We start from the raw sequence: 230,686 nt of genomic DNA, 5'->3' as shown, positions 1-230,686 counted from the left end.
TAGCAATACTGGCCATTCACCTAGCCGGGTATACCAAGTGGTGCCACTGACAAGGGGCACGTTAGCGGTCAATACTCCAGTTTCAAACTGTGGCAGCTGGTGGGTAATTTCACCATATTCATTAGCCACAGCCGTTACGCCATTGTTAGTGCCTCGCAGTAGTGGCCTGCCAAATTCTATGGCGCGCATTTGGGCCATTTCCATATGCTGCAGCGGGCCGTTTGAACTACCAAACCAGGCATCATTTGACACTGTCAGCAACAGGTCGGTTTGCTCGGTAATATTGGCTCTAACTTGCTCTGAAAATGCGATCTCAAAGCAGATTGCGGGGGTTAGTTGGTAACCTAAAGCACTGAGGTTGGGTTGCAGGTAGTCGCCCCGTGCAAACGATGACATGGGCAAGTTGAAAAACGGCGCGAGTGGTCGTAGTAAATCTTCAAGTGGTACAAATTCACCAATGGGCAATAAATGATGTTTACGGAACTCGTTGCTGCCATCACCCACGTAGCTGGCATCTACTTGCTGTTTTTCATCGTAGTTACCGAGCACGATGAGTGAGTTATAAAAATCATCGTTACGGTAGCCAATAATGCCGGTGATGATCGCGCTGTCATTGAGGTTAGCCACTTTGTTAGCGTTATCTAAAAAGTCTTTCACTAAGTATTCAGGTGCCGGAATCGCGGCTTCAGGCCAAATGAAAATATCGGTTTCAGCCAAAGACTGGCGCGATAAATCCATGTATTTGACCATAGTTGGCCATAAGGCATCGGGCTCCCACTTCATACTTTGGGCAATATTGCCTTGCACCAATGCCACATTAACACTGTCGCCGTTGCGGCTAAGGGGATCGGTTTGTACCACGGCGTAAGTACTTAACGCTAACATCGCAGTTATTGCTATTAGAGGTTTAAACTGCTTATGCAGCGTTAATGCTAGTGTGCCGGCAAGCAGTGCAATGAGATAAGTTAAGCCAAGGGCACCAATAACACTGGCTAACGGCGCCAATGGTCCATGGGTTTGGCTGTAGCCGGCCCAAAGCCAAGGAAAGCCAGTTAACACCCAGCCTCTTGCCCACTCAAGTACAACCCACCAGGCAGGGAACAGCAATAAATTACGCCAAACAACATTGAGTGCGTACTTCTGACTCAAATAGCCGGCAATTGCAGGGTACAAAGCGAGATATAAAGCCAGCAATGCCATGAGGGCAATGGAGGCGATAAGCGGCATACCGCCGTAGTCGGCCATACTGACATGCACCCAGCTTATGCCAACACTGAAGCAGCCAAAGCCAAAGCTGAGCCAATACTTAAATGCTTGCTTAGGCGTTAATGTTTGGCTTTGCCATAGGCCAACTGCAAGTGCAATGACATAAATCGGCCAGTAGCCGTAGGGAGCAAAAGAGAGCGCCGTACTCGCACCGACTAAGTAGGCGATAAGATATTTTATTATCGGATGCAGGCCTGTTAGGCGGCTAAATAGTCCCATGGAGCTCTCTTGTAAAACGGTGGAGGTAGAGGCTCTATTGAGCCTCTGATTCTTGAGGTTGTACTTCTGGAAGCTTTACTCGAAGTTGAATTAAGCGACGTGTATCAGCGTTAATCACCTTGAACTCGATATTTTCGATGGTGATTTTTTCATTGCGGGCGGGTAAATGACCAAATGCATGAGAAACCAGACCGCCTACCGTATCAAACTCTTCATCGCTGAATTCTGTATTGAATGTCTGATTAAAGTCTTCGATAGGTGTTAACGCTTTGAGCATATACACCTGTTTGCTGATTTTTCTGATTTCAGTTTCTTCAGCCGAGTCATGGTCGAACTCATCTTCAATATCCCCGACGATCTCTTCGAGAATATCTTCAATGGTCACTAGGCCTGACACACCGCCATATTCGTCAACTACGATGGCCATATGGTAGCGTTGTGAGCGAAACTCTTTAAGCAATACATCAACTCGCTTGCTTTCTGGAACGACGACAGCGGGGCGAATAACTTGCGTAAGCTCAAATGGCTCATCACTGTTTTTGAAACCGTATTGAATTAAATCTTTGGCGAGTAATATGCCTTCAATATGGTCTTTGTCTTCATTGACCACTGGAAAACGCGAATGCGCTGAACTGATCACAGTTGAAAGCAGTTCTTCAACTGAGTTATCGATTTTTAGTGCCACAATTTGTGCCCGCGGGATCATGATGTCTCGCACGCGCAAATCTGATACCTCTAAAACACCTTTTATCATTTCGCGAGTATCTTCGGTTATGACTTCACGCTGCTCAGCATCGTGTATCACTTCCACTAATTCGTCGCGACTTTGAGGTTCGCCCTGGAATAACTGACTTACTTTTTCTAACCAGCCCTTCTTCTGGGCGTTGGTACTCGGTGGGATATCGTCACTCATAATATTCTCGTGGTCAGCTGACCTACTATTGTTCCTTATATGGATTTTCAAAGCCTAACTGCTGAATTAAAAGGGTTTCTAATGATTCCATTTCTTCAGCTTCATCGTCTTCAATATGGTCATACCCTAGCAGATGGAGACAGCCATGTACAACCATGTGCGCCCAATGCGCTTGCAAGGTTTTCTTTTGTTCAATTGCTTCATTTTTAACCACTGGCGCACAGATTACAAGATCTCCAAGCAAGGGAATCTCAATTTCTGGCGGTGCTTCAAATGGGAAAGACAACACGTTAGTGGGCCTGTCTTTGCCACGGTAGCTGTGGTTTAGGCTTTGGCTCTCTTGCTCATCAACAATTCTGATGGTCAATTCAGCCTGTGCCATAGTGTCTCTGAGCGCGGTTTTGACCCAAAGTTCAAAATTTTCACGCTCAGGAAGCTGTGGATCGTCAATAGCGTATTGCAGATCTAAATCAAGCTCCAGATTATGCGTCATGGGAGCTTGACTCTGCTTGTTTATACTGGCTCTCGCGTTTGGCTTTTTCGCTGGCGAGTTGATGCTCATGCTCTTCGTAAGCTTCGACAATACGCGCCACAACAGGGTGACGAACAACATCTTTAGCTTGGAAGAAGTTAAAGCTGACTTCCTCGACTTTATTAAGCACCTCTATCGAGTGGCGTAGCCCTGATTTTTGGTGTTTAGGTAAATCGATTTGGGTGATATCGCCGGTGATCACCGCCCGTGAATTAAAGCCAATTCGGGTTAGGAACATTTTCATCTGTTCTACCGTGGTGTTTTGGCTTTCATCCAAAATGATAAATGCGTCATTTAAGGTACGGCCGCGCATATAGGCTAGCGGCGCAACTTCAATGACATTGCGCTCAATTAGGCGCTCAACCTTTTCAAAGCCAAGCATCTCAAATAGTGCGTCATATAAGGGACGTAGATAAGGGTCGACCTTTTGGCTTAAATCACCAGGTAGAAACCCGAGCTTTTCGCCGGCTTCAACGGCGGGGCGGGTCAGCAAAATACGGCGCACTTCTTGGCGCTCAAGCGCATCGACAGCCGCTGCAACCGCGAGATAAGTTTTACCGGTACCAGCAGGACCAATACCAAAGGTGATGTCATGACGAACGATATTGGCGACATAATCACTTTGATTGGGGTTGCGAGGTTTAATCACACCGCGTTTAGTCTTGATATATAGCTCTTTGTCATCACGAGGCGTTTCTGCTTCTAATGCAACCGCTTCTTGTATTGCGACATGAACGGTATCAGGCTCTAAATCAGGTGTTGAACCTTGAACAGGCTGAGTTTCTATATAAAGTTGCTTTAGCAAGTTATTGACGGTTAGGCAGTTCCTTGCTTGACCCACAATCTGGAAATGATTATTGCGGTAGTTGATTTCAACCCCGATACGACGTTCCAGTTGCTTTATGTTGTCATCAAAAGGGCCGCACAAAGAAGCGAGGCGACGGTTGTCTGATGGCTCTAAATATAGGTTCAGTGTGGTTAACTTATTTGACAAAAATATGGCTCCGAATGACTCATCAATGTCTTAATGATTACAGTTTACGAGCCAAGCGGTGCAAATGCTAACGCTAATTTGTGTCTCGCAAACGTACTGAGCGAAAAAAAGGCAGCTCAATGCCGCCTTTTTTCACCGTGACTCAACCCTTAAGGTTTAAACTGAGTGACGCCAAGATCATCATCTTTTTTATGCTTAGCTAAAATATCTGATGGGCGTAGGTCACGACGTAAATCCATTTCATCTTCGCCACGGATAAATTCGCCGCGCAGTGAGTTGGTATATACATCGACAATTTCAACATCAACAAAGCTACCAATGTGCTTATGAGAAGCTTCAAAGTTAACCACGCGGTTGTTTTCGGTGCGGCCGCGTAATTCCATTGGGTTCTTAATTGATGGGCCTTCTACCAAGATGCGCTGCACTGAACCTAGCATATGACGGCTATAACGCAGTGCTTGCTGGGTTATACGGTCTTGCAGTATCGCTAAACGCTCTTTTTTCTCGGCCATTGACACATCATCAGGCAAGTCTGCTGCCGGTGTACCAGGGCGCGCGCTATAGATAAAGCTAAAGCTGTGGTCAAATTGCACATCTTCAATGAGTTTCATGGTGTCGGCAAAATCTTGTTTTGATTCACCCGGGAAACCAATAATAAAGTCAGAGCTGATCTGGATATCAGGTCGCGCTTTACGTAGACGACGAATAATCGACTTATATTCAATGGCCATGTGGCCACGTTTCATCTGGGTTAAAATTAGATCTGAACCTGATTGAACCGGTAGATGCAGGAAGCTCACCAACTCGGGGGTGTCTTCATAGACGTCAATGATGTCTTGAGTAAATTCAATTGGGTGGCTGGTGGTAAAACGTAATCGGTCGATACCATCGATAGCCGCGACATAGCGTAATAGCTCAGCAAAGGTACAGATATCATCGTCATGCGTTGCGCCACGATAGGCGTTAACGTTTTGGCCTAAAAGGTTGACCTCACGTACACCTTGCTCAGCAAGTTGCGCAATTTCCAAAATGACATCATCGAGCGGTCGGCTGACTTCTTCACCACGGGTATAAGGCACAACACAAAACGAGCAGTATTTGCTGCAACCTTCCATAATGGACACAAAAGCACTCGGACCTTCAGCACGTGGCTCAGGCAAACGGTCAAACTTCTCAATTTCAGGGAAGCTGACATCAATCACGGCTTTGCCACCTTGCTGGATTTGGTCAATCATTTCCGGCAAGCGGTGCAAGGTTTGTGGGCCAAAGATGAGGTCGACACATTGCGCCCGGTCTTTAATCGCTTTACCTTCTTGCGACGCAACACAGCCACCCACACCAATAATAAGATTGGGATTCTTATCTTTTAGTGTTTTCCAGCGACCAAGCTGATGGAACACTTTCTCTTGCGCTTTTTCGCGAATAGAGCAAGTGTTAAGCAGCAGTACGTCTGCTTCTTCAGCTTCTTCAGTCAAGGTATAACCTTGATAATCATCTAGTAGGTCTGCCATTTTTGATGAATCATATTCGTTCATCTGACAGCCCCATGTCTTAATATGGAGTTTTTTACTCATTACTCTTGCGCCACTAGTTGCAACCATGGGAAAAATAGCGCGACATTCTACCCTGTCGTTGGTTAGCTGACCAGCTTTTACACTAAGTAAGCGGTAAATTACTCACTCTTACGCTGCGTAGTTAGGTGGCTGCTTGTGGCAACACTTACTTGTTTATCATCTTGATTCAGGTAGTTGGCGGCAAGTTGTGTAGAAATTTTACGCGCATCGTCCAAAATTCCTTGCTCCACTTCCCATCGCTGCAGTGCCAAGGTTTCTTGGGTATACAGATATAGGGCATAATTAACTGGATCACGGTAAGTGACAGTCATGGTTTCCATGGTATTGGTTTTAATCTCAGCCTGAACACCAGTTGATAGTGTGGCGGTTAAGAGTATCATTGCCATGGATAATGTCTTTGCAAGTGGTTTCATCTGTCTCTCCTTAACGGGTCGAACTTTGAATGAAACCCAAGTGTAAAGCAGCAATTGATGTGTTTTATGTCGCCATTGTAAGTAAGTGTGAGAGATGACGGTATAGCAACATCTTCTGACCGATTGAATAAATTTGACATATTTTGTCTCTTTGGAGAGAAGTTAAGGTGACGCAAGCATTGCAAAAAGATGTAGTTGTCGTTGGTGGCGGCATGGTGGGAGCAGCAGCTGCGATAGGTTTAGCTAAGCTAGGTTTATCGGTGGCAGTGGTCGATGCGTTTAAACCGCAACAATATGATCCGGCTCAGCCAATAGATATTCGAGTATCGGCTATTAGTGTCGCCTCTGAGAGTCTACTTGAGCAGCTAGGGGCGATGCCTTATTTAGCTCAAATGCGTAAAGCGCCTTATCGTGGACTCGAAACCTGGGAACTCGATGGTTGTATAACCCAGTTTCATGCCGATCAAGTCAGCTCTACTCACCTAGGACACATTGTCGAAAACCGCTTGATTCAGCTAGCGTTGTGGCGCTGCTTTGAACATGACTTGGACATTACCCTTTGCTGTCCTGCCAAAGTCAGTCAGATAGAATATAGTCAAGATGGCGTTGAATTAACCTTAGATGATAATCGTCAAATAGCGGCTAAGTTGCTGGTGGGCGCAGATGGTGCTAACTCTCAAGTTCGCCAATGGGCCAATATCGGACTCACCGGCTGGGATTATGGGCAAAGTGCGATGCTGATAAACATCGATACTGAGATTGACCAGCAAGATGTCACGTGGCAACAGTTTACCCCCACAGGCCCTCGCTCACTGCTGCCTTTACCGGGTAAACACGCATCTTTAGTCTGGTACGATGATGCCGCGCGGATCTCACAGCTGGCCAGTATGAGCAATCTCCAACTTGCAGAGCAAATTAAGCAGCACTTTCCTGCCCGCCTAGATAGACAGTTTACGGTTGCTAATAAAGCCAGCTTTAAGCTGACTCGGCGCCATGCCCAGCGATACTATGCCGATAATTTAGTGCTTATTGGCGATGCGGCTCATACTATCAATCCGCTCGCAGGGCAGGGGGTTAACCTTGGCTTTAAAGATGTCGCTGCATTAATTAATGTGATAGAGCAGGCACAAGACAGTGGTGAGCCTTGGTGGCAAACTGCGACATTACAACAGTATCAGCGAGGTCGCTATTACGACAATCAGCTAATGATGTCGACTATGGACCTTTTCTACGCCAGTTTTAGCAATGACTTTACGCCACTAAAGCTATTACGCAATGGCGCATTAAAACTGGCCAATATTGACGGCCCCGTTAAGCGCCAAGTGCTTAAGTACGCAATGGGCTTACAATAGGCAGTATTGATAGCGGCGCTCAACATTGGCACTCAGTCATATAAGCTTGGCGGCATAACCTTAGCGCTATAACCTTAGCTTCAAAACCTAAGTGCTAGTTCATGCCTCACAAACGACTAATTTGTTCCAACATTTTAGGCCAGCTAGCTTTTCCTTGCTGTTGTTCTGGCAAACATTCGCTTTAGTGTTGATTTATACTCTCAATACAAAGGGCTAATTGCCCTTTGTAGCTTGGCTTTTATTGACCTGATTGTCGGCTTGGGATAGCGACCGCGATAACAGATTTGTTGCCAAGTAGATTGAGTGCTAAAATGCCGCGTTTTATTGCGACTGCTACTAAGAGAATTAGCGCTGTTATGAGTAATATTAAGTTAATCGTTGGACTTGCTAACCCCGGTGAGAAGTATGACCGCACTCGTCATAATGCGGGGGCATGGTATGTCAACGAGCTTGCCAGAACCTGTGGTGTTAGCTTAGTACCTGACAGCAAATATTATGGCCTCAGCGCACGCGTTACGTTGCAGGGTAAAGATGTCAGGTTGCTGATCCCAACCACCTTCATGAATTTGAGTGGTAAGTCAGTCGGGGCACTCGCGAACTTTTTTCGTATAAAACCAGAAGAGATTTTGGTCGCTCATGATGAGCTAGACATGCCCCCAGGTGTAGCAAAGTTTAAGCTTGGTGGGGGGCATGGCGGCCATAATGGCTTAAAAGACATTATTGCCAAGCTTGCTAATGACAAGGGTTTTTATCGATTACGAATTGGCATTGGCCATCCGGGAGATAAAAACTTGGTTAGCGGGTTTGTGTTAGGTAAAGCTCCGGCGTCTGAACAAAACCTGATTGATGAGGTGATTGACGAAGCCGTGCGAGCAACAGAGATATTGTTTAAAGAAGATATGAGTAAGGCAATGCATAGATTGCATTCCTTCAAAGCGGGTTAAATTAAGCAAGGCGATAGCATTGCGATGTTTTCGGCGCTATGCCGTTATTAATTGATTAAAGGTAAAAGTATGGGTTTTAAATGTGGCATCGTTGGCCTGCCAAACGTAGGTAAATCGACTCTGTTCAATGCATTGACAAAGGCGGGTATCGAAGCTTCAAACTTCCCGTTTTGTACAATTGAACCAAATACTGGTGTGGTACCGGTACCGGATACACGCCTAGAAGCGTTAGCCGCTATCGTTAATCCTGAGCGCGTAATGCCAACCACCATGGAGTTTGTTGATATTGCGGGCTTGGTTGCCGGTGCCTCTAAAGGTGAAGGCTTAGGTAACAAGTTCCTAGCCAATATCCGAGAAACCGATGCAATTGGTCATGTGGTACGTTGTTTTGAAGATGACAACATTGTCCACGTTGCTAACAAAGTATCGCCAGCCGCCGATATTGAAGTGATCAATACAGAGCTAGCATTAGCCGATTTAGATTCTTGTGAGCGTGCTATTACTCGTCAAGCTAAAAAAGCAAAAGGCGGTGATGCCGATGCTAAGTTTGAAGTGACAATCCTTGAAAAAATGCGTCCTATCTTGGATGAAGGCAAAATGCTACGTTCAATGGAATTGACTAAAGAAGAGCTTGAAGCAGTACGCTACTTGAATTTCTTAACGTTAAAACCAACCATGTACATTGCTAACGTATCGGAAGATGGTTTTGACAATAACCCACACTTAGATGCCGTTAAAGCGATTGCCGCTGAAGAGAACGCCGTGGTCGTTGCGGTGTGTGCAGCTATTGAATCAGAACTGGCTGAAATGGACGCTGAAGACCGCGATGAGTTTATGGCTGACCTTGGCTTAGAAGAGCCTGGTTTGGACCGTGTTATTCGTGCTGGCTATCAGCTACTTGATTTGCACACTTATTTCACCGCGGGTGTTAAAGAAGTCCGTGCATGGACCGTGCGCGTCGGTGCTAATGCGCCGCAGGCAGCAGGTGTGATTCACACCGATTTTGAGCGTGGATTTATTCGTGCACAAGTGATGGCCTACGATGATTTCATCGAATATAAAGGCGAAGCTGGCGCTAAAGAAGCGGGTAAACTTCGTGTAGAAGGTAAAACTTACATCGTTAAAGATGGCGATGTGATGCATTTCTTATTTAATGTCTAAATAAAAGTGCCAAATTGGCGTTTTTTCGTCAATAATAATAACGGTTCAATCATTTGATTGGGCCGTTTTTGTTTTTAATTGGCGTGTAATAGCGGCAGTGATAGCGAGTAGAGCAGCGAATTACAGCGATATTTGTCCATCTGCTGCTCAGTTTGGTGAAGTTATAGCCGAACAAGCGAGATAGTTTAAAATAGCGAAAAAAAGCTGTTGACCTGCATACGCTGAATAAGCATAATACGCCCCGTTCCTCAGCAAGAGGGGCATGTAATAAAAGATGGCAATGTAGCTCAGCTGGTTAGAGCACAGCACTCATAATGCTGGGGTCGCAGGTTCAAGTCCCGCCATTGCTACCATCTTCTATATAAGTAAATTACTTAGTGGAAGCATCCTTATCTTGATGTAAAATAGATAACTCCGTGCGGGAGTGGTGGAATTGGTAGACACGCCAGATTTAGGTTCTGGTGCCGCAAGGTGTGAGAGTTCAAGTCTCTCCTCCCGTACCATTGATTTCGCGTTGCAGCTTAGGCTAGTGACGTGGGAAGTAAGAAAAGATTGGGATATCGCCAAGCGGTAAGGCACCGGGTTTTGATCTCGGCATTCCCAGGTTCGAATCCTGGTATCCCAGCCATTCTTATTACTTCTCAAAGCTTTTGGGATATCGCCAAGCGGTAAGGCACCGGGTTTTGATCTCGGCATTCCCAGGTTCGAATCCTGGTATCCCAGCCATTTTTATGGTTTTGTGGCAATGTAGCTCAGCTGGTTAGAGCACAGCACTCATAATGCTGGGGTCGCAGGTTCAAGTCCCGCCATTGCTACCATCTTTTACTAAGATGTTAATCTAGTATCGAGCTGCTTCAGTTCGCATCAATATCAAGATGTCAACATGATAACTCCGTGCGGGAGTGGTGGAATTGGTAGACACGCCAGATTTAGGTTCTGGTGCCGCAAGGTGTGAGAGTTCAAGTCTCTCCTCCCGTACCATTATTAATGTGATAGATGACATGTCTATGACATAAAAAGTTAGATTGGGATATCGCCAAGCGGTAAGGCACCGGGTTTTGATCTCGGCATTCCCAGGTTCGAATCCTGGTATCCCAGCCATTTTTATCTTGGTACAGATATAAAACAGTACCAAAGCGATATTGCAGTGCGGGAGTGGTGGAATTGGTAGACACGCCAGATTTAGGTTCTGGTGCCGCAAGGTGTGAGAGTTCAAGTCTCTCCTCCCGTACCATTATTGCAATAGAAGGTTCATCAGTGATGAGCCTTTTTTGATCGCTACGGGCTAAGTTGTTATGCCCACATCAAGACCGATGTAAAATGTCAGCTCCGTGCGGGAGTGGTGGAATTGGTAGACACGCCAGATTTAGGTTCTGGTGCCGCAAGGTGTGAGAGTTCAAGTCTCTCCTCCCGTACCATTATTGAAAACAAAAAAGCCTGTCTTGATGACAGGCTTTTTTGTTGCCATTTATCCCCGCACCACTTTATGCTGATTGGTATTACATATTTAGCTGCTATTGATTGCTCGAATTTCTATCTGCCTTTGTTGGTTATATGTTGCGAAAGCTGTTTTGCCGTGTAGTATTAATTTTACAGGGTAAGGAGTTAGGAGGCAGCATTGGGTTTTCGACAAGGTTCTAGCTTGAAAGGGATTGAAGCTAGGCATATAAAGCTGATTTTGAGCAGCACATATGTATTATTGCTTGCAATCGTTTTTCTCATTATGTTTCAGCTGCACCAGGGAACAAACATCACCTATTTTTATGCTGCAGTTGCCGTGTTACTACTTACTTCACGGTTTACTCGCAGCTCGCTGCTAAAGAAAATCACCGCCATTTTGGCGATTGTCACGTTTGTTGCATTAGGGGTGCTTTACCCCATGGATATGGAAAAAATTGAAGAAGCATTCATTCTTATTCCATTGATGTACGTAATTTTATTTCCACATTCATTGTGGCCTATAGCCGTTGCATTTGCGCTGCTTCTTACCTATCTTCCCAGTCTTTTTAGTCATGATATTTTCGACTTTGTTGAGGATAGTTTAGAGATAGTCGTGATTGCCACTTTTGCATCGATAATGTCTCTTTATCAGTCAAAAACGCGGCAACAATCGCTGCACTTCCAGCAGCAAAGCCTCACTGATGATATGACTTTGCTGGGAAACCGAAAAGCATTCTTGCAACGGTTAGACACTGAGATAAAAGCAACGTCGGCGGATTCAAACCACAGTTTCATATTGATTTTGCTAGATTTAGATAACTTTAAACAAGTTAATGACCAGTATGGCCACCTAGTGGGTGACGAGTTACTGCAAGGTGTTGCAACGCGGTTAGATCAGTTTGTCGCACAAAAAGGCTGCGTGTTTCGATTAAGCGGTGATGAATTTGCGATGATATTAACGCAGGCGGACGGTGCTTCAATTGATGACAGTTTTGCGGCACTTGATCAGCAGTTTTTTAACCACAGTGAAAATGCATTTGATCTGACCAATCATTTAATCCATATATCAATGTCTGGTGGGTACATTCAATTTCATCATGCTGATATGGATGCTATCTCTGTTACTCGTGCCATTGATCTCGCTTTGTTGAGTGCTAAAAAAGCCGGTAAAGGTCAATTAGTGCAATATCACCCATCAATGTTAGATCAGGCTAAACGCAAAGTTGCCTTGGAAAGCGAATTGAATCAAGCTATTGAACTGTCACAGTTCACCTTAGTTTATCAGCCCAAGGTTTCGTTGATATCTGGTGAAGCGGTAGGCGCCGAAGCACTTCTGCGTTGGAATCATCCTACCCTAGGAGCGATTTCACCTGCTGAGTTTATACCCATAGCAGAGAAAACGGGTTTAATTGCTTCAATCGGTAAGTGGGTGCTATTAGAGGCGATGGCCCAACTTGCTCTATGGCAGAAAAATGATAGCGAGTTTAGTGTTTCAATTAATATTTCTGCTGTGCAGGTGAAGCAAGGTGGGCTCGTTAAGCAGATCACCCAAAGTATTTCTCATACCGGCGTTAATCCACATGGTATCGAGTTTGAACTCACAGAAACCAGTATCATGGAGCAACCAGAGCGCTATATCGACACCTTCGAGTCGATTAGAAATTTGGGATGCAAAATTGCAATTGATGATTTTGGGGTAGCGTATTCATCACTCGGGTACCTGACGAAGCTGCCAATAGATGTATTGAAAATAGACAAAAGCTTCATTGATGACAGTGCAACCAGCTATCCACACAGAATGGTGGTTAAAACCATTGTACAGCTTAGCCAGAATTTAGGCTTGCAATCGGTCGCTGAAGGAGTAGAAACTAAAGAGCAAAGGAACTTGCTTCGTGAAGAAGGCGTAGATATCTATCAAGGGTACTACTTTTCTCGGCCTGTTTCCGCAGCAGCAATTACCCCTTTGTTGAATTGCGCTTGAGCCTAGTTTATTGACAACAAAAAAGGCACTCAATGGAGTGCCTTTTAGCTGTTTAAAGCGCGAATTAGTGCTTAAACATTGCAGAGATAGACTCTTCGTTGCTTACGCGGCGAATCGCTTCAGCCATAACAGTAGACATAGTCAGTTGCGATACTTTGTCGATTGCAGCGATTTCTGGGCTCAATGGAATGGTGTCAGTGACAATCACTTCATCGATAACAGACTCTGCTAGGTTCTTAGCAGCGTTACCTGAGAAGACAGGGTGAGTAGCATAAGCAAAGACACGGTTAGCACCATGTTCTTTTAGTGCTTCAGCTGCTTTACACAGTGTTCCGCCAGTATCAATCATATCATCAACGATAATGCAGTCACGGCCTTGAACGTCACCAATGATATGCATCACTTGTGCAACGTTTGCCTGAGGGCGACGCTTATCAATAATGGCCAGATCAGAATCATCAAGCAACTTGGCAACAGCACGAGCACGTACTACGCCTCCAATGTCTGGTGATACTACAACTGGGTTGTCCAGTTCTTTGGCGACCATGTCTTCAAGCAGTACAGGGCTACCAAATACGTTATCAACTGGAACATCGAAGAAACCTTGGATTTGCTCAGCATGCAGATCACAAGTTAACACGCGGTCTACACCCACACTTGATAGGAAGTCTGCAACCACTTTAGCAGTGATCGGTACACGCGCACTGCGGACACGACGGTCTTGACGGGCGTAACCAAAGTATGGGATCACCGCCGTAATACGGCCAGCTGATGCACGACGCAATGCATCAACCATGACGATAAGTTCCATCAAGTTATCGTTAGTTGGTGCACAGGTAGATTGAATGATAAATACATCCGCACCACGTACATTTTCGTTAATTTGGACACTGATTTCACCGTCGCTGAACACGCCAACTTCTGCGTCTCCAAGTTTACAAAATAGGCGATCTGCTATCTTCTTTGCGAGACTAGGTGTTGCGTTACCAGCAAATAGTTTAATGTCAGGCACTGTATGAACCTCAGGCGTATGCTTCATTTTAGTGGCCAAGCGCGTAAATTACGTTCTTGGATGGCTTTAAGGCTGAGATAATCTCAACGCTAATGGTGATTTATTTGCCCCTTTAGCGACAAATCCGCGCATATCTTGAGGTAGTTTTGCCAAGATATCTAACGCTTGCTGCTGCTGTTTGAATTGACCAAAAACACATGCTCCGGTTCCGGTCATTCTGGACGGCGCATATTCTATCAGCCACGCCAAGGCTTTGGCAACTTGTGGGTAACGATCGCACACGAGCTTTTGGCAATCGTTTTGCCATGGACTGCTCATTAAAGTTTGGCAGTCTAACTTAGGGGTATCACGGGTAAGCATTGGATTAGCAAACACTTCTGCGGTCGATACATGTACATCCGGCACCAGTACCAAATACCAATATTCGGTAGGTGTTACTGGGGTAAATTGCTCACCGACGCCCTCTGCAAATGCTGCTAAACCATTAATAAAAACAGGGACATCAGCGCCTAGCTTTAATCCTATTTCGCACAGTTGTTTATTACTAAGATTGGTTTTCCAAAGCTGGTTTAAGGCGACTAATGTGGTGGCCGCGTCAGAAGAACCCCCTCCGATCCCGCCGCCCATTGGCAGCTGTTTATCCAGCCAAATCTCGGCGCCATACTGGCATCCTGTGGCTTGCTGTAGCGATTTTGCGGCCTTGAGAATTAAGTTATCGCTGTCAGGGACAACGCTGGCCATCGATGAGTGTAGTTGTAAGCTGCTGTCTTCGCGCACTTGAAAATCGAGGTAGTCACAATGGTCAATAAACTGAAACAGGGTCTGCAACTCATGATAACCATCATCGCGGCGGCCATTGACATGTAAAAACAGATTAAGTTTAGCCGGGGCTGGCCATCGGTTAGAGCGGGGGTTATTCACTGAGTGTTCCTTCAGTCGCAATGGCGACGCCATTGGTGATTTGATTGTCTTTAGGTGCAAGCGCCTGCCATTGACTCACTTGAATTTTTAGACGAATGCTATCTTTGTTGACATCTAGTAGCCGAGGTAATTCGGCGCCGCTTTGTTGCTGCCAAGATTTGAACTGTACCTGCCATGGAGACGTCGCGGCATGGGTATGGGCACTTATTGGTCGCTGGGCATCATCACGCTTTGTCACCACATCCGTAGCGGATACCTGTCCGGTGATCCATAAAGGTAATGTGTCAATGGGAATTGACCAGCCGGTAAGGCGTGCTAACAAACGTTGCGGGTCACTATCTTGGTAAGTATTGCCATCTAACTGCAAAGTTGAGCCCGATGGGTCACGGGTTAGCGATAATACTGTGGTGCCTAGCATTGTGGTTAAGGTTATCCGATCCCGTGTTGGGGTGTGCAACCAATAGAGGTTGGTGCTGAATTTGTCCTGCTCGGTGCGCACAGCAAGTTTGCCCTGCATTTCCCAGGCGTAGGCCAGGCTGACATGATTGACGTTCACATTAACTAAGTCTTGTGGTGGCCGAGTTGAGCAAGCTTGCAACAATATGCACATCGCAAAAAAGAAAATAGAAGCTGTTTTTGTGAAGTGGTTCAAATTATTCGTCTATTGCTGATATTTGATGAGACATATCATACGAGGGCATGACCAAAATACCAATGCTTGATATCAAATTTAGCTCAATCGCCTATTATGCCTAGCTCACAAGGGTATGACGAATCAGCAACAAGCCGGCTAATTATCGTTATCGATACTCATGGTTTAATTAAAAAAATCGGTGACAATTAATATTATTATTCGGTTTTGTTAAGCGTATTCTGTTTTTAGTTGGTTCAATTCAGTAGAATGAGCCTCAATAAATGAGATGCCAAGAGTCCAGAACGAGTCAAATGAGCCTTGTAGCAATCGGTATTAATCATAAAACCGCTACGGTAGACCTACGTGAAAAGGTAGCGTTTGCCCCAGATAAAATTCATGATGCAATGAGAAGCCTTGCCAGTCGTACTAAGACAGGTGAAGCGGTCATTATCTCAACTTGTAACCGTACTGAATTGTACTGCAATACCGGCGAAGAGGCCGATGTGATTGCATGGTTAGAAGAGTATCATCAGTTAAATCATGAAGATGTTGAACCCTGTTTGTATCGCTATGCGGGACAAGAAGTGGTGCAGCACTTGATGCGCGTTTCCGCTGGACTGGATTCCCTCATCTTAGGTGAGCCGCAAATCCTTGGGCAGGTAAAGCAATCTTTTGTTAAAGCAAAAGAGGCTGGGACTGTTGCGGTTACCATGGATCGCTTATTCCAAAATACTTTCTCTGTTGCTAAAAAAGTGCGTACCGAAACTGAAATCGGTGCCGCAGCAGTGTCGGTGGCATTTGCTGCTGTCAGTATGGCGAAACATATTTTTTCGGCGTTAAGTGCCACTAAGGTGCTACTTGTAGGGGCAGGTGAAACCATTGAACTGGTTGCCCGTCACTTAAAAGATAACGGTGTTGATTCGATGGTGGTGGCAAACCGTACAATTTCACGTGCGGAAGCGATGTGCGAAGAGTTCGGTGCCACAGCAATTACACTCGAACAGATACCAGAGTATCTCCCTAAAGCCGATATCGTGATATCCTCTACCGCGAGTCCTTTACCTATATTAGGAAAAGGCATGGTAGAAAAAGCGCTGAAGCAACGTCGTCATCAACCTATGTTGTTGGTTGATATAGCAGTTCCGCGAGATATAGAGGCAGAAGTAGGCGAACTTGATGACGCTTTCCTCTACACCGTGGATGACTTGCAAAGCATTATTGAACAAAATATGGCCTCGCGACGCGAGGCTGCCGAGAAAGCTGAGTTAATTGCTGAAGAAGAATCTCATCTATTTATGGAATGGATTCGCTCATTAGAATCCGTCGATAGCATTCGTGAATATCGAACGGCCAGTATGGCGATAAAAGATGAGTTGGTAGAGCGTGCAATCAATAAGCTTGCCCAAGGCGGAGACAGTGAAAAACTGATCCTTGAGCTAGCGAATAAATTGACCAATAAACTGATCCACGCCCCTACGCAAGCACTAACCGCAGCCAGCCGCCAAGGCGACCTCAATAGCATAGGTCAGTTACGTGCGGCGCTCGGATTAGATAAAGACTAAGGTTAGCGTTTTAATGAAGGACAGTGTAATTCGCAAGCTCGAAGGCTTGCTTGAGCGTAATGAAGAAGTATTGGCGCTGCTAAGTGACGCAGAAATTATTGCCGATCAGGAGCGTTTTCGCGCTTTGTCCAAAGAGTATGCTCAACTTGAGGACGTGGTAAAAAGCTTTAAAGCTTTTCAGCAGGCAGAAGAAGATCTTGAAGCAGCCAAAGAGATGCTTAATGAAGATGACGCTGATCTAAAAGAGATGGCAGCTGAAGAGATCAAAGAAGCCAAGGCGACGCTCGAAACGCTAGAAGATGAATTGCAAATCCTATTGCTACCTAAAGACCCCAATGACGATAACAACGCCTTTGTTGAAATTCGCGCGGGTGCGGGCGGCGATGAAGCGGCTATTTTTGCTGGCGATCTGTTCCGTATGTATAGCCGTTACTGCGAAGGTAAGCGCTGGCAAGTTGAAGTGATGAACGCCAACGAAGGCGAACATGGCGGATTTAAAGAGGTGATTGTTAAGGTTTCCGGCGAAGGTGTTTACGGTAACTTGAAATTTGAATCCGGCGGCCATCGTGTACAGCGTGTACCAGAGACTGAATCCCAAGGCCGCGTGCATACTTCAGCATGTACGGTTATTGTATTGCCTGAAATCCCTGAAGCTGAAGCGATTGAAATAAACAAAGCCGATCTTAAAGTGGATACTTTCCGCGCCTCTGGTGCGGGTGGTCAGCACGTCAACAAAACTGATTCTGCGATTCGTATTACTCACATTCCAACGGGTATTGTGGTTGAATGTCAGGATCAGCGCTCGCAGCACAAGAACCGTGCCCAAGCAATGAGCGTACTGTCTGCACGTATTCAGGCGGTAGAAGATGAGAAGCGTCGCAGCGAAGAGGAAAGCACTCGTCGTAGCTTAGTGGCAAGTGGTGATCGCTCAGAGCGAATCCGCACCTATAACTTCCCACAAGGGCGCATGAGTGAGCATCGTATTAACCTCACGCTGTATCGTTTAAATGAAATCATGGAAGGTGATCTCGATGTCATTATCGAGCCGTTGATGCAAGAAAACCAAGCCGATATGTTAGCGGCGTTATCAGACGAATAACGTCTGCCTTTTGCATCAGATAATAAGTTAAGGATAGCCCTTGTTTCAGACTATCTCAGAAGCCCTTGAATGGGCTTCTTCGCAATTGGCCGAAATTTCAGAGTCGGCCAAGCTCGACGCGGAAGTGATATTACTTCACGTGATTCATAAGCAGCGTAGTTATTTGTATACCTGGCCAGATGACAGGTTAAATGGCGAACAGATCGACAGCTTCACTCAGATGGTCTCGCGGCGGGCATTAGGCACGCCAATTGCCCATATTGTTGGGGAGCGCGAGTTCTGGTCGTTACCCTTTATGGTCAATCCCAGTACGCTCATCCCACGACCTGATACCGAAATTTTGGTTGAGACCGCGCTCAATTTGCCGTTAGCGCAATCAGCTAAAGTGCTTGATTTGGGTACGGGTACCGGTGCAATCGCCTTGTCGCTGGCGTATGAGCGTAAGGAATGGCAAATTACCGCCGTTGATAAGGTGATTGAAGCGGTTGCATTGGCTAAGGCGAATCGTGACCATTTGCAGCAACCGCAAGTCAAGATCATTCAAAGTGATTGGTTTGATGCCGTTGATTGTTACGATTTCCAGCTTATTGTATCTAATCCTCCTTATATCGATGCCGAAGATGAACATCTCAACCAAGGCGATGTGCGCTTCGAGCCACAAAGTGCCTTAACCGCAGATGAGCATGGCTTTGCTGATCTTTACTATATTGCCGCGGCGGCAAAAGACTACTTAGCCCCTGGTGGCTACCTGTTGCTTGAGCACGGATTTGGCCAGGCGCTGCAACTCCGCGACAAGATGATTGCCCTAGGCTATGAAAGCGTTGCAACAGTGCGTGACTTTGGCAGTAATGACAGGTGCACATTAGGCCGGTTGCCGCGCTAATATAGTGCTTAAGCGCGACCTTTGCGCGCAATGCCATAACGCCACCTTAGTGATACTCAGGTGGCGTTATTGTTTTTATCCCTTACAGTCTCTGCTATGTTGACTGCCACTAACTGCTTTTTAAAAGATAACTGTGCTTGTAACTGCTTTTGCCAAGGAATGACACCCAAAGACTATGCAAACCATTAACCGACTGTTCCCACTTTTAGCGCTGATTGGGGCAGCGTGTGCCTATTGGCAGCCGCAACTGTTTAGTGGCTTTAGTAATCTGATTGTGCCTTTACTGGTGATCATCATGTTGGCAATGGGCTTATCACTTAATGTCAGTGACTTTACTGCAGCCGTTAGGCAATACCGCGCCGTGGGCGTGGGATTAGTCTTGCAGTTTAGTGTGATGCCATTGAGCGCACTGTTAATCAGTCAACTGCTTGGGCTTGATGCTGACTTAACCTTAGGGTTAGTGGTGGTGGGTAGTGTTGCTGGAGGTACGGCATCAAATGTGGTGTGTTATCTGGCCAAAGGCGATTTAGCGCTATCAATTACTATGACCGCCTGCTCGACCTTATTGGGCGTGTTACTTACCCCGATGATTATCGAATTGGTTGCGGGGCAGGTGGTGGCGGTTCCAGTGCTGGCGATGTTAGTCAGTTTAGCCAAAATTGTGTTGTTGCCGGTTATTGTGGGCTTGTTGGCCAATCACTATTTAGCCGCCTCGGTTAGCAAAATAAGAGGCGTGTTGCCCTGGATATCTGTGGTCGCCATCTGTATGGCAATAACTATCATTGTTGCTCTCAATGCCCAGCGCATTGAGCAAATAGGGGCAATCGTACTGCTGGCGGTGATATTACATAATGCCAGTGGCTTAGCATTTGGTTATGGTGTTTGTTATCTACTCGGTTTTAGTCACAAGGTGTGTAGAACCATCTCGCTAGAAGTGGGTTTGCAAAACTCTGGCTTAGCTACCGCCTTATGTGTGCAGTTTTTTAGCCCGGCTTCTGCATTACCAGCAGCGATTTTTTCAGTGTGGCACAACCTATCTGGTGCGATGCTCGCCGGTTATTGGTCTGGGAAGCAGGCGCAAGATAGGCAAGCAGATAAACCGTCGCAAAAGGAGGCGTAATGACAGGTCCAAACCCCGATACTCAGTACCCTTTAGCTGAGTTTAAACAAGTTGGTTTTCTAAAAAACTTCATTGTTAGTGAGCATATTATCGTCGGCGATTACACCTACTACGACGATCCAAATGGTGTCGAGAATTTTGAGAAAAATGTCTTGTACCATTTTCCTTTTATTGGCGACAAACTGATCATCGGCAAGTTTTGTGCGATAGCGCGCGAGGTGAAGTTTATTATGAACGGCGCTAATCACAAAACCTCTGGCGCGTCGACTTTTCCCTTTTTCATTTTTGGCAATGGCTGGGAAGCCGCCACGCCCGCTGCGGGCGAGTTGCCTTATAAAGGCGACACCGTTGTTGGTCATGATGTTTGGATTGGCCATCAAGCGATTATCATGCCTGGGGTGAATATTGGTGATGGTGCCATCATCGCCAGTGAGTCTGTGGTTACCAATGATGTGCCGCCTTACAGTGTGGTTGGCGGTAATCCTGCGGTGGTGATAAAGCAGCGTTTTGATGATCAGACAATTAAGGCGCTTAAGCAATTGGCATGGTGGGATTGGCCGGCGGCTAAAATTAGTCAACACGTTAAACTGATCAGTGGTGATGATATTGAGGCGTTACTGGCGCTGGCGGCAGAGTCAATCGCCTCAACTTAACCATTTTGTGCTAAAAGGGAGCGTCACGGTCGTGCAACTTGTATCAGAACACTCCTTATCGACTTATCAACTTATCGCAAGTTAGCGCTGAAATTACGCTAGATTCAGTCTACTCATCGCTTAATCCCAGCCTGTTTGATTATCATGTTGGTGCCTAGCTGACACATAGGTTACACTAGCGCCTTTCTCAGCCAAGATAGAGTAGAAAATGGAAAGTTTGTACCCTGCAATCAAACACCTTCATTTAACGCTAATTGCTATTAGTGTGGTGTTTTTTATCGTACGTTTTGCACTACATATTCGTCAGTCTTCAATGATGGATAAGAAATTCTTTAAAGTGGCCCCCCATGTGGTAGACACCTTTTTGTTGTTGTCAGGCCTAACCCTATGCTTCTTTATTAAACAGTACCCATTTGCAGATCCTTGGCTTACTGAAAAGCTAGGTGCTGTTGTCGCTTACATCTTCTTAGGTGCGATTGCACTCAAAGCCAACCGCAACCGACTATTTAAAACTTTTGCAGCATTAGGTGCCGTAGCATGGATTGTCTATGCAGCTAAAATTGCCATGTTCAAACAAGCGATTTTACTAGGTTAATGAGTCATTTGAAGTTAAAAGATACCCTGACCTTACCTGAGAGTGCGTTTGAGGTTACTCAGCACTTGGGTTTTGGTGACAAAGAAAAAGCCAAGTGGGCTTGGTATGAACTTGCCGGTTCAGTATTAAGCCATTACTTGGTAGACCAGCAAGCACGCCTTGATGCGCTATTAAAGTGGTTTTATCGAGATCTAGGCTTCTGTGCGCGCGAGTCTTACTTCAGTCTTGAAGCGGCTAACTTGGCGACCTGCATTACCAGTCGTCAAGGTAATAGCACGACATTGGCCACAGTGTTGATGTTATTGGCTAAACAATTGGATTTAAAGCTCGACGTGTTATTGCTGCCCGGCACTACCTTGTTGTCGAGCCGCATTAACGGTCAAGTGATGTACATTAATCCGCTTAATGGCGAGCAGTTAACACGGCATCAACTACATGTATTTGTTCGTGGTGAATTGGGTAATGGCGCGCCTTTTAAGCCGAGTTACCTCAAGCCCGTCAGCCTAAAGCGTATCTTGTCGAGGATGATCCATGAGCTCAAGGCGGGGGCGATATTAACCAGCCAGTTTGAAGCTGCCATGGAGTGCTGCAACTTGCTACTGCAGTGGCACGAAGATGATTTAAACCTCAATCGCGAGCGGGCTTTCATTGCCCAACAATTGGGTTGTATCAAAGTGGCCGCTGCAGACTTAAAACATTTTGTGGAAAACAGCCCACATGATCCGGTCACTGAATTAGTCAAATTACAATTAAAAGAACTGAGCGACGACCGCGAAGTTTATCATTAACGGATAAGCCGCACATTGAATGTGCGGCTTTTTGCCTGATCCGAGCCTGATAAAGTCGCTGTTGTTTGCTGGGCAACAACAAATAAAACAAAACCAACAACAAATAATAAAGATCGAGATGTTATCTAGGGGGATATCATGAGCAGCAGTACCGCATTGGTTACTAACGATGCCACGGGCCTTGGCCTGCTGGCGGTAATACTTGGGTTTGTGTTTTACACCAGTAACAGTAGCCACCCGTTTTGGCAAAAATTCTATCGTTTTATACCCGCACTGCTAATGTGCTATTTCCTGCCATCATTACTGAACTCGTTTAACATTATTGATGGGCATGAGTCGCAGCTTTATTACGTCGCGTCTCGATATTTGTTACCCGCTTGTTTAGTGTTACTGATTTTAAGTGTTGATTTAAAAGCTATTTTAGGACTTGGGCCTAAAGCGATTATTATGTTCTTAACGGGAACCGTCGGCATTGTGATTGGCGGGCCCATTGCACTATTAATTGTGTCGGCTTTGCACCCTGAAGTACTGGGCGTGAGTGGACCTGAAGCCGTCTGGCGCGGCATGACCACGTTGGCGGGTAGCTGGATTGGCGGCGGCGCCAACCAAGCGGCAATGAAAGAGATTTATGAAACCGGTGGTGATATCTTCTCGATCATGGTGACGGTGGATGTGATTGTTGCCAACATCTGGATGGCAGTTTTGTTGTTTATGGCTTCTAAAGCGAAGCAGATTGATGCCAAAACCGGTGCCGATACCTCTGCAATTGAACGTTTGAAAGTGAAGGTCGAGCAGTACCATGCGGAGCATGCACGAATTCCATCATTACAAGATTTGATGATGATTGTTGCGGTAGGTTTCGGTATCACCGGTTTAGCGCACATGGTGGCAGACTTTTTAGGGCCATTTTTTGAAGCCAATTACCCCTGGACGCGTGATTACAGCCTAACTTCTAAGTTCTTCTGGTTAATCGTCACTGTTACCACTATTGGTTTAGCGTTGTCGTTTAGTCCTGTACGCCATTTAGAAGCGGCAGGTGCCTCTAAAGTGGCGTCGGCATTTTTGTACATCCTTGTTGCGACTATTGGCTTGCATATGGATGTGTTTAAACTGTTTGATGCTGAAAACTTATGGTATTTTGCCATTGGTATCATTTGGATGTTAGTCCATGCTGGCTTTATGTTGCTGGTAGCCAAACTGATCCGAGCGCCACTATTTTATATGGCTGTGGGTAGCCAGGCTAACGTGGGCGGCGCAGCCTCTGCACCTGTGGTTGCAGCAGCGTTTCACCCGGCGTTGGCACCTGTCGGTGTACTGTTAGCGGTACTAGGCTATGCTGTAGGTACATACATGGCATGGCTCTGTGGCCAAGTGCTTCAAGTTATTGCTTCATAGGGCTGCACAGCAGTAGCAGAATTAATATTGTTTTTGCCAATTCTTATTGGCCTAGGTAGAGAGAAGTTATAGATGAGCATGAAAACCATTACACTGGATGCGATAGCGATCAGTAACGATAAGCCTTTCGTATTGTTTGGCGGAATGAACGTATTGGAATCGCGTGATCTGGCGATGAAAATTGCCGAGCATTATGCAGAAGTGACCCAAAAACTGGGCATTCCATATGTGTTTAAAGCATCGTTCGATAAGGCTAATCGCTCATCAGTAAACTCTTATCGTGGTCCAGGCATGGACGTTGGCCTGAAGATTTTTGAAGAAATTAAATCGACATTTAATCTGCCATTGATCACCGATGTGCATGAACCGCATCAATGTGCACCAGTGGCTGAAGTTGTGGATATTATTCAGCTGCCAGCATTTTTAGCACGTCAAACAGATCTTGTGGTAGCAATGGCGAAAACCGGTGCGATTATTAATGTCAAAAAACCCCAATTTTTAGCCCCCCATGAGATGCGTCATATCATTACTAAGTTTAATGAAGCCGGTAACGACAACATTATTCTTTGTGAGCGCGGCTCAAGCTTCGGTTACAACAACCTCGTTGTTGATATGTTGGGTATGGATGAGATGAAACAATCGGGTTACCCGGTGATATTTGATGCGACCCATGCACTTCAACGCCCAGGTGGGCGCAGTGATAGTGCCGGTGGCCGTCGTGCACAGGCAACGGAATTGGCGCGCAGTGGTATGGCACTCGGTCTTGCAGGTTTGTTCATTGAAGCACACCCCAACCCAGATGAAGCGAAGTGTGATGGCCCATGTGCATTACCTTTGCATCAACTAGAGAACTACCTAACCCAGATGAAGGCCGTTGATGACTTAGTGAAATCTTTCGATCCGATAGATACCAGCAAGTAAGTCAAATACAGCAAAAATCAGCCTCGCAATCTAGCGGGGCTTTTTTTGGTCTAGATGCTGTTAGTAGAGACTTATGTACAGAGAGGAAGCAAACTTTATCTATACTTAGTGCGAAAAAAGCTGAGCTCAATGATTGAGCTCAGCAAAAATGGCGCAGGGTGATGTTAACGAACAATTACTTTAGTGAGTATTTGGCAGCGTTTTCTCCTGCTTTGCGGCCAAATACAACCGTATCAGCAATCGCATTGCCTCCTAGCCGGTTGTAGCCATGTACACCGCCAGTCACTTCGCCTGCAGCAAATAGGCCTGGCATTTTCCAGCTTTGTAGATTTAGCACATTGGTATCGGTATCAACCGCGACGCCACCCATTGTATGGTGAATACCGGGTGCAACCTTCACAGCATAGTAAGGTGGCTTGCTAAGATTTAAAGGCATATCTTCACGACCAAAATCGCTATCTTTTCCTTTAGCTTGGTATTCGTTATAGACTTTTGCGGTGTGCATTAATTTGCTCATACCTGTGATCTTAGCCAGTTCCTCAATCGTGTCGGCTTTGCTAAGCATACCTAGATGCTCATAGCCGCGAACCATTTTTTTCTTCTCTACGAGTTGCTCATCAAAGACTAACCAAGCGTATTGGTCTTTCTGCTTTAAAATGGCATCAGATGCGCGGTCACGGGTGGTCAATTCACTGATGAAACGTTCACCGTCGGTGTTAACCATGATAGCGCCGACTCCGCGAACAGTTTCAGAAATTAAAATTCGGCTATCTTTGCCTATGGTTGGGTGTGCTTGTACCCAATCAATATCGGTCATAGAGGCGCCAATTTCTTTGGCAAGTAGCACACCATCCCCTGTTGCGGTGACATTGTTTGAGCTGGTCATATCTTTCATGGTTGGGCGATAGTAAGCGACCATCTGCTTATTCATGCCATAACCGCCTGTTGCCAGTACTACTGATTTTGCTGCGATCATATTGTAGCCACTGTGCTTACCATGAACTACAACACCCGCTACAGATTGATCATCATTGAGGACAATTTTCTCAACCCGTGAATTCACTCTAACGGGAATATTGCGTTCATCGGCAGCTTTACGAAGGGTATCAATGATATGTGGGCCAACCGACGCACCGCCTGATGGACGGTGTGTCCGCTCTACACGAGCACCACCAGAACGTTTTAAATCGTTCATGTTAGCACCTAACGATTCCAGCCATGCCACTGCGCCAGCTGACTCTTCAGCTAATATTTGCACCAGTTTAGGATCGTTCTGATAGCGGCCGCCTTTCATGGCATCTTCAGCATACCAATCTATAGAATCTTCAATCCCTTTAGCTTTTTGTTGTGGTGTGCCTACAGCGTTGATACCGCCTGCCGCTAACATGGAGTTGCCGCCGGTGTAAGGCGCTTTTTCAAATAGGACGACGTTTGCTCCTGCCGCTTGTGCGGAAATTGCAGCATTAAAGCCAGCTGAACCACCACCGACAACGATAACATCGACCGTTTCTGATGGCCCTTTGGCAATGGCTTTAGCTATCTTCTCCTGGTCCCAGCCATTGTCCCAACGTTTTTTCTCTTTAGCGTCAGCAAATGGCATTTCCATTTCAAAGTTATGGCAGTTGTTACAAGTTAACTGTGGTTTTGAGTGAGCGGAATGACATGAAGTGCAGTTGATATCACCAAGGTGAGAGGCGTGTGGGTCGAAAGTTAGTTCATTGTTGACAAGATCCTCATAGTCTCCGTGGCATGAACGGCATTGCTGGTTTTCATGGGTTTCACTGTCACTGACCTTTAACGGTTTAGTGTGGCAAGACTGACAGCTATCCATATCTGCATGGAATTTAGCTAAATCAGTCGATTCTGCGACAGCAGCGCCGGATGACAGCATTAGGATTGCCATGACCGAAGCGAGTTTAGTTATTTTCATCATATACTCCATATCTACTTTTTATTGCGGCATTTTTGTCGCTTGTTTGTATGGGGCAAGATTAATTAAACCGTAGGTGAAAAAACTCGATCTATATCAAATTAGGTACCTGTGTCAGTTTTTGTTAAAGCGTTTTAAGTTTTATTTAAGGTTGGGTTTTATTTGAATTCCTGTGACAAATATTACGTTTTAAATTCTCTCTTTATTTATTATTCATCGCAACGGTAGACCAGTTTCTACATTAAAAATAAAAAATAGATTTTATTAAGGTGAATATGATGATAAACACAAGGTACATTTCAGTTATAGCGATAATGTCGTCGATTTCTTGTAGTTCATTCGCAGAGGAGCCCAGTTTTTATGGTCGTTTTGATATTGGTATTGCTCATTCTGATGCGGGGACGACAACTCAAAATGGCAAGTCAGGTACGGTAATCGAAAACAATTTGTCCCGCTTAGGGGTTAAGGGAGAAAGTAAAGTTTCTGATGCGTTGACCATTGTTTATCGTGCTGAATTTCAAGTGAATAGTATGACTTATGCTGACGAGACTTTTTCACCAAGAAATACCTATTTGGGGGTTAAGTCAGCATTGGGAACAGTGTTGGTTGGCCGCAATGACACGGTATTTAAAACATCTAAAGGTGGTGCCGAGACATTTGCACTCACCAATGCTGCCTATAATCGTATGATAGCTGGCCAAGTAAGAAAAGCGGACGGAATTACTTACTACTCTCCTAAAATTTCTGATTTATTTACGGTTAACTCTACTTATTTAGTTGATGATAATTATGAGTCTTCTAATGAATCTCAATATGCAGTCAGTATTGTGTTGGGCGATAGTAAATTAAAGGCGAATAGTTATTATGCGGCGCTAGCTTATAATACAATTGCTGGTGTTGATGCATATCGTGCTGTTTATCAGCAAAAGATGGGTAACTTGAAATTGGCTGGGATATATCAGAACACTAAAAGTCAGAAGTTTGAAGATAAGCAAGGGGATACCTATTTTTTAGCGGCGGTGTATAACCTTAACGGTGTTAATTTAAAAGCAGAGTATGCAAAAGATAAAGCCGGGTTTGGTAAGTACTTTAAAAACAATGCTGCAGTCGTTGAGGGGAGTTATGACAAAGCAACTGATGTTGATATCGATTCGCTAACCTTAGGTGTAGATTATCGTTTATCTAAATCGACACGTGTTGCTGCGCACTACGCCATGTATCAAGGTGAGTATCGAATTAACAATGCGGGCCCTTTAATTACCCTAGAAGATGACAATGTTGCTTCTATTAGCTTGCGATATGACTTTTAGCTAGCTTTTAATATACAGCCGAGCGATGAAAATATGCGTAGCTGATCGTAAGGTTAATAATTAGTACCGTTATGGTTAACGTTTTTGCGATTTAAGGCCTATCCCCTTAGCCAAAGTGACTTATTATTAGCCTTATCCCGTTTGTTTAACAAGTGTCGTTTTTATGCGTATTACGCTAAAACAGTTAGTCATTTTTAAAGCGATTTACACCCATGGGCAAATATCTAAAGCGGCCAAGGCTCTGCATCTATCTATACCCGCTGTGAGCATGGCACTGAAGGAGTTAGAAGGATCGCTAGGTAATCGGTTGTTTGACCGTAACGCCAATGGTTTATCAATCAATGACAATGGCAAAGTGATCTTACCCTACGCCAATGACATGCTATCAAAAAGCTTAGAATTGGAGCAGATCTTTAGCGAGTCTACCACTGGAGTGCGTGGCAGCCTTAAGATTGGAAGCAGTAAAACTGTCGGGAACTATGTGCTGTCGCGAAAAATACCGCTGTTTAAGAAAGCTTTTCCACTGGTAGAGATGAAATTGTTGATTGATAACAGTCTGGCGATTGAGTCATTAGTCAGTGAACGTGAATTAGACATTGGATTTATCGATGTAAAACCAACTAGCAAAAACCTCCATACCCAGCGTTGGTTTAGCGACCGAATATGTATTGTGACATCACCTGAAAATAGTATCGTTAATCAACCAATAACGGCTGAGTTGCTATCAGAACAGCTTTGGGTACTCGATCAAACTCACTCAATGAGTCACATGCGCGCTATACAGCTACTAAAAAGCGCTCATGTATCAGTGAATCAAGAGTTAACTATGACGAGCATGGGGGCGATAAAACGAGCCATTGGCACCGGAATCGGGGTAAGTATATTACCTTGGCTTGCTATCGAAGAAGAGGTTGAACGAGGAGATTTGTCTGAGTTAGTACTCCCTCAATGGTGCCATCAGCGTAACTATTGGATAGTGACTCGTGATGATGATAAACAGGCTGATTTAGTGAGGAAATTTGTTGAATTTTGCGAAAATGAAAAACCCTGCTAGGTCTGAGCATGATTGATCAAGACCCCATTATATTTGGCCTAATTTGTGGGCTATTGGGGACTATCTACTATACTCGCCAACTATCCCATCCATTTTGGCGTGCGATTCATCAATACGTGCCAGTCATGGTGCTGTGTTACTTTCTGCCTTCTCTATTTAATACCTTTGGGGTTGTTGACGTTAGTCAGAGCCGCCTACCTTATATTGCGGTTAACTATTTCATGCCAGCGTGTCTTGCATTACTCATTTTTAATATTGATATGAAGAGTATTCTGCAGTTAGGACCCAAGCTGATTATCTTGTTTACAGTGGGGGCGATAAGTATCGTGCTGGGTGGCCCCTTTGCACTCATGGTATTTCAAGGAATGAGTCCAGACTCGTTGGCGAACAGTGGTGAGAACGCTGCTTGGCGAGGCATGGCAACGTTGGCGGGTAACTGGGTTGGCGGGACGGCAAATCAACTTGCGATGAAAGAAGTTTATCACGTTGGCGACAGCATATTTTCGGTGATGATAACGGTCAATGTGGTGTTTTCGGCATTGTGGATGACGGTGTTGCTAATGTTATCTCAGCACGCACCTTGGCTTGATAAAAGGATTAAAGCTGACACTCGAGGACTGCAAAATTTAGTTAAGTCTGCCAATAAGTTGCACTTGGCTGAGCCGCAAATCCCACAGCTGCAGCATTATATTTTCATGCTGGCGGCAGCGTTTGGTGTTGCAGGAATAGGGCATGCTGGCGCGGATTATCTGGCGCCCTATTTTAGTCTGCATTATCCTGAGCTTGCGCGGTTTAGCCTGACCAACCGTTTTTTTTGGCTCGTGATGATAGTGACGAGTTTGAGCTTTGTTTTGTCTTATACCCGAGTTCGCGACTTAGAGCGTGTCGGATCTGAATCTGTTTCGTCGGTGATGCTGTTTATGTTGATTGCGATAATGGGATTACAAATGGATATTACAGCGATTAGTGATTTCCCCCGATTTTTTGTGATCGGCTTTATCTGGCTGCTATTTCATGTTGTGTGTGTGATGGCGGTAGGAATAATGATAAAAGCCCCAACTGCCTATATGGCCATCGCGAGTCAATGTAATCTTGGCGGTGCGGCATCAGCGCCGGTTGTGGCCGTAGCTTATCACCGCTCCTTCGCGCCAGTTGCAGTGTTGCTTTCTGTACTTGGTTATGGCTGGGCAACCTATTTAGCATGGATATGCGGTGAGCTGTTGCAATCAGTCAACTTTCATTTTATGTAAGCGTTTTTTGTTTATTTTCCTCTAAAGCTGGTATGTTTTTAAGGTTGGCTACAGGGTGCATCTGTATGGTGCTGCTATATTAAAATAGCTGTAACTGTTGTCACCATAATTTGTGCTACAAGCAGCAACCAAAACAAAGAAGAGGAAATAGGGTTATGTCACATGAGGCCGCGTCACCAGGACGGCTTGGTAAAGTGCTCGATGGGATTGAACGTGTAGGTAATAAACTGCCTGATCCCGCGATGTTGTTCTTGATGCTGTTGTTTACGGTCTGGGGACTTTCTTGGGCACTGTCAGGGGTGAGTTTTGAAGCCATTGACCCACGTACTGACCAACCGATAGCGGTTACCAACCTATTAAGTGCCGAAGCGCTTACTCACTTCCTAACTACCATGGTTTCCACCTTTACCGCCTTCGCACCGCTCGGTGTGGTTCTCGTTGCTATGTTAGGTGTGGGTGTTGCTGAGCACTCTGGCTATATCAATACTGCGCTGAAACAGATGTTGAAAGTGACTCCTGCTAAGTTACTGACACCTGCTGTTGTGTTAGTGGGTATTATTTCGCACACGGCAACCGATGCTGGCTACGTGGTGGTGATTCCATTGGCTGGGGTGATCTTCTTTACCGTTGGTCGCCATCCATTGGCGGGTATCGCAGCTGCCTTTGCCGGGGTTTCAGGCGGGTTCTGTGCTAACTTTATTCCATCGGGGATTGACCCATTATTGCAAAGCTTTACCCAGTCAGCGGCGCAAATTGTTGACCCTGATATTCAGGTTAACCCGCTTAACAACTGGTTCTTTGCTGCTTCTTCGTGCATACCAATCACATTACTGATTTGGTACCTAACAGATAAAGTGCTAGAGCCGCGTCTAAACCGAACTCATAAAGTTAACCGCGATGAAGTCGACATTCCAGCAATGGATGAGATCACCGCCAAAGAGCTTAAAGCATTCCGTATTGCAACGGCGGTGATGTTTGCTGCGATTATCGGTTTCTTCTCGCTAACAGTTTCAGAAACTTCAACATTGCGAGATGCTAACGGCTCGCTAACCAGCTTTAGTGCGCCGTTGATGCAATCAATCGTGCCGCTGATCTTCATCTTCTTTATGTTGCCTGGCTTAGTTTACGGTTATTTAACTAAGACCTTTAACTCATCAGGTGATGTGGTTCAGGCAATGTCAAAATCGATGAGTGGCATGTCGCACTACATCGTGATGGCGTTTTTCTGTGCTCAGTTTGTGGCGGCGTTTTCCGCATCGAACCTTGGTGCGCTGATTGCTGTAGAGGGCGCAGGCGCCTTAAAAGCGATGAATTTATCGGCTGAAATCACCGTTGTCGGTATGATCATTTTGGTCGGTTTCGTTAACTTGTTTGTTGGTTCATCTTCGGCGAAATGGGCATTGATTGGTCCGGTGTTGGTGCCAATGTTGATGCAACTTAATATCAGTCCAGACTTGTCACAAGCGGCTTACCGTGTTGGTGATTCTAGTTCTAACATCATTACGCCATTGATGCCTTACTTCCCACTGGTGGTTGTATACTGTCAGCGTTACGTTAAGGGCATTGGTATTGGTACACTTATCTCGATGATGCTGCCATTTAGTATTGCGCTGTTGAGTATTTGGAGTGCTTGGTTACTACTGTATTGGTCTATGGGTATCCCACTGGGCCTAGGTGCTAGCTACACCTACTAAGCAGTACATATAGCGTTTTAGGGCTTCTTTTTAGAAGCCCTTTTTAGTGCTTGTAAAATATGAGCTTACAGCCATATCCCTCATGGTGACAATAACGACAACAAGCAGCCTTCGGCTGACTAGATCTATATCTCCTTTTGACACTGCACTTGAAATTGCCCGCGAAATTAAGCTCAAGGTTACTTTTGAAATTCTGCTCGAATTCATTGGCCATTCCCTATAACCTAGTGTTCAAACCTCTCGAATAATGAATCAGTTATGTGGATTGGGTTCACGCTGTTAGCTGCCTTCATGCAAGCATGGCGCAATGTCTTTCAGAGCCAACTAAGTCAACAAATGAGTGTGGCCGGGGTAACACTAGCGCGCTTTATTTGGGCCGGGCCTTTGGTCGCCGTTTATTTAGTGGCGTTGCATCAAGTTCAACCCAGCGCGTTGCCCGATTTTACTCATGATTTTAATGCCGATTTTTGGCGATTGATAGGTGCTGCAGCCTTGCTGCAGATAACAGCAACCGTGTTAATGGTGACACTGTTTAAAATGCGCGATTATGCCATCGGTGCTGGACTGGCTAAGAGTGAGGCGCTGGTCGCTGCTCTACTTGGCGTATGGTTTTTTAGTGCAGAAATGAGTCTTATGGGATGGCTTGGGGTCATTATTGGTGCCGTAGCGATTCTGATGATGAGTTGCCCCAATGGCAGCCGCTTGTCTGTCGCAACTGCCGGTATTGGTCTGCTATGTGGCAGTGCTTTCGCATTAACTTCACTGTGCGCTCGAGAGGCAAGCCTTAGTTTACCCTTTGGTTATATGCACAGTGCCGCTTGGGTATTATTGTGGGTTATTTTGCTGCAGACCGTGCTGCTATTAGGTTTTATCGCACTATCGGATCGTGGCTTGCTTGTACGGATCCTTAAACCCAGTAAGTTAGTGTTTACTATAAGCTTAACAAGCTGCTTAGGCTCGATTGGTTGGTTTAGTGCGATGGCGCTGCAAGATGTGGCGCTGGTAAAAACCTTTGGGCAGGTAGAGGTGTTTATCACCTTGCTGATTGCCAGGTTTTACTTAAAATCTAGTACGAAACTCTATGATATTCTGGCATTGATTCTCATCGCCATCGCCGCGATATTGGTTATTTGGGGCTAGGCAGTTTAACAATGAGGTGCGCTAAATGGCAGGCGAGTACACCTAAGGTAGCACCGGCTAAGGTGTCACCTAAAAAGTGATAATTCTGCCCCAGTTGACCGATAAATACCGCGACAATCCCTAAGCTCCACAGCAGTTTATATTGCGGTAAGTGATACCAAAAACAACAAGCTAATGCGACAGTAAAAAGAGTATGCCCAGACGGAAAAGAGTTATAGCCCATTCCTTGAGTGAACGGGTAGAAACCCTCCACCCCGCTATGGATCCATGATGGATTCTCATTGACCCAAGTTTCCGGCCAAGTGCGGCCAAACAGCCATTTCCCCCCCCAACGCAACCCGCTGGCAAACAATGCCGTAAGCAGTAGATGTTTGACCAACGGCAGCATGGTGTGGCGATAGCGGGGAAGGCACAGTAATAACACACAGCTAAGTCCTAATACCTGAAAAAACAGGGGGGCCTGGCTTAGCAGCTTAAGGTAGCTGCCTTGATAGGCGTTGTTGTACAACATGCTAGCCAATGGGCGATCAATAAATAGCACCGCGATAAGCGTCGCGATTATCATCAATAGATAAAAACGCATCATGGTGAGTTTGGAAAATGGCGTAAACGTCGAACTGTTTGGCTGAGTCATGTTAATCAGTATTGGTAGTCACAGCGATAACAAGCCACTAGTCTAATCTTTATGTTGATGCTTGTGTAGCGTGATTGGCTTCATTGTGCGCGGGCTTGGCCGGTAGCAGGAGTTGCGCTGGTCAGATGACAGTTATTGTGCTGTTAATTGCATTGCCAGTTGCTAATATAAAGGCTTGGTCAGTCATAGATAGCAGCAATATCGTTTGCGTTTTAGGGCATAGACAAGCGTGCTCTAGCTACGTGACACTTTGTATCAGCAACCAAAGCATAATGGGTAAAATGATAAACTATAGCCAGTCACGTCACCATCGGATGTCTTCTTCGTTTTGCAGATGAACAACAACGCCCTTAAATTAGCCAAAAGTTGTCTCGGTATGACCCTATTGGCTAGTGCCACATTGCCTGCCTTTGCTTCAGCTGGTGAAACTGCCGCAGCGCCAGTTGGCGCCAATATAATCAAAGTAGCGGCAACTGATTGGTGTCCACAAATGTGCGAAAATGGCACCCAGTCGGGCTATATCTTAGATGTCACCCAAGCGGTATTTGCGCAAAGTGATTACCAACTTGTTGTTGAATATTTCCCGTGGACTCGGGCTGTGCGTCTGACCGAGCAAGGGCAATTTGATCTCTTGTTAGGCCCAACTAAAACAGAAGCGCCAAATTTGCGTTTTCCTGTTACGCCTGTTGGACAGCAGAAGATGTGCTTTTTCACCAAGGCTGATTCAAATTGGCGATATCAGGGAGTTGAGTCGCTGCAAGGGCAGCAAATTGGGGTGATTTTAGATGCGTCATTGGGTGAAATTAATGACTACAAACAGGCAAATCCGCATCAATTCCAAGTTCTCAGCCAGCCAACTACATACCTTAAGCAAAGTATAGGTAAGCTGCGGCTCAGTCGAATTGACAGCTTTTTGTTTACTCAAATAGCCGTGGAGTACGAGCTAGCTCAGCAAAATGCCCAAGATGAATTTATTAATGCGGGTTGTGTGGCGGCAGAAAATATCTATGTGGCTTTTTCGCCTAAGATGGCGGCAGCGAAATTGCAGCAGGTGATGACTGTTTTTGATAAACGTATGGCGGAGTTGCAACGCCAAAACGCTATCAAGCCTATTATGCAGGACTACGGCTTATCATATTAATGCTGGTTTATTTCGAAGCTTGCTTATAGCCATTTTGCAGTGAGCGAATACGAGCTACCATAGTGTCATTTTCATTGGCATTTAAACCATAGTGTTTGGCTTTGGCGGCGACATAGCCGTTAATCGCATCAATTTCAGTGATACGTTCAAAGCTAATATCTTGCAACATGGATGAGCGGTTGTTAGCGGTTAAGTCAATCACCGCATAAATGCGCTCTAGTAGGTGAGTAAGCTCAAGTTCAATCCCATCTGCTGCGGCCACCGTGATGACCTCTTCAGTTAACTTATTGATGGTACTTCTGTATTTCTCATCGATTAACTCGCCATTGCAACACAAATTAATCGCGCTAAGCGGGTTGATTGCCACATTCACAGCCAGCTTTTGCCACAAAAAAGGCAATATAGGCTCGCACCATTGGCTGTTTGCTATAGACAGTAATCGTGACTTTATCGCATTTGGCATTAGCGGTCCGACATAGTGACCGATTTGCGTCTTGCCATCGCCAGTTTTCTCTACTTGCCATTGATTATGCAATAAAGCGCCTTGGGACGTGGTACCTAGACTAAGCCCGCGGCCTTGCAGTTGTGATTCAACGACTTCATGGGGACCTAAACCATTGTGCATTAGCAAAATATGACATTGAGGCGGCAGCATCGCTATCAGTGGTCGCAATGCATCGACGACTTGGTAGGCTTTAACTGTAACGATGAGCAGCTTAACGTGTGCTAATGAGACTTGCTGCGCTGTTATTTGGCTTACGCTGGCAAGTGGGCATAGGTAAGGCGTGCTGCTTTGCCCTTGCTTGAAGGTAAGCGTTTGCTGATGGTTTTGCTGAGTGTTGCCTCTGTTAATCAGTAGCGGGGTAGAGTCATTACTGCGCAGCTGATAAGCGAATGATTGGCCAATTGCGCCAGCGCCTAAAATGGCAATGTCGGTCTTGGGGGTAAACATGACTGTGCTCACTTTTCTTGATCGCCCGAGCGAATTTTACCCGCTCGGATATAACGGCTAGCGAGCCAGTAACATAGCATGAAGGCTGCCACACCCATCATATCAGCAACAAAATCGGCAAAGGAGGCACTACGGTAAGGCAGTCGAGATTGCACTAACTCAATCAAGGCCGCATAGCCGGCTAACACTGTCACTAAGGTAAGCCATTTTAACTTGAAGGCGAAGTGGGTCAAAAATGCCAGGCCAAAAAAACTTCCAAAATGGCCGACTTTATCCATATTGCTAAACAGCTGTGGATAGTTAGGCTTTGAGAACACCAAATAGCTGATCACAACTACGGCGAAAAGAAAGGCGATTTTGAAATATTTCTGCTGAGACTTCACTGTTAACTATGATTATTTTCATTTACTCAATCATAGGTAAATGGGCGGCTAATGTCACCCATAATTGTTGTTGGCTCAGGTCTGAATGTTGATTGCCCATCGCCATTCGCGCAGGTAAAATAGTCGCAATTATGATTGGGTTAAAATAAGGGTAATGTTATGCCATCAATGGATATTGTATCTGAAGTCAATGAAGTGGAATTGAGAAACGCGGTAGATAATACTAAGCGTGAACTGGATAGCCGTTTTGACTTTCGCGGCGTTGAGACTGACATTGTCTACAAAGACCATCAAGTAAGCTTGTCATCAGAGTCTGATTTTCAGTGTCAACAGATGGTAGACATGCTACGCAATCAGCTTAGTAAACGTAACGTTGATCCCGCTTCTATGGATGTGGCTGATAAAGCCGTGCATAGCGGCAAGACATTTTCAATTAAAGTGACCTTCAAAGAAGGTATTGAAAGCTTGGTTGCAAAGAAGTTGGTCAAGCTGATTAAAGACAGCAAGCTAAAAGTGCAAGCGGCGATTCAAGGTGATTCTATCCGTGTGACGGGTAAAAAGCGTGATGATTTACAACGCGTCATGGGTATTGCCCGAGAGTCAGATTTGGGACAACCATTTCAGTTTAATAATTTTCGCGATTGATTCATATTGCTAAATACTAATAATTTAAGGGCTACCAATTTGGTAGCCCTTTGTTTTACAAGTTACTCTTTAAGCTTGCTAATCTCTTCGTTAACCTCATAGCCCTTATCGGTGATGATTTTTTCTAACACCACTAACCGGTGTTGAATGCTAGTGACTTCATCGATCAATTTCATCTTATCACTACACTCTATTTTCGCTTCAAGTTGCTTAATGCGAAATCGGTATTTGAAAGAGTCTGCGCCAAAAATAGCAAATCACTATTTTTAGTGTTTGATTTTTATGTTGTTTTTAAGTTGGCTTGACCTAAGTTAGTCGTCAAGATTTAAACTGATTATCCATAATCATTATTGGTTGGCGAATTTGACCATCAGTGTTCAGCCATAATCTTTATCGCAGTTTATTGGCCGCATCGTTATTGAGCTTAGCCATTACTTGCTTGCGACTCATTGCTGTGGTCATGGTTTACCTGTGTATCTCGGTTTGGCTTAGGCACATATTTATCCACTAACCATACCAAGGCGATGACAGGAAAACCAATCAAGCTAGCACCAATAAAGAACGTAACATAGTCATAGGCGTCAATGACCGCCCCAGAAAACCCAGCAACAAACTTAGGGAACAACAACATAATTGAGGATAAAAGCGCGTATTGCGTCGCACTGAAGCCATCACTGGTTAAACTGGAGAGATAAGCGATAAATGCCGCGGTAGCAATTCCGGCACTGAAGTTATCGACAGAAATGGCTAAGGTTAAGAATGGCACGTTATAACCAATCATTGCTTGATAGGCGAACAATAAATTGGTCGTCGCTACTAAAAATGCACCAAGCAGCAAAATTTTCATCGTACCGTAGCGAGCGACCAGCAGGCCGCCAGCACCTGCGCCGACTAAGGTCATAATCAGGCCATAGACTTTGCTTAAGGTGGCTATCTCTGTTTTAGAAAAGCCCATATCGACATAAAATACATTGGCCATAATTCCCATGACAATGTCAGAGATACGGTAAGTAGAGATGAGGACTAATATCAGTATCGCGTGCTTACCATAGCGTTTAAAGAAGTCTTTAAACGGCAGTACACAGGCTGTATTGAGCCACGAAAGTAATGCGGCCACCTTAGGTGGGTAATGGGCAAGGTATTGCTGTTTCAACTTGGCTTCAGCTACATCGGCATGCTGCACTTTTACCGTGGGCTCGGCGCTCATTAAGGTGGTAATTATACCTACGCCCATTAACCCTGCCATGACTAAATATGCGGTTTGCCAAGAAGCTAAATGATAGGCATCTGAGCTGGGTTCTACCCAAGCGGCGATAGTGAGCGCACCTGCGGTGGCAATAATCATCGCACTACGGTAACCGACTTGATACGCCGCGGCGAGAGCGGCCTGCATCTTGTCTGATGCTGATTCAATTCTAAATGCATCAATCACGATATCTTGAGTGGCGGAGGCGAAAGCAACGAGTAAGGCAAAAAATGCCATCATTTCCAAGTTTTGCAAAGGATCGCTTTGGCTCATACCAAGTATGGCCAATACCAGTAGTAATTGAGCAAACAGCATCCAACCACGTCGCCTACCGAGTAAGCGGGTGAAAATCGGTAAAGAGAGTCGGTCGACTAGTGGAGACCATGCCCACTTAAAGCCGTAAATCATCGCAACCCAGCTAAAATAGCCAATCGCGGTGCGGTCAACGCCGGCTTCCCTAAGCCAAAATGACAAGGTTGAGAATACCAACATGAGTGGTAAGCCCGCAGAGAAGCCTAACAGTAGTAACGATAACACGCGACGGTGTAGGTATATCGATAGCGCAGACTTAAAGTCAGTTAACCGTGATGAAATAGCTTGGGGCATTGGATGGATTCTGAAAGTAGCGTAAAGCTAGCTTAATACGGATACAGAGAAATGACTATAGCTTAGAAAAAGTTATTCATTTAAAACGTAAAAGCCCAGCACTCGGTGCCGGGCTTGGTCTTTACGGTTTACTCAGAGCTTGGTCTAATCCCTACACAGCCTGACGGGATGTTGCCACCTATACTGAGATAATCACAGCAGTCATCGATTTGCTTACGCAAAAATTGATTACCACGGATCATCCAGTCTGGCCAACGGTCAAAAGCATGTAGTAGGTGCCAGAACACTCGCTCTATATCGGTTTGCGCTTCACCCTGGTGGTTAAACTGCTGCCACTCTTCTAGGGTGTCCCATAGATATAGCTGGATCTCATTGAAATCGAGTTGATCGCTCAAGAACGCTTTCCCATATTGAGCCAGCTGGGGCGCTTTATTATCGATGAACTCATTAGGGGTCATCTTATCGCCTCCTTGCCAGTGCCATTTGAGTATAGTGCGGACTTGGAGTATTTGTTCAAAAGTTTACAAAAATGACCGTTCTCAATTGAGAACTATTATCATTTGTTCGATTTCAATGACCTAGTGAAAAACACTAGTGATTGCTTATCTTGCTAACAATGTTGCCTTGGTCAAAATGACATCTTCTACAGGGAAGTCAGGCCAATCCAGTTTGCTATTGTGTTCAGTGGTGACTATCGACATTGCTTCGAGCACTTCGAGTCCTTCAATCACTTCACCAAATACCGCATAACCCCACCGGCGAGATGATGGATCAAGATTGGTATTGTCGCCAACATTAAAGTAAAACTGGCTGGTGGCCGAGTGTGGATTGTTGTCGCGGGCCATGGCAATGGTGCCTAAACCATTGGATAAGCCATTACCTGACTCATTTACAATAGCGGCATTTTCAGGTCGGGCTTCTTTCTTTAAATCGAGCCCACCACCTTGCACAACAAACTCTGGGATGATGCGATGAAATAAGGTGTTGTCGTATTGGCCGGTCACTACGTAGGTGAGAAAGTTGTCCACGGTGATTGGAGCACGAGTGCGATTAAGTTCAACGATAATAGTGCCCATGCTGGTTTCTAATTTTACTTGGGGATACAGGGTATCCTCTTGAATATCGACAGCTTGAGCTAATGTGCTAATGGTTAATAATAAACAAGCGGTAAGCCAACGAGTCATAGGTTTTTCCTTGCTATATTCCGGTTGAGTCCAAAGGATATTATGGTTGAATAAACTGATTCAGCTCAGGGTCTTGCAGTATATCTCGGCTAAGATCTGCTATGAGCTGGTTAATCGCAAGTTCCATTTTGGCAAAGTCAGGGCTAAATGGTCCGCTGTGATTGTTTTTCGCGGTATAGCGCTTGGTCAGCGTGCGATTACGGCTGTTGTTAGCGATAACGTTGATCACCACCTCAGTGTTAGCTTCGTAACCAAAAGTGTTCTCGTTCACGTCTGCGAGCAATTTTTCCAGTTGGATTTGCACATGCTCTGTGGCGGAGGGATCAATCACATAACCGGCTTGACGAAACCCGTCTCTAAAAAGGCTATCGATTTGTTTGCGCGGTGTTTCACTTGGGCTGACCAATTTGGCTGCATCGTCACCTTTATGCATGCGCACGACAAAATTCGCTTTGCGGGTATCAATAGTTTCAATGGCAAGCCGTTGTGAAGACTGAGTTTGTACTTCAACATTTGGCGCCTGCGGCGACAGTGCGATATGAGTGGGCTGAGAGCTGGCACAGCCTGCTAATATCGCAATAGCAAAAAGTGGAAATAATCTTAATTTCATTATGTTAATTAATTGACGCAAATTTAATGATGCTCAGCATACCAGAATTGATGCCGCATGCCATAACCTGAATAGCGGCCCTTAGCAGCGAACTCTCGCTGGCACTATCGCTGATCTAAATCGGCCAATTAACCCCTACGTTGTAACTGCGCAAAGTCAGTTGGTTTAATGGGACGTGTTGATATTCGGCGCTGAGTTTCATGCCGCTATTGAAAGAAAATTGCCACCCAACAGCGCCATAAAACCCATGATCAGTATCTTTAACTTGGGTGCGAACGTCATCAATTTCAATGTCGTATTTGATCCATTGCTGGGTGAGGCCGGTTTTCAGGTAAAGACTATGACGATGGTTGAGCGGCACCTGGGTGATAAGGTTGCTTCTCACACCGTGATATTGCAAACGCTTAACGTCGGTCCATATGTCAGACAAAATACTGAACGCGCCGCCGCTGCCCGTGGTTGCCCCAACTTCAACACCGAAGTAATCGCTCAGCATATATCGATAGTAAATATCCGCGGTTAAACTATCGCTGAAATTGCGATTGATATTGTCTTGGGTTTCAAATTCATGAAAGCCATAGCCCATCGAGCCACCAACCGAATGGGCAGACTCCTGTGCTTGGCATAAAGGACTGAAGAGTATTGGTGCAGCGACCAATATAATGCGCGCTGAGGTTTTGAGTGACATTGCTATGAATTGGGCCGTGGTTAAAGCCGGTCAATATATCTTGGCAATCTTGTTTTAAGCTTAAATTTTAGCAATTGACTGCGGCTAAGCAATACGTTGCTTGTTTGGGTAATGTTTAGTCTGTGGTTATGTGCGCGCCGATGTGATTTGCGCAATGCAGTCGATTACTTGTTGATGCAGCCAAATGTGTAGCGGATGATTGCAGAGAGTGTGAGCCATAATCGAGGCGATATCAGAGTAGGGCACGGTGAGCTTTGGATCGATTTTTAGCGTTCTAAATTCACTGCCGAGTTTTTCAGCGGTATAGCGCGAGCAGGGACTGACCATATCAGAGTGCTTGATCGCTTCAAGTAGAATACTTAGTTGGTTGGTGCGCAGTGGCACTCGGGCATCGATGCCATACCTTCGCAGAATTTGCGCCACGATGGCACCATCTTCATTCCAGTTTGGGATAAGAAATGAGGCGATGTCATAGCGGCTAAAGTCTTCTATGAAAATCGTGTCTTGCTTTAATGGATGGTCTTTGCGGCAGATAAATACAAACTCATCGCTACCTATGGTTTGCTGGGTAAAGTGGCTAGATAAATGATAGGGCGAATAGTTTATCCCGAGATGAATTTTGCCATCGTTAAGTAATGCGCTAGAACTGTGTTCCCAGTTGAGGATATGCAGCTCCACATTGGGGGCCTGTTGGTTGATGCTAACAATGAGTGCTGGGGCTAACCACTGGGCGATAAAGCCATTAACAGCAATGGATAATTTGCCACTATATTGACTTGGTTCAAACACAGGCTTACCGCTAACAACATTATTGAGCATGCTCATCGCGGCAGGCAGTTGCACGGCAAGCTCTTGCGCTTTAGAAGTGGGTTTGAGTCCGTGTGCTTCTCTGATAAATAGCTCATCAGAAAAATGTTCACGCAGACGTCCTAAGGCGCGGCTGACCGCAGGTTGGCTAAGATGTAATCGCTCAGCAGCTTTCTTGGTACTTTGTACCTCCAAAAGCATGCTTAGCACTTTAAGTAAATTGAGGTCGAGGTCTTTGCTCACGGCCATGGGCTAACAGAATTGAATTTTAACTAGATTATCTGAATCTTAGTCAGATTGCATCTTAGCGACGCGGCTGCAGTTTTCCTGCTGGGCAATAGGCTGAATTTTTTCTTTAAACTTGGTGGTTTAACCGCTAGAGTAAAAGTTCAACTGTTAACGAAATGTATCTAGGCTAGGTTTGAAAGTGTCATGATAAAAACGCAACGCGCTCCCCAAGAGTTGATAACCTCAGGTAAGCCCGAGTTTGGCCATTTTGACGGCATCGTCAAGCAACTAGCTGTCGACAAGTTTCAATACTTTTCTGAAATGGATACCCCGCGTTCTGGCCTAGCTAAACATTTTGCCTATAAGCAGTTTCAGTTTATCGCCATTACGACACCGCGTTATATGATTGGCGTCGCCCTGGCCGATATTCGCTATGTTGGATCAAGCTTTTGTTATGTGTATGACATCAAGGCCAATAAGTTAGTTGAGCATAACTTCTTAAGGCCGCTGGGTTTGGGCTACACCATGACTGACTCACCATACAGTGGCCGCTCATCGATTGCTGGTGGCAAGGTGGCCTTTGTTATTGAAGATGGCCTCTGGCAATTAACCCTTAATATGAAACATATTCAGGCTGACTTGCGGTTAACCCCGTTAGCGCTCAGTTTACCTATGGCTGTGTGTACCCCAACGGGTTACAGCGGCTGGACTTACACTCAAAAGCATAATGGCCTCAAGGTATCCGGTACTTTGACCATTGAACATGAGCCGCAACCATTGAATCAGGCATTAGGAGGCTATGATTTTTCGGCTGGATTTATGCGCCGCGAAACCAGTTGGCGATGGGCCAGTATTAATGGCCGAATAGCAGATAAAATCATAGGTCTTAATTTGGCCGCTGGTGTTAACGAAACCGGCAGTAATGAAAATGTATTTTGGGTCGACGGTGAAAGGCATCTGTTAGGCGCAGTTCATTTTGAGTTTGAGCGCCATAATCGTGATAGCGATTGGCGTGTCTTTAGCGACGATGGCAGGGTTGACTTGCAGTTTATGCCGCATAATTGCCGCAAAGAGAAACTTAACTTGGTGCTATTGAAAAGTAACTTTAGGCAATACATCGGCACCTTTTCTGGCACCATCACAGACACCAAAGGCTGCGAGCATCAAATCAGTAACGTGTTAGGCCTAACGGAAGATCATTTTGCCAAGTGGTAGGCGTAATTATCACATTTAAACAGCCTGATTGATAAAGACAATAATAAGTATTAAGGATGATAAAGATGGATTTTAATGCGCTCATTCAGCACCCTGAAGTGTTACTTTTAGTGCTAGCACCGATATTTTTCGCCTGTATTGTGCTGGAATGGTATTTCGGTGACAAACGCAATAAATTACCGCTTAATGCCCGTTATCATCTGCCCGAAGTGGTGTGTAATTTTGTCCTTGCTGGCATGCATCAGCTTACCGATATTTTAACCGGCTTGTTGATTGCGGCAATCTATCTGCAATTTTTTGATTGGCGCTTGTTTGATATTCAAATGACCGTAGCCACCTTTATCTTATTGATGGTTGCGCAAGATTTTTGTTATTACTGGTTTCATCGAGCAAGCCATAAAATTCGCTGGATGTGGGCTGCGCATGTGGCACATCATAGTTCAGAGAATATGAACTTTAGCACTGCTTTTAGGCAGAGTTTAATGTATCCGCTTGCTGGTATGTGGCTGTTTTGGCTACCGCTAGTCATTGTCGGCTTTGACCCCAACTGGGTGGTGTTTGTGGTGCTGCTCAATTTGGGGCTGCAGTTTTTTGTGCATACCCAAGCCATCAAAAGTTTAGGGATACTCGAATGGGTATTAAATACGCCATCACACCACCGTGTTCATCATGGCCGTAATCCGCAATATATCGATAAAAACTATGCGGGTATTTTGATCATATGGGATCGCTTATTCGGAACTTTTGAGCCAGAAGTAGAGACCGTGGAATATGGCATCACCAAGCCGGTAAACAGTTTTAATCCACTGGTGGTGACCTTTGCTGAATGGCGCGATATGTTTTATGAGGTCCGTCAGCCTAACTTAAGCTTCAAACAGCGTTTTCAAATACTGTTTTCTGCCCCCCAAACTCAGCCGCATGATGAAGGACGATAGGCTGTTTTTTAAATAATATCAGTGGTTTATTTGTTGGTTGGCTGGCGAGAGCTCAACGCGGCAGGGTAAAGTGAGTGGTCGGTGATGTTTTAATTTTGTGTCAGCTACTTTACTATTCAATCACTTAGTTGAGTTTGAAAGCAGGGAAAGCTCATTGAACAGTCATTATCAAGGTGAAGGCTTTTTTATCGATTGCCAACAACGGCAGATCGATTTTGGCGATAGACAGGTTGAAGTCAGACCTAAAACCTTGGCGTTAATGTTGGCACTGATCGAATCACAGCAACAGGTTTGCAGTAAGTCGCAATTATTGGACGAGGTTTGGGATGATGTCTGTTGTGATGAACAGGTATTATTTCAAACTATCAGTGAAATTCGGCGTGTATTTGGCACCATAAAAGTGGTGCAAACTCATCCCCGTAAGGGTTATGCCTGGATAGCACCGCTAAACAAGGTCGCCATACCCTCAGCCCAAGCGGTAGAAAGCGACCCGGTAAAAGAGCCAAAGCCGCTGGTGATGTTAGAACCACTGCCGAGTGTTATGCCTCGCGATAATCAAGTTCACACAGCAAAGAACCATCCGCAACGTATTAATCAATTGGCCGTGTATGGTTTTGCTATGGCCTGCGTCATTGTGGCGGCGATCTATTGGTTTCAACAATCGCGGAGCAGCGAGCCGCAGGTCACTGATGGCACAGTGATTATTCTACCTGTGCATAATCAAGTTTCCGGACAGGACCATAACTGGGTGCCACTTGGGGCAATGGAGCAACTGATTGGAAAGCTCAATCACCGTGCCAAGGTGATGGATATCAGCTACGTACTTGGGCTCAGTGACAGTTTGTCTTTATCTCAGGGCTTTGGTACTCAGCCCATGACGCCAGTGTTCAACCGTTCTGGGGCGGATGTGGTCGTAGAAACTGAGCTCAATGGCACTACACGCCAATACCACTTAGCCTATAAGCTGCATCTGCGCCAAGACATTAAAAAAGGCGTCATATTTAGTGAAACGGTGGATGATGCCCTCAATCAACTCGCTCAGCGGATCAAGCCCTATATTGACGACGGCCAGTCGGCATTACGGCTCGACTATCAAAGTGAGCTTAGTCATGCATTGGTATTTGAAGCGTTATCATTATATCGGCAACAGCAGTTTGCTGATGCGCAAAAAATGCTAGCCAGTATTGCAACGCTAATGCCAGATAATGCCCGTATTCGTCTGCTTTCAGCGCAGTGGTATGTCGAGCAGCATCAGTATGATGCAGCACGCAAACAGATAGACCTGGCTTTGAGTCACACGGGTAAAGATGACAGTCTCCATGGGCAGCTGTACTACTGGCAAGCTCGTGCGCTGCAAACGAGCGCGATTGAGGCGGCGTTAAATGCGCTGCAGTTATCGATAAACGCCAGTGAGCAAGTAAATGATCTGCTTTTTAGTGCCTATGCTCATGAGTTACAAGGCTTGATGTTGCAGCAACAGCAACATTTCGATGCCGCAGAGCAGGCGATGCAAAAAGCGCTGCGGTTTCATCAACAGATCCTCTGCCCCATGGGAACCAGCAGTGTAAAGCTGATGCTAGCTAAATTGCATTTAGCCCAGGATCAGCTGAGCCAAGCTCGCCATTATCGTGATGCTGCTAAAGGCCATATCACCCAGCAGTCTTTGCCAATAGCTATACCTGAAAGCCTAGTTAATATCTGATAAATAACAATTTTAGAAAGTTTTAGAAAGTTTTTGAGGTGTTTGTGTTCCGTCGCTGTAAAGCTGGATGCATCATTCACTGATTAAAGACTTTATATGTTTTCTAAATGGATTAACTGGCGCGCCTTAGTGGGAATCACTCTATTTTGCTGCCTTGTGGTGATGCTATTCACCTCTTTATTGATGTTCACTCAGCGTCATAACACGCTTATTGCGATGCTGCATACTGTAATGGGCAGTGCTTTGTTGTTAATGCTTGCTTGGCACCTGTTTTATAACTGGGCACCGCTTAAAAACTACTTCAGTGTGCGCAACATGGGCACCAAAGCCCGCAGTAAATACTCTATGCCAGTGACCGTGATTCTGGCTAGCGCAATGACCTTGGCCACTTTGATGAGCTTGCCGCCATTTAGCTCTTTTTACCAATGGGGCTTGACCATGCGCAGCAGCGACCTAGCGGCGCAGAGTACTGATGTTAGCTACTTAGTGTTAGATCGTAGCCAACAAGCTAGTGACAGTGCGCCTAAGCTAGCGGTTGAATTTACCGCAGGTGCGGCTTTTCAATGGCCACAATACGCTATCTGGTTAGAAACCCTCGAGGGTGATCTGGTTCAGCCTATTTATGTCACCAGCAAGCTGGCAGAAAATCGTTTTGCCAATCGTGTGGCCCAGCGCGATAAGGGAGTGGTGTTTACGGCGAACCCGTTTGAGCAACCTGGATACCAACTACAAGATGACTTTGACCTTGTCGTTGAACCTGAGAGTCAATCAAGCCGCTTTCGTACTGAATCTTTGCCTGTATTTCTGCATAAGTTAGCCGAACTCAATGGCGGTGAATATGTTCCAGAGAATGGCAAAAAACTGGTGGCTGATGCCTATAGCGGCGCGACAATGAGCAGTAACTTTATATTGCGTAGTGCCTTGGAGCAGCCGCTAAGCGGTCAATATCGGTTACGCATGGAGCTGAATCAGTCATTCGACTTTAATGAGTATTACTCAAGCGATCGTTTTCCCGAGGATGAGATATATTCCGGCAGTGGTTTTAGTGCGCAGCCTTCTATTGTGTATGAGGCCATCGTCAACTTAGATAACCGCGAAGAGTTTGTCAGTATGAAGCGAGTTGGGCGTGGGCACCACTCAGGAAGAGATGGCGCAGTTTACCCAGACTTGCAGGGAATGACCTCTGCCTTAAAGCTGGTGGATAGGGTGTTGGTGCATATCGAATAAAGCCGTTATACAAAAGGGGCAATACGCCCCTTTTGTTGCTTGAACACTTTTTGTTATTAGCAAGTTGTCTGTTACGTGAACAGGTTTGCTATTTTTTTGCTTGTAATATAACGAATTTTCCGTTTGACGCCACGGTGTGACAATTACCAAAAATCCGCTTAAGTTTAATATGATAATTGAGGTGGCGGTTGCCCACGATATGTAAGATGCCATTGTCAGCTAAGGCTTGATATGACTGATTAAACATCTGCCAAGCAATGTGATCGGTTATTGCTTCACCTTGGTGAAACGGCGGATTACACAATATTAAATCTGGACGTACTTGTTCATTTAAATGGGTCAAGCAGTCATCCCAATGAAAGTGGCCACGGCGGGTCGTATTTGGCTCAGCATCTGCAATATTTGCCTGCCAATTGGCTTTGGCAGATGCAATGGCCATATCAGAATCATCAACAAAGTGAATGTCGGCATCTTTATAGAGCTGCGCGGCGCGTAAGCCTAATATGCCATTGCCACAACCTAAGTCGATCACGGTATTAAACTGACCTTGTGGCAGATTATCGAGCATAATTCTTGCGCCGATATCGAGCTTGTTGGCGGCAAATACGTTAGATAAATTGCTTATCTTGAGTCCAAGCTCAGGCACAGGCCAGTTTACCGGCTGAGGCAGTGAACGAGCTTGGCCGTCTGCAATGCAGGTGATAATACGGGTTTTTTTATAGGCTAAACTGGCACTGGCTTCGCCCAATTGCTGCGCGATGCTGGTCATGAGTGCTTTATTGATGGACTTAGCCTTTGCGCCAATGAGCACCGGAGTGCCAGCGGGAAGCACCTGTGATAAGCGTTTCAGTTGGTGGCCAAAGTAGTTAAGGTTCTTTGGCAGTTTCATTATCACCAATTGGATGTCGCTGGGTACATCGTCACGACTATGAGTCCAACGCAGAGATGTGCTATCGAGTTGATTGGCTTCAAAATTAGCTAAGCAGCCTAACTGGCTGGTTTTGGCATCGGTCTCAATGGTCACAGGCCAGTCATTGTCGTGGTATTTTAATGCCGCACTTAGGCTGCCAAAACTATCATTGATAATTAAGGTTTCAACCTTAGCTTGCTGCTGTTCAATGAGTTGTTGAACAATATACTCGTCGGCAGCATCCCAGGCTTGCAGGTTAGAAACTTGCTGTTTGGGGTAACGGTGTAGTGTCAATTGAATATCGGCGACAGAAAATTCAGTGGTCATAACGCTTGTGGCTCATAAATAGTGGGGCGATTATCGCAGATTTGTTGCCACAGGTATATTCGCACAAGTTAGGCAAGCATTAATTAACTACTGTTGAGCAGGAGAGAGCATGGCGAAGGATGAGGATATAGCAAAAGTTCCGACACAAGCTAGCCTAGCGCTGAGTGAGCCCAAAGCGCTATCGCTAGCCCAATCTGCCGCTGTTGTTGATGTGCCGATCACTATCAAAAAGGGTTATTTAACCCCAAAGCAGCAGGCTTTGCTGTTGCGTGAAGCACAAGATTACCCATACACGCGACCCGAAGTGGAGGTATTTGGCAAGAAACACGTGATTCCACGCTCGCAAGTTTGGTTTGCTGATGCGGGCTGTGACACCGCGTTTTCCGGCTTGATGATTCAAGCGCAACCTTGGCCCTATTATGCCAACCGTCTAAGGCAACAACTCGAAAAAGATTTTGCTTTAGCCGCCAACGGCGTATTGATCAATCATTACGCAAATGGTGAGCAGTCTATGGGTTGGCACAGTGATAATGAGCCAGAGTTCGCCCCTAACAGTGATATCGCTTCAGTTTCCTTAGGTGCGAGCCGTGATTTTGTTATCCGTCACAAAGACTCTCAATACAAGCAGGTTATTAGCTTAGCTGCAGGGGATTTACTCATCATGCATTGGCCGATGCAGCAGTATTGGGAACATGCCTTGCCTAAGCGTCTGAAAGTCACTGAAGCACGTATTAATTTTACCTTTCGTCAGATAACGCCAAATTTCTTCAATCTTGATGGTGAAGGTTAGTCGGTGACTGCGCATCAACTAACAATATCGACATACAGAGCATTGACCTTTGCTAGGTGAGCAAGTAATCTGCCGCCATTGCATTTTTGCTTGAAAGAGAAGAGCCCTATGTCAGTAGAACAGCTTATTATCGAAAAGCTCACGGCAGCACTGTCGCCAAGTCATTTAGAAGTGATCAATGAGAGCGACAACCATCACGTACCACCTAACTCTGAAACTCACTTCAAAGTTATCGTCGTCAGCGACGCATTTGATGGCCAGCGTCTAATTAGTCGTCACCGTCAAGTGAATACCGCGTTGGCACTGGAATTTGAAAATGGCTTACATGCCCTTGCTATGCACACTTATACCCAAGGTGAGTGGCAGGAACAGTCTAATGTTCCTGAGTCGCCTAAGTGTCGCGGCTAAATACCTGAAGTTAATCAGTTAGGTTAAATAATTATCTTCGTGACGGGGCTAATTGCTGACAAGGAACCGATAACGTTCTATGTTAATACATCGTCACGACAACATGCTCATTGCCGATGAGTAAAATGGAGAATTTGAGATGCCGTTATTAGACAGCTTTACCGTAGATCATACACGTATGCATGCCCCTGCGGTTCGTGTTGCCAAAACCATGACGACACCAAAAGGCGACACCATTACTGTTTTTGATTTACGTTTTTGCGCGCCAAACAAAGACATTTTAAGTGAACGTGGAATTCATACATTAGAGCATTTATTTGCTGGATTTATGCGTGATCATTTAAATAGCGATAGCGTTGAGATTATCGACCTATCACCAATGGGATGTCGGACTGGTTTTTACATGAGCTTGATTGGCACGCCAGCTGAAGCTGATGTGGCTGAGTCGTGGTTAGCTGCGATGAAAGATGTGCTTAAAGTGGCTAACCAAAACGAGATCCCTGAGCTCAATGAGTACCAGTGTGGTACCTATGAAATGCATTCGCTAGCGGAAGCACAAGCGATTGCTAAAGATATTATTGCTGCAGGCGTCAATGTTAACCGTAATGATGACTTGAAGCTGAGCGATGAAATCTTGCATGGCCTATAGTGCCAACAGCTAACTGAAAAAAGCGGCGAACGCCGCTTTTTTTGTGTCTAAATATTCAACGCAATCGCTCACTGCCAATAAAAAGTCTATCTTGTGCTTACCAAACTAAGTAATACCAAGCCAAGTAATACCAATCAGTTTCAACATTGAGTCACTCAGCGAGAGTTTAGCGGCTCTGGTTCAAGGTCCTAGGTAACTGATCCAGCGTTATTCTACGTCCAATATCCCTATAGTCGTGCTAATGACATTCACCACATTCATGTGGTTTGCAACGAGTGAAGATCCTAGCTGTTCGACGGTTAAACTCGTTAACACATATCAGAATCGCTAAAAATTGCCAATTTGGCGCGTTTTAGGCTGGCTACTTCTGCGTTGAATAACCTCACAAGGGAACACTATTGTGAGGTTATTCCCCTTAAACTCGTTTGCCCAAAGCGCTAAGTCGACTAAATTCTTATATTGGTTGGTATAAATTGTTTAAAACGCGGCACGGCCCAATTGTCTTTCACCTATTCTCAAACACCTATATTTTGGCATGGTTATACAGTTAAACCTGTATTAATGGCTGCTTAAGCCGAAAGTTAGGCTGTCAGTGCTAATATATGAAATTTTCGCATAAGCTGGGTTGCTGTTTTTTTGAACGGTTAGGTGTGTCGATTTGTAGCTCAAAATAATTGTTAACAAATCTGCCGTTGATATTTGAAATTGCTGCTAACCCTGATAGGGAAGGGCACGGTAAAGCTTTAGGTGTGCCTGAATCAAACAATTATCGACATTGTGATCCGTTTCTCATTGTTAAAATCCTCAATAACCTTTTAAAACACACGTATTTTTCGTAGCGATAAGGTGACATTTACGGTAAAATGCGCCCGACCAGCGTGATTGCGATCGCATTTCTGTAATAAATCTGCGCTAGCTCAATGCGATAGAGTTTGTTTAAAACCTGTCGTAAATAAAGCAGGAACGCGACGCATTATCTTTCCTTCATAACGTAGTGCTTGTGGATATGATTACAATAAAGAAAGGGTTGGACTTGCCTATAACGGGCGGACCAGAGCAAGTTATCCATGATGGCCCAGCCATTAAACATGTAGCTACTTTGGGTGAAGAGTATATTGGCTTACGTCCTACGATGAAAATCAAAGTGGGCGATAAAGTGCAAAAAGGTCAGGTGATTTTTGAAGACAAAAAGAACCCTGGCGTTAAATATACTGCTTTAGCCAGTGGCACAATATCAGAAATTAACCGAGGCGCTCAGCGTGTTCTTCAGTCAGTAGTTATCGAAGTAGCAGGAGATGACAGCATCTCTTTTGCTAAATACGAAGCTAGTGCTTTAGAGTCGCTTGATCAGCAGCTTGTTCGAGATAACCTTATCGAATCGGGGTTATGGACAACGCTAAGAACGCGTCCATTCAGTAAAGCGCCTGCTATTGACTCAAACAATGCCGGCATCTTTGTTACCGCAATTGATACTAATCCACTTGCAGCTGATCCTGCCGTTATTATTAACGAGCATAAAGCTGAGTTTGAGAACGGATTAAAAGTACTTTCGCGTCTTACCGAGGGTAGTGTTTACCTTTGTAAAGCGCCTGGTGCTGATATGCCGACAGCCAATGCGCAAGTTGAAGAATTTGCCGGCCCGCACCCAGCAGGTCTTGTTGGTACGCATATCCACTTCCTTATGTCTGCTTCTGCAAAACGCACAGTTTGGCATGTGGGCTATCAAGATGTGATTGCAATCGGTCATCTATTTACTACTGGTGAATTGACAACGCAGCGCGTTGTTGCACTTGCCGGTCCTAAAGCATTGAAACCACGCCTAGTTCGTACCCACGTTGGTGCGTCTACCACTGAACTTGTTGCCAATGAAGCAGCTGACGGTGAAATTCGTGCGATTTCAGGTTCTATCTTAAATGGTAAAACCGCTGCGGGTGCCCACGCATTTGTAGGCCGCTTCCATAATCAGGTTTCATTACTTGAAGAAGGTCGCGAGCAAGAGTTCATCGGCTGGGCTATGCCTGGTGCGCAAAAGTACTCAATTACACGTGCATTCCTTGCTCATCTATCGCCATCACGCTTGTTCAACATGACAACTAGCACAGGTGGTTCTGACCGTGCCATGGTACCGATTGGTAACTATGAGCGCGTGATGCCGCTTGATATTTTGCCAACCATGTTATTGCGCGATCTAGTATCGGGAGATACTGACGGGGCAGTGACCTTAGGTGCATTAGAGTTGGATGAAGAAGATTTGGCACTATGTACATTCGTATGTCCAGGCAAATATGACTATGCGTCATATCTGCGTGACTGCTTAGATACGATTGTGAGGGAAGGCTAATGGGCTTGAAAGAGTTTTTCAAAGGTATTGAACCGCAGTTTGAAAAAGGCGGTAAATACGAAAAGTGGTATGCGCTTTTTGAAGCTGCATACACAGTATTTTATACACCGGGTCATGTAAACAAAGGTCGTACTCACGTTCGTGATAACCTTGATCTTAAGCGCATGATGATCACCGTGTGGGCGTGTACTTTCCCTGCAATGTTCGTGGGTATGTATAACGTAGGTTTGCAAGCACAAGTTCAATTGCTTGCAGGTTTCGCCACGCCAGATACATGGCAAGTAGCCCTCTTTGGTCTATTTGGTACTGAGCTTACTGCATCATCAGGTGTGCCTGCCTTAATGTGGTACGGTGCTTGTTGGTTCTTACCCATATATGCAGTGACCTTTGCGGTTGGTGGCATATGGGAAGTGCTGTTTGCCTCAGTTCGCGGCCATGAAGTTAACGAAGGTTTCTTCGTAACCTCAGTACTGTTTGCGTTGACCCTACCCGCAACAATCCCACTTTGGATGGTTGCACTGGGTATCACCTTCGGTGTGGTTGTAGCGAAAGAGATATTTGGCGGAACAGGGCGTAACTTCCTTAACCCTGCGCTAGCCGGTCGTGCTTTCCTTTTCTTCGCGTATCCTCTAAGCATGTCTGGCGACACTACTTGGGTTGTTGCTGATGGCTACTCAGGAGCTACGGCGCTGAGCCTAGCGGCACAAGGTACGCTTGAGTACGGATTCACTCAAGACTGGTGGGATGCATTCTTTGGTTTCATTCCAGGCTCAGTCGGTGAAGTATCAACTGCTGCAATCTTGCTTGGTGGTCTAGTTATCATCTATACCCGCATCGCGTCATGGCGCATTGTTGGTGGTGTGATGGTCGGTATGATTGCTGTATCAATGTTGCTAAACCTTATCGGTAGCGACAGCAACCCAATGTTTGCTATGCCTTGGTACTGGCACTTTGTACTGGGTGGTTTTGCATTCGGTATGATGTTCATGGCAACTGACCCAGTTTCAGCTTCGTTTACAAATAAAGCTAAGTGGGCTTACGGTATCTTGATTGGTGCGATGGCGATATTTATTCGTGTCATCAACCCAGCATTCCCTGAAGGCATGATGTTGGCCATCCTATTTGCCAACTTATTTGCGCCACTGTTCGACCATTTTGTGGTTCAAGCGAATATCAAGCGGAGGATTGCACGTGGCTAGTAATAAAGAGTCGTTCGCAAGAACGCTATTCATTGTTGTTGGATTATGTTTTGTTTGTTCTGTTGCCGTATCAACAGCGGCAGTACTGCTAAAGCCAACTCAACAAGAAAATAAATTGCTTGATAAGCAAAAGTACATTCTTGAAGCTGCAGGTCTTATTGATACTAAAGCTGGCAAGGTGACTAAAGATGAAATCATTACCGCTTACGACAAGTATGTTGAAGCTAAAGTAGTTGATTTAAAAAGTGGTGATTGGGTTGAAGGTGTAGATGCAAATACCTTTGATGTTGAAAAAGCTGCCCGTACTCCGGCCACGTCTTTCAAACCACAAAACGATATTGCTTCAGTTAAGCGTGTTGCTAACCAAGGCGTTATCTACTTAGTCAAAGACGATAGCGGTGAACTTGCGACGGTTATTATACCGGTTAAAGGTTACGGCCTATGGTCTACCATGTTTGCTTTCCTTGCAGTAGAAGCTGACCTTAACACCATTCGTAGCTTGGTTTATTACGACTTCACTGGCGCGGGTGAAACCCCTGGTCTTGGTGGTGAAGTTCAAAACCCAATCTGGATCGCGAAGTGGCAAGGTAAGAAGCTATACAACGCAGCGGGTGAACTGGCTATTAGTGTCACTAAAAACCCAGTGGTTGCGGCTTCAGAGCACGGTGTTGATGCACTATCTGGTGCCACGCTAACAGGTAACGGTGTTCAAAACTCGCTGGAGTTCTGGTTAGGTGAAGAGGGCTTCGCTCCCTTTATCGAGAAAGCTCGCAACGGAGGGCTAGGATAATGGCTAACGCTAAAGAGTTAAAAGAGGTTCTAGCAGGACCGATTATTAGCAATAACCCAATTGCCTTGCAAATTCTGGGTGTATGTAGCGCATTGGCGGTGACCAGTAAAATGGAAACTGCTGTGGTAATGACTATTGCACTGACCGCAGTTTGTGCGTTTTCAAACTTATTTATCTCGTTAATTCGTAACCACATTCCAAGTAGTGTTCGTATTATCGTACAGATGACGATTATTGCATCTTTGGTAATCGTGGTTGACCAAGTGCTTCAAGCTTATGCTTATGATATTGCTAAGCAGCTGTCAGTATTTGTTGGTTTGATTATTACCAACTGTATCGTGATGGGACGCGCTGAAGCTTACGCGATGAAGACACCACCATTGATGAGTATGATGGATGGTATCGGTAACGGTTTAGGCTATGGCGCTATTTTGGTTGCCGTTGGTTTCGTTCGTGAACTCTTTGGTAATGGCTCGCTATTTGGTATTGAAATCTTGAGCAAGATTTCTGATGGCGGTTGGTATCAGCCAAATGGTCTGTTATTGCTTCCTCCAAGTGCGTTCTTCCTTATCGGTGTGCTGATTTGGATCATTCGTACGATGAAGCCTGATCAAGTAGAAGCAAAAGGGTAAGCACAATGGAACATTATATTAGTCTATTAATTCGTTCTGTTTTCATTGAAAACATGGCCCTGTCTTTCTTCCTTGGTATGTGTACCTTCTTAGCGGTATCTAAGAAAGTAACTACAGCCATGGGTCTAGGTGTTGCGGTTATTGTGGTATTGGCAATTTCAGTACCCGTTAACCAAATCATTTATCAAGGTCTTCTTGCTCCGGGCGCATTGGCTTGGGCTGGTGTACCTGATGCAGATTTGAGCTTCCTTAAGTTCATCACCTTTATTGGTGTAATTGCTGCACTGGTTCAAATCCTTGAAATGACATTGGATAAGTACTTTCCACCGCTATATAACGCGCTGGGGATTTTCCTACCACTGATCACCGTTAACTGTGCAATTTTTGGTGCAGTTTCGTTCATGGTTGAACGTGATTACAACCTAGGCGAAAGCTTAGTGTTCGGTATCGGTTCTGGTATTGGTTGGGCACTGGCAGTGGTATTACTTGCCGGTATCCGTGAAAAGATGAAGTACGCCGATGTACCTGACGGACTGCGTGGTTTAGGTATTACCTTTATTACCGCTGGTTTGATGGCTCTAGGTTTCATGTCGTTCTCAGGTGTGTCTCTGTAAGAGGCACATTGACGACATCTTAATTTGAACCTTAAAGGATAAGTTAATGGGTATTCTTGAATCTACACCAATCGATGTATATCTCGGTGTGACTATGTTTACCGCGATTGTATTGGTTTTGGTTTTGGTTATTCTTTTTGCCAAATCAAAGTTAGTACCAAGTGGTGATATTACAATTAGCATCAACGAAGATGCTGATAAAGCGATTAAGACTGGCGCTGGCGGTAAGCTGCTAGGTGCACTGGCTGATAACGGTATCTTCGTATCAAGTGCATGTGGTGGCGGTGGCTCTTGTGGTCAGTGTAAGGTTATCGTTAAATCTGGTGGTGGTGACATTCTACCAACAGAGCTAGACCATATCTCAAAGGGTGATGCCCGTGGCGGTTGCCGTTTATCTTGTCAGGTAAACGTAAAATCAGACATGGAAATCGAGCTTGAAGAAGAGATCTTTGGTATTAAGAAGTGGGAATGTGAAGTTATCTCTAACGATAACAAAGCCACCTTTATTAAAGAGCTTAAGCTTGGTATCCCTGATGGTGAATCAGTGCCGTTCCGTGCCGGTGGTTATATTCAGATTGAAGCACCAGCGCACCATGTTAAGTACGCTGACTTCGACGTACCTGAAGAGTACCGTGGCGACTGGGAACACTTTGGCTTCTTCAAGCTAGAGTCTAAAGTTGACGAAGAAACAATCCGTGCATACTCCATGGCGAACTATCCTGAAGAGGAAGGTATCATCATGTTGAACGTACGTATTGCGACGCCGCCTCCACGCAATCTTTCACTACCTTGCGGTAAGATGTCTTCATTCATTTGGAGCCTTAAAGCGGGTGATAAAGTGACTATTTCTGGTCCATTTGGTGAGTTCTTCGCTAAAGAAACCGATGCAGAAATGGTATTTGTTGGTGGTGGTGCAGGTATGGCGCCAATGCGTTCACATATCTTCGACCAGCTTAAGCGTCTTAACTCTAAGCGTAAGATGAGCTTCTGGTACGGTGCACGTTCAAGCCGCGAAATGTTCTATGTGGAAGACTTTGATGGCCTAGCGGCGGACAATGATAACTTCCAGTGGCACGTAGCGTTATCAGACCCACAACCAGAAGATAACTGGGATGGTTACACTGGCTTTATTCACAACGTACTTTATGAAAACTACCTACGCGATCATGAAGCACCGGAAGATTGTGAATTCTACATGTGTGGTCCTCCAATGATGAACGCAGCGGTTATCGGTATGCTTAAAGATTTAGGCGTTGAAGACGAAAACATCCTACTTGATGATTTCGGTGGATAATCTGCTACGGCTTAGATAGTATCTACGCAATTGAATGGCAGTCTTAACATTAAGGCTGCCATCTGTAGTTTAGCGTGATAAAGGATATTGGTCATATGATTAAGGCCTTAACAAATGGGTTAGTCCTAGTGGGGCTAGCCTTTTTTATTTCAGCATGTGGTCAACAACCACAACTTATTTCCCTTAGTGGTGAAACCATGGGGACCACCTACCACATCAAGTTGGTGCCCGGTGATAAAGAACCTAATCAGCAGTTACTGCAAGCGGAAATTGATGTCGCTTTAGAGTTGGTCAACAACCAAATGTCGACCTATCGACAAAACTCTGAACTTTCTAAATTCAATCAGTTACGCCGCAATGAAACGGTCAGAGTATCGGCTGATACTGCCTTGGTTATCAGTGAAGGCATCGACCTATACCACAAGACCGATGGCGCTCTGGATATTACCCTCGGCCCACTAGTGAACTTGTGGGGGTTTGGCCCGGATAAACGACCGACATCGGTCCCTTCTCAAGCTGTGATTGATGCAGCTAAAGCTAAAACAGGTATAGAGCATCTACATCTTGATGGACTTAAGTTACGTAAGACCATACCAGACTTGTATGTCGACTTATCATCAATTGCCAAAGGCTTTGGTGTTGATAAAGTTGCCGAAATTTTAGATAAGTATCAACCTAAAGGTTACTTAGTTGAGATTGGCGGTGAGCTGAGTTTATATGGTCTGAAAGCCGATGATACGCCGTGGCGTGTTGCTATCGAGCAACCAGATGTTGACGAGCGTCAGGTACAATTAGTGATAGAACCTGGAAATTTGGCCATGGCTACGTCGGGTGATTACCGCAACTATTATGAAGAGCAAGGGCGCCGTTTTTCGCATTTGATTGATCCACGCGACGGTTATCCGATTGATCATCATTTAGCATCGGTGACGGTTCTGCACCCACAATCTATGGTGGCTGACGGCTATGCCACAGCGATGATGGTGTTAGGGGTTGAAAAATCATTGGCATTAGCTGAGCAAGAGCAGTTAGCGATAATGCTAATTGAAAAACAATCTGATGGGTTTGAAGTTCACTATAGCAGTGCGTTTAAGCCATTTGTGAACCTCTAACAGATGCATGATATCGTTTGTTGAACGGTGTATAATAGACCATACCCGCGTTAGTGATTTTACGGATAAAGACAGAATAACGCCGAAAATTATTTTAACTGAGTGAGCAACACTGAGTTAGATTGGAGAGTTAACATGAGCACTTTTATTGCAGCATTTGTCGTGTTACTGCTGTTCTTTGTATTGATGTCGATTGGCTATATTGTTAAGCGAAAAGCTGTGGCAGGAAGTTGTGGCGGTTTAGGCGCATTAGGCATCGATAAAGCTTGTGATTGTGATGACCCATGCGACAAGCGTAAAGCCCGCATGGCTGAAGAAGAAGCGCGAACTGAAAAGCTCACTAAAGACCGCATCTTGTAAGCAATAAGCACGATAAAAAGCACCTTAGGGTGCTTTTTTTGTGCCTATTTTTGTGCACGGTAAAAGGTCAATCTAATTGCAAATACTAACGCTTATCATTATTAAGTGGTTGTAATAAAAGGAAAATTTGTTTTTTAGCAAAAAGTGTAATACCCTGCTTTTTGATTTAGATCAATTTTATTCAGGGAGAGCTTCATGAAAGGTGAGCCAACAGTTATTGCTCAACTCAATAAAGTACTAACCATAGAGTTAACGGCAATCAATCAGTACTTCTTACACGCAAGAATGTTTAAAAACTGGGGCTTAGGTGAGCTAAATGAGCGCGCCTATAAAAAGTCTATCCAAGATATGAAGCATGCTGACAAACTGATTGAGCGGATCTTATTTCTTGAGGGGTTGCCTAATCTGCAGCAGCTAGAGAAGCTCCGTATTGGTGAGCACAGTGAAGAGATGCTTAGCTGCGATAAAATCCTACTTGAGCAACAAATCCCAGTGTTAAAAGATGCCATTGCTATCTGTGAACAAGCCCAAGATTACGTTAGCCGTGAGCTATTGGAAAAGCTGCTTGATGATGAAGAAGAGCACTTAGACTGGGTTGATGCACAGCAAGAGTTGATTGGCATGACCGGTATTCAAAATTACTTACAATCGCAAATGGACAAGGACTAGGAGCACGACATGAAAGGCAATCAAGACGTTATTGATACACTCAATGGCCTGTTAACGGGTGAGCTTTCAGCAATGGACCAGTACTTTGTTCATGGCCTAATGTACGAAGATTGGGGACTTGAACAACTCCATGTGCGTATTTCACATGAATCTGATGATGAAAAAGAGCATGCGGCCAAACTAGTGCAAAGAATTCTGTTCTTGGGCGGTACACCAGATGTGGCGAGTCGTGAACCTTTAAAGATTGGTAAAACACCCGAAGAGATGCTCAAAAACGACTTAGAGTATGAATACATGGTGGCTGATAACCTGCGTAAAGCAATTGCGCTGTGCGAACAGAAACAAGATTATCAGACGCGCGAGATCTTAGAGGTATTGCTGGACGAGACTGAATCAGACCATATGTACTGGTTAGAGAAGCAGCTAGGTTTGATTGATAAAATCGGTTTGCAAAATTATCTGCAGACTAAAATGTAGGCAAAATGCTATTAAGTATGCGCTTTGTTCACTAGAGCTGACAAAGCGCATTTTTTGATTACTTCTCCCTGTGGTACACACTGTTTTATCTTTATTTGTTGACGTTTTATATCGTCAATCCATCCCTTTGCTTATCTAATTATCTGTTCACCCCTACATGGGTAACGCATCATACTTATTTGTGCTGCTGATCACATTTCGCGATTAAATCTAATTTGAAATCTGGTAGATTAATAGGCTGATTGTAAAAGAATAATGATAATAAGGATGCCTAATGGGACTGATTAAACGCTCATTAAGTTTACAACTAGTGGTCGCAATTGTTGGTGCATTAGCAGTGTTGCTGGTGATGGTTTCAGCGTATTTAGTTAACGCTGAAAGCGATCGTACTCGTGCCCAAATTGACACAGATCTTGCCAGTCTCGTTAATCTCAAATCCCATGAAGTTGGCAGCTATTTTGTCACTAAAGCCAAATTGGTTGATGCGGTGTTTTCATCACCAGAAGTGGTTGACTGGTTTACCCAGTATGATCGCAGGCTGAGTGATATTGACAATGATCCCCAGTATCAAAATGTCGTTAAGTATTTCCGTCATTTCTCCGATACGGATAGCGACATCAAATCCGTATTCTTTGGCTCAGCCAATACCTTTGAATATTTTGATCTCAACGGCCGTTACAACGACGCCAACTACTACACCAATAAACGTCCGTGGTGGCAGGAGGGTATCGACAAGAATGGCATGTATGTGACCGATCCCGCTGTTGATGCCAATGATGGCTCAATTTCCGCTACAGTAAAATCGGTGATCCGTAACTCACAAGGCCAGTTTATTGGTATTGGGGGGATGGACATTCTTATTGATACGATTGGTAGCGAGCTGCTGGCATCGCTTAAGTATCAAGGAGAGGGCCAAGCTTTCCTTATCACCGAGGGTGGCAAGCTGGTTTATTTCCCTGGATTTACAGAATCGTTTCCACCGGGTACAGATGCGAGTAAAGTCGATACCCAGTTCCGTGATACTCAAGGCTTTGGTGCTTTAGCTCAGCAAATGGCACGTCATGGCAGCGGCAGCGCTGGGTTTGGCACAGTGACTTATCAAGGTGAACCGCAACGGGTTAGTTACGTTAGCGTTGGTGCTGATTACCCACAGCAGCGTTGGTATTTAGGTTTTATGTTGCCTATGGACGTCATTGAAGCCCCAGTAGATGAAGCGGCTTGGAGTGCGACCATATTAGCTGTGGGCATTATGTTGTTGGTGGGTGTGACAGTATGGGTCATGTTGATTCCATTTAGGTCGCAAATTAACAAGTTACTTGATGCAATGAAAGATATTGCTGAAGGCGACAGTGATCTTAGCAAGCGGATCCATATGCAACGTGAAGATGAGCTTGGGCAACTGGGCGATGCCTTCAATCAGTTTGCAGTTAAAGTGCAAACCATGTTGAAACAGACGCAAAGCCTAACCGCAAAAGTGGATACCGGCGTTGATAATGCGGTGTCAGTGTGCGAGCAAGCGCTAGTGAGCGTGGCTAAACAAAAGCAAGATATAGCATCTGTGGCCACTGCCGCGACTGAGATGGCACACACTTCACAAGAGATGGCCAATAGTGCGCAGCGTGCGGCTGAGTTTGCTGAACAAGCAGAATCTGAATCTTCTGCCGGTACCGCGATTGTGGCTAAAGCCAGTCAAGGTATGGCGTCATTGTCGCAGCAAGTGATTGAAGCTGCCGGAGTTGTGCGCCACCTGCGGACCAGCTCAGAACAAATCGGCGAGGTGCTAAGTGTGATTCGCGGCATTGCTGAGCAAACCAATCTGCTTGCACTAAATGCTGCTATTGAGGCAGCTCGCGCCGGTGAGCAGGGCCGCGGTTTTGCTGTTGTTGCCGACGAGGTTCGTACCCTAGCGTCGCGGACACAAGACTCGACAGCCAATATTCAAGAGATTATTCAAACGCTGCAGCAAAATGCCCTAGAGGCGGAGCAGGTGATGGAATCTGGTGTTGAACAGGCCAATGTAGGCCAAGATTTGACGGCACAAGTCGAAGGAGCACTCAGTAGCATCTCTAGTGCGATTACTGCAATTCAGCAACAAACCATTGAGATCACCTCTGCGGTGGGTCAACAAGCTGTTGTGGCTGAAGAGGTCGCTTGTAATGTCGAGAATGTGCGTGGTCTTTCTGATGAATCATTGTCATCGAGTGAAGCACTGAGTCAAAATTTACGCGAGTTCCAACAAGTCACCGAAGCGCTGTCTGAAAACATACAGCAGTTCAAAGTGTAATTTGATTCACTCTGCCTAGAAAAAGCAGCCTTCATTCGGGCTGCTTTTTTGTTTTTGATATCCCATTTATCACGCAGTCGTTTAAATTGGTTAAATAATCACCATAACGTTGCCGTCTAAGTTGAGCACTGTTTAAATATACAGTATATTGGCGTTGGAGGTGCTGTGTGAAAAAAATTATTCATGTCGATATGGACTGCTTTTATGCCGCAGTTGAGATGCGTGACTTTCCTGAGTTGCGCGGCAAGCCTATTGCTGTGGGCGGACGCAGCGATCGACGTGGGGTGATTAGCACCTGTAATTATGAAGCGCGCCAGTTTGGCGTGCGCTCTGCAATGGCATCGGCTTACGCATTGCGATTATGCCCAGATTTGATTTTAGTGCCTGGTCGCATGGATGTGTACAAAGAGGCATCGGCGCAAATACGCCAGGTATTTGAACGCTATACCGACCTGATAGAGCCTTTATCACTGGATGAAGCCTACTTAGATGTGAGTGACAGCAAACAACATAAAGGCTCGGCCACGTTAATCGCCGCAGCAATTCGGCAGGAGATTTTTGAGCTTACCGGGTTAACGGCATCAGCGGGTATTGCCCCGGTTAAGTTTTTAGCCAAGATTGCTTCAGATCTGAATAAGCCCAATGGTCAATATGTGATAACGCCAGAGATGATCCCTGAATTTGTTAAAACCTTGCCCCTGCTTAAGATCCCAGGCGTGGGTAAAGTGACTGCGAAAAAGCTTGAGCAGATGGGATTAACCACTTGTGCCGATGTACAAGCTTTTGACCATGCACAGTTGATTCAACGTTTCGGCAAGTTTGGGCATGTACTTATTGAGCGCGCGCAAGGGGTCGACCCAAGAGCGTTATCTACCCATCGTGAGCGTAAGTCCGTTGGCGTTGAAACCACGCTGGCAAAAGACATCCATACGTTAGATCAGTGCAAAGCGGTGATGCCGCAGTTAATTCAAGAGTTGGGCGCACGGGTAAGCCGTAGTGCTAAAACCCGGCCGATCCATAAGCAAGTCGTGAAACTTAAATTTGATGATTTTAAGCAAACCACAATTGAACATCGTAGCGATGAAGTGTCAGTTAACTTGTTTTATGAGTTATTGGAGCAGGCGATGGATAGACGCGAAGGCAGAGGCATTCGTCTGCTAGGCGTATCGGTAGGCTTAGCTAGCGAAATGGTCGCGCAAGATGCAGCGACTAAATCTAGTGCCCAGTTAGACTTAGGCTTTTAAGCTTTTGGCTACTGCTGTGGGTATGACAGTGACAATGCTTAAGTACTCAACAGTAATAAGTACTTTTAAATATATAAAAACGCTACGCGGGTTGGCGTAGCGTTTACCACTGTGCATAAGGCAATTATCAGCTATTGTGATTAATTACCTTAAGCCATCAATGCATATCACGGTTCATATTACTATCGCCCATGTTATGCGTTATTTCACGACGATGGTTTAATAAAGGGTGACTTGCACCTCTATCCACGCGTCAGCCGTGCCTAATGTTCCGCCTTTATCGACTGGGTAAATTGAGAACCCATTCCACGGATCAGTAAAGGTTTGGTTGATTTGTAATGGCGCATCATTGAAGTCTTCCAGTGCCCAAGAGGAACTGCGAGAGTTCGGTGTTGAGTCTAACAACAATGAATTATGGTTATACCAAGGGGCAGCATTGTCATCGAGGTAATTTTGCAAGTTAATGGAGATACCATTTTGCAATAATGGGGTGCGCAGCTGCAGATCTGGTGCGGTATCCGCCTCACTTTTTTGCATGGTACGATACTCAACCCAATAGGTTTTATCACCATCACCGGATTTGATTTTTAACCCGATATTGCCTGGCGCATTGTGGCCCGCTGCCGTTCCGTGGTTAAAGGCATAAATTCGGTATACTCCTGATGATGTCACGGTGGGTACATCTGACTCGGAGATCCAATTGTTGAAATAACCTTTATACATGAGGTTCATTTCTTCAAGTGAATGTGCCCCCATTCCCATGAGTCCGAATACGTTGCCATAGTTAACCACAGTGTCGTTAGCATTGCCGTTCAAAATACTGTTACCGCCTTCAATAGACATTGAATGATGTAGGCCCAGAGCGTGACCCGTTTCATGAGCAATGGTGCCGGCTTTGTAGGTGTAGATCTCCATTAATGGTGGACCTGCTTGCGAGTTAATGAAGTAGGTTGCTTCAGTACCAATTGGCGGCGCGGTTACCATCACGATAGTGCCATCACCTGGGAAGTTAGGATCGACACCAGCATTTTTTAGTTCAGCCCGGTATGCCGGTCCCCACAATGACTTGTCATTATTGTAGTAACCGTGATTATTTGGCATGGTGATTTTAGGTTTGATTTCCCAGGTAAAGTTGAATTTACCGTAAGACTGCTCGGTGAAGTAGTCTTTGGTTATCTGCATTTCCGCATTAATTTGTGCAGTGGTAAATGCTAGATCTTGATCGGGAAATCTAAACGGATAGACCAATACGTGTACGCCGTTGTGATCGTAACCGTCGTTGCCAGGATCTTGCGCACCTGGGGTCACTCGACAGCTGGTAGTATTAAAGTCCGCTACCAAGCTTACGCCTTTAAATAGCCCTTCTAGACGCACGTTGTTCCAGCCGTCATTGGGCTGCGTTAGAACAACACATTCAGTATTGCCAACCCGTGAAGAACGAAGACTGTCGTCACCCGATGTCGGCCAACCATTGGCTCTCGCTGCTAAGGTTAGGTTACCTAAACCGTGGTCTGAGCTAAATGCGATGCTGCTTACATTTTGGTTAAAGGTTGATACGCTAAAACCATAGCCTTGCGATGCTGCGGGAACACACACTGGCACCCCATCAGTCAACGAGGTGACTGTTGTTTCGGCTTCTGTGGCACAGATATCGGCTAATGTGTCTGGATTAGGGCTTGGATCTGGATCGGGTGGTGTGGTGCCTGAGTCAGTAGTCACCACTGTGGTGGTGTTACTCCAGCCCGATTGATTACTGCTATTTTCGGCATACATGGTGTAATGGTAAGTGGTGTTTGCTGAAAGTCCAGAATCAGTGTAGCTGCTAGTGTTTGCTGTTGGCGATGCAATCGTGGCCCATGGCGAGCCTCCGGTAGAGCGCTGAATAACAAAATTATCTTCGTTGGTTGAGTTATCGCTCCAAGTTAGGTTAATTGTGTTAGGACCTGCAGTACCACTTAGGTTATTGGGTGCGGTGACTGGACCAGAATTACCACCGCCAGTATTGTCACCTGAGTTTCTGCAAGCTGTTGCGCCAAAATCAACCGCCAGTGAAGCGCCATTACGGTTACCGCTAATAGCAACCATCAGCCAATATTGATTGGGATTATTGATCACCACACATTCAGCATTGGTACCCGCATTGAGTGATTTAGCTGCGTTACTGTTTAAGCCTGTGCTTGGCCAATTTCCTTGACCAACATACAAACTTAAATCACCACTACCGTGACCTGTACTGATTGCAACACTGTTGTAGGCGTCGGCACCACCGAGGCTTAGGTAGGCGGTACCATTGTTTGTCACACAAATTGGTACACCGTCATTGACCGATGTCGACGCACCTTGAGTCGCACACATATCTGGTAATTCATTACCGTAAGCGGCGTGGGTAAAAAGCATTAAAGAACCTAACAGCCCTTTATATAGCTTTGATGAGGGTATTCTCATCTTGTCCTCCGAGTAAAATAGTTTTAATAGTTATTCACCTTTAACGCATTTATTTCGAAGAGTACCGCATTAAAACTTCACAAACATTTAACATTTAAGGTGATTCAAATGTATTTTGTATACTGTATCCTGTCAAATGTGTGAGGCCTTTTTAGCCAAAATAAAAATGAATATAAAATAACCAAAATCATGATTGGTGAGGATCTCGAGCTTAAAAGTTGACCGAGTTCTGAGTGAATAAATATTGAATTAAGTGGCGATATTTGGCCTTGCCTGAACGCAGAAAAAGGTGTTAAGTATACAGTTTGGTTAATGTTTTTAGCTTTTGTTATGGCAGAGCTCATTAGTGTATTAATCATCAATATTTCATGGTCAGCAGCTGCCATTTTATTGAAATTTATTACTTGATAGGTGAGGGGAGTATTTTTCATCGCGCCACATTAGTGGCACTGTGTATCGCTATCTTAATATTGCTAACATCGTAATTATTGATTTTTTATAGCGTTTAATCCGCTGGCTTTCCTTAACTGTATCGCATCAGCTGATGATGTTTTTAGTTTATTACCTCTGTTTTAACTCACTGTTTTAGTATCCATTCCCATAAAGGGAATTGTCTCAATCTATAGCTAGTCAGGATGCTATCTTTCAGGATTTATTGGTTTTTTTGCAGTGACTAGTCAGACTGTTTGGTGGCTAATCTTTTGTTATAAAACTTTTTATTATCAGTTCTGCTGATTTAAAGCTGGGGCAATAATAAATTTAAGTCAGCAAGGATATAGCATGAGTGATTGCTAATTATTTGAACGAATTCTGGGTAAGTGATTTTAAATGACAAATAAAGATTCAACCTTAATATTTTGATGATATTTTTCGCCTAAATTGCCTCGAAGCAAAATGATGAATAAATTTTGCTTTTGGGAGTTAGTTTATTAATAAATTAACTAACACCTATTTATTGGTGAATTTTTTAAGAAAAATATGAGGTCAAAATGGTTCAAGGTAATAAACTCGCGAACTTAGTGGTTTGTGCAGTAAGCTGCACTACAACATTACTAGCATCAATGCCTGTTGCGGCAACAACAATTGCGGTTATCGGTGATTTTGGTGACGTTGGTGCACCACTGAACGATGTCAGTGAATTAGTTTACAGTTGGAATCCTGATGCGGTACTCACCGTTGGTGATAATGATTATGAAAATAACTATGCGCTTTCAGTCGTGCCCTATTACGATACTTTCATTAGTGCAACTTGTTCACAAAATCGATTCTATCCCACATATGGTAACCATGATTGGAAAGGACGAAATGGATATGATGAAACCTTCCCCTGTGTCACTGACTACTACAAGTTTACCCAAGGTGATGTAGAGTTTTTCACAATCAATAGTGATGATATGAGCAATGCTCAGTTTGACTGGCTGGAAGACAATGTCCGTAGTTCTACAGCTTTATGGAAAGTGGTCTATCTGCATCACTCGCCCTTTTCAAGTGGTCGCCACGGCAGCAATCGTGAGACTCAATTGGACTATGCCAAGTGGGGCGTGGATGTTGTGTTATCTGGCCACGATCATAGTTACGAGCGTATACAGCATGAAGGGGTGTACTACTTTGTAAATGGTTTGGGTGGCCGTTCTCCGTATAATTTCGAGAACTGCTGTGTTGTAGGTAGTGAGTTTCGATATAACCAAGACAACGGTGCAATGCGTATTGACGTAGAAGGTGACTCAATGCGAGTGCGTTTCATCGACCGCAATTACGAGACGATTGACGATGTCACACTAACCAAGCAAAACGACACGCCGCCAGAAAGTGGCAGTAATGAACTAATCAAAGGGCAAGCGCGCCTAATTTCGGGACAAAGCAATAGCAGTTTAGATTACTATTTTGAGTTACCAAATGGTGCCAGTAATTTGCGCGTTAGCCTATCCGGTGGCAGTGGTGATGCGGATTTATACGTCAAGTACAATCAACAACCAACGGTGAATGACTATGACTGTCGTCCCTGGAAAGGCGGCAACAATGAGGTATGTGATAGTCTTTCTGCGCAAGCTGGTAGTTGGTACATTATGGTTAATGGTTATCGTGACTTTGAGGATGTCGTATTGTCAGTTGACTGGGACTAATCCTCAGCACTTATAAGTAGCCCGGATTAGCGCCAATATTGATTGGCTGTAGTTCGGTTTTAGCCTATTTTACGCAGCGCAAACTGCTACAGTGAGATAGGCTAAAGCATGCTGCGAGCATGGACCTTGATCAACATACCGCTTATTGGTCGAGGCCATATTCAATTGCCGCTGCTATCGAAGTGATAACCTGTCCTTTGCGTCACTATTGTCGGAAAAGGTTGACTGTATGGTGGCGGAGCCAGAATATCGTTGAATAAGTGCTAAGGTGAGCAAGGTGACAAAAATTGAATTTGCAGTGGGCAAGTTGGATTCGCAAAAAAAACTGCAGCTGTCAGCTGGTTTTGAACGACATAGCCAAGGGTTGCAAGCCCCTGAGTACGAATGTGAGTGGCTCAACTGGACAGTTGTAGACGAGCAGGGCAAGTTGATTGGGGCACTGACCGGGCAGTTATTGTGGGATTGGCTCTATATTGATGAGCTATGGGTAGATGATAGTTGTCGTGGCACAGGGCTAGGTAAACAGCTGATGCAGGGCGCCGAGTCCTATGCCGCAGAGCTGCAGCTATCAGGTTTATGGTTATGGACTCAGAGCTGGCAAGCACCCGGTTTTTATCAACGTCTAGGGTTTATCGAGTTTACCCGCTTTGAAGATTTTCCAAAGGGGCACAGTCGCATAGGTTTAAGAAAAACTCTGCTAGAGTAGGTTTTGTTGACAATAGTGTACATCACTAGCCGAAGCATCGATTGCGCCTATGAACGAGGTACAGGGATGCCAAACTGGCTTTTTAACTTCAATAGTCGTCGCTTTGACATATTTTCTTTGCGTCTATAAAGCGTCAGTAATAAATTCCTGCATTTATCCAGACTAAAGGGTGATTGAAGCCGGAATTCGGCTTTGTTAAATTGCTAACACCATCAAATTTAGTAAAGTTTTAATTAATGCTTTAGGTAATTTCTTGTGATGGATATTACGAGAAATTCGACGTGTTAGGGTGATACAGAGAATATATATGACACTTGGGATGTTAGTTTTTCTTTCAGTTGTACATATCGCAGTTTGGTGTGTGAGTCCTTTCGTTTTTATCTTTGCCATATTTCAACAGCGTGAATTTGAACTTTCTAAGAGTGGCGCAGACATTGGCCTGATTCTATGGCTGGCATATTCAATTTCGACAATTGTAAGCGTTATTTTGGTTTCTTATTATTACTTCGCGGATAGTCAGGCTTCTTACTATTGGTGGTTTGCTATGGCTTGGGCTGCATTGGTGGTGCTTATTACTTACTTGAAAATAGCATCTAAGGGTAAAGCAATTTAGCTAGTGCTGCGTTGTAAGTTGAAGAAATTATAAGTTTATAGTGTATCGCAATAGTTGGTGTAGTCGCGTTTAAGGAGTATTTAATACATTGAAAGTAACGATAGATAATCACCCACCCACACTAGAAGAATTTATAACTTTACGTGCAAAAGTCGGTTGGGGGGACACGCCTCTGCAGCTAGCCAAGTCGGCTTTAGATAACTCCTTTTATCATGTTGTTGCGCGTAATGATGATACCCTTATCGGTATGGCTCGTATCGTAGGTGACGGTGCTATGTTTTTTTATATACAAGATCTTGCCGTTGAGCCGGAATATCAAAATAAAGGAATTGGTAACTTACTAATGAAGCGCTTAGAGTCTTACTTATCTACAGTCGCGTCAACGGGGGCAACGATTGGGTTGCTTTCAGCTAAAGGTCAGGAAGACTTTTATTCCCGTTACGGTTATGTAGGGCGAACGGGATCACCCTTAGGGTTGGGGATGTGTAAATTTGTGTAGTTAATTCCAAAGTTGTGCTGTATCAAAAATAGCAAATGGTTATTTTTTAATTTTTGACAACCTAGCCTGCTAGCTTCCGTTCCTTAACTATGCAAGACATTACAATGATGACATTTGAGACTAAAAAAGTAGCGCCTAGCCACGCCGATTTTATCGCACTCGTCGATGAGCTAAATTTATCTCTTCGCCAAATTACTCGTGATTCCGGTGAGAGCTCTTTTGCATCTGATGCTTACGATTCATCGAAAGATGGATGTATTGTGGTTTATTTCAATGATAATCCGGTAGCTTGTGGCGTGTTTCGATATCACGAAAATGAAGTTTGTGAATTGAAACGAATGTACTCTCGTAGACCTGGCGCTGGCGCTGGCGCTTATTTATTAAAACAGCTCGAGAACTATGCCGTAGAGAAGGGCTACCGAAAAGCTGTGCTTTCTACACGTAGAGTTAACTTAAAGGCGTTGAGTTTCTATGAGCGTAACGCTTATTCACAGTCACGTGCGTACGGGAGATATGTTGGTACAAGCCGATCCATTTGCCTTTCAAAGCTGCTGGTCATATAACATCAAACGATGGCAATAAATGTTTGGTTAAGTACTTAAAATGAGGAAAAGGAAGTCATGTCATCACCAATAGGCAGTATGGTCAGCGTAGTATTAGTCTGGGCCATTGTTGCCTACATTTTTGTATTCGGATTTGCTCAAATTGAGTGGACTGGCTGGGAAGGGGGTTTACCTTGGTTAACTGGTGTGGTTTTCCTGTTCGCTAGCGCGGGTTTTACATCGAAGTGGTTAATGGGAGTGGCCCCGAAATAATGGGGTTAGTGTGCATCTCTGCCCATAAAAAAACGCCGATAGTTAATATCGGCGTTTTTTATTGATAGCGTTCGACACACTAATGAACTAGCTCTTCGCTGGAATGCGCTCTAGCACAGCAAGTAGCAGCTTCCAGTATTGATCGACCGTTTCAATTAATACTTTTTCATCTGGACTATGTGGGTAGCGAATAGTGGGACCAATTGAAACCATGTCCATCTCTGGATAAGGTTTCTTAAATAGGCCACACTCTAAACCTGCGTGGATCACCATGATCACAGGCTCTTTGTTGTAGATTGCTTCATAGGTATCTTTGACTATGGCCATGACTGGTGAGCTGTTGTCTGGCTTCCAACCTGGGTAGGCGCCACTGAACTCTACTTCTGCGCCCGCTAAGCGGCTAAGTGCCGTTAGGGTTCCCTCTACTTGCTCACGGCCTGAGTCAATCAAGGAGCGGATCAGGCAAAGTATTTCAACAGACTCAGTCTCAGTGCTAATGACACCCACATTAAGTGATGTTTCCGTTACACCTTCTACTTCATCACTCATGCGGATAACACCGTTTGGCGCTGCATTGAGTAGGTTAAGTAAACTGTCTTGAGTGGCTTCACTCATCACTTGGGTGGCAGCATCCGCTGCGGTTAATGTCATCTGCATGTCTGGATCGGCGATGGCTAGCTCTTCACGAATTAGCTGAGTGTACGATTCAATCAGTGCGTGCAGGCGCTCTACATTGTCACTTGGGATCATAAAGCTGACGTTAGCTTCGCGTGGAATTGCGTTACGCAGTGAACCGCCGCTAAATGCGGTGAGTTCAATCGCTAGCTCGTCAGCGTAATCAAACAAGAAACGAGCCAATAGCTTGTTGGCATTACCGCGGCCGAGGTGAATGTTAACGCCAGAGTGACCGCCTTTTAGGCCAGATAAAGCTAAAGTAAAGGTTTGGTTGCTTGGCTCTGGTGCTTGCCATACTAGTGGTAGGCTAATTTGGGCATCCACGCCGCCAGCGCAGCCCATGTAGATCTCACCCTCTTGCTCTGAATCAGTATTGATCAAGATATCTGCATCTAAGTATCCAGATTCAAGGCCGAAAGCCCCTGTCATGCCCGCTTCTTCATCAATGGTCAGTAACACTTCAAGTGGGCCATGAACAATGCTATCGCTGCCCAACACCGCTAAAGCCGATGCCATACCGATGCCATTATCAGAACCTAAAGTGGTACCTTTGGCTTTTACCCAATCGCCATCGACATAGGCTTCAATGGGGTCTTTCTCAAAGTCGTGGACTTTATCGGCATTCTTTTGCGGCACCATATCGATGTGGGCTTGCAGCGCGACCGTTTTGCGGTTTTCCATGCCGGCAGTGGCAGGTTTCTTGATGATAAGGTTGCCGACTTTATCTTCGACAACTTCAAGTTGTTTTTCTTTTGCCCAGTTTTGAATGTAGGCACTTAATGCTTGTTCATGCTTTGATGGATGTGGTATTGCACAGATCTGTTCGAACCATTGCCAAAGTGGTTGTGGTTGTAATTGACTAAGTGTGGTCACAGATAACTCCCCTATAGAAAACGATAACGAGGTCAAATTTGGCCTAGTCTATCACAGTCTTTGCTCGCTGTAGGCCTTGGCTGGTCTATGAAAAATGTTCACTGTCATACTAAGTTTCCAGGCTTGGTATCACCACCTGCAAAAGCGGTTGGCTTTAACCGCAATACAGTCAATAATGCACAGCAAATATGATAAAAGACACAAGCAGAAGGAATAGATATGGCTCAGATAAACTATGTCAGTGTTAACGACCCTCAAGCAATTTTTGAAGGTGAGGGTTGGGATGCTGTGGTGGTGGTCGCCACTGATGTGTCGACATTGGGGATTGACGAAATTACTTTGCTTGCAGGCCATGGTGCCAATATTGATCACCGTGTTGGTCGCAGTGCCACAATGTTACTTGCACCGGGTCTAGCCGGTGGTCGACTCATTATCTCTCCAGTGCTTAATAGTGGTGACGATTACGCTGACGTGCGTGTATACAGTGATGCTGCTCGTGCGGGGATCAATTTAGCCAAACAAGCGGGAGCGAAGAAACCGCTATTATTAGTGGCTAGTAATAGTGAGCAGCAGTATCAGCATGCCATGCAAGTTGCCGCGTTAGCCGTAGGTCAAGAGTCATGGGTTGCGCTTGAGCGCCGTGAAGCCAGTGGTGATGTTAGTGACTTTGAGGCGATTGGGTTATTGGCATCAGACGATCAGTGCCAAGCGTTGAACGCAATTGAGGCGGGGCGAATTTTAGCAAGAGATCTGTGCGGTACAGAGCCTGAGCGTATGTCTGCACCGGCCTTCGCACAGTATTGCCTCGATGCTTATCAAGATTCTGGCTTGAAGGTATCGGTAGTAGAAGATAGAGATGTACTTGAGCGTGATTACCCGCTGCTAAGCGCAGTAGGTCGCAGCTCATTTGCTGTTGCACGTCATCAACCGCGGGTTGTGAAAGTTGAATACTGCCCTGAAGGTGAGATTAACGCCACGTACCTGTTTGCCGGCAAAGGTGTGGTTTACGATACCGGTGGTGCTGATATCAAGATTGCGGGCGGGATGGCGGGCATGAGCCGCGACAAAGGTGGCGCAGCGGCTGTTGCTGGCTTGATGAGGACCTTGTCGATACTCAAACCTAAAGGTGTGCGAGTGGTTGCCGAGTTAGGCTTGGTTAGAAATAGCATCGGCAGTGAAGCTTTTGTAACCGATGAAATCATCACTAGTCACGCGGGTGTATCAGTGCGTATTGGTAATACAGATGCAGAAGGGCGCTTAGTATTAGCTGATTTATTGTCGCATTTGCGTGCGAAAGCCCAAACGGCCGTTGCACCGCAAATGTTCTCAGTGGCTACGTTAACAGGTCATGTTGTGAGAGCTTACGGTGGGTATACTGCGCTGGTTGAAAATAGTGTGGCTCGCCAACAAGGTGTTGCAGATAAAATGCAATCTATTGGTGAGCATTGGGGTGAACCAGCAGAAGTGTCACGCTTACGCAAAGAAGATTTTAGTAAAATTGTCGATCCATCAGATGCTGCCGACTGTATTTCATCTAATAATGGTCCGTCTTCGGTCACGGCCCGTGGTCATCAATATCCCGCGGCGTTTTTGCTAAAAGCATCTGGGTTAGATCAGCATGCCTTACACAGTGCACAGCCCATTGCCTATACTCATATCGATATTGCCGGTAGCGCGACAGAAGGTGATCCTTTATACGGTAAACCGACCGCAGCGCCCTTAGTCGGCTTGTTTAATTACATTTTGTAATTTTACACCAAAAACAGTAAGGCCTAACTAACTATGCTGTAATGTACTGTTATTTAGGCCTTTGTTGTTTCTGTGCTTGTTTGTTATATGTTCGATATCGATAAATTTTTGTTGCAAAATTACGCAAAATGGCTTTTTTAAGGTTTTTTGAAAATAATTGTTGTAATAAAACTACATTTAGCTATAATCTCTCTCGTTGGTTAGGCAAGGTGCCTTCCACCTCTAAGTCTATCTAGGATTGATAACTCTCCAAGGAATCGAGCGACAAGTTGACTCTACGGTATTAGTGACTATTGACCCAGTGACCAATACGCAGTTTGACTAGAGTATTTATTTAACAACTTTGTTAGGAGTATTGACTATGTCTTACACTGGAACACAACACGTATATTGGCAGAATGCTTGGTTTGACACTAACGCGCTGCGTGGCGGGTTGTTTGCTATGAGCTTTAAGTAAGGGCTAATCACCCCTGAGTCGTTTGAACTTATCCCCCTATTTAAGTTCACTTGATTTTAAGTGGTTGCATCATCCATCAACCTTTTCCCCATTTGGGGTGTGTAGACTCAAGTTGTAAATTGATCCACCTTGGCGTCGATTTACCAGTGACATCCGCTAGCGCGGTAACATTTTCCTTTCGGAACACTTGAAAATGTCTTCGCCTGCTCATTGAGCAGGCTTTTTTTTGCCTAAAATTTACAGATAGACCTGGTTATTTTTCTGATTGGTATTACCTGCCAGCTATCAAGTAGGGCTAAACAGCGTATTTCGCTGTTGGATTGGCATTAGTTAACTAAGTCACACTCTCTTATAACTAATTTCTTACATTTATCTCTGTTCGGTATATAATCAGCGCAGCCGAAAACGGCCCATGCGGCTGTTGGCAAGTACACCTACAAACCTAAAACGATAATAATTCAAGGAACCTTGTTCCATGTTAGAAAAACTGTTCAAACTAACTGAAAACCAAACGAGCTTGAAGCAGGAAGTGATTGCGGGGTTAACCACTTTCTTGACGATGGCCTACATTATTTTTGTTAACCCAATGATGTTAGCTGACGCCGGTATGGACCATGGCGCCGTATTTGTTGCTACCTGTTTAGCGGCCGCGTTAGGCTGTTTGATTATGGGATTAGTGGCAAATTACCCTATTGCACTGGCACCGGGTATGGGCTTAAACGCCTTTTTCACCTATACGGTTGTTGGCGAAATGGGTTACAGCTGGGAAACCGCACTCGGGGCGGTATTCTTATCTGGCATCTGCTTTTTGATCCTCTCTCTGGTGAAAATTAGAGAATGGATTGTAAATAGCATTCCTATGTCGCTGCGTTTAGGTATTGCTGCCGGTATTGGTCTGTTCTTAGCACTTATTGGCTTGAAAAGTGCCGGTATTGTTGTTGCCAGCCCAGCCACTTTAGTGACCATGGGGGATATCACCGCCTTTCCTGCTGTGATGGCTGTATTGGGCTTTTTCATGATTATTGCGTTAGTGCATCGTGGCATGAAATCAGCGGTCATTGTTTCAATTTTGTCGATCACGCTATTGGGCTTGCTACTTGGTGATGTGCAATACAATGGCATTGTCTCTGCACCACCGTCATTAGCGCCTACCTTTATGGCAATGGATCTCTCTTCGGTTCTAGAGATCAGCATGTTATCCGTGGTATTTGCATTTTTGTTTGTCGACCTATTTGATACATCAGGTACCTTAGTTGCGGTCGCGCAGCGCGGTGGTTTCCTCGATGATAAAGGCCGCTTGCCACGACTCAATCGTGCTTTAACTGCAGATAGCACCGCTACAATTGCTGGCGCGATGTTAGGTACGTCAACAACAACCAGTTACATCGAAAGTACCGCTGGCGTTAGTGCTGGTGGTCGTACCGGTTTAACGGCTGTGGTTGTAGGTATCATGTTCCTGCTTGCGCTGTTTATTTCACCGCTTGCGGGTATGGTGCCGGCCTATGCGACTGCGGGAACCTTGTTTTATGTGGCTATCTTGATGATGTCAGGTCTAGTGCACGTAGATTGGGAAGACTTAACTGAAGCTGCGCCTGTGGTTGTGGTCTGTATCTTGATGCCACTCACGTTCTCGATTGCCACCGGCATTGCCATGGGCTTCATCTCTTATGCCGTTATCAAATTATTTAGCGGTCGCTACAAAGATTTGAGTGCTGGGGTTGTAATATTAGCTGCACTATTTATTGCTAAATTCATCTATGGATAATTTAGTCTGCAAATGGTGCTAGTTTTAGCCATTTTATTAAGGGTCATCAATTCGATGGCCCTTTTTAATGCAGTTATCGCAACTAAAACCGGATAAATTATCATAATCAACGCTACGGCTATCAATTTATCACTAGATTGGGTATAACCCTAAACCCGACATTTTTTCTTCGAAAGTAGCATGAATTCTAGTGAGATTGGTTACCGCCGGGTGGTGGTAAAGTTAGGTACCAGTGTACTGACCTCTGGTTCAAACAAATTGGACCGTGCCCACATGGTCGAATTAGCCAGACAAATGGCGCAAATGATGCAATCCGGTGTCGAGGTGGTGTTGTGCACATCTGGCGCAATTGCCGCTGGACGCGAACATTTGGGCTATCCCGAACTTGCCGATACCATGGCGAACAAACAGTTACTGGCGGCAGTGGGTCAAAGTCAACTTATTCTCGCTTGGTCGCAGTTGTTTGCGATTTATGGTTTGCATGTGGGGCAACTGCTGCTCACTCGCGCCGATCTACATGACCGTGAACGCTATCTTAATGCCCGCGACTCGCTCAATGCGCTACTTGCACAAGGTATCATTCCAATTATCAACGAGAACGATGCAGTGGCCACCACTGAAATTAAGGTGGGTGACAATGATAATTTGTCAGCACGGGCTGCATTGTTGTGCGATGCCGATTTATTGATTTTACTGACCGACCAAACAGGTCTGTTTGATGCCGATCCTCGCAGTAACCCTGATGCCAAGCTGATTAAACAAGTGGTCAATATTGATGACAGCTTACGTATGCTTGCGGGTGGTGCAGTATCTGGCTTAGGTACAGGCGGCATGGCCACTAAGCTCGAAGCCGCTGACATATCTCGACGCGCGGGTGTTGAGGTTGTGATTGCTTCGGGACATCATCAAGATGTGATAGCCAAGTCGGTCACAAAGCAACAAGTCGGTACCCATTTTACCGCGCTTGAAAACCCACTAGAGAGTCGTAAACAGTGGATCTTAGCTGGCCCTGCAACCAAAGGTAGCTTAGTGCTAGACAGCGGCGCCATTAATGCTGTGACCGCCAAAGGTCGAAGCTTGCTGTCTAAAGGCGTGATTGCCGTAAAGGGACAGTTTGAGCGTGGTGCGACCCTGCAAATTGTCGATGAAGCCGGACGTGAACATGGCCGCGGTATGACGCGGTATAGTTCGCGAGACTTAAACTTAATAGCCGGTCAACATTCCGATGAGATTGAAGCCTTGCTAGGGTACGACTACGGTGATGCGGTCGTGCATCGCAATGACATGGTTGTGTTGTAAAACAAAAAATTCTAGTTTAAATAATGAGGTAAAAACCACTGTGAGTGAACAGCAAAGTGAATACCTGACATCGCTGGGTCAACAAGCTAAGCAAGCCAGCTACGCTTTAGCTAATTTAACCGGTCAGCAAAAGCAGCAGTTACTGAGCGCGATTGCTGAGCAGTTAAAGGTAGATGCAGATAAGATAGTTGCAGCAAACAGCCAAGATGTTGCGCAGGCTAAACAAAATGGTCTCAATGATGCCATGATTGACAGGCTGCTACTGGATCACCCTCGTTTAGCTGCGGTGATTGCCGATATAGATAATGTCATTAACCTTGCCGACCCCGTTGGAACTGAACTCGAAAGCCAGTTACTCGACAATGGTTTGCGCCTGTCACGTCGCCGCGTGCCACTGGGTGTTATTGGCGTAATATACGAAGCCCGTCCTAATGTCACGGTTGATATTGCTGTGCTTGCCTTAAAGACAGGTAATGCTGTGATTTTAAGAGGTGGTAAAGAGACATTGCAGTCAAACTTGGCCATTAGTAGCAGTATTCGTCAGGCGGTTGTGGCTCAAGGGTTGCCAGCAGATGTTGTGCAGTTAATAGCCAACCCCGACCGAGCGTTAGTGAGTGGCTTACTTAAGCTTGACCGTTATGTCGATATGATTGTGCCGCGCGGTGGTCAGAATTTGCAGCGCCTCTGCGCCGAACAAGCGACGATTCCGGTCATTTTAGGTGGCATTGGTATTTGCCATTTATATGTCGACAGTGCAGCCAATTTAAGTCAATCGGTTGCTGTGATCATTAATGCTAAAGTGCAGCGTCCGACAGTGTGCAATGCGCTGGATACTGTGCTGGTTCACCAGTCTGTTGCTTCAGAGTTATTAGCGGAACTCTTTGCCGCGTTACAGGCGCAGCAGGTCAAAATTTACGCTTGTGCTGCGACCCTGGCGTTGGCGGCTCAGCTGTCTGTGACAGTTGAGCAGGCTGATAGCGACACCTATGGCCAAGAGTGGTTAGGCTTGAGTTTGAATATCCGAATTGTCGATGATATCAGTGCTGCCGTGGCTCATATTCGCCAGTACTCTAGCGGTCACTCAGAAGGTATTTTAACCGATAGTCTGCAAGCTTCGGCGCAGTTCATTAATGAGGTGGACTCGGCGGCGGTTTATGTCAACGCTAGCACGCGCTTTACCGATGGCGGCCAGTTCGGCTTAGGGGCTGAAGTGGCGGTATCCACACAAAAGTTACATGCCAGAGGCCCAATGGGGCTTGAAGCATTAACCACTTATAAGTGGATTGGTGTCGGAGATTATACCCCGCGTAGCTAAGCGCCACTCCGAGCTAGGGTTAGCCTCATCACCGGGTTAATCCTAGCTATGTTTTACTGCCAGCCTTTATATTGACCTCGTAATAGTCTCCTTGTTGTTCTTGATGCTTGAAGTTGTATTTGCCTTTGTATTTACCTTTGTATTTATTCCCGCGCATTGCGAGCTGTCTGTAACTCGTTAATCTCGTCTTATACATTTGTGTCCCACTGATGTCGCTTTGTAATTGTTTGTGATTTTCACCAACTATTAATTGTCTTGGTTATTATCTGGCGTACGCTCCCGTCACTCTGGCATCTGTTTATCTTTATCTTGTTGTTATTAAATGGTTTTAAATTTTGGCCTGAGACTTGCTTTACTAGAAACAACAACGGCTAGAATAGATAACGTAAAGGGATTCATATGAATAACGCACTGGGAAGATTCGCGACAGTATTAGTTTGTTTTTTAGGGGTAACGGTTTTTAGCGCGCAAGCTCAAGAGGGCAAGCAACTGCAGCAAAATTATAGTTATCATGGTCAAGCTGTGGTACTCGATATTGAGGTTGGCCGTGTTGAAGTGATCGCCACGGATGAGTCAGAAGTGCGGGTGGAGGTGGAAGTGGTTGCCTCGCAATCTAGCTGGTTTAACATGTGGCAGCAAGGTGATGTTAGTGAGATTGAAATTGATGCTGATGAACAAAATGACCGCCTAGTGCTAAAACTCAACCATCAAGATGATCTGAAGCAAAACTGGCGTGTGTATTTGCCACGGGATGCGGCAACCGATGTCGATATAGGAATTGGTGAGGTCGAAGTTGCGGGTCTTGAGAATGACTTGGCGATAGACCTTGGGGTAGGTAGGGTTGTGGTGAACAATCAGCATCGTTATCGTGACATTGAGTTGTCATCAGGTGTGGGCGAAGTGCAAGTGCGTCATAACGGTGAGAAGGTCAAAGTTGACCAAGCATTAGTAAGTCAAAGCTACGAGCAAAGCTCTGCAACGGGTCAGTATCAATTACTCGTGAGCGTTGGTGTTGGTCAGGTCGAAGTCAGCTATTAGTGGATAAATCTTGCGGCTTTATCTAGACGTTAATTAACAAAGCGCCCTAACTTATATTAGGGCGTTTTTGTTTAGGCTTCATTTACTACAGTTTGTGGTTTGCTTCTTCGCTTCGCTATCTGCGGTAAAATTTGTTGCAATGCGAGTGCCGTTAAAATGAGCCCTAAACCGATAAAGGTTGAGCGAGTAATGGCTTCTTGCAAAATCCACGAGATAAAACCAATGGATAAAACTGGTGTGATAAATACCAGTGTGCTCATTGATGCGGTTCTATCTGCTTTTTTAAGTGCGATAAGCCACAGCACAAAAGTAATTCCCATTTCAAACAAGCCGACATAAATAGCCGCAGCAAACGCTTGGGGGTTCCAACTGGGCAAACCTTGAGTCATCAAAAGTGCCAGGCAGATAAAAGGCAAGCCAACCACAAAGCTAAGCAACAGGCTGACGATAGGGTCACCTTTGTCTTTGGTATTCACAATCCAATACAAACACCACAGTAAGGTACTAGTTAAAGCCAGTAATACGCCAGTTGCGCTGTCAAAGGCAAAATCGGTTATTTGGCCATTGGTGGCAATAATAAATACCCCAAGATAAGCAATCAAAGCTGCAGTCACGTCACTTTTTCTTAGCTTTTGTCCGAGCAAGGGCACAGCTAAAAGTGGCAGCAGGATTGCCCAGGTATAGTTAAGCGAAAGTGCTTGCTGTGCCGGCAGCAAAGAATAGGCCTTAAACAACACCAGATAGTAGAGAAAGGGGTTGAGTAAACCCGTCTGCAAATAAAATAGTGGCCGCTGGATAAACTGCTGGGTGATTAAATGGGTTTTCTTTTGTATTAATAGCACGCCGCTGAGCGCCACAATGGAGGTGACGACGGCGATGAGTACCAGCTGTAACGGCGAATAATGGGCAAGCGCTAACTTAAAGGCTGTTGCGACGGTTGACCATAATACGATGGCACCGAGACCAAATAAATAGGCTTGATTTGACTGCTTCAATTTCATTTCTCACTACACGAGACTACTTAGGTATAAGTGGTGATGGCACTTAACCTCTCCAGATTGCATGCAGTATACCAAAACAGTTGTTGCAATGGTGTGGCAAAGTTCAAAAAAGTATAGATTTTTACAAAATTTATTTTTCTGCCCTTGTAAAGACCAGAAGCGTCCCAATATAGGGGGTAAGGAAAGATTTTGGTGGCAAAAATTAGGGCTTGAAATTGTAATCGCCCAGCCCCATATCTGAATCATCAAACAAGTTTAGCGTTATATAAAGTTTTTTGGAGGACTCCATGGGTAAAATTATTGGTATCGATTTAGGTACAACCAACTCTTGTGTTGCAGTATTAGATGGTGACAAAGCACGCGTTCTAGAAAATGCTGAAGGCGATCGCACTACTCCGTCGATTATTGCTTATACAGGTGAAGAAGTACTAGTTGGTCAGCCTGCGAAACGCCAAGCTGTAACTAACCCAACGAATACCTTCTTTGCAATTAAGCGTCTTATTGGTCGTCGTTTTAAAGATGACGAAGTACAGCGTGACGTTGACATCATGCCGTTCAAAATCATTGGTGCAGACAATGGTGATGCATGGGTTGAAGCCCACGGTAAGAAAATGGCGCCGCCACAAGTTTCAGCTGAAACGTTGAAGAAAATGAAGAAAACAGCAGAAGACTTCTTAGGTGAAGAAGTGACTGAAGCTGTTATCACAGTACCTGCATACTTTAACGATTCTCAGCGTCAAGCAACTAAAGATGCTGGCCGTATTGCGGGTCTAGAAGTTAAGCGTATCATCAACGAGCCAACAGCAGCAGCACTGGCTTACGGTATTGATAAGAAGCAAGGCGATAACATCGTTGCGGTATACGATTTAGGTGGTGGTACATTTGATATCTCTATCATTGAAATCGATAGCGTTGATGGCGAGCAAACTTTTGAAGTACTTGCGACTAACGGTGACACTCACTTAGGTGGTGAAGATTTCGATAACCGTTTGATCAACTACTTAGCAGATGAGTTCAAGAAAGAGCAGTCACTAGACTTGCGTAACGATCCGCTAGCGATGCAGCGTCTTAAAGAAGCGGCAGAAAAAGCGAAGATTGAACTATCAAGCACAACGCAAACTGAAGTTAACCTGCCTTACATCACTGCTGATGCAACAGGTCCTAAGCACTTAGTGGTTAAAATCACTCGTGCTAAGTTAGAGTCTTTAGTTGAAGATTTGATTACTCGTTCACTGGAGCCACTAAAAGTTGCCCTAGCAGATGCTGACCTTTCAGTATCTGATATCAACGAAGTCATTCTAGTGGGTGGCCAAACACGTATGCCTAAAGTACGTGAAGAAGTTTCATCTTTCTTCGGCAAAGAGCTTCGCCAAGATGTTAACCCAGATGAAGCCGTTGCTATTGGTGCAGCAGTACAAGCTGGTGTACTTGCCGGTGATGTGAAAGACGTACTACTACTTGACGTTACGCCTCTGTCTCTAGGTATTGAGACTATGGGTAGCGTAATGACTAAGCTGATTGAGAAAAACACCACGATTCCAACTAAGGCATCGCAAACTTTCTCAACTGCAGATGACAACCAAAGTGCAGTAACAATTCATGTACTTCAGGGTGAGCGTAAGCAATCGAGCGGCAACAAGTCTCTTGGTCAGTTTAACCTTGAAGGTATTGAGCCTGCGCCACGTGGCATGCCACAAATTGAAGTGGCTTTCGATATCGATGCTGATGGTATCTTGCACGTATCGGCAACCGATAAGAAAACCGGTAAAGCTCAGAATATCACCATTAAAGCCTCTTCTGGTCTAAGTGATGAAGAAGTTGATGCAATGGTTCGTGATGCAGAAGCGCACGCAGATGAAGATGCTAAGTTTGAAGAGCTAGTTACAGCACGTAACCAAGCTGATGGCATGGTTCACGCGACTAAGAAGCAGATCGAAGAAGCTGGTGAAGCATTACCAAGCGACGAGAAAGAAAAAATCGAAGCGGCAATGGCTAATGTTGAAACTGCAGTAAAAGGCAATGACAAAGAAGCGATTGAAAAATCAACTCAAGAGCTAATGGAAGCATCAGCTAAGTTGATGGAAATTGCTCAAGCTAAAGCACAAGCACAGCAAGGTGAAGCTGCTCCAGAAGGCGAAGCGCAAGCGTCTAAGCCTGAAGATGATGTAGTTGATGCTGAGTTTGAAGAAGTAAAAGATGACAAGAAATAATCGAGGCTAACCCCTAAATTATTTAGTACGGGCGTTAGGGGAGACTCTAACGCCCGTTGTCGCAAATTAAGCTATCACTTCAGCCAACAAAGCGTGAGATTATGTCAAAGCGAGATTATTACGAAGTATTAGGTGTCGGACGCGATGCCAGTGAACGTGAAATTAAGAAGTCGTATAAACGACTTGCTATGAAATTTCACCCGGACCGCAATCCAGGTGACAAAACCGCAGAGAAGAACTTCAAAGAAGCTAAAGAAGCTTATGAAATTCTAACCGACAGCGATAAGAAAGCGGCTTATGACCAGTTTGGTCATGCTGGCGTCGATCCTAATCGCGGCGGTGGTGGCTTCGGCGGCGGTGGCGCAGACTTTGGCGATGTGTTCGGCGATGTATTTGGCGATATATTTGGTGGTGGCCGTCGTGGTGGCGGGCAACGTCAAGCTGCCCGTGGTAGTGACTTACGTTACAACCTAGAGCTGTCGCTTGAAGAAGCTGTGAAAGGCTTAAGCAAAGAACTGCGCATCCCAACTTTAGTAGGTTGTGATAGCTGTGATGGTAGCGGAGCCAAGAAAGGTTCTTCACCCACCACGTGTGGCACCTGTCATGGTCAAGGCCAAGTACAGATGCGCCAAGGGTTCTTTGCCGTTCAGCAAGCATGTCCAACCTGTCATGGTCGCGGTAAAATCATCAAAGACCCTTGTAATAAGTGTCATGGTGAAGGCCGTGTTGAAAAGAGCAAAACTCTTTCGGTTAAAATTCCTGCGGGTGTTGATACCGGTGACCGTATTCGATTATCTGGTGAAGGTGAAGCTGGCGAGTTTGGCGCACCACCGGGTGATTTATATGTTCAGGTAACAGTCAGAGAACATGCGATTTTTGTGCGTGATGGTAACAACCTATATTGCGAAGTGCCGATCTCTTTCAGCACTGCTGCATTAGGTGGTGAAATCGAAGTGCCAACATTAGATGGCAAAGTGAACCTGAAAATACCTTCAGAGACACAAACTGGACGTATGTTCCGTATGCGCGGTAAAGGTGTTAAGTCGGTACGTAGCCATGCCGTTGGCGACTTACTGTGTAAAGTTGTCATGGAAACACCAGTTAATTTGAGCGATAAGCAAAAAGAACTGCTGCGTGAATTCGACGAAACACTTACCGGATCATCTAAAAAGCACAGTCCTAAGGCTGAAGGCTTCTTTGATGGTGTGAAGAAGTTCTTTCAAGACTTAAACAGCTAAAAATAGTTGTTGTTGATAAAGCCTCGCCTAGCGAGGCTTTTTTTTGCCTGGGTGCAGCAAATACATTGCATCTTATACCAATCAGTATAAACATTTAGTCACTCAGCGAGAGTTTAGCGGTTCTGAGGCAAGGTCCTTAAATGCTCCTGCATTAATGACATTCACCACATCCATGTGGTTTGCAACGAGTGAAGAGCATAGTTATTCTACGGTTAAGCTTGTTAACACAGCATCAGAAGCGCTAAAACTCGCCATTCTGGCGCGTTTTTGGCTACCTACTTCTGCGTTGAATAACCTCACAAGGGAGCAACCATTGTTTCAGTACTCACTTTGAATTAGCCGGCCTTGAATTAGTTTGCCCCAAGCGCGCTGAGTAGATCAAATTCTTATACTGATTGGTATTAGCTTTGATGTGACACCTGTAAAGATAAGTGCTAAAAATAGGTAGTTGAATTACCCACCTATACTGGCATGAAAATCGAGCGCGATTAGTTTGCCAGTCACAATCAGTTCAAGGAATAAAGGAAGTCGAATTGATGAAAAAATATATGGTCAGTGTTTTAGTCGCGGGACTATTGTCAGCCTGTGCAACACATCAGTCGCCGACAGGCCGCGGGCAAACATTGCTGTTTTCACCGGCACAAATGGATAGCATGGGCGAAGCATCCTTTAACGAAATGAAGCAGCAACAACCACTATCAAAAGATAAACAGGTTAATGCTTACGTTGAGTGCGTTGCTGAGCGGATAACCAGTATTCTCCCCGATAAATCGGTTAAATGGGAAGTGGTGGTATTTGATTCTGAACAGGTGAACGCCTTTGCATTGCCAGGTGGCCATATTGGTGTGTATACCGGCTTACTTAATGTGGCTGAAAACGAACATCAACTGGCGACCGTTATGGGTCATGAAGTGGCCCATGTGTTGGCGCATCACAGCAATGAGCAAGTTTCCAGAGCGCGGATGACGGGAATGGGCATGCAATTGGCCGATGCAGCCTTAGGTATGGGCGGTGTTAACAACAAAGAGTTATACATGGCAGCATTGGGGCTTGGTGCCCAAGTTGGCTATATCTTGCCTTTTGGCCGCGACCAAGAGAGTGAAGCGGACGTGATGGGGGTTGAACTAATGGCCCGTGCCGGTTTTGATCCGGCCCAAAGTATGCAGCTGTGGCAAAACATGGCTAAAGTCGGTGGCGAGCAGGGCCCCGAGTTATTATCGACTCATCCATCTCACGGACACCGCATTGATGATCTGCAAAAAATGCAGGCAAAAGTGCAACCGCTATATCAAGCCAGTCGGGCTCAGGTAAAAAATCGCTGTCAATGAATGGATTTAACGGGGATTTTTTCTGTAGATGTGATAAAATTCGGCGCGAAAATTCATTGAGTAGAAGAGTATTAACATTATGTCTGAGAAGTTCACCACTATTGAACAGCAAGCGAGCTATGGCGTTGGTCGTCAACTAGGTGAGCAATTAGCTGCTAACTCTTTTGAAGGTATTGATATTTCAGCTGTACAGCTGGGCCTATCAGATGCATTTGAAGGTAAAGAAAGCCAAGTTGCTATGCAAGATCTTCAAACTGCATTCACTGAAATCAGCCAGCGCATCCAGAAAGTGCAAGAAGAAGCGGCTGCTGCTGCCTCTGCTGAAGGTGAAACTTTCCTAGCGGAAAACAAGCAACGTGATGGCGTTGTGACTCTAGAGTCTGGCCTACAATATGAAATCATTACCGAAGGTAATGGTGATAAGCCAAACGCAGAATCAACTGTACGTACACATTACCACGGTACATTTATCAGTGGTGACGTATTTGATAGCTCTGTGCTACGTGATCAGCCTGCTGAATTCCCAGTTAACGGTGTAATCGCTGGTTGGACTGAAGCACTGCAACTTATGCCTGTTGGTTCTAAGTGGAAGCTATACGTACCACATCACCTAGCTTACGGTGAGCGTGGCGCTGGTGCTTCTATCCCACCATATTCGGCGTTAGTATTTGAAGTCGAATTATTAGATATTATCTAATTAAGATGCCTGAGCTAATAGCTCGGGCATTTTTTTGTAAACAATGAAAAGTGATGGTTAACCCGCTTAGGGAGCCCATCACGACAAGCTAAGTAATGAGGGAGAAATCAATGAGTGAGCAAGTAAGAGTGGCTATTACTGGTGGCAGTGGTCGAATGGGCCGCACTCTTATTGAATCAGCCAAAATGAGCAGCAATATCTATTTAGGCGCTGCAATTGAACGAGCAGGTTCGACGCTTATCGGTGTAGATGCCGGTGAGCTGGCTGGTGTAGGTGCAATGAACGTATCTATTACTGACTCCCTTGATTTAGTGGTTGATGATTTCGATATTCTTATTGATTTCACTTCTCCTGAAGCCAGTGTTAAGCATACAGATTGGTGTGCGCGCAATGGCAAAGCTATTGTCATTGGTACTACGGGTTTCAATCATGCTCAAAAAGAGCAGATTGCCGCATATAGTGAGCAAACTCCAATTGTCATGGCACCTAACATGTCGGTAGGCGTCAACTTGATGTGGAAATTACTCGAACTCGCTGCTGAAGTGATGGGTGATTACACTGATATTGAGATCATTGAAGGTCACCACCGCCATAAGAAAGATGCTCCTTCTGGAACCGCACTAAAAATGGGTGAGGTGATAGCCGAGACATTGGGCCGTGATCTAGAGAAGTGCGCAGTATATGGGCGAGAAGGTATTACTGAAGAACGCTCGCGTGAAACCATTGGTTTTGCCACAGTCAGAGCGGGTGATATTGTCGGTGATCATACAGCGATGTTCGCTGATATCGGTGAACGTTTAGAAATTACCCATAAAGCGTCAAGCCGCATGACCTTTGCTAATGGTGCAATGCGTGCAGCCTTCTGGTTAGGCGACCAACACCCTGGATTGTACGATATGCAGCAAGTCCTTGGTTTGAAATAAAATTTATAGAAAACGCCTATTAGGCGTTTTTTTTTGAGTAAATTTTTTTTGCTCAGAAGTACAATATCACTATAGACGGCTACCAGCTAAACATATAAAATCGGCGGAATTTGTCAAAATTTCGTATTTTAGCGAAAGTTGGTATTTTAACAAAACACAATAAACATTGAATTTCAATGGCTTGGCTCTTTCCGGAGGTCGCGTTGACAAAGTCTGCCTTACTCGTACTTGAAGATGGAACCGTTTTTTCTGGCACTGCAATTGGTGCCGAAGGGATGTCTGTTGGTGAAGTGGTTTTTAACACTTCAATGACTGGTTACCAAGAAATTTTGACTGATCCATCGTATGCTCGTCAAATGGTAACACTCACCTACCCACACATTGGTAACACTGGCACCAACGAAGAAGATACTGAATCTTCGTCTGTTCATGCTTGTGGCCTGATTATTCGTGATTTGCCGCTAATTGCGAGCAACTTTCGTAATCAACAATCGCTAAGCGAATACTTAACTGCAAATAACGTAGTAGGTATAGCTGATATCGATACCCGCAAACTAACACGTATTTTACGTGAAAAAGGCGCGCAAGCGGGTTGTATTTTAGTGGGTGAAGCGGATGAAGCCAAAGCGCTTGCAGCTGCAAAAGCGTTCCCTGGTCTTAAAGGCATGGACTTAGCCAAAGAAGTGACTACCCAAGAGCGTTACGCATGGCGCAGTGGTAGCTGGCGTTTAGTGGGTGGTTTACCTTCTGACACCCCTGAAGCTGAATTTAAATATAAAGTTGTCGCTTATGACTACGGCGTGAAGCGTAACATTCTACGCATGCTTGTTGACCGTGGTTGTGATGTGACTGTTGTACCCGCCAAGACCCCTGCAAGCGAAGTATTAGCGATGAACCCTGACGGGATCTTCTTATCTAATGGTCCTGGGGATCCAGAGCCATGTGACTACGCAATAGCGGCAATTCAAGAAATCTTAAAAACAGATATTCCTGTTTTTGGTATCTGTCTAGGTCACCAGTTACTCGCATTAGCATCTGGGGCGAAAACCTTGAAGATGAAATTCGGTCACCATGGTGCTAACCACCCAGTGAGCAACATCGAGCAAGGTAATGTGATGATCACCAGCCAAAACCACGGTTTTGCTGCGGATGAAGCAACGTTACCAGAGAACATCAAAGTGACTCACAAGTCTTTATTTGATGGTTCGTTGCAAGGTATTCACCTTACTGATAAGCCAGCATTTAGTTTCCAAGGTCACCCTGAAGCGAGCCCTGGACCACACGATGCTGCGCCGTTATTCAATCACTTTATCGAGTTGATTGAATTGTATCGTAAGAACGCTAAGTAGTTACCTCATCCGGGAGAAGATTGAAGCAATGCCAAAACGTACTGATATAAAGAGTATTCTTATCCTAGGTGCTGGACCAATCGTGATTGGTCAAGCCTGTGAGTTTGACTACTCTGGCGCGCAAGCCTGTAAAGCGCTACGCGAAGAAGGTTATCGAGTTATTCTAGTTAACTCTAACCCTGCAACCATTATGACCGACCCTGAAATGGCTGATGCTACCTACATCGAGCCGATCCATTGGGAAGTGGTACGTAATATTATTAAGAAAGAGCGCCCTGACGCGATTCTTCCTACAATGGGTGGCCAAACCGCATTGAACTGTGCCCTAGAGCTTGAAAGCCGTGGTGTACTAAAAGAGTTTAATGTCGACATGATTGGTGCGACTGCTGACGCGATTGATAAAGCAGAAGATCGTAGCCGCTTCGATAAAGCGATGAAGTCGATTGGTCTTGAGTGTCCACGTGCGGGTATTGCCCACTCGATGGAAGACGCTTATGGCGTACTTGATCAAGTAGGCTTCCCATGTATTATTCGCCCATCATTCACCATGGGTGGTAGTGGCGGTGGTATCGCTTACAACAAAGAAGAGTTTGAAGACATCTGTTCTCAAGGTCTTGAATTGTCGCCAACTAATGAGCTACTGATTGATGAGTCGCTAATTGGTTGGAAAGAATATGAAATGGAAGTGGTTCGTGACCGCAACGATAACTGTATTATCGTGTGTTCAATTGAGAACTTCGACCCTATGGGTGTGCACACCGGTGACTCTATTACTGTTGCACCAGCGCAAACCCTAACCGATAAAGAATACCAGTTGATGCGTAATGCATCGCTTGCTGTATTGCGTGAAATTGGTGTTGAAACAGGTGGTTCAAACGTACAGTTTGGTATCAATCCAAAAGACGGCCGTATGGTCATCATTGAGATGAACCCACGTGTGTCTCGCTCTTCAGCATTGGCATCTAAAGCTACCGGTTTCCCGATTGCGAAAATCGCCGCTAAGTTGGCAGTGGGCTTTACCCTTGATGAGCTGAGTAACGATATTACTGGCGGTGCGACACCGGCTTCATTTGAGCCTGCTATCGATTACGTAGTCACAAAGGTGCCACGCTTTAACTTTGAAAAGTTTGCTGGTGCTAACGACCGTTTAACCACACAGATGAAGTCTGTGGGTGAAGTAATGGCGATTGGCCGTACTTTCCAAGAGTCACTACAAAAAGCACTTCGCGGCCTAGAAGTGGGCAAGCATGGTTTATGCCCGCATATCGACCTCGCTGATGCAGAAGCCCTATCACGTATCCGTCATGAGCTCAAAGAGCCAGGTGCTGATCGTATTTGGTATATTGCTGATGCATTCCGTGCCGGTTTATCAATTGATGATGTATTCGCACTGACAAATATTGACCCTTGGTTCTTGGTCCAACTTGAAGATTTGCTTAAGAGCGAAGCACAAGTTGCTGAGAATGGCCTTGCAGGTTTGAATGAAGACACTTTACGCCAGCTAAAACGTAAAGGTTTTGCTGATGCACGTCTCGCTGCGCTAGCGGGTGTGAGTGAAACAGAAGTACGTAAACTACGTACTCGCTATGAAATTCGCCCTGTTTATAAGCGTGTTGATACCTGTGCGGCTGAGTTTTCAACCGATACCGCTTATATGTACTCAACTTATGAAGAAGAGTGCGAAGCAAATCCATCTAGCAATGACAAAATTATGGTATTGGGCGGTGGTCCAAACCGTATTGGTCAAGGTATCGAATTTGATTATTGCTGTGTTCATGCAGCACTTGCGCTACGTGAAGACGGTTTTGAAACCATCATGGTTAATTGTAACCCTGAAACGGTTTCTACCGATTATGACACATCAGATCGCTTGTACTTCGAGTCAGTGACCTTTGAAGATGTACTTGAGATTGTTAACATTGAAAAGCCTAAAGGCGTTATCGTGCAATATGGTGGTCAAACTCCACTTAAGTTAGCACGCGACCTTGAAGCGGCTGGTGTACCGATTATTGGTACTAGCCCAGATGCGATTGACCGTGCAGAAGACCGTGAGCGCTTCCAGCAGGCGATTGAGCGTTTAGGCATGAAACAGCCTGAAAACGATACCGTGACGACCGTTGAAGGTGCCGTGATTTCTGCTGAGCGTATTGGTTACCCATTAGTGGTTCGTCCATCTTATGTATTGGGTGGTCGTGCGATGGAAATTGTTTACGACGAACAAGATCTACGCCGCTACTTCAACGAAGCTGTTAGCGTATCTAATGCATCACCGGTACTACTTGACCACTTCCTTGATAATGCGATCGAAATCGATATCGATGCGGTTTGTGATGGTGAAACTGTGGTAGTCGGCTCTATTATGGAGCACATTGAACAAGCAGGTGTTCACTCAGGTGACTCTGGTTGCTCATTACCGCCGTACAGCTTAAGCCAAGAGATCCAAGACCGCATGCGTGAGCAAGTGGGCAAGCTGGCGATGGAGCTAGGTGTTATTGGTCTGATGAATGTCCAGTTTGCGGTTAAAGATAACGAAATCTACATGATTGAAGTTAACCCGCGTGCCGCGCGTACTGTGCCATTCGTATCAAAAGCTACCGGTGTGCCTTTAGCTAAGATTGCAGCCCGAGTTATGGCTGGTCAAAGCTTGAAGTCACAGAACTTTACTCAGGAAGTTATCCCGCCTTTCTACTCTGTAAAAGAGGTGGTGTTGCCGTTTAATAAGTTCCCAGGTGTTGATCCACTGTTGGGCCCTGAAATGCGTTCAACAGGTGAAGTGATGGGTGTGGGTGATACCTTTGCTGAAGCTTATGCAAAAGCTCAGCTTGGTGCTACTTCAGAAGTTCCTAAGTCTGGTCGAGCGCTGTTATCGGTGCGTAATAGCGATAAAGCGCGCGTAGCTGAACTGGCTGCTAAGTTAATCAAGCTAGGTTATGAGATTGATGCTACCCATGGTACTGCAGTGATTCTAGGCGAAGCGGGCATTAACCCTCGTTTAGTCAACAAAGTACATGAAGGCCGTCCACATATTCTTGACCGTATCAAGAATGGTGAGTACACCTACATTGTTAACACCACTGAAGGACGTAAGGCAATTGAAGATTCACGCCAACTGCGTCGTGGTGCGCTGCGTTATAAAGTGAACTACACCACTACGCTAAATGCGGCATTTGCAACTTGCATGGCGCATGCTGCAGACGACCGTTCTAATGTTAACTCTGTACAAGAGTTACATGAACGCGTAGCTAAGTAAGTTAACTGTCTTGATAAAAGGCCGCTTTGAGCGGCCTTTTTTATGGGCTATTTTTGCGTGTTTAACATTGAAAACAAGACAAAGCGCTAGTTTGAGCGACAAAATCAATCGCTGTCACAGTGATAAGATAGCCAAGTGCAAGATCTGTGTATAGAATAGGGTTATCCCAATTATTTGTTCCCAACTGGTTAAGTGACATTTACCGGTGGAGGATGCTTTTGTTTTAACGGAGACGAAAAAGCACTATGAATAAAGTCCCTATGACAGTTGTCGGAGCAGAGCAACTGCGTAAAGAGTTAGATCATTTAAAGTTTGAGAAGCGACCACAGATTGCAGAGGCTATCGGTATTGCTCGTGAACTTGGTGACTTAAAAGAGAATGCGGAATACCATGCTGCTCGTGAAGAGCAAGGCTTGGCTGAAGCACGAGTGCGTGATATTGAAGGTAAGCTCTCTCACGCACAAATCATCGATGTCACAACGATGGAAAACAATGGCCGAGTTATTTTTGGTGCAACAGTCACTATCTTAAATATTGATACCGATGAAGAAGTGACCTATCGCATCGTCGGTGAAGATGAAGCTAACATCAAAGAAAACTTGTTGTCAGTTAGCTCACCGATAGCTCGCGGGTTAATCGGCAAAAACTTAGATGACGAAATCTCGATTGTGACCCCTGGTGGGACCAATGACTTTGAAATCACTAAAGTGGAATATATTTAGTGTAAAGCGAGATGAAGTTGTGAAAGCCAGCTAATCCTAGCTGGCTTTTTTATTACTGCAGCCTTTAGGGTTATCGACGCGGGTGGGTCAACAAAAAAGCCACTGTCTAGGCAGTGGCTTTTCTGTATTAATCTGAGAGTGAATTACTTGGCTTTTGGCACAGCAATTTTCATCTCTTCAGACTGGCGGAATAGTACGAGTACGTGACCAATTAGCTGTACTTTTTCAGCTTGGGTTTCACGGACAATGGCGTCAACGATTGCATTTTTTAACTCTCTGTCACCAGAGGCTACTTTCACTTTAATCAATTCATGATGAGAAAGTGCATTATCAATTTCAGCCAGTACTCCTTCAGTCAGGCCGTTGCCACCAAGCATCACTACAGGCTTGAGATTATGTGCTAAGCCTTTTAAGTGCTGTTTTTGTTTGGTTGTTAAGTTCATTTATACCAACTTTATGCTGAGTTACTGTTGAAAACCCGCTATTCTACCCTTATATAGGCTTTGTGTAACTCATATTTGTTGCGGAATTTAAATGTCAGGTAAAAAACGAACAGCGAGTTCTTCCCGCTGGATGCAGGAACATTTTGATGATCATTATGTTAAGTTGTCGCAAAAACGGGGACTTCGCTCACGCGCCGCGTTTAAATTAGAAGAAATTCAACAAAAAGATAAGTTAATCCGCCCAGGTATGACGGTGGTGGATTTGGGGGCAGCGCCGGGTGGTTGGTCGCAAATTGCGGTGAAGCTGGCCGGAGACAGTGGTAAAGTTATCGCTTGCGATATCTTGCCGATGGACCCTATCGTTGGCGTTGACTTTCTGCAAGGTGATTTTAGGGAAGATAAAGTGTTAGATGCCTTACTTGAACGGGTAGGGGATGCTAAAGTCGATGTTGTACTTTCTGATATGGCACCTAATATGAGTGGTACAGGAGGTGTTGACCAACCTCGCGCTATGTATTTAGTCGAGTTGGCGCTGGATATGTGTCATCAAGTATTAGCACCCAATGGGTGTTTTGCGGTAAAAGTCTTTCAGGGGGAGGGCTTCGATGAGTACATGAAAGCGGTTAAAGAGGCGTTTAAAACCGTAAAAACACGTAAGCCAGACTCTTCGCGACCTCGTTCGCGTGAAGTCTATCTTGTGGCTACTGGGTACAAGTTATAGTAATCTATCGTTAGTACTCTAACATCAGTTTTCGAAAGACTTTAAAAGAGGTCGAGTAATTTTGAGTGATATGGCAAAAAATTTAATTCTCTGGGTTGTCATCGCTGTAGTGTTGATGTCAGTTTTTCAGGGTTATTCCCCCTCATCATCGACTACGTCGAAGATGGACTATTCAACTTTCCTAGATGATGTGCGTTCTGGGCAAATCAACACGGTTGAAGTGTTGAGCGACCAACGTACTATTGAAGGTACAAAACGTACTGGTGAAAAGTTCACCACCATCATGCCTATGTATGATCAAGATTTAATTAATGATCTTGACCGTAAAGGCGTCACAATGAAAGGCCAAGAAGCTGAAGAGTCAGGCTTCCTGACCCAAATCTTTATTTCTTGGTTCCCGATGCTGCTGTTGATTGGTGTATGGATATTCTTCATGCGTCAGATGCAAGGCGGTGGCGGTAAAGGCGCAATGTCATTTGGTAAAAGTAAAGCCAAATTGATGAGCGAAGACCAGATTAAAACCACTTTCGGCGACGTTGCTGGTTGTGATGAAGCCAAAGAAGATGTGAAAGAACTGGTCGATTATTTGAAAGAGCCGACTAAGTTCCAAAAATTAGGTGGCCGAATCCCAACGGGTGTGTTGTTGGTAGGTCCACCAGGTACAGGTAAAACTTTGCTGGCAAAAGCGATTGCGGGTGAAGCCAAAGTACCGTTCTTTACTATCTCAGGTTCTGATTTTGTTGAAATGTTTGTCGGTGTCGGTGCATCTCGTGTCCGTGATATGTTTGAACAAGCTAAAAAGTCAGCACCTTGTATCATCTTCATCGATGAAATCGATGCCGTAGGTCGCCAACGTGGTGCTGGCGTCGGTGGTGGTCACGATGAGCGTGAGCAAACCTTGAACCAAATGCTGGTTGAAATGGATGGTTTTGAGGGTAACGAAGGTATTATCGTTATTGCCGCAACTAACCGCCCAGATGTACTTGATGCGGCGTTGCTCCGTCCTGGTCGTTTTGACCGTCAGGTTGTGGTTGGCTTACCCGATGTCCGTGGTCGTGAACAAATTCTTAAAGTACACATGCGCAAAGTTCCGTTGTCTGAAGATGTTAAAGCCAGCGTTATAGCACGTGGTACACCAGGTTTCTCCGGTGCAGACCTTGCTAACCTAGTTAACGAAGCCGCTTTGTTTGCTGCTCGTGGTAATCGCCGCGTAGTGGGCATGGAAGAGTTTGAAAGTGCGAAAGATAAAATCATGATGGGTGCAGAGCGCCGCACTATGGTGATGTCTGAAGACGAGAAAGAGATGACCGCTTATCATGAAGCAGGTCATGCCATTGTCGGTTGTTTAGTGCCTGAACACGACCCTGTGCATAAAGTCACTATTATTCCTCGTGGACGCGCACTTGGTGTCACCTTCTTCTTACCTGAAGCGGATGCCATTAGCCAAAGTCGCCGTAAGCTTGAAAGCCAAATCTCTGTAGCCTACGGTGGACGTATCGCCGAAGACCTGATTTATGGTAGCGAGAAGGTGTCTACGGGTGCCTCTCAAGATATTAAGTATGCAACGTCTATTGCACGCAACATGGTTACTCAGTGGGGCTTCTCTGAAAAACTTGGGCCGGTTCTATATGCTGAAGATGAAGGTGAAGTATTCTTAGGGCGTAGTATGGCTAAAGCCAAACATATGTCTGATGAAACGGCGACAATCATTGATTTGGAAGTGAAACATCTTATCGATGAAAACTATTCTCGCGCCCATACCTTCTTAACCGAAAACATGGATATTCTACATGCCATGAAAGATGCGTTAATGAAGTATGAAACCATCGATGCCAATCAAATCGATGATTTGATGGAACGCCGTGAAGTCCGCGCTCCTGCAGATTGGAACATGGATGATAATGGTTCAGATTCGAGTAATGGCAGTGGCGGTAAGACTGAGAAAGTTGTTGCCAATGAAACGACAGCTGATACAGATAGCAGCGATAACGAGACACAGGCCAAACCTGATCTAAACGATGCTGATGAGTCTACTGCTAAGTAACTCTGCTATGTGTTAGTTGTTAAATGAAAACCCCGTAAGGGGTTTTCTTGTTTTAGTTATAGACATATTTAATAAGGGCCTGTTCTTGAAGATCCGCAGTAAACAAAAGCAGCTCGACCTCACTGAGCCACAAGTGATGGGGATTTTAAATGTTACCCCAGATTCTTTTTCCGACGGTGGGCAATACTCTAGTTATGAGATTGCTTGTCGCCATGCAGATGAAATGGTTAGAGATGGCGCGACCATTATCGATATTGGCGGCGAATCAACGCGGCCAGGTGCCGCTCCCGTTTCGCTAAACGATGAACTTCTGAGAGTGATTCCACTGGTTGAGTATGTGGCAAAACACCATGATGTGTGGATTTCAATTGACACCAGTAAACCTGAAGTGATGCAACAAGCAGTTAATGCAGGTGCAGATTTGATTAACGATGTATGCGCGCTTAGTCAGCCAGGTGCTTTAGCCATGGCGGCTCAATTAGATGTGCCAGTTTGTCTCATGCATATGCAGGGCAAGCCCCAAACCATGCAGAATCAACCTGAATACCAAGATGTGGTAGATGACATTGTAGCGTTCTTTACTCAGCGTATTGATGATGCATTAAAAGCGGGTATTAAGCGGGAAAATATCCTCATTGACCCAGGTTTCGGTTTTGGAAAAACACTGGCACACAATTATCAGCTGCTTGCCGAACTGCACCGTTTTAAAACTTTGTCGATTCCCTTACTGATAGGTCTGTCAAGAAAGAGTATGATTGGCAACTTATTAGGCTGTGACGTGCTAGAACGAGATAATGGTAGTGCAGTGGCTGCCATGTTAGCGGTGCAAAATGGTGCCGATATCGTAAGGGTACATAACGTCAAGTTAACGGTAGAGATGTTGCGAGTGTTAGACGCGACAAATAACTATGCCGCATTAAGTACTTAGTAGTGATTAGTAAGATCAGCGTAACCCAATAGTTTGCTGATGGAAGAGTATCTCAATGGATGAGAATATAAGAGGTAAAGGTTGTGAGAAAGTTTTTTGGAACAGATGGTATTCGCGGTAAAGTCGGTGCGGGCAAAATGACGCCGGAATTGGCATTAAAGCTTGGCTGGGCAGCTGGAAGAGTTCTTTCTCGCTCAGGTACAAGAAAAGTCATTATTGGTAAAGACACCCGCATTTCAGGCTACCTTTTCGAGTCTGCTATGGAGGCCGGATTGTCGGCAGCAGGTCTTAATGTGATGTTGATGGGGCCAATGCCTACCCCAGCAGTCGCTTATTTAACGCGTACTTTTCGAGCAGAAGCCGGTGTGGTAATCAGTGCCTCCCACAACCCTTATTATGATAACGGCATTAAGTTCTTTTTCACCGATGGAAGTAAGTTACCTGATAGTGTTGAGCTAGAAATTGAAGCGGAACTAGAGAAACCATTAGTGTGTGTCGAATCGCATCTGTTAGGGAAAGTTTCTCGTATTGATGATGCGCCTGGACGTTACATTGAATATTGTAAGGGTAACTTTCCTGCCGAGCACACTTTGCATGGGCTAAAAATCGTGGTGGATTGTGCCCACGGCGCGACTTACCACATTGCTCCAAATGTTTTCAGAGAGCTTGGCGCTGAAGTGATTGCGATTGGCGATCAACCTGACGGAATTAATATTAACCACGAGGTCGGTGCAACTTCAACGGGGAAAATTCGCGAAACTGTTATCAACAGCAATGCTGATTTAGGTATTGCATTAGATGGCGATGGCGATCGTATTATGATGGTCAATCGTCATGGTAAAGTCATCGACGGTGATGAGATTTTATATATTTTAGCTTGTGATGCTCAGAACCGTGGTGTGCTTAAGGGCGGTGTTGTTGGCACTCAGATGTCTAACCTTGGTTTAGAGTTAGCCCTTGGTAGCCGTGATATTCCATTTTTGCGCTCCAAAGTGGGCGATCGTTATGTGATGGAGTTACTAAAGGAAAATGGCTGGCGCATCGGTGGTGAAAACTCGGGCCATATTCTTAATCTTGATCATGGTACAACCGGTGATGGGATTGTTGCCGGCATATTAGTGCTTGCCGCAATGCGCCGTCAAAATGCGACTTTAGAAGAGTTAACTGAAGGCTTAAAGATGTTGCCGCAAGTGTTAGTTAATGTACGCTTTGAAGGCAGCAATGATCCGCTTAGTTCTGACATCGTGATGGCTGCCAAAGCTGAAGTTGAAGCAGCGCTGGGTGAAAAAGGCCGGGTGTTATTGCGTAAATCAGGTACAGAGCCTTTATTGAGAGTGATGGTTGAAGGTGAGTCTGAGTCTGAAGTGATTAAGCATGCCAACGCCATTGCCGATGCAGTGCGCGATCTGGTGTAAAAACAGTTAGTGTGTGACCGTGACTGTGGTTATGTCTAATCAGCAGTCATGTCACACTTAGAATGATTTTCACCGACGCGTATCGACAATTAAGAATAAAAAGTAGACGTTCCGACCCTTTATCGGAAAAATTCGCCCTTTGGGTATTGTAAGTTTTCAAGCGGTTCGCTATTATTCACGCCGCTTTCAGAGGAGACCGTGATGGCACTTAGACGTCCTATGGTGGCTGGTAACTGGAAAATGAATGGTAATGCGCCGCTAGCGCAGGAACTATTCAACAAGTTCGCTACTAAGCTACAGAATGATTCAGCAGAAGTTGTCTTGTGTCCGCCTAGTATTTATCTAGAAAGCGTGCGTCAACAGCTAGATGCTAACAAAGAAGCCTTAAATGGCTGCCTTGTTAGAATGGGGGCTCAAAATTTGAGTCAACATGATTTCGGTGCTTACACCGGAGAGATTTCTGGCCAAATGTTGAAAGACTCAGGCTGCCGATATGTGATTATTGGGCACTCTGAACGTCGTCGCATGTACGGTGAGACAAGTGATATTGTTGCAGAGAAATTTGCAGCAGCACAAAAACATGGTTTGACCCCTATCTTATGTGTAGGTGAGTCAGGTCCAGCTCGCGAGGCTCGACGCACTTTCGAAGTGATCGCCGAAGAGCTAGATGTAGTCATTGAGAAAAATGGCACCATGGCATTTGATAACGCAATTATCGCCTACGAACCTTTATGGGCTGTAGGAACCGGTAAGAGCGCTACGCCAGAGCAGGCTCAAGAAGTTCATGCGTTTATTCGCAAACGCCTCTCTGAAGTATCTCCATTTATTGGAGAAAATATCAGGATTTTGTACGGTGGTAGCGTAACACCGAGTAATGCAGCAGATCTATTTGCTCAACCTGATGTAGATGGTGGACTGATAGGCGGTGCTAGCTTAAACTCTACCGAGTTTTTAAGTTTATGTTCGATTGCAATGAGCGCATAATATGTACGAAATTCTAATGGTTATATACTTGTTGGTCGCGATTGGTCTAGTAGGACTTATTCTAATCCAGCAAGGTAAAGGAGCTGACATGGGTGCCTCATTTGGCGCTGGTGCATCAGCAACATTATTTGGGTCTTCGGGTTCAGGTAACTTTTTAACTCGTTCTACAGCTATTTTAGCTATCGCGTTTTTCGCATTAAGTTTAACCATTGGTAACTTAAGCGCAAACCACGCAAAAGGTGAAGATGCTTGGAATGATTTGGGTGCAGCAGAAGTGACTGAACAAGTGACCGATGCAGTTGAAAGCACTCCAGCTGAAGACAAGATTCCAGATTAATCTTGTTGTAAAGCAAACGGGGCTTCGGCTCCATTGTAAAAACTCCGTAGGGTCCTCTCTCCTACAAATAAAGTAGTTTTACATAAAGATTGATGCGGATGTGGTGGAATTGGTAGACACGCCATCTTGAGGGGGTGGTGAGCTATGCTCGTGAGGGTTCAAGTCCCTCCATCCGCACCAAATTTTCAACTTTTGTATATATGAAAGTTGAGATAATAAAGCAGTGACCAAGTTGCTTTGTTATTGCAAGTAAAGGCAATAGTTCTTATACTTGCAGCAGTTGACGCGGGGTGGAGCAGTTTGGTAGCTCGTCGGGCTCATAACCCGAAGGTCGTCGGTTCAAATCCGGCCCCCGCAACCAGCTTCTCAATAGTGAATGACTTTTACTATTGATTCAGGTTTTAGATAGATAACCTCGTCATTACGGGGTTTTTTGTTATCTGGACTTTTGAAAATGTCGCTTTCGGGCGGCGATGTATAGGGGCTATAAGCCCTTTTTTGTTTTTCGGGAGATCACCTTTGGCAACGTTAGAAAGCAAACTGGAACAGATGCTTATCGCACCAGTTGAAGCATTTGGCCATACATTATGGGGCTTAGAGTATGTGCAAGCAGGCAAGCACTCAGTCCTAAGATTATATATCGATAACGAAAAAGGTATTTTCGTTGATGATTGTGCCGACGTTAGCCGTCAGGTCAGTGCGGTTCTAGATGTTGAGGACCCAATATCTACCGAATATACATTAGAAGTTTCATCACCAGGTGTTGACCGTCCGCTATTTAAAGCTGAACAGTATGCGACATACATCGGTGAGACAGTAAAGACCCAATTGACTATGCCTGTAGCGGGCAGTCGTAATTTAAAAGGTACCGTTGTCGCAGTAGAGGGGCAAATGCTCACTATTAACGTCGATGGGAACGAACTGATGGTTGCTCTGGATAATATCCGTAAAGGCAACTTAATCGCTAAGTTTTGATGGATTCAAGGTGAACGAGGCAAGAGAATGAATAAAGAGATTCTGCTAGTCGCTGAGGCGGTTTCAAATGAGAAGGCTGTACCTCGCGAGAAGATTTTTGAAGCGTTGGAAATTGCGCTAGCCACCGCAACCAAGAAAAAGTACGAAGGCGATATTGAAGTTCGTGTCGCTATCGACCGTAAGACCGGTGCATACGAGACGTTTAGACGTTGGATGGTGATTGAAGATAATGGTGAAGCATTAGAAAACCCATTTCGTGAAATCACTTTAGAAGCGGCTAAATTCGAAGATCCAGAGATTGAAGTCGGTGGTTACATCGAAGATGAGATCGAGTCAGTCGTATTTGACCGTATTACCACGCAAACTGCTAAACAAGTGATCGTACAAAAAGTACGTGAAGCTGAGCGTGCTCAGATTGTTGATCAGTTCCGTGATAAAGAAGGCGAGCTAATCACCGGTGTGGTGAAGAAGAGTAATCGTGAAAGTGTCGTGGTTGATTTGGGTAATAACGCGGACGCGGTATTGTTTAAAGAAGATCTGATTTCACGTGAAAGCTTCCGCCCAGGTGACCGTGTTCGTGCGTTGCTTTATGCAGTACGCCCAGAAGCACGTGGTGCACAGCTGTTTTTAACTCGTACTAAACCAGACATGCTTATCGAGCTGTTCCGTGTTGAAGTACCAGAAATTCAGGATGAGATGATTGAAATCATGGGCGCAGCTCGTGATCCAGGTTCTCGTGCGAAAATTGCGGTTAAATCAAACGATCGTCGTATCGACCCTATCGGTGCTTGCGTTGGTATGCGTGGAGCACGTGTTCAAGCCGTTTCAAATGAATTGGGCGGTGAGCGCGTTGATATCGTGATGTGGGATGATAACCCAGCACAGTTTGTGATTAACGCCATGGCACCTGCTGACGTAGCGTCAATCATTGTCGACGAAGATAACCACTCAATGGATATTGCTGTTGAGGCGGATAGCTTAGCGCAAGCGATTGGTCGTAACGGACAAAATGTACGTCTAGCCACTCAACTATCTGGTTGGGAACTGAACGTCATGACAGTTGATGACATGAAAGCTAAGCACCAAGCAGAAAGCGCGAAAGTGATTAACTTATTTGTTGAGTCACTGGACGTTGATGAAGATTTTGCACAGGTACTTGCAGATGAAGGTTTTACTTCATTAGAAGAGATCGCCTACGTGCCAGAGTCTGAGTTGCTAGACATTGATGGTTTTGATGAAGATATCGTTGAAGCATTACGTGAGCGTGCTAAAGCCGCTATTTCTACACGTGCGCTAGCAACCGAAGAAGCCTTAGATGGGGCAGAGCCTAGCGAAGACTTATTAGCGCTTGAAGGGCTTGAAAAACACCTTGCTTACGTATTAGCAAGCCAAGGTGTGGTGACATTAGAAGATTTAGCCGAACAAGGCATTGATGATTTGATCGAGATTGAAGAATTAACAGAAGAGAAGGCTGGTGAGCTCATTATGGCAGCCCGTAATATCTGTTGGTTTGGCGAAGAAGCATAAGTCGATCAGCAGAGGGGATTGAATAAATGGCAGATACTACAGTAGAAAAACTGGCCTCAGAAGTTGGAAAAAGTGCTGACCGCTTGGTTGAGCAGTTTGCTGATGCAGGTATTAAGAAAACAAAATCTGATACTGTATCCGAACAGGAAAAGCAGCAGCTTTTGGATTTTTTGAAAAAACAACATGGTGGTGAAACCACACCGACTAAGATGACACTGCAACGTAAATCAGTATCGACACTCAGTGTCGCTGGTAGCGGTGGACAATCTAAAGACGTTAAAGTGGAAGTGCGCAAAAAGCGTACTTTCGTGAAGCGCGATGCAGCAGCTGAAGCTGAAGCACAAGCTGCTGCAGAAGCTGAAGCGAAAGCAGCGGCAGAAGCCCAAGCTAAAGCTGAAGCAGAAGCGAAGGCAAAAGCCGAAGCTGATGCCAAAGCTAAAGCAGAAGCTGACGCAAAAGCTAAGGCTGAGAAAGAAGCCAAAGCTAAAGCCAAAGCGGAAGCTGAAAAAGAAGCTAAAGCAGCACCTGCGGTAGAAGAAACTGCAGAAGAAAAAGCGGCTAGAGCTGAAGAAGCACGTTTATTAGCAGCTCAAGAAGCGGCAGCGAAAGCTAAAGCTGATGAAGAAGCTAAAGCGGCTGCTGAAGAAGCGCGTCGTCTTGCTGAAGAGAACGAAAAGCGTTGGGCGGAAGAAGAACGTCAACGTAAAGAATCAGAGAAAAGTGCTGATCACCATATCACTACGTCAACCGAAGCCCGTGCAGCAGAAGACACCGCTGACATGAACGCTGAAAAACGTGGTCGTCGTCAACGCAAACCTGCTAACAAAGCCGGTAATAAGAAGCGTGGTGGCAGAGATAATCGTGGTGGCCGCAATAGCCGTAATTCACGCAATGCGCCTGAATCTATGGACCATGGCTTTAACAAGCCAGCTGCAGCGGTAACCCGTGATGTTAGCATTGGCGAAACTGTAACTGTTGCTGAACTGGCACAGAAAATGGCAGTTAAAGCGACTGAAATCATTAAGCAAATGATGAAGATGGGTTCGATGGTTACCATCAACCAAGTACTTGACCAAGAAACTGCCCAAATGGTTGCAGAAGAGATGGGTCATAAAGTGGTACTAACTCGTGAAAACGAGCTAGAGCATCAAGTACTATCTGATCGTGATGACAGTGTATCAGTAGAGCCGCGTGCGCCAGTAGTAACCATCATGGGTCACGTTGACCATGGTAAAACTTCACTACTTGATTATATTCGTGCTGCAAAAGTTGCCTCTGGCGAAGCCGGTGGTATTACCCAGCATATCGGTGCATACCATGTTGAAACTGACAATGGCATGATCACCTTCTTAGATACCCCAGGTCACGCCGCGTTTACCGCAATGCGTGCTCGTGGTGCTAAGGCAACCGATATTGTTATCTTGGTTGTTGCTGCAGATGATGGCGTAATGCCACAGACTATCGAAGCGATTCAACACGCAAAAGCCGGTGGTGTACCACTGATTGTTGCAGTGAACAAGATTGATAAGCCAGAAGCGGATCCGGATCGTGTTAAGACTGAGCTGTCACAACACGGCGTGATGTCAGAAGAGTGGGGCGGCGAGAACATGTTTGTTCACGTTTCTGCGAAATCTGGCGAAGGTATCGATGAGCTACTAGAAGGTATCTTACTAGAAGCCGAAGTACTTGAGCTTAAGGCAGTACGTGAAGGTATGGCTGCTGGTGTTGTTGTTGAGTCTAAGCTTGATAAAGGCCGCGGCCCTGTAGCAACAGTATTGGTTCAAGAAGGTACGCTTAAGCAAGGCGACATCGTGTTATGTGGTCTTGAGTACGGTAAAGTTCGTGCAATGAAAGATGAGAATGGCCGCGCGATTACCGAAGCGGGTCCATCTATTCCTGTTGAGATTTTAGGTCTATCAGGTGTGCCATCTGCAGGTGATGAAGCAACAGTTGTACGTGATGAGCGTAAAGCCCGTGAAGTAGCACTTTATCGTCAAGGCAAGTTCCGTGATGTTAAGCTGGCGCGCCAGCAGAAGTCTAAGCTTGAAAACATGTTTGCTAACATGGTTGAAGGCGAAGTTCAGGAACTAAACTTAGTACTTAAAGCTGACGTTCAAGGTTCACTTGAAGCAATTGCTGATTCGCTTAACAAGCTGTCTACTGACGAAGTGAAAGTTAACATCATCGCTCGCGGTGTGGGTGGCCTGACTGAAACAGATGCAACACTTGCTGCAGCATCTAACGCAATCATGGTTGGCTTTAACGTTCGTGCCGATGCACAAGCACGTAAGACCATTGAAGCAGAAAGTGTAGACCTACGTTACTACAGCGTCATTTATGACCTGATTGACGAAGTTAAGTCAGCAATGGGCGGCATGCTGTCTCCAGAATTTAAGCAAGAGATTATCGGTCTTGCTGAAGTTCGTGATGTGTTCAAGTCGCCTAAGATTGGTGCTATTGCTGGTTGTATGGTTACCGAAGGTACCATTAAACGTAGCGCGCCAATCCGTGTACTACGTGAAAACGTAGTTATCTACGAAGGTGAGCTAGAATCACTACGTCGCTTTAAAGACGATGTTACCGAAGTGCGTAACGGCATGGAGTGTGGTATCGGCGTTAAGAACTATAATGACGTTAAAGTTGGCGACCAGATTGAGGTCTTCGAAACGATAGAAATCGCTCGAACCTTATAATCGAATAAAAGGGGCGGCATTAGCCGCCTTTTTTGTCTGTAAGATAAAATGGCAAAAGATAATGGCAAAAGAATTTAGTCGAACTCGACGCATCGCTCAGCAGTTGCAGCAAGAACTTGCGCAAGTGCTACAACGCGATATTAAAGACCCCCGTGTGGGCATGGTCACGGTCAACGATGTTGACGTATCTCGTGACTTAAATTACGCAAAAGTATACGTCACCTTCTTCGAAGAAGATCCAGAAGTTGTACAGCAGAAACTTGAAGCACTAGAAAGTGCGGCGGGATATGTGCGCTCTTTGGTTGCAGGGCGCATGAAGCTGCGCGTAATGCCTGAAATTCGTTTTATTTATGACTCGTCATTGGTAGAAGGGATGCGCATGTCAAACTTAGTGACTAAAGTCATTAACGACGACGAAGCGAAAGCCAATAAGCATGTTGATGATACGGACCAGGATAAACAGTAATGGCACGTAAACCTCGGGGGCGTTTTGTTGATGGTATCGTCTTACTAGACAAAGATACCGGCATGAGTTCCAATTTTGCGTTGCAGCGAGTCAAGCGCATCTTCAATGCTGCCAAAGCAGGACATACTGGTGCACTAGATCCATTAGCAACTGGGATGCTGCCTATCTGCCTAGGTGAAGCGACGAAGTTCTCTCAGCATCTGTTAGATGCAGATAAGCGCTATCTAGTCACGGCTAAATTGGGCGTTAGAACCGACACGAGTGACTCTGATGGCGAAGTGGTGCAAGAGCGGCCGCTAAACTTCACTCAGCAGCAGTTAGAGCAAGCATTAGAGCACTTTCGTGGTGAGACTATGCAAGTGCCTTCTATGTTTTCAGCGCTGAAATATCAAGGCCAGCCTTTATATAAGTACGCGCGCGAAGGAATAGAAGTGCCTCGTGAGGCTCGGCCGATTACTGTCTTTGAGCTTAACTTTATTAAGCTTGAAGGCGATGAGCTGACTTTAGATATTCATTGCTCTAAAGGCACTTACATTCGGACCATCACTGACGATCTTGGCGAGATGTTAGGTTGTGGGGCGCACGTTATCATGCTTAGGCGCACACAGGTCGCTGGTTACCCTTATGACAAAATGGTGAATCTAGCGCAGTTAGAAGCAATGCTTGCCGATGCGCAAGAGCGTGAGGTCGCACCTAAAACTGTATTAGATCCATTGTTGCTACCTATGGATACCGCGGTAAGCGACCTAAAAGAGATCAATGTGTCTGACGAGCTAAGCCCGTATTTAATGAATGGTAATCCTGTTACCGTTGCCAATTTGCCAGTAGATGAACTTGTGCGTATTACCTTAGGTGAAGCACGTAAGTTTGTTGGCATTGGCGAGATGAACAATGATGGTTTGCTCGCACCTAAACGGCTGATTGTCGTTAGAGAAACCCCAGCGGAATAAAGCGCGCTGCAACGCCAGCTTAAGCTTGCGTATTAGCGTTATAATAGGTATTATACCGCGCTCTCTTTGGCTGAGTTAGTGATCGGCTAAAGCATATTTACTATTTTGGAGAAAAACATGTCACTAAGTACAGAAGCAAAAGCAAAAATCTTGGCTGAATTCGGTCGTGGTGAAAACGACACTGGTTCTACTGAGGTTCAGGTAGCTCTTTTAACTGCACAGATTAACCATCTGCAAGGTCACTTTAAAGAGCACATCCACGATCACCACTCACGTCGTGGTCTGCTTCGTATGGTTAGCTCTCGTCGTAAGCTTCTAGCTTACCTTAAGCGTACTGAAAACGTTCGCTACCAAGAGCTTATCAAAAAGCTAGGTCTACGTCGCTAATATTGCATTAGTGCTGTAGATACAAAGGGGAGGCTTAGGCCTCCTTTTTTGTGTCTGAAATTTGGTGTTTAGCTCATCAAAACAGCAGCTGTTGCATGACTTTATCATTGGCGGACAGCACTAGATGTTGCCATGATAACGGTTAGTTGAGTGGCAAGTGGCGATTGTGGGAAGGGCCTGTTATGGAGGTTACGCAGGTTACGTAGCTAGCCTTTTAAATCCGGTAGGCGTTCAAATCTCAAAACTCAAATCAGTTTTTACAGGCTAACTATATGATTGCGGGCAGAGTTATTATATGCGGCTAATGGAGGCCGTTTGGGTTTTAATGTATTGGTTTTCGAAGTCTTCTTGTGTCAGTGGCTGACTAAAGTAAAAACCTTGTCCTATTTGACAGTCTTTGTCTTTTAGCCAATCTAACTGTTGTTTGTTTTCAATCCCTTCAGCGACAATGTTTAAGTCCAACTGCTTTCCTAACATCAAAATAGTCGATGCAATGGCGCTATCGTGGGGTAAGTCTGTCACAAAGCAACGGTCAATCTTCATGGTGGTGATCGGCAGGTGGCGCAGGTATGACAGTGAAGAGTAACCGGTACCAAAATCATCAACCGCAATACCAAATCCCGCGCTTTTTAACTGCTCTAGCTTACTGATGGCTAGCTCAATGTCATTCATTAACGAGGTTTCGGTAATCTCTATTTCAAGTAAGTTGGGATCGATCTGATACCTAAGTGACAACTGTTTAATGTCTGGAACTAAACTGGCGTCAGCAAACTGTTGCGACGCGACATTTACCGCGATGGGTAAGGCAAAATTATAGCGTTGCTGCCAGGATTTAATGGTTTTACAGGCTTGTTCAATAACCCAGCGGCCTAGAGGGATGATGATGCCGGTTTCTTCAGCAACCGGTATGAAAGACATCGGGCTGATTAAGCGGCCATCTTTTTGCCAGCGAATAAGTGCTTCACAAGCGATAACTTCACCGGTTTTAATATCAAACTTAGGTTGAAAGTGCAGTAAAAACTCTTCATTGCGCAATGCATCATGCAGTGACGCTTCCGTACGTAAACGTACCGCTGCGCGCTCGGTCATTTGCTGCTTAAAGAACGCCCATTGGTTAGAGCCTGCGGCTTTTGCACTGTACATGGCGATATCGGCGTGACGAATTAAATCCTCGGCACTGAGGCCATCGTCAGGATAAATTGAGATACCCACTGACGCCGCAGGGTGAATGGTATGCTCGTTGAGCTGCATGGGGGTATTGAGCTCTAATAACAGCTTATCGACAAAGTCTGCTGCTTGATCTGGGGTTTTCACATCATCTGCTAGAACAACAAATTCATCGCCGCCTAAACGTGCAACGGTGCCGCGGTCGCCCACAACGCGTTCAAGCACTCGTGCAATTCGTGCCAAGAACTGATCGCCCAATGCATGACCAAGAGAGTCATTGACGTTTTTAAAGCGGTCTAAGTCGATAAACATCATGCTAAATTGCTGTTTGTGCACTCTAGCGCGTTGGATAGTGACCGCAATGGTTTCTAAAAGTAGGGTGCGATTGGGCAAACCTGTGAGTGGATCTCGGGTGGCCATTTTGCGTAATTTGGCTTGAGTTTGACCAAATTGGATTAAGATTTGGTTAAATTTTGATGTCACTAAGCCTAATTCATCATCTTGGTGCGCTTTGGAAACTGGCAGTAAATTCTCATCGGGCGATTCGGGCTCAATCTTATCGATAGCTTCACTAATTTTGGCAATCGGCTGGGTAAGAAAACGGTGGAATACTATCGATAGCACTAAAGTTATCAGCAGAGCCCTGGCCAAGGTGGCAAGAAAACTAAAGCGCAACTGTGAAAATAATGAATCAGTCAGTTCTTGGGTATTATAAAATATGGTAAGTGTGCCGATAACTTGTTGTTTATCGGTGCCTTCAAAATAGAATGGTCGGTATAAAGTTCGCGATATCTCTTTTAAATCGCCAAATAATTTACTGCTTAAATCTTTAAACAGGTCATTACTGCTTTGCGGATTACTGATTGACACAAACATGGAGCCGTCATCCAGTTCAATCACCGATGAGCCGACATGCTCGACTTTCAATACGCCTTCGAGGGTTTGTTTGGCTAAGTTATCATCGAGTGCCCAGACGGCATTAGCTGTAGGTTGTTCAACAGAGTTTAACAGTTCATTTTGGGCTTCAATTAGTTGTTGCCGAGCAGAAACACCCACAAGCGCAATTTCAACGATAAAAATCGCTATCGCGAAAAAAAGTGCAGAGAAAACAACTAAACTTGTCTGCTTCCATGTGAGAGATTTAAAGCTGGCGCTCATGTATCCCGTCCTTTGACTGTTACTGAATTGTTATTTAAACCCTAAAATCACCGACTTCACAACAAAAACTTTAGTCCAGCTACCTACTTTAGAGAAAAGATTTCTCTTTGTCATTAATATGTGCCCTTTATCTATCTAGCAAATGTGCAGTATACTTACGCGCGTAATCAAAGGTAATTAAATATTAAGGAATGGTTCACGTGAATCCAATCGTAAAGAGTTTTGAATATGGTCAGCACACAGTCACTATTGAGACTGGGGTTATTGCACGTCAAGCAGATGCAGCTGTTTTGGCAAGTATGGGTGATACAACAGTACTTGTTACCGTTGTTGGCAAAAAATTTGAAGAGCCAGGCCGTGACTTTTTCCCGCTAACCGTTAATTACCAGGAAAAAACATATGCAGCAGGTAAGATCCCTGGTGGTTTCTTTAAGCGTGAAGGTCGTCCAGGTGAAGGCGAAACACTAACAGCGCGACTAATTGACCGTCCAATTCGTCCTTTATTCCCTAACGGATTTAAAAACGAAGTTCAGGTTATCATCACCGTGGTATCTGTTGACCCAGAAATTAGCCCTGAAGTTATCTCAATGATTGGTACTTCTGCGGCACTGTCTATTTCTGGTATTCCATTTAATGGTCCACTAGGTTCAGCTCGTGTGGGTTATGTTGATGGCGAGTACATCTTAAACCCAACGGTTTCTCAACTAGAGAACAGCCAGCTTGAGCTGTCAGTTGCTGGTACAGAAAGCGCAGTATTGATGGTTGAGTCAGAAGCAAGTGCACTGCCTGAAGAAGTGATGTTAGGTGCGGTTGTATACGGTCATGATCAACAGCAAGTTGTTATCAATGCTATTAAAGAGCTTAAAGCTGAAGTCAACAAGCCTGATTGGGAATGGACTGCGCCAGTTCAAGACCAAGACCTAGTTGCAAAGATTAAAGATTTGGCTGAAGCCGGTCTTACTGAAGCTTACCAAATTGAAGTTAAGCAAGATCGCTACGCACAAGTTGGTGTTGTTAAAGCCGCTGCTAAAGAAGCGTTACTTGCTGAGAACCCAGAAGCGGATTCTCGTGAAATCGACGGCCTTTTAGGTAGCCTAGAGAAGAAAGTGGTACGTAGCCGTATCATCGCTGGTAACCCACGTATCGACGGCCGTGAGCCAGACATGGTTCGTGCACTAAACGTGATGGCTGGCGTTCTACCACGTACTCATGGTAGCTCACTGTTTACTCGTGGTGAAACTCAAGCACTAGTAACTTGTACACTTGGTACTGAGCGTGACGCACAGAAGATTGATAGCATCATGGGCGAATACACTAACCGCTTCATGCTTCATTATAACTTCCCTCCATACTCAGTTGGTGAAACTGGCATGGTTGGTTCACCTAAGCGTCGTGAAATCGGTCACGGTAAGTTAGCTTGGCGTGGTATCAATGCCGTTATGCCTAGTGCTGAAGAGTTCCCATACAGCGTACGTGTTGTATCGGAAATCACTGAATCTAACGGTTCAAGCTCTATGGCGTCAGTCTGTGGTACTTCACTAGCATTGATGGATGCAGGTGTACCAATTAAGTCTTCTGTTGCTGGTATTGCAATGGGTCTAGTTAAAGAAGGCGATGATTTCGTTGTTCTATCTGACATCTTAGGCGATGAAGATCACTTAGGTGATATGGACTTTAAAGTAGCCGGTACTCGTGATGGTATTACTGCTCTGCAGATGGATATCAAGATTGAAGGTATCACTAAAGAGATCATGCAGATTGCGCTACAGCAAGCCTATGGCGCACGTGTTCATATCCTAAACGTTATGGACCAAGCTATTGATGGTCACCGTGAAGATATCTCTGATCACGCTCCACGTATCACTACGCTTAAGATTAACCCAGAGAAAATTCGTGATGTTATCGGTAAAGGCGGTGCAACTATTCGTGCACTTACCGAAGAGACTGGCACTACGATTGAACTTGAAGATGACGGTACCGTTAAGATTGCTTCTGCTAATGGCGAAGCAACGAAAGAAGCGATTCGTCGTATTGAAGAGATCACTGCTGAAGTTGAAGTGGGCACAATCTACAATGGTAAAGTTGTACGTATCGTAGACTTCGGTGCATTCGTGACTATTCTACCAGGTAAAGATGGCCTAGTTCATATCTCACAAATCGCTGAAGAGCGCGTTGCAAACGTGTCTGACTACCTAGAAGTGGGTCAAGAAGTGAAAGTGAAGGTGATGGAAGTTGACCGCCAAGGTCGTGTACGTCTTTCTATGAAAGAAGCTGCACCTAAATCTGAAGAGCCAGCACCAGCTGCTGAGTAATTTGGATTTACACGTAATAAAGGAGGCTTAGGCCTCCTTTTTTATTGGCTGATTTTTAGCGACACCTATGTGGCTTATCTCTTTATAGATAAATAGTGAGCCTATCGCGGTTTATTGAAGTTTTTATTATTGTCGTTGCAACTCAGGGCAGGCTGCGTGGTCAATATAATAAGTTTTAGACAAAAGTAGCGATAACTGCTTTAAGATTAACTATTTTTAGTGATTTTTTATCCTAGTAGATAGCCGTCGTCTAGAGAGGTTGCTATGATTGAGGTTGCAGTTAAATTCATAAGGTTAAATGGATGAATCAAAAATTACGTACCGTTGCCATCGTGCTTATGACCGGTGTAAGCGTATTATTAACTGGGTGTGTGTCTACTCAGTCTGACAGTGCCGACAATGGCAAGGTCATGGTCGCGCCGGTAATGCCTGATTATAAATTGGAAGTGACATTGGCTCGCCTCAATGAAATTTTAACTTCTGCGGAATTGACCGCTGAGCAACGTGCACGTTTTCATTATGACCGTGGGGTGATTTATGACAGTGTTGGCTTACGTATTTTAAGCCGTATTGACTTTCATCAAGCACTGAAGTTGCAGCCTAACCTGGCAGACGCGTACAATTTTCTGGGGATCTACTACACCCAAGAAGGCGAGTTTGATAGTGCCTATGAAGCTTTTGACGCCGTGTTAGAGCTGGCGCCAAATTATGATTATGCTTTCCTTAATCGCGGTATCGCGCTCTATTATGGCCAGCGTAACCAGTTAGCCGTTGCCGATATGGAAGCTTTTTTCGACGGTGACCAGCAAGATGGCTACCGTGCTTTATGGTTGTATATTACCGAAAGCGAAGTCAATGAGGCGGAGGCCAAAGCGCGATTACAATACAACCGCACACAACTCGCTGATTCTGCTTGGGCTAGTACCTTAGTTGACTACTATCTTGGCAAGCTAACTAAAGAGCAAGTCTTTACATTAGCAAAGCAGGGGTTAACTAATCCCAATGAGTACGCTGAGCGTTTATGTGAGGCATACTTTTACATGGCTAAAGTTGCCCAGAAACAGGGCGAGCTGAATGATGCGGCAAACTATTATCGATTAGCGTTAGCCACCAATATTTATGATTTTGTTGAACATCGCTACGCACGAGTAGAATTAGCAAAAATTGGTGAACAAGTTAACGCCGCTCAATAACGAGTGTGTATCACCAGTCTTAACCTGGCCCCAGTTGCTACCGCGCTGGGGTTTATTGTATTTAAGGGCCCATGTCCTAGCCATTAGAAAAGCTAAGCGCTATAATTGCCGACTTTGTCAAATTCAACTATCTGCAGGTACTCATGTCAGGCTATAAAGTAGAAGTCGATAAGCGTCGTACTTTCGCCATTATTTCTCACCCCGATGCCGGTAAAACCACCATCACCGAAAAGGTGTTGTTGTTCGGCAACGCGTTACAAAAAGCGGGGACCGTCAAAGGGAAAAAGTCTGGTCAACATGCTAAGTCTGACTGGATGGAAATGGAAAAAGATCGTGGTATTTCAATCACCACCTCTGTGATGCAATTTCCCTACAATGATGCTTTGGTTAACCTGCTAGATACACCAGGTCACGAAGATTTCTCTGAAGATACTTATCGTACACTAACCGCTGTTGACTCTTGCCTCATGGTCATCGACTCAGCAAAAGGTGTAGAGCAACGTACCATTAAGTTGATGGAAGTGACCCGTTTACGTGATACGCCAATCGTGACCTTCATGAACAAATTGGACCGTGATATTCGCGATCCTATTGAACTGATGGACGAAGTAGAAGAAGTACTTAACATCGCTTGTGCACCGATTACTTGGCCTATTGGTGCGGGTAAAGAGTTTAAAGGTGTGTATCACTTACTACGTGACGAAGTCATTTTGTATCAAAATGGTATGGGTCACACCATCCAAGACTCTCGAATCATTAAGGGGTTGGATAATCCTGAGCTGGATGAAGCAATCGGCAGCTACGCTGAAGAAATTCGCGAAGAGATGGAACTCGTCGTTGGCGCATCCCATGAATTTGACCACCAAGCTTTCTTGAAGGGTGAGCTGACACCGGTGTTTTTTGGTACTGCACTGGGTAACTTTGGTGTTGATCATATCCTTGATGGCATCGTTGAATGGGCACCAACCCCGCAACCGCGTGAATCTGATGTACGTGATATTGAACCTAGTGAAGCTAAGTTCAGCGGTTTTGTATTTAAGATCCAAGCAAATATGGACCCTAAACACCGTGACCGTGTAGCCTTTATGCGCATTTGTTCAGGACGCTATGAACAGGGTATGAAAATGCACCATGTTCGTTTAGGTAAAGATATAAACGTCAGCGATGCGTTAACCTTTATGGCTGGCGATCGTAACCGCGCAGAGGCGGCTTACCCTGGTGACATTATCGGTCTACATAACCACGGTACTATTCGTATTGGTGATACCTTTACCCAAGGTGAGAAGTTACGTTTTACCGGTGTACCTAACTTTGCGCCAGAGATGTTCCGTCGCATTCGATTGAAAGATCCGCTAAAGCAGAAGCAATTGCTTAAAGGCTTAGTGCAGCTATCTGAAGAGGGAGCGGTACAGGTATTCCGTCCGCTAGACAGCAATGATTTGATTGTGGGTGCGGTCGGGGTGTTGCAGTTTGAGGTGGTCGTGGCGCGTTTGCAATCTGAATATAAGGTTGAAGCCATTTATGAGGCAATCAGCGTAGCAACAGCGCGTTGGGTTTATTGTGACGATCATAAGAAACTTGAAGAGTTTAAGCGTAAGTGCAGCAACAACTTAGCACTCGATGGCGGTGATAACCTGACTTATATCGCGCCAACGATGGTAAACCTAAACTTATCGATGGAGCGTTACCCAGACATCGACTTTGCTAAGACTCGAGAAAACTAAGCTAAGTAGACAAATCACTGAGTGAAGCGCTCAGTGATGTGATAAAAAAAGCAGACTTGTCTGCTTTTTTTATGTCCGTAATTCACTAAACTAATGTTATCTCGCCAATTTAACGGCTGAACCTTGGGAGTCTGTGTGACCGAGCAATCAATAGCAGCGATGATCGATAGCCATATCCATCTTGATAATATTAACGATCCGCACCAGTTAAGCTTATTGGCGGCACTCATGCAGGAACAGGGGATTAACGGTGCCATTATTCCCGCAGTGGAGCCTTCGCTGTGGTCTAGGCAGTTGCAAGTCGCTAATCAATTTGGCTACGCTTTTTCTTTGGGGATCCACCCTTGGTATGTCAAGCAGCACTGGCAGCAGCAGATAAGCGAGTTAGCTACGCAGTTAGCGGAAGAATCACGGACCCGTAGTCGATTGGTGGCTATCGGTGAATGTGGCCTAGATGGCAACTATCGCGACAATTTTGATTGGCAACTGCACAGCTTTAGTGCGCAATTGGCACTAGCAAAACAGTACAATTTGCCAGTTATCATCCATGCTGTGAAAGCCCATGAACAGGTGCTAAAACTCGTCGAACAAGCTGAACTTTGCCGTGGCGGAGTGATTCATGGCTTCTATGGCAGTCCTGAATTAGCAACACGCTATATACGTTTGGGTTTCAAGTTGGGTATTGGTGCAATACTGCTGAATGAAAATGCAAAGAAATTGCAACAGGTGATTCAAGATGTGCCGCTAGATTGTTTAGTGATCGAGACTGATATTGCACAGGTCAACGCAGTTGAACAGACCACAAAAACCTTAAATGACCCACATTTTGGCCTTATTTTGCCATTGCTAATTAAGAAAATAGCGAATTTACAAAAAAAATCTGCTGTTCTAGTTTCAGAACACGTGTTTTGTAACACTGTGCAACTCTTTGACCTCTAAATTTTTTTTGAAAAAACAGATGTAAATCGCATCATAATTTGTGACTAAGACGTTGAAATAAAACTTCAAAAACTTGATCAAAACGACGATTTTCACCACCACGTTGGGTATAATCGTTTTCGAAAATGAGGTTGCTTAACAACATAATTAAAAAGTGTTAACAATAGGGTGATGGTTAATGAATATACTAATGAGCTTGGTAGGGGTGGTCACCCTACTTGCAATCGGTTTCCTGTTATCAACTGACAGAAAAGCGATTAATCCACGTACCGTTTTCGGTGCACTTGCAATTCAAGCGTTTTTTGCTGGTTTTGTTCTATACGTTCCAATTGGTAAAGATATTCTTCAAAGCGTTTCAGATGGCGTATCAAGCGTTATCGGTTACGCGCAAAACGGTATTGGCTTCCTGTTTGGTGATCTAGCTAACTTTAAAGTTGGTTTCATCTTCGCAGTTAACGTTCTGCCAGTTATCGTTTTCTTCTCTTCTCTAATCGCCGTACTTTACTACCTAGGTATCATGCAGTGGGTTATCCGTATTATCGGTGGTGGTCTACAAAAAGCATTAGGTACTAGCCGTACAGAATCAATGTCAGCGACAGCGAACATCTTCGTTGGTCAAACAGAGGCACCACTTGTGGTTCGTCCGTTTATCGCCACAATGACTCAGTCTGAGCTATTTGCCATTATGGTTGGTGGTCTAGCTTCTATCGCGGGCTCTGTACTAGCAGGTTACGCGCAGATGGGTGTACCGATTGAGTACCTAGTTGCCGCATCATTCATGGCAGCACCTGGTGGTCTATTAATGGCCAAGCTAATGCACCCTGAAACTGAAGCGACCGTTAATGAAATGGACGAGCTTCCAGAAGATCCTGATAAGCCAGCAAACGTACTAGACGCAGCTGCAGCAGGTGCTTCTTCAGGTATGCACCTAGCACTTAACGTTGGTGCAATGCTACTCGCATTCGTTGGTTTGATTGCGATGATTAACGGTATCATCGGTGGTCTTGGTGGTTTAGTTGGTCAAGAAGGTCTAACGCTAGAGCTTATCCTAGGTTACATCTTTATGCCGCTAGCTTTCCTAATCGGTGTACCTTGGAACGAAGCACTTGTTGCTGGTTCTTTCATCGGTCAAAAGATCGTGGTTAACGAATTCGTTGCTTACCTAAACTTTGCTCCATACCTAAAAGATGTTGCTGATGGCGGAATCTTGGTTGAAGCTACAGGTGAAGTGATGTCTGACCGCACCAAAGCGATTATCTCATTCGCACTATGTGGTTTTGCTAACTTATCTTCAATCGCTATCTTACTTGGTGGACTAGGTGCTATGGCACCAACACGTCGCCATGACTTAGCGAAGCTAGGTATCCGTGCAGTTATCGCCGGTTCTTTAGCTAACTTGATGAGTGCAACGCTAGCGGGTCTATTCCTAGCGCTGTAATACAGCTCAAGTTATTCAAATGGGGGACTTCTCCCCCTGTGCATAGGCTCTGCAATGAGGCAGAGCCTAGTTAAGACAACCAATTTTCAAAATGGCATAACAGCGCTGACAGCAGCGACTGCGCGGTAAAGTTGTGTCTAGCAAGCGTCGAATGATAGCGGTATAAGTTAAAATTTAACCAGAAATCAGATGTTTGTTCGAATGTTAAGATAATGTGTTCGCATTTTTAGTCGAATTATATTGAGATTTCAGTGAATTTGAGTACAATGCGGCGCCAACAAAAAAAGAATGCTGACTCGAAAAGAGCAGCGAAGCCATAAACAATGGGGTTGATGATGAAAAACGTTAAAATGTTAGCACTAGCGGCAACGACTTTAGCAGCGATGTCTGCACCTGTAGCAGCAGAGCAATACTATGGTTTTGCCAACGTATCGGTAAACTACCTTGACTGGTCTGAAGGTACTACTGAGCGTACTAACGGTGGTAAAGAAGATTTCGTATATATCGAAGTTGAAGGTGGCGCTGGTTACGACTGGGGTGATGTCTACGGCTTTATCGATTTCGAAAACCCAACTAAAGGTGACTGGGGTTACGATTCAACTAAAGATGCTGCTGAAGCATTCCGTATCGCTGCCAAAGGTACTGTTGCGGTAAACATCGGCGAAAGCAACTGGAACTACTACGGTCAGCTATATAGCATTGCTGATTCTTCAGGTTTCTACGAGCAAAACCTAGTTGTTGGTCTTAGCTACGATATCAACACTGATTTCGGCCTATGGGTTAAGCCTTTCCTAGGTGCTCACTATGTTCACAACAACTTCATTGGCGCTGGTTTCAACGGTGCAATGGGTGGTTGGGTACTTGGTTATAACTTCAAGCTAGCAGACCAAGATTTCATGATCACTAACTGGAATGAAATCGAATTTGCTCGTGCAGATGAGTACGGTTACAACGATAACGCTGACTACGGCTTAAATGGTGCAGTAGCACTATGGTGGAACGCGACTTCTAAGTTCACTCTTGGTATCCAGTACCGTTATGCTCACAACAAGCTAGGTTCTGAAGCTTACCAAAACGCAGCGATCTTCTCTGCTAAGTACAACTTCTAATTGTACTTGAGAGCCGTAGCAATACGGCTCTCTACTCCTTGATAAGGAATCTTTACATTTAGAGGCTATTAATTTTTACTTAAGCATGCGATAAATTGAATTATGCTGTTTAAGTAAGAGTTAAATTTTATACGCGCTAAAATGGACTTTTCGCGGAAAGGTAGAAATTGCATAACTGAATTTATGCGTACTGCTCCCTTCCCGGTCTTCATGGATTCAAGTCGTGACCCAGTGTCAGGATGTAGATGTCAGCTATAGTTACATCTCATTGAATACCTGAATTATGAATGTTGTTTTGGCAGTTATCGCCTTACTGGCGACGCTGGTCATTCAACGTTTACGGCATAGCTTGAAGGCCCGGCCATAACAATAATCAAAACAATGCCAGCTCCAGCATATGCCTTACGTGAATTTATAGACTAATTTTTGAATTACGTTACGGAGAGCACTATGAACGATATTACTCACAAACAAGCTGCACAAAAAGCCATTGAGCTGATGGATTTAACCACACTTAATGACGATGATACTGATCAAAAAGTCATTGAACTGTGTCATAAAGCTCAAACGCCAGCAGGTAATACCGCAGCAATTTGTATCTATCCTCGCTTTATTCCTATCGCGCGTAAAACCCTGAATGAGATGGGTTGTGAAGAGATAAAAATCGCCACTGTTACTAACTTCCCACACGGTAATGATGATATTGCTATCGCAGTACTCGAAACCCGTGCGGCGGTTGCCTACGGTGCAGATGAAGTGGATGTGGTATTTCCCTACCGCGCATTAATGGAAGGCAACGAAACTGTCGGCTTCGAGCTTGTAAAAGCATGTAAAGAAGCGTGCGGTGAAGGCGTATTGCTAAAAGTGATTATTGAATCAGGTGTGTTAGCCGATCCCGCCTTAATCCGTAAAGCATCAGAACTGTCAATCGACGCCGGTGCTGACTTCATTAAAACCTCAACGGGTAAAGTTAAGGTTAACGCGACTTTAGAAGCCGCAGAGATCATGATGACAGTGATCAGCGAGAAGAATACAAAAGTAGGCTTCAAGCCTGCTGGTGGCGTACGTGATGCAGCCGCTGCAGCTGAATTTTTAGGTGTTGCCAGCCGATTATTAGGGGCTGACTGGGCGACGCCAAGCACTTTCCGTTTTGGCGCGTCTAGCTTGCTAGTTAACTTGCTACACACGTTAGATCTAGGTGATGCACCTAAAGGACCACAAGGTTACTAATTTAGTAAATCGTGATCTAAATCTAACAGCGAGCGTCGAGAGTTGCGTATCATATTGTAATTGAATTACAGGTCTTGGCGCCTTAGACCAAAATTTGTCACTAATAGTGGATGTTAGTGACAAGTTAGGAGGCAGTAGCATGTTTCTAGCTCAAGAGATTATTCGTAAAAAGCGTAATGGTGAAGCGTTATCAAAACAGGAAATCGAGTTCTTTGTTAACGGTATTACCACCAACGGTGTTTCAGAAGGACAAATCGCAGCGTTAGGTATGGCGGTTTATTTTAATGATATGAACATGGATGAGCGTATTGCACTTACTACCGCAATGCGTGACTCTGGTACCGTCCTTAATTGGCAGAGCTTAGGCTTAGATGGTCCTATCATTGATAAGCACAGTACTGGCGGTGTTGGTGACGTCATCAGTTTGATGCTTGGCCCCATGGCTGCCGCATGCGGTGGTTATGTGCCAATGATTTCCGGCCGTGGTTTAGGCCATACTGGCGGTACATTAGATAAGTTTGATGCTATCCCTGGCTATCAAACAGAACCTGACAGCGCGCTATTCAGAAAGGTTGTAAAGGAAGCGGGTGTGGCGATTATCGGCCAAACTGGTGATCTTGTTCCCGCAGATAAACGTTTCTATTCTATTCGTGATAATACCGCAACGGTAGAGTCTATCTCACTTATCACAGCTTCAATTTTGTCGAAAAAACTTGCCGCAGGCCTAGATGCATTAGCCATGGATGTCAAAGTGGGTAGTGGTGCTTTTATGCCGACCTATGAAGCATCAGAACAACTTGCTCGCAGTATCACTGCGGTGGCTAATGGTGCAGGAACTAAAACCACTGCGTTGCTGACCGACATGAATCAGGTGTTAGCTTCCTGTGCGGGTAATGCGGTAGAAGTGAAAGAAGCGATTGATTTCCTCACTGGGCGCTACCGTAATCCGCGTCTTTATGCCGTCACTATGGGGTTATGTGCAGAAATGTTGGTATTGGGCGGCATTGCTAGCAATGAAGCCGAAGCACGCGCTAAACTTAATCAAGTATTAGATAACGGTAAAGCTGCCGAAATCTTTGGCAAAATGATTGCCGGCCTCGGTGGTCCAGTGGACTTCATTGAGAGCTATGATAAATACCTGCCTAAGTCTGCCATTGTCCGACCTGTGTATGCAGCCCGTAGCGGTTTTGCTACCGCAATGGACACCCGCGAGTTAGGACTGGCTGTCGTCACTTTAGGTGGCGGACGTCGTAAACCAGGTGATGCGTTAGACTATAGTGTTGGCCTAACAGATATGGTTGCCTTAGGTGATGAAGTCACTATGGATAAGCCGATTGCCATGATTCATGCGCAATCAGAAAGTGCATTCGAAGAAGCGGCAAGTGCTGTTAAAGCAGCCATTCATGTCGGTGATGCAAAACCTGAACAAACACCAGAGATTTATCGCTATATACGCGCATCGGATCTCTAACGGAGTAATGTTATGAAACGTACAATCATTATGATGATGGACTCATTCGGTGTTGGCGCCGCAGGCGACGCTGATAAATTTGGCGATGTGGGTTCAGACACCTTTGGCCATATTGCTCAGGCCTGTGCGGACGGTAAAGCCAATGATGGACGTGAAGGCCCATTGAAATTGCCAAACCTGGCTAAACTGGGTTTAGCTCATGCTGCGATGGAGAGCACGGGTCAGTTTCCTGCGGGTTTTGCTGACAACGTTGAGGTGATTGGTGCCTATGGTCACGCCGAAGAGTTGAGTTCAGGAAAAGATACTCCCAGTGGTCACTGGGAAATGGCTGGCGTACCAGTGCTATATGATTGGGGCTACTTTAGCGATTTAGAAAACTCATTCCCAAAAGAGCTAACCGATAAAATTCTTGCTCGTGCAGGGTTAACGGATTTTCTTGGCAATTGCCACGCGTCTGGTACCGCTATTTTAGAAGAGTTGGGTGAAGAGCACATGCGCAGCGGTTTACCAATTTTCTATACCTCTGCAGATTCTGTGTTTCAAATTGCCTGTCATGAAGAGACATTTGGCTTAGAGAAGCTTTATGAGTTGTGCCAAATCACCCGTGAAGAGCTAGAGCCGTATAATATTGGCCGCGTTATTGCGCGTCCATTTGTTGGCACTGGCCCTGATGATTTTGCGCGTACCGGTAACCGTAAAGATTATGCGGTAGAGCCGCCAGCAAAAACCGTGCTTGATAAGCTGGCTGCCGATGGCGGTGAAGTGGTTAGTGTCGGTAAAATTGCCGATATCTATGCCCATTGCGGTATTACTCAAAAAGTAAAAGCGACCGGCTTAGAAGCGCTGTTTGATGCCACGCTAGAGCAAGTTAAACAAGCTGGTGACAGAACGATTGTCTTCACCAACTTCGTAGATTTTGACTCTCACTATGGTCATCGTCGCGATATTGCCGGTTATGCTCGAGCGCTGGAATACTTTGACTCGCGCTTACCCGAGATGCTGGCCATTTTAGGTGAAGATGATTTACTTCTGTTGACTGCCGATCACGGCTGCGACCCCACTTGGCCTGGTACTGATCACACACGTGAGCATGTGCCGGTTATTGCCTATGGCGCTGGTCTAGCCGCTGGTTCACTTGGTCGTCGTAAGAGTTTTGCTGACATGGGTCAGTCAATAGCGAGTTACTTTGGCTTAGAGCCAATGGAATATGGCGAATCATTTATTTAGTGCCATAGTTCAATAACGAATTTAAACTTTGGCGGCTAACTTGGTCGCCATTTATAAAAAGACAAAAGTCTACCAAAAGGGGTTAAATCGATGGCTACACCACATATTAATGCAGTTGATGGTGCGTTTGCAGATACCGTTCTGTTTCCAGGCGATCCATTACGTGCAAAATATATTGCTGAAACATTCCTAGAAAATGTTGAGCAAGTGACTGATGTTCGTAACATGCTAGGTTTTACTGGTACTTATAAAGGTACTCGTATCTCTGTGATGGGTTCAGGTATGGGTATCCCATCTTGCTCTATCTATGCAACTGAGCTAATCAAAGATTACGGCGTTAAAAATCTTATTCGTGTTGGTACTTGCGGCGCGATCAGCACTGACGTTAAAGTGCGTGACGTGATTATTGGTATGGGCGCGTGTACCGATTCACAAACTAACCGTCTGCGTTTTAAAGGCCAAGACTTCGCTGCTATTTGTGATTACAGCCTATTAAGTGCTGTCGTTAAAGCGGCTGATGCAAAAGGCACTAAGTATCGCGTCGGTAACGTTTTCTCTGCTGACCTTTTCTATACTCCAGATCCAGAAATGTTTGATGTGATGGAAAAAATGGATGTACTCGGTGTTGAGATGGAAGCAGCTGGCCTATACGGTGTAGCCAAAGAGTTTGGCGCGAAAGCACTGTGCGTTGTTACTGTATCGGATCATATTCGTACGGGTGAAAAGACCTCTTCTGATGAGCGTCAAACCACTTTCAACGAAATGATCGAAATGACACTCGACGCCGCTATTACTCTGTAATATGCACTGTCATAAAAAAAACGGGCCACATGGCCCGTTTTTTTTGGCTACTGATTAACTCGATTTGCTTGTTTTGCTCTTGGCGGGACGTTTGCGTAACTTCACTCGGGTTTTACGGCGGTCAAAATCAGCCCGTTTAAATGACAGTGCTCTAGAGAGTAATAATCCGATAATCCCAGCAATAATAAGCATCATTTGTTGCTGCTGCATATTGATTTGATGGGCTTCTTTGATCTCATTAAAAAACAGCTTGGGTGCGAGTCTCACTTCAATAAACCCAAGGTTGTTACCGTCTTGACTCACAGCTTCAACATAAGGTGGATAGGCGGCGAGCGCATCTATCATCGCTTGCGAATCAGCCTCTAAATCTTCATCAGTGACACTTTGAGCAAAAGACAAGCGCTGACCTTGTTCGCTGAAAATGGTGGCGGCCATCACTTTAGGATCTTGCACTAAGGCTTGGGTTAGCCATTGCAATTGTTCATCATTTTGCAGCTGTAGCGCCGGAGTCGCGCCATACGCAGTTTGCTGAACTAATAATCGTGCCATCTTTTCCGTTTGGGACTTTAGAAGCTGCTGCCCTTGTAGTAGGCTTGTTTCCCATAATTGAAAAAGGCCGACCATCAGAGTAACAGCAATGGCAATTTGGACCAGTCTGGTTATTCGGTGAGTCTTTCTAAGGCCTGTTAAAAAAAACACTTTGTACCTAAAAATAAACGGGTTTGTTTAATCATAATTGATTATGAGCAAAGCCGATAGCCGGAGATTGATAGCCCATGGAAAGTTCGAGTTCTAAGTCGTTGTTTGACTGGATAATGCGTAACGATGAAACCGCTGCGTCATTTGCTGGTGTGGCGATTAATCGCCATCAAGAATGGCAGTATTCAGAGCAGCAACATTGTTGTCGTATTGTATTTGAATCGAACGTTTCTGACGCCGTAATTAATGAGTTTATCATGGCCTTAGGGGCGGTTTCTGTTGCCGTAGTACAACGTGATACTGACCTACAATGCATTGAGGTGTGTAGTGAGCAGCCGTTTTCCCCCCAAGCAGTAGCATCGCTTAACAGTAACAAGGGGGTTGAGGGCTATGTGCTAAACCAGCCACTGCCGCGATTAGATAAGCCTGGTCTGTTGGTGATGGATATGGACTCTACCGCCATTGAAATAGAGTGTATTGATGAGTTAGCCGCCATGGCAGGCGTCGGTGAAGCGGTTGCTGCGGTGACTGAGCAAGCCATGCAAGGTGAGCTTGATTTCGAGCAGAGCCTGCGCGCCAGAGTGGCAAAATTGCAAGGCGCAAGTAGCCAGATAATTGATGATTTATGCCAGCAATTACCGTTAATGCCAGGTTTAACCGACATGGTAAAAATTCTAAAACAACATCAGTGGCGACTGGTTTTAGCTTCCGGTGGCTTTACGCCATTTGTGGGTCATCTCAAGCAACTGTTGGATTTAGATGCAGCTTATGCCAATGAGTTGGTGATTGAAAATGGTCAATTGACCGGTGAGGTGACGGGCCAAATCGTCGACGCTCAGTTTAAAGCCGATACAGTGCTGCATTGTGCCCAGCAATGGCAGATAGCTGCTGGTCAGCGGCTGGCTATCGGTGATGGTGCCAATGATATTCCCATGATTAATCAAGCTGACTGTGGTTTTGCATTTCATGCCAAACCTAAGTTGAAAGCAGCGGCTGATTTGGCGATAGACAGTTTAGATTTACGTGCATTGCCATTTTTACTGCGCACAGGTAAATAAATTTAACGTTTAATATCATGAGTTAACGTTTTGAATTTCTAACATAGTTCAGAATGTCGTTGTTTTAACGCTAATTGTTTGAGTAATTACTCTTGTTTTCATCAGCAAGGCTAAGTAATTTAGAGTCAAATTCTCGATTACTTAGTCTTGTGTCTAATAGCCCTGTTGTTACCCAAGTTTCTCACTATTTACCTTATCAATCAGGCGCGCTGCATGTACGTCAGTTGATGCCTGCTAATGCCGACTATCAAAAGACTCCCATTTTGATGTTGCACGGTGTGATGTCCAACGGCCGCGTGTTCTACAGTGACTCAGGTAAAGGCCTGGCCTGCTATCTAGCCCAAGCAGGTTATATTGTTTATGTACTCGATACTTTAGGTCGTGGTTTGAGTACCCCCAAGTTGACTGGCGGAGAGCGCCATGGTCAGGGCGAGGTCATTCGTGAACAGTTACCGCTGGTGCAGCATTTTATTTTATCCAAGCATCAGCAGAAGCTGGCAAATCACCCGTTAAAACAAGCGCCGAGTAAAGTTCATTGGTGCGCGCATTCATGGGGTGGCGTATTGATGACGAGCGCCATAGCCCGCTTTGAGTTTATTCAATCCAGCGTTGCTTCGCTGCTAACACTAGGGACCAAACGAACGATTAAAGTGAAGTCGTTGAGAAAATGGCTGATGGTCGATGTGACTTGGAATCGTGTCGCGCCCCTCATCGCAAAACGACACGGTTATTTAGCCGCAGACAGGTGGCGTTTGGGTATGGACAATGAAACTCGGGCATCACTGCGCCAGAGCATAGAGTGGGTAAGAGGCGATTGGATCGATTTTGATGATGGCTTCGATTACGCGCAGGCTGCTAAGCAAGTAGCACAGCGTGGCGGTTGGCCCAAAACTTGGTTTATTGCAGGGCGGGGGGATCGTGTGCTGGGCCATCCAGAAGATGTCAGTCGCATGGTGCAAGAGTGTCAGTTTGGAGATGTGAAACAAACCTTGTTATCAAAACGCGACGGTTACAAACATGATTATGGCCATGCTGAAATGCTAACTCACAAAGACGCCGTTAATGATCACTTTGTGGGCATTAAGCAGTGGTACCAAAATTGTGGCTAAGTCCCAATCGCTGCTTAGCCCGTATTTTGAAAACTGCTCAGCCCACAATATGACAACTACTTAGCCAGTTCCCATATCTCCCAACTGGCTAACTGATACTGCTGCGCTAACGTTTTGGCCTGCTGGATATGCTGCTTAGCAAGGTCTGCATCTCCTGCGGCTTGATAGAGCTTACCCCGCTGCAAATGCCAAAATGGCCGCGACTGCCCCTGAGCTTCGCAGCTATCTAGCAGTTGTGTTGCCAGTGGCTGTTGCTTGCGAATCAGTGCTCCTTTGGCTAGTTCAATACAGAGTGTGGTAGCAGATTGCGGGAACAATTTGCGTGCGAGTGCTAATGCTTCAAGCGCCGAGTCATACTGCTTTGACCAAGACAGGTACTTCGCAAATTGATAGGCATGTAACCATTCGATTTCAAAACCAGCCCAATGACGTTGCTGCTGCTTAAATCGATTTAAGACCACTTTATAATCCCCCATTGCTACAAGATCGCTACCATCACTGAGTTCACCGTAGTTTGGTGCCAGAAACTGTAAACCGTCATATAAGGCAGGGAGCGCGGTGGTAAAATGATTCTCTTGTGGATATTGCTTAAATTGCCACTGCAGTTGATTTGGAATGGCGTCTAACTTAGCCACTAGCTTATCCACGCCCATATCTTGCTCGTTCGCCACCGAGACAAATAGTGGTCCTGTAAGTTTATCTTGTTTAAGTAGGGGCTCAATCAGCGAAGGGAGCGCATAATTATCAACCCAAATACTGGGGCTCATTGCCAAAAATGCGTTAAATGGCGTCTTGGTTTGCATCATGCTGTATAAGCTAAATAAGCCACCTAGGGAATAGCCTGCCAGTGCCTGTTGTTGATTGGTGCGATATTGCTGGTTGATGAGTGGCAGTAGCTCCTCGCTCAAGTATTGCTGAAAACGTTGTGCTCCCCCAAAATCTTGTTCACCTTCTACCGGCCAAGTTGTCGAGTATAGGTAGTCGCTGTCTCCCTGATTAGCCACACCGACAACAATCATCGGGGCAATTTTGCCCATACGGGCTAAGTGCAAAGCGATAGCGGAGACATGTTGAAATTGAAAATCAGCATCGATGACATATAGCACTGGATATTGACGTTTTTCATGCAAATGGTAACGCTCCGGCAGGCTTATCATTACCCGTCGGGTGTCGTCAAAAGCGCTCGAGTAGTGGCTAAATACCTGCCCTGAGATAAGCGGGCGGCTCACGGCGATAGATGATTTCTCGTCTACGGGGGCAGCCATGCAGGGAAAGGCGAGTAAACCATATAATAAGCCAATCAAAAGCCCGATTAAGGCAATATTTTTCATCGTGATAACTCCTAGGTAAAATACAATAACGCCACCTTAGCAGCTTGTATTTTGTTGCAAAGCTCACTTTGGGGAAATTGCGGTGAGTCGACGGTGAAGTTTCAGTGATGATTTAAAAATATATTAAAATCAGCGTATTGTCTTAATTATGCGGTTTGGGTTTTTAGGGGGGCATTAACCAATTCTTGGTATAAAGTCGGGTAACGCAATTGCACTTCTTGGGTGATTTCTAGTAGTTCACCTACACCAACTATACGCCATAACCGACGCTCTAGCTCTTTAGCTTTATGTTGCGCATGAACATTAATGTAGGCCAATTCACGTCTGATGTAATTAAGATCGGGCTTGCCGGTAGCCCCGCGATATATTCTTAATGCCATAAAGCGACCTAGGTGCTGGCTTTGCTTAATAAAGTGTACCTGTGCGTCACTGTCGCCGATTAAATGTGGCTGCAAACATTTCGCTTTTATCTGCCCCTGAGATTGACGGGATATTTGCACAAAGACCTCGAAGTAGTCCAAGCCATGTTGTGGCTTCATCTGCCTGATAGGCTCAATAAAGTCTGTTTTTAAACGGTTGTGACTGAGCAGTGGTTCTAGATTGTATTGTAAGGTGTCTGCAGCTGATGCAGCGAAGATGTCGCTAACTTCATTACGCTGTTGACTTAGGCCAATCGTGGTTAACTGCATTGATTTAGCCGTTTTTTCAATAAAGTAAGGTACTGGGCCCAGCTGGCGCATCAATAAATTTTTTAAGCCATCAGACAGCTCTTTTTTATCGCTGTTCGCCTCGGTTAGCTTTTCCAATTTATCGCGATTTTGGATGATAAGCTTATTGAGAAACTCCACCCCGACATGGGGGGTGTGGCCCATCATCGCGGCTAAGTGCATGGTCACGCCGTTGCGCCGAGTGCGAATTAAGCGATAGGGCAGTTGGCTAAGCTTAGTTTTTCCCGCCAAACTTTGTAGCTTGGGAAAGCTCAGCATCACTGGTGCAGTGGTGTCAAAATTTGCCGCTTCAGCGACGGTCAGCTGCAGTCCTTTACTGGATATATCTTGGGTAAACCCTTCAGCGACCACTTTACCTTGGCTCACTTTGACATAGGTTTTAAATGAAAAGCGGGCTTCATTACGCCGCTCGGTAAATTGCAGTGACAGTAATTTTATAGAGTTGGCTTTGCATTTAGGCTGCCCAAATGGTTTGAGGGCATTCGCGGCTTCATTACTATACTGCTGCCATTGCTGGTAGCTCGCCTGTTGGTCTTCATTAGTGAGATCGATCAGTTGTAGCACATGGCTGAATCGCTGCAGTTGAGATTCCACTAACGAAGAGTAGCGACTGTCGTCGCCGGGCAGCATACTTGATTTATAGGACTTTTGATGGTCAATTTTGTGCTGAGCGACTTTGAATACTCGCCACGAAGATTTAGTGCATCCGAAGCCCAAAAACAGCGCTAACAGGTTTTGCTGTTTCAACTCAGCTAAACTGGCTGAGTAAAAAAAGATGCAGCCTTTTGTTTGAAAGGTAAAACAGAAAAACAAGCTGTGGTCTGGGTTGTCGGTTTTGGTCAGCAAACGGTTTAAACGCGCTGGAGTTAGCATGCTAGGCAGCTGGCTAATTTCATTCTCGTCTTGAAACGCTTGTTGAATTGCTTGATTGTCGCGGCTTAAGAGCTTGTGGGTGATTTGAAATCCGCTATCTTCTATCTGCTCGACATACAAAGGTAAGTGTGGCAAATGCGGCAGATAATGACGCTCGAATCCCAAGCCTATTGCAGCGGTGAGTACATCGTTGATGTCGACTTTGTAGCGAAATTTATAGCCTTGAATTAGGTTGCCTAACATTTTCGCCAAGCCTTCAGAGCCACTCAACCGCTTTAATCGAAACCAACAATGTTCAGGGTTTTTCTCACTATCAACAATCTGGTAATCAATACCTTGCTGCAAGTCCTTATCGTAGTATTCATCACTGAGTCCGAGTAGTTTCACCCGTATCGGCTTATCGGCAACAAATTGATGGGCCGCGGGAATACGGATCCTTGCCCCACCCACTGACAGATCGGCGGTCACGCCACTGAGTTCATTGCGACCATCTTGGCTTACAGAGATACGAATCGCATAATTCATTCGCTCTTCGCTGCGATTGAAAAAACTGCCTAATACCACGCCGTTAGCGACATAAGGTGTAATGCCTGCATCGTTACTTTGATTGAGGTTTCGCAGTTTGAGCCGTCGCTGTTTATGCGCTTCGAGGACTTGCTCATAAACACCTAAAGTGTAGTTGTCTTGATACAAGGCCACCGCTTCATCAAATTTAACCTTGGCTGGTTCATCTAAAAAGTGGGTCTGCTTGCCCATTTTGACTTCAAAGCAGGGCAATTCAGATTTGTCGCGCAGATCGATAATTCGGGTACAGGCCGCGGCAATACGTTTGAGCTCCATCTTTAACAAAAAGCGCGTTGAGTTAGACTCACTGGCAGTGAGCCTTTCAAACAACTCATCGAAGTCTGTTTCCATTAACAGAGGTTTGAGTTGTTCTATCAGGGCGCTATGTTGTTCTAAGCTCATTGATTGTGTCTTTTTGGATGCTAATTGAGTGAGTGGCTGTTAATCTTATGTCGGCAGCCCACAGGGCAACTTGATAGTGGTTGAGTATATATTACTTAATAAGCATTAATTTACATCTTTTTGCTGACAAAATCAGTGTTGCTTAGCAAATATAGCAACAGGTCTGTTCAGTGACTGTGCGGGTCGCATTCAAGTTCTTCAAATAAGGTCGATGAGTAGCTCAAAGTTATGGCAAAAAACAAAACAGCGTATGTGTGTAATGAGTGTGGTCAAGATTTCCCAAGATGGCAGGGGCAATGCAGTGCCTGCCAAGAATGGAATACCATTACTGAGGTACGCTTAGGTCCAGCAACTACCGCGCGCACAGCGAAATTTAGTGGTTACGCAGGTAGCACGGACAAGCAGGTGCAAACACTGGATCAGATTGATCTTAACGAATTACCCCGCATATCGAGCAGTTTTAAGGAGTTTGATCGGGTACTCGGTGGCGGCATTGTACCGGGATCAGCCATATTGATTGGTGGTCATCCAGGGGCGGGTAAAAGTACTTTGTTGCTCCAAACCTTATGTCAGCTAGCTGAGACTATGAACGCACTTTACGTTACCGGTGAGGAGTCACTGCAACAGGTGGCGATGCGGGCTAACCGTCTTGGTCTTCCCACCAGTAAACTGCGGATGTTGTCAGAAACTAGTGTAGAGCAGATCTGCGAAATCGCACTGCAAGAAAAACCTAAGCTGATGGTGGTCGACTCCATTCAAGTGATGCACATGAGTGATGTGCAGTCTTCTCCAGGCAGTGTATCGCAAGTGCGTGAGTCAGCTTCGTTTCTAACCCGTTTTGCTAAACAACATGGTATTGCCGTTATCATGGTAGGCCATGTCACCAAAGATGGCAGTCTCGCCGGGCCTAAGGTGTTAGAGCACTGTATTGATTGCTCGGTGATGTTTGAAGGTGATAGCGATAGCCGCTACCGCACTTTACGCTCGCACAAAAACCGCTTTGGTGCGATTAACGAACTCGGCGTGTTTGCGATGACAGAGCGCGGACTGAAAGAAGTGGCCAATCCCTCTGCTATCTTTTTGTCTCGCGGTGAGGAAGATGTGTCAGGTTCGTTAGTGATGGTGATTTGGGAAGGCACGCGGCCATTGCTGGTGGAGTTACAAGTGCTAGTCGATAGTTCGGCTATGGCCAATCCAAGGCGTGTGGCCGTAGGTCTTGATGGGAATCGCTTAGCATTACTGTTGGCTGTGATGCATCGTCATGGTGGCTTAATGATGGCCGACCAAGATGTGTTTGTAAATGTGGTGGGTGGCGTTAAAGTGACCGAAACCAGTGCTGATTTAACCTTGTTATTAGCAATGGTGTCCAGTTTTAGAGGCGATATATTGGCCCGGGACTTAGTGGTGTTTGGTGAAGTGGGGTTATCTGGTGAAATCCGTCCGGTGCCTAATGGTCAAGAGCGGTTAACAGAAGCGGCAAAACATGGTTTTAAACGCGCGATAGTGCCCAAAGCGAATGTGCCTAAAAAGCCCCCGCAGGGTATGGAAGTGATTGGGGTGACTAAATTGTCTCAGGCATTAGAAGCGCTATAAACAGACAGATTGCTCGCAGCAAAAAGGCTAAGCATTATTGCTTAGCCTTTTTTGTTAGTTATTCTCGTGGGCCTCAATGAATAGGGTTAGCTCTCGGTTGAGTAATGATGCGTCGCCTAAATTCAGCGCTAACATGTGGCGCAGATGACTGATACTATCAATATCGATATGTAGGCATTTTAGACCCAATTGTTGATCTTTTCGATGCACTAAACTGGTTTGCATCGACACCTCAATGTCAGAGCCTGGCAAAGTAAAGCCAAGCTTTATTGGTGCATCACTGGCATCAAAATCACTCGGTAACTGCACCAATGCCCCGTTTAGGCTAAGGTCAATAATGGTTGTAGACCAAGTTTGCTGGTCTTGCTGCAGATAGGCATTGGCGTCAAATAGTATTCGCGAAAACTGACGGCGCTCATCCATAGTTGCTCCTTCGGCGTCGATAAGTATCTTAGCTATGCCCTAAGCATATGCTAAGTTGGCTTAAGTGTAAAAAATCTCGGTAATTAATCTATCAAGTCTTAAAGCGTGATCGTCCTAAGCATTAGTTTTGTTATACTAGCGACTGATTTTATTAATGGTTGTCCATCATGAGTTTTGCATCGTTATCATTGAACCCTCAGCTTATTACTTTGCTAAATCAAGCCGACTTTAAGCAGCCTACAGAGATTCAATCATTGGTGATTCCTGTGGCTTTAACCGGCAAAGATATGCTGGCTAAGGCCCAAACTGGCAGTGGTAAAACTCTGGCGTTTGCGCTGCCCATTATTCAGCAATTGATAGCTGATGATGGCGACAGCCAAGGCATTAAGGCGCTGGTGTTAGTGCCAACGCGAGAGCTGGCAGTACAAGTCGCGCAGCAATTTGAACTGTTATTAAGTTCATTATCACTGCAAAGCTGTGTGGTGTACGGTGGGGTCAGTATTGATAAACAAAAGCAGCAGCTGCAGGCGCAGCCCCAAGTGCTCATCGCCACGCCGGGGCGCTTGTTAGATTTGATTAATCGCCGTGCGGTTAAGCTGTCAACCTTACAAACCTTAGTGTTTGATGAAGCGGATCGCATGTTTGATATGGGCTTTCATGACGAGCTACGTAGCATTGCTAAGCACTTACCAACGTCGCGACAAACGATGTTATTTTCAGCGACGTTAGCCAGTAAAGTCAGTGGCTTTGCCGGCAAAATGATGCATTCACCGCAACACATAGAAACTGAGCAGCAACAGCTAACCGCTGCCGAGATACATCAGCAAGTTTACGCAGTCGATAACGATAGAAAGGTTGACCTGCTTAGTCATCTTATCACCAAGCACGGTTGGCAGCAGTTATTGGTATTTTGTCGTAAAAAGATTGAAGTTGATGAGGTAGTAAAGCAGTTACTTGGCAAAGGTCATCAGGCGGCTGCATTCCATGGGGATTTATCCCAACAGCTTAGAGAGCAAACGCTCACTGACTTCAAAGCCAATACTCTATCGGTCGTCGTCGCAACAGATGTGGCGGCCCGCGGTATTGATATTGCTAACTTGCAGACTGTGGTCAACTACCAATTTCCTTTTGTTGCTGCCGACTACGTACATCGCATCGGCCGTACCGGTCGAGCTGGCAAATCTGGGCTTGCGGTGACGCTATACAGTGACGAGGATCAATTGTTACTGGAAGAAATTGAAGCGCTATTGGATAAACGTTTACCCCAGCAGTGGGAGCTAGGGTTTGAACCTGACTTAACGAAAGCACCGGTTATCAGCGGTAAAAACAGCCGCGCAGCCCAAAAGCAGCGGGCAAAACGTCGTGCTGGCCGCGGCAAAAGACGCTAAGGCAATCAAGGTTAGCTGAGTGATGAGCAGCAAATGGGCGTGATATTACTGAACGGGCTTACCGGTAATAAGGTGATACTTAACCAGGAGCTCATCATCAGATTCAGCATGGTCAGGGTCGGGGTCAATGCAGTCAATGGGGCAAACTGAAACACAGGTAGGCTTATCATAATGACCCACGCATTCTGTACACAATGCGGGTTCAATCTCGTAGATCTCTTCCCCCATAGTGATCGCCTGATTGGGACACTCAGGTTCACACATATCACAGTTAATACAGCTGTCGTCGATTAGTAATGCCATGACTCAAAATTGCCTATTTAAAGATAGATTAATTGCGGCTTAGTCTTCGGTATTGATATTACCAGTGTACTTACGCAATCCTAATCGCTAATTATACCATATTGCAGTTTTAGCAACATGGTCCAGCCAGCTTAAATATGTCGGTAATATCGCAGTTCTCACTGTTGGGCCGTGCAGTGGGCTGCATTTGACTCGATACAACGCGCCCGAGTAGGCTGATATACTGATTTGACAGAAATAGTGGTCATGTCTAATGGAAGTAGCTTGTGCCGTGAAGACGAGGAATGCTCAGTGGGTTCTGCGATTATTGAATTAGTTAAACGCGAAGATGTCATTTTCTTTGCTGGCTTGTTTGACGCGTTAGACAGTGAGTTATTGGCGCTACTGCGCGCAGCGAAGATCCCCAACGATCTTTATAGTAGTGAGCATGACTATCGCTATTTACCTGAAGTCACAGTTAAGAATTTAATTCGATTGCTTGGTGAGCAAACCTGCTTGGCAGAGTTTACGTTACTGATCACCAGTGCTTGTAAACACGTTTATATACCTAAGTTTATCAGTAAATTGACGCAGCAAACTTCGCTTAAAGCTGCCCTTGATGAATTTGCCTTGATACTCACAGAGCATTCAACCGATGCGAAGGTTTATACTCAATATGCGGGCGAAAAATGGTGGTTTGTGAGAGAGAAGCGCGGCCAACAAGAAAGCTGGTTTCAATATGCCGAACTGTTTTCGGTGGTGTTTATGTCGCAGTTGATAAGCGAACTAACCCGCGGAGCATGGCAACCTGAAGAGGTGGGGGTGCAGGCAGACTCTGTTGCCGAGTTTAATCAACTGCCAGGGTTTAGCCAAGTACAGTTTTATGCCGCTAGACCAGTGACCGCCTTGTTTATCCCGACCAATGTCATGTTGTCTGCTATCAGTTTACCAACACAATTTACCCACCCAGCAAATGCGACCGAGCCAGCAATCAAATCAAGCTCGTTTGTAGAATCGTTTAAGTACGCCATTAAACCTTATACCTCGACAGGAAAGCTGCCGATTAAACTTGCGGCCGAGATATTAAACATGAATATTCGGACTTTACAGCGTCAGCTCGCTAAAGAGGGAGCTGTGTATAGTGAATTGATCGAATCTATGGTGCTAGAACAGTGCTTAGATCTGCTTAAGTGTCAGTCCATTCACATCACTCGTATCGCAAGCAAGATGGGTTATTCAGATGCCGCTCATTTTACCCGCGCCTTTAAACGACAAATGCAAATGACGCCCACTCAGTACCGCCGCTCCTGTCGTTAACCTCATCGACAGCTTGATTTTGAAGTGTCGTCAAATGGCTATTTTTGCACCTTGAACCATGGGAATATTCGTTCTAAGTTAATAGGGGTTAACAAAAAGTTGTTAAGCTACAATGGTAAAGTACCTGTTTTGTAAAGCTTATTAGCCCCATGGAATATGTAGCTAGGCGCTAGGCGTCAAGCATGGAATTAAAAGGTGCAATTAATGAAAAACTGCTCAATAAAACTCAGTGTTGTGGCACTATCTTGCTCTATGGCTTTTACCACACAAGCCGCATCAATCTTATTCACTAACGTTAATGTGTTTGATGGCAAAGATGATGAGTTGATGGCAAATCACCATGTGTTGGTGGTCGACAACAAAATCGCTAAAGTATCAGCAGAATCTATTAGTGCTGTCGATGCCACTGTAATTGACGGCCAAGGCATGACGTTAATGCCGGGTTTAATCGAAGGTCATGGTCATTTGCAGATGAATGGTTCGTCGCTGCCAGATATTGAAAACAACCGTAACTGGGAAGAGCTTGCCGCTCGCTCTGCGGCTCGGGCAAAGTCAGCGCTTATGTCTGGATTTACGACTTGGCGCGATGCTGGTGGCATGGGCGCAGGCCTTAAGAAAACCATCGATAGTGGTGAGTTAGTGGGCCCACGTATTTACCCTTCTGGTGCATTTATTGGTCCGACCGGCTCCCATGCCGACTTTCGCAATTTTACCACGCCAAACGAAACATTTTATGGTCGTAATTCATCAGGTGGTCGGCTAGGTATGAGCTGCACCGCGGATAGTATTGGTGATATTAAAGCCTGCGCAAGACAAAACTATATGCAAGGGGCGACACAAATTAAATTGATGTCGAGCGGTGGGGTCGCATCATCGTTCGACCCGTGGCAGCTTAATGCTTATTCGTTGGAAGAAATTGAAGCAGCTGTAGAAGTCGCTGACGCGTACGGCTCCTATGCCATGTCCCATGCCTACAGTAAAGTGTCGTTGCTGCGTAACCTAGAAGGTGGGGTTAAAACGTTAGAGCATGCGTTTATGTTTGATAAAGATGTGTATAAAGCGATGAAAAAAAATGATGCTTATATGACCACCAATATGACCGCTTTTTCACCTTATTTAGGTCAGATTGAAGCAATTAACTCTAATCCGGCATCGGCGAGAAAAGCCAAAACAGCGCAGGCGGCGTTTGGTAATTACATCGATAATGTTAACAAGTATCGACCTAAACTGGGTTTTCATGTTGATTGCGTAGGCGGCGTAGCGGCCTGTGAACAACAAGGTGACCACTCAATTTATCTAAGTGGTAAGTTTTTCGGCCCTCATTATACCTTGATCTCAATGACTTCAGTAAATGGTGAGATCGTTAAGCTAGCAGGAGAGGTGTTAGACCCTTATTACGAAGGAAAACTTGGGGTGGTTGAGGAAGGGGCCTACGCAGATTTATTGCTTGTTGATGGTAACCCGCTTGAAGATTTATCGGTGATCGGTGCGAATGAGAAATGGTTTGACGCGCCGAAACGCGATGGTATTGAAACCATGAAAATCATTATGAAAGACGGTGTCATCTATAAGAACACCCTATAACTTTGTCATCTTGTGGCCCAAAGGCAATCTGGCGAGGTTGCCTTTTTTGTAGGTAAATTATGAAACGATTAGTATGGTTGATGAGTGTTTTTAGTGCCTTGAGTTTTGCTGAGCCCTTGGCTGTTAGTTGGTCTGCTTTAGCGCCAGATACAAATGAGAAAACGGTGACTCTGCCTGACGTGACTGAACAACAAAAGCGATTGTTAGCTCAGGTTATTTTATTGTCTGATCAAGCCAGCAATGCTGAAAAAGAGAAGTTACAGAGTATTACCGCTGAACTAGCTGAGCAAGGTATTGATGTCGCGGCAGCTTTAGCGGCAAGAACGCAATACATGCAAGTGGAGCAACGTAAAGCAGAGGCACTCAATCCGCAGTTCAATGGTCGCTTTGTTCGATTGTCAGGCTTCGTGGTACCGACCAAGTTTAATGGTGTAAAAGCGACGGAGTTTTTGCTTATGCCCTATGCGGGGGCGTGTATTCATATGCCACCTCCGCCAGCCAACCAGGTGATAAAATTGAGTTACCCTGAAGGCTTCGAGGTACAAAATGTGCAATATCCTGTGTGGGTTGAAGGGGTGATTGAAACTCAACTAGTGACTGAAAATGTCCAGCTAGTGGATGGTAAAATGCCGGTGACTATGGGGTATGCACTTAACGCGCAACAAATTGAACGTTATTATCATAATGACACCGAGCTAATGGTTAAGCCGGTTGAGCATTCACATCAGCATTAGGACACCATGGATGAACTGTATTTTTCGAAAAAAGCCGCTGATGTTGGCGCTAGCCGTTGTGTTATTTAGCGGCCCAATTGCCGCTGAGACCAACTTTGGTAGCCCTGACACGGTTGATAATACGATTAAAGACAATACCCGAGACAAACAAAGTTGGCGTGAGGCATTGGCAAACGAGCATAACCTCACTTTGGGTCTAGATTACCAAGCGTTGGGCCTATCAGCGTCTTCAGCAACTGACGGCGGAGATGACAATGCTGCCGCCGGTGTCATGCGTTTTTATGGTGCATGGAATCTAGTGGGGTTAGATGATGGCAATACCGGTGGACTAGTTTGGAAAGTCGAACATCGGCATAAATATACCGATGTGGCGCCCAAATCATTCTCGTTTATCGAACCAGGACTAGGCTACATTGGTATGATTGGCCCCGCATATAGCGATCAAGGTAGCCGGTTAACCAACTTGTATTGGAAGCAAAAGTTCAATGGTGGCAAAACTTCAATGATGGCGGGCTATCTGGATACAACCGACTATGTGGATGTTTATGCGTTAGCGAGTCCATGGAATGGTTTTACCAACTTAGCATTTAGTACTGGTGCGGGCGCAATCGGCTTACCCGATGACGGTATTTTAGGGCTGGCGGTTGGTCATATGCTTTCAGATAACTTTTACACTGTTCTGGGTGTTGCCGATGGTAAAGGTCGGTCAGATAAACCTTTGGATGGTTTCGATACGCTATTTAATGACCATAAATTGTTTAGCACTTTTGAGTTAGGTTGGACCGCATCACAAGAGCAGATCTACACTGACAATATTCATGTTACCTTTTGGCATTTAGATGGCGGTACGCAGCACAACTTAACGGGCACAGAAAGTGGTCGAGGCGTCAATTTTTCTGCGAGTTATTTCATTACTGAACAAGTGATGCCGTTTATTCGCGGCGGTATATCAGAAGGTGATGTGGCTTTATATGACAAATCTCTCACCCTAGGCGTGGGGTATTTTGGCCTGTTTTCCGCTAAAAATAATCTCGGCTTTGCGATTAACTTTAGTGAGGTTAATGAAAACTTAGCAGCTGCATATGGTGTTCAAGATGACCAGCAGTTTACCTCTGAACTCTATTACAACATGAGTGTCGGTGAGTTTATTCAACTGACACCCAATATTCAGTACATCGATAATCCGGCTATTTCTACCGAAAAAGACACATGGGTACTTGGTTTAAGGATGCGCCTCGTGCTGTAGCGTGAGCCAATTCTGAATGGCATAAAGCCTGTGAACAGCAATAAAAAAAGGCCCCAAAGGGGCCTTTTTAAATGCATTTAGCCTATTTACCCATGTGTGGATTACGGGTGTTTAGGCCATGCTAAATGCCGTGCATCATTACGGCTTTGGCATCAATAATAAGGCCGCCTTCAATTAGCGGCCTTTTTAAATGCTAGTAGCTTATTTATCCGTGTGTGGGTTACGGGTATTTTGGCCATCGGTTAAATTGCGCATCAGTACGGCTTTTTCAACGTCAACATCTTGTGGCACCGGCAAGAATACAAAATGCCCAGAACCTAACCCAGCTTCTACAGATTCCCCTTTACGGTTCATTAGCTGTTCGATGGTTAGATTGATGTTGCCTTGCGGCGTCATGAGCTCGACACTGTCGCCGACAGAGAACTTGTTTTTAACGTCAATCTCTGCCATGCCTTGCTCATTACGCTTACCGGTAAATTCACCGACAAACTGCTGAGTGTCGCTGATGGAATAACCGTAGTCATAGTTTTGGTATTCGTCATGGACGTGACGGCGTAAGAAACCTTCGGTATAACCACGGTGAGCTAGACCTTCTAGTTGATACATCAGTGCTGGATTAAACTCGCGGCCAGCGGCAGCATCTTCAATGGCTTGACGATATAGCTGTGCGGTACGTGCCACATAGTAGAAAGACTTAGTGCGACCTTCAATTTTAAGTGAGTCTACCCCCATCTTAGTCAAACGTTCCACGTGCTGGATAGCGCGTAAATCTTTTGAGTTCATGATGTAAGTGCCATGTTCATCTTCAAAGGCTGGCATGTACTCACCAGGGCGTCCTGCTTCTTGCAGCAAAACGATATCGCTAGATGGCTCACCCGCACCTAAAGTGGGAGTTTCTATTTGTACATCTGGGTTCACTGCAATCACATCGCCAGATTCAGTTTCTTTGGCCTCATGTACGCCGTACTTCCATCGGCAAGCATTGGTGCAGGTGCCTTGGTTTGGGTCACGCTTGTTAATGTAGCCTGATAATAGACAACGTCCAGAGTACGCCATGCATAGCGCACCATGGACAAACACTTCAAGCTCTATATCTGGGCAGCGCTGACGGATCTCTTCAATTTCATCGAGTGAAAGTTCGCGAGAAAGAATGACTCGTTTAATGCCTTGCGACTCCCAAAACTTGACCGAGGCCCAGTTAATGGCGTTGGCTTGTACTGACAAATGGACATCTTGATCAGGGAAGGCTTCGCGAACCATCATAATCAGCCCAGGATCTGACATGATCAGCGCATCAGGCTGCATGTTGACCACAGGCTCCATGTCTTTGATGTAGGTTTTGAGTTTGGCGTTATGCGGTGCAATGTTGCTAACGACATAAAGCTTTTTACCTAAGCTATGTGCTTCTTTAATCCCTGTCGCGAGATTTTCCATCTTAAAGTCGTTGTTACGTACTCGAAGACTGTACCTCGGTTGCCCGGCATATACAGCGTCTGCGCCATAAGCGAAAGCGTAGCGCATATTTTTAAGGGTGCCGGCAGGCGAAAGCAGCTCAGGTTTAAACATAACATCTCTCAATTAACGATAACGAGGTTAACTCGGGGGGCGGGCATTTTACTCAATGCAGTAGCCGTTATGCAAATCTAACGCTGTTTATTTAATCAGCGTCAGCTTCGCTAGACACACTTAGCTAAATAAAATGACCTATTTTTTTTAAATGGCTACCGAGTAATAGTTATTTTAGCTAAAATTACACAGCGCATTAACGAATGTGTCGCTTTACTTTAATAATTTTTCGACGATTTAGATTGTTGTGGCCAATTTGGCAACCCAAAAGGAGTACAAATGTCGACAGAGCATCAGCTGTTGGTGGGGTTATTGAAAAAACTAAAGGCTGACGCCTTAGTGCTGCCAACCTTGCCTGAAGTGGCAATGCGGGTGCAAGAAGTGGTATCTCGTCCAGACTCTAGTCCCAAACAAGTGGCTGAAGTGATAGGCCAAGATGCCGCTATATCAGCGCGAATGATTAAAGTAGCCAATAGCGCCATGTATTCGCGCGGCATTAAGGCCGAAAATATTAATAGTGCCGTAACTCGCATTGGCTTAACCCAGATCAAATCAATCGCTACCTCAGTGGCGATGGAGCAGTTGTTTATTTCAACGAATGAAATGGTGTGGGAAGTGATGGATGAGGTTTGGACTGCATCGATTGATGCCACTTCAGCCGCCTGTGCTATGTTGACCAAATATAACAAAACTCATCCTGGTAGCGGCATAAACTATGACACGCTCACCTTAGCGTGTTTGGTGCATAACATTGGCGCGCTACCGGTACTGACAGAGGCAGAGGCTCATCCAGATGCCTTTACTAGCATTGAGCAACTTAGGGCATTGGTGCGTAAAATGCAGGGGCCCATTGGCCGTGCAGTACTGAAAACATGGGAGTTTGCTCCTGAGGTGATGGAAGTGGTTGAACGGTGGGCAGATCTGACTTATCTACCGGATAATGTCGGCTATTTAGATTTTGTTCGCGCAGCCGCATTCTATACGGGTGAATTACGTGCGGGTCATGATTTACATGAACGCTTAGATGTATTTGTTCAACGCGGCTTGCCTGTTACCCCTGAGTATTTAGGCTCAGATGAGTTTTTGGATAACTATCATTCTATTAAACTAAGTTACGAGTAGTCGGTTTTTACTATTTAATTGGAGTTTGACATCAGCATTACGGAAGTTTTGGATTGTTAGCCAATATAGATTGGCTAACGATAATCCTTATAGGGTTACTCGCCGCTGGTATCTGTTATGGATACTGGCATAGACGAACACAAAAGCAGTATTTATCTAACTTAGTCACTAAGCTTAAATCTGATGGCAGTGTCGACATTAACGAGCTCGAGCAGGCGCCAAGCCTCTATCATGGGCTAGTTAATCAGCTGGTAAAAAAGCCATCAGCCGATTCAGTCACGCCGTTAAATCACGATAAGCTTACCGGTTTGCTTAATCGAGTCGGACTCAAGCAGCGGCTGGCGCCATTGATGCCAATTACCCATGGCTGCTTCATTCTTATTGATGTCTATCGCTTTCGTTATGTCAACGATCTGTTCGGTTTTCATTTTGGCGACAAGCTGTTAGTTGCTTTGAGCGAGCGCTTAAGTGAAATGTCACTGACCAGCAAATTAATGGCTCGCATGAACCAAGATGAGTTTTTGCTATTTGACGTTAATCCTTGGAGCCGACAGCAAATCGAGGACTTACAACAGCAGTTGCAAGCGCCGGTTGTGATTGATCACACACCTGTCAGTTTGCAGTTTCAAATCGGTTATTTGGATTTAGCACTGCACCATGGAGATGTCAGTCAGATGCTGCGCAGAGTCGATTTAGCGGTAAATCGAGCCAAAGGCTTACGGCAGCGCATTGCAGATTATCAACTAGGTGAGGATGCGGCTCAGTTTCGTCAGCTTAATATTATTAATCGGTTGCCCAAAGCCTTGGCGCAAAATGAGCTTTATCTCGTTTATCAACCTAAGGTGAATTTAAGTGATAATTCAGTGACTCACGTTGAAGCGCTCATTCGCTGGGAAAGTGAAGATTTAGGCCGTGTCTCTCCTGCTGAATTTATTCCATTATTAGAGTGCGCCGGCATGATAGAGCTAGTTAGCCACTGGGTTATCGACACGGTGTTAGCGCAACAAGCCTATTGGCAACAAGTGGGTATGACGCTACAGGTAGCGGTTAACTTGTCCATTGAAGATATCGATAATGCCGTGCTTAAAGAGACCTTATTTGACTTACTTGATGATCATAAATTACCGCCGAATGTGATTGCTTTAGAGGTCACTGAAAGCCAAATTATGCACGATATGCCCAGTGCGATTGCGGCGCTTGAGCATTATCGTAAAGCTGGAATTAACATCTCGGTGGATGATTTTGGCACTGGCCACTCTTCTATAGCGTACCTTAAGCATCTGCCCATTGATGAAGTTAAAATTGATAAAGCCTTTCTTGATGGGCTCGGGCACGATCCCCAAGCACTGCATGTATTACAAAGCGCCGTTGAGCTCGCTAAGGGCTTAGGGTACGGGGTGATTGTTGAAGGGGTTGAAACCCCTGAGCAGTTGCAACTTATACGTGAGCTAGCGGTAGATAAAATTCAGGGAGAGCTATTGGCTAAGCCGATGACTGCGCCTGAGCTAGAGATGAACTGGAAGGCACTAAATGCGCCTTCCAATTAACGACACTGGCAACTAGTTTAGTTGCTTTTGTTCGCTTGCTGCTTGGGACAGCTGCGCTACAAGGGATGGCGTCATTGGCGCGAGTTGGCGCTGTTTATTCATGCAAACCATCTCAATGGTGGCGGTCACGGCGGCTTTAGTTGCGCCCGGGCGCCATATTTCTTGCTTCCATACTGTGCGGTATTTACTTTCGAAATAGAATCGAGTGCGCACATCGATTATCTCAGCAAACTCGACGCCATCATGGCATAACATATCTGAGCGATAGACCGCAAAGCCTAGACCTTGCTCGTCCCAAAGAGAGGCCAACGTATCAGCACCGATAACATGCTCTCTGGCCCGCTCAAAGTATTTAAGAAAATTAGGGTGGTACACGACACCGGAAAAGTCAGTATCTTCGTAGTAGATTTGTACAGGGAAGTGGAATGTTTCGCTCAGTTTTGCGCTAGAGTCGCTCATTAAAATCAAATCGCTGGCTAAAAAACGCTAGTCTACCACAGCTAACCTTAGACGTAAGATGTCAATGCTGAGGTCGTGCCTGTTGACGAGGGCTTACTCAACCACATTTTAACGACAGCTTGTTAGCGTGATTATTTCACCATCGCCATAATTTGTTGGTAGCTACCGTCTGCTTTTAATGCAAGCAAGCCTGCATCTAAGGTGTCAGCCAATGTTTGTGCATCAGGGTTTTGTTTAGAGAAGGCGAGGTAGACAACACCGGTATGGTTGTGAAATTGACGGCTGATATCGCGACTGACCTGCATGCGTTGTAGATATTGCTTAGCCACTTGGTCATACATAATGGCAGCATCAATGCGATTGAGTAATAGCAGGTTGATAAGTTGATTGTGATTTGACACTGCAAGTAGCTCAAGCTGGTCAAGATGGATCAGCTCATCGCCATATTCATAACCTTCAATAATGCCGATTCGGGTGCCAGCCGGCAATTGGTGTTTAGTTGAGACCTTTAGCGGGTGGCGATTGTTTTGATAAAAAGATGCGCTGGCGGTAAATAACGGCTGCTGGCCAAATACAAATAGATGTTCGGTACTTTGTTCTTTTACTAAGTTAAATACACCATCAACTTGACCTTGCTGCGCCATTTTTAAACCGCGGGCATAGGGGACAATGATGCTATCTACGTTCACTTGCATACGCGAGAAAGCACGGTTGATTAGTTGATGCGAGAGGCCTTGGCCACTTTGGTCAGCAAACGGTGCCCAGTTATCTTCAGCGGCTAGTTTTACCGATGCAGGAGGCGTAACTGCAGGATTAGCGATCGCTATCAAGCTAACGCTCAATAGGGCGGTCAGTACAATAAGTCGTTGGCAGATTGGCATAATAGTCCTTTTATCCAAATCATCCTTGGCGAGCTATTGTTCATGAGTTTGGCTTTTAATTCAAGTTAATGCGCACAAAGCCGCTTTAGATAGCCAGTCTCCGGTAATGATTTTTACCGTTAACCGGGCAGCCGGATGGCGAACTACCCACGCTTACGGGTATTGCCTAGGCAGTAGCCTTGATAATAGGGCCTTATGTGTTAAGCCGCTGGGCTTTTGGGTTGATTTATAACCGATAAAGGGTATTTTTATATCTTCATCTGCTACACTCAAACCCAGATCCATCATTAACTTAATATGTTGATAGCCAAAATATTAATATGAACCAAGACGTGATTTTTACGCTTATTCAAAATGCTGCATTGTTACTCGCGATGGTATTTGTCTATGACGCCATTCCGCGCAAGCAGCGTAGCACTCATTTTCACTTATGGCGTTTAGTCGTTGGGTTTGTGATAGGTATTGTGACTATCACCACCATGATGACCCCTTGGGAATATCAACCCGGCATATTTTTTGATACCCGCTCAGTCATTTTAGTCATTTGTGGTCTCTATTTTGGCGGCTTGCCAACTTTGGTTGCCGCTGCAATGGCGGTAGTTTATCGATTCATTGAAGGTGGACCAGCAGTATGGGCCGGCATCACAGTGATCGTGCTGTCTGGCGCGATTGGGGTGCTGTGGCGCTATAACCGTAAAAATTACATCGCTGACTTATCGTTCAAGGAACTGTACTTACTGGGGTTCTTTTTGCATTTAATGATGCTGGCCTCGATGTTTTTACTGCCCAATGATCTTGCCTTTAGCGTGTTGTTCCAAATCAGTTTACCGGTTTTGTTGATTCTGCCTTTTGTGACAGCGTTATTAGGTAGCTTGCTTTCAAGACGACTTGAAGTTGAACGCGATGTGCGCATTCAGCTTCAAGATGATTTTATTTTCCGCTCGCAATTTAATATCGGCAACATGGGAATTGCGATTACATCGGTCGATCAGCACTGGATTAAAGTCAATCCACGACTATGCAAAATGCTCAAATACACCGAAGAAGAACTGCTTAAGTTAACTTGGTCGGAAATGACTTACTTTGAAGACTTAGAAGCGGACTTGCTGCAGTTTGAGCGCATGTTGGCCGGTGAGATTGATGAGTACGAAATGGACAAGCGCTTTATCGCTAAAAACGGTGAAATTATCTATACCCATTTAACCGTAGCGTGCCGGCGTATGAATGAGCAGGTGGAGTTAGTGATTGCCGGTTTTGTTGATATTAGCCAAAACAAACGTGCAGAGAAACAGATGCGTGATAGCCAGGAGCAACTGGCATTGGTGCTCGACAGCAGTAATTTAGGCATGTGGGATTGGAACATTAAAACCAATCAAATTAAAAGAAATGCTCGCTGCGCTGAACTGCTTGAGTGCGATATTGAGCAGCTTAATAGTAATGACCGTCAATGGTTAGATGCTATTCACCCTAAAGACAGAATCGACGTGTTGGAATCGATCGATAAGCATCTGCATGGCGACACAGAAGAGCATAGCATTGAGTATCGCCTCAATACCTTGACCGGTGGGCAGAAGTGGATTCAAGACACCGGGAAAATAGTCAGTCGAGACAGTGACGGAAACCCGGTACGTATGTGTGGTATCCATGCTGATATTACTGAGCGTAAGCAAGTTGAAGCGTCGTTGAATTTAGCGGCCTCAGTTTACAACAGCTCCACCGAGGCGATGAGCGTTCAAGACAGTAAGGGCCGTATTATTACCACCAATGCCGCCTTTACCCATATGACAGGCTATGAAGAGTCAGAGGTGCTTGATAAACACATCCGCATTCTACAAGGTGATAAAACGCCTTTATCCCAGTACGATAAAGTGAGCAAGTCGATTTTAGAATCTGGACGTTGGCAAGGTGAGCTATGGCTTAAGGGCAAGTCAGGTAATGAGTTTATGGTGTGGTTGACCATCAACACGGTTTACAACAACCAAGGTGAGCCTTATCGCCGTGTGGCGCTTTTTTCTGATATTACCGAGAAGAAACAAGCCGAGCATATTATCTGGCGTCAAGCCAATTACGACCCGTTAACGGGCCTACCTAATCGACGCATGCTGCTAGAGTATTTAGGCACCGAGATCCTTAAAACCACCCGCAGCGAGCGCCACTTTGCGTTGATGTTCTTAGATTTAGATTTCTTTAAAGAAGTGAATGACACGTTGGGTCACGACATGGGGGATCAGTTATTGCAAGAAACCGCCAAGCGTCTTAAGGGCTGTATCCGAGAGTCTGATGTTGTTGCCCGGTTAGGCGGCGATGAGTTTACCGTGGTGCTCTCTGGTGTTGCTGAAGCTAAAGATGTTGAGCGTGTTGCGGAAAACATTTTACGGCGAGTGGCTGAGCCATACAGTCTAGGCAGCGAAACCGCTTTTATTAGCGCCAGTATCGGTATTACCTTATACCCTGATGATGCGACAACCATTGAAGGTTTACTTAAGCACGCTGACCAAGCGATGTACGCCGCAAAAGCGCAAGGTCGCAACCGATTCCATTACTTTACCCCTTCTATGCAAGAGCGCGCCAAATACCGCATGGGGTTGATTAAAGATTTGCGGAAAGCGTTAGCTAATAATGAATTTGAGATTTACTACCAGCCAATTGTCGATTTAACTTATGATCAGGTTTACAAAGCAGAAGCGTTATTGAGGTGGAATCATCCAGAGCGCGGCGCTGTATCTCCTGCAGAATTTATTCCCATTGCAGAGGAAACTGGCCTGATTAACGAAATTGGCAACTGGGTCTTTGAGCAAACCTCAGCGCAAAGTGCTTTTTGGCGAGAAAAATACCAATTGGCAATTCAGATCAGTATCAACAAATCTCCAATTCAATTTCGTGATGAGGGCGATCAGTTTGAACACTGGCTGGCGCGCTTAAAAGAGCTCAAATTATCCAGCAACGGTATCTGTGTCGAGATCACCGAAGGCTTATTGCTTGACGCATCTATGGGGGTGTCGGAAAAGCTCTTGGCTTACCGAGATGCAGGTATTCAGGTGTCGTTAGATGATTTTGGTACCGGTTACTCATCACTTGCCTATCTGAAAAAGTTCGATATCGATTACCTTAAGATTGACCAGTCGTTCACCCAAAACCTAGAAACGGACAACGATGATGCCACCCTGTGTGAGGCGATTATTGTGATGGCACATAAGCTGGGCATGAAAGTGATTGCTGAAGGGGTAGAAACTGAGTTTCAAAAGAAGCTGCTACAAGATGCCGGTTGTGATTTTGGTCAGGGCTATTATTTTTCACGGCCGGTGCCGCTCGATGAGTTCGAACAAAAATACTTGCTGCCTTTTCTACCACAGGCATAACTAATGGCGCCATTTTTTGTTAGAATGCGCGCCCTCTTTATTGTAAGGCGCTTGGCATGACATTCGACAGCTTTCCACTTTCATCGCAGCTTATTGATGCGATAGCCATTTGCGGTTATCAAAATCTAACCCCAGTACAGCAACAAGTCATGCCAATTGCGTTAGCGCGGCACGATGTGATTGCCTGTGCGCAAACAGGCACAGGCAAAACCGCTGCCTACGCCATCCCTATGTTGCAGTGGTTGCTCGACAATGCTGACGATAGTCAATCGATTAAAGCGTTGGTGATGACGCCAACGCGCGAGCTAGCAATTCAAGTTGCCGAAAATATCCAGCAATATAGTCAATTTGCTGAGCTGAAAACCGTTGCTGTCTACGGTGGGGCTAACATCAACCCTCAGCGCAAAGCGATTGCTGCAGGTGCAGATATCTTAGTGGCTACGCCAGGGCGCCTGTTTGACATCATAGGCCAATATTCAGTTGACCTGTCTAGTGTCGATACGCTGATTATCGATGAAGCCGACAGGATGTTAGATTTAGGCTTCGTTAAAGATATTGAACGCATCAAGAAGCACCTAAAACCGCAGCACTGTTGTCAGTTATTCTCTGCCACCTACAGTGAGGGGATTGCGCAACTAGCCCACAAAATGCTCAATGCTCCGCAAAAGGTCAACATTGAGCCGGGTAAACAAGCTGCCACTATTGAGCAATGGGTGTACCCCGTTGATAAACGCCGCAAAGCTGAGTTATTGGCAGAGCTCATTGGCCGTAACAATTGGCGTCAGGTGTTGGTGTTTGTCAGTACCAAAGAAAGTGCTGAGCTATTACTGCAGGAGCTGCATTTAGATGGCCTTAAAGGTGCGGTCTTTCATGGTGACAAAACGCAAGGCGCCCGCAATCGTGCTTTAGAGCAATTTAAATCGGGTGAGCTGCGGATATTAGTGGCCACCGATGTGGCCGCCCGTGGCTTAGATATTGAAGCGCTGCCGCTAGTGATTAATCTTGAATTGCCATTTGCAGCAGAAGACTATGTGCATCGTATTGGCCGCACAGGTCGTGCTGGTATGGCGGGTAAAGCCATCTCTTTTGTTAGCCGCAACGATGAAGTGATGTTAGCCGATATTGAAGCGCTCATCGGCCAGGTGATTGATCGTAAGGTGCAGCCGGGATATGAAGAGGGCGCACCGCTTCCTGAGCGTTATCGGCAACTGCTTGTTGAGCCCAAAGCTAAGAAAACCTTTAAACATAAATCTCGCAGTAAAAGCAAACGCGCCACGGGTAAAGGTGGCTACGCGGCAAGGCGTGCGAATCAGTCTCGGTAGTAAGCAGTCATCATAAGGAGCAGCGATGATAGTACAAGCGATAGCCACTAATGTTATTACCGGATTTCTCGGGGTAGGCAAAACGAGCTTTATTCAAGGCCTACTGGCCAGCAAACCGAGCAATGAGCGCTGGGCGGTGTTGGTTAACGAATTTGGTGAAGTGGGCATTGATGGCAGTCTGCTAGGCAGCAGTGATAATCAAGTACAAATTAAGGAAGTGCCAGGTGGCTGCTTGTGCTGTGCGGCGGGAGTGCCGTTGCAAGTGGCCATTACTGAGCTTATTCGCCGCAGTAAACCCGACCGTTTATTGATTGAGCCTACCGGGCTTGGCCACCCCAAAGCCATTATTAAGTTATTGATGCAAAGCCAACTGGCCTCCACCCTAAAAATTGAGCAAAGTTTATGTTTAGTCGATGCCACCAAAGTGGCTGACAAGCGTTACACCGAACATGACATCTTTCAGCAGCAGATCCAGATTGCCGATACGGTACTCGCTGCTAAGGCAGATAGTTATCAATCGGATGAACTTAAGCAACTGCAACAGCTCTTAAAGGCATGGCAGCTTGAGGCGAACCTTGTACCTTTGAGCAGCATCAATGCCGACACAGAGCGCTTCGCAAGCGACTATCAGCCACTATTGCATGGCCGCAGTGCTCAAGCTGCACATTTGGCTCAAAGTGTGAAACCTGCGGCGATGAGCGTATTACAGCCAGTATCGATATTTGCCGATACTGCGCCGCAACAGATAGATTTTGATGCTGATGGCTGTTTTCACTGTAGTAATAGTCATGACGGTTTTGAAACCGCCAGCTGGGTATTCGATGTCAGCTACGAGTTTGAATTTGATGCGCTGGTGAGTTGGATTAAATCTTTGTCGGTTCTGCGCCTAAAAGCGGTACTCATTACCGATGAAGGTATTGCCGCTTTCAACTATGTTGACGGGCAATTGTCAGTGCAAGAGTTGGATGATGTGATGGACTCGCGCTTAGAGATGATCGCCGACTCAGTGCAACAATGGTCAACCATTACGGCGCAGCTGCAAGCCATGTCGAAACGTTATGCCTAAGGGCTTAGGACATTAGGTTCATAGAGCGTGAGCAATCGCACTTTCAGTATGTGCATTGACTAAGATATAAAAACAACAAAGGCGCGGTAAGCGCCTTTGTTAAGTTGATCAAAATAACTTGCTACCCCAGCCGAGTTTGTTCCTCAGCACGTGAAAGTAGTTATAACCTTTAGGGTGAATTAAGCGAAGTCGCTCATGGCTGCGTTTAACCATAATCTCATCACCAGGCAACACGGGCAGCATGACGTGGCCATCGCAGCTTACTTCCAAATTGTCACCGTTCTCAGGCGATACTACCAACTTAATGATGCTGCAGGCATCGACCACAATCGGTCTACACGACAATGTATGGGGGAACATCGGCACTAATATCAGCGCTTCTAAATTCGGCGTTAAAATTGCGCCGCCAGCAGACAGTGAGTAGGCAGTTGAGCCCGTCGGGGTTGAAACAATCATGCCATCGGCACGTTGGCTGTACATGAATTTGTCATCAATATAGACTTCAAATTCGATCATATGGGCAATCTTACCCGGGTGAAGTACTGCTTCATTGACTGCGGTATTACTGGATTTCAATGCGCCGTGACGATACACCTCAGCTTCAAGTAAAAAACGAAATTCAGTTTCGTAATCCCCATCGAGTACTTTACCTAAAGATTCTTCAAAGGTATCTGGGGGAAGGTCGGTTAAAAAACCTAGATTACCGCGGTTAACACCAATTACCGCGATATCAAAGCGAGCAAGCACTCTTGCAGCGCCAAGCATATTACCATCACCGCCAACCACAATAGCTAGGTCACAGCGCTCGCCAAGTTCGAGTAAATCAACAGAGTGGGCTTGGGGGCCAATCTCTGTTGCGACTCGCTCTTCAACGAGGAGATCATAGCCTTGCATTGTTAACCAATGGTGTAAGCGCTTAAGGGTTTTGTGAGTCCCTTGGTGATTTGGTTTCCCAATTAAGCCTATTGTGTGAAAAGCTTTGCTCATATTTATGCTTGATCCGTGCCTTAGGGCTTGAAACCTCGAATTTGATCCCCATAATATGCCCAGAGCCTGCAGAAACAAAGCATTTTTAGTTGGAGTGAGAATGAGCAACGAGCCAAACAAAGCACAAGAACCGCAAATTGATGAGGCAGTAGAAGCCGAAGTCACTACTGAAGCTGGTGGTGAACAAGCGAGTTTAATGGATGAGCTGACTCAAGCTAATTTTCGAGTAGAAGAATTAGAGCAAGCGTTAGCGGCTGCTGAAGCCAAAGTAGAAGAGCAGAAAGACTCTGTTGTTCGTGCAGCAGCAGAAGTAGATAACATGCGTCGTCGCGCCGCGATGGATGTTGAAAAGGCACACAAATTTGCCTTAGAGAAGTTTGCTAATGAGCTACTTCCAGTGATAGATAATATGGAGCGTGCATTAGCGGGGACTGACGCTGAAGCAGAAGCGAGTAAAGCCATTTACGAAGGGGTTGAACTAACCTTAAAGAGCTTTGTGAGCGCGGTTGAGAAGTTTGGCTTATCGCAAGTTGATCCACAAGGTGAAGCATTTAACCCAGATCACCACCAAGCGATTGGTATGCAGCCAAGTGCCGAGTTTCCAGCTAATACCGTCATGATGGTGATGCAAAAAGGCTATCTGCTCAACGAGCGTTTATTGCGCCCAGCTATGGTCATGGTATCACAAGGCGGCGGGTCGGTAGATACGCAAGCTTAAGCCTGATTAGAGATAACAAAAAAGCCTCACAAAGTGAGGCTTTTTTTATGGCCGACTAACGACCCAATTTACTTATAGCTCGGCTTAGATTAATCAGCTAAATACGCCTGTATTTGTGCCAATATCCCTGCACCGTCTAATTGCAACTCAGCGAGAATCGCTTTTGAATCCCCGTGCTTGATGAACTCATCTGGTAGGCCGATATTCAGCACTGGCATTGGCACTTTCAGTTGCTGCAAAGTCTCTAGTACAGCAGAGCCTGCGCCGCCCATAATGGCATTCTCTTCAACGGTAACAATAACATCGTGTTCGCTGGCTAATTGCTTAATTAATGCGGTATCGATTGGCTTAACAAAACGCATGTCGGCTAGGGTCGCATCTAGTTGCTCTGCCGCTTCGGCTGCGCTGGCTAAGGTGGTACCAAAATTCAATATGGCAACTTTCTGTCCGCTGCGCTTAATGACACCTTTACCAATAGGTAGAGCGGTCATCTCTTCAATCTGCTCAGCGCCAGTGGCACTGCCACGCGGGTAACGCACCGCGGTTGGCCCATCGTTGTAACAATAGCCAGTGTATAGCATCTGTCGACATTCATTTTCATCCGACGGTGCCATTATCACCATATTAGGGACAGTTCGCATAAAGCTTAAATCAAATGCGCCTTGGTGTGTTGGCCCATCGGCACCAACGATACCACCGCGGTCAATGGCAAATAACACCGGTAGCTTTTGCAAAGCCACATCATGAATAAGCTGATCATAACCACGCTGTAGGAAAGTCGAGTATATGGCAACCACAGGTTTGTAGCCTTCACAGGCAAAACCTGCACCGAAGGTAACCGCATGTTGCTCAGCAATAGCCGCATCAAAATACTGCTTAGGGAATCGCTGTGAAAACTCGACCATGCCAGAACCTTCACGCATAGCGGGGGTAATACCCACCACTTTTTCATCTTTGGCAGCAATGTCACAAAGCCAGCGGCCAAATACTTGCGAGAAAGTCGGATTAGCCGGCTTTGAAGCCGGTTTTTCAAAGGTAGATGGGTCGAATTTAGGCACCGCGTGCCAACCGATAGGATCTTTTTCTGCCGGCTCATAACCACGACCTTTCTTAGTCATGATATGTAAAATTTGTGGACCAGACAGATTACGCATATTGCGCATGGTTTCCACTAGACCATCGACATCATGGCCATCAATAGGGCCAATGTAGTTAAAGCCCAGCTCTTCAAATAACGTGCCTGGCACTACCATGCCTTTGAGGTGTTCTTCGGTGCGCTTAGCCATCTCTTTAATGGCGGGCATACCTTTTAACACTTTCTTGCTGTTTTCACGAATAGTCGTGTATAAACGACCTGACATTAACTGAGCTAAATGGTTGTTAAGCGCCCCGACATTCTCAGAGATAGACATTTCGTTATCATTGAGTACCACCAACATGTCATTGTGCAGATCGCCAGCATGGTTCATGGCTTCAAAGACCATCCCGCCTGTCATGGCACCATCACCAATCACGGCAACCACTTTACGACCAGCTTGCTCTTTTTCCGCGGCAACGGCCATGGCTAAGGCTGCACTGACCGAGGTGCCGGAGTGGCCAACGCTGAAGGTATCGTATTCACTTTCTTCACGCCACGGGAATGGATGTATGCCGCCTTTTTGGCGAATGGTGTGCATTTTGTCACGTCTGCCGGTCAAAATCTTGTGCGGGTAAGCTTGGTGTCCCACATCCCAGATTAATCGGTCAAATGGCGTGTTATAGACGTAATGAAGCGCCACAGTTAATTCAACTGTGCCGAGGCCTGATGCAAAGTGACCACTGGAAATACCTACTGATTTCAATAGGTAGCTTCTTAGCTCATCGGCTAATTGTGGTAGTGCAGCTTGAGGAAGCTGACGTAGCTCTTCAGGCTTATTTGCCTGTGCAAGCACAGGGTATTGAGAAATATCCAAACTCATATCGAGATTCTTTGTCTCTTGATTATACTCTTCGCGTGATTATGTAGCGGGCGAAGTCGGCAATTAACTGACTATTGTATGGTAATTTGGTCAGCGCTGATAGGGCTTGTTCAATCAAAGCTTTCGCTGTGTCTTGAGCCCCTGATAACCCTAGTAATTTAGGGTAGGTACTTTTATTGGCATCACTATCTGAACCTTGCGGTTTACCTAGCTCTTCGGTGCTGGCGATAATATCGAGTACATCATCTTGCACTTGAAAAGCTAAGCCGACAGATTCAGCATAGGTTAATAAATGTTGCCGTGTCATCTCATCGGCATCGGCTGCAATCAGCGCGAGTTCGACAGAGCAGCGGATAAGTGCGCCAGTTTTTAACTGGTGCAATTTAACTAAGGTCGGGTAATCAATCTGTTGGTTAGTGGCTTGCAAATCGATTGATTGGCCGCCGCACATACCGCTGTACCCTGACGCTTTTGCCAGCGCGTTTATCATCGCAATTTGCTGTTTAGCACTGAGCGGGCTGTCAGCTTGAGAGATGATTTCAAATGCCAGTGTTTGCAACGCATCACCAGCCAGTATGGCGGTTGCTTCATCAAATGCGATATGCACTGTGGGTTGGCCGCGGCGCAGCTCGTCATCATCCATCGCTGGAAGATCATCGTGAATGAGCGAATAGGCGTGAATACACTCAATGGCTGCCGCTGCAGCATCGAGTTTGGCCTGCGGCACAGATAATAGCTCACCAACCGCGTACACCAAAAATGGACGAATGCGCTTACCACCAATAAGTGCGCCATGTTTCATGGCCGCTTTTAGCTTAGGTTCGGTCTCGCCAAGTGCGTCGATATAGGACTCAAGTTGTTGATCAACTCGAGCGCGATATAAGTTAATGGCTTCAGTTAACACTTACTTACCTTCGTTTTCATAGGGCTGCAATTGCTCTTCTTCACCGTCTTGGGTGAGAATTGCCACCTTTTGTTGGGCTTGCTCTAGTTTACCCTGAGAGTGACGCACTAGCTTGATGCCTCGCTCGAACTGTTTCAAGGCATCATCCAGCGCCACATCGCCTTGCTCTAGGGCAGAGACAATGTGTTCAAGTTCATTGAGGGATTCTTCAAAGGTCAGATTTTCAGGTTTTTTAGCCACGATGCGTTTTCCTTGGATTGAGCGAAAGACAAGGTATATCAGCTACGGATAAGGGTCAAATCGCCATGCTGTATATTTGGTCAATAGCACGCTTTATGCCGATTTTTTTATAAAAATTTGTAATTGTAGCTAAACTTGCGGGTAAGCTGTCCGATAATTGATATAGGATGTTATCCTAAACCTAGGATAATTATATTCTAAAAGCGAAAGCTAGCAGTGACTTTTATTCGCTAAATTAGCGTGATTTAACAGGGCTCGGTTAAAGTTTGAGCGTTTTTGCCAGCCAGTTGATCAAAGAACTAATATTTTTGGGTGTTGTATAGCTAGGTACATGACCCGTTTATTTTGCTTACTGATCAAAACCCGTGGTTTTGGAAACAGTCAAAGACTCAAGGAGCAGTTGTGGATTTAGCAACCCTTATCGGCCTCATCGGCGCATTTGGTTTCATCATTATGGCGATGGTCAGTAGTGGTGGTATTGCCATCTTTATTGATGTGCCTTCTGTGCTCATTGTGATGATAGGCTCTTTGTTTGTGGTGATGATGAAGTACAACCTCAAACAGTTTTTAGGGGCAATTAAGATTGCTGCCAAAGCCTTTATATTCAAGATAGATAAACCCGATGAGCTTATTGAACAATCTGTGACGATGGCTGATGCAGCCCGTAAAGGTGGGTTCTTAGCCCTAGAAGAAGCGGAAATCACTAACAGTTTCATGCAAAAAGCGGTTGATATGTTAGTCGATGGTCATGATGGCGATGTGGTTCGTGACGCATTAGAAAAAGATATTGCTCTGACCGAGGAGCGTCATAAAACTGGGGTAGGCATCTTTAAGGCCTTGGGTGATGTGGCACCAGCCATGGGGATGATTGGTACCCTGATTGGTTTGGTGGCGATGCTTTCTAATATGGACGATCCTAAATCCATTGGTCCAGCGATGGCCGTAGCCTTGTTAACCACGCTGTACGGCGCGATTATTGCCAACATGATTGCGATTCCTATTGCCGATAAATTGCAGCTGCGAGTCAATGAAGAGTTACTTAATCGTAATCTAATCATGGATGCAGTGCTTGCGATTCAAGACGGTCAAAACCCACGGGTGATTGAAGGGTTCCTGAAAAATTATCTTTCTGAAAAGCAAAGACAAATAGATACAACGGACGGGGAATAATCCCATGGCAAAAAAGGTCAAATGTAATTGTCCTCCACCGGGTGCGCCTATGTGGTTGGCTACGTTTGCAGATTTGATGTCATTGTTGATGTGTTTTTTCGTGCTGTTGTTGGCGTTTTCTGAAATGGACGTGATGAAGTTCAAACAGATCGCCGGTTCGATGAAGTACGCGTTTGGTGTACAAAACAAAGTCGAAGTGAAAGATATCCCTAAAGGCACCTCGGTGATTGCGCTGGAGTTTAGACCCGGCAGGCCTGAGCCCACGCCGATTGAAATTATCAATCAGCAAACCAATGAAATGACTGAACAAACCATTGAATATCAGGCCGGTGAAGATGCCAGTGCTGGTGGTGTACAGCAGCAACGTGGAGAGCAGCGCGGCGGCGAGTCTTCATCAACGGCGCAGCAACAGGCTGAGTCTAAATCTCAGTCACAGTCTGAAGCAGAAGCGAAGCAAAAACAGGATCAAGCGGCGGCCCAAGAGCAAATCAATGAGCAAGTGAAGAAAATGGCTCAAGAGCTCAATAAAGAGATTGTTGATGGTGCGATTGAAGTGGAATCTCTCGGTCAGCAGATCATTATTCGAATTCGAGAAAAGGGGGCGTTTGCATCGGGGTCTGGCTTCTTGCAGCCGCGCTTTAAGCCCGTTGTACGCCGTGTTGGCGAGCTGCTTAAAGATGTTCCGGGAATCATTACCGTATCAGGCCACACTGATGATATGAATATCAGTAACGAGCTATACAGTTCTAACTGGGATTTGTCGAGCAAACGTGCTGTCGCTGTGGCTCATCAGCTTATTCGGGTGCGCGGTTTTGACCAGCAACGTATGAAAGTGGTCGGCATGGCATCATCTGATCCTCTGGTGGAAAACACCAGCGCGGCCAATAGGGCCCGCAATCGTCGCGTAGAGATAGCCATCGAGCAAGGTAAAGCTAAAGAATCCGATGAAATATTAGTGGGTCAATAAATCGCAAAAAGCCTGTCATGTTGACAGGCTTTTTTTGTTGGTTAACTTTCTGCGTCTGATCATAGGCAAGCTAAGCACTAACTTGATATAATGGCGGATTAATCTTTGATTCAAATTAGCTGTTGAATACCAACCCCGCGGGACGTCCATGAAATTTATCGTAAAACTGTTTCCTGAAATCATGATGAAAAGCAAGCCGGTAAGAATGCGTTTTACCAAGATGCTTGAAACAAACATTCGTAATGTACTAAAGAAAGTCGATGAAGATGCTAAAGTACAGCGCCAATGGGATAAAATTTTGGTGATGGTTCCTGCCGACAAACCAGAAATGGTAGCGCTATATGCCGAGCGTCTTAGTTGTATCCCTGGTATTGCCCACGTACTCCAAGTTCGCGAAAGTACTTTTGAGTCAGTTGACGATATATACCAGCAAACGATTGCGCTCTATAACGAGCAGCTAACTGGTAAAACATTTTGCGTGCGCGTTAAACGAAGCGGTAAGCATGAGTTCAACTCCATCGAAGTTGAGCGCTATGTGGGCGGTGGTTTGAACCAACATACGCAAGCAGCCGGCGTGAAATTGAAGAACCCAGATATGACGATTAATTTAGAAATTGATCGTGACAACTTATACTTGGTCGAGAAGCGCATTCCGGGTTTAGGTGGCTTCCCTATGGCGACTCAGGAAGACGTATTGTCGCTAATCTCTGGTGGCTTCGATTCCGGCGTATCGAGCTATCAGTTCATTAAACGTGGCTCTCGTACGCACTATTGCTTCTTTAATCTTGGCGGCGACCAACATGAAATTGGCGTTAAGCAGGTGGCTTACCACTTGTGGCAGAAGTATGGCGAGTCGCATAAGGTGAAATTTGTCTCAGTGCCATTTGACCCAGTTGTGACTGAAATTCTTGAGCGCATTGATAACGGTCAGATGGGCGTTATTCTTAAACGCTGTATGATGCGTGCTGCTAGCCGTGTTGCTGAACGCATGGGGATCCAAGCATTGGTGACTGGCGAAGCTATGGGGCAGGTATCTAGCCAAACCTTGACCAACCTCAACGTTATTGATCGCTGTACCGATACAGTGATTTTACGCCCGCTTATCGTGATGGATAAGCAAGATATTGTGAATATTAGTCGCCAAATTGGTACGGAAGATTTTGCCAAGTCAATTCCTGAGTATTGTGGTGTCATTTCGCAAAAGCCAACGGTAAAAGCGGTACTATCAAAAATTGAAGCCGAAGAGCAAAAGTTCTCCGAAGATTTGATTGAACGTGTGGTGGCGGCAGCTGAAATCATGGATATTAGGGATATTGCAACGCAAATGGATACCAAAGTGGCGTCAGCTGAAACGGTTGAAGATTTAGCCGCGGGTGAAGTGGTGATTGATGTCCGTGCGCCAGAAGAAGAGGAGCAAAGCCCACTTGAGCTAGAAGGTATTGAAGTGAAGGCGATTCCATTCTTTAAATTGGCGACACAATTTGCTGATCTAGATAAAAGTAAGACTTACTTGTTGTATTGTGACCGCGGTGTCATGAGTAAGCTGCAAGCGCTGTACTTGCAAGAACAAGGCTATGACAATGTTAAGGTTTACCGCCCATAGGCGTTGCCCGTAGCAAGCCCAACTAAAAGCCGCTGTTAGCGGCTTTTTTTATAGCTTGATAAAACCTTAGCAGATTGGCTTTTGATGAGATAGAAAAAGTAGCAGGTACAAAAAAGCCACATACTCAGATGTGGCTTTCAGCTGGGCTATCAGGCATTATCGCCAGAGTGTATTACTCTGAATGCTGAACGTTAGCCGTTGTTTCTTTGTCGCTTTCTGTAGCGACTAGCATGGCATTAACGTCGTCGTTTAGGTCCTGCTGCATTGCTTCTAGACCTTCGGCTAGCTGAGCGCTAATGGCGGCGTGTAAATCGTTAGTATCAACAACGATTTCGTCAGCGTGTACGTTAGCGGTGCAAGCGAGTAAAGCAACAGTTGCTAGTGTTTTTAGGTTCATCATGGTGTTCGCCTCCGGGCGGATATTCGTCTTGGGGTTAGACACTCCCCAATACGTCGTAGAGGCTGTCTAACTGCACTTAATTTCTTGGGGTGAAATTTAGTCAAAATTGCTTCGCTTTACAAACGATAAAATGTAACAATAAGGATTAGTAAATCTAATCCAAATATGAGATCGAGATCACTATGTCGAGACGATTGCCACCGCTAAATGCCGTGAAGGCTTTTGAAGCCGCAGCAAGACATTTGAGCTTTACCCGAGCTGCTGAAGAACTGTTTGTTACGCAAGCTGCTGTTAGTCATCAAATAAAAGCGCTAGAAGAGTACTTAGGGTTAAAACTGTTTAGGCGTAAAAACCGCTCTTTACTGCTTACCGAAGAGGGGCAAGGTTACTTTCTCGATATAAAAGATATTTTTGTGCAACTAGCCGATGCAACAGATCGTTTACTTGCGCGTAGTGCTATTGGCTCGCTGACAGTCAGCACTAGCCCTAGTTTTGCCATTCAGTGGCTGGTTCCGCGCTTATCTAAGTTCAGTGAAAAGAACCCCGACATCGATGTGAGAATTAAAGCCGTTGATGACGAGGATAGCTCCTTAGCCGACGATGTTGATGTGGCCATCTATTATGGTCAAGGTTCATGGCCTGGGGTGCGTGCTGATAAGCTGCGTAATGAGGTATTAATCCCGGTTTGTTCACCGATGTTACTCAGTGGGCCTAAGCCTCTGGCTGAACCAAGTGATCTGAAACATCACACCTTATTACATGACTCAAGCCGTCATGATTGGCAGGCTTGGTTTAGACAATGTGGAATTACCGATATTAATGTGAACCAAGGTCCAATCTTTAGTCATTCATCTTTGGTTCTACAAGCTGCGGCGCACGGTCAAGGCATAGCATTGGGCTATAGCGTATTAGCCCGCCCTGATATTAAAGCAGGTCGTCTGGTGTGCCCGTTCCCTGAAGTCTTGCTCAGTAAAAATGCTTATTACTTGGTGTGTCAGCAAAATCATGCCGAAATCGGTAAGATTGCGGCGTTTCGTGAGTGGATGTTAGATATGTTTGAAGAGGAGTCACGCAGTGAACTATTACCAGGTTGATGCTCCTTTGGTGGAGGCTGAGTTGCTGCCTAGCCAAGTTCGCCTAGAAGGCAATGAGAGTGACACCTTAGTGATTTTCACCCACGGCGCAGGCGCTAATATCGACAGCGAGTTTATGCAACAGTTTTCTGCCGGGCTGGCCAAGCAAGGTGCTTGGATCGCGAGCTTTAATCTACCTTATATGCGGGCCAATGCCGTTGACGGTAAACGTCGACCACCAGATAGAGCCCCGAAGCTGCTAAAAGACTTTGCGATTCATGTTGCTGAGCTTAAGCGGCAGTACCAACCGCAGCGTATTGTGCTGATGGGTAAGTCAATGGGTGGACGCATGGCGGCGTGGTTAGCCAATGAGGTATCGGTTGATGGGGTGGTGTGCTTAGGTTACCCGTTTGTGGCGTTAAAAGGTGGAGAGCCAAGGTTAGCTCCGCTGGCGCAATGCAAGGCACCAGTCATGATATTGCAAGGCGAAAGAGATAAGTTTGGCGGCCGAGGTCAAGTTGAAACCTGGATTGACGGCCTAGAGATAAAACTGCACTGGTTGCTTGATGGCGATCATAGTTTTAAACCGCGCAAGTCGTCAGGCACCACTCAAGAGGCTAATCTCGAACAAGCGATACACGCGAGTATCGAGTTTATTGGAGGTTTAGATGCATAAAGGTTTTCTGTTATTAGCCTCGTTAAGCGGCTTTATTGCAGTCGCGCTGGGGGCATTCGGTGCCCATGGTTTAAAGCGCATTGCTTCACCTGAGATGATAGCGATATTTAACCTTGGGGTTGAATATCAGTTTTATCATACCTTTGCGCTAATCGCGGTGGCATTTGCCGGGCATTGGTTAACCTCGCGGTTGTTGGCGTGGGCCGGGTATTTGTTTATTGCAGGCATGGTGTTGTTTTCAGGATCGTTATACCTATATGCGTTATTGGGAACAAAGTGGACTGGTCCTATTACGCCATTAGGGGGCGTATGCTTCCTACTGGGGTGGTTATTTATCGCTGTGGCAGTTTGGCGTAACCGCGTGGTTGAGTTAAACGATTAACCATCAGCCGCTGTCTATTGTGTCATTTCAGTGTAAAATGGCGGGCAATTAACGTTGTACGCCATTTTTTGTGCAGGAACCCCCAATGATAAACCTATTTTTATTTTGCCGTGCTGGTTATGAGAAAGAGTGCGCTGCTGAAATTCAGCACCGTGCTGCTGAGCTCGATATCGGCGGCTTCGTTAAAACCAATAATAACGATGCTTATGTGATTTTTCAGTGTTTCCAAGATGGCGATGCTGAAGTGTTGGCGAAGAAAATCTCATTGGATTCATTGATTTTTGCGCGGCAAATGTTCGCAGCTGCTAAGTTGCTTAAGTCTTTACCAGAAGCAGATAGGGTCTCTCCTATTGTTGAGGCGTTAGCCAGTGTTAGCAAAGCAGGCGAGCTGAGGGTTGAAACCCCAGACACTAATGAAGCCAAAGAACTGTCGAACTTTTGCCGTAAGTTTACTGTGCCTTTACGACAAGCACTTAAACGCAGTGGCGCATTAACAGAAAAAGAGAATCCTAGAAGGCCCATCATTCATGTGTGTTTTGTGGCTTCGGGTACTGCTTATGTGGGCTATTCGCTGAGCAATAATTCATCGCCTCATTACCGTGGTATTCCGCGGCTAAAGATGGCTGCCGATGCGCCAAGCCGTTCAACATTGAAGCTTGATGAGGCATTTATTCATTTCATCCCCAAAGATGAGCAAGAGCAGCGTCTGCGTAGCGGATTGAATGCGGTGGATTTAGGGGCTTGCCCTGGTGGCTGGACTTATCAGCTTGTGCGCCGTGGTATGTTTGTTGCGGCAGTCGACAATGGGCCGATGAACGAAGATTTAATGAATACCGGCCAAGTTAAGCACTATACTGCCGATGGGTTTCGTTTTGAGCCGCCACGCAAAAATATTTACTGGTTGGTTTGCGATATGGTGGAAAAACCTTCGCGCGTTGCTGAGTTAGTTGAAGCTTGGGCCATTAATGGTTGGTTTAAAGAGGCTATCTTTAACCTTAAGTTACCGATGAAGAGCCGCTACAAAGAAGTGTCGCAAATTTTGGCTACCATGCAGGAAATTCTAAAAGAGAATGGCGTCGAAGATTTTCATCTAGCCTGTAAGCACCTTTATCATGATCGTGATGAAGTGACGGTGCATTTATGGTTGCGCCCACAAACAGGCTTCTAATACCAATCAGTATAAACATTTAGTCACTCAGTGAGAGTTTAGCGGTTCTGAGGCAAGGCAACGAGTGAAGAGCATAGTTATTCTACGGTTAAGCTCGTTAACACAGCATCAGAATCGCTAAAACTCGCCATTCTGGCGCGTTTTTGGCTACCTACTTCTGCGTTGAATAACCTCACAAGGGAGCAACCATTGTTTCAGTACTCACTTTGAATTAGCCGGCCTTGAATTAGTTTGCCAAAAGCACGCTGAGTAGATCAAATTCTTATACTGATTGGTATAACTGCCATTTAGCAGCCAATAAACATAAAAAAGCCCTGACCATGTCAGGGCTTTTTTGTAAACACTGCTTATTGCTTACAGGCGGTCAATGACAGCTTGTGTGAAGTCAGTAGTGCCGTGAGTACCGCCAAGATCGCGAGTGGTACGGTCGCCTTCTTCAATAACCGCTGATACTGCACTGCGGATAGCTTCGGCTTTATCAGCCATGCCTAAATACTCAAGCATTTGGATTGAAGCTAAAATCACTGAAGTTGGGTTAGCGAGGTTCTTACCTGCAATATCAGGTGCGCTACCATGTACCGCTTCGAAAATTGCCGCATCTTTACCGATATTAGCACCTGGTGCCATACCTAAGCCGCCTACTAGACCAGCACATAAATCTGACAGGATGTCACCAAACAGGTTGGTGGTCACAATCACATCAAAGTTTTCTGGGTTCATGACTAGCTTCATGCAAGTTGCATCAACAATCATCTCTTCAGTGGTAATATCTGGATAGCGCTCGCTCACTTCGCGGGCCACTTTCAAGAACAAGCCTGAAGTCGACTTCATGATGTTGGCTTTATGAACGATAGTGACCTTTTTACGGCCTTCTTTACGTGCTAACTCATAAGCAAAAGTTGTGATTTGCTCTGCACCTTGGCGAGTAATAATACTGGTCGCTTCAGCAGTTGCACCGTCATCAGAAACGGTTTGACCTAAACCTGAATACATACCTTCAGTGTTTTCACGTACGGTAATGATATCAATGTTGTCGTAACGTGCTTGGGTACCTTTAAAAGATAGTACCGGTCTAACGTTAGCGTAAAGGCTGAAAATTTTACGCAAAGTCACATTGATAGAGGTAAAGCCTTCACCCACTGGTGTGGTGAGGGGGCCCTTCAAAGTGATACGATTTTTTTCAATCAAATCTAAGGTGCTTTGCGGGAGTAGTTCACCTTGTTTCTCTAGTGCAGTTAGACCAGCATCTGCAAATTCATAGTCGAAGTCGCATCCGGCTTTATCGAGGATCTTGATTGCTGAATCGATAATACTAGGTCCAATCCCATCACCAGGAATCACGGTTATAGTTCTTTTTGACATGGAGAGTCCTTCCACGGTTGGTCGTTACTGCTATTGTCTGACCATGTCGGAAGACACGGTATTAATGACTGTGAAAATTATTATTTGTCGTCTCATACATTTTAAACACTTTTAAACACTTTTCACAGAAAAAGGTGAGCAATCTCACGTTTTTTTCTGTAGGGTAACTTGCAATAAACGGCGCTTATCACCATGATTGTTCGTTAAAGGTTAAAAAAGACGACTTTAGTCTAATAAAGTGAACCTATGAAGATTAACCATAATAAGAAAACGGGGAAGACTTTGAAGCCACTATCTTTCGCTACGCTGGCCGTTGTCAGTGCCAGCATATTCAGTCCTCACTTGCTTGCTAGCAATATCACGCCACAAACTGTGATGCAGTTTGAGTCACTCAAAAAGCCTGTTATATCAGCTGAAGGTAACACCCTTGCTGTTGAAGTCGCGCCCGATCGTGGTGACAGTCATGGTCTGGTGAAAACGCTAACATCTTCGCAACAATTTAATGTTGAAAATGCATCTAAGCCGAAAGTGAGCCGAGATGGACATTTTGTTGCATTTAAACGTGACACACCCTTGTTAACTAAGGAAACGGCGTCGGCAAAGGAAAAGAAAAAGCTTAAAGCGGGCATGGTGTTGCTTGATACCAAGACCGGCAAAGAAACCAGCTATGAGCAGGTGAAGTCTTTTCAATTTAATGACACAGGCACCCACTTAGCTATCTGGTTTGAAGCTGACCAAGAGAAAAAAACCGCTAAAGGTAGCGAAGACGATAACGCAGAGAATAAAGACAAAGCGCCTAAAATCGATAAGTTCGATAAAGGCAGTCGTTTTGTCTTGATAGATTTGGCTAACATGCAACAGCAAGCCTTTGAGCATGTTACCGCGTTTGCTTTTAACCGCAGTGGTAGCCATTTGGCGTTGGCAACTAATGACATTGCTAATCAGCTGCACCAGTTGCACTTGAGTGATTTAAAAGCCGGCAGCACTGCGCTAGTCAAGGCATACACAGACCAACAAATTGGCCATATTGCCGTCAGCGAAGATGGCCTGCGAGTCGCCCATACCTTTGGTGCGGTTGAGGCTAACCCCTACGGACGTGAATACCAACTAGCACTTTATTATGTCAGTGATAATCGCTGGTTCACCGTGGTGAATAGTGCAGAGTGGACACTGAATCGTTACAGTGAAGTCAGTTTTTCCGATGATAACAAGCGACTGTTCTTTGGTCGCGTCCCGCAAGTTAGCCAACAGTTAAGCCTGCCTGAAGTTAAACAAGCGCAAGATTTAACAGATAGCCAGGTGATAACCGGTCAACGTAATTTACGTATTTGGCATGGTGACGATCCGCGCATTAAACCCAATGAGATTGAGCAGTATGACAAAGAACTCAAACGCACTTATTTGGCGGTAATGCATTTAGCCAGCAATAATATTGTTCAGTTGGCAGACCAGCAGGTGCCTGATGTGCAGCTAGAGCAACAATCACGCTATCTGCTGGCTAGCTCAGATATCCCTTATCGCAAAATGATCACCTGGGCGGGTTTTTATCGAGATTTCTACCTGATTGATATTAATACAGGGCGAAAAATTGCTTTCTTAACTCAGCAACCTTCATCTGAAAGGCCTACATTGTCACCTGATGAGCGCTCGGTGGCTTATTATCAGCAGGGCGATCTGTTCTTGTATCAAATAGCCCAAGATAGACGGGTAAACCTGACTAAATCGTTAAAGACCCAGTTTAGTGATGAAGATCATGACTATCCGTCAATGCCACCTAGTTATGGTTTTGGTCCTTGGATAGCAGATGGTTCAGGATTTATTGCTTACGACAAGTATGATGTGTGGCAGTTTAATACTGAGTCGCTGCAAGCATTCAGTCTAACCGCCAAACAGGGCCGTAAGCAGCAAATTCAGTACCGCGTGGCGGGACTGTATGAAGATAAAGAACAGCCTACCCGACTAGCGCCTGAGCAGGCAGTGTTATTGCATGGTTATAATGAGCGCACAAAGGCTGACGGTTTTTATCAAGTTAACCTTGGCGTCAGTGGTGTCAGTAAACTGATGGCGGGTGAATACAAGCTTACGCCACTAGCGCGAGCGGAGAACAGCAGCGAGTTTGTGTTTTCAAAACAACGTTATGATCTGTTCCCCGATCTGTATGTGGGCGATGTTAGTCAACCACAAAAGGCCGTACAACAAACTAATTTAGACGCCCAAAAAGAGGGCTTAAATTGGAGCCACTCTGAACTAGTGACTTGGGCAAATGCCGATGGTAAGCCACTTGATGGCGTACTGATTAAGCCGACTAACTACCAAGAAGGTCAGCGTTATCCGGTATTAGTTTATTTTTATCGCTTTATGAGTGACCGTTTGCACGCCTTCCCGCAGATGAAAATTAATCATCGTCCAAATTTTGCTTGGTTTAGCGATAATGGCTATGCGGTATTCTTACCCGATATCCGTTTTGAAGTGGGTTACCCTGGGCCAAGTTCGGTGCAGGCGCTGAATTCAGGTGTGCAAAAACTAATCGATATGGGCATTGCCGACCCAGATGCTATTGGTATACAAGGGCACTCATGGGGTGGGTATCAAACCGCTTTTGCCGTTACACAAACGCATATCTTTAAGGCTGCGGTAACCGGAGCGCCAGTTTCAAACATGACAAGTGCATACAGTGGTATTCGCCATGGCAGTGGTTTAGCGCGTCAGTTCCAGTATGAAACCGGTCAAAGCCGTATCGGTGAGAGCTTATTTAAGTCGCCGCACAAATACATTGAGAACTCGCCGGTATTTTATGCTGAGCGCATTAAAACACCGATGATGATCATGTTTGGTGATAAAGATGATGCGGTGCCTTGGGAGCAAGGCGTTGAAATGTATCTAGCGATGCGTAGGGCGGGTAAAGATGTGGTGTTCTTGCAGTATCAAGATGAACCACATCACTTGAAAAAATATCCAAATAAGCTCGATTACAGCATTCGCATGATGGAGTATTTCGACCATTACCTTAAGGGCAAACCTGCACCGCAGTGGTTGCAACAAGGCGAAGCTTACCAAGAGTATAAAAAAGCTGACTAATCAACATAATGTCTAACAAAGCCGAGCGATAATGCTCGGCTTTTTAATACTTGACTTGCAGGCTATAGCACGGCAGTTTAGAAGGCTAATCGCAAACAAGGAGCGTAATGATTTTATGGATGATCGCCGTGGCCCGCAGGTTAAGTTTCCCCCACCTATGATGTTTATCAGTATGATTTTAGTTGCCATGGCATTGGAATTGGCTGTACCTATGGGCTTTAAGTTGCCTGAGCCTGTGCATTATATGGGGCTACTGCTGCCGCTAGTAGGCTCGCTTGCCTTGTTAAAAATAGCGATTAACTTTCGCCAGAAATCAACCAATATCGAACCTTGGAAACCTACTTCAACAGTGATTGTTGACGGTATTTATGCTTACAGTCGCAATCCCATTTACCTGCTATTTTGCAGTTACCCCATAGGTATCGGGCTGTTTGTAGGTAAAGGTTGGGTCATTTTAAGTACCTTGCCATCACTGGTGTTGGTGTACCAGTTTGCCATTGCACCCGAAGAGCGCTATTTGACCCAAAAGTTTGGTGACGACTATCAAGACTATTGCCGTAAAGTACCACGCTGGTTATTGTGGTTTTAGGGTTTAGCACTGCTAAAGATTTAGCAGTGCATGAGCTGGAGTTTATTGAGAGGTTTCGCCCGCAGGAATAGAAGCGGTGACATATTGATTATAAGTGTCATCGCCCCAGGCAATGAGCTTATTGTCTTGAAAGAGTAACGGCGTGCATTCATCTCGAGTGGTCTCACCATCTGATTTGGTATGGTGGGTACGATAAAAAAGCACTTGTAAGCTGACGCCTTGGCTCATTTTTGCTTCGCTGAAATCCGCATTGCCTAATAGTAGTCTCACTTCTTCTATGCTTTGGCCTAGGTTAATCTCAGTCAGTTTAGCTGCGTTATAGGCTTGTCTATCTTCCCAATCCATTTCATCAGGCGTAGGTTCATAAACTAATACCACCACAGCCACAAAAGCTAAATAAGCGGCAAAAATAGATCCAATAATGACGGGTGCTTTTGATTTCATATCGTCGAACAATCCTTGAACTTGCTACACGTACGGGACGTGTAATCTATAAATCTGTGCAGTGATATTACACTGTCTGTTATCTTTACTTAGATAAGATAGCGACATTCGACCGTCGGGTAAATGTGAGATAAGTAACTTAATGTTTACATTCTGGCAATCATTTGGCTAATCTGAACTGGCTTAGATTGACCTCTAACGGCATATCTATTTGTAATTGCACAAGTTTGTAGCTCATTCTGGCGAGTTGTTTGCCCGACTCGAGCTTTTTTGCTTGTTTAGCCCCAATATTTTCAATTGACGCATAAATATTAGCCAGTGTGCGGTAGGTGCGTAACAATTCCATCGCAGATTTAGGGCCAATACCGGGTACGCCTGGGACTTTATTGCCACTGTCACCTGCTAATGCGAGGTAATCGATAAACTGTCCATGGTCGACACCTAGCTTCGCTTCTCGCTCCTCAACGGTGATTGCTGCTTGGGCAAAATGATCCCATTGGCTAATTTGTGGATGGGTTAATTGGGTAAAGCCTTTGTCCGTTGAGACGATTATTGCTGCGCCCTTAGCCTTGACCATTTTGGTGGCGAGTGTGGCGATAACATCATCGGCTTCGCTATCGGCATCTATCGATTGCACGCCCGCATCTGCCAGGGCTTGTTTAATGTCACCTAAGCCTGCCTCTAATGCAGCGGGCATAGGTTTTCGATCTTTTTTATAATCTTCATACAGGCGTTTACGCCATGACTGTTGTTTACCATCCCATACAATAACGGCATGGCTGGGTTGATGATATTGGATGAGCTTTTGGCAGGCTGACGTCAATCTCGGCGCTAAACCGTCGATATGGGTGTCGTCTTTTTGTGCGGCGTGCATGCGCCGCACTAAATTTAAACCATCAATTATTAACAGGGTGTTCATGGGGTCAAGCAGTTGTCCTTTTGCTTAATAATAAATTGCGCATCATCGATGTTAAGTGATGATACGATAACAGGGCACATAATCACTGCCAGGCAGTTTCATACGTTGCTGCTCAACAAATGCTTGTAGCAGCTCATCCATCATGGCCATCAAGGCTTTATCACCCTTTATTTCAAACGGCCCTTCGGCTTGAATCGCCTTTATGGTGTCCATTTTTACATTGCCCGCTACGATACCAGAAAAGGCTTTACGTAGGTTAGCCGCCAGTTCGGCTTTATTATCCTGAAAGTGTAAATCTAGGCTATTCATGGCCTCGTGGGTGGGCTCAAACGGAAGTTGAAATTCTGGCTCGATTTTCAAAGACCAGTTGTATTGATAGGAATCGCCGCTGTCTTTACGGTCTGATTGCACTTCGTCCAAGCCGTGGCTCATGATTCTGGCCACGCGGACCGGATCATCGATGACGATTTCATATTTATCTTGTGCTTGTTGACCAAGCGTAGCGCCAATAAATTTGTCGATTTTATTGAAATACTCTGCACTGGCTGCAGGACCAGTTAATATCAGCGGAAAGGGTCTATCTTGATTGTCGCTATTGAGCAAAATGCCCAGTAGATACAGTAGTTCTTCTGCGGTACCAGCGCCGCCAGGGAAGATCACAATGCCGTGACCCATGCGCACAAAGGCTTCTAGGCGCTTTTCAATATCCGGTAAAATTACCAGCTCGTTGACAATTTGATTAGGTGGCTCGGCAGCGATAATGCTGGGCTCTGTCAGGCCAATATAACGTGCGGTGGTGATCCGTTGCTTAGCATGACCAATCGCTGCGCCTTTCATTGGGCCTTCCATTGCGCCCGGGCCGCAACCAGTGCAGATATCATGGCCGCGTAATCCCAGTTCATAGCCGACTTCTCGGGTATAGAGAAACTCATTGTCATTGATACTGTGGCCGCCCCAGCACACAACAATATTGGGTTCTTGGCGTGGCATCACTTTAGCATTGCGCAGGATATCGAATACCACATTGGTGATGTGGTTCGAGTTGGTTAAGTTAATATGTTTAAGGTTTTCATAGCGATCACTGATATAAACAATGTCGCGTAAGACGGCAAATAGATGCTCTTGAATTCCGGTGATGATTTTACCGTCAACGAATGCGGCTTCGGGTGGATTGGTGAGTTCTATTTTGATGCCGCGTTCGCGCCTGAGTACGCGAATATTAAAGTCTTGGTATTGTGAGAATAGGTTTTCGGCATTATCGCTATTGAGCCCAGAGGCGAGTACCGCCAATGAGCAGTTGCGATACAGTTGGTATAAATCACTTTTGGCGTTTTGCTTGAGGCGATCGACTTCCAGTTGTGAAAGTTGATCCATACTGCCTCGGGGACTGATGTTGACTAACATGGCAACTCCTTAGTAGAGCGGCGTGCAGACCCAGGAACTTGATAAATAAACTAAAAATTGTCTGCGCTTATACGTCAATAACCACTCTATCTCTGCTTTCGTGTTTTGCTTTGTATAGGGCTGCATCTGCTCTTTCAAATGTCTCATTGATGAGCTCATTATTCATGATTTGTGCGGCACCTATAGATACTGTAACCGTAATCCGCTGATTTTTAAACTTAAAGGGAATGTTTTTCACTTTTTCCCTTACCCGATTAAGCAGTTGGTCTATGTCGGTAGCCGATACGTCAGGTATAAGCATGACAAACTCTTCACCGCCATAACGGGCAACAAATTCGGTTTCACGTAGCGAGTTTTTAAGTGCCATAGAGATAACTTGTAAGGTCTTGTCACCGGTACTATGGCCAAAGGTATCGTTGATTGATTTGAAGTGATCGATATCAGCCACCGCAACCCACAATGGCTGTTTATGGCGCTGATGATTGCGATACTCTTGCTCCATACGCTCTTCCAATGCCGCGCGGTTTGGCAGCTGGGTGAGGGTATCTAACAAGTTGAGCTTTTGCTGTTCAAATAAGCGCTCTTTATAGGTATTGGCTTCGCGGCTCAGCTCATTGAGCTCTGTGCGCATGGTTTCCATCGACTTACGCAGCAGGGCTTGCTCTCGCTGCTCTAAAGCTTCTTTGCGTCCCAGCGCTGTTCGCAGTGAAGCCAGCTGCTCTGTAACTTGCGACTTCAAGCTGTGAATGTCATCAATATCGATTATTGCGTCGCCAACATTATCAACGCGGCTGTTAATCTCGCGGTTGAGCTGCTTTTTTAATTGGAAGCTACGTTGATTATTGTTGTATGAATCGCTAACGACTTCGCGCACCGCTGACAGTGCATCGTTAAGCGCATATAAGAACTCTTGCGACGCTGATTTCTCAAGCGCAATGTTCTCTAACAATAAGGTTAAGATGGTCTGGTAGGCATCAATTAAGCTTTCAACTTCAATGTCATCGGTTAGGGTGTCTTTAACGACTAAAACTTGGTCGCGCTGATCTTTGCGAAACTCAATTTCTGAGATCATTTGCGCCAGTTCATGGGCTAACTGTCGATGCTTAGGCAGGACTTCTAGCTTGTCACCTTGAGTCAGTTGCTCTTGTAAAATCGCGTCGTAAAAGCCAACCAAGCGTTCGACTTTAGGAATATAATCCCAAAAGGTATGGAAAGGTTTGGCCAGCTCTTGTTTAAAGTAGCTGATCTCTTTTTTCAGTTGCGCAGGCGCTGAGTCTACCCGTTGTAATTGGCGGATGACTTTAGACAGGCTGGTGCGACCGTCTTCTAGTTGCACCATCACATGGTTGTATTGTTGTTTGAGGATTTGCTCAACTTCAACCAGTTCAGGCAAGGCTTCTTCTACCCGATCAAAACCACCGAGTTTGTGGCGTAATTTGGCTAATTTATTATCGAGCTCAAGGTTTTGTCCTTTACAGGCCAGGCTTAAATGGCCGATAAACTGCAGTAATGACGCCAGCTTTTGATTATGATCTTCGTTCATCTCCTCTAACGCTGCACGAGCTGAGTGCAACTTTTGTTTGAGCAGAGTTATTTGCGAAATATTAGCCGTCGTATCCTTCATGTTTACCTTTGATTCAGCGTCCTTGTTTAATGTTCGATTTGGATAGTTTAACAAAGTTTGACTCTCGTCATGTTAGCCGATTAATTGTTTACTGAAAATCAGTATTTTATCGGCACAATTATACGCTAACTTTAATTAATTTAGACTATCCACATCAATATCTTGATGACTTTTCCATCTTGGCCACAAAATCGTGTCTTTATTACCGTTCGTTGTCACTTTTAACAGGCCACGGGCGATGGCTTTTTCTAAGTGTAAGTATAGTGGAGATGTAAAAATTGCCACTGGCGTAAAATTAAGAGGCTTAAAGGTGACGTAGTAGTCTTGCGCTTCGCCTAAGCTTTGGGCACCGGCGAGCACCATTTGCAAACTCGTGTAGTAAGTTTGCGCCGACAATTTAGCATTTGGATTGTCCAGCAGTGGCAATTGCAGTAGCCCTAAATGTATGGCGGTATCGCCGTGGTGCTCATTGATTGCCAAGCGAATTTGTTCTAACAAGTGTTGCGGTTCTACTTGCTCGTTTAAACACAAGCTAAATAGCCCCGGGCGTATTACAAATACTTGCGCACCCGTGCGCTCAACTATGGCATTAAATTGCTCAGCAATCATGTCGCTATTACACGCTAAGCCCTGATTAATATCACTATTAAGCTGGGCGGTAAGTGAAAAGCTGGCAATAGTTTTTGGCTTGTCAGTATCACTCAGGTGGGCGATTAGCGCCCGATAGCCCGGCAATTGGCTAAGCGGGTCTTGTAAAACTTGCTTACTGAGTTGCTGCTCTCGTAACTGTAACTTTTTTCGACCTTGGCGCACATTAAATAAAGTGAGCAAGCTAAATGCCAATATGATGCAGATTACCACTAAGGCAATTTTTGATTGTTCCAGCGCTGCTTGGCTGTCTTTTTGTTTGCTGCTTAATTGGTTGAGTTCTAGTTTTAACTTCTGTTCTGTCAGTGAACTTGTTTGGCCACTATCTTCACTACTGGTTTGCTGACTGTGTGCATTGGCATGGACGATAAGTTGCTCGATGACTTGCAGGGTTTCATCCAGTTGGCCTGTGTTTTTCAGGGCATTGGCGCGATATTGTAGTGCTTCAATCTGCTCATCTAACAAGGTTTGGCTGGTTGCTAGCTCATAAGCTCTAGTGGCGTGGGTATCGACCAGTTGCCACTGCGCTGCGCTATTGGCGACCTCGGCAATCAACAGATCGCTGTAGACTAAGTAATGATTGCTCTTGCGTTGTACAAATATGCCATTGGACTCTTTTAATACATCGAGTGCTAGTTGAGTTTGGCCATTATTGTAATAAGCTTCACCAAGGTTATGGTAGTTCAAAGCTTGGGCGGTATAGTTTTTACGTTTAACATCTAATTGATGAGCATTTAGATAGTAATCAATAGCCTGGTTCCACATCCCTTGTTCACCATACACCATAGCGATCACGGTCATTGAAGCTGACACATAGCTGTCATGTTCAAGCCGGGTGAATTCTTCAGCTGCTCTATGGGCATAAGTCAGTGCTTCGTCCCACGAACGTAAATCACGATATACCCGCGCTAAACTAAGTTGTAACTGTGCTTTTAAGTAAGGTTTGTTGAGCTGTTCTGATAATCGAATCGCTTCAGCGTAGTGCTGTAAAGAGCGGGTCAATTGCTCGGTTTTATTATAATAGTGACCCATAGCCGCTTCAGCTTTAGCTATCAGGTAACCGTTTTTCAGTTGGTAAGCCAGCTGTCGATATTGGCCTAAATGGTAAAGCCCTTGCTCATTTTGACGCACAATACGATTCAAATCGCCCAAGTGCTGATGAATCGTATGTTTTAACAATAATGCCTGTACACCACTAAGCGATTGCACTTTGTCTAGTGCGCGATTGTACTCGGTGATAGCGGTTGGGAAATCTTGGCGACTGCGACCCGCAAAGCGGCCTTGCATGGCATATAAAAAAGCTAAGTCATACTCGCTGTGGGAGATGATACTGAGCTGTTCTATTAGTTGCTGGGCTTGGGGGAAGTTGTTTTCAACCTTTACACCGGTTGCAAGCAGTAAACGTAACGTCAGCTGCAGCTGCTGTTTAAGCTCCTGGGGTGTGAAGCCCTGCGATTGAGCCACCGCGTTAAATTCAGCTTCATCGCTAAAGGTGATTGGCAGGGTAATCGTGCTGGTAACATCTTTATATAAGTCAGCCGCAGACTCACGGACTTTAACTTCTATAGCAATATTATCAACAGCATAGACTACATTTGACAGCAATATTAAGCTGAGAAAAATCAAGGTAAATATAGGGCGCATTTATATAGAGTTACCTACCCATGTAAACTGGGTTTTTAAATTATTGTTGCTTATAAAGGCTATTATCGCCAATACGCGATATACTTCTGGCACTATTTCCTAACAATAATAACAGAAGGAAGCCAGAGTGAAACTAGCAGTATCCTTGATTTTATTTCTTGCAGGGCTTTTTAGTGTAAACACATATGCGCAGGTCAATTATCATATTGACCTTACCGAGCCTCATCATCACTTGGCCAAGGTCAGCGTCACTTTCCCCACAACAGAGCAAAGCCAATTAAAGGTTAATTTACCGGTTTGGCGCACCGGTAAGTACGAAGTGCTGCCCTTAGGCGATGTGATTCGTTACTTTACGGCGGTAGACGCTCAAGGCAATCGCTTGCCTTGGCAGCGCACCGCTAGTGGTGAGTGGACGGTGAAATTAACCCAACCTAGCGCTGTCACGGTTAGCTATCAGGTTTATGCCAATAAACTTGGCCAACGTGTATCGCATATTAATGACAGCCATGCTTATCTCGATGCCAGTGGGGTATTTGTTTATAGTCCGAGCTTTCGCAATGAACCACTGCAAGTTGATTTAAGTGTGCCGCAGGACTGGCGCAGTTATTCCGGTATGGTGAGTGGCGATAAAACTCACCGTTTTATGGCGTTGAACTATGACGTGTTGGTCGACTCCCCGATAGAAACCGGCATTAGTCAGCATCGTCAATTTAGCGCTGATGGCCGCGACTATGAACTGGTCGTGTGGGGTGAGGGCAACTACAACTTAGATGAGATGGTGACAGACTTAACTAAGTTAAGTGGCCAAGCTAAGGCGATTTGGTCTGACTACCCCTTTGAGCGGTATGTGTATATGGTGCATGCAACAAGCGGGGCAAGTGGTGCGACAGAACATCTCAATTCGACGGTGATCCAGCGACCAAGATTTAGCTTTAGAGAGCGCAAAGACTACTTGGGCTTTATTAAAACGGCCTCACACGAGTTTATCCATACTTGGAATGTGAAAGCCTATCGCCCACAAGGGCTGGTGCCTTATAACTATCAGCAAGAAGGTATCACTGAGTTATTATGGATTGCAGAAGGCTCTACCAGTTACTTTCAAAGCCAATTATTGCTGCGAGCAGGCGTGATAACTGCTAAAGAGTTTTTAGCTGACTTAGCAAGACGCGTTGATAGCAGTATCAATACCCCAGGTCGCGCGGTGCAATCTATTGCCCAAGGCAGTGCCAATAAGTGGGTATCAAGCGGTGGTGATTATGCCAAAAACCACAGTGCTAATATCTACTCAGAAGGCTTTATTGCCTCTTGGGCGCTGGATTTTGCGCTACTACAAGACACCAAGCTGGCGAAATCATACCGAGATGTGCATCAGGCACTCTATGCAAACCATCGCATTCCTTTAGGCTATACCGTGAAAGATGTGCAAGGGATTTTGCAACAAGTCAGCGGCAAAGATTATCAACCTTGGTGGCAGCAACATATTAATCATCCTTTAGTGCTTGATTACCCAGAGCTACTGCAACAAGCGGGCTTAGCCATGCGTTACGGTAGCGATAATAGCGTGCAAGTTGATAGTGGCTTTGAGGCCAAAAAAGGCAGTTTAGTCCTACAACATGTGGCCTTAAATGGTCCGGCGTGGCAGGCAGGTATTGTTAATGGCGATGAGATTATTGCCATCAATGGCCTGCGAGTGACGGCAAAAGGATTGTCGCAACGCTTAAAAGATTTTGCGCCTAATGACAGTATTGAGCTGCTGCTGTTTAGTGATGACAAACTTAAACAAGTGACATTAACCTTAGGAGAGAAGCCGAGCGGTGATTTGTCATTGATGAGTGTTGATAAACCTTCTGCAGCACAGAAAGCCTTTTTTAGCGCCTGGCTGGGTATCGATTGGCCATTTGACGAGGCGGGCGAACTGCAATAATAGCGTGTTGATGGCGTAGAGAATAAAAAACCACCGTAAGGTGGTTTTTTATTATTGGTGCCGTGCTGACTAATTATAAACTGTCTTCCAAGCCGCCAAGCACTTCAACTAATGAGTTCATCAAGGCAATGAGCTCGCTACCCATTAAGGCAAAGTCAGCATCTAATCGTGCGATGGGGTCATCATTACCCACATCATCATTGCCAGCTCTAAACTCCTCCGAGAACTTTAAGCGCTTGATCCCAGCATCAGATTGCAGCACAAAAGCAATGGATTGGCCAAAATGAAGAGCTAACTTGTGCACTTGCTTGCCCACTTCAAGGTGCGCCAGTACTTCAGCTTCTACTAGGCTTTGCTGCTTAAACTTAACGATGCCGCCTTCATCTGAGTCAGATTTTAATTCAGCTTCATCTTGCATTTCAAAAGGTGCTGGCGCGTGGTTTTCTTGCAGCCATTGGGTCATCTGGGTTTCCAATGGGGTTTTAAAGCTCAGTGGAATCACAGGTAAAGAGCCGAGTGCTTTTCGCAATAGCGCTAATAACTCTTCCGACTTAGCGGCACTTGAACTGTCGACTAAAATCATATCGATTTCAGGCAAAATCAGCGCGTGGATTTGGCTTCTACGTGAAAAAGCACGCGGTAAAAGCGTGGTGGTGATCTCTTCTTTTAGTGCATCTTTTTCTTTTTTGGCGAGCTTACGGTCTTCTTCGGCTTCAAGTTGCGCCACTTTTTCTTCAAGCGCTTCTTTAATTACCTGTGCGGGAAGAATCTTTTCTTCTTTAGTTGCACAGATAAGATGACGGTCATTGGCACTGTGTACCAGTGCATCGCCATGTTTGCCCAAGGCTTTAGAGAAGCCGAACTTACTGATGTCTTGGCTAGAACAAGGAGAGAAAGTGAAGTCTTCAAGGGATTTCTCTAGCGCTTCTGTATCGACAGAGAAAGGTTTATTAAAACGATAAACGGTGAGATTTTTAAACCACATAACAGGCGCTCAATCAAAAATAAAACGGCAGTGTATGCCATTGTAGGCGCGCGGTAAACCATTAGATAAACCGATTTAAATGTTATCAAAGTGATAATTCATCAAACTGTCATATTTTTTATGACAGTGAGCAAAGCCCGTGGTGGCGGGCTTTTCGGCCTGTGTTGCCAACATTTTTGCAACAGATGTGACTAATTTAGCAATCAATTGAAATAAAACTGCAATATAACAAATGCACACTTTCGGCCGTCCAAACCAATAACCAGACGAAGTAAACGTCGAAAGGATTAAATGATGAACGCTTTTTGTAAAACTCTACTAGCCTCTGCCCTTGCTACTGCGACTCTTGCCTCAGCGCATGCTGCAGATCCTCTTACAGTTTACGGCAAATTAAACGTTACAGCGCAATCTAATGATGTACAAGGCGACTCTGAAACGACTATCCAAAGCAACTCTTCACGCTTAGGTGTTAAAGGCGCATTCGAACTTAGCAGCTCACTAGAAGCTTTTTATACTATCGAGTATGAAGTTGATACGGGTGATGCTGCTAAAGAGAACTTCAAAGCCAGAAACCAGTTTGTTGGCCTACGTGGCAACTTTGGTGCCGTTTCTGTTGGTCGTAACGATACTATGTTGAAAAAGTCACAAGGAAAAGTGGACCAATTCAACGACCTATCAGGCGACCTTAAGAACTTGTTCAAAGGTGAGAACCGTCTAGCACAAACTGCAACTTACGTAACGCCTTCAATGAGCGGTTTCCAGTTAGGTGTGACTTACGCTGCAAGTGGTGACAGTGATCAGCTTGAGCAAGATGGCTACAGCTTAGCAGCAATGTACGGTGATTCAGGTCTTAAGAGCTCACCAATCTATGCAGCTATCGCTTATGATTCAGATGTCAAAGGTTACCAAGTTGCTCGTGCAACCGTACAAGGTAAAATTGCAGGCGTCCAACTAGGTGCAATGTACCAGCAAGAAGAAAAAGTCTATGACGTTGATGACAATGATACTGTTAACCCATTCGATGGCGACAGCTACTCAGGTTACCTAGTCAGCGCTGCTTACACTATCGATTCAGTGGTACTTAAAGCGCAATTCCAAGATATGGAAGACAAAGGTGATTCTTGGTCAGTCGGTGCAGACTACAAACTAGGTAAGCCAACTAAACTGTTTGCTTTCTACACTGCGACTAGCTACGAAGGCGCAGCCAAAGATGACAACTTCATCGGTCTAGGTATTGACCACAAGTTCTAAATTGTTTTGATTTAAAAACAATCTAATGTTTAAAAGGAGGCCTTAGGCCTCCTTTTTGCGATCTTACACGGCGTTTTTATGACATTTATTCGCGCTTTATGACAATATGCGCACAGTCGATCATAATTTTGTAATAAATCTGACCAATAATAGCGTTGAACATATTCACTGATAAAATTCACTGATAGAAGATCGCATATGACTGCTAGGATATTGATAGTTGAAGACGAGTTAGCCATCAGGGAGATGCTAACATTTGTGTTGGAACAGCACGGCTTTACGACAACTGCGGCAGAGGATTTCGATTCAGCCCTAGATATGTTGTCTGAGCCGTATCCAGACTTAGTGTTACTGGATTGGATGTTTCCAGGTGGCAGTGGTATCCAATTGGCGAAGAAATTGCGCCAAGATGAATTTACCCGTCACATTCCCATCATCATGCTAACAGCACGTGGTGAAGAGGAAGACAAAGTAAAAGGACTTGAAGTCGGCGCTGATGACTATATCACTAAGCCGTTTTCGCCAAAGGAATTAGTTGCACGTATTAAAGCCGTAATGCGTCGCAGTGCACCTACCGCGCTTGAAGAGCCGATAGATGTACAAGGTTTAGTTCTTGACCCTGTAAGCCACCGAGTGACTGTGGGTGAGCAGGTGCTTGATATGGGGCCGACCGAGTTTCGTTTACTGCATTTCTTTATGACCCACCCAGAACGTGTATATAGCCGTGAGCAGCTATTAGACAACGTTTGGGGGACTAACGTTTATGTTGAAGACCGCACTGTTGATGTGCATATTCGTCGCTTGAGAAAAGCGATTGAACCTTCAGAGCATGATCGTTTGATTCAAACTGTTCGCGGTGCAGGTTACCGTTTCTCTACCCGCCTATAGTAAATGAGTAGGCACAGAATCGCTTTTAGTTTAATCTGTGCCTGTTACTCATATTGGTTACCCTATGTTTGATTCATATTCTGGTTATCGACTGCTATCGCGGCTATTTTCTATTCTAGCCATATCGCTATTGATTGGCCTCTTGGTTGGTGAAGTGCTATGGGTGATGTTGTTAGCCTGTATTACCTTGCTTGTTTGGCACTATCGTCAAATCTCCCGTCTTAATTATTGGCTCTGGCGTGACCGACGCCTAACCCCGCCTAATGGCAGTGGTAGCTGGGAAGGCATCTTCAATGGTATCTATCGCTTGCAAGGTAAAAACCGTAAGCGTGTATCACAATTAGCCTTCTTGCTTGGCCGATTTCGTCAAGGTGCCGAAGCCTTGCCCGATGCGGCGGTGGTACTTGATGCCGAGCACAACATTATTTGGTGTAACAAACTTGCACAGCTGATGCTTGGCTTAGTTTGGCCGCAAGATAATGGCCAACGTATCGACAACTTGATTCGTTACCCTGACTTTTCTAAGTACCTCAAAAAAAATGATTACGATGAGCCATTTGAATTGGCCGGCTCGCAAGCCGATGGTCGGGTGTTAGAGATCCGAATTATGGGTTATGGGGCAGGGCAGTTACTGTTGATGGCGCGCGATATCACTCGAGTGCGACAATTAGAAGGGATGCGCAAAGAGTTTGTGGCTAATGTTTCCCATGAACTTAAAACTCCCTTGACCGTGCTGCAGGGTTACCTAGAAATGATGCAAGGCATGGCCGAGCCAAATTCGCCCAATGTAAAAGCCATGGATCAAATGCAGCAGCAAACTAATCGTATGCGCTCTATGGTAGAGCAATTATTAGTCCTGTCGCGGATTGAAGATGCACAAGGGGTTAACCTTGAGCACAAAGTCAATATGACCTTGATGATGGAAACCCTTAAAGAGGAAGCCAATGCGCTTTCACTTGAGCGCTACCAAATCATTGTTAACTTTGAACCAGATTTAGACATTTATGGTAATGAACTGCAGCTGCGCAGTGCTTGCACTAACTTAGTGTCTAATGCTATTCGCTATACTGAACCTGGCGGCACCATTACGATTGCATGGCAACGTGTACCGCTAGGGGCTAAGTTTAGTGTCACCGATACCGGTGAAGGTATTGCGGCGCAACACTTAAGTCGACTCACAGAACGTTTTTATCGGGTAGATAGTGCGCGCTCACGTCAAAATGGCGGTACGGGTTTAGGTTTGGCGATCACCAAGCATGCTTTGAGTCATCACCAAAGTGAATTGCAGATCAATAGCCAAGTGGGTAAAGGCAGCTGCTTTAGCTTTATTATCCCTAACCGTTTATTGGTCAACGAAGGCGACGAGAATCCAAGCTCATCGTAAGATTATTGTCAGTTAGCGTATAAATTTAAAACGGCCTGTTGTTAACAGGCCGTTTTTCGTTACTGGGCTGTGGCAGCTTGTTAACAGAAAAATGGTGCTATTTACTGTTTATAACAAACTGAGAAGTCGAATTGATTGCAGAATTTTGACGACTCAACGTAATATTTGGTCAAACGGGATCTGAATGGCGCAAATATGGTCGATTTTTGCTGTTTATTTGTCGCGTTGTCATTTAAGTGTCATATCTTAGTCATAGACTTGTCACTGTTGCGATTGATACTAGCTGCAACTTAATAAAGTTACTAAGCAACTTCGCTTAACATTGGAGCAAAGAATGAAACTTAAACAGCTTGTCGGTGCGGTTAGTCTTACAGCCGCTAGTGTCTTTTCTGCAGCATCTATGGCTGCCATTGATCAGACTCTACCAGTATATGAAAAAACCAGTGGTGTTTCAGGTAACCTATCTTCAGTAGGTTCAGATACCTTGGCAAACATGATGACTTTGTGGGCCGAAGAGTATAAAGAGCTTTATCCTAACGTAAATATCCAGATTCAGGCTGCAGGTTCTTCTACTGCGCCACCAGCTTTGACTGAAGGTACTTCACAGTTCGGCCCAATGAGCCGTCAAATGAAGCCAAACGAAGTTGAAGCATTTGAAAAGCATTATGGCTACCAGCCAACTGCCATTCGTGTTGCGATTGACGCATTGGCTGTATTCGTTCACAAAGATAACCCAATCAAAGGCTTAAGCATTGATGAGATTGACGGTATCTTCTCTGCAACACACAAGTGCGGTGGTGACGATGTTAAGCGTTGGGGTGATGTTGGTCTAGAAGGCGGTTGGACAGCACGTGACGTACAGCTATATGGTCGTAACTCTGTATCAGGTACTTACGGTTACTTCAAAAAGAAAGCACTTTGTAAAGGTGACTTTAAAGCGAACGTCAACGAGCAACCTGGTTCTGCATCAGTAGTACAGTCTGTATCACAATCATTGAATGCGATTGGTTACTCAGGTATTGGCTACAAAACTGCAGGTGTTAAAGCGGTAGCTGTATCTAAGAAGGGCGACAAGTTTGTAGAGGCAACAGCAGCAAACGCAGCTAACGGTACTTACCCACTATCACGTTACCTATATGTATACGTGAACAAGCACCCAAACAAAGACTTAGCTCCGCTAGAGCGTGAGTTTCTACGCTTTGTACTGTCTAAGCAAGGTCAGCAAATTGTTGAGAAAGATGGTTATGTACCACTTCCTAGCACTGTGACTGCAAAAGACTTAGCTAAAGCCGGTATCCGTCTTTAATTAAGCTAATCAGTTTGACTTAAAAAGGCCTCAGTTGAGGCCTTTTTTGATCGTTAATCACAATCAATTTCTATTTCTTGTTCTTCCACCAACACGGTTTCAACATCAATACTGCCATCACTTTCTCGGGTAATGCTATAAATATAGTTTGCTGAAAATTTGCCATTTAATACGGTACATCCATTGGATTTAACCCAATTTTCAGCATCATAGCCCCAACCACTGTTAAACTCATTCATTTCTTGGTAGTCAAAAACACTGGTGCCGTTACTATAAACGGATTCCTTATTGGAAAATGCCACTGCAGTATGGGAATCATTGCTAAATTTAAACGCTATTATCTGGCCATCTTTAGTGATGTAGCGAATGATATTACCTTGCCTAACTTGCTTTAGTGACCAATTTACCACGCCGAAATTAAAAGTAGCCTCACTTAGCCAATTTTTCTCTTCTAGCAAAAGCTCATTGATATTCTGGCTTAAGGTTTCGGCTGCAATTTCACGAGTGTACACGTCTTGACAAACTCGCGATTTAGCAGCAACACCTGGATCTTGGCAATCAAGTTCAACACCTGATTGGCGGTACACTTGTTTATTTATGTAGTTATTTGGAAAGCTTAACTTATCGATATTACGATTAAACATCGATTTTAGCTTAGTCTTAATGCGAGCCATGGCTAAAGCATTAGAAGCTATTTCTTGTTCTTTATTGTTCAGTATTATCTCATCTACGGTTTTTTGTTGATAATCAACAAAGACTTCATATGCATGATACTCACTTTTAACAGCATCTACGAGCAACACACTGAAATTCTCACCCTTAGACTCGTCTTCATCATTATCTGATGGCCCGCTGTAGTCAGGAACTAAATACTTCGCTTTTATATCTGGTTGCTTGCAATTGTCACAAGAAAACAAGTAGTCAAAGGTATGCGCGTAGGCTAAATCGGATGCTAGCATTAGCATTAGCGTTAATAGTAAAAAACAATTAATTTTCATATTAGATAAAGTCCATTTCAAATTATCCGAGTAAATTGCTTAGGCAACAAAAATTGAGATTACATTTCCCTATATTTTCTTTAAAGCTTTAAATTCAATTGTTTGTGGTGTTTTTACAAAAAAGATATTTAAAAGATATTCGAAAGAGTTAGCAAAGATACTGTTAGTAATTTTGAGGCATGACTTCAGAGGGATAGAGCTTAATTCCTATATTTAAAGAGATGTTTACATAGTGCAAGAATTGGATATCAGCTTGTTTTTGAGAAAGCCAAAACGGTTAGATAGTGCGTAAGCATTATCTATTTTTACATTGTGCCCGATTAACAACCCAACGGTTGTTTGCACAGTGAGTTTAGCTGGACGTGATTTATTTAGGAGCCAGCAGAGTCAAAAGAAATTGCTAGTGGGCTGATTTTAACCTTTGACGGCTTTTAGGTTTTATCGTCAGTTTCAAGGCCTTGTTTGTGGTCATCCCTATTTAGCAGCGACCGGAGAAAAACAAAGCCCGCTACAGCCCAGAAAGCCATGGTAAAGTAATAGAGCTTGGGGTGAGTTTGTAAATTAAATTGTGTATCAGCTCTGAAGTATATGATGCCAGTTGAAAGCCCTTGGTATAACAACCAAATGATATATCCGAGTAGCACAAGATAAAGCAATTTGAAGAAGGCGTACAAGTCTTTGCGACTTCTCAACTTTTCCTCAATCATGACTACAGGTTGGTCGGTTAGTTGATTCTTTCTGAGTGTTATTTCATGTAAAACGCGCTGATATCGCGCTGGGTATAGTTGCTGATCCATGTGTTGTTTCACTTCATAAAGTTCAGCAAGGGTATAAGTGTGGTAGTCAGGTTCCATTTCTACTTTTCATTCTGTACTGCATTGAGCAGTTTATACTACGACTAAGTTAGGATAATCAATTCGTAGAGTTAATTACGCTGCCTATTGTACAAATTTATGCCAGACAAGGATTAAAAGTCGATCTATCAACTTATCATTTGTCATCAATATTGGCTATTTTGTGAGTCTATTGAACTTAGCTTCTGATGATCGCCAGACAAAATGACCAAAAAATATGCCGCCTAGGGGAAACAACACCAAGGCAACGGCGGGTCTAACCCACAGAGGTTCAGTTGGCTCAATTAGGTGCATGATAACTGACCACATAAGCGCGGTAGAGATGCCCCAATACAACACGCCATGTTGCATCACAAAACGTGCTTTACCTTTCGCTCTAATGACTGCCCATTTGTCGATATTCATTGCCAATCCTTTGGTTTTTATATTAATAGTTATTGCTTACTCGACAGGTAGCTTACTACAAACGCGAGATAATAAAGTAGCCCTAAATGGTACACCCACAACACAAGCCAGTTTAATTGATCTGAAAGTGCAACATAGTGGGCTTTACGCTTTGTTAGCCAACTTGTCGTGCACGTGCTGGCGACAAAGCTCACTCCATTGTTGCTCACTTGGCATTTCGGCAAATTTTGCTAGGCTATCGCTAAGAAACCCGACATCCCAACTTGCATGGGAATCACTGTAAACATGAGCGAGCACCGAGGTATCTACTGGCTCTGATAGCAGCCCAGCAGGCACCCAGTATGCATTGCCGCTGGCATTAATATTTGGCACTGGGCTGCCGCATATCTGGCAAAATTCTGATTTAAAACCAGACTCTGTAGAGAATGAGCGAATACCGCTTTGACCCGATAGCCATCTAAAATTGGGCGCTGCAATAATTAGCGCTGAGTTAGACGATGAACCAGATACCCGGCGACATAAAGAACAATGGCATTGATAAACCGGGGGTAATTCAGCTGTTATTTCAAACGAGACGTGACCACACAAACAATGACCTTTCACTTAATGACTCCTTTCTTTTATCGGTTAAAGCGACTTATTCAACTATTTTCAAGGACATGTAATAAAACCGTTCTTCCTGAGTGTCGATTGTGAAACCAATGGTTTGGTACAAACTGACTGCAGGGCTAATTTTAAACACCCGTAGCCGAAGTTGATTGGCACCCGCTTGTATCGCCAAGCGTTTGACTTCAGCTATCGCATCACGACCTATGCCTTTATTTTGAAACTGCTGCGCCACTTGTAAGTCACGCAGGTAACAACCTTGGCTGTCATAGGCTAAGCGAATCGCACCCACAATCTCACCGTTATAAACAATATCCCAGTTTTCTAAATCGGCTATTTGCGTATGGATTTGTGGCAGCTGCCAGTCAACCGAGTAATGTTCATAGTAGCTACGCATGTTATCAAAAGTGATTTGAGCTGAAGCTAACAAGTCTGTAGTAGGTTGAAACGATGTCACTGTCGATGATCTCCTTATCACGTTAAACAAGAGTCTACTTTGTGCCGATCTCGCTAGACCGTGCATCGGTTAGATATTAGATGATACAAGGCCAAGAGGTAGATTTAACACCTAAATAGCCGACTTTGAGTCGCTACCTTGAATGTGCGGCGACCGGAGAAATTAGATTTCTAGGTATTCGTTTATTATCTAATTAATGATTCTACATCGCACTTGACGTTACTGGGGTCAGTGCAATGTTTTTGTTTAAAAAATCCAATTCCACTATGAACTGATTAAAGAAATCACTGCCCAGAAAACCATCTTGTGTGAATCTAGGGTCTATTGGGTAGATCAATATATTTGACACAAAGTGGTAGCCAGAGACTTCTAGCATAGAAGTGAATAACTTACATTTTACATCTGGCCCTATATTGAAATCACAATCAGTAAGCGGTTCACTCGTATTCACTTTGTTTGCCGAGAAAATTGAGCTTGTTGCTCCGGTATCAAGAATCATCTGGTAGTCAGCATTAGGGCTACTTAATTCGATAGTAATGCCTTCATCACTTAGTACATATGGCTTAAACTTATTTCTACTTTCAGCTGCAACATTGCCCGTTTTATTACGTATAGTGAGTTTTTCACTAGAGTAGTCGATAACAATTGTTTTATCTGCGAAAAAGCCCTGACCAATAACGATCTGTTGCTTATCTTCCACATCCTTTGGCTTATCACCAATAGACGTTGCCCTGGGGGTAAGCTCATAGCCGGTGATATCTTCAAATGGCATACACTCAATTGCTAAATTTGGAATAATAAATTGCTTATTTGAAAACACTTCACCTGAAATATTGCTGCTTTTAGCAATTTCACCGGTATATTTTACATCTGAGATGCTAGCAATATCTGAAACTGGTAAATGTATACCAGTTGTTGAACCTAGATCTAAGAGTGCAAAGTTGCTCTTACCATTGATTATTAGCTCAATTGTAGGCAATCCATACTGATCAAAGGCAATCGGTACTTCTACGCTACTGCACTTGTTGTCATCAGCAAGTAGGCTTGTTGAAAAAAACACTGCTGCAAAAATAAGTACTGAGGACTTCCAAAATGTCATTTTAATTTCCGTGTGTGATAGATAGTGATGAATGCCTAACGCCTTCATAAGCGGCAAAAGTAGTTGGTTATACTTTTTGAGGTATGAACAAAAGTCAACTTTTCCACGCCTAAACAGCTTGTTAGCATTCATTAGACAATAATTTTAGGTCTAGGTTTTTTTAGCAATTTGATATGAGCTATAAGATTGTCCAGCTGCTCAAGGTACACTACATCACTATAGCTAAGTGCATTTAAGTCATGAACATAGTGTGCCAACAATGTTAGACAGCCAGCTTGCGCTGCGTTAACTCTTTGCCGCCTGTCTTCAAGTTGCTCACTATTTAAAGTACCGCCTACATTTGTTAGCTGGGGTAGATAAAGCCAAAGATCTTCGGTATGAACCATTATCAATTTTTTAAAGAGTTTAATTAATAACTCTGTTTCATTGTCATTGACTAGCTTTTCCCTTATTGGGACGATAAACCCCGTTGGTTTCGATGAAACAGTATCGTAGTTTGAAGTCGCATAAGAAACTAACCCATTTAGCATTCCTTGATGTAACCATTCATCTCTAACTTCACTAGTGATTGAAGCACCATCTTCTGTACGCATAAAATCTGGATCTTTGCGTATACAGGCTTTTTTAAATCTTGAGTAACTCATCGATGCTCGATTTGAATGCCTTGTTAGGTGAATATTTACTTAGTGAAGTACAAACTCACCGATTACTTTAACTAACTCAGGTTTTATAGGTAATTCAGGTTGATTGTATGTTTGAAAGTTGGATTGCCTATCCAGAGTAGCCTCTTTGAAAATGTGATTCATTTTTTGGATTACAACTTTATCAGCCATTTTATTTGCTGTTGCAAGTTTATCCGCGTCCATTGAGCTAACTTGAATGTCTGTAGAGCCTTGAACAATTAAAACAGGTTTATTAAGTTTAGCAATCTCTTTTTGTGGGTCGTATTTAAACCAAGATATCATATAAGGTTGCACACTTGGGCGAAATAAACTGTTTAAAAATGGAGGCACATTTTCAACAGTTTCACCTTGCAAAAGTTTATCTAATATAAGTGTTGATTGCTCTACAACAACAGGCGATTGGCCTTTCAACTGCTCTCGTATAGTTTGATCTATTGGCTGACCGGTACCTGCAATAGATATAAATTTGTCTACATTCTCTTGCTGTGAAGCCACCATACCAATTAATGAACCTTCACTATGGCCAATAACAACTACTTTGTTAAAGATTTTTAAATTATTGAGGTGTTCAATCCAGCTGCTTGCATCATTAATGTAGTTTTCAAAACGTAGTTCACTTTCATTTAACCCTGCGTTTTTACTTTTGCCTATTCCTCTTTTGTCATATCTTAACGATGAGATTCCTATTTTTGAAAGTTCATCAGCTAACATTTTTAAAGAGTTGTTTATCATTGTTGGGTTATTGCCATCTCTGTTTGTTGGCCCTGAACCTGCAATAATTAGTGCAACTATTTTTGAATCCTTTAAATCATCTGTTAGTAGAGTTCCCTCTAATTTACCAGTGCCTGTTTCAATGCTTAAAACCTTTTCTATTGGAGTCGCGAATGAATTAAAAGCAGCAAATAGAAAAAATGATGTAGTAAAAAACAATCTCATAATATTCATTATATTGATTAAATCCATAGTTTGATTGCTGACAAAGCTGTTGAATACTCTAAGTACCTAATGCCTTGCTAATCGCAAAGCGATGGCCAACTGTTAATTTTCCGTCTAAATAACTTGTTAGGTTTTACGTAGTTTGAGTATTTGCGATTTTGTTTTCAAAAACACATAAACACTGAGGGCCAATATGACAAATGCAGGAATTCCTTCGGCGACAGGTGTATGCATGACGTGAAAATACACTCCTCCAGCCATGATCATAGCGATACCAGCAGCTGAAATAGCGCAGAGAGGTCTGATGAACAACCCAATGGCGCCTGCAATTTCACAAGCACCAATGAAGTAGCCGAACCATTCAGGTAGCCCCAGAATATAAAAACTTTCGTGAAGTTCAGGAACTCCTGATAATTTGGCAGATCCACCAGCTAGCAAAACAAGGGCAATTAATCCCTTTGCGATATTAAATCCGTATTTTTTCATTTCGAATACTCATACTTAGATACAAAGAGAAAACCTGACGCCTTACTAATGGGCGCATAAATGTTTGGCTAAAATTTGCGACGAAGGAGCGCAAGCCAAGCGTTTTGCGTCCTTTTGAGTAACTTTTCATATGCAAATTACTTCAATGCTGGCCATACTGTAATATCCAATACACTAATATTTGAAAACAAACTACGGAAGTAATTGGTACGGCAATAATAAGATATCGTTTATTTGAACTTATGTCTCGCTTAGTTACCTTAAATAAAGCGCATGAAGTAGCCAATGTGATCAGTATGGGGATTATTACTGCTGCAAAAAAGTAACCTGTTATAGCCGCTACGCTGTCTGCATATAATGCAATGTAAGAGCTTATTACGACTAATAAAGCAGTGATCAATATTAGATTTGTAAAAACAAACTTCGAATTACTCACAAAACTCCCTTTACATATAACGCCGCATTAAGGGGCTGACAATGCTTGGTTAAACTTGTGTAGAGAAGCGGAACTGAGCCAAGCTTTAGCAGTCCCACACTTAATTGGCCTGTTAGGCAGCAATTAAGATCGTGTTTTAATTTTATTAAATAACGCCCAAAGAGCAATGAGAAAACAACCGAAAATTGCTGAATACAAAGGCATTTGATAGAAATTTAAATTCATATCTCGCTGTCCTTCATGGCTTGTCTGGCTTGCCCACAAAGCCCTATAGAGCATAAGAAAAACCATGGAGAAATTGCAACCACTAAGCGAGTGAAGGGGTTACCAGTAGCATATTTAGCTTGAATTATTACCCCGATAGCATGAATAACCAGGAGGCCACCGATCCAAAGTAAAATGGCACTAAAACCTAACAAATGTAATGAGAGAATAGTGATAGCAGAGATGGCTATGTTTTTTACATTTTGGTTCAAAATTTACCCTAGTCTTCCATGCTGCCTAACGCCTCACTAAGAGGCAAGTAATAGTTGGTTAAATAAGCGACGAAGGAGCAAAAACCAACTGTTATTTGTCCTTTTGAGTGCCTTGTTAGGTGTTTTTTACTCTGGAGAATAACTCACCCAAAGTTAACTCCTCGTGCCAAAACTTATTTAGGTTAAAGTTATATTTAGCTTCAATATCTTCTGCAAAAGTTTCTAGCTCTAACGCATCTGCTGACCAACGGGACGGATATAGTTCTTTGTAGACATCCAATATCTTATCGTTAGGCTCAAACTGTAATTTGTCTTTGTTTGAAAATGCAAAGGCATCTATGAATATTTGAAGGTATTCTCGGATTTCGGATTTACTTGAATCTGGAAATGTTGAGATCCATTTTTTACCCATACAACTTCTTAGTCGATACACTTTAGGCAAAGAATCAGCAAACCAAGCATAGATAAAAATTAGGAGCGCTCCTAATCCGATGATGTACTCAATACTCATGAAACACCTAACAGTATATTAGGCTGAATTCCGCATAACAACGGACAACCAAGTTAATGTAATAGTAGCAAGTTAACTTAAAAGCTATTCACCTTCAATGGCTTATGTTTAAGTTGAGGATGCTTTATCTTCAATGTTTGCTGTAGAAAGTCGGAATTGACTTATTTGTGACGTTTTTCCGCTGTGATCAAAATAGATTCACCTATAAATCAGTACCTAATGCGAAATCTATCGCTATGGGATTTATCTGCTGCCAAGCTAAATCGAAGAGAAACTAAACCCTGTGTAGATACGGCTGAGGTCATTGGTGGCACGGCGGCTCCTTGGCATCCATGCCACTGCGGCATTTGCGAATCCTTTCACATCAGACACTGTCGTCGAGCACGCATGGAAGTGCTTGTAGCGTCCCGAAAAAGTATCTGCACAAACCCCACTGGAGGCGAAAACCCACTACGAGCCATTGTGGTAATTAGTACTGCCAACCGCTGGCTGTAGAGAAGAGAGTACATACCGATGATTAATACTTTGAACACAGTAATTTTAAGTTGAGCACTGAAGGCAAATCGAAGAGACACTTAAATTAGTGTAGATATCGCAGCGAGTTTCGGTTTCAGGGATGAAACCGCAAAGCGGCCAGGGAGGGCTTTACTGCGACTCGATAAGATATCGGCACAAACCCCGCTGGAGGCGAAAACTCACTACCAGCCAATGTGGCAAATGGCACACACACCGTTGACCAGCAACCTCCCTTGATTCCCCAAAATCAAGACAAAAAAAGCGACCAAAATAAGGTCGCTAAGGTTCCAATTCGGAATCCGGTGACAATGGCGCTAGACACTGTCTAAAGGGAATGATGATGAAAAATGAAAACTTAATGCGACCCATTTTAAAAAACGATACAAATTTTTTTATATTATCAGTGTCGAATAATCACAAGTATTTTTAAATTCAAGTGAAAGTATCACCTTGTTCTGCAATGTGATTAAAAAATGGCTATTTTCCCTAATTTTATTATTAGTCTTGTTTAGTTAAGGGGTTGTTGGTTATTTCAGCGCTCTTAACTAAGTTTGGAAATAGGCACCCATACAGGTGCCCATTGTGCAATCAAGGATAATATTAGGTATAGCAACTTTCTTTTTCTTAAAAGTTATGGAGCACAGGTAAAATAGAATTAAAATTAGCTGCTTGCGGTTCGCCATAGATCGGTATCCCAGAATCTTCTGTTTCCGCCCATAAAGAGTTGCCTAGTGGCTGCAAGTTATATGGACTACGAAATTTAGCAAAAGCCACCTTTCCAAGCAGTTCATCTTGGCCATTTGTATAAGACAAGGTTATTAGACCGTTGGCTTCAATCATAAACTCTTCTACACGGCCAGTATAGAAACCAGACGCGTCAAGAGAGGTAACCTCAAATTGGCTATCATAAGACGTTGTCTCGGCTGTAAAGTCTAGCGAGATGTTTAAATCATTGGCACCATTGCTTAGAGGGATATTTATATCATCAATAAGTCCATTTTTTGTGGTTGTAAAGCCATCAAGATCATTGTCGTCAATATCCAATAAGCCAGTGTCGTCAAAGTCAAGAATTTGTTCGGTAGCTGGATGAATAATGTTGTCATTTAGTGCTATACGGAACTCCCATGTATTCGTATCAGTATTAACATGAATAAAATAGAAAGTGAGAATGTGATTATCACCTAATGAATCAATTACAGATGTAGACACTGAATGATTATAAGTTGATGGATCACTATTATTAAATTCATCGATATAGAGTTCATTGCTATTCTGAGGAAAGTTTGCACTTATCTTTATTTTATCCGTGGCTTTGGGGCTACCTGAGCTATAACTTATCCGTATAGGTTGGCTGGTAACAATGCTCACACTAGATAGGCTTCCATCTGGGTTGACTGGAAAAACTAAAAGAAGTGAGCCTGTTTTATTAACTAGATATCCATGCTTGTTAAAATGAAGCGAGTTCGAGTTGGCGTAGTAAAGCTCTGCAGATTCAGGTTCTTTTTGAAAAACAAAAAAGTCTGTCTCAACTGCTGTTTGCAACTCAAATTCTCCAATAGGGTTTTGCTCACTAGGGGGATTGATGGCTGGGGGTTCTGGTGTGATAACAAAGATATTATCTGATTCAGAATTACAAGCCGTGAGAAACAACAGCATTAGAAAAATAGTGATGCATGATTTCATTTCATATTCCTTTAATTTTAAAACCTATACTCAACAATTAACCTAGTTTTTATGACATTGATTGGTCGTTAGTATCTTGTTCGCGGGTCGCAAGGTGAAACTACCTCAATCATTTATGTAACTTATTGCGCTGAAGCCCAGCTATGAAACTGGAACATTGGGACTTTATTAATTCGCATGCTGCTCTTTTCTGTGAACAATAGCTTTAGTGTAAGCGTGTTAGTCAAGCGAGCTGAAATTTGTTGAATAGTTTTCTCATCCGTAAGTGGCGTGCTTGGTCGTTGAATGTTAGCTAGCCCAGGTTCGTCCCTAACTGGCTATACTTTATTCTATTTTATTTACATTTTTCAATAATCTAGGTCAATTTTTGTTTGATTTTTTGTTCTCGCTTTAACAACTACAACTTATTTCATACCGTATTCATTTAGACTAAACCGAAGAGGCAATTAAGCTAGTGCAGATACAGCTTCGGCCTTTTACAGCATCAGATGCTGTGGTGGAGCATTCACTAGTGGATTATCTTTAAAGTAAGCTGCTGAACCGAAAAAGTATCTGCACAAACCCCGCTGGAGGCGAAAACCCACTACGATCCATTGTGGTAAATGGTACTGTCAACCGCAGGCTGTAGAGAAGAGAGTACATACCGATGATTAATACTTTGAACATAGTAATTTTAAGTTGAGCACTGAAGGCAAATCGAAGAGACACTTAAATTAGTGTAGATATAGCAGCGAGTTTCGGTTTCAGGGATGAAACCGCAAAGCGGCCAGGGAGGGCTTTACAGCGACTCGCTAAGTTATCTGCACAAACCACGCTGGGAAGCGAAACCCTAGTGCCAGCAATCAGACCGATGGCCACAACTCACCACCTTGATTCACCAAAATCAAGACAAAAAAAAGCGACCAAAATAAGGTCGCTAAGGTTCCAATTCGGAATCCGGTGACAATGGCGCTAGACACTGTCTAAAGGGAATGATGATGAACAATGAAAACTTAAGTCGACCCATTTAAAAAAATCAATCGATACAAATTCTGTTCATATAGTAAGAGTCGAATTAGCAGCAATAGTTCAAAATAAAAGTGAAAAAAGTCACATTATTTTTCAGTTAGGCGATAAAAGCTGCTAAATCTGCAATATTAAGGGTAATAGTCTAAATGGTTGGCTATTTACTCAAGGGTTTTAGCGTTTTTAACCACACTTGGAAATCGTCGTCCATGCTGGTGCCCCATTGCTTAACTAACGCTTGATAGCGGGCATAGTCACCATTGCGGGTGAAGCCGAGCATGGTTTCTACTTTATCGCGCTGTTGCTCCATCATATATCGCACTGCCAAGTAGCCCCAGCGATAGACACGATCGCCACCGCCATTGGTTTCATAACTGGTATTAAACAGCTCACTTAAGGCAAACTTTTGGCTTTGAGCGATCTCAATGGCTTTGGGGTTGTTGTCGCCTTGGCTGATGTATTCGGCGATGCCTTCACTCCACCACACTAAATGGGGCAGTAGTGGCGCTGGCTGCGGGCAGTATTCTGGCGCACTGTGTGAGTCATGCAGTGAAGCACAGAAATCGCCCCACAGGTTAAAGCGCCCATCAAGGTAGTGCACGTACTCATGGGCTAGGTTCCAAATTTGGCCCTTTTTCTGATAAGCCACAAACTCAGCTTGGTTGCCTTTGATATGCGGCAAACCCTCTAAGAACATGCCGCCATTATCACTTGGGACGTCGAAATGCGCAGTGACATATTGCACGTAGTCATCACGTGAAGCGTAAACATTAGCGCGCATGCTGACATTGTTGTCGTCACGTACAGGTTTATCTAATGTATTAAATAGGCTGTGGAAGTTGGCTTCTTGTTTTTGTAGTAGTTGGCAAGCTTGCTGGGTTTGCTCAGCAGACAGGGCTTGAGAGCGAATAATAATGGTATCGCTGCACTGATGTACCTGAGTTAACACCTCGGTTAGTGGGGCGGTTGCGTCTGCGTGTGCGTTGCCACCCAGTGTTGGCAGGGTGAGCAAGATAATAGGGGCGAATTTCACCATGAAGTTCCTCTCATTGTTATTATTGTATACAATATTTAATTGAGTGTTTCATTTTCATCAATTGAAGTCAATTAGCTTGCGTATCGGTTCATGACAATAGGGGCCCCTCGGGGTAGACTGAAGCGGGCTTAATTGGCAATGACAAGGGGAAATTGTGTTAAAGCAGTGGGATAACAATAGGGATTACCATTCATTTGCGAATGTCGACGCGGTATCTGTTACGCATTTATCATTATCATTAGCAGTAGATTTCCAGCAACAGCAGTTATCGGGCGAAGTGCGTTTAAGCCTCAATTTTCATGATATTGATTGCAGAACCTTAGTGCTGGACGGTCGCGATCTGCATATTGATACCGTGGTTGATGCTCAGGGCAGGGCATTGGAATTTAGCGTAGGTACCAATGATGCGATATTAGGCGAGAGCATAACCGTAGCGCTAGCGGATATGACTGAGTCGGTCACAATTAAGTATCGTACCGATCCGAGTGCCCAAGGATTGCAATGGTTAACGCCCCAGCAAACCAGTGGTAAAACACTGCCTTTTTTGTTTAGTCAGTCGCAACCTATTAATGCCCGCAGCTGGATACCACTGCAAGATACACCTAAAGCCCGTATCACCTTTGATGCGAATGTGAAGGTGCCAAAGGGTATGCGCGCTGTAATGAGTGCGATGAATGATCCATTAACCCCGCTCAGCGGCAGTTTTGATTTCACAATGGAAAAGCCGATGCCGACCCATTTGCTGGCCATTGCGGTGGGCGATCTGCATTTTGGTGGAATTGGCGCTCGCACCGGTGTGTATGCCGAACCTGAAGTGCTTAGTGCTGCACTTGCTGAGTTTGAAGACACCGAAGATATGGTGGTGACGGCAGAGTCTTTGTTAGGCCCTTATCCATGGGGGCGTTACGACATGATAGTGCTGCCCCCCAGCTTTCCTTTTGGCGGCATGGAAAACCCTCGGCTTGCCTTTATCACTCCAACATTAATTGCCGGCGATAAGAGTTTAGTGTCAACGGTCGCACACGAGCTTGCCCACTCTTGGACTGGTAATTTAGTCAGCAATGCGACGTGGCGGGATTTGTGGCTTAATGAAGGTTTTACCACCTATTTTACCAACAGAATTGTTGAAGCGGTTTATGGTAAAGAGCAAGCAGAGCTAGAAGTGGTATTAGAATATGGCCGCTTACAGCAAGAGCTGGCAAGCTTACCACTTGAGGCGCAAACTTTGCCGGCTAATGTGCAGCAGCAAGATCCCAATTTGGCCTTTAATCGATTTACCTATGACAAAGCGTCGATGTTTGTCCATGAGCTTGAACGACGCCTAGGCCGCAGCGACTTTGATAAGTTTTTGTATGACTATGTGCAGCATTTTGCTTTTAAAGCCATCACCACAGAAGTGTTTGTCGATTATGCTAGGCAGACTTTATTGGTTGAACATGCCGATAAACTGTCTGAAGCGCAGTTACTGGCGTGGGTATATGAACAAGGCATGCCAGCCAGCTTTCAACCACCTACGTCAACCAGCTTAGATAAAGTGGATGCCGCTCTGAGCAAGTTTTTACAATTTGGTGAGTTGGCAAGTGATAGCACTCAAACCTGGACTGTGCATCATTGGCAGTATTTTCTCAATGCGCTGCCAGAACAGCTTAGCCAAGAGCAGTTAATGCAGTTGGATGAACAGTTTGATTTTACCCATTCAACCAATGCAGAAATTGCTTGCGACTGGTTTAGGGTCGCGATACGCAATCATTACGATCCGGTATTGCCGTTGCTTGGGCAGTTTTTAGTGCGCATTGGCAGAGGTAAGTTTGTTAAGCCGCTTTATTCTGAGTTGATGATTAATGGTTATCACAGCGAAGTTAAGGCGATATACCAGCAAGCCCGCGGGGGGTATCATCCTTCTATTGTGGTTCAACTCGATAATTTATTGGCTGGCTGATCGGTATTACTCAGTCTAATAGATAAAAAAATGGCGACCCAGTGGTCGCCATAACATACTCTTTTATCTTCAAACAGTATTCAATTCTCAGTGGCCAGTGCGCTAGCGTGGTCTCACTGAGCAGGTGCTTATCACACCCAAGGGAGATGATGATGAACTGAAAACAACGGTGTTAACTATGGGGTAGGCCGTTGGCCCAAACCTGATATTCAACACCATGAAAATCGGTTACATATACTCAGAGTCACTCAATACTTAAAAGTTCACTATCAGATAAAATTATTTTTCTTTTTTTGCCAATAAACGTGTAATACCAGTCAGTATAAGAATTTGATCTACTCAGCGCGCTTTGGGCAAACTAATTCAAGGCGAATGATTGAAACAATGGTTGTTCCCTTGTGAAATTATTCAACGCAGAAGTAGGCAGCCAAAAACGCGCCAGAATGGCGAGTTTTAGCGATTCTGATGCAGTGTTAACGAGCTTAACCGTAGAATAACTATGCTCTTCACTCGTTGCAAACCACATGGATGTGGTGAATGTCATTAATGCAGGAGCATTTAAGGACCTTACCTCAGAACCGCTAAACTCTCGCTGAGTGACTAAATGTTTATACTGATTGGTATAAGTGGCTAAATAACCGCCCATTTGCGGCGTATACCACTTAAAAGCTTGCCATCACTGGGTGATTGCGCGAATGCACAGTGCGAATGTATTGTGCGCATGTCCCCGCCGCTATCAGCAATATTATTTGCTATACCCATTCTTGGTGAGTTTGCCCCAAACCGGCAGCGTAATATTGATTGGTATAAGTTAGATAGGCTAACGCGCAGGTAAAAAAAATGGCGACCCAATGGCCGCCATAACATACTCTTTTATCTTCAAACAGTATTCAATTCTCAGTGGCCAGTGCGCTAGCGTGGTCTCACTGAGCAGGTGCTTATCACACCCAAGGGAGATGATGATGAACTGAAAACAACAGTGTTAACTATGGGGTAGGCTGGTGGCCCAAACCTGATATTCAACACCATGAAAATCGGTTACATATACTCAGAGTCGCTAAATACTTAAAAGTTCACTATCAGATAAAATTATTTTTCTTTTTTTACCAATATACGTGTAAGTGGCTAAATAACCGCCCATTTGCGGCGTATACCACTTAAAAGCTTGCCATCACTGGGCGATTGCGCGAATGCATTGTGCGCATGTCCCCGCCGCTATCAGCAATATTGATAGGCTATCGCGCAGGTAAAAAAAATGGCGACCCAGTGGTCGCCATAACATACTCTTTTATCTTCAAGCAGTATTCAATTCTCAGTGGCCAGTGCGCTAGCGTGGTCTCACTGAGCAGGTGCTTATCACACCCAAGGGAGATGATGATGAACTGAAAACAACAGTGTTAATTATGGGGTAGGCCGTTGGCCCAAACCTGATATTCAACACCATGAAAATCGGTTACATATACTCAGAGTCACTTAAAACTTAAAAGTTCACTATTGGGCAAAATATTTTTGATTTTAATTACTGAGCAATAAAGTTGCTTAGCTGTGTTGATCGCCTTAGTAATCACCTGAGTCATCGCCAGTGTCGATCGCTGCGGTGCAGACATAAAAAAAGGCAACCAAGGGGGTTGCCTGCTGATCGATTAAGATCAAGGGGGCTGCGCTAGAAGCCCCAGGGAGAATGACGAACTTGAAAATCAATTTTCGCGTTCAATATTTGGAGTCACTCGCCCGTTAAAAGTTCAAAAAATAAACAAATAAAATTGAATAAATTTTATCCAATTGAATTAGCTTAATAATTTTTCAATATCTTTTTCTAACGCACTGGGTTTCGTCGTTGGTGCGTAACGGCTGACGACATGGCCTTGACTGTCGACCAAGAACTTAGTGAAGTTCCATTTAATTTTCTTGCTACCTAATAATCCTGGGGCTTGCTGCTTGAGGTACTCGAATAACGGTGCGGCGTGTTCACCATTGACATCGATTTTGGCAAATAATGGGAAACTCACGCCAAAATTGAGCTCGCAAAATTGATTGATGGTCGCTTCATCAGCCTTTTCTTGTTGGCCAAATTGGTTACATGGAAAACCCAATACGGCAAACTTTTCCGGACCATACTTTTGGTATAACGCCTGCAGCTCTTTGTATTGCGGTGTAAAACCACACGCGCTGGCGGTGTTGACGATGAGCAATACCTTATCTTGATATGTCGACATATCAATGGTGTCTTTAGTGATGGTTTCAGCTTTAAATTGATAAATGGACATCTCAGGTTCCTCAATGGCGAGTGGCGATTATTGGTCATACTGTATCACAAATTAAGTTGTGCGCAATTTAATTCGCCGGTAATTGTTTCGGGCGGGTTCCGATATGGCTGCGATGTATGTAGCAGTTTTGTAAGGCCTGTAACAAATCTGGCGTAATAATGTTTAAGGTTTTGGGGTTTTAAATTCTTTAAAAACAAAATGATAGAAGCTAAATTAAGCATTTGCTATGCTTGCGAAAATTTTTTCAGACGATGTAATTATGGCGATTAAAACCCGTGCTCTTTTGGCTGTAACCTCTGTGATGTTATCAACATCTGTTTTTGCTAATGACTTTACCATTGGCCTAAATGATGATGCGATTTCAACTGAACTTGCCGTCGACTTAAACAAGACCACCAATGCTGTGTTTGGCTATATGTATGCAACCGACGGTGGCCATGCCGCGAGTGGTGCGATGCATGTTACCCATGATGCAGGCATTCACCATTTTGAAATTGGTGCTAAATATTCATACTACTGGTCTAAGCGCAGTGCTAACGGCAGTGTTGTTGGTATTGGTGGTCGCTATGCTATGGATTTAGGGTCAAACCTATCGTTTTTAGCTTCGGGTTATTACGCACCTTCAGTGCTGTCATTTGGCAGTGTCGATGGTCAGTATGAGTTAGATAGCAAATTTCAATACAAGCTTAATCCTTCATTAGCGTTGTTTGCTGGCTATCGTAATATTCGTTTGCAATATGACGACAACTTAAACTCGACCTTTGATAGCGGTTTCTACATTGGTGGTAGCGCGGCATTCTAGCCATTAAGCGATAATCATTTAAAAGGCCAAACTGTTTAGTTTGGCCTTTTTTGTTGCTGCGGCAATAGCACTTATAAGGGCATTAATCGTTATCGCCACTGGCTATCGCCATACTCATCAACATTGTCTTCGAAATAGGCGCCATCACTGTGGTGACGCTTGTGTTGATTATTGTTGGTACGGCGACGTTGTTTATTGCGCTTACGTTGTTGTTTATCTGAAGACTCGTCGAGCCATAAAGCTTCATCGTGATATTGATCGTGTGCCATCTTTGATTCCAAAAACAGGGTGTGAACGTTTTATCGTCTTGATGCTAAGTTGCATAGATTGCAGTGATATGACATCAATATGAAGTGCAGATGACAGGCGGGGAGATTAAAACTAAGTTGGCAAATGGCAAGGTTCGACCTGCAAATTGATGATTGCAGGTCTATTGCTGATTGCAGGTCTAGTGCTGATTGATAGCCGGGTTGATTTGCGCCGCTTAGCGGCGTTTTATCATTTTGGCGACAAACATGCCATCGCTGTCAGCTTGGTAGGGCTGCACAGTTAACATCTCTGCGGGTGTTTGGGTAAAAGGGTGGCTAACGCTAAGCAGTTCAAATTGTGGGTGTGCTGCAAGAAAAGCGCTAAGGACCTGCTGATTTTCCGCACTGGCCAGTGAGCAAGTGGCATAGACTAAATGGCTGCCCACTTTAACCGCATGGCTGCTTCGGGTGAGAATATCTAATTGCAGTTCAGGCTTATCGGTAATGGCTGACTCATCGTCTAACCAGCGCATATCTGGGTTACGTCGCCATGTGCCGGTGCAACTGCAAGGGGCGTCTACCAACACATGGTCGATATCATCGGCATTAATTGGCAAAGCATCGCTGCGCCAGCGCGCCGTTGTGATGTGATTGTATTTTGCTCTTTTGGCACGTTTGTGCAGCTCTTCTAATGGTTTATGACGAATATCAGAGGCGACAATACTGCCTTGGCTTTTAGGGTCTTGTGCCAGCATTAATGAGCGCAGTTGCAGTGTTTTACCACCGGCGCCACTGCAGGCATCCCACCAATGTTCGTTTGCTTTTGGTGCGCAAATTTGGCCAATAACCTGTGAGCCTAAATCTTGAATTTCCAGCTGACCGTTTTTATAAAGACTGAGCCCATTGAGGTTAATGCTCTTATGACCCAGGTTTATCGCATCGGCAAAATACTGGCTGGGTGTGGCTTCGATGCCTTGTTCAACCAAGACTTGGCATGCCTTGGTGACACTGATGCCTTGTACTCTGGCCCAAATGGGCGGGCGCGTGCTCATGGCTTGCAGTAGCTGCTCGGTTTGCTCTGTTGATAACGGGTCTATGTGTTGCCAAAACCAATTGGGTAGTAGATCGTTAACGGCGAGTTTTAGTTGTGGATTATGCTCGTTGAGACGCTGGCACTTAGCAGCGATATCAGTAAGCTCTGCTTGGTTTGATAATGCCTCCATGTGAGCAAATTTTGCCCATGCATCAGCAATATCAGTCCAGTTGTGCTGCTCAAATTTCGCTGTAAAAGCCAATATCGCGAACCAGCTTTGGCTTTGGGCTAAGGGTTGCTCAAACTGTTGGTACCAACCCCACCAGCGAAAAATACCAAATAGGCTCTCTCGAATCACACGTCGGTCTTTAGAACCATGCTTTTTATGGGCACGAAAGTAGTCTGCTAACACTCTATCTGCTGGCATTTTGACTGCAAATATCTGGGTGATGAGCTGGTGCAATGTGCTGCTGTAGCTCAGGGCTCGTTTTTGTGCGCTGCTATCGGCAGCAATATTGGCATGTAAGTCGGCGGTTTGAGCGGCATTAGTGGTCGCTGCTGACGAGGCGATATCGGTCATGTTGGGTGCTTAAGGGGTAAATAACTTGGCGCAATTGTAGCAGAACATTGCTCACGGGGGATAATCTATTGCGGCTATCACCAGCTGGGTTTACATCTGTTTGCAAAGAGGGAACCCATTAGCGGCGAATTGCCTAAGTGTGCCATACAACCTCTATCAAGTTGTAAGGCTGGCAGCCGCATTAGGCTGTGAGCAAATGCGCTTTATTGGCAAACTCTAACACGGTTAGCTGCAACCACGCGGTAGATACCATATACTCAAAGTACAAATGGATATCAGCCTATTGAGCGCATCATGCAAGTCGAGTTACTTGAAATTCAAAACTTTCTTCGCCAATACCCGCCTTTTGACCAATTGCCTGAGCCGGCTTTAGTTGAGGCGTCGCAAAGTGTTGAAATATCTTATTACCGTGCTGACTCCATGATTGTTGAGTTTGAAGATAAGATTCAAGATCTCTATATGATCCGCAGCGGCGTGGTAGAGGTGTATCGCCGTAATGGTGATTTGTATAACCGTTTAGACCAGGGCGGCTTATTCGGGCAGATGGGATTACTGACTAATAACAAGGTACGTTTTCCCGCCAAGGCCTTAAAAGATACCTTGCTGTATTGTATTCCACAGAACATTTTTGATGACTTTTGCGAACGTTTCGATGCCTTTGCTGATTTTGTTGAGGTAGAAGGTAGTGTCCGGCTACAACAGGCGGTTGAAGACAATAGTGACGATGCCAACTCATTAACCACTTCCAAAGTAAAAACCATTCTTAGCAGTGCGCCAGTGTTCTTACCTATGACGACCTCGGTAAAAGAGGTGGCACGGGTGATGTCAGAGGAGAATGTGTCGGCGGCGATAATTTGCGATCCGAGTTTACCTGACGATGGTGGCGCTAGTTTTGTAGGCATTATTACCGTGCGTGATTTATGCGCTAAGGTGATTGCCGATGGACTCGATGTTGAAACTCAAGTGGATGAGGTGATGTCGACGGAGTTGATATCGTTAGATCACAACGCCTATATCTTTGAGGCAATGCTACTGATGCTGCGCTATAACGTGCATCACCTGCCAATTTTAAAAAATCGTCAGCCCATAGGTCTGATTGAAGTGACCGATATTATCCGTTATGAGTCGCAAAACAGCTTGCTGATTGTGAGCAGTATTTTCCAGCAAAATAGTGTCGACGACTTGGTGGTACTATCAGGGCAATTGAAAGACTGTTTCGTGCGGATGATTAATGAAGATGCAAATTCGCATATGGTCGGCCGTGCCATGTCTGAGATTGGCCGCAGCTTTAAGCAACGTTTGCTGGAGCTTGCGGAAGAAAAACTAGGCCCGCCACCGGTGCCCTATTGCTTTCTTGCGTTGGGTTCTATGGCCCGTGATGAGCAACTGATTGTGACCGATCAAGATAATGCCATTATTCTCGACAATGAATATCAGCCGCTGTTACATGGTGAATATTTTGCCCAGTTAGCCACCTTTGTTTGTGATGGGCTCGCAGCCTGTGGTTATACCTATTGCAGCGGCGACATCATGGCAACTAACCCTGAATACCGCAAAACCCAAAGTCAGTGGGAGGATTGCTTTGCCGATTGGATTGATAATCCCAATCCCAAGGCTTTACTCAACTGCTCAATCTTTTTTGACCTTTATGGGGTTTACGGTCGGCCTAAGTGGGCAGAGCAGCTTAATGCGTTTATTTTACGTAAAGCGAAGAAAAACAATCGTTTCCTTGCTTGCTTAGCCAGGAACGCGCTTAACCGTACACCGCCATTGGGCTTTTTCAAAGATTTCGTGATGGAAAAAGATGGCCGGCATAATAACTCCATTAACCTAAAGCGTCGCGGCACAGCGCCCCTTGCTGATCTGATCCGCGTACATGCCTTAGCCATAGGCTCTCAGTCACAAAACTCTTTCGATCGCTTAGAAGATATTATTGAAGCTGGTATTCTGCCGCCATCAAAAGGTAAAGACCTACAGCATGCGATGGAGTTTATCTCGCTAGTGCGTATTCGCCATCAAGCGCTCGACATTGAGGCTGAACAAGAGCCTGATAATAATATTGAGCCGGAGAATATGTCTGACTTTGAGCGCCGCAACCTTAAAGATGCGTTTTTAGTGCTCAGTAGCGCCCAGAACTTCCTGAAGTTTCGTTATAGCGCAAATAGTATGCAGCAGGCTAAGTAATGGAGAACTTCACTAACCAAGAGATCCTGAACTGGCAGGCTTTTTTACAGGTTAAAGAGCAGCAAAGCAAAGATAGCCGCCTGAAGCATTTCTACCAAGCCGGCACCTATCACAGTGAAACACCGCTCAAACAAGTCGAGTTTGTTGCGCTAGACTTTGAAACAACCGGACTGGATGCAAACCAAAACAGCATTATCAGTATTGGTCTAGTGCCGTTTACTTTGCAACGCATTGCTTGTCGCCAAGCCAAGCATTGGTTTATTACCCCTGAAGATAAGCTGCAGGAAAATTCAATTATTATCCATGGCATTACCCACTCAGATTTGAAGGGCGCCCCAGCGCTGCCACGTATATTGGAGCAATTGCTAGATGAACTTGCTGGCAAAGTGGTGGTGGTACATTATCGGCGTATTGAGCGGGACTTTTTCGACTCCGCTCTGCGCGGAATGATTAATGAAGGGATTGTGTTTCCTATTGTCGATACCATGCAGATTGAAGCCGATGTTTTGCGGACAAGAAAAAAACGTTTTATTGAGTGGTTTAAGCCCAACCGACCGCTATCCATCCGTTTAGCGAATACCCGCAGCCGTTATCACCTGCCGACGTACCCGCCACATGATGCACTGACTGACGCCATTGCTACCGCTGAGCTTTTGCAAGCGCAGATCCATTATCACTTTGATGGCGACACGCCAATTAAAAAGCTGTGGCTGTGAGCGGGCTAATAGCGCTTAGTACACGCATGCTTTATGGCTAAATAGGAAAAAATTAGCAAAAAAGGTCAGCGAGTTCTTAGGGAAAAGGGCGGAAAAGGGTAAGAAAAGCCAAGCATTACGCTTGGCTTTTTAGTATTAGCTGATGCTGTTGATGGGTTAACGCCGCTCGGTACGCAGCCCCAGTATTAAACTCAAGCACATGACCAATAAGATAACCGTAAATGGCAATGCCGTTGAAATTGCGCCAGCTTGCAAGGCTTCAATGGCTTGCGTGCCACCTACCCACACTAAACCGGCAGCAATAGCACCTTCGATAAATGCCCAGAACACTCGCTGCGGAACGGGCGCATCGACTTTACCACCAGAGGTAATGCTATCAATCACCAGTGAACCTGAGTCCGATGAGGTAACAAAGAACACCAATACCAAAACCACCGCCAGTAAGGACAAGATGCTCCCCATAGGCAAGGCATCAAACATTTGGAACATGGCTAACGGCACTTCCGTTAAGCCTTTCTCACCTAATGTACCGACTTTATTGGCAATTTGATCAATGGCAACTCCACCAAATACCGACATCCATAAGATAGTCACTAGGGTGGGTACTATCAGTACCGCCACCATAAATTCACGGATGGTACGGCCACGAGAAATACGGGCGATAAACATGCCGACAAATGGTGACCATGAAATCCACCAAGCCCAATAGAATACAGTCCAGCCATGCATCCAAGCTTCATCTTCACGGCCGACAGGGTTACTCAAGGGGATAATGTTCTCAATGTAGCCCATGACGGTGGTTGGAATCGTGCCCATTGCCACAGCAAAAGATACCAGCGCGACAAATACCACTAGTGCTAGCGCCAGCAACATATTAATGTTACTGATGAGCTTAACACCGCCGTCAATACCACGCATGACCGAAATAACGGCCACCAGGGTAACGATAAAGATGATACCGATCTGCAGCATTAGGCCATTATCAAAGCCAAATACATGATGGAAACCACTGGCTGCTTGCTGTGCGCCTAAGCCAAGTGAGGTCGCCAGACCAAATAGGGTTGCCAATACCGCTAGAATATCGATGACATGTCCCGGCCAGCCCCAAGTGCGATCGCCTAAAATCGGATAGAACACCGAGCGCATCGATAAAGGTAGGCCTTTGTTATAGGCAAAAAATGCCAATGACAACGACACCACACCATAAATTGCCCAAGGGTGTAGACCCCAATGGAACATCGTTGCGCCAAGGGCCAATTTGGCGGCTTCTGGCGTGTTGGGCTCGACATTAAGTGGGGTTTCATACCAGCCGGTAAAATAGGCCGCAGGCTCTGCCACACCCCAAAACATTAGGCCGATGCCCATGCCGGCGGCAAATAACATGGCAATCCATGACAGCATTGAATAATCGGCCTTGGCATCACTGCCGCCTAAGCGGACTTTGCCAAATGGCGAAACAATCATCGCCAAGCAAAACAGCACAAAGATATTGGCAGACCACATGAACAATTGGTCAAATGAGCCGATAATTTTCCATTTGATACCGTCAAGAGCGGCTTTGGAGGTCGCTGGATCAACCAGCAAAATGGCGAGTAAGAATAGGCCTATGAGTGAGGCGCTGATCCCAAATACCGGGTTGTGGACATCAAAGCCCCATTTTTGGATGTTGTCTTGGCCGACGGTATAGTCGGTGTTGTCGATACTGTACTTATCTTTATTAGAAGTCATCAATCCTCATTTAGAACAGCTTTCATTCGCGTATAGTGACTTTAGTGTACGTTATTTAGCGTTAACTTTCCGTTTTTGCTCGAATATTGTGCTAATTATCCCCTAGTAGTGTGATGTTATCGCGACATCGTGCAAATAACCGCTAATTTATCAGTGCCAAATCAAATATTAGTTGATCTGCTATCTGTTGCCATCTGCAGCGGCCCTTAATTAAATTGAGGGCCGCGGTCATTTTTAATGAGCGTGGTTTAGTAATCCAGATCCAGAGCAAAGCACAAATAGCGCATCAGTGCTTGGTTATGGGCGAACTGTTCTGCGCACCAAGACTCAAAATTGGCTTGGCAAAGCTGCTCTGCAGCAAAAGGTTTGATAGCGATAAAGTCTTTACGCTTTAACTCATCAATGAGTGGGTGGTGCTTATCAAAGCCCTTCGGTGGACGAATGAGGCTATCGCCTTGCATGTCAAAGCCGCCCGCGGCGACCGCATCCAGCGCTTTAGTGTATGCGCGTGGGTTTTCATCAATGCAGCTACGGATCTGATTGAGGGCCTTACTATCTGGGTGCCAAATGCCGGCGCCGATAAAACAGCCCTCGTTGGCAATGTGCAGATACAAGCCTGGGGCATGCACATCTTTGCCTTGGAAATGACGAAATTGAATACCGACATTGATTTTATAGGGGGTTTTGTCTTTGCTAAAGCGGGCGTCGCGCTGCGGCCGCATTAAGCTGCCGCCGACTTTTTTAGCGACTGCATTTAATCTAGGTGATAGTTGAGCAATATGCGGTGACATATTTTCAATGAACTGCAGTGCTGGGCTGCGCACTTGGGCTTCGTATTGGGTTTGATTTGCTTTAAACCATTCGCGGTTATTATTTTGTTCCAACTGGCGTAAAAAGCCTAGGCAGTGTTGGTCAAACATAGTGAGTCCTTGCGATGTATCTAAGTCAGTGAAACTAGCATATTTACCCTAACGCATATAGTCATTTATGCCGCAGCGATAGCTCATCTATGCTATAGTCGCGCCAGCAAAGCGGCCCATAAAATCGTATCCTATTACGAGTCAAACCATTCAAGCAGAGTCGAGCAACTTCTTAGACTGATTGGTTTCAGCCGTGGGTATTAAATCACGCGGCATGACTGGAGCTGCGGGTGTGTATAACGATGATAGTTTGAGAGGCGATAATGAAAATTTGGGTTGATGCCGATGCCTGCCCTGGGGTGATTAAAGAGATTTTGTTTCGCGCAGCAGACCGAGCCAAAGTGCAGGTGACGCTAGTGGCCAATCATGCTTTACGGACACCGCCTTCGCCCTTCATTAGTATGGTGACAGTATCATCAGGATTTGATGTGGCAGATGATGAAATTGTACAGCGCTTGCAGGCTGGCGATTTAGTGATCACCGCAGATATTCCATTGGCGTCTGAAGTCATTGATAAAGGGGGCTTTGCCCTCAACCCACGGGGTGAGCTGTATACTGAGCACAATATTAAATCGATTTTGAACATGCGTGATTTTATGGACACTATGCGTGCCAGTGGGGTGCAAACTGGTGGACCTGCAGCCATAGGCTCCGCTGAAAAACAAGCTTTTGGTAATCAGCTTGATCGCTTTATTACCAAACATCATCGGCCTGCATAGCTCGTCAATTAGCCCGCTAATATTACCTAGCGGGTATAGGAGCTATTTTACCAAGGTGAGTTTGCCGAACACATCGGCGGTAATGTAGCCCAAGTTTTTGTCACCGTTTTGCGGGGTAATATCGTGGGTACCCACAAAGTGCTCGCGTGATTCACTGCCGTCGTTATCACAATAAGCCAGCATAAAGCCCATCACTTTATCCGCACTGAGTGTCACGCGTGCATGTTGTTGGCTGCGCGTATCCTCCACTTGATATTGGTCTGAATAAACCTTTACCGCTAATTCCCACACGATTTGGTGTGGCGCTACAGCGCTGCGTTGCCATTGGCTGTCCAGGTGATGATTGAGCAGCATTGGCCCGCCAGTTGGTTTGCTGCTTGATGACTCTATCTGGCTTGCTGGACCAAAGTCGACCACCTGATTGTCAATGGCAACATGATAGGCAAAGGCATTGAAATTATACTGGTGCAGACCACCGCTATTATCTTCGTCGATAAATAACTCTAAGCAATCATCATCCCAGTATCGATGTAGTGGATCAGCGTATTGGTCAAAAATAACGTCATCAGTAATCAACACCTGCAAATACAGGTGCTGCTCGTCCCAAATGGCGCGCATTTTTCCGCTAAAGTCATTGGCCGCAGGCAAAGGCCCAATAATAGGTTTATCGATGGCAAGCCATGGGGCTTTATCCCAGAGTTTTGCATCGATTTTACCGTCGATACTCGGGGCGCTAGCAGTATAAGGAGCCTGATAGTTAGCTAACGTTGAATTGCACCCCAGCAGCGCGAGCAACACAAACACCAAACGAGCAACGGTCATATTAGCGCTGCAGTCAGCGTGCTTAGTGTGCTGTTTTATCATTGGCATGCAATATCTCCATCGCTTTGGCTAACAGTTGCTGTGGTGGCAGGCTTTGGCTAATGCAGTGCAGTTGCTCATAGGGACCTGCGGGCTCAAGGGCTTGCAGTTGTGAGTCGAGTAAGCTGGGGTTGAAAAAGTGATTCTCCCTCGCTGAAAGTCGCCGTTTTATTTCATTGACGTCGATATCAAGGTGAATAAAACAGCTATTATCACTCAAGGACAGAAACTGGGCACGGTGATGGGCTTTTAACCCAGAATAGGCCAGTACACAGTGGTTGCCTTGCTGTAACTGCTGTGCCACCACTGCAAGTAATCGTGCTATCCAAGGTGCTCTATCTTGCTCTGTTAACGGGCTACCAGCGGCCATCTTCTGTTTTGCGGCTGGGCTATGGTGGTCATCTGCTTCGATATAAGTTGCGGGTAAATGCTCGGCAATGGCCTGTGCCAAAGCGCTTTTACCGCAGCCAGAGATCCCCATGACAATAATCAATCGCGCTGAGTTGTCCGCTTGCATGTTAACTGAGTTCATGTGTGACACTTACCGGTTGCTGCTGGAGTGGCGTGTTGGTGTTTGTTATCGGCTGGATCACCTGTAATTGATAATGCTGATTGGCGACAATATTGTTAATACGCTGCTTGACGGGGATGCCATCTAATAGAATTTGATAGTCATCGACTTGGGCTTGCTTGATGGTGACATCAAAGGTCGCGTCAGCGAAAGTGCGTTTCAGTTGCACGTATTGCCACTGCTTGGGTAAGTGCGGCGCAACAATAAGCTCACCTTTATGACCTTTAAGACCAATGATCTCTTCAATTAAACAGCGGTATACCCAAGCCACAGTACCAGTGTTAAATAGCTGACTTGATCGTCCAGCATGGCTGGGTATTTGATGAAATGCGCCACGGTAATAGTTTGGAATAAAGTTAGGCAGTTGGTCACGCACTTCTGCATCAGTCAGATTTGGGAACATTAACATCAACTGCTCGAATGCCAGTTGATACTGGCCTACTTGGCATAAGCTGTAGGCATAAAAAGCGCCCGCATGATTGTAAACTGAACCATTTTCAGCGGTACCTGGATACTTCTGTGTCACCCGGCCAATGTCTTCATGCATATGAGTAAAACTGGGGGCCAGCATCATGGCGCCAAACGGCGTGTGTAGCTTATGCTCGATAGCGTCAAGCATCTTTTGTTGTTGCGTAGCGTTGGGGGTGGCTGCAAGCAGCGCCCAGCTTTGGGGGTTGAGGAAAATCTCACCTTGCTCATCAGCGGCGCAGCCAAATGAACGCCCGGCATCGGTAAAGCCTCGGTTGTACCAATCGCCATCCCAACAGTGTTGATTGACCGCTTGGTTAATTATGCTGGCCTGGTTGCGGTAGTATGTGGATTTGGTTTCAAGCGCTAAATCATCACAGATGCTCGCCCATTGCTGTAAGGCGTAGGCGCTAGCTAAGCTCAACCAGGTTGATACGCCTTGACCTTTGTGGCCCACCATATTCATCGGATCGCACCAATCACCTTGTTCGATATAGCTTAGGCCGCGCTCATCACGGCGCTTAAGCAGGTAATCGAGGGCAAGTTCAATATGCTGCAGCACGCTGGCTTGCTGGTCACTGTCAGCAAACGGCAAATTTTGCTCAAGCAGGGCGTAGTCAGCGGTTTCATTTAAATAGGCACGTAAGCAGATAGGTAGCCAAACATTGTGATCGGTATGTGGCACCTGGTTGATGTATTTCAGGCTCGCATTTTCATGCAGCAGTATGCCGTCTGGCATGGCGCCATTACTGTTTTGCTGCGATAAAGCGGTAATAAACACTTGGCGGCTAATGCTGGCATCAATAAAGCACATGCCCAGTGCATCTTGCAGGTAATTGCGGGTTTGCGGATCGGTACTCAACCGGTTGACATCACCGTGGTAAAATACCTGCCTAGGTAACCATTGATTAATGATTTGGTTGATTTGCTCATCGGCGGTTTTAATCTGTAACTTACCTTGCCCGCGGTGTAAATACTGCTGATAATTGCGCTGGTTATCGTCAAAGCTCTCTGGCTGCAGATAATTGGCTTTAAGCTCAGCAATCTCTTGCTTATCTTTGGCGGGCGCAAAAACAAATTGATACTGGCGTGTTGTGCCAGTATCGAGCTGTAATCGATATTGCATAGCGGCAATGGGGGGCTCGTAACAGCTCGGTTTATTGGCTAAAGCTGACTGTTGCAGCGCATCGGGATTATTCAGCCCACCTAAACCCTCAAAGCTATTTGTGTGGGTGGTCCAGCTATCGGGACTGGTATTGGCGATCAGTGCAGTGCAGTCTTTAAATTGATTTTGTTGGTAGTATTGCTCGACTTTTTGATAGGGCGTTACGCTGGTGGCGATGATGGCATCCAGAGCCGGGTCAAAGTCCGCGCCTTGATTCATCCACGACATATAACCAATACTGAAATAGGGGTAAAGGCTTAACTGCCGCGTGTTATCGCTTAAATTTGTTAAGCTAATTTGCCACAGCTCTGCCGCATCTTGACTGGCTAATGTCACGCAGATTTCAATGCTGATATCCATCACTTCAATCGTCCAAACCACTTGATGGCTATAGACCCTGAATTCAAACTTATCCGCTTGCTTGCGCATGGGTTCAAACGGCAGTGAATAGATTGCTTGGTTTTGTTCGTCTTTAAGGTAAAAAAAGCGGCCCGGATGGTTAGCGTAGTAGTGATGTTCCGGTTGCATGAAAGTGGTTGCAGCCAGAGCGGGTCCATGAGAGTACTTCGCAGGCTCCGGCTGCATAAATTGGCCAGTGGCAAAGCCACGGCAGTTGATGTGCAGCATCATCTGCTTATTCCACAAAAAGTGACTGGCGTTAGGCAGACGCAATGGGCTATTTAATGCAATATGGTCCTCTTTTAGCAGGTAGGGCAGAGCGGTAGACATAGTTAAACCTTATTTTGCTCGGTAAACAGTTCGCTTTGTATGGTGCCCATGGTGCTGTTGTTGAGTGGGTACAAGCGAATAATAAACACAGATATCAGGGCAAATAGTGCCGGCAGCAGTGTCATCAGTAATACGATACCTTGCTGTGAACTACTGGTTTGTTCGGTATTGGCCACATAGCCCATTGTGGCGAGCATCCAACCAATAATTCCGCCAGCCAGTGCCCCACCGAGCTTTTGCGAAAATGAGGCCGCTGAGAAAATCATGGCCGTGGCTCTGCGCCCTGTGCGCCATTGGCTGTAATCTGCACTGTCGGCATACATGGAAAAGACCAAGGGCGATTTCGGCCCTAAGCACAAGCCAATGCCAATTTGTAATGCGAACATCAGCGCTATTTGGTCAGCAGGCACCCAGTAAAACAGTGCGGAGAGCACGGTCACCATAAGCATTAAGCCCATGAGTAACTGTTTTTTGTCTATGTAGCGAGTTAGCAGTGGCGTAATTGCTGCGCCAGCTGCTAGAGAGAGCATATATGCCATAGAAAAGGCGCCAATTAAATCGCTGCGTTCAACATAGTATTTGAAATAAAAAGTGCCGCTACTGCCTCGCAAAGAGATGGTAAGCATAATGATGAGTGCGAGGCTAAACAGGACTAACCAGGGTTTGTTTTGGCTTAAATCCCGTAAATCTTGGCGGACAGAACTTGATTGTTTCGGACTTGGAGCAATCCGCTCTTTAGTGGCAAAAAAGCTTAGCGCAAAAAGGCAGCTGGCAAGCACACCATAAAACATCATAGTGAGCTGCCAGCCTAAAGCTTCATCCTTGCTGCCAAAAAGATCAACCAACTCTGGAGTTAAGTATGCTACTAAAGTGCCGCCAGAGAAGGCACCTATAAAGCGAAAGCTTGTCAGCGTGGTACGCTGCTGACTATTGCCGGTGATAACGCCCATTAGAGCGCCGTATGGCACGTTGATAAAGGTGTACGCCAACATCATGAAAATATAAGTGGCGTAGGCCCAAACTAATTTACCCGGCTCAGAGACATCCGGTACGGTGAAGGTCAGCACTCCGGCGGCGGTAATGGGCAAAATGCCCCAGATGAGATAAGGGCGGAACTTGCCCCATCGGGTTTGAGTTCTATCTGCTAACGCGCCCATAAAAGGATCTGACACAGCATCGATGATGCGCGTGACTAACATCATGGTGCCGACGGCAGCAGGTGAGAGCCCAAATACATCGGTATAAAAAATAAATAGGAACAGATCAAACACACGCCAATAGAAATTTGACGCCATATCGCCTAATGCATAACCGGCCTTCTCTTTAAATGAGATAGGTTGCAGCGAATGTGGATTTTCCATGTCCGAGTCCTGTTCGATTGTGTTACTGAAAATAAAATGTAACCGCTTACATTTTTACGTTAACACGTTATTAACAGCTTGGGTAGTCCCTTTTTTGTATCCATGAACATTGGTGGTAATCGTGAGTATTTACATGGGGTTGCTAAATTGGTGGCGATAAGCAAATCACTAAGTCGTTGCGCGCAAAACAAAAATCCCGCCAATATTGACGGGATTTTTAAGGCGGGGGAAAAACTGACCGATTAGGCCGCTTTACCTGCCAAGCTTACTGATTGTGATTCGTGCTGCTCGGTGTGGTCAACAATGGTTACCACTGCACTATCACCCACTACGTTGGTACTAGTACAGAACATATCAATGATTCTGTCTAGGGCTGCAACCAAAGCGATGGCTTCAACAGGTAGGCCCATCTGGTGGATAAGTACCCCTATCATAACAATACCGCCACCAGGTACGCCGCCGGCTCCAATAGAGAGCAAGAACACGCTAAAGGCAAGGACTGGGATTTGCTCCATGGTAATTGGCGTACCAAAAGCGTTACCGACAAAAAACGCTGCCACAGTGATATAGATAGCGGCACCACTCATGTTCATGGTGGCGCCCATAGGAACACCAAAACCAGCCACAGAACGTTTCACACCGAGCTTTTCGGTTAAGGTGCGCATCGTCACTGGAATTGTGGCGTTTGAGCTGGCAGTTGAAAGTGAAAACAGGAACTGTTCACGGGTTTTACGGCGAAAATCTGCAGCACTGATATTGGTGGTGAGGCTGACCACAAATGGATAAACAATTAGTGCCCAAAATGCCAATAGGCCAACAATGACTGCGATGTAACTTAGTACACTGAGGAAAGCTGAAGGATCGAATGTCGCGCCCAGTTTGACCATTAATGCAAAGACACCGATAGGGGCTATCTGCATTACCACGGTGATCATTTTGAGCATGATCTTGTTGCCGTATTGGAAAAAGGCAACTGCTGGTTTTACTTCATCGCCTAAGGCCTTGATGATACCGCCGGTTAGCAGCGCCATGAAGATGATTTGAAGCATATTGCCTTCAGTGAATGCGCGCACTGGATTGCTTGGGATGATATTGACAATCATCTCAATAAAATTAGGTAGTGCCGTGGAGGTTAGGCTAGCATTTTGATCGCCGCTAAGCTGCATACCTGCGCCAGGTGCGATCCATAGGGCTAGACCAATAGAAACAACAATCGCCACAATGGTATTGATAAGGTATAGCGCAAAGGTTTTGCTACCAAGACGTCCAAATGATTTCAGATCTTGTAATTCGACAATGCCAGTCACAATAGAGAAAAATACCAGCGGAACCACCAGCATCATAATCAACTGCACGAACATGCTACCTGCGCCCGAAGCCACGTCAACCAGAGTACCATTGGCGAATTCACTGCCAGTGAACCCATATTGGATTAGTGTACCAAGCAATAATCCGGCGAAAAGGCCGATAAAAATCCGACCTGAGAGCGTTTTGAACATAACCGTTACCTTTCTATTTATTGTGATATCAACCTTCCTTAGTGCGTATCCTTTTGTAGGACAAAAAATACTCCGCGATTGTTTGCCAATGAGCAAGTCCAACCATTTGTATTTAATTGATATTTAACCTTTGTGGTTGAATTCGGTAACAGATTGGCGGGAGGGTGTTAGCGTTGCAGTTACATTTTTACAGCTTATGGTGATTGGTTTTTGCATGGGTTGGTGAATATTAACCTGTGGTTTTGGCAGTTTGTGAGTCTGGTCGCAATAGTGAATGAGCAAGTATGCGCAATGGCAAATTTGATACCTGTGTCAAACTGAGGTTCAGGTTTAACTCGTTACGATTCAATAATATCAGCAGATATGTTTAGCCAAGTATTTGTTATTTTGTGAACATTTTGTAAACTAGAGCCCTGTTAGGATAGGAATTAACTACATGGAACCCCAAGTTGTTGAGATCAAAGATTTTGTTTCTTTCACTTTAGCCATTATTGCGCTATTCGTCGGTAAAAACATTATTGGTCGTTATGAGCTGTTACGTAAGTACAGTATTCCCGAGCCCGTGGTGGGTGGTTTTGCCTGTGCCGCAATTGTCGGCATTTTATATTACGGATTTGATCTACAGGTTGAATTTGACTTGGAAGTGCGTGATATTTTGCTGTTGTATTTCTTTGCCGGTATCGGTTTAAAAGCGGATATAGCCACCTTGCTAAAAGGGGGTAAGCCATTGCTGATTTTATTGCTGCTCTCAAGTAGCTTTATTTTTGTGCAAAACGTGCTCGGTGTAAGTGTAGCGAGTTTGTTTGGCCTCGATCCTAAAGCGGGGTTAATGTCTGGTTCGATATCGCTCATTGGTGGGGTTGGTACCGCTATGGCTTGGACACCAACTTTTGTTGAAGAGTTAGGGATCACCAATGCCGCGGAGCTAGGTATCGCGTCCAATACCTTAGGTTTAATCTCTGCCTGTATCATTGGTGGCCCAATTGCCGCCTATTTGATGAAACGTCACAAACTCACCGCTAGCCATGATAGTGACTTGGATATCGGTTCTAGCCATGGTGCAAGCCAAAGTCTGTCGGTTGACTATTTTGGCGTATTGCGCGCTTGGTTATGGCTTAACGTCACTTTGATTGTGGGCTATTTCATCGACCTCGGGCTAGCGGAAGCGGGATTAAAACTGCCACTATTTGTTGCCTGCCTATTAGCGGGGATTATCATTGGTAATGTAGGGCGCTTTATTCTGGCTCGCCGCGGTAAAATCCATAGTACTTATCTTGAAGAGGCTGGCCGTGGTTTAACACTTATTCAGGATATTTGCCTAGGGATGTTCTTAACCATGGCATTAATGGGACTGAAAATTTGGGAGCTTGAAGGCAGCTTACTGTATATCTCAGTGGTAATGGTGCTGCAAGTGTTGCTCTCTATCATGTTTACCATTTTTATTGTATTTAAAGCTATGGGTAAGGATTATGAAGCGGCGGTGATCTGCTCAGGTTTTGGCGGCGTGACATTAGGGTCGACGGCAACCGCAATCGTTAATATGACCGCGGTATCACAGCAATATGGTGCCGCTCACCGAGCGTTCATTATTGTGCCCTTGGTGTGTGGTTTCTTCATTGATATTGTCAATGCGATGATCATCAACTTCTTTGTTAATTTTTAATATCATCACTGCTGAGTTGAGTGACTTAGTCGATTAACTCAGCAACAATTTGGCGCAGTAAAAAGGTCTCTCGAATAATCGATAGGCCTTTTTTTGGGCTTGCGGCCATGGTGTTGACGTTGTGGGCAATGGCCTGATGGATGTTAATCCAAACGGGTCGCATGCCATTACTAATTTCATGGGACTCGAGTCGAGTTTCAGCCAATTGTGGATCAATTTGGCAAACATAGCAGAATGACTCCATATCTACGCAGTCATAATCATCTTTGTGCCATGGGCGCATTTCACGATATCGACCAAACTCAGAGAGGATACGAATATTGCGGGCGCCAGTTTCTTCTTCAAGCTCACGGATTAATCCGTTTTCAATGTGCTCATTAGCATCAACGCCACCACCCGGTAGGCTGTAATCATCGTAGCGTGCGGTATACAGCAGCAGAATGTCTTCACCATTGATAATAATACCGCGACTTGCTGGGCGGTAAAACTTTCGCCCAAAAGGCGCGCTGAGTTCGGGGTGAACATGAGTATGTAATAGTTGCATAGCGTGGAGGTGGAGCGAGAAAGACAAAAGTAGCGCTACTATACATAGCTAAAAAAACTTGGCAAGGGCGAGGGGGTAAGTACTGTTTGTCTGCCGCTAAGTCTCTTGATCGGCTTTAGCGGCTGAGGTTAAGGCCTTGGTAGGCCGCGATCACTTTATTTAAGTGTTTAATCGCGTTCTGATCAGCTGTTTTTTCAGCGCCAATGAGACGGCGCTGATAATGATCTAGTAGCTTTTGTTGGTAACGCTTTGCCGTGCTTGTCGTTACCGTTGTGGTGTCAGATGTGTTTGCTGGCTGTGCTTGCCAAATACTATCGCCAGTGGCGGTGATTGGCTTGCCATGATGGGTATTGAGTTGCATGATTTCATAAAAGCGTCGGTTCTCTTCGACTAATAGTTCATCAGTGACTAACAGCGGCATAGAGCGAACTTGCTGGCGGACTAAATAAGCATGATTGACAGGGCAGAGAATCAGCGAAAGTGGCGTGTGACGCTGGTGGATAATTGGTTGCAAGGCTTGTAATAACTCGCACATTAGCTCGCCACCTATGCCGGCAATAATCACAACAATGGGTAACTGAGTGGGGTGCTGGATGAGTGGTAACCGGGCAACATCTGCGCAATGTACAAACCAGTTAGGAGCTTGGCCGTTCACGTGCGGGAAGAAACGCTGCAATTTGCCTTCAAGTGCCTGCATAATTTCTGGTACCACATCAACAAAATGCACTTGATGACCATGATTTAACAGCTCTGCTCCTAACAATCCATGGTCGCAACAACAGTCCCATATCTGTGCGGGTTGAGGGCCTATGAGGCTTGCAATGGTATTAAGGCGATGACTTAACTTTATACTCAATCGCTTCGCCCTATGATCCGCGTAGCGCGAGCATATCAAGATTACTAACGGTGCTAATGGGCTTATTGAGCAATAATTGACTATGAAGCAACATAGATTTGGCGACGATATCGGCTTCAATAGGCTGATATTGACGCAGCTTACCAACCATGACGGCGCGTAGATGGGGCATGATGGTTTGGCCAAGGTCTTCAAGTTTGCGACTGTGTGGGCGTGCGCCTAGCAGTAAGCTTGGCTGAAATAGCACTAATTTACATTGATGTTGTCGGCAGTAACTCGCGAGTGCTTGTTCGGTTTCACCTTTTATTCGATTGTAAAACACGCGGCTGTCTGGGTTAGCACCCAATGCGGTTATAACCAAATTGACCTTAGCTTTACAAAGTTGCACGAACGCCAGCACTGCGGTTTTGTCTACTGCGATAAATTGAGCCTGACTGCCAGCCTGTTTTAGGGTTGTGCCTAAGCTGCTGTAACAGTGGTCTATGTGAAACGGTGGGCTGAGTTCACCAATGTCATTGAGCTCACATTGACTCACGGTAACGGTGGTGTCGCCACTGTCGCTTATCTCGGGAGAGCGACGACCCACAAGCCAGATACGTTGATATTGACCGCTGGCTAATAAAGCCTTTAACAGTGCCTGCCCAACCAGGCCTGTCGAGCCTATAATTGCAGCGTTCATTACCACTCCTTAGCGAGTCTGGATGTTAAATAACTTCCATTTCCAAATGGATATCGGTGCACTTCTTTTTGCAAAATACGCCATATAAGCCGGTTTGGGCTTTTTCAGTTGGCACAACCAAGTGCAAAGGCTGCTTACAGATTTCGCACAGCACGGTGTTACCTTTAAATAAACGCTTAATCAGGTTCTTTTGCGCGTTGAAAGATTTGGCTGTCGTACTGTTAATTGCAGAGAAGTCTAGCTTTTGGGTTTTTGCCTCTGGGCTATTGTCCATACTGTTCTCAATGTTGATTGATGCGTTGTTATCAGTATATCCGTGCCAAGGGTGATGCAAAAGTAAAAGTCAGCTTATCTGCTTTAAAATTGGTCAAGGTAGCTGATTTTATCTTTTAGGCGGTATTAGCTTAGTAGCTGCTATATTTTAAACAGTGTTGTGTTAGGTGGGGTTGTTGCAGTTAACGGCAAAGCTAAACAAGGAGTGATTGTGTTAAGGATGATTATTGGGGTTATGTTTGTTGTTTTTTGTTCAAAATTGAACGCTCAGCCGCTAGAGGTTATTGCTGTTGATTACCCCTACTTTACCGAGCAACAAAATCCTCCTGAATACGGCGTGGCGTTTAAGTTATTACGTCAAGCCTTAAAGGACAGTGGCGTACAAGTACAGGCCATATTTTTGCCTCCCGCAAGGGCGCATCAAACTATTAAAAGCCTCAATTGGTGTGCGAGCTTTTATCCGGCGCCGCAAATTACCACAACTGAAATACTCATGAGTTTATCAGAGGAGCCCATTCAACTTGGGCTTTATCGTAAGCGGCAGCCGGGGGAGTTTTCTTGGCGGCAATTGAGTGAGCTAAAAGGCAAGCAAGTTGCTTATTTACGGGCGTTATCTCGCGAAGGGATAGGTAAATTGCTGCAAGAAGCACAAGTTGAATTATTTGATACTGAGACAATCAATCAAGGCATGCTGTTGTTAACTAAAGGGCGGGTTGATTATGCATTTGGTGATAAATATTCGGGTGAGCAGTTTTTTAGCGAAACCCAAATTGATGCTGCGAATTATCAGTTCTCTACCACATTTTTAAGGGAACTCACCGTTGGCGTTTGGTTAAATATGAACTGTGAGCAAGCGGTAAAAATTAGAGATTACTTACAAGACAAGGGATTTAAATTAGCAACAGAAACACCGTAATTACTACCCGCTTGCATAACAGTGCTAAGGCTTGCCTAATTGACACAATCGCTCCACTATATACCAATAGCCTATCAACTTGATTTAATATTATGTCTCACCCTGAATCTGACGCTTTAGCGTCCGCCAGTGATGAAGTCAAACTGGCTGTGGATTTAATCTACTTGTTTGAAACTCATGACATTGCACCTAACACCGCGCTTGCCGCGCTAAAAATTGTTGAAGCGGATCTGATGAGAAAAGCCAACGAGCAAGAATAGTTAGCTTGCAGGCTATTATTATTTGATTAACCCTAAAAAGAAAAAGCCGTATGGTGATACGGCTTTTTTGTACTTCAATTCATTAACTCCCTCAAAGGGAGTTACTGAGGCTGACAGTGCACCTTAAATAACTGTTGGCTTTGCTGGCTTTTGGGGTGTGACACATAACAACGACCGCCCTCTGTTAGCAAGTTAACCTGCTGCGGCATCTCATAGTTACGCCCCATAATCAGTTGGCCATTGACCTTGTGAGCAGTGCGTTCAATGGTGATACTGCTTTGCTGGGCAAACGCCTGTTTGCTAAGGTTCACTTGCTTGAGCGCCAGTAACTGCGCAATGGCTTGTTTCATTTCTTCGGTGCCCTCAGCGCTGTTGTCTGTGCGCAGTGCGGGTTCAGCTTTGTCGGTCAGTGGCGTAGCTGACACCGAGCATCCAACAATTACCGCGGACAGACCCAACACGCACCATCGCGTTATGCTCTTCATCTACTGGCTTCCCATATTGTTGACGATACGGTTGCTCTTCCAGAAGTTCTGTTGGCGAGTATCTTCAATTTTCAACGATGTATCAATAGATTGTACCGTGTTGCTTAGTTGAGGTGCACTACTTGCTATGCTGATTGGACACTGGCCATTATCACGATAATAAAGAGCGGCACTGAGCATACCTTCATTGGTGTCACCAAAGTCATGGGTTAAATCATCGGCAACATCACACCCAGGTAGTTCGCTTGGTAAAGTTGGGTTGCTAACCGCTGCAAACCCATCTGAGTATTCACCAAAGCCTTTGTTGTTTTCACCTTGAAATTGAATGGTGAAATAGGTGGTGCCGCAATTAGGCGTCGGATAAAAACCATAGGGTTTACCACAGGTGGTCGCGCCAATTTGAATGACTTCAATGTCGATGCCGCGCAAACCGTTCATTATTGCTTCACTGGCAGAACAAGTGCCGTTACTGGTGAGCACGAAAACTCGTGGTAAATCTAATACGGGCAAATTTAAGCCTGCTGACAATAGCCCGGTATTAAAGCCGATACTCTCAGTGATAAACGGCATACTCGTTAATGGCTCACCGGTGACTGGGTTGGTATTGGGGTATTTATCGTTAAAGCTGGTGCGCTCAAAAATACGGTCTATGGTGGCTTGCTCACCAGCAATCATATAGCTCAGTTGACTTGCCATGGCTAACAAACCGCCGCCGTTATAGCGTAAATCAAGGACTAGATCATCAATCCCAGCTTGACTTAAGGTGCTTATAGCATCATACAGACCACGCTCAGCTGGTGCGATATGAGAGTTAAATAGCACGTAACCCACTTTCCCTGTCGCGGTATCGATAACTTGGGTCTGTTGTACTGGGGTGGAAACCACGGTTTGCGCCGTAAGCGTTATTGTGCGGTTGTTGACTGAGCCTAAATCACGTACCAAAAACTCGGCTTGCTGGCCTGATTGATTAGGAAACAGACCATTAGTAAGTACCGCTAATTCACTGTCGCTGTTGGCGCTGGCAACATTGACGCCATCAATAGCAACAATGACTGCGCCACGTTGGATATTGGCACTACTTGCCGGTGTGTTTGGCTCAGAGTAAGCGACACTGACTTTTCGCTCTTGTTGATTACTTGCTGGTTGAATGACTATTTCGAAACCATACCCAAAAGAGGCGCCTGACTGGCTTTGTTGTTCCCATATGTCGGTTGGGATTGAGTAGTGAAAATTTGGATTATCTTTTGGTTTGCCCGACGCTGTTAGTTCCTGCGTCATCAACACTGAAAAATATTCTGCAACAGTGTAGGGCGCGGGATCTTGATCCAATATTTCTGAATACCATAAATAGGTATCGTCACTCCATGAGCGTAGCCACAGTTTTTCTGTCATGGCTGAGCCCGTTTGATCGGCACTGCATTGATTAGCAAGCTGTGTATAGGGAGTAAAATCCCCAGCGACCCATTCTGTAGAGGAGTTATTGCCAGAGCCGGTTCCAGAGCCACCGGTACCAATTGAGCCGGTGTTATCTGTATTTGTTTCTGCTGATGTGCTTCCGCCGCCACTACAAGCTGTAAGGGCTAAACAACTCAATACGGCAGCCGTGCATAGGGTCTTTTTCTGGAGTAACGTCATAAATAATCCTTTATTCTGCCCGATTCATTTTACTATTAGAAAACAAGACCATAGTTATATCATAATTTAATTACACTTGTATCTCGCAGTGTATGTGTTTGTTTCAATACCACCACTTCATGAGGCGTGCAGTGTTCATTAACCGCTATTTGCAGTACATTAGATCTAATAGAGTATTAGAGGTTAAGTATAGACAATTATGTTGTTGGACTTGTTAGCAGTCATTTGCTTTTTTAGTTGTTGGATTGGTTACACCCGTTTTGCGCGTAAAAAAGCCAAAACCACTAATTGCATTGCCCGGTGTTTACATCAGCATCGTATCCACTGGATGAATGAGCTGCTTAGTCGAGAAGTGCGTGTCGGCGAGGCGGCATTACTAGCTAACCTTGAGCGTAATATTACGTTTTTTGCATCAACCACTATGCTGGTGCTAGCGGGTGTGTTGACTTTGTTTGCACAGATAGAGCGTCTAGAGTTTGTTATCGCCTCTATTCCATATAGTGCTGCACCTACCGATGCGGTAATCCAAATAAAGCTCGGCTTACTCACCTTTATTTTTGTTTATGCTTTTTTCCTGTTTACTTGGTCTATGCGTCAATATGGTTTCTTAAATGTGATGGTGGGGGCGGCGCCTATTGATCAAGAAGGAGGCAATGAGGCATTGCAACGCTATGCTAAGCAGATGGCTGTGGTGCAAGATCAAGCAGCACATTCCTATAATAATGGTTTACGAGCCTACTATTTTGCGATGGCGGTTCTCTGCTGGTTCTTTCATCCTTTACTGTTCATTTTAGCTTCACTATTAGTGGTTTATACCTTATATAAGCGTGAGTTTAAGTCTCGGGCGGTAGTCGCGATTACCGAAGCGATGAGCATATTAGATGCGCGCAAAGCCCGGCTAGATGAATGAGCGGGCACTTTCCACGAACAAGCCAATGGTGAGCAAATTTAGCTTTCATTTTCATCAGTTGATTTTGCGGTGGTCATTGTACTGTCTAGCCCAAAGTATTACTTTTGCTTAAATCACCACCAAAGGTGTTATTGGTGCAGCTCATTTTTAGTCACTTAACCCAATTAATTTCATTTTCCCTAAAATAGTGTTTTGAATTTTTATCAATGTCGATTATGGTAGCGGCCGCTAGGAGAGCGAAGTCAAGAAATGCCACCCGGATGGCTGCAATGGATTGAAATATAATACGTTTGTATATCTTTACTTTGCGTTCGTCGTGTTCTCCTGGTCTAATAATTAATTAAGGGAATATGATGAAAACACTTACCAAGATTGCGCTACTTACGGCGCTTACAAGCACTCAGGCTTTTGCCGCTCAAGATAACCCATTCCAGCACCAAGCAGGTATTGCCTATAGCGCTAACTCAGAAGAGGTGAGTGATGGCATTTGGAATGCAAACTACCGCTACTACGTGAGCCCGGTTGATCAAGCTAATAGTCCATATGCATTAAACGGCTTTTTAGCTCAGACAACTAACTTTGGCGCGCACTACAGTAATTTTGATGCTGCAGATGCGGAAAACTATGGTGTTGATGGTACTTATGTTTTCGCATCAAAGTGGTTTATTGGTGCGAACTATCATAAATCTGAAGTGGGTAATTTTGACGTAGATACCTATGGCGCGCATTTCGGCTTTTACTTTAATGAAACTTCAGAAGTCGCCGCGTTTTACAACGATGGTGAAGATGGTGTTGAAGAAAGTTACGGCCTACTAGCCCGCAGCTATCTGCCTCTAGCTTCAACCTCGGGTGTGAACTTGCGAGCCGCATGGACCCATTTCGACTCAGATGATCTATTCAATGTTGGTGCTGACTGGTATGTGACCGACTCGTGGGTAGTCGGTGCGGGTTATCACTACAGCGATGACGATGATGGATTTGATGTGCGCACAGCATACTGGCTGCGACTATCTGACAGCTTCTCTGCCAATTTTGCTGTAGCAAAAGTAGTTGATTCTGATTATGACGGCGTAGATATGAGTGTCGGTGTAATAGGTCGCTTCTAATCGTGACTGATATATAATAAAGCTTAAATAGTTAAAGCCAGCGCCGTTGACGCTGGCTTTTGTTAATTAGCTATTGGCTTTAGCAAACTGCAGAGCCTGCTCTACATCGCTAATAATATCGTCTATATGCTCAATACCGACCGATATGCGGATTAAATCTTCGCTGACGCCAGCCTTTGCCAACTCATCGCTATCGAGTTGTCGGTGAGTGGTTGATGCCGGGTGACAAGCGAGTGATTTGGCATCGCCAATATTTACCAAGCGTAAAATCATTTTTAAACCATCAATGAACTTACCGCCCGCGGATTTTGCGTCACTATTGGCACTCGCTTTAATACCAAAACTGATAATGCCTGAGGCTTTACCACCGGTTATTTTCTGACAGTTATCCTGAAAAGGACTGTTAGCTAATGCCGCATAGTTGACCCAACTGATATCGGGATGGTTATCTAGATATTTCGCCAGTGCTAGAGCATTACTACAATGACGCTCCATTCTAAGGGCTAAGGTTTCAAGGCCTTGCAATAGCAAGAACGCACTTTGCGGCGCCAAAGCGGCTCCTGTGTTGCGTAGTGGCACAACTCGACATCGGCCGATAAATGCTGCGGGTCCAAATGCTTGTGTGTAAACAACACCATGGTAAGAAGGGTCGGGCTCATTGAGCAATGCAAAGCGCTGTGGGTGTGCCGACCAATCAAACTTGCCAGAATCGATGATCACCCCACCAATGGTGGTGCCGTGGCCACCGATGTATTTTGTTAGCGAGTGAATGACGATGTCGGCGCCAAACTCAAATGGTTTACACAAAACTGGGGTGGCAACGGTGTTGTCAACGATGAGTGGTACCCCGTGTTGGTGCGCAAGTTCAGCGAGACGTTGAATATCGACAACATTACCTGCGGGGTTGCCGATTGATTCGCAAAAGAGGGCTTTTGTGTTGCCGTCAATGAGTGCTTCGAGTCCATCAAAGTCATCAAAAGCAGCCATTCTGACATCGATACCTTGGCGCGGCAGTGTATGGGCAAACAAATTGTACGTACCACCATACAGTTGGCTTGTACTAACAATGTTATCACCCACTTGGGTCAGCGCTTGTATCGCATATGTGATGGCGGCCATACCTGAAGCGACGGCTAGCGCACCAATACCACCTTCTATCGCCGCAAGCCTTTGCTCTAACACGTCAGTCGTGGGGTTCATTATTCGCGTGTATATATTACCAGGCACTTTGAGATCAAATAGATCGGCGCCATGCTGAGTATCATCAAAGGTATAAGAGGTGGTCTGATAAATCGGCACTGCAGCGGCTTTGGTAGTCGCTTCAGATTGATATCCATGATGAAGTGCTAGTGATTCAAGTTTCATGTAACGGCCCTTGTCGATGAAATGAAACTTGAACATAGCAATTAGACGTCTAGATGTCTAATTTTATCTTGGTAACTTGGTGGCTATCTGTCACTGTATTCATTTCAACGGTAAGGAAGAAAACAAAAAGGCCACTCGAAAGTGGCCTTTGTACGTTGGCTATTCAAATACGGGTGCGTCGTAGTTGTAACCTTCGTCGGAATAAGCGGTGACAATTGCATCTGCTACTAGGCCGTCCTCTGCGACAACTTGGCTATTAAAGAAGTGTTGAATTTGTTGGCGGCGACCATGGGCGGCCCAGCTTTCGCCGTCAGTCCAGATCTCGTTAAACACAATAGGATATTCATTGCGAGTCGCGCTTGGATGATCAATTTGGCGGGTCAAAATGTACTGCATGCAACCTTGTTCACGCAGTGCGTCGGGCTCAAGTGCCTTAAGGACTTCAAATAACTCAGCTTCTTTACCAGGTTTAGGCTTAAATTGGGCCAATACAAATACACGTGATGACATGATGAACTCACTCTAATTAACAAAAAAATCAGTGTATACCAATCCCTTGGCAGCGACCAGTAGCTGCCAAGGTTTCAGTCGTTGATAAATTATCCTGCAGCCCCTTTTAGCGACCTGTACTTGTAAACCTTGGCAATTGCTGCTGATATAGCTGCTATATTAGTGAGTGTTAAAATTAGGAGTTTGATGTGCAATTACGTTATGCAATAGCTTTTGCGGCGCTGCTGACCAGTTTGGCCTGTCAGGGAGCAACCAGCAGAGATTTGATTAAGAGTACCCAGAGCTGGAATGGTGAGCAATTACCAGCCCAAACACTGCAGCAGCCAGAAGTGACTATTAAAGAGATTATTATTGCGCCGGGAGAACGCCTACCTTTACATATTCATCCAGTGATTAATGCGGGTATTTTAGCCAGCGGTGAGTTGACTGTGCACAGTGGTTCACTTACCAGACAGATGGTGGCGGGTGACCCATTAATAGAGTTAGTCAATACTGAGCACTATGGACAAAACAATGGTGATGAGCCGGCAAAGATCATTGTTTTCTATGTGGCTGAAAAAGGTGCTCAGTTGACCGTGGTTTCACCATAGCGATATAAGCGCTAGTCGGTTATGCGCTGGTGGAATCATGGTCGTGTTAACTTTGATTTTTTACCAGCAATGGGTCATTAGGCTGTTATATTTCTGACTTAGTATGCTTGAGATTGCAGCAGAAAATAGGCGGTGAAAAGTTTGCGTCAGCAGGGAAAATCAATGTGTGCGTTATAGTTATAAAACTACAATGTTAAATTGTAAACCGGGTTACCTGTGAGCTGTGCGACAAAAAAAGTGGTTTTTTTGTCATTAAATTACATTTTGCTGTGAGAATGTGACATTTATTGCGGTAATTTAGTTGATTAGCAAGTAACATTACTTATCCAAAACGATTAACGGTTTTTGTTTGTTATGGCAGATAATTCAATTCAAGTAAAAATCATCAAGAAAGGACTCGATGTTCCGATCGCTGGTGAACCCAAGCAACAAATTAGCCCTGCATCCCAACCTAACCAGGTCGCCTTACTCGGTGAGGAATACGTTGGTTTAAAGCCCACAATGCTGGTTGAAGAGGGTGATAAAGTCGCCAAAGGCCAAGTACTATTTGAAGACAAAAAGTCACCTGGCGTTTGCTATACCGCTCCTGCAAGTGGTGTTGTTAGTGCAATTAACCGCGGCGAACGTCGAGTATTACAATCTGTGGTAATTGATTGCGATCATGACGCCGATAACCAAATCCGCTTTGAAGTACCCGAATCTATAGCTGAAATCGATCGCCAGATTGCACAGGATTTACTGGTAAGAAGTGGCATGTGGACGGCGCTGCGTACCCGCCCATTTTCTCGAGTTCCGCAATTAGATGCACAAGCGGCGGCAATTTTTGTCACTGCCATGGATACCAATCCACTTGCCGCTTCCCCAAGGGTGATCATTGCCGAGCAATCGCAAGCCTTTAGTGATGGTTTAGCGATATTAACCAAACTGACTCAAGGACCGGTTTACCTCTGCAGCGACCAAGGTGACCCATTACCTGGACAAGAACAACCTGGAATTGAGCCACGCTATTTTGCTGGCGTACACCCAGCTGGGCTTGTGGGGACTCACATTCACTTTACTTTAGCGGCTAGCATTGAACGACCTGTTTGGCACATCGGCTACCAAGATGTGATCGCGTTTGGCAAATTGTTTACCAGTGGTGAGCTATATACAGACAGAGTTGTCGCACTGGCAGGCCCTAGTGTGTTGAACCCTAGACTAGTTAGAACTCAGCTTGGGGCACAGTTAAGCCAATTGGTTGTTGATGAAATTAAGCCGGGCCATCACCGAGTCGTGTCAGGCTCAATTCTCGCAGGCCACACGGCCATTGGGGCGCTCGATTACCTTGGACGTTTTCATCAACAAGTGAGTGTGCTTGAAGAAGATGCCCAGCACCGGCTATTGCCTTGGATACATGGCGGCACCAATATTTTCTCCATTACACGCGCGGTTGTATCGCGATTTACACGCCAAAAACGCTTGTTTGATATGACCACGCATACCGGTGGGTCTGCGCGCGCCATGATGGCTTTTGGTCAGTTAGATCGGGTTATGCCTTTGGATATCCTACCGACATTATTGGTGAGAGATTTAGTGGTTAAAGACACCGATGAAGCTCAAGCATTAGGTGCGCTGGAGCTTGATGAGGAAGATTTAGCCTTATGTACTTTCGTCTGTCCTGGAAAATATGATTTTGGAAAAGAACTTCGGGCCTGCCTCGACATCATTGAGAGGGAAGGCTAATGACTGATAAAAACAAAAAACACGATGCCCAAGAGGACTATTATGCTCCGGGGCACGCGATTAAAGGTTATTTACGCTCATTAATCGTTGCCAATGGCCGCGCAACCCAAGGTAAAGTGCATGTTCGTGATGCCATCGATGTAAAACGCACCATGACGATGGTTGGTTTGTGCTTATTACCCGCAATTTTGTTTGGTGTTTATAACATTGGATTACAAGCCCAATTAGCGGTAATTGCCGGCTCAGCTACGACTGAGCTGTGGCAACTTATGCCATTTACTTGGTTATTTGGTGGGCTAACTGAAAACAGTGGCATGGTGGCTAAATTTGCTTTTGGCCTGAGTTTATACCTGCCTATTTATTTGACGGCGCTGGTTGTCAGTCTGTTTTGGGAAATTGTGTTTGCCAAAGTTCGCCGTCAAGAACTGCATGAAGGTTTCTTCGTTACCGCTTTACTGTTTACGTTAATTATACCTGTCTCTACGCCATTATGGATTGTGGCTATCGGTATTACCTTTGGGGTGATTGTCGCCAAAGAGATGTTTGGTGGTATGGGGTACAACTTCCTCAACCCAGCGTTAGCAGGCTATGCATTTATCTTTTTTGCTTATCCAACTAAAGTGATGGAAACCAGCCAGTTTGTCGCCGTTGATGGCTTCGCTGGTGCAACTGCTTTAGGTCAAGCCGCTGCAGGTAAGTTAGTCTTCACTGATTACAGTTGGTACCAAGCTTTTACTGACCCCAATTGGCTCAATGCTTTCTTTGGCTTTACTGTCGGGACCATAGGTGAGACCAGCACTTTAGCCCTGTTGATAGGTGGTACATTTCTCATTATTACCCGCTTAGCGGACTGGCGAATAGTAGCTGGTGTGATGGTGGGCATGATAGTCACGGCGGGCTTATTCAATCTGATTGGTTCTGAGAAGAACGCCCTATTTGCCATGCCTTGGACCTGGCATTTGGTCACCGGTGGATTTGCTATTGCAATGATGTTCATGGCCACCGATCCAGTAACCACTTCTTATACACGTCAAGGCAAGATTGCCTACGGTTTATTAATTGGCTTTATGACAGTGCTCATCCGCGTGATGAACCTGAAGATGCCAGAAGGGATCATGTTAGCGATTCTATTTGCTAATTTATGGTCGCCGATCCTTGATTATCTGGTGGCACGCGCCAACATGAAGCGGAGAATGAAACGTAATGGCCTTTAAAAAAGATACGGTCATGGGCACCATGATCTTTACCGTGACTTTGTGCTTGTTATGTTCGTTTATGATAACTGGCACCGCTGAGTTACTAAAAGAGCGTAAGTTGGCGAAACAGCGCGATGAAATAAAACGTTTTGTCCTGATAGCTTCTAATGTTGAGGTAGCCGAAGGTCAAGATTTTCGTAGCGTATTTGATGAACGTGTTACGCCTAAGCTGATTAACCTCAATACGGGCGATGCTGAAGCGATGGCAACTGCTGACATCATGAATTTTGATGAACGCATGGCTGCAATTAACCCGCAAACCGCGACTAAACCCAAAAAAGACACCGCTAGAATTCGTAGCCGCGCTCAAGATGTCAGAGTCTTTGAGGTCAGAGATGACCAGGGCAAGTTGGCTAGTATAGTGCTGCCTGTCTATGGCAAAGGGCTTTGGTCAATGATTTATGGCTACGTGGCAGTAGAAGCCGACTTAAATACCATTGAAAACGTGGTGTTTTATGAGCACGGTGAAACGCCAGGTATTGGCGACTTTCTTAACGATCCAGAATGGACGGACAAGTTCCAAGGCAAGCAGCTATTTGATGACAAGGGCAAAGTGTCTTTCTCTGTTGTCAAAGGTGGCGCTAAAGCTGGCGATATTCATGGCGTAGATGCCGTTAGCGGCGCGACAATGACCGGCCGTGGTGTGCAGCGAGCAATTCAGTTTTGGTTTGGTACTGAAGGGTTCCAAGTCTTCTTCGACAAAATTAGAGCATCGGAGGCAGCAAGATGAGCAAGAATATGGCATCAACCAAAGAGATTCTAGCGACGCCGATATTTGCTAACAACCCCGTTGCGATGCAGGTTTTGGGGGTTTGCTCAGCATTAGCAGTCAGTAACTCAATGCAAACAGCATTAGTGATGACACTGGCGGTAACCTTCGTTTTGGTGTTCTCTAACCTCATCATTTCAACAATTCGTCACCTGATCCCAAACAGCGTACGGATTATTGCGCAAATGACGGTTATTGCTTCCTTGGTGATTATTGTGGACATGGTGCTGCAAGATATCGCTTACGAGCTGTCGCGCCAGCTGTCTGTATTTGTGAGTCTGATTATTACCAACTGCATCATTATGGGACGTGCTGAAGCCTTCGCCATGAAAAATAGGCCGCACATTGCTGTGGTTGATGCGTTGGGTAACGCCATGGGGTATGGCGTCATCTTGTTAGGTGTCGCCTTTGTGCGCGAACTACTGGGTAGTGGCACTCTGTTCGGTCATGAAATATTACAAACCATCGAGAACGGTGGTTGGTACTTGGCCAATGAGATGTTCAAACTGCCGCCGAGCGCATTTTTCCTGATTGGCGTCATGATTTGGGCCATCAATGTTGTTCAGCGTAAGCGAGGATAATCATCATGGAACATTATATTAATTTGTTCGTTCAAGCCGCGCTGATTGACAATATGGCACTGTCTTTCTTTATGGGCATGTGTACCTTTTTGGCGGTATCAAAGAAAGTATCCACCTCGTTTGGTTTAGGTATTGCGGTGATTGTGGTCATGACCTTGGCGGTACCGCTTAACCAAGTCATTTACTCTGGTGTGCTAGCACCTGGCGCCTTGGCATGGGCCGGCTACCCTGAGTTGGATTTAAGCTACCTGCAATTAATTACTTTTATTGGGGTCATTGCAGCCTTAGTACAAATTCTAGAGATGGTGTTGGATAAATACATACCGAGCTTGTATCAAAGCTTAGGGATTTTCTTGCCATTACTGACAGTGAACTGTGCCATTTTTGCTGGGGTGATTTTCATGGCTAACCGTGATTATACATTGGCTGAGTCAGCGGTGTTTGCGGCGGGTTCTGGTTTAGGCTGGGCGATGGCAATTGTAATGTTAGCGGGGCTAAGGGAGAGGATGAAGTTTCATGCTATTCCTGAAGGCTTGCAGGGCATAGGTATTACGTTCATAACCACGGGCTTAATGGCACTTGGATTTATGGCATTCTCTGGCATTGCAATTTAAGAGGTAGAAACGATGGAAATGGCAATTGGCATCGGTATGTTTACCTTAGTGGTAAGTTTGCTGGTGATGGTGATATTAGTCGCCAAAAGTAAATTGGTTGCAACGGGCAATGTCAGAATCGGCATTAACGATGATGCAGAAAAAGCTGTCAACACACCGGTAGGTGATAAGTTACTGGGCGCTCTTGCTGGGCAAAATATCTTTATTCCCTCGGCATGCGGTGGTGGCGGTACATGTGGCCAGTGCCGAGTAACGGTTAAGTCGGGTGGTGGTGATATTTTACCGACTGAGCTTGATCATATTACCAAGAAAGAAGCGAAGGCGGGTTGTCGTCTGGCTTGTCAGGTGGCGGTAAAGACTGACATGGAGCTTGAGGTCGAAGAGGAAATATTCGGGGTTAAAAAGTGGCAGTGTGAGGTGATCTCTAATAATAATACTGCCACCTTCATCAAAGAGTTGCTGCTGAAGCTACCTGAAGGTGAAGATGTTAAGTTTAAGGCGGGTGGGTATATTCAGATAGAAGCGCCTGCCCATGAGGTAAAGTATAGCGATTTTGATATTCCTGAAATGTATCGTGATGATTGGGAAAAGTATCAGTTGTTTGACCTTGTCTCAACGGTAGATGAGGAAGTGCTACGTGCTTATTCAATGGCAAACTATCCCGATGAAAAAGGCCGCATTATGCTTAATGTGCGTATTGCCACGCCGCCTGCTGATAATGTGCCGCCGGGTAAAATGTCATCGTATATTTTCAATCTCAAAGCTGGCGATAAAGTGACTATCTCAGGACCATTTGGCGAGTTCTTTGTAAAAGATACCGATGCGGAAATGGTGTTTATTGGCGGTGGTGCGGGCATGGCACCGATGCGCTCGCACATATTTGATCAGCTAAAGAGTAAGCACACAAAGCGTAAAATGAGCTTTTGGTATGGAGCTCGTTCTACCCGTGAAGTTTTCTACCAGCAAGACTTTGATACGCTTGCTGCTGAAAATGACAACTTTGTTTGGCATGTGGCCTTGTCGGATCCGTTACCGGAAGATAACTGGGATGGCTATACTGGCTTTATTCATAATGTGCTGTATGAGAATTACTTAAAGCAGCATAAGGCACCAGAGGACTGCGAATTCTATATGTGTGGCCCGCCAATAATGAATGCGGCAGTGATCACAATGCTAGAAAGTTTAGGGGTTGAGGAAGAGAATATTCTGTTGGATGATTTTGGCGACTAGATTATTATCTTACCCGTTAAAAAACGCAGCCAGTGGCTGCGTTTTTTTGTGGGTGCCTTTGAATAATTAGGTGCGACAACATGCAAAGAACCGATTAAACGCGACTGGCGTGAAATGGTAAATTGTTGTGAGGGCAATTGGGTAGACTAGCTACATTGATTAAACAGGAGCAGTTATGCAAACCATGGTGTTACTGGCTGTATTTTCAATTACCTGGGGCGGCGTAGGCTGGTCTACATCAGTGATCTTCACATTATTACTCGGTGAAGCCTATGCACTGATTGCTATGGTAGTCGTATGCAGTTGCTGGATTGGTAATATAGTAAAAATATTAGATATTTTGCCAGAAAAGAATGTAATTAACGGCAAGAGTTAAAATAGCTTCTACACTTATAGTGCGCAGAATTAAAACGGTAGATATTAGCGATTACGATTGGCGCAAAATGGTAAGTTTATATTTGAGTTGGCGATATAATCGTCAACATTGAAACAACACATTGATTATCATTTTCTAATGAGGAAATTTAATGAAACTAGCAAAAGTACTGATGAGTTTATTGGTTCCAACTATGCTTTTTGGCTGTGCAACAGGTGATACTCCAGAGACCAAAAAA

202 protein-coding genes and 11 tRNA genes (2 of these 213 only partly in view) are annotated in these 230,686 nt (G+C 45.0%); 138 read left to right on the top strand and 75 right to left on the bottom strand.

Features of this window, described 5'->3' with window-relative positions:
• The 6 genes from lnt to FLM48_RS15955 form a co-directional block, all read right to left on the bottom strand.
• Positions 1-1,485, bottom strand: partial view of an apolipoprotein N-acyltransferase gene (gene lnt / locus FLM48_RS15980; protein WP_179025303.1) — the 5' portion only. 63 nt of this gene lie to the left of the window's left edge; the window shows 1,485 of its 1,548 coding nt (coding positions 1-1,485); its start codon is at positions 1,483-1,485; its stop codon lies beyond the left edge, outside the window.
• Positions 1,486-1,519: 34 nt separating this feature from the next.
• Positions 1,520-2,398 carry a CNNM family magnesium/cobalt transport protein CorC gene (gene corC / locus FLM48_RS15975; RefSeq protein WP_028775248.1) on the bottom strand — a complete coding sequence of 293 codons (879 nt, stop codon included), beginning with the start codon at positions 2,396-2,398 and terminating at the stop codon, positions 1,520-1,522.
• Positions 2,399-2,423: 25 nt separating this feature from the next.
• Positions 2,424-2,891: an rRNA maturation RNase YbeY gene (gene ybeY / locus FLM48_RS15970; RefSeq protein WP_179025302.1), complete on the bottom strand. Its 468-nt coding sequence runs from the start codon at positions 2,889-2,891 to the stop codon at positions 2,424-2,426.
• Positions 2,881-3,924 carry a PhoH family protein gene (locus FLM48_RS15965; protein ID WP_028775246.1) on the bottom strand — a complete coding sequence of 348 codons (1,044 nt, stop codon included), beginning with the start codon at positions 3,922-3,924 and terminating at the stop codon, positions 2,881-2,883. Before FLM48_RS15965 ends, ybeY begins: the two co-directional genes overlap by 11 nt.
• 149 nt (positions 3,925-4,073) lie before the next feature.
• Complete coding sequence (miaB, locus tag FLM48_RS15960; RefSeq protein ID WP_028775245.1) at positions 4,074-5,498, bottom strand: tRNA (N6-isopentenyl adenosine(37)-C2)-methylthiotransferase MiaB; 1,425 nt, start codon at positions 5,496-5,498, stop codon at positions 4,074-4,076.
• A gap of 98 nt (positions 5,499-5,596) precedes the next feature.
• Positions 5,597-5,911 (bottom strand): hypothetical protein, encoded by a 315-nt coding sequence (locus FLM48_RS15955; protein ID WP_179025301.1) that lies wholly within the window; start codon positions 5,909-5,911, stop codon positions 5,597-5,599.
• Positions 5,912-6,123: 212 nt separating this feature from the next.
• On the opposite strand from FLM48_RS15955, the gene FLM48_RS15950 reads away from it, so the two are divergent.
• The 13 genes from FLM48_RS15950 to FLM48_RS15890 all read left to right on the top strand — a co-directional run bounded on the left by FLM48_RS15950 (position 6,124) and on the right by FLM48_RS15890 (position 12,789).
• Complete coding sequence (locus FLM48_RS15950; protein WP_179026402.1) at positions 6,124-7,263, top strand: FAD-dependent monooxygenase; 1,140 nt, start codon at positions 6,124-6,126, stop codon at positions 7,261-7,263.
• Between the two features lie 356 nt (positions 7,264-7,619).
• Entirely contained in the window at positions 7,620-8,207 is a 588-nt protein-coding gene (pth, locus tag FLM48_RS15945) for an aminoacyl-tRNA hydrolase (RefSeq protein WP_028775243.1), read from the top strand.
• Positions 8,208-8,276: 69 nt separating this feature from the next.
• Positions 8,277-9,368: a redox-regulated ATPase YchF gene (gene ychF / locus FLM48_RS15940; protein WP_179025300.1), complete on the top strand. Its 1,092-nt coding sequence runs from the start codon at positions 8,277-8,279 to the stop codon at positions 9,366-9,368.
• 276 nt (positions 9,369-9,644) lie between these two features.
• A tRNA-Met gene (locus tag FLM48_RS15935) sits at positions 9,645-9,721 on the top strand.
• 65 nt (positions 9,722-9,786) lie between these two features.
• Positions 9,787-9,871 (top strand) — tRNA-Leu (locus tag FLM48_RS15930).
• Between the two features lie 50 nt (positions 9,872-9,921).
• Positions 9,922-9,996: transfer RNA gene (locus FLM48_RS15925), tRNA-Gln, on the top strand.
• A gap of 23 nt (positions 9,997-10,019) precedes the next feature.
• Positions 10,020-10,094: transfer RNA gene (locus FLM48_RS15920), tRNA-Gln, on the top strand.
• Between the two features lie 15 nt (positions 10,095-10,109).
• A tRNA-Met gene (locus FLM48_RS15915) sits at positions 10,110-10,186 on the top strand.
• Between the two features lie 78 nt (positions 10,187-10,264).
• Positions 10,265-10,349 (top strand) — tRNA-Leu (locus FLM48_RS15910).
• 45 nt (positions 10,350-10,394) lie between these two features.
• Positions 10,395-10,469: transfer RNA gene (locus FLM48_RS15905), tRNA-Gln, on the top strand.
• Between the two features lie 48 nt (positions 10,470-10,517).
• Positions 10,518-10,602, top strand: a tRNA-Leu gene (locus FLM48_RS15900).
• A 99-nt stretch (positions 10,603-10,701) separates the two neighbouring features.
• Positions 10,702-10,786 (top strand) — tRNA-Leu (locus FLM48_RS15895).
• Between the two features lie 305 nt (positions 10,787-11,091).
• Positions 11,092-12,789: a bifunctional diguanylate cyclase/phosphodiesterase gene (locus FLM48_RS15890; RefSeq protein WP_179025299.1), complete on the top strand. Its 1,698-nt coding sequence runs from the start codon at positions 11,092-11,094 to the stop codon at positions 12,787-12,789.
• Positions 12,790-12,853: 64 nt separating this feature from the next.
• Here FLM48_RS15890 and FLM48_RS15885 read toward each other — a convergent pair whose 3' ends face one another.
• From FLM48_RS15885 to lolB, 3 genes are all read right to left on the bottom strand, one after another.
• Positions 12,854-13,801, bottom strand: coding sequence for a ribose-phosphate pyrophosphokinase (locus FLM48_RS15885; RefSeq protein WP_028775241.1), 948 nt, complete (start codon positions 13,799-13,801; stop codon positions 12,854-12,856).
• Positions 13,802-13,867: 66 nt separating this feature from the next.
• A complete protein-coding gene (gene ispE / locus FLM48_RS15880; RefSeq protein ID WP_372847034.1) occupies positions 13,868-14,722 on the bottom strand; it encodes a 4-(cytidine 5'-diphospho)-2-C-methyl-D-erythritol kinase in 855 nt (284 codons plus the stop codon).
• Positions 14,715-15,374 (bottom strand): lipoprotein insertase outer membrane protein LolB, encoded by a 660-nt coding sequence (gene lolB, locus FLM48_RS15875; protein ID WP_256870954.1) that lies wholly within the window; start codon positions 15,372-15,374, stop codon positions 14,715-14,717. The genes ispE and lolB overlap by 8 nt, the downstream gene beginning before the upstream one ends.
• Before the next feature lie 293 nt (positions 15,375-15,667).
• On the opposite strand from lolB, the gene hemA reads away from it, so the two are divergent.
• From hemA to kdsA, 9 genes are all read left to right on the top strand, one after another.
• Positions 15,668-16,918: a glutamyl-tRNA reductase gene (hemA, locus tag FLM48_RS15870; protein WP_028775238.1), complete on the top strand. Its 1,251-nt coding sequence runs from the start codon at positions 15,668-15,670 to the stop codon at positions 16,916-16,918.
• A 13-nt stretch (positions 16,919-16,931) separates the two neighbouring features.
• On the top strand, positions 16,932-18,017 hold the full coding sequence (gene prfA, locus FLM48_RS15865; RefSeq protein ID WP_179025297.1) for a peptide chain release factor 1: 1,086 nt from the start codon (positions 16,932-16,934) through the stop codon (positions 18,015-18,017).
• A 40-nt stretch (positions 18,018-18,057) separates the two neighbouring features.
• On the top strand, positions 18,058-18,900 hold the full coding sequence (prmC, locus tag FLM48_RS15860; protein WP_179025296.1) for a peptide chain release factor N(5)-glutamine methyltransferase: 843 nt from the start codon (positions 18,058-18,060) through the stop codon (positions 18,898-18,900).
• Between the two features lie 175 nt (positions 18,901-19,075).
• Positions 19,076-20,020, top strand: a complete 945-nt coding sequence (locus FLM48_RS15855; protein WP_179025295.1) for a bile acid:sodium symporter family protein — start codon at positions 19,076-19,078, stop codon at positions 20,018-20,020.
• Positions 20,020-20,673 (top strand): Vat family streptogramin A O-acetyltransferase, encoded by a 654-nt coding sequence (locus FLM48_RS15850; RefSeq protein ID WP_028775234.1) that lies wholly within the window; start codon positions 20,020-20,022, stop codon positions 20,671-20,673. Before FLM48_RS15855 ends, FLM48_RS15850 begins: the two co-directional genes overlap by 1 nt.
• A 208-nt stretch (positions 20,674-20,881) precedes the next feature.
• The gene (locus FLM48_RS15845) at positions 20,882-21,268 is read left to right on the top strand and encodes a SirB2 family protein (RefSeq protein WP_028775233.1); all 387 of its coding nucleotides are present in this window, start codon (positions 20,882-20,884) and stop codon (positions 21,266-21,268) included.
• Positions 21,268-22,056: a tetratricopeptide repeat protein gene (locus FLM48_RS15840; protein ID WP_028775232.1), complete on the top strand. Its 789-nt coding sequence runs from the start codon at positions 21,268-21,270 to the stop codon at positions 22,054-22,056. The genes FLM48_RS15845 and FLM48_RS15840 overlap by 1 nt, the downstream gene beginning before the upstream one ends.
• A gap of 138 nt (positions 22,057-22,194) precedes the next feature.
• Positions 22,195-23,451, top strand: a complete 1,257-nt coding sequence (locus tag FLM48_RS15835) for a DUF819 domain-containing protein (RefSeq protein WP_179025294.1) — start codon at positions 22,195-22,197, stop codon at positions 23,449-23,451.
• 72 nt (positions 23,452-23,523) lie between these two features.
• Positions 23,524-24,372 carry a 3-deoxy-8-phosphooctulonate synthase gene (kdsA, locus tag FLM48_RS15830; protein WP_179025293.1) on the top strand — a complete coding sequence of 283 codons (849 nt, stop codon included), beginning with the start codon at positions 23,524-23,526 and terminating at the stop codon, positions 24,370-24,372.
• A 175-nt stretch (positions 24,373-24,547) separates the two neighbouring features.
• On the opposite strand, the gene FLM48_RS15825 is transcribed toward kdsA, so the two are convergent.
• A complete protein-coding gene (locus tag FLM48_RS15825) occupies positions 24,548-26,305 on the bottom strand; it encodes a flavocytochrome c (protein WP_256870953.1) in 1,758 nt (585 codons plus the stop codon).
• Between the two features lie 311 nt (positions 26,306-26,616).
• On the opposite strand from FLM48_RS15825, the gene FLM48_RS15820 reads away from it, so the two are divergent.
• The 5 genes from FLM48_RS15820 to FLM48_RS15800 all read left to right on the top strand — a co-directional run bounded on the left by FLM48_RS15820 (position 26,617) and on the right by FLM48_RS15800 (position 32,750).
• Positions 26,617-27,612, top strand: a complete 996-nt coding sequence (locus FLM48_RS15820) for a porin (protein WP_256870952.1) — start codon at positions 26,617-26,619, stop codon at positions 27,610-27,612.
• 163 nt (positions 27,613-27,775) lie between these two features.
• Positions 27,776-28,666 carry a LysR family transcriptional regulator gene (locus tag FLM48_RS15815; RefSeq protein ID WP_179025291.1) on the top strand — a complete coding sequence of 297 codons (891 nt, stop codon included), beginning with the start codon at positions 27,776-27,778 and terminating at the stop codon, positions 28,664-28,666.
• Positions 28,667-28,674: 8 nt separating this feature from the next.
• Complete coding sequence (locus FLM48_RS15810) at positions 28,675-29,916, top strand: DUF819 domain-containing protein (protein ID WP_179025290.1); 1,242 nt, start codon at positions 28,675-28,677, stop codon at positions 29,914-29,916.
• A gap of 155 nt (positions 29,917-30,071) precedes the next feature.
• Positions 30,072-31,610, top strand: a complete 1,539-nt coding sequence (locus FLM48_RS15805) for an AbgT family transporter (RefSeq protein ID WP_179025289.1) — start codon at positions 30,072-30,074, stop codon at positions 31,608-31,610.
• Between the two features lie 258 nt (positions 31,611-31,868).
• A complete protein-coding gene (locus FLM48_RS15800) occupies positions 31,869-32,750 on the top strand; it encodes a multidrug transporter (protein WP_179025288.1) in 882 nt (293 codons plus the stop codon).
• Here the strand turns inward: FLM48_RS15800 and FLM48_RS15795 are convergent.
• A complete protein-coding gene (locus FLM48_RS15795; protein WP_256870951.1) occupies positions 32,737-33,384 on the bottom strand; it encodes a phosphatase PAP2 family protein in 648 nt (215 codons plus the stop codon). The two genes, FLM48_RS15800 and FLM48_RS15795, sit on opposite strands and share 14 nt — an antisense overlap.
• 376 nt (positions 33,385-33,760) lie before the next feature.
• Between FLM48_RS15795 and FLM48_RS15790 the strand changes: the two genes are divergently transcribed.
• A complete protein-coding gene (locus tag FLM48_RS15790; RefSeq protein ID WP_179025287.1) occupies positions 33,761-34,525 on the top strand; it encodes an ABC transporter substrate-binding protein in 765 nt (254 codons plus the stop codon).
• Between the two features lie 7 nt (positions 34,526-34,532).
• Here FLM48_RS15790 and FLM48_RS15785 read toward each other — a convergent pair whose 3' ends face one another.
• Both FLM48_RS15785 and FLM48_RS15780 read right to left on the bottom strand, forming a co-directional pair.
• Complete coding sequence (locus FLM48_RS15785; RefSeq protein ID WP_179025286.1) at positions 34,533-35,477, bottom strand: ketopantoate reductase family protein; 945 nt, start codon at positions 35,475-35,477, stop codon at positions 34,533-34,535.
• A gap of 8 nt (positions 35,478-35,485) precedes the next feature.
• The gene (locus FLM48_RS15780; RefSeq protein WP_028775220.1) at positions 35,486-35,860 is read right to left on the bottom strand and encodes a VanZ family protein; all 375 of its coding nucleotides are present in this window, start codon (positions 35,858-35,860) and stop codon (positions 35,486-35,488) included.
• Positions 35,861-36,019: 159 nt separating this feature from the next.
• Here FLM48_RS15780 and FLM48_RS15775 point away from each other — a divergent pair, with 159 nt between their 5' ends.
• Positions 36,020-36,505: a YajQ family cyclic di-GMP-binding protein gene (locus tag FLM48_RS15775; protein WP_179025285.1), complete on the top strand. Its 486-nt coding sequence runs from the start codon at positions 36,020-36,022 to the stop codon at positions 36,503-36,505.
• Between the two features lie 424 nt (positions 36,506-36,929).
• Here FLM48_RS15775 and FLM48_RS15770 read toward each other — a convergent pair whose 3' ends face one another.
• The 6 genes from FLM48_RS15770 to FLM48_RS15745 all read right to left on the bottom strand — a co-directional run bounded on the left by FLM48_RS15770 (position 36,930) and on the right by FLM48_RS15745 (position 41,895).
• On the bottom strand, positions 36,930-38,357 hold the full coding sequence (locus FLM48_RS15770) for an MFS transporter (RefSeq protein ID WP_179025284.1): 1,428 nt from the start codon (positions 38,355-38,357) through the stop codon (positions 36,930-36,932).
• A gap of 128 nt (positions 38,358-38,485) precedes the next feature.
• Complete coding sequence (locus FLM48_RS15765; RefSeq protein WP_028775216.1) at positions 38,486-38,815, bottom strand: hypothetical protein; 330 nt, start codon at positions 38,813-38,815, stop codon at positions 38,486-38,488.
• Positions 38,816-38,959: 144 nt separating this feature from the next.
• On the bottom strand, positions 38,960-39,541 hold the full coding sequence (locus tag FLM48_RS15760) for a peptidylprolyl isomerase (protein ID WP_179025283.1): 582 nt from the start codon (positions 39,539-39,541) through the stop codon (positions 38,960-38,962).
• Between the two features lie 40 nt (positions 39,542-39,581).
• Positions 39,582-40,151 (bottom strand): YajG family lipoprotein, encoded by a 570-nt coding sequence (locus tag FLM48_RS15755; RefSeq protein ID WP_028775214.1) that lies wholly within the window; start codon positions 40,149-40,151, stop codon positions 39,582-39,584.
• Between the two features lie 115 nt (positions 40,152-40,266).
• Complete coding sequence (locus FLM48_RS15750) at positions 40,267-40,839, bottom strand: porin family protein (RefSeq protein ID WP_179025282.1); 573 nt, start codon at positions 40,837-40,839, stop codon at positions 40,267-40,269.
• 126 nt (positions 40,840-40,965) lie between these two features.
• Positions 40,966-41,895, bottom strand: coding sequence for a LysR family transcriptional regulator (locus FLM48_RS15745; RefSeq protein ID WP_256870950.1), 930 nt, complete (start codon positions 41,893-41,895; stop codon positions 40,966-40,968).
• A gap of 183 nt (positions 41,896-42,078) precedes the next feature.
• On the opposite strand from FLM48_RS15745, the gene FLM48_RS15740 reads away from it, so the two are divergent.
• The 4 genes from FLM48_RS15740 to FLM48_RS15725 all read left to right on the top strand — a co-directional run bounded on the left by FLM48_RS15740 (position 42,079) and on the right by FLM48_RS15725 (position 46,953).
• Positions 42,079-43,089 (top strand): DUF2804 domain-containing protein, encoded by a 1,011-nt coding sequence (locus FLM48_RS15740; protein ID WP_179025280.1) that lies wholly within the window; start codon positions 42,079-42,081, stop codon positions 43,087-43,089.
• Between the two features lie 65 nt (positions 43,090-43,154).
• On the top strand, positions 43,155-44,024 hold the full coding sequence (locus tag FLM48_RS15735; protein ID WP_179025279.1) for a sterol desaturase family protein: 870 nt from the start codon (positions 43,155-43,157) through the stop codon (positions 44,022-44,024).
• A 154-nt stretch (positions 44,025-44,178) separates the two neighbouring features.
• Positions 44,179-45,726: a winged helix-turn-helix domain-containing protein gene (locus tag FLM48_RS15730; protein WP_179025278.1), complete on the top strand. Its 1,548-nt coding sequence runs from the start codon at positions 44,179-44,181 to the stop codon at positions 45,724-45,726.
• A gap of 96 nt (positions 45,727-45,822) precedes the next feature.
• Entirely contained in the window at positions 45,823-46,953 is a 1,131-nt protein-coding gene (locus FLM48_RS15725; RefSeq protein WP_028775209.1) for a DUF4405 domain-containing protein, read from the top strand.
• A gap of 88 nt (positions 46,954-47,041) precedes the next feature.
• Here FLM48_RS15725 and FLM48_RS15720 read toward each other — a convergent pair whose 3' ends face one another.
• Positions 47,042-48,190: a methyltransferase gene (locus FLM48_RS15720; protein WP_179025277.1), complete on the bottom strand. Its 1,149-nt coding sequence runs from the start codon at positions 48,188-48,190 to the stop codon at positions 47,042-47,044.
• Between the two features lie 109 nt (positions 48,191-48,299).
• On the opposite strand from FLM48_RS15720, the gene FLM48_RS15715 reads away from it, so the two are divergent.
• The 15 genes from FLM48_RS15715 to dinB all read left to right on the top strand — a co-directional run bounded on the left by FLM48_RS15715 (position 48,300) and on the right by dinB (position 63,053).
• Positions 48,300-48,980, top strand: a complete 681-nt coding sequence (locus tag FLM48_RS15715; RefSeq protein ID WP_179025276.1) for an alpha-ketoglutarate-dependent dioxygenase AlkB — start codon at positions 48,300-48,302, stop codon at positions 48,978-48,980.
• A gap of 108 nt (positions 48,981-49,088) precedes the next feature.
• Positions 49,089-49,388 carry a BolA family transcriptional regulator gene (locus FLM48_RS15710; RefSeq protein ID WP_179025275.1) on the top strand — a complete coding sequence of 100 codons (300 nt, stop codon included), beginning with the start codon at positions 49,089-49,091 and terminating at the stop codon, positions 49,386-49,388.
• Positions 49,389-49,527: 139 nt separating this feature from the next.
• Complete coding sequence (luxS, locus tag FLM48_RS15705) at positions 49,528-50,037, top strand: S-ribosylhomocysteine lyase (RefSeq protein ID WP_028775205.1); 510 nt, start codon at positions 49,528-49,530, stop codon at positions 50,035-50,037.
• A gap of 1,006 nt (positions 50,038-51,043) precedes the next feature.
• Positions 51,044-52,378: a Na(+)-translocating NADH-quinone reductase subunit A gene (locus tag FLM48_RS15700; protein WP_179026398.1), complete on the top strand. Its 1,335-nt coding sequence runs from the start codon at positions 51,044-51,046 to the stop codon at positions 52,376-52,378.
• Positions 52,378-53,577 (top strand): NADH:ubiquinone reductase (Na(+)-transporting) subunit B, encoded by a 1,200-nt coding sequence (locus tag FLM48_RS15695; protein WP_028774473.1) that lies wholly within the window; start codon positions 52,378-52,380, stop codon positions 53,575-53,577. The genes FLM48_RS15700 and FLM48_RS15695 overlap by 1 nt, the downstream gene beginning before the upstream one ends.
• Positions 53,570-54,367 (top strand): Na(+)-translocating NADH-quinone reductase subunit C, encoded by a 798-nt coding sequence (locus FLM48_RS15690; RefSeq protein WP_028774474.1) that lies wholly within the window; start codon positions 53,570-53,572, stop codon positions 54,365-54,367. The genes FLM48_RS15695 and FLM48_RS15690 overlap by 8 nt, the downstream gene beginning before the upstream one ends.
• The gene (locus FLM48_RS15685; protein ID WP_028774475.1) at positions 54,367-54,999 is read left to right on the top strand and encodes an NADH:ubiquinone reductase (Na(+)-transporting) subunit D; all 633 of its coding nucleotides are present in this window, start codon (positions 54,367-54,369) and stop codon (positions 54,997-54,999) included. Before FLM48_RS15690 ends, FLM48_RS15685 begins: the two co-directional genes overlap by 1 nt.
• 5 nt (positions 55,000-55,004) lie before the next feature.
• Complete coding sequence (gene nqrE / locus FLM48_RS15680; protein ID WP_028774476.1) at positions 55,005-55,613, top strand: NADH:ubiquinone reductase (Na(+)-transporting) subunit E; 609 nt, start codon at positions 55,005-55,007, stop codon at positions 55,611-55,613.
• Between the two features lie 46 nt (positions 55,614-55,659).
• Positions 55,660-56,907 (top strand): NADH:ubiquinone reductase (Na(+)-transporting) subunit F, encoded by a 1,248-nt coding sequence (nqrF, locus tag FLM48_RS15675; protein ID WP_028774477.1) that lies wholly within the window; start codon positions 55,660-55,662, stop codon positions 56,905-56,907.
• A gap of 95 nt (positions 56,908-57,002) precedes the next feature.
• Positions 57,003-58,019, top strand: coding sequence for an FAD:protein FMN transferase (locus FLM48_RS15670; protein ID WP_179025274.1), 1,017 nt, complete (start codon positions 57,003-57,005; stop codon positions 58,017-58,019).
• Between the two features lie 135 nt (positions 58,020-58,154).
• Positions 58,155-58,379 carry a (Na+)-NQR maturation NqrM gene (nqrM, locus tag FLM48_RS15665; RefSeq protein WP_028774479.1) on the top strand — a complete coding sequence of 75 codons (225 nt, stop codon included), beginning with the start codon at positions 58,155-58,157 and terminating at the stop codon, positions 58,377-58,379.
• A 195-nt stretch (positions 58,380-58,574) separates the two neighbouring features.
• Positions 58,575-59,048 carry a bacterioferritin gene (gene bfr / locus FLM48_RS15660; RefSeq protein WP_028774480.1) on the top strand — a complete coding sequence of 158 codons (474 nt, stop codon included), beginning with the start codon at positions 58,575-58,577 and terminating at the stop codon, positions 59,046-59,048.
• A 9-nt stretch (positions 59,049-59,057) separates the two neighbouring features.
• Positions 59,058-59,525 (top strand): bacterioferritin, encoded by a 468-nt coding sequence (gene bfr / locus FLM48_RS15655; protein ID WP_179025273.1) that lies wholly within the window; start codon positions 59,058-59,060, stop codon positions 59,523-59,525.
• A 274-nt stretch (positions 59,526-59,799) separates the two neighbouring features.
• Positions 59,800-61,809, top strand: coding sequence for a methyl-accepting chemotaxis protein (locus FLM48_RS15650; protein WP_179025272.1), 2,010 nt, complete (start codon positions 59,800-59,802; stop codon positions 61,807-61,809).
• A gap of 167 nt (positions 61,810-61,976) precedes the next feature.
• Positions 61,977-63,053 (top strand): DNA polymerase IV, encoded by a 1,077-nt coding sequence (gene dinB / locus FLM48_RS15645; RefSeq protein WP_179025271.1) that lies wholly within the window; start codon positions 61,977-61,979, stop codon positions 63,051-63,053.
• 219 nt (positions 63,054-63,272) lie between these two features.
• Here dinB and FLM48_RS15640 read toward each other — a convergent pair whose 3' ends face one another.
• Complete coding sequence (locus FLM48_RS15640) at positions 63,273-65,498, bottom strand: fibronectin type III domain-containing protein (RefSeq protein ID WP_179025270.1); 2,226 nt, start codon at positions 65,496-65,498, stop codon at positions 63,273-63,275.
• Between the two features lie 989 nt (positions 65,499-66,487).
• On the opposite strand from FLM48_RS15640, the gene FLM48_RS15635 reads away from it, so the two are divergent.
• The 6 genes from FLM48_RS15635 (at position 66,488) to FLM48_RS15610 (ending at position 70,254) form a co-directional block, all read left to right on the top strand.
• A complete protein-coding gene (locus tag FLM48_RS15635) occupies positions 66,488-67,621 on the top strand; it encodes a pre-peptidase C-terminal domain-containing protein (protein WP_179025269.1) in 1,134 nt (377 codons plus the stop codon).
• Positions 67,622-67,898: 277 nt separating this feature from the next.
• Positions 67,899-68,327, top strand: a complete 429-nt coding sequence (locus FLM48_RS15630) for a GNAT family N-acetyltransferase (protein ID WP_179025268.1) — start codon at positions 67,899-67,901, stop codon at positions 68,325-68,327.
• Between the two features lie 307 nt (positions 68,328-68,634).
• Entirely contained in the window at positions 68,635-68,940 is a 306-nt protein-coding gene (locus FLM48_RS15625) for a hypothetical protein (RefSeq protein WP_179025267.1), read from the top strand.
• Positions 68,941-69,028: 88 nt separating this feature from the next.
• On the top strand, positions 69,029-69,439 hold the full coding sequence (locus FLM48_RS15620; protein WP_179025266.1) for a GNAT family N-acetyltransferase: 411 nt from the start codon (positions 69,029-69,031) through the stop codon (positions 69,437-69,439).
• A gap of 104 nt (positions 69,440-69,543) precedes the next feature.
• Positions 69,544-70,002, top strand: coding sequence for a GNAT family N-acetyltransferase (locus tag FLM48_RS15615; protein ID WP_218645306.1), 459 nt, complete (start codon positions 69,544-69,546; stop codon positions 70,000-70,002).
• 57 nt (positions 70,003-70,059) lie between these two features.
• Positions 70,060-70,254 (top strand): hypothetical protein, encoded by a 195-nt coding sequence (locus FLM48_RS15610; RefSeq protein WP_179025265.1) that lies wholly within the window; start codon positions 70,060-70,062, stop codon positions 70,252-70,254.
• An 87-nt stretch (positions 70,255-70,341) separates the two neighbouring features.
• Here FLM48_RS15610 and FLM48_RS15605 read toward each other — a convergent pair whose 3' ends face one another.
• Complete coding sequence (locus FLM48_RS15605) at positions 70,342-71,802, bottom strand: aminoacyl-histidine dipeptidase (protein ID WP_179025264.1); 1,461 nt, start codon at positions 71,800-71,802, stop codon at positions 70,342-70,344.
• Positions 71,803-72,021: 219 nt separating this feature from the next.
• Here FLM48_RS15605 and FLM48_RS15600 point away from each other — a divergent pair, with 219 nt between their 5' ends.
• From FLM48_RS15600 to FLM48_RS15580, 5 genes are all read left to right on the top strand, one after another.
• A complete protein-coding gene (locus FLM48_RS15600) occupies positions 72,022-73,551 on the top strand; it encodes a leucyl aminopeptidase family protein (RefSeq protein WP_179025263.1) in 1,530 nt (509 codons plus the stop codon).
• A 932-nt stretch (positions 73,552-74,483) separates the two neighbouring features.
• Complete coding sequence (locus FLM48_RS15595) at positions 74,484-75,773, top strand: NCS2 family permease (protein WP_179025262.1); 1,290 nt, start codon at positions 74,484-74,486, stop codon at positions 75,771-75,773.
• Between the two features lie 180 nt (positions 75,774-75,953).
• A complete protein-coding gene (gene proB, locus FLM48_RS15590) occupies positions 75,954-77,072 on the top strand; it encodes a glutamate 5-kinase (RefSeq protein ID WP_179025261.1) in 1,119 nt (372 codons plus the stop codon).
• Positions 77,073-77,112: 40 nt separating this feature from the next.
• Positions 77,113-78,387, top strand: a complete 1,275-nt coding sequence (locus tag FLM48_RS15585) for a glutamate-5-semialdehyde dehydrogenase (protein ID WP_372847019.1) — start codon at positions 77,113-77,115, stop codon at positions 78,385-78,387.
• Between the two features lie 399 nt (positions 78,388-78,786).
• Positions 78,787-79,425 carry a hypothetical protein gene (locus FLM48_RS15580; RefSeq protein ID WP_179025259.1) on the top strand — a complete coding sequence of 213 codons (639 nt, stop codon included), beginning with the start codon at positions 78,787-78,789 and terminating at the stop codon, positions 79,423-79,425.
• Between the two features lie 71 nt (positions 79,426-79,496).
• Here FLM48_RS15580 and FLM48_RS15575 read toward each other — a convergent pair whose 3' ends face one another.
• Complete coding sequence (locus tag FLM48_RS15575; protein ID WP_028774495.1) at positions 79,497-80,420, bottom strand: DMT family transporter; 924 nt, start codon at positions 80,418-80,420, stop codon at positions 79,497-79,499.
• Between the two features lie 293 nt (positions 80,421-80,713).
• On the opposite strand from FLM48_RS15575, the gene dnaK reads away from it, so the two are divergent.
• The 8 genes from dnaK (at position 80,714) to greA (ending at position 92,143) form a co-directional block, all read left to right on the top strand.
• A complete protein-coding gene (gene dnaK, locus FLM48_RS15570) occupies positions 80,714-82,636 on the top strand; it encodes a molecular chaperone DnaK (protein WP_028774497.1) in 1,923 nt (640 codons plus the stop codon).
• Between the two features lie 101 nt (positions 82,637-82,737).
• Positions 82,738-83,874: a molecular chaperone DnaJ gene (dnaJ, locus tag FLM48_RS15565; protein WP_028774498.1), complete on the top strand. Its 1,137-nt coding sequence runs from the start codon at positions 82,738-82,740 to the stop codon at positions 83,872-83,874.
• Positions 83,875-84,410: 536 nt separating this feature from the next.
• Positions 84,411-85,202, top strand: coding sequence for a M48 family metallopeptidase (locus FLM48_RS15560; RefSeq protein WP_179025258.1), 792 nt, complete (start codon positions 84,411-84,413; stop codon positions 85,200-85,202).
• Between the two features lie 79 nt (positions 85,203-85,281).
• A complete protein-coding gene (locus tag FLM48_RS15555; RefSeq protein WP_028774812.1) occupies positions 85,282-85,899 on the top strand; it encodes an FKBP-type peptidyl-prolyl cis-trans isomerase in 618 nt (205 codons plus the stop codon).
• A gap of 110 nt (positions 85,900-86,009) precedes the next feature.
• On the top strand, positions 86,010-86,822 hold the full coding sequence (dapB, locus tag FLM48_RS15550; protein ID WP_028774811.1) for a 4-hydroxy-tetrahydrodipicolinate reductase: 813 nt from the start codon (positions 86,010-86,012) through the stop codon (positions 86,820-86,822).
• Positions 86,823-86,998: 176 nt separating this feature from the next.
• On the top strand, positions 86,999-88,171 hold the full coding sequence (carA, locus tag FLM48_RS15545; protein WP_179025257.1) for a glutamine-hydrolyzing carbamoyl-phosphate synthase small subunit: 1,173 nt from the start codon (positions 86,999-87,001) through the stop codon (positions 88,169-88,171).
• 28 nt (positions 88,172-88,199) lie between these two features.
• Positions 88,200-91,421, top strand: a complete 3,222-nt coding sequence (gene carB, locus FLM48_RS15540; protein WP_028774809.1) for a carbamoyl-phosphate synthase large subunit — start codon at positions 88,200-88,202, stop codon at positions 91,419-91,421.
• Between the two features lie 245 nt (positions 91,422-91,666).
• Positions 91,667-92,143 (top strand): transcription elongation factor GreA, encoded by a 477-nt coding sequence (gene greA / locus FLM48_RS15535; protein WP_028774808.1) that lies wholly within the window; start codon positions 91,667-91,669, stop codon positions 92,141-92,143.
• Between the two features lie 143 nt (positions 92,144-92,286).
• Here the strand turns inward: greA and yhbY are convergent, their stop codons facing one another.
• Positions 92,287-92,586, bottom strand: coding sequence for a ribosome assembly RNA-binding protein YhbY (gene yhbY / locus FLM48_RS15530; protein WP_028774718.1), 300 nt, complete (start codon positions 92,584-92,586; stop codon positions 92,287-92,289).
• A gap of 91 nt (positions 92,587-92,677) precedes the next feature.
• Between yhbY and rlmE the strand changes: the two genes are divergently transcribed.
• From rlmE to rpsO, 14 genes are all read left to right on the top strand, one after another.
• Positions 92,678-93,307 (top strand): 23S rRNA (uridine(2552)-2'-O)-methyltransferase RlmE, encoded by a 630-nt coding sequence (gene rlmE / locus FLM48_RS15525; RefSeq protein WP_028774719.1) that lies wholly within the window; start codon positions 92,678-92,680, stop codon positions 93,305-93,307.
• Between the two features lie 70 nt (positions 93,308-93,377).
• Positions 93,378-95,351 carry an ATP-dependent zinc metalloprotease FtsH gene (gene ftsH, locus FLM48_RS15520; protein WP_179025256.1) on the top strand — a complete coding sequence of 658 codons (1,974 nt, stop codon included), beginning with the start codon at positions 93,378-93,380 and terminating at the stop codon, positions 95,349-95,351.
• 136 nt (positions 95,352-95,487) lie between these two features.
• The gene (gene folP / locus FLM48_RS15515; protein WP_179026396.1) at positions 95,488-96,279 is read left to right on the top strand and encodes a dihydropteroate synthase; all 792 of its coding nucleotides are present in this window, start codon (positions 95,488-95,490) and stop codon (positions 96,277-96,279) included.
• Between the two features lie 83 nt (positions 96,280-96,362).
• A complete protein-coding gene (gene glmM, locus FLM48_RS15510; RefSeq protein ID WP_179025255.1) occupies positions 96,363-97,694 on the top strand; it encodes a phosphoglucosamine mutase in 1,332 nt (443 codons plus the stop codon).
• A gap of 201 nt (positions 97,695-97,895) precedes the next feature.
• Positions 97,896-98,678: a triose-phosphate isomerase gene (gene tpiA / locus FLM48_RS15505; protein ID WP_179025254.1), complete on the top strand. Its 783-nt coding sequence runs from the start codon at positions 97,896-97,898 to the stop codon at positions 98,676-98,678.
• A 1-nt stretch (position 98,679) separates the two neighbouring features.
• Positions 98,680-99,015, top strand: coding sequence for a preprotein translocase subunit SecG (gene secG / locus FLM48_RS15500; RefSeq protein ID WP_028774724.1), 336 nt, complete (start codon positions 98,680-98,682; stop codon positions 99,013-99,015).
• Between the two features lie 94 nt (positions 99,016-99,109).
• A tRNA-Leu gene (locus tag FLM48_RS15495) sits at positions 99,110-99,195 on the top strand.
• Positions 99,196-99,299: 104 nt separating this feature from the next.
• Positions 99,300-99,376 (top strand) — tRNA-Met (locus FLM48_RS15490).
• A 158-nt stretch (positions 99,377-99,534) separates the two neighbouring features.
• The gene (gene rimP / locus FLM48_RS15485; RefSeq protein ID WP_028774725.1) at positions 99,535-99,990 is read left to right on the top strand and encodes a ribosome maturation factor RimP; all 456 of its coding nucleotides are present in this window, start codon (positions 99,535-99,537) and stop codon (positions 99,988-99,990) included.
• A gap of 27 nt (positions 99,991-100,017) precedes the next feature.
• Complete coding sequence (nusA, locus tag FLM48_RS15480; protein ID WP_028774726.1) at positions 100,018-101,517, top strand: transcription termination factor NusA; 1,500 nt, start codon at positions 100,018-100,020, stop codon at positions 101,515-101,517.
• 26 nt (positions 101,518-101,543) lie between these two features.
• Positions 101,544-104,210, top strand: coding sequence for a translation initiation factor IF-2 (gene infB / locus FLM48_RS15475; protein WP_179025253.1), 2,667 nt, complete (start codon positions 101,544-101,546; stop codon positions 104,208-104,210).
• A 61-nt stretch (positions 104,211-104,271) separates the two neighbouring features.
• Positions 104,272-104,676, top strand: a complete 405-nt coding sequence (gene rbfA / locus FLM48_RS15470; RefSeq protein ID WP_028774728.1) for a 30S ribosome-binding factor RbfA — start codon at positions 104,272-104,274, stop codon at positions 104,674-104,676.
• Positions 104,676-105,626: a tRNA pseudouridine(55) synthase TruB gene (gene truB / locus FLM48_RS15465; RefSeq protein ID WP_179025252.1), complete on the top strand. Its 951-nt coding sequence runs from the start codon at positions 104,676-104,678 to the stop codon at positions 105,624-105,626. Before rbfA ends, truB begins: the two co-directional genes overlap by 1 nt.
• 117 nt (positions 105,627-105,743) lie before the next feature.
• A complete protein-coding gene (gene rpsO / locus FLM48_RS15460; protein WP_028774730.1) occupies positions 105,744-106,013 on the top strand; it encodes a 30S ribosomal protein S15 in 270 nt (89 codons plus the stop codon).
• Between the two features lie 291 nt (positions 106,014-106,304).
• Here rpsO and FLM48_RS15455 read toward each other — a convergent pair whose 3' ends face one another.
• Entirely contained in the window at positions 106,305-108,338 is a 2,034-nt protein-coding gene (locus FLM48_RS15455) for an EAL domain-containing protein (protein ID WP_179025251.1), read from the bottom strand.
• Positions 108,339-108,538: 200 nt separating this feature from the next.
• Between FLM48_RS15455 and pnp the strand changes: the two genes are divergently transcribed.
• The 10 genes from pnp (at position 108,539) to deoD (ending at position 121,782) form a co-directional block, all read left to right on the top strand.
• The gene (pnp, locus tag FLM48_RS15450; protein ID WP_028774548.1) at positions 108,539-110,650 is read left to right on the top strand and encodes a polyribonucleotide nucleotidyltransferase; all 2,112 of its coding nucleotides are present in this window, start codon (positions 108,539-108,541) and stop codon (positions 110,648-110,650) included.
• A 302-nt stretch (positions 110,651-110,952) separates the two neighbouring features.
• Positions 110,953-111,843, top strand: a complete 891-nt coding sequence (nlpI, locus tag FLM48_RS15445) for a lipoprotein NlpI (protein ID WP_179025250.1) — start codon at positions 110,953-110,955, stop codon at positions 111,841-111,843.
• Between the two features lie 143 nt (positions 111,844-111,986).
• A complete protein-coding gene (gene prfC / locus FLM48_RS15440) occupies positions 111,987-113,567 on the top strand; it encodes a peptide chain release factor 3 (protein ID WP_028774546.1) in 1,581 nt (526 codons plus the stop codon).
• 135 nt (positions 113,568-113,702) lie between these two features.
• On the top strand, positions 113,703-114,506 hold the full coding sequence (locus FLM48_RS15435) for a TatD family hydrolase (protein ID WP_179025249.1): 804 nt from the start codon (positions 113,703-113,705) through the stop codon (positions 114,504-114,506).
• A 178-nt stretch (positions 114,507-114,684) separates the two neighbouring features.
• On the top strand, positions 114,685-115,944 hold the full coding sequence (locus tag FLM48_RS15430) for a NupC/NupG family nucleoside CNT transporter (RefSeq protein ID WP_179025248.1): 1,260 nt from the start codon (positions 114,685-114,687) through the stop codon (positions 115,942-115,944).
• Positions 115,945-116,279: 335 nt separating this feature from the next.
• Positions 116,280-117,053 (top strand): outer membrane protein OmpK, encoded by a 774-nt coding sequence (locus FLM48_RS15425; protein WP_179026395.1) that lies wholly within the window; start codon positions 116,280-116,282, stop codon positions 117,051-117,053.
• Positions 117,054-117,503: 450 nt separating this feature from the next.
• Complete coding sequence (gene deoC / locus FLM48_RS15420; RefSeq protein ID WP_179025247.1) at positions 117,504-118,283, top strand: deoxyribose-phosphate aldolase; 780 nt, start codon at positions 117,504-117,506, stop codon at positions 118,281-118,283.
• A 139-nt stretch (positions 118,284-118,422) separates the two neighbouring features.
• The gene (deoA, locus tag FLM48_RS15415) at positions 118,423-119,754 is read left to right on the top strand and encodes a thymidine phosphorylase (protein WP_179025246.1); all 1,332 of its coding nucleotides are present in this window, start codon (positions 118,423-118,425) and stop codon (positions 119,752-119,754) included.
• 12 nt (positions 119,755-119,766) lie between these two features.
• Positions 119,767-120,981, top strand: a complete 1,215-nt coding sequence (locus tag FLM48_RS15410) for a phosphopentomutase (protein WP_028774540.1) — start codon at positions 119,767-119,769, stop codon at positions 120,979-120,981.
• A 90-nt stretch (positions 120,982-121,071) separates the two neighbouring features.
• A complete protein-coding gene (deoD, locus tag FLM48_RS15405; protein ID WP_028774539.1) occupies positions 121,072-121,782 on the top strand; it encodes a purine-nucleoside phosphorylase in 711 nt (236 codons plus the stop codon).
• Between the two features lie 54 nt (positions 121,783-121,836).
• On the opposite strand, the gene FLM48_RS15400 is transcribed toward deoD, so the two are convergent.
• Positions 121,837-122,481: an AhpA/YtjB family protein gene (locus FLM48_RS15400; protein WP_179025245.1), complete on the bottom strand. Its 645-nt coding sequence runs from the start codon at positions 122,479-122,481 to the stop codon at positions 121,837-121,839.
• Positions 122,482-122,558: 77 nt separating this feature from the next.
• On the opposite strand from FLM48_RS15400, the gene serB reads away from it, so the two are divergent.
• Both serB and FLM48_RS15390 read left to right on the top strand, forming a co-directional pair.
• Entirely contained in the window at positions 122,559-123,539 is a 981-nt protein-coding gene (gene serB, locus FLM48_RS15395; protein WP_179025244.1) for a phosphoserine phosphatase SerB, read from the top strand.
• A 149-nt stretch (positions 123,540-123,688) separates the two neighbouring features.
• The gene (locus FLM48_RS15390; protein ID WP_179025243.1) at positions 123,689-124,648 is read left to right on the top strand and encodes an alpha/beta fold hydrolase; all 960 of its coding nucleotides are present in this window, start codon (positions 123,689-123,691) and stop codon (positions 124,646-124,648) included.
• Positions 124,649-124,704: 56 nt separating this feature from the next.
• On the opposite strand, the gene FLM48_RS15385 is transcribed toward FLM48_RS15390, so the two are convergent.
• Both FLM48_RS15385 and FLM48_RS15380 read right to left on the bottom strand, forming a co-directional pair.
• Positions 124,705-125,979: an alpha/beta hydrolase-fold protein gene (locus tag FLM48_RS15385; RefSeq protein ID WP_179025242.1), complete on the bottom strand. Its 1,275-nt coding sequence runs from the start codon at positions 125,977-125,979 to the stop codon at positions 124,705-124,707.
• Positions 125,980-126,125: 146 nt separating this feature from the next.
• A complete protein-coding gene (locus tag FLM48_RS15380) occupies positions 126,126-128,546 on the bottom strand; it encodes a PilZ domain-containing protein (RefSeq protein WP_179025241.1) in 2,421 nt (806 codons plus the stop codon).
• Between the two features lie 228 nt (positions 128,547-128,774).
• On the opposite strand from FLM48_RS15380, the gene radA reads away from it, so the two are divergent.
• The gene (gene radA / locus FLM48_RS15375) at positions 128,775-130,139 is read left to right on the top strand and encodes a DNA repair protein RadA (RefSeq protein WP_179025240.1); all 1,365 of its coding nucleotides are present in this window, start codon (positions 128,775-128,777) and stop codon (positions 130,137-130,139) included.
• A gap of 54 nt (positions 130,140-130,193) precedes the next feature.
• On the opposite strand, the gene FLM48_RS15370 is transcribed toward radA, so the two are convergent.
• Positions 130,194-130,562 carry a PilZ domain-containing protein gene (locus tag FLM48_RS15370; protein WP_028774532.1) on the bottom strand — a complete coding sequence of 123 codons (369 nt, stop codon included), beginning with the start codon at positions 130,560-130,562 and terminating at the stop codon, positions 130,194-130,196.
• 167 nt (positions 130,563-130,729) lie between these two features.
• Between FLM48_RS15370 and FLM48_RS15365 the strand changes: the two genes are divergently transcribed.
• Positions 130,730-131,950 carry a DEAD/DEAH box helicase gene (locus FLM48_RS15365; RefSeq protein ID WP_179025239.1) on the top strand — a complete coding sequence of 407 codons (1,221 nt, stop codon included), beginning with the start codon at positions 130,730-130,732 and terminating at the stop codon, positions 131,948-131,950.
• 45 nt (positions 131,951-131,995) lie between these two features.
• Here the strand turns inward: FLM48_RS15365 and FLM48_RS15360 are convergent, their stop codons facing one another.
• Complete coding sequence (locus FLM48_RS15360) at positions 131,996-132,253, bottom strand: YfhL family 4Fe-4S dicluster ferredoxin (protein ID WP_028774530.1); 258 nt, start codon at positions 132,251-132,253, stop codon at positions 131,996-131,998.
• A 246-nt stretch (positions 132,254-132,499) separates the two neighbouring features.
• Between FLM48_RS15360 and FLM48_RS15355 the strand changes: the two genes are divergently transcribed.
• The 4 genes from FLM48_RS15355 to FLM48_RS15340 all read left to right on the top strand — a co-directional run bounded on the left by FLM48_RS15355 (position 132,500) and on the right by FLM48_RS15340 (position 137,113).
• Entirely contained in the window at positions 132,500-133,549 is a 1,050-nt protein-coding gene (locus FLM48_RS15355) for an AraC family transcriptional regulator (RefSeq protein WP_218645305.1), read from the top strand.
• Positions 133,550-133,753: 204 nt separating this feature from the next.
• Positions 133,754-135,133: an amidohydrolase family protein gene (locus FLM48_RS15350; protein ID WP_179025238.1), complete on the top strand. Its 1,380-nt coding sequence runs from the start codon at positions 133,754-133,756 to the stop codon at positions 135,131-135,133.
• 59 nt (positions 135,134-135,192) lie between these two features.
• Positions 135,193-135,867 (top strand): DUF3299 domain-containing protein, encoded by a 675-nt coding sequence (locus tag FLM48_RS15345; protein ID WP_179025237.1) that lies wholly within the window; start codon positions 135,193-135,195, stop codon positions 135,865-135,867.
• A gap of 10 nt (positions 135,868-135,877) precedes the next feature.
• Positions 135,878-137,113, top strand: coding sequence for a carbohydrate porin (locus tag FLM48_RS15340; protein WP_218645304.1), 1,236 nt, complete (start codon positions 135,878-135,880; stop codon positions 137,111-137,113).
• Between the two features lie 201 nt (positions 137,114-137,314).
• Here FLM48_RS15340 and yegQ read toward each other — a convergent pair whose 3' ends face one another.
• Positions 137,315-138,679 carry a tRNA 5-hydroxyuridine modification protein YegQ gene (gene yegQ, locus FLM48_RS15335; protein ID WP_179025236.1) on the bottom strand — a complete coding sequence of 455 codons (1,365 nt, stop codon included), beginning with the start codon at positions 138,677-138,679 and terminating at the stop codon, positions 137,315-137,317.
• Between the two features lie 279 nt (positions 138,680-138,958).
• Here yegQ and FLM48_RS15330 point away from each other — a divergent pair, with 279 nt between their 5' ends.
• Both FLM48_RS15330 and FLM48_RS15325 read left to right on the top strand, forming a co-directional pair.
• Positions 138,959-139,801: an HDOD domain-containing protein gene (locus tag FLM48_RS15330; protein ID WP_028774611.1), complete on the top strand. Its 843-nt coding sequence runs from the start codon at positions 138,959-138,961 to the stop codon at positions 139,799-139,801.
• A 53-nt stretch (positions 139,802-139,854) separates the two neighbouring features.
• The gene (locus tag FLM48_RS15325) at positions 139,855-141,348 is read left to right on the top strand and encodes a bifunctional diguanylate cyclase/phosphodiesterase (protein ID WP_179025235.1); all 1,494 of its coding nucleotides are present in this window, start codon (positions 139,855-139,857) and stop codon (positions 141,346-141,348) included.
• Positions 141,349-141,360: 12 nt separating this feature from the next.
• On the opposite strand, the gene FLM48_RS15320 is transcribed toward FLM48_RS15325, so the two are convergent.
• Positions 141,361-141,807, bottom strand: a complete 447-nt coding sequence (locus FLM48_RS15320; protein ID WP_037471567.1) for a thioesterase family protein — start codon at positions 141,805-141,807, stop codon at positions 141,361-141,363.
• A 131-nt stretch (positions 141,808-141,938) separates the two neighbouring features.
• Positions 141,939-142,706 (bottom strand): ABC transporter substrate-binding protein, encoded by a 768-nt coding sequence (locus tag FLM48_RS15315; RefSeq protein ID WP_256870949.1) that lies wholly within the window; start codon positions 142,704-142,706, stop codon positions 141,939-141,941.
• A gap of 302 nt (positions 142,707-143,008) precedes the next feature.
• Between FLM48_RS15315 and FLM48_RS15310 the strand changes: the two genes are divergently transcribed.
• From FLM48_RS15310 to FLM48_RS15300, 3 genes are read left to right on the top strand one after another with little or no spacing between them, the layout of a single operon-like run.
• Positions 143,009-146,047 (top strand): EAL domain-containing protein, encoded by a 3,039-nt coding sequence (locus tag FLM48_RS15310; RefSeq protein WP_179025233.1) that lies wholly within the window; start codon positions 143,009-143,011, stop codon positions 146,045-146,047.
• 56 nt (positions 146,048-146,103) lie between these two features.
• Positions 146,104-147,369 (top strand): DEAD/DEAH box helicase, encoded by a 1,266-nt coding sequence (locus FLM48_RS15305; protein WP_179025232.1) that lies wholly within the window; start codon positions 146,104-146,106, stop codon positions 147,367-147,369.
• 25 nt (positions 147,370-147,394) lie between these two features.
• Positions 147,395-148,435, top strand: coding sequence for a GTP-binding protein (locus FLM48_RS15300; RefSeq protein WP_179025231.1), 1,041 nt, complete (start codon positions 147,395-147,397; stop codon positions 148,433-148,435).
• 108 nt (positions 148,436-148,543) lie between these two features.
• Here the strand turns inward: FLM48_RS15300 and nadK are convergent, their stop codons facing one another.
• Positions 148,544-149,422 carry an NAD(+) kinase gene (gene nadK / locus FLM48_RS15295; protein WP_028774604.1) on the bottom strand — a complete coding sequence of 293 codons (879 nt, stop codon included), beginning with the start codon at positions 149,420-149,422 and terminating at the stop codon, positions 148,544-148,546.
• Positions 149,423-149,522: 100 nt separating this feature from the next.
• Here nadK and grpE point away from each other — a divergent pair, with 100 nt between their 5' ends.
• Positions 149,523-150,140, top strand: coding sequence for a nucleotide exchange factor GrpE (gene grpE, locus FLM48_RS15290; protein WP_028774603.1), 618 nt, complete (start codon positions 149,523-149,525; stop codon positions 150,138-150,140).
• 89 nt (positions 150,141-150,229) lie between these two features.
• On the opposite strand, the gene dxs is transcribed toward grpE, so the two are convergent.
• Genes dxs through xseB form a run of 3 tightly spaced genes read right to left on the bottom strand, consistent with a single transcriptional unit; the run spans position 150,230 to position 153,242 of the window.
• A complete protein-coding gene (gene dxs / locus FLM48_RS15285; protein WP_179025230.1) occupies positions 150,230-152,098 on the bottom strand; it encodes a 1-deoxy-D-xylulose-5-phosphate synthase in 1,869 nt (622 codons plus the stop codon).
• Between the two features lie 22 nt (positions 152,099-152,120).
• Entirely contained in the window at positions 152,121-153,002 is an 882-nt protein-coding gene (gene ispA / locus FLM48_RS15280; protein WP_179025229.1) for a (2E,6E)-farnesyl diphosphate synthase, read from the bottom strand.
• Positions 153,003-153,242: an exodeoxyribonuclease VII small subunit gene (gene xseB / locus FLM48_RS15275; RefSeq protein WP_028774600.1), complete on the bottom strand. Its 240-nt coding sequence runs from the start codon at positions 153,240-153,242 to the stop codon at positions 153,003-153,005. It abuts the gene before it with no gap.
• A gap of 402 nt (positions 153,243-153,644) precedes the next feature.
• Between xseB and pomA the strand changes: the two genes are divergently transcribed.
• The 3 genes from pomA to thiI all read left to right on the top strand — a co-directional run bounded on the left by pomA (position 153,645) and on the right by thiI (position 156,982).
• The gene (gene pomA, locus FLM48_RS15270) at positions 153,645-154,412 is read left to right on the top strand and encodes a flagellar motor protein PomA (RefSeq protein WP_179025228.1); all 768 of its coding nucleotides are present in this window, start codon (positions 153,645-153,647) and stop codon (positions 154,410-154,412) included.
• A gap of 4 nt (positions 154,413-154,416) precedes the next feature.
• Positions 154,417-155,379 (top strand): flagellar motor protein MotB, encoded by a 963-nt coding sequence (locus FLM48_RS15265; protein WP_179025227.1) that lies wholly within the window; start codon positions 154,417-154,419, stop codon positions 155,377-155,379.
• A 148-nt stretch (positions 155,380-155,527) separates the two neighbouring features.
• On the top strand, positions 155,528-156,982 hold the full coding sequence (gene thiI, locus FLM48_RS15260) for a tRNA uracil 4-sulfurtransferase ThiI (RefSeq protein WP_028774597.1): 1,455 nt from the start codon (positions 155,528-155,530) through the stop codon (positions 156,980-156,982).
• Between the two features lie 172 nt (positions 156,983-157,154).
• On the opposite strand, the gene FLM48_RS15255 is transcribed toward thiI, so the two are convergent.
• Positions 157,155-157,382: a hypothetical protein gene (locus tag FLM48_RS15255; protein WP_028774596.1), complete on the bottom strand. Its 228-nt coding sequence runs from the start codon at positions 157,380-157,382 to the stop codon at positions 157,155-157,157.
• Positions 157,383-157,564: 182 nt separating this feature from the next.
• Here FLM48_RS15255 and FLM48_RS15250 point away from each other — a divergent pair, with 182 nt between their 5' ends.
• The 4 genes from FLM48_RS15250 (at position 157,565) to rlmM (ending at position 160,681) form a co-directional block, all read left to right on the top strand.
• Positions 157,565-158,476, top strand: a complete 912-nt coding sequence (locus FLM48_RS15250; protein WP_028774595.1) for a transcriptional regulator GcvA — start codon at positions 157,565-157,567, stop codon at positions 158,474-158,476.
• Complete coding sequence (locus tag FLM48_RS15245) at positions 158,457-159,131, top strand: alpha/beta fold hydrolase (protein ID WP_179025226.1); 675 nt, start codon at positions 158,457-158,459, stop codon at positions 159,129-159,131. The genes FLM48_RS15250 and FLM48_RS15245 overlap by 20 nt, the downstream gene beginning before the upstream one ends.
• On the top strand, positions 159,124-159,513 hold the full coding sequence (locus FLM48_RS15240; protein ID WP_028774593.1) for a DUF423 domain-containing protein: 390 nt from the start codon (positions 159,124-159,126) through the stop codon (positions 159,511-159,513). Before FLM48_RS15245 ends, FLM48_RS15240 begins: the two co-directional genes overlap by 8 nt.
• 85 nt (positions 159,514-159,598) lie before the next feature.
• Complete coding sequence (gene rlmM, locus FLM48_RS15235; protein WP_179025225.1) at positions 159,599-160,681, top strand: 23S rRNA (cytidine(2498)-2'-O)-methyltransferase RlmM; 1,083 nt, start codon at positions 159,599-159,601, stop codon at positions 160,679-160,681.
• 354 nt (positions 160,682-161,035) lie between these two features.
• Here the strand turns inward: rlmM and FLM48_RS15230 are convergent, their stop codons facing one another.
• Positions 161,036-162,043, bottom strand: a complete 1,008-nt coding sequence (locus tag FLM48_RS15230) for an isocitrate dehydrogenase (RefSeq protein ID WP_028774648.1) — start codon at positions 162,041-162,043, stop codon at positions 161,036-161,038.
• Between the two features lie 282 nt (positions 162,044-162,325).
• Between FLM48_RS15230 and FLM48_RS15225 the strand changes: the two genes are divergently transcribed.
• Both FLM48_RS15225 and FLM48_RS15220 read left to right on the top strand, forming a co-directional pair.
• Positions 162,326-165,121 carry a prolyl oligopeptidase family serine peptidase gene (locus FLM48_RS15225; protein ID WP_372847484.1) on the top strand — a complete coding sequence of 932 codons (2,796 nt, stop codon included), beginning with the start codon at positions 162,326-162,328 and terminating at the stop codon, positions 165,119-165,121.
• Positions 165,122-165,236: 115 nt separating this feature from the next.
• The gene (locus FLM48_RS15220) at positions 165,237-165,710 is read left to right on the top strand and encodes an isoprenylcysteine carboxylmethyltransferase family protein (RefSeq protein ID WP_179025223.1); all 474 of its coding nucleotides are present in this window, start codon (positions 165,237-165,239) and stop codon (positions 165,708-165,710) included.
• Between the two features lie 42 nt (positions 165,711-165,752).
• On the opposite strand, the gene FLM48_RS15215 is transcribed toward FLM48_RS15220, so the two are convergent.
• The 5 genes from FLM48_RS15215 to FLM48_RS15195 form a co-directional block, all read right to left on the bottom strand.
• The gene (locus tag FLM48_RS15215; RefSeq protein ID WP_028774645.1) at positions 165,753-166,154 is read right to left on the bottom strand and encodes a DUF3192 domain-containing protein; all 402 of its coding nucleotides are present in this window, start codon (positions 166,152-166,154) and stop codon (positions 165,753-165,755) included.
• Between the two features lie 160 nt (positions 166,155-166,314).
• Positions 166,315-167,073 (bottom strand): flap endonuclease Xni, encoded by a 759-nt coding sequence (gene xni, locus FLM48_RS15210; protein ID WP_179025222.1) that lies wholly within the window; start codon positions 167,071-167,073, stop codon positions 166,315-166,317.
• 51 nt (positions 167,074-167,124) lie between these two features.
• On the bottom strand, positions 167,125-168,477 hold the full coding sequence (gene ppnN / locus FLM48_RS15205; RefSeq protein WP_179025221.1) for a nucleotide 5'-monophosphate nucleosidase PpnN: 1,353 nt from the start codon (positions 168,475-168,477) through the stop codon (positions 167,125-167,127).
• A 67-nt stretch (positions 168,478-168,544) separates the two neighbouring features.
• Positions 168,545-170,101 carry a GGDEF domain-containing protein gene (locus tag FLM48_RS15200; RefSeq protein WP_179025220.1) on the bottom strand — a complete coding sequence of 519 codons (1,557 nt, stop codon included), beginning with the start codon at positions 170,099-170,101 and terminating at the stop codon, positions 168,545-168,547.
• Between the two features lie 135 nt (positions 170,102-170,236).
• Positions 170,237-172,393 (bottom strand): tetratricopeptide repeat protein, encoded by a 2,157-nt coding sequence (locus FLM48_RS15195; RefSeq protein ID WP_179025219.1) that lies wholly within the window; start codon positions 172,391-172,393, stop codon positions 170,237-170,239.
• A 127-nt stretch (positions 172,394-172,520) separates the two neighbouring features.
• Here FLM48_RS15195 and FLM48_RS15190 point away from each other — a divergent pair, with 127 nt between their 5' ends.
• Positions 172,521-174,317: a M61 family metallopeptidase gene (locus tag FLM48_RS15190; protein ID WP_179025218.1), complete on the top strand. Its 1,797-nt coding sequence runs from the start codon at positions 172,521-172,523 to the stop codon at positions 174,315-174,317.
• Between the two features lie 73 nt (positions 174,318-174,390).
• On the opposite strand, the gene rdgC is transcribed toward FLM48_RS15190, so the two are convergent.
• Positions 174,391-175,302 carry a recombination-associated protein RdgC gene (rdgC, locus tag FLM48_RS15185; protein ID WP_179025217.1) on the bottom strand — a complete coding sequence of 304 codons (912 nt, stop codon included), beginning with the start codon at positions 175,300-175,302 and terminating at the stop codon, positions 174,391-174,393.
• Positions 175,303-175,593: 291 nt separating this feature from the next.
• On the opposite strand from rdgC, the gene FLM48_RS15180 reads away from it, so the two are divergent.
• The 4 genes from FLM48_RS15180 (at position 175,594) to FLM48_RS15165 (ending at position 180,131) form a co-directional block, all read left to right on the top strand.
• On the top strand, positions 175,594-176,553 hold the full coding sequence (locus FLM48_RS15180; RefSeq protein ID WP_179025216.1) for a porin: 960 nt from the start codon (positions 175,594-175,596) through the stop codon (positions 176,551-176,553).
• Positions 176,554-176,751: 198 nt separating this feature from the next.
• Positions 176,752-177,441 carry a phosphate regulon transcriptional regulator PhoB gene (gene phoB, locus FLM48_RS15175; protein ID WP_028774637.1) on the top strand — a complete coding sequence of 230 codons (690 nt, stop codon included), beginning with the start codon at positions 176,752-176,754 and terminating at the stop codon, positions 177,439-177,441.
• A gap of 64 nt (positions 177,442-177,505) precedes the next feature.
• Entirely contained in the window at positions 177,506-178,825 is a 1,320-nt protein-coding gene (phoR, locus tag FLM48_RS15170) for a phosphate regulon sensor histidine kinase PhoR (protein WP_179025215.1), read from the top strand.
• Positions 178,826-179,159: 334 nt separating this feature from the next.
• On the top strand, positions 179,160-180,131 hold the full coding sequence (locus FLM48_RS15165; RefSeq protein ID WP_179025214.1) for a PstS family phosphate ABC transporter substrate-binding protein: 972 nt from the start codon (positions 179,160-179,162) through the stop codon (positions 180,129-180,131).
• 53 nt (positions 180,132-180,184) lie between these two features.
• On the opposite strand, the gene FLM48_RS15160 is transcribed toward FLM48_RS15165, so the two are convergent.
• The 12 genes from FLM48_RS15160 to FLM48_RS15105 form a co-directional block, all read right to left on the bottom strand.
• On the bottom strand, positions 180,185-181,129 hold the full coding sequence (locus tag FLM48_RS15160) for a hypothetical protein (protein WP_179025213.1): 945 nt from the start codon (positions 181,127-181,129) through the stop codon (positions 180,185-180,187).
• A gap of 431 nt (positions 181,130-181,560) precedes the next feature.
• Complete coding sequence (locus FLM48_RS15155; RefSeq protein WP_179025212.1) at positions 181,561-181,983, bottom strand: hypothetical protein; 423 nt, start codon at positions 181,981-181,983, stop codon at positions 181,561-181,563.
• A gap of 156 nt (positions 181,984-182,139) precedes the next feature.
• The gene (locus FLM48_RS15150) at positions 182,140-182,388 is read right to left on the bottom strand and encodes a hypothetical protein (RefSeq protein WP_179025211.1); all 249 of its coding nucleotides are present in this window, start codon (positions 182,386-182,388) and stop codon (positions 182,140-182,142) included.
• Positions 182,389-182,532: 144 nt separating this feature from the next.
• Positions 182,533-182,991: a GFA family protein gene (locus FLM48_RS15145; protein ID WP_218645303.1), complete on the bottom strand. Its 459-nt coding sequence runs from the start codon at positions 182,989-182,991 to the stop codon at positions 182,533-182,535.
• A 34-nt stretch (positions 182,992-183,025) separates the two neighbouring features.
• A complete protein-coding gene (locus FLM48_RS15140) occupies positions 183,026-183,451 on the bottom strand; it encodes an N-acetyltransferase (protein WP_179025210.1) in 426 nt (141 codons plus the stop codon).
• Positions 183,452-183,653: 202 nt separating this feature from the next.
• A complete protein-coding gene (locus FLM48_RS15135) occupies positions 183,654-184,550 on the bottom strand; it encodes a hypothetical protein (RefSeq protein ID WP_179025209.1) in 897 nt (298 codons plus the stop codon).
• A 131-nt stretch (positions 184,551-184,681) separates the two neighbouring features.
• Positions 184,682-185,194, bottom strand: a complete 513-nt coding sequence (locus tag FLM48_RS15130) for a hypothetical protein (protein ID WP_179025208.1) — start codon at positions 185,192-185,194, stop codon at positions 184,682-184,684.
• A 39-nt stretch (positions 185,195-185,233) separates the two neighbouring features.
• Positions 185,234-186,196, bottom strand: coding sequence for an alpha/beta hydrolase (locus FLM48_RS15125; RefSeq protein WP_218645301.1), 963 nt, complete (start codon positions 186,194-186,196; stop codon positions 185,234-185,236).
• 99 nt (positions 186,197-186,295) lie between these two features.
• The gene (locus FLM48_RS15120) at positions 186,296-186,655 is read right to left on the bottom strand and encodes a DoxX family protein (protein ID WP_179025207.1); all 360 of its coding nucleotides are present in this window, start codon (positions 186,653-186,655) and stop codon (positions 186,296-186,298) included.
• Positions 186,656-187,682: 1,027 nt separating this feature from the next.
• Positions 187,683-188,078: a hypothetical protein gene (locus FLM48_RS15115; protein ID WP_179025206.1), complete on the bottom strand. Its 396-nt coding sequence runs from the start codon at positions 188,076-188,078 to the stop codon at positions 187,683-187,685.
• A gap of 1,140 nt (positions 188,079-189,218) precedes the next feature.
• Positions 189,219-190,277, bottom strand: coding sequence for a flagellar hook-basal body complex protein (locus FLM48_RS15110; RefSeq protein WP_179025205.1), 1,059 nt, complete (start codon positions 190,275-190,277; stop codon positions 189,219-189,221).
• A gap of 1,162 nt (positions 190,278-191,439) precedes the next feature.
• The gene (locus FLM48_RS15105; RefSeq protein ID WP_179025204.1) at positions 191,440-192,318 is read right to left on the bottom strand and encodes a collagenase; all 879 of its coding nucleotides are present in this window, start codon (positions 192,316-192,318) and stop codon (positions 191,440-191,442) included.
• A gap of 154 nt (positions 192,319-192,472) precedes the next feature.
• Here FLM48_RS15105 and FLM48_RS15100 point away from each other — a divergent pair, with 154 nt between their 5' ends.
• On the top strand, positions 192,473-194,257 hold the full coding sequence (locus FLM48_RS15100; protein ID WP_179025203.1) for a M1 family metallopeptidase: 1,785 nt from the start codon (positions 192,473-192,475) through the stop codon (positions 194,255-194,257).
• A gap of 1,787 nt (positions 194,258-196,044) precedes the next feature.
• On the opposite strand, the gene FLM48_RS15095 is transcribed toward FLM48_RS15100, so the two are convergent.
• Entirely contained in the window at positions 196,045-196,524 is a 480-nt protein-coding gene (locus FLM48_RS15095; protein WP_179025202.1) for a glutathione peroxidase, read from the bottom strand.
• 259 nt (positions 196,525-196,783) lie between these two features.
• On the opposite strand from FLM48_RS15095, the gene FLM48_RS15090 reads away from it, so the two are divergent.
• On the top strand, positions 196,784-197,326 hold the full coding sequence (locus tag FLM48_RS15090) for a YfaZ family outer membrane protein (protein ID WP_179026390.1): 543 nt from the start codon (positions 196,784-196,786) through the stop codon (positions 197,324-197,326).
• 89 nt (positions 197,327-197,415) lie between these two features.
• Here the strand turns inward: FLM48_RS15090 and FLM48_RS15085 are convergent, their stop codons facing one another.
• Both FLM48_RS15085 and FLM48_RS15080 read right to left on the bottom strand, forming a co-directional pair.
• Positions 197,416-197,595 (bottom strand): hypothetical protein, encoded by a 180-nt coding sequence (locus tag FLM48_RS15085; protein ID WP_179025201.1) that lies wholly within the window; start codon positions 197,593-197,595, stop codon positions 197,416-197,418.
• A gap of 215 nt (positions 197,596-197,810) precedes the next feature.
• Positions 197,811-199,187: an RsmB/NOP family class I SAM-dependent RNA methyltransferase gene (locus FLM48_RS15080; RefSeq protein ID WP_179025200.1), complete on the bottom strand. Its 1,377-nt coding sequence runs from the start codon at positions 199,185-199,187 to the stop codon at positions 197,811-197,813.
• Between the two features lie 294 nt (positions 199,188-199,481).
• Here FLM48_RS15080 and FLM48_RS15075 point away from each other — a divergent pair, with 294 nt between their 5' ends.
• Positions 199,482-201,371: a DUF294 nucleotidyltransferase-like domain-containing protein gene (locus FLM48_RS15075; RefSeq protein WP_179025199.1), complete on the top strand. Its 1,890-nt coding sequence runs from the start codon at positions 199,482-199,484 to the stop codon at positions 201,369-201,371.
• Positions 201,371-202,087 (top strand): 3'-5' exonuclease, encoded by a 717-nt coding sequence (locus FLM48_RS15070; protein WP_179025198.1) that lies wholly within the window; start codon positions 201,371-201,373, stop codon positions 202,085-202,087. The genes FLM48_RS15075 and FLM48_RS15070 overlap by 1 nt, the downstream gene beginning before the upstream one ends.
• Positions 202,088-202,243: 156 nt before the next feature.
• Here the strand turns inward: FLM48_RS15070 and FLM48_RS15065 are convergent, their stop codons facing one another.
• Both FLM48_RS15065 and FLM48_RS15060 read right to left on the bottom strand, forming a co-directional pair.
• A complete protein-coding gene (locus FLM48_RS15065; protein WP_179025197.1) occupies positions 202,244-203,815 on the bottom strand; it encodes a BCCT family transporter in 1,572 nt (523 codons plus the stop codon).
• Positions 203,816-204,063: 248 nt separating this feature from the next.
• A complete protein-coding gene (locus FLM48_RS15060) occupies positions 204,064-204,735 on the bottom strand; it encodes a DUF2461 domain-containing protein (protein ID WP_179025196.1) in 672 nt (223 codons plus the stop codon).
• A 263-nt stretch (positions 204,736-204,998) separates the two neighbouring features.
• On the opposite strand from FLM48_RS15060, the gene FLM48_RS15055 reads away from it, so the two are divergent.
• Entirely contained in the window at positions 204,999-205,454 is a 456-nt protein-coding gene (locus FLM48_RS15055) for a YaiI/YqxD family protein (RefSeq protein ID WP_028774622.1), read from the top strand.
• A gap of 42 nt (positions 205,455-205,496) precedes the next feature.
• Here FLM48_RS15055 and FLM48_RS15050 read toward each other — a convergent pair whose 3' ends face one another.
• The 5 genes from FLM48_RS15050 to FLM48_RS15030 form a co-directional block, all read right to left on the bottom strand.
• The gene (locus FLM48_RS15050) at positions 205,497-206,324 is read right to left on the bottom strand and encodes a CBM9 family sugar-binding protein (RefSeq protein WP_256870948.1); all 828 of its coding nucleotides are present in this window, start codon (positions 206,322-206,324) and stop codon (positions 205,497-205,499) included.
• The gene (locus tag FLM48_RS15045; RefSeq protein ID WP_179025195.1) at positions 206,299-206,847 is read right to left on the bottom strand and encodes a gluconokinase; all 549 of its coding nucleotides are present in this window, start codon (positions 206,845-206,847) and stop codon (positions 206,299-206,301) included. Before FLM48_RS15045 ends, FLM48_RS15050 begins: the two co-directional genes overlap by 26 nt.
• Positions 206,834-209,248: a GH36-type glycosyl hydrolase domain-containing protein gene (locus FLM48_RS15040; protein WP_179025194.1), complete on the bottom strand. Its 2,415-nt coding sequence runs from the start codon at positions 209,246-209,248 to the stop codon at positions 206,834-206,836. Before FLM48_RS15040 ends, FLM48_RS15045 begins: the two co-directional genes overlap by 14 nt.
• Before the next feature lie 2 nt (positions 209,249-209,250).
• Complete coding sequence (locus FLM48_RS15035) at positions 209,251-210,609, bottom strand: MFS transporter (RefSeq protein WP_028774620.1); 1,359 nt, start codon at positions 210,607-210,609, stop codon at positions 209,251-209,253.
• A gap of 242 nt (positions 210,610-210,851) precedes the next feature.
• Complete coding sequence (locus tag FLM48_RS15030; protein WP_037471579.1) at positions 210,852-212,108, bottom strand: dicarboxylate/amino acid:cation symporter; 1,257 nt, start codon at positions 212,106-212,108, stop codon at positions 210,852-210,854.
• Between the two features lie 436 nt (positions 212,109-212,544).
• Here FLM48_RS15030 and gltS point away from each other — a divergent pair, with 436 nt between their 5' ends.
• Positions 212,545-213,771, top strand: coding sequence for a sodium/glutamate symporter (gene gltS, locus FLM48_RS15025; RefSeq protein ID WP_179025193.1), 1,227 nt, complete (start codon positions 212,545-212,547; stop codon positions 213,769-213,771).
• Between the two features lie 25 nt (positions 213,772-213,796).
• Here the strand turns inward: gltS and FLM48_RS15020 are convergent, their stop codons facing one another.
• The 4 genes from FLM48_RS15020 to FLM48_RS15005 all read right to left on the bottom strand — a co-directional run bounded on the left by FLM48_RS15020 (position 213,797) and on the right by FLM48_RS15005 (position 216,124).
• Entirely contained in the window at positions 213,797-214,315 is a 519-nt protein-coding gene (locus FLM48_RS15020; protein ID WP_179025192.1) for an NUDIX hydrolase, read from the bottom strand.
• 115 nt (positions 214,316-214,430) lie between these two features.
• Complete coding sequence (locus tag FLM48_RS15015; RefSeq protein ID WP_179025191.1) at positions 214,431-215,171, bottom strand: tRNA (adenine(22)-N(1))-methyltransferase TrmK; 741 nt, start codon at positions 215,169-215,171, stop codon at positions 214,431-214,433.
• A 10-nt stretch (positions 215,172-215,181) separates the two neighbouring features.
• Positions 215,182-215,850, bottom strand: a complete 669-nt coding sequence (locus FLM48_RS15010) for an NAD-dependent epimerase/dehydratase family protein (protein WP_179025190.1) — start codon at positions 215,848-215,850, stop codon at positions 215,182-215,184.
• 25 nt (positions 215,851-215,875) lie between these two features.
• Complete coding sequence (locus FLM48_RS15005) at positions 215,876-216,124, bottom strand: hypothetical protein (protein ID WP_179025189.1); 249 nt, start codon at positions 216,122-216,124, stop codon at positions 215,876-215,878.
• A gap of 210 nt (positions 216,125-216,334) precedes the next feature.
• On the opposite strand from FLM48_RS15005, the gene FLM48_RS15000 reads away from it, so the two are divergent.
• Complete coding sequence (locus FLM48_RS15000) at positions 216,335-217,039, top strand: hypothetical protein (protein WP_179025188.1); 705 nt, start codon at positions 216,335-216,337, stop codon at positions 217,037-217,039.
• Positions 217,040-217,131: 92 nt separating this feature from the next.
• A complete protein-coding gene (locus tag FLM48_RS14995; protein WP_179025187.1) occupies positions 217,132-217,299 on the top strand; it encodes a DUF2496 domain-containing protein in 168 nt (55 codons plus the stop codon).
• Between the two features lie 101 nt (positions 217,300-217,400).
• Here FLM48_RS14995 and FLM48_RS14990 read toward each other — a convergent pair whose 3' ends face one another.
• Both FLM48_RS14990 and FLM48_RS14985 read right to left on the bottom strand, forming a co-directional pair.
• The gene (locus FLM48_RS14990) at positions 217,401-217,784 is read right to left on the bottom strand and encodes a hypothetical protein (protein WP_179025186.1); all 384 of its coding nucleotides are present in this window, start codon (positions 217,782-217,784) and stop codon (positions 217,401-217,403) included.
• Positions 217,785-219,419, bottom strand: coding sequence for a S41 family peptidase (locus FLM48_RS14985; protein WP_179025185.1), 1,635 nt, complete (start codon positions 219,417-219,419; stop codon positions 217,785-217,787).
• Between the two features lie 199 nt (positions 219,420-219,618).
• Here FLM48_RS14985 and FLM48_RS14980 point away from each other — a divergent pair, with 199 nt between their 5' ends.
• Together FLM48_RS14980 and FLM48_RS14975 are read left to right on the top strand one after the other, a co-directional pair.
• A complete protein-coding gene (locus FLM48_RS14980) occupies positions 219,619-220,329 on the top strand; it encodes a DUF599 domain-containing protein (RefSeq protein WP_037471292.1) in 711 nt (236 codons plus the stop codon).
• Between the two features lie 353 nt (positions 220,330-220,682).
• Positions 220,683-221,435, top strand: a complete 753-nt coding sequence (locus FLM48_RS14975; protein ID WP_179026388.1) for a putative porin — start codon at positions 220,683-220,685, stop codon at positions 221,433-221,435.
• Positions 221,436-221,501: 66 nt separating this feature from the next.
• On the opposite strand, the gene FLM48_RS14970 is transcribed toward FLM48_RS14975, so the two are convergent.
• Positions 221,502-222,800: an O-acetylhomoserine aminocarboxypropyltransferase/cysteine synthase family protein gene (locus tag FLM48_RS14970; protein ID WP_179025184.1), complete on the bottom strand. Its 1,299-nt coding sequence runs from the start codon at positions 222,798-222,800 to the stop codon at positions 221,502-221,504.
• 159 nt (positions 222,801-222,959) lie between these two features.
• The gene (locus FLM48_RS14965) at positions 222,960-223,310 is read right to left on the bottom strand and encodes a putative quinol monooxygenase (protein ID WP_179025183.1); all 351 of its coding nucleotides are present in this window, start codon (positions 223,308-223,310) and stop codon (positions 222,960-222,962) included.
• A gap of 188 nt (positions 223,311-223,498) precedes the next feature.
• Between FLM48_RS14965 and FLM48_RS14960 the strand changes: the two genes are divergently transcribed.
• From FLM48_RS14960 to FLM48_RS14920, 9 genes are all read left to right on the top strand, one after another.
• Positions 223,499-223,900 (top strand): cupin domain-containing protein, encoded by a 402-nt coding sequence (locus tag FLM48_RS14960; RefSeq protein ID WP_179025182.1) that lies wholly within the window; start codon positions 223,499-223,501, stop codon positions 223,898-223,900.
• A 354-nt stretch (positions 223,901-224,254) separates the two neighbouring features.
• Positions 224,255-225,622, top strand: coding sequence for a Na(+)-translocating NADH-quinone reductase subunit A (locus tag FLM48_RS14955; protein ID WP_179025181.1), 1,368 nt, complete (start codon positions 224,255-224,257; stop codon positions 225,620-225,622).
• Positions 225,622-226,836, top strand: a complete 1,215-nt coding sequence (locus FLM48_RS14950) for an NADH:ubiquinone reductase (Na(+)-transporting) subunit B (protein ID WP_179025180.1) — start codon at positions 225,622-225,624, stop codon at positions 226,834-226,836. Before FLM48_RS14955 ends, FLM48_RS14950 begins: the two co-directional genes overlap by 1 nt.
• Complete coding sequence (locus tag FLM48_RS14945; protein ID WP_179025179.1) at positions 226,826-227,608, top strand: Na(+)-translocating NADH-quinone reductase subunit C; 783 nt, start codon at positions 226,826-226,828, stop codon at positions 227,606-227,608. Before FLM48_RS14950 ends, FLM48_RS14945 begins: the two co-directional genes overlap by 11 nt.
• Entirely contained in the window at positions 227,605-228,228 is a 624-nt protein-coding gene (locus FLM48_RS14940) for an NADH:ubiquinone reductase (Na(+)-transporting) subunit D (protein ID WP_028773978.1), read from the top strand. The genes FLM48_RS14945 and FLM48_RS14940 overlap by 4 nt, the downstream gene beginning before the upstream one ends.
• Positions 228,229-228,233: 5 nt before the next feature.
• Positions 228,234-228,842 (top strand): NADH:ubiquinone reductase (Na(+)-transporting) subunit E, encoded by a 609-nt coding sequence (nqrE, locus tag FLM48_RS14935; protein WP_179025178.1) that lies wholly within the window; start codon positions 228,234-228,236, stop codon positions 228,840-228,842.
• A gap of 12 nt (positions 228,843-228,854) precedes the next feature.
• Positions 228,855-230,072 (top strand): NADH:ubiquinone reductase (Na(+)-transporting) subunit F, encoded by a 1,218-nt coding sequence (nqrF, locus tag FLM48_RS14930; protein WP_179025177.1) that lies wholly within the window; start codon positions 228,855-228,857, stop codon positions 230,070-230,072.
• Positions 230,073-230,247: 175 nt separating this feature from the next.
• On the top strand, positions 230,248-230,448 hold the full coding sequence (locus tag FLM48_RS14925) for a hypothetical protein (protein ID WP_028773975.1): 201 nt from the start codon (positions 230,248-230,250) through the stop codon (positions 230,446-230,448).
• A gap of 151 nt (positions 230,449-230,599) precedes the next feature.
• Positions 230,600-230,686: the 5' end (the start) of a hypothetical protein gene (locus FLM48_RS14920; protein WP_028773974.1), read on the top strand. 492 nt of this gene lie beyond the right edge of the window; the window shows 87 of its 579 coding nt (coding positions 1-87); its start codon is at positions 230,600-230,602; its stop codon lies off the right edge, out of view.

The sequence above is a fragment of the Shewanella sp. Scap07 genome, assembly GCF_013394145.1.
Classification (GTDB): domain Bacteria; phylum Pseudomonadota; class Gammaproteobacteria; order Enterobacterales; family Shewanellaceae; genus Shewanella; species Shewanella waksmanii.
This window is presented reverse-complemented; position numbering and strand designations above follow the sequence as displayed.

Bases quoted from the DNA above. Each gene is read 5' to 3' on its own strand.
- corC (WP_028775248.1), bottom strand. From the start codon at position 2,398: ATGAGTGACGATATCCCACCGAGTACCAACGCCCAGAAGAAGGGCTGG.
- ybeY (WP_179025302.1), bottom strand. From the start codon at position 2,891: ATGACGCATAATCTGGAGCTTGATTTAGATCTGCAATACGCTATTGAC.
- miaB (WP_028775245.1), bottom strand. From the start codon at position 5,498: ATGAGTAAAAAACTCCATATTAAGACATGGGGCTGTCAGATGAACGAA.
- FLM48_RS15955 (WP_179025301.1), bottom strand. From the start codon at position 5,911: ATGAAACCACTTGCAAAGACATTATCCATGGCAATGATACTCTTAACC.
- FLM48_RS15950 (WP_179026402.1), top strand. From the start codon at position 6,124: ATGGTGGGAGCAGCAGCTGCGATAGGTTTAGCTAAGCTAGGTTTATCG.
- pth (WP_028775243.1), top strand. From the start codon at position 7,620: ATGAGTAATATTAAGTTAATCGTTGGACTTGCTAACCCCGGTGAGAAG.
- ychF (WP_179025300.1), top strand. From the start codon at position 8,277: ATGGGTTTTAAATGTGGCATCGTTGGCCTGCCAAACGTAGGTAAATCG.
- FLM48_RS15890 (WP_179025299.1), top strand. From the start codon at position 11,092: ATGTTTCAGCTGCACCAGGGAACAAACATCACCTATTTTTATGCTGCA.
- hemA (WP_028775238.1), top strand. From the start codon at position 15,668: ATGAGCCTTGTAGCAATCGGTATTAATCATAAAACCGCTACGGTAGAC.
- prfA (WP_179025297.1), top strand. From the start codon at position 16,932: ATGAAGGACAGTGTAATTCGCAAGCTCGAAGGCTTGCTTGAGCGTAAT.
- FLM48_RS15855 (WP_179025295.1), top strand. From the start codon at position 19,076: ATGCAAACCATTAACCGACTGTTCCCACTTTTAGCGCTGATTGGGGCA.
- FLM48_RS15850 (WP_028775234.1), top strand. From the start codon at position 20,020: ATGACAGGTCCAAACCCCGATACTCAGTACCCTTTAGCTGAGTTTAAA.
- FLM48_RS15845 (WP_028775233.1), top strand. From the start codon at position 20,882: ATGGAAAGTTTGTACCCTGCAATCAAACACCTTCATTTAACGCTAATT.
- FLM48_RS15840 (WP_028775232.1), top strand. From the start codon at position 21,268: ATGAGTCATTTGAAGTTAAAAGATACCCTGACCTTACCTGAGAGTGCG.
- FLM48_RS15835 (WP_179025294.1), top strand. From the start codon at position 22,195: ATGAGCAGCAGTACCGCATTGGTTACTAACGATGCCACGGGCCTTGGC.
- kdsA (WP_179025293.1), top strand. From the start codon at position 23,524: ATGAGCATGAAAACCATTACACTGGATGCGATAGCGATCAGTAACGAT.
- FLM48_RS15825 (WP_256870953.1), bottom strand. From the start codon at position 26,305: ATGATGAAAATAACTAAACTCGCTTCGGTCATGGCAATCCTAATGCTG.
- FLM48_RS15820 (WP_256870952.1), top strand. From the start codon at position 26,617: ATGTCGTCGATTTCTTGTAGTTCATTCGCAGAGGAGCCCAGTTTTTAT.
- FLM48_RS15815 (WP_179025291.1), top strand. From the start codon at position 27,776: ATGCGTATTACGCTAAAACAGTTAGTCATTTTTAAAGCGATTTACACC.
- FLM48_RS15810 (WP_179025290.1), top strand. From the start codon at position 28,675: ATGATTGATCAAGACCCCATTATATTTGGCCTAATTTGTGGGCTATTG.
- FLM48_RS15805 (WP_179025289.1), top strand. From the start codon at position 30,072: ATGTCACATGAGGCCGCGTCACCAGGACGGCTTGGTAAAGTGCTCGAT.
- FLM48_RS15800 (WP_179025288.1), top strand. From the start codon at position 31,869: ATGTGGATTGGGTTCACGCTGTTAGCTGCCTTCATGCAAGCATGGCGC.
- FLM48_RS15795 (WP_256870951.1), bottom strand. From the start codon at position 33,384: ATGACTCAGCCAAACAGTTCGACGTTTACGCCATTTTCCAAACTCACC.
- FLM48_RS15790 (WP_179025287.1), top strand. From the start codon at position 33,761: ATGACCCTATTGGCTAGTGCCACATTGCCTGCCTTTGCTTCAGCTGGT.
- FLM48_RS15785 (WP_179025286.1), bottom strand. From the start codon at position 35,477: ATGTTTACCCCCAAGACCGACATTGCCATTTTAGGCGCTGGCGCAATT.
- FLM48_RS15775 (WP_179025285.1), top strand. From the start codon at position 36,020: ATGCCATCAATGGATATTGTATCTGAAGTCAATGAAGTGGAATTGAGA.
- FLM48_RS15770 (WP_179025284.1), bottom strand. From the start codon at position 38,357: ATGCCCCAAGCTATTTCATCACGGTTAACTGACTTTAAGTCTGCGCTA.
- FLM48_RS15765 (WP_028775216.1), bottom strand. From the start codon at position 38,815: ATGACCCCTAATGAGTTCATCGATAATAAAGCGCCCCAGCTGGCTCAA.
- FLM48_RS15760 (WP_179025283.1), bottom strand. From the start codon at position 39,541: ATGACTCGTTGGCTTACCGCTTGTTTATTATTAACCATTAGCACATTA.
- FLM48_RS15755 (WP_028775214.1), bottom strand. From the start codon at position 40,151: ATGAAATTAAGATTATTTCCACTTTTTGCTATTGCGATATTAGCAGGC.
- FLM48_RS15750 (WP_179025282.1), bottom strand. From the start codon at position 40,839: ATGTCACTCAAAACCTCAGCGCGCATTATATTGGTCGCTGCACCAATA.
- FLM48_RS15745 (WP_256870950.1), bottom strand. From the start codon at position 41,895: ATGGCCGTGAGCAAAGACCTCGACCTCAATTTACTTAAAGTGCTAAGC.
- FLM48_RS15740 (WP_179025280.1), top strand. From the start codon at position 42,079: ATGATAAAAACGCAACGCGCTCCCCAAGAGTTGATAACCTCAGGTAAG.
- FLM48_RS15735 (WP_179025279.1), top strand. From the start codon at position 43,155: ATGGATTTTAATGCGCTCATTCAGCACCCTGAAGTGTTACTTTTAGTG.
- FLM48_RS15725 (WP_028775209.1), top strand. From the start codon at position 45,823: ATGTTTTCTAAATGGATTAACTGGCGCGCCTTAGTGGGAATCACTCTA.
- FLM48_RS15720 (WP_179025277.1), bottom strand. From the start codon at position 48,190: ATGACCACTGAATTTTCTGTCGCCGATATTCAATTGACACTACACCGT.
- FLM48_RS15715 (WP_179025276.1), top strand. From the start codon at position 48,300: ATGGCGAAGGATGAGGATATAGCAAAAGTTCCGACACAAGCTAGCCTA.
- FLM48_RS15710 (WP_179025275.1), top strand. From the start codon at position 49,089: ATGTCAGTAGAACAGCTTATTATCGAAAAGCTCACGGCAGCACTGTCG.
- luxS (WP_028775205.1), top strand. From the start codon at position 49,528: ATGCCGTTATTAGACAGCTTTACCGTAGATCATACACGTATGCATGCC.
- FLM48_RS15700 (WP_179026398.1), top strand. From the start codon at position 51,044: ATGATTACAATAAAGAAAGGGTTGGACTTGCCTATAACGGGCGGACCA.
- FLM48_RS15695 (WP_028774473.1), top strand. From the start codon at position 52,378: ATGGGCTTGAAAGAGTTTTTCAAAGGTATTGAACCGCAGTTTGAAAAA.
- FLM48_RS15685 (WP_028774475.1), top strand. From the start codon at position 54,367: ATGGCTAACGCTAAAGAGTTAAAAGAGGTTCTAGCAGGACCGATTATT.
- nqrE (WP_028774476.1), top strand. From the start codon at position 55,005: ATGGAACATTATATTAGTCTATTAATTCGTTCTGTTTTCATTGAAAAC.
- nqrF (WP_028774477.1), top strand. From the start codon at position 55,660: ATGGGTATTCTTGAATCTACACCAATCGATGTATATCTCGGTGTGACT.
- FLM48_RS15670 (WP_179025274.1), top strand. From the start codon at position 57,003: ATGATTAAGGCCTTAACAAATGGGTTAGTCCTAGTGGGGCTAGCCTTT.
- nqrM (WP_028774479.1), top strand. From the start codon at position 58,155: ATGAGCACTTTTATTGCAGCATTTGTCGTGTTACTGCTGTTCTTTGTA.
- bfr (WP_028774480.1), top strand. From the start codon at position 58,575: ATGAAAGGTGAGCCAACAGTTATTGCTCAACTCAATAAAGTACTAACC.
- bfr (WP_179025273.1), top strand. From the start codon at position 59,058: ATGAAAGGCAATCAAGACGTTATTGATACACTCAATGGCCTGTTAACG.
- FLM48_RS15650 (WP_179025272.1), top strand. From the start codon at position 59,800: ATGGGACTGATTAAACGCTCATTAAGTTTACAACTAGTGGTCGCAATT.
- FLM48_RS15640 (WP_179025270.1), bottom strand. From the start codon at position 65,498: ATGAGAATACCCTCATCAAAGCTATATAAAGGGCTGTTAGGTTCTTTA.
- FLM48_RS15635 (WP_179025269.1), top strand. From the start codon at position 66,488: ATGGTTCAAGGTAATAAACTCGCGAACTTAGTGGTTTGTGCAGTAAGC.
- FLM48_RS15625 (WP_179025267.1), top strand. From the start codon at position 68,635: ATGACACTTGGGATGTTAGTTTTTCTTTCAGTTGTACATATCGCAGTT.
- FLM48_RS15615 (WP_218645306.1), top strand. From the start codon at position 69,544: ATGATGACATTTGAGACTAAAAAAGTAGCGCCTAGCCACGCCGATTTT.
- FLM48_RS15610 (WP_179025265.1), top strand. From the start codon at position 70,060: ATGTCATCACCAATAGGCAGTATGGTCAGCGTAGTATTAGTCTGGGCC.
- FLM48_RS15600 (WP_179025263.1), top strand. From the start codon at position 72,022: ATGGCTCAGATAAACTATGTCAGTGTTAACGACCCTCAAGCAATTTTT.
- FLM48_RS15595 (WP_179025262.1), top strand. From the start codon at position 74,484: ATGTTAGAAAAACTGTTCAAACTAACTGAAAACCAAACGAGCTTGAAG.
- proB (WP_179025261.1), top strand. From the start codon at position 75,954: ATGAATTCTAGTGAGATTGGTTACCGCCGGGTGGTGGTAAAGTTAGGT.
- FLM48_RS15580 (WP_179025259.1), top strand. From the start codon at position 78,787: ATGAATAACGCACTGGGAAGATTCGCGACAGTATTAGTTTGTTTTTTA.
- dnaK (WP_028774497.1), top strand. From the start codon at position 80,714: ATGGGTAAAATTATTGGTATCGATTTAGGTACAACCAACTCTTGTGTT.
- dnaJ (WP_028774498.1), top strand. From the start codon at position 82,738: ATGTCAAAGCGAGATTATTACGAAGTATTAGGTGTCGGACGCGATGCC.
- FLM48_RS15560 (WP_179025258.1), top strand. From the start codon at position 84,411: ATGAAAAAATATATGGTCAGTGTTTTAGTCGCGGGACTATTGTCAGCC.
- FLM48_RS15555 (WP_028774812.1), top strand. From the start codon at position 85,282: ATGTCTGAGAAGTTCACCACTATTGAACAGCAAGCGAGCTATGGCGTT.
- dapB (WP_028774811.1), top strand. From the start codon at position 86,010: ATGAGTGAGCAAGTAAGAGTGGCTATTACTGGTGGCAGTGGTCGAATG.
- carA (WP_179025257.1), top strand. From the start codon at position 86,999: ATGGCTTGGCTCTTTCCGGAGGTCGCGTTGACAAAGTCTGCCTTACTC.
- carB (WP_028774809.1), top strand. From the start codon at position 88,200: ATGCCAAAACGTACTGATATAAAGAGTATTCTTATCCTAGGTGCTGGA.
- greA (WP_028774808.1), top strand. From the start codon at position 91,667: ATGAATAAAGTCCCTATGACAGTTGTCGGAGCAGAGCAACTGCGTAAA.
- yhbY (WP_028774718.1), bottom strand. From the start codon at position 92,586: ATGAACTTAACAACCAAACAAAAACAGCACTTAAAAGGCTTAGCACAT.
- rlmE (WP_028774719.1), top strand. From the start codon at position 92,678: ATGTCAGGTAAAAAACGAACAGCGAGTTCTTCCCGCTGGATGCAGGAA.
- ftsH (WP_179025256.1), top strand. From the start codon at position 93,378: ATGGCAAAAAATTTAATTCTCTGGGTTGTCATCGCTGTAGTGTTGATG.
- folP (WP_179026396.1), top strand. From the start codon at position 95,488: ATGGGGATTTTAAATGTTACCCCAGATTCTTTTTCCGACGGTGGGCAA.
- tpiA (WP_179025254.1), top strand. From the start codon at position 97,896: ATGGCACTTAGACGTCCTATGGTGGCTGGTAACTGGAAAATGAATGGT.
- secG (WP_028774724.1), top strand. From the start codon at position 98,680: ATGTACGAAATTCTAATGGTTATATACTTGTTGGTCGCGATTGGTCTA.
- nusA (WP_028774726.1), top strand. From the start codon at position 100,018: ATGAATAAAGAGATTCTGCTAGTCGCTGAGGCGGTTTCAAATGAGAAG.
- infB (WP_179025253.1), top strand. From the start codon at position 101,544: ATGGCAGATACTACAGTAGAAAAACTGGCCTCAGAAGTTGGAAAAAGT.
- rbfA (WP_028774728.1), top strand. From the start codon at position 104,272: ATGGCAAAAGAATTTAGTCGAACTCGACGCATCGCTCAGCAGTTGCAG.
- truB (WP_179025252.1), top strand. From the start codon at position 104,676: ATGGCACGTAAACCTCGGGGGCGTTTTGTTGATGGTATCGTCTTACTA.
- rpsO (WP_028774730.1), top strand. From the start codon at position 105,744: ATGTCACTAAGTACAGAAGCAAAAGCAAAAATCTTGGCTGAATTCGGT.
- FLM48_RS15455 (WP_179025251.1), bottom strand. From the start codon at position 108,338: ATGAGCGCCAGCTTTAAATCTCTCACATGGAAGCAGACAAGTTTAGTT.
- nlpI (WP_179025250.1), top strand. From the start codon at position 110,953: ATGAATCAAAAATTACGTACCGTTGCCATCGTGCTTATGACCGGTGTA.
- prfC (WP_028774546.1), top strand. From the start codon at position 111,987: ATGTCAGGCTATAAAGTAGAAGTCGATAAGCGTCGTACTTTCGCCATT.
- FLM48_RS15430 (WP_179025248.1), top strand. From the start codon at position 114,685: ATGAATATACTAATGAGCTTGGTAGGGGTGGTCACCCTACTTGCAATC.
- FLM48_RS15425 (WP_179026395.1), top strand. From the start codon at position 116,280: ATGAAAAACGTTAAAATGTTAGCACTAGCGGCAACGACTTTAGCAGCG.
- deoC (WP_179025247.1), top strand. From the start codon at position 117,504: ATGAACGATATTACTCACAAACAAGCTGCACAAAAAGCCATTGAGCTG.
- deoA (WP_179025246.1), top strand. From the start codon at position 118,423: ATGTTTCTAGCTCAAGAGATTATTCGTAAAAAGCGTAATGGTGAAGCG.
- FLM48_RS15410 (WP_028774540.1), top strand. From the start codon at position 119,767: ATGAAACGTACAATCATTATGATGATGGACTCATTCGGTGTTGGCGCC.
- deoD (WP_028774539.1), top strand. From the start codon at position 121,072: ATGGCTACACCACATATTAATGCAGTTGATGGTGCGTTTGCAGATACC.
- serB (WP_179025244.1), top strand. From the start codon at position 122,559: ATGGAAAGTTCGAGTTCTAAGTCGTTGTTTGACTGGATAATGCGTAAC.
- FLM48_RS15385 (WP_179025242.1), bottom strand. From the start codon at position 125,979: ATGAAAAATATTGCCTTAATCGGGCTTTTGATTGGCTTATTATATGGT.
- FLM48_RS15380 (WP_179025241.1), bottom strand. From the start codon at position 128,546: ATGAGCTTAGAACAACATAGCGCCCTGATAGAACAACTCAAACCTCTG.
- radA (WP_179025240.1), top strand. From the start codon at position 128,775: ATGGCAAAAAACAAAACAGCGTATGTGTGTAATGAGTGTGGTCAAGAT.
- FLM48_RS15370 (WP_028774532.1), bottom strand. From the start codon at position 130,562: ATGGATGAGCGCCGTCAGTTTTCGCGAATACTATTTGACGCCAATGCC.
- FLM48_RS15365 (WP_179025239.1), top strand. From the start codon at position 130,730: ATGAGTTTTGCATCGTTATCATTGAACCCTCAGCTTATTACTTTGCTA.
- FLM48_RS15360 (WP_028774530.1), bottom strand. From the start codon at position 132,253: ATGGCATTACTAATCGACGACAGCTGTATTAACTGTGATATGTGTGAA.
- FLM48_RS15355 (WP_218645305.1), top strand. From the start codon at position 132,500: ATGTCTAATGGAAGTAGCTTGTGCCGTGAAGACGAGGAATGCTCAGTG.
- FLM48_RS15350 (WP_179025238.1), top strand. From the start codon at position 133,754: ATGAAAAACTGCTCAATAAAACTCAGTGTTGTGGCACTATCTTGCTCT.
- FLM48_RS15345 (WP_179025237.1), top strand. From the start codon at position 135,193: ATGAAACGATTAGTATGGTTGATGAGTGTTTTTAGTGCCTTGAGTTTT.
- FLM48_RS15340 (WP_218645304.1), top strand. From the start codon at position 135,878: ATGAACTGTATTTTTCGAAAAAAGCCGCTGATGTTGGCGCTAGCCGTT.
- yegQ (WP_179025236.1), bottom strand. From the start codon at position 138,679: ATGTTTAAACCTGAGCTGCTTTCGCCTGCCGGCACCCTTAAAAATATG.
- FLM48_RS15330 (WP_028774611.1), top strand. From the start codon at position 138,959: ATGTCGACAGAGCATCAGCTGTTGGTGGGGTTATTGAAAAAACTAAAG.
- FLM48_RS15320 (WP_037471567.1), bottom strand. From the start codon at position 141,807: ATGAGCGACTCTAGCGCAAAACTGAGCGAAACATTCCACTTCCCTGTA.
- FLM48_RS15310 (WP_179025233.1), top strand. From the start codon at position 143,009: ATGAACCAAGACGTGATTTTTACGCTTATTCAAAATGCTGCATTGTTA.
- FLM48_RS15305 (WP_179025232.1), top strand. From the start codon at position 146,104: ATGACATTCGACAGCTTTCCACTTTCATCGCAGCTTATTGATGCGATA.
- FLM48_RS15300 (WP_179025231.1), top strand. From the start codon at position 147,395: ATGATAGTACAAGCGATAGCCACTAATGTTATTACCGGATTTCTCGGG.
- nadK (WP_028774604.1), bottom strand. From the start codon at position 149,422: ATGAGCAAAGCTTTTCACACAATAGGCTTAATTGGGAAACCAAATCAC.
- grpE (WP_028774603.1), top strand. From the start codon at position 149,523: ATGAGCAACGAGCCAAACAAAGCACAAGAACCGCAAATTGATGAGGCA.
- dxs (WP_179025230.1), bottom strand. From the start codon at position 152,098: ATGAGTTTGGATATTTCTCAATACCCTGTGCTTGCACAGGCAAATAAG.
- FLM48_RS15265 (WP_179025227.1), top strand. From the start codon at position 154,417: ATGGCAAAAAAGGTCAAATGTAATTGTCCTCCACCGGGTGCGCCTATG.
- thiI (WP_028774597.1), top strand. From the start codon at position 155,528: ATGAAATTTATCGTAAAACTGTTTCCTGAAATCATGATGAAAAGCAAG.
- FLM48_RS15255 (WP_028774596.1), bottom strand. From the start codon at position 157,382: ATGATGAACCTAAAAACACTAGCAACTGTTGCTTTACTCGCTTGCACC.
- FLM48_RS15250 (WP_028774595.1), top strand. From the start codon at position 157,565: ATGTCGAGACGATTGCCACCGCTAAATGCCGTGAAGGCTTTTGAAGCC.
- FLM48_RS15240 (WP_028774593.1), top strand. From the start codon at position 159,124: ATGCATAAAGGTTTTCTGTTATTAGCCTCGTTAAGCGGCTTTATTGCA.
- rlmM (WP_179025225.1), top strand. From the start codon at position 159,599: ATGATAAACCTATTTTTATTTTGCCGTGCTGGTTATGAGAAAGAGTGC.
- FLM48_RS15230 (WP_028774648.1), bottom strand. From the start codon at position 162,043: ATGTCAAAAAGAACTATAACCGTGATTCCTGGTGATGGGATTGGACCT.
- FLM48_RS15220 (WP_179025223.1), top strand. From the start codon at position 165,237: ATGGATGATCGCCGTGGCCCGCAGGTTAAGTTTCCCCCACCTATGATG.
- FLM48_RS15215 (WP_028774645.1), bottom strand. From the start codon at position 166,154: ATGAAATCAAAAGCACCCGTCATTATTGGATCTATTTTTGCCGCTTAT.
- xni (WP_179025222.1), bottom strand. From the start codon at position 167,073: ATGAACACCCTGTTAATAATTGATGGTTTAAATTTAGTGCGGCGCATG.
- ppnN (WP_179025221.1), bottom strand. From the start codon at position 168,477: ATGTTAGTCAACATCAGTCCCCGAGGCAGTATGGATCAACTTTCACAA.
- FLM48_RS15200 (WP_179025220.1), bottom strand. From the start codon at position 170,101: ATGAAGGATACGACGGCTAATATTTCGCAAATAACTCTGCTCAAACAA.
- FLM48_RS15195 (WP_179025219.1), bottom strand. From the start codon at position 172,393: ATGCGCCCTATATTTACCTTGATTTTTCTCAGCTTAATATTGCTGTCA.
- rdgC (WP_179025217.1), bottom strand. From the start codon at position 175,302: ATGTGGTTTAAAAATCTCACCGTTTATCGTTTTAATAAACCTTTCTCT.
- FLM48_RS15180 (WP_179025216.1), top strand. From the start codon at position 175,594: ATGATGAACGCTTTTTGTAAAACTCTACTAGCCTCTGCCCTTGCTACT.
- phoB (WP_028774637.1), top strand. From the start codon at position 176,752: ATGACTGCTAGGATATTGATAGTTGAAGACGAGTTAGCCATCAGGGAG.
- phoR (WP_179025215.1), top strand. From the start codon at position 177,506: ATGTTTGATTCATATTCTGGTTATCGACTGCTATCGCGGCTATTTTCT.
- FLM48_RS15165 (WP_179025214.1), top strand. From the start codon at position 179,160: ATGAAACTTAAACAGCTTGTCGGTGCGGTTAGTCTTACAGCCGCTAGT.
- FLM48_RS15160 (WP_179025213.1), bottom strand. From the start codon at position 181,129: ATGAAAATTAATTGTTTTTTACTATTAACGCTAATGCTAATGCTAGCA.
- FLM48_RS15155 (WP_179025212.1), bottom strand. From the start codon at position 181,983: ATGGAACCTGACTACCACACTTATACCCTTGCTGAACTTTATGAAGTG.
- FLM48_RS15150 (WP_179025211.1), bottom strand. From the start codon at position 182,388: ATGAATATCGACAAATGGGCAGTCATTAGAGCGAAAGGTAAAGCACGT.
- FLM48_RS15135 (WP_179025209.1), bottom strand. From the start codon at position 184,550: ATGACATTTTGGAAGTCCTCAGTACTTATTTTTGCAGCAGTGTTTTTT.
- FLM48_RS15130 (WP_179025208.1), bottom strand. From the start codon at position 185,194: ATGAGTTACTCAAGATTTAAAAAAGCCTGTATACGCAAAGATCCAGAT.
- FLM48_RS15125 (WP_218645301.1), bottom strand. From the start codon at position 186,196: ATGGATTTAATCAATATAATGAATATTATGAGATTGTTTTTTACTACA.
- FLM48_RS15120 (WP_179025207.1), bottom strand. From the start codon at position 186,655: ATGAAAAAATACGGATTTAATATCGCAAAGGGATTAATTGCCCTTGTT.
- FLM48_RS15115 (WP_179025206.1), bottom strand. From the start codon at position 188,078: ATGAGTATTGAGTACATCATCGGATTAGGAGCGCTCCTAATTTTTATC.
- FLM48_RS15110 (WP_179025205.1), bottom strand. From the start codon at position 190,277: ATGAAATCATGCATCACTATTTTTCTAATGCTGTTGTTTCTCACGGCT.
- FLM48_RS15105 (WP_179025204.1), bottom strand. From the start codon at position 192,318: ATGGTGAAATTCGCCCCTATTATCTTGCTCACCCTGCCAACACTGGGT.
- FLM48_RS15095 (WP_179025202.1), bottom strand. From the start codon at position 196,524: ATGTCCATTTATCAATTTAAAGCTGAAACCATCACTAAAGACACCATT.
- FLM48_RS15090 (WP_179026390.1), top strand. From the start codon at position 196,784: ATGGCGATTAAAACCCGTGCTCTTTTGGCTGTAACCTCTGTGATGTTA.
- FLM48_RS15085 (WP_179025201.1), bottom strand. From the start codon at position 197,595: ATGGCACACGATCAATATCACGATGAAGCTTTATGGCTCGACGAGTCT.
- FLM48_RS15080 (WP_179025200.1), bottom strand. From the start codon at position 199,187: ATGACCGATATCGCCTCGTCAGCAGCGACCACTAATGCCGCTCAAACC.
- FLM48_RS15075 (WP_179025199.1), top strand. From the start codon at position 199,482: ATGCAAGTCGAGTTACTTGAAATTCAAAACTTTCTTCGCCAATACCCG.
- FLM48_RS15070 (WP_179025198.1), top strand. From the start codon at position 201,371: ATGGAGAACTTCACTAACCAAGAGATCCTGAACTGGCAGGCTTTTTTA.
- FLM48_RS15065 (WP_179025197.1), bottom strand. From the start codon at position 203,815: ATGACTTCTAATAAAGATAAGTACAGTATCGACAACACCGACTATACC.
- FLM48_RS15060 (WP_179025196.1), bottom strand. From the start codon at position 204,735: ATGTTTGACCAACACTGCCTAGGCTTTTTACGCCAGTTGGAACAAAAT.
- FLM48_RS15055 (WP_028774622.1), top strand. From the start codon at position 204,999: ATGAAAATTTGGGTTGATGCCGATGCCTGCCCTGGGGTGATTAAAGAG.
- FLM48_RS15050 (WP_256870948.1), bottom strand. From the start codon at position 206,324: ATGCCAATGATAAAACAGCACACTAAGCACGCTGACTGCAGCGCTAAT.
- FLM48_RS15045 (WP_179025195.1), bottom strand. From the start codon at position 206,847: ATGAACTCAGTTAACATGCAAGCGGACAACTCAGCGCGATTGATTATT.
- FLM48_RS15040 (WP_179025194.1), bottom strand. From the start codon at position 209,248: ATGTCTACCGCTCTGCCCTACCTGCTAAAAGAGGACCATATTGCATTA.
- FLM48_RS15035 (WP_028774620.1), bottom strand. From the start codon at position 210,609: ATGGAAAATCCACATTCGCTGCAACCTATCTCATTTAAAGAGAAGGCC.
- FLM48_RS15030 (WP_037471579.1), bottom strand. From the start codon at position 212,108: ATGTTCAAAACGCTCTCAGGTCGGATTTTTATCGGCCTTTTCGCCGGA.
- gltS (WP_179025193.1), top strand. From the start codon at position 212,545: ATGGAACCCCAAGTTGTTGAGATCAAAGATTTTGTTTCTTTCACTTTA.
- FLM48_RS15020 (WP_179025192.1), bottom strand. From the start codon at position 214,315: ATGCAACTATTACATACTCATGTTCACCCCGAACTCAGCGCGCCTTTT.
- FLM48_RS15010 (WP_179025190.1), bottom strand. From the start codon at position 215,850: ATGAACGCTGCAATTATAGGCTCGACAGGCCTGGTTGGGCAGGCACTG.
- FLM48_RS15005 (WP_179025189.1), bottom strand. From the start codon at position 216,124: ATGGACAATAGCCCAGAGGCAAAAACCCAAAAGCTAGACTTCTCTGCA.
- FLM48_RS14995 (WP_179025187.1), top strand. From the start codon at position 217,132: ATGTCTCACCCTGAATCTGACGCTTTAGCGTCCGCCAGTGATGAAGTC.
- FLM48_RS14990 (WP_179025186.1), bottom strand. From the start codon at position 217,784: ATGAAGAGCATAACGCGATGGTGCGTGTTGGGTCTGTCCGCGGTAATT.
- FLM48_RS14985 (WP_179025185.1), bottom strand. From the start codon at position 219,419: ATGACGTTACTCCAGAAAAAGACCCTATGCACGGCTGCCGTATTGAGT.
- FLM48_RS14980 (WP_037471292.1), top strand. From the start codon at position 219,619: ATGTTGTTGGACTTGTTAGCAGTCATTTGCTTTTTTAGTTGTTGGATT.
- FLM48_RS14975 (WP_179026388.1), top strand. From the start codon at position 220,683: ATGAAAACACTTACCAAGATTGCGCTACTTACGGCGCTTACAAGCACT.
- FLM48_RS14970 (WP_179025184.1), bottom strand. From the start codon at position 222,800: ATGAAACTTGAATCACTAGCACTTCATCATGGATATCAATCTGAAGCG.
- FLM48_RS14965 (WP_179025183.1), bottom strand. From the start codon at position 223,310: ATGTCATCACGTGTATTTGTATTGGCCCAATTTAAGCCTAAACCTGGT.
- FLM48_RS14955 (WP_179025181.1), top strand. From the start codon at position 224,255: ATGGCAGATAATTCAATTCAAGTAAAAATCATCAAGAAAGGACTCGAT.
- FLM48_RS14950 (WP_179025180.1), top strand. From the start codon at position 225,622: ATGACTGATAAAAACAAAAAACACGATGCCCAAGAGGACTATTATGCT.
- FLM48_RS14945 (WP_179025179.1), top strand. From the start codon at position 226,826: ATGGCCTTTAAAAAAGATACGGTCATGGGCACCATGATCTTTACCGTG.
- FLM48_RS14940 (WP_028773978.1), top strand. From the start codon at position 227,605: ATGAGCAAGAATATGGCATCAACCAAAGAGATTCTAGCGACGCCGATA.
- nqrE (WP_179025178.1), top strand. From the start codon at position 228,234: ATGGAACATTATATTAATTTGTTCGTTCAAGCCGCGCTGATTGACAAT.
- nqrF (WP_179025177.1), top strand. From the start codon at position 228,855: ATGGAAATGGCAATTGGCATCGGTATGTTTACCTTAGTGGTAAGTTTG.
- FLM48_RS14925 (WP_028773975.1), top strand. From the start codon at position 230,248: ATGCAAACCATGGTGTTACTGGCTGTATTTTCAATTACCTGGGGCGGC.